The sequence below is a fragment of the Pleomorphomonas sp. PLEO genome, from assembly GCF_041320595.1.
Classification (GTDB): domain Bacteria; phylum Pseudomonadota; class Alphaproteobacteria; order Rhizobiales; family Pleomorphomonadaceae; genus Pleomorphomonas.
This window is the reverse complement of record NZ_CP166625.1, coordinates 4,426,582-4,654,354: the sequence shown is the minus strand read 5'-3', so window position 1 is coordinate 4,654,354 and position 227,773 is coordinate 4,426,582. Positions and strand designations below refer to the sequence as shown.

General features: G+C 62.0%; 202 protein-coding genes and 1 riboswitch (2 of these 203 running past the window's edge). Of the genes, 79 read left to right on the top strand and 123 right to left on the bottom strand.

Features of this window, described 5'->3' with window-relative positions; all coding sequences use genetic code 11:
• Window positions 1-1,433, bottom strand: partial view of a response regulator transcription factor gene (locus AB6N07_RS21560; RefSeq protein ID WP_370675107.1) — the 5' portion only. 925 nt of this gene lie to the left of the window's left edge; 1,433 of the gene's 2,358 nt are visible here — the first part of the coding sequence; it begins with the start codon at window positions 1,431-1,433; its stop codon lies off the left edge, out of view.
• A gap of 437 nt (window positions 1,434-1,870) precedes the next feature.
• On the opposite strand from AB6N07_RS21560, the gene AB6N07_RS21555 reads away from it, so the two are divergent.
• The 8 genes from AB6N07_RS21555 (at window position 1,871) to AB6N07_RS21520 (ending at window position 9,543) form a co-directional block, all read left to right on the top strand.
• Window positions 1,871-2,692: a UDP-2,3-diacylglucosamine diphosphatase gene (locus AB6N07_RS21555; protein WP_370675106.1), complete on the top strand. Its 822-nt coding sequence runs from the start codon at window positions 1,871-1,873 to the stop codon at window positions 2,690-2,692.
• Window positions 2,689-3,831 carry a ceramide glucosyltransferase gene (locus AB6N07_RS21550; protein WP_370675105.1) on the top strand — a complete coding sequence of 381 codons (1,143 nt, stop codon included), beginning with the start codon at window positions 2,689-2,691 and terminating at the stop codon, window positions 3,829-3,831. The genes AB6N07_RS21555 and AB6N07_RS21550 overlap by 4 nt, the downstream gene beginning before the upstream one ends.
• Entirely contained in the window at window positions 3,824-4,402 is a 579-nt protein-coding gene (locus tag AB6N07_RS21545; protein ID WP_370675104.1) for a DedA family protein, read from the top strand. The genes AB6N07_RS21550 and AB6N07_RS21545 overlap by 8 nt, the downstream gene beginning before the upstream one ends.
• Window positions 4,399-5,082, top strand: a complete 684-nt coding sequence (locus tag AB6N07_RS21540; RefSeq protein WP_370675103.1) for a glycosyltransferase — start codon at window positions 4,399-4,401, stop codon at window positions 5,080-5,082. Before AB6N07_RS21545 ends, AB6N07_RS21540 begins: the two co-directional genes overlap by 4 nt.
• A gap of 553 nt (window positions 5,083-5,635) precedes the next feature.
• On the top strand, window positions 5,636-6,772 hold the full coding sequence (locus AB6N07_RS21535) for an extracellular solute-binding protein (protein ID WP_370675102.1): 1,137 nt from the start codon (window positions 5,636-5,638) through the stop codon (window positions 6,770-6,772).
• 8 nt (window positions 6,773-6,780) lie between these two features.
• A complete protein-coding gene (locus tag AB6N07_RS21530; protein ID WP_370675101.1) occupies window positions 6,781-7,647 on the top strand; it encodes an ABC transporter permease in 867 nt (288 codons plus the stop codon).
• Window positions 7,644-8,462 (top strand): ABC transporter permease, encoded by an 819-nt coding sequence (locus AB6N07_RS21525; protein ID WP_370675100.1) that lies wholly within the window; start codon window positions 7,644-7,646, stop codon window positions 8,460-8,462. Before AB6N07_RS21530 ends, AB6N07_RS21525 begins: the two co-directional genes overlap by 4 nt.
• 37 nt (window positions 8,463-8,499) lie before the next feature.
• Window positions 8,500-9,543: an ABC transporter ATP-binding protein gene (locus tag AB6N07_RS21520; protein ID WP_370675099.1), complete on the top strand. Its 1,044-nt coding sequence runs from the start codon at window positions 8,500-8,502 to the stop codon at window positions 9,541-9,543.
• A gap of 51 nt (window positions 9,544-9,594) precedes the next feature.
• Here AB6N07_RS21520 and AB6N07_RS21515 read toward each other — a convergent pair whose 3' ends face one another.
• Complete coding sequence (locus AB6N07_RS21515; protein WP_370675098.1) at window positions 9,595-10,875, bottom strand: ROK family protein; 1,281 nt, start codon at window positions 10,873-10,875, stop codon at window positions 9,595-9,597.
• A gap of 45 nt (window positions 10,876-10,920) precedes the next feature.
• Window positions 10,921-11,787 (bottom strand): sugar phosphate isomerase/epimerase family protein, encoded by an 867-nt coding sequence (locus AB6N07_RS21510; protein WP_370675097.1) that lies wholly within the window; start codon window positions 11,785-11,787, stop codon window positions 10,921-10,923.
• Window positions 11,788-12,054: 267 nt separating this feature from the next.
• Between AB6N07_RS21510 and AB6N07_RS21505 the strand changes: the two genes are divergently transcribed.
• Entirely contained in the window at window positions 12,055-13,128 is a 1,074-nt protein-coding gene (locus AB6N07_RS21505) for a Gfo/Idh/MocA family protein (protein WP_370675096.1), read from the top strand.
• A gap of 289 nt (window positions 13,129-13,417) precedes the next feature.
• Here the strand turns inward: AB6N07_RS21505 and AB6N07_RS21500 are convergent, their stop codons facing one another.
• From AB6N07_RS21500 to AB6N07_RS21490, 3 genes are all read right to left on the bottom strand, one after another.
• The gene (locus AB6N07_RS21500) at window positions 13,418-14,242 is read right to left on the bottom strand and encodes an alpha/beta hydrolase (protein WP_370675095.1); all 825 of its coding nucleotides are present in this window, start codon (window positions 14,240-14,242) and stop codon (window positions 13,418-13,420) included.
• Between the two features lie 187 nt (window positions 14,243-14,429).
• Entirely contained in the window at window positions 14,430-16,046 is a 1,617-nt protein-coding gene (locus tag AB6N07_RS21495; RefSeq protein WP_370675094.1) for an MFS transporter, read from the bottom strand.
• 116 nt (window positions 16,047-16,162) lie between these two features.
• Complete coding sequence (locus AB6N07_RS21490; protein WP_370675093.1) at window positions 16,163-17,287, bottom strand: glycoside hydrolase family 105 protein; 1,125 nt, start codon at window positions 17,285-17,287, stop codon at window positions 16,163-16,165.
• Window positions 17,288-17,693: 406 nt separating this feature from the next.
• On the opposite strand from AB6N07_RS21490, the gene kdgR reads away from it, so the two are divergent.
• Entirely contained in the window at window positions 17,694-18,515 is an 822-nt protein-coding gene (gene kdgR / locus AB6N07_RS21485; protein ID WP_370675092.1) for a DNA-binding transcriptional regulator KdgR, read from the top strand.
• A gap of 79 nt (window positions 18,516-18,594) precedes the next feature.
• Here kdgR and AB6N07_RS21480 read toward each other — a convergent pair whose 3' ends face one another.
• The 18 genes from AB6N07_RS21480 to AB6N07_RS21395 form a co-directional block, all read right to left on the bottom strand.
• A complete protein-coding gene (locus AB6N07_RS21480; protein WP_370675091.1) occupies window positions 18,595-19,872 on the bottom strand; it encodes a D-tagatose-bisphosphate aldolase, class II, non-catalytic subunit in 1,278 nt (425 codons plus the stop codon).
• Window positions 19,873-19,876: 4 nt separating this feature from the next.
• Entirely contained in the window at window positions 19,877-20,953 is a 1,077-nt protein-coding gene (locus AB6N07_RS21475) for an ABC transporter ATP-binding protein (RefSeq protein ID WP_370675090.1), read from the bottom strand.
• Between the two features lie 59 nt (window positions 20,954-21,012).
• Window positions 21,013-21,966: an SIS domain-containing protein gene (locus tag AB6N07_RS21470; RefSeq protein WP_370675089.1), complete on the bottom strand. Its 954-nt coding sequence runs from the start codon at window positions 21,964-21,966 to the stop codon at window positions 21,013-21,015.
• Between the two features lie 39 nt (window positions 21,967-22,005).
• The gene (locus AB6N07_RS21465; protein WP_370675088.1) at window positions 22,006-22,878 is read right to left on the bottom strand and encodes a carbohydrate ABC transporter permease; all 873 of its coding nucleotides are present in this window, start codon (window positions 22,876-22,878) and stop codon (window positions 22,006-22,008) included.
• A 1-nt stretch (window position 22,879) separates the two neighbouring features.
• Complete coding sequence (locus AB6N07_RS21460) at window positions 22,880-23,779, bottom strand: carbohydrate ABC transporter permease (protein WP_370675087.1); 900 nt, start codon at window positions 23,777-23,779, stop codon at window positions 22,880-22,882.
• A gap of 148 nt (window positions 23,780-23,927) precedes the next feature.
• Window positions 23,928-25,178, bottom strand: coding sequence for an extracellular solute-binding protein (locus AB6N07_RS21455; RefSeq protein ID WP_370675086.1), 1,251 nt, complete (start codon window positions 25,176-25,178; stop codon window positions 23,928-23,930).
• Window positions 25,179-25,323: 145 nt separating this feature from the next.
• The gene (locus tag AB6N07_RS21450; RefSeq protein WP_370675085.1) at window positions 25,324-26,265 is read right to left on the bottom strand and encodes an N-acetylglucosamine kinase; all 942 of its coding nucleotides are present in this window, start codon (window positions 26,263-26,265) and stop codon (window positions 25,324-25,326) included.
• Window positions 26,262-27,068, bottom strand: a complete 807-nt coding sequence (locus tag AB6N07_RS21445) for a DeoR/GlpR family DNA-binding transcription regulator (protein ID WP_370675084.1) — start codon at window positions 27,066-27,068, stop codon at window positions 26,262-26,264. Before AB6N07_RS21445 ends, AB6N07_RS21450 begins: the two co-directional genes overlap by 4 nt.
• A gap of 521 nt (window positions 27,069-27,589) precedes the next feature.
• The gene (locus tag AB6N07_RS21440) at window positions 27,590-28,396 is read right to left on the bottom strand and encodes a creatininase family protein (protein ID WP_370675083.1); all 807 of its coding nucleotides are present in this window, start codon (window positions 28,394-28,396) and stop codon (window positions 27,590-27,592) included.
• Between the two features lie 2 nt (window positions 28,397-28,398).
• On the bottom strand, window positions 28,399-28,743 hold the full coding sequence (locus AB6N07_RS21435; protein WP_370675082.1) for an ADP-ribosylglycohydrolase family protein: 345 nt from the start codon (window positions 28,741-28,743) through the stop codon (window positions 28,399-28,401).
• Window positions 28,709-29,437: an ADP-ribosylglycohydrolase family protein gene (locus AB6N07_RS21430; protein ID WP_370675081.1), complete on the bottom strand. Its 729-nt coding sequence runs from the start codon at window positions 29,435-29,437 to the stop codon at window positions 28,709-28,711. The genes AB6N07_RS21435 and AB6N07_RS21430 overlap by 35 nt, the downstream gene beginning before the upstream one ends.
• On the bottom strand, window positions 29,434-30,384 hold the full coding sequence (locus tag AB6N07_RS21425; RefSeq protein ID WP_370675080.1) for a carbohydrate kinase family protein: 951 nt from the start codon (window positions 30,382-30,384) through the stop codon (window positions 29,434-29,436). Before AB6N07_RS21425 ends, AB6N07_RS21430 begins: the two co-directional genes overlap by 4 nt.
• Window positions 30,381-31,466 (bottom strand): ABC transporter ATP-binding protein, encoded by a 1,086-nt coding sequence (locus AB6N07_RS21420; RefSeq protein WP_370675079.1) that lies wholly within the window; start codon window positions 31,464-31,466, stop codon window positions 30,381-30,383. Before AB6N07_RS21420 ends, AB6N07_RS21425 begins: the two co-directional genes overlap by 4 nt.
• Window positions 31,463-32,281, bottom strand: a complete 819-nt coding sequence (locus tag AB6N07_RS21415) for a nucleoside phosphorylase (protein ID WP_370675078.1) — start codon at window positions 32,279-32,281, stop codon at window positions 31,463-31,465. The genes AB6N07_RS21420 and AB6N07_RS21415 overlap by 4 nt, the downstream gene beginning before the upstream one ends.
• A gap of 8 nt (window positions 32,282-32,289) precedes the next feature.
• Window positions 32,290-33,081, bottom strand: coding sequence for an ABC transporter permease (locus AB6N07_RS21410; RefSeq protein WP_370675077.1), 792 nt, complete (start codon window positions 33,079-33,081; stop codon window positions 32,290-32,292).
• On the bottom strand, window positions 33,078-33,929 hold the full coding sequence (locus tag AB6N07_RS21405) for an ABC transporter permease (protein WP_370675076.1): 852 nt from the start codon (window positions 33,927-33,929) through the stop codon (window positions 33,078-33,080). Before AB6N07_RS21405 ends, AB6N07_RS21410 begins: the two co-directional genes overlap by 4 nt.
• Before the next feature lie 134 nt (window positions 33,930-34,063).
• Window positions 34,064-35,107 carry an extracellular solute-binding protein gene (locus AB6N07_RS21400; RefSeq protein ID WP_370675075.1) on the bottom strand — a complete coding sequence of 348 codons (1,044 nt, stop codon included), beginning with the start codon at window positions 35,105-35,107 and terminating at the stop codon, window positions 34,064-34,066.
• Between the two features lie 91 nt (window positions 35,108-35,198).
• The gene (locus AB6N07_RS21395; protein ID WP_370675074.1) at window positions 35,199-36,272 is read right to left on the bottom strand and encodes a LysR family transcriptional regulator; all 1,074 of its coding nucleotides are present in this window, start codon (window positions 36,270-36,272) and stop codon (window positions 35,199-35,201) included.
• Between the two features lie 22 nt (window positions 36,273-36,294).
• Here AB6N07_RS21395 and AB6N07_RS21390 point away from each other — a divergent pair, with 22 nt between their 5' ends.
• Complete coding sequence (locus AB6N07_RS21390) at window positions 36,295-37,845, top strand: amidohydrolase family protein (RefSeq protein ID WP_370675073.1); 1,551 nt, start codon at window positions 36,295-36,297, stop codon at window positions 37,843-37,845.
• A 107-nt stretch (window positions 37,846-37,952) separates the two neighbouring features.
• On the opposite strand, the gene AB6N07_RS21385 is transcribed toward AB6N07_RS21390, so the two are convergent.
• The 6 genes from AB6N07_RS21385 to AB6N07_RS21360 all read right to left on the bottom strand — a co-directional run bounded on the left by AB6N07_RS21385 (window position 37,953) and on the right by AB6N07_RS21360 (window position 42,631).
• The gene (locus tag AB6N07_RS21385) at window positions 37,953-38,546 is read right to left on the bottom strand and encodes a nucleoside 2-deoxyribosyltransferase (protein ID WP_370675072.1); all 594 of its coding nucleotides are present in this window, start codon (window positions 38,544-38,546) and stop codon (window positions 37,953-37,955) included.
• Window positions 38,543-39,124 carry an AAA family ATPase gene (locus AB6N07_RS21380; protein ID WP_370675071.1) on the bottom strand — a complete coding sequence of 194 codons (582 nt, stop codon included), beginning with the start codon at window positions 39,122-39,124 and terminating at the stop codon, window positions 38,543-38,545. Before AB6N07_RS21380 ends, AB6N07_RS21385 begins: the two co-directional genes overlap by 4 nt.
• A gap of 108 nt (window positions 39,125-39,232) precedes the next feature.
• Window positions 39,233-39,994, bottom strand: a complete 762-nt coding sequence (locus AB6N07_RS21375; RefSeq protein ID WP_370675070.1) for an ABC transporter permease — start codon at window positions 39,992-39,994, stop codon at window positions 39,233-39,235.
• Window positions 39,991-40,743 (bottom strand): ABC transporter permease, encoded by a 753-nt coding sequence (locus AB6N07_RS21370; protein ID WP_370675069.1) that lies wholly within the window; start codon window positions 40,741-40,743, stop codon window positions 39,991-39,993. The genes AB6N07_RS21375 and AB6N07_RS21370 overlap by 4 nt, the downstream gene beginning before the upstream one ends.
• Complete coding sequence (locus AB6N07_RS21365; protein WP_370675068.1) at window positions 40,740-41,519, bottom strand: ABC transporter ATP-binding protein; 780 nt, start codon at window positions 41,517-41,519, stop codon at window positions 40,740-40,742. The genes AB6N07_RS21370 and AB6N07_RS21365 overlap by 4 nt, the downstream gene beginning before the upstream one ends.
• A 77-nt stretch (window positions 41,520-41,596) precedes the next feature.
• Window positions 41,597-42,631: an ABC transporter substrate-binding protein gene (locus tag AB6N07_RS21360; protein WP_370675067.1), complete on the bottom strand. Its 1,035-nt coding sequence runs from the start codon at window positions 42,629-42,631 to the stop codon at window positions 41,597-41,599.
• Between the two features lie 164 nt (window positions 42,632-42,795).
• Between AB6N07_RS21360 and AB6N07_RS21355 the strand changes: the two genes are divergently transcribed.
• Entirely contained in the window at window positions 42,796-43,665 is an 870-nt protein-coding gene (locus AB6N07_RS21355) for a MurR/RpiR family transcriptional regulator (protein ID WP_370675066.1), read from the top strand.
• Window positions 43,666-43,681: 16 nt separating this feature from the next.
• Here the strand turns inward: AB6N07_RS21355 and AB6N07_RS21350 are convergent, their stop codons facing one another.
• The 6 genes from AB6N07_RS21350 to AB6N07_RS21325 form a co-directional block, all read right to left on the bottom strand.
• On the bottom strand, window positions 43,682-44,431 hold the full coding sequence (locus AB6N07_RS21350) for a phosphodiesterase (protein WP_370675065.1): 750 nt from the start codon (window positions 44,429-44,431) through the stop codon (window positions 43,682-43,684).
• Between the two features lie 10 nt (window positions 44,432-44,441).
• Window positions 44,442-45,536: a LacI family DNA-binding transcriptional regulator gene (locus AB6N07_RS21345; RefSeq protein ID WP_370675064.1), complete on the bottom strand. Its 1,095-nt coding sequence runs from the start codon at window positions 45,534-45,536 to the stop codon at window positions 44,442-44,444.
• A gap of 9 nt (window positions 45,537-45,545) precedes the next feature.
• Window positions 45,546-46,397: an ABC transporter permease gene (locus AB6N07_RS21340; RefSeq protein ID WP_370675063.1), complete on the bottom strand. Its 852-nt coding sequence runs from the start codon at window positions 46,395-46,397 to the stop codon at window positions 45,546-45,548.
• On the bottom strand, window positions 46,394-47,212 hold the full coding sequence (locus tag AB6N07_RS21335) for an ABC transporter permease (protein ID WP_370675062.1): 819 nt from the start codon (window positions 47,210-47,212) through the stop codon (window positions 46,394-46,396). Before AB6N07_RS21335 ends, AB6N07_RS21340 begins: the two co-directional genes overlap by 4 nt.
• A 72-nt stretch (window positions 47,213-47,284) precedes the next feature.
• Window positions 47,285-48,424, bottom strand: coding sequence for an extracellular solute-binding protein (locus AB6N07_RS21330; protein WP_370675061.1), 1,140 nt, complete (start codon window positions 48,422-48,424; stop codon window positions 47,285-47,287).
• Between the two features lie 36 nt (window positions 48,425-48,460).
• Window positions 48,461-49,615, bottom strand: a complete 1,155-nt coding sequence (locus tag AB6N07_RS21325) for an ABC transporter ATP-binding protein (protein WP_370675060.1) — start codon at window positions 49,613-49,615, stop codon at window positions 48,461-48,463.
• A 274-nt stretch (window positions 49,616-49,889) separates the two neighbouring features.
• Between AB6N07_RS21325 and AB6N07_RS21320 the strand changes: the two genes are divergently transcribed.
• From AB6N07_RS21320 to AB6N07_RS21295, 6 genes are all read left to right on the top strand, one after another.
• Window positions 49,890-50,297: a DoxX family protein gene (locus AB6N07_RS21320; RefSeq protein WP_370675059.1), complete on the top strand. Its 408-nt coding sequence runs from the start codon at window positions 49,890-49,892 to the stop codon at window positions 50,295-50,297.
• Between the two features lie 29 nt (window positions 50,298-50,326).
• The gene (locus tag AB6N07_RS21315) at window positions 50,327-51,154 is read left to right on the top strand and encodes a VOC family protein (RefSeq protein ID WP_370675058.1); all 828 of its coding nucleotides are present in this window, start codon (window positions 50,327-50,329) and stop codon (window positions 51,152-51,154) included.
• Window positions 51,155-51,207: 53 nt separating this feature from the next.
• On the top strand, window positions 51,208-52,173 hold the full coding sequence (locus AB6N07_RS21310) for a glutathione S-transferase family protein (protein WP_370675057.1): 966 nt from the start codon (window positions 51,208-51,210) through the stop codon (window positions 52,171-52,173).
• 29 nt (window positions 52,174-52,202) lie between these two features.
• Complete coding sequence (locus AB6N07_RS21305) at window positions 52,203-52,814, top strand: alpha/beta hydrolase (protein ID WP_370675056.1); 612 nt, start codon at window positions 52,203-52,205, stop codon at window positions 52,812-52,814.
• A gap of 146 nt (window positions 52,815-52,960) precedes the next feature.
• Window positions 52,961-55,294 carry a membrane-bound PQQ-dependent dehydrogenase, glucose/quinate/shikimate family gene (locus AB6N07_RS21300; RefSeq protein ID WP_370675055.1) on the top strand — a complete coding sequence of 778 codons (2,334 nt, stop codon included), beginning with the start codon at window positions 52,961-52,963 and terminating at the stop codon, window positions 55,292-55,294.
• Window positions 55,295-55,447: 153 nt separating this feature from the next.
• Complete coding sequence (locus AB6N07_RS21295) at window positions 55,448-56,353, top strand: LysR family transcriptional regulator (protein WP_370675054.1); 906 nt, start codon at window positions 55,448-55,450, stop codon at window positions 56,351-56,353.
• A 35-nt stretch (window positions 56,354-56,388) separates the two neighbouring features.
• On the opposite strand, the gene AB6N07_RS21290 is transcribed toward AB6N07_RS21295, so the two are convergent.
• Window positions 56,389-57,149, bottom strand: a protein-coding gene (locus tag AB6N07_RS21290; RefSeq protein ID WP_370675053.1) for an IS5 family transposase whose coding sequence is annotated in 2 segments (ribosomal slippage) — window positions 56,389-56,816 and window positions 56,816-57,149 — 762 coding nt in all. Because the reading frame shifts where the segments join, the coding sequence is not laid out codon by codon here.
• Window positions 57,150-57,308: 159 nt separating this feature from the next.
• Window positions 57,309-57,656 carry a hypothetical protein gene (locus AB6N07_RS21285; RefSeq protein WP_370675052.1) on the bottom strand — a complete coding sequence of 116 codons (348 nt, stop codon included), beginning with the start codon at window positions 57,654-57,656 and terminating at the stop codon, window positions 57,309-57,311.
• 460 nt (window positions 57,657-58,116) lie between these two features.
• Here AB6N07_RS21285 and AB6N07_RS21280 point away from each other — a divergent pair, with 460 nt between their 5' ends.
• Entirely contained in the window at window positions 58,117-58,485 is a 369-nt protein-coding gene (locus AB6N07_RS21280) for a general stress protein (protein ID WP_370675051.1), read from the top strand.
• A 70-nt stretch (window positions 58,486-58,555) separates the two neighbouring features.
• Here AB6N07_RS21280 and AB6N07_RS21275 read toward each other — a convergent pair whose 3' ends face one another.
• The 3 genes from AB6N07_RS21275 to glgX form a co-directional block, all read right to left on the bottom strand.
• Window positions 58,556-58,909 carry a response regulator gene (locus AB6N07_RS21275; protein ID WP_370675050.1) on the bottom strand — a complete coding sequence of 118 codons (354 nt, stop codon included), beginning with the start codon at window positions 58,907-58,909 and terminating at the stop codon, window positions 58,556-58,558.
• Between the two features lie 67 nt (window positions 58,910-58,976).
• Entirely contained in the window at window positions 58,977-60,761 is a 1,785-nt protein-coding gene (gene treZ, locus AB6N07_RS21270; RefSeq protein WP_370675049.1) for a malto-oligosyltrehalose trehalohydrolase, read from the bottom strand.
• A gap of 83 nt (window positions 60,762-60,844) precedes the next feature.
• Complete coding sequence (gene glgX, locus AB6N07_RS21265) at window positions 60,845-62,974, bottom strand: glycogen debranching protein GlgX (RefSeq protein WP_370675048.1); 2,130 nt, start codon at window positions 62,972-62,974, stop codon at window positions 60,845-60,847.
• Between the two features lie 628 nt (window positions 62,975-63,602).
• Here glgX and AB6N07_RS21260 point away from each other — a divergent pair.
• From AB6N07_RS21260 to AB6N07_RS21240, 5 genes are all read left to right on the top strand, one after another.
• A complete protein-coding gene (locus AB6N07_RS21260) occupies window positions 63,603-64,646 on the top strand; it encodes an NAD(P)-dependent alcohol dehydrogenase (RefSeq protein ID WP_370675047.1) in 1,044 nt (347 codons plus the stop codon).
• A 472-nt stretch (window positions 64,647-65,118) separates the two neighbouring features.
• Window positions 65,119-66,609: a xylulokinase gene (gene xylB, locus AB6N07_RS21255; protein WP_370675046.1), complete on the top strand. Its 1,491-nt coding sequence runs from the start codon at window positions 65,119-65,121 to the stop codon at window positions 66,607-66,609.
• A 104-nt stretch (window positions 66,610-66,713) separates the two neighbouring features.
• On the top strand, window positions 66,714-68,165 hold the full coding sequence (locus tag AB6N07_RS21250; protein ID WP_370675045.1) for a sugar ABC transporter ATP-binding protein: 1,452 nt from the start codon (window positions 66,714-66,716) through the stop codon (window positions 68,163-68,165).
• Between the two features lie 139 nt (window positions 68,166-68,304).
• The gene (locus tag AB6N07_RS21245) at window positions 68,305-69,312 is read left to right on the top strand and encodes an ABC transporter permease (protein WP_370675044.1); all 1,008 of its coding nucleotides are present in this window, start codon (window positions 68,305-68,307) and stop codon (window positions 69,310-69,312) included.
• A gap of 79 nt (window positions 69,313-69,391) precedes the next feature.
• Window positions 69,392-70,351, top strand: a complete 960-nt coding sequence (locus AB6N07_RS21240; protein WP_370675043.1) for a sugar ABC transporter substrate-binding protein — start codon at window positions 69,392-69,394, stop codon at window positions 70,349-70,351.
• 66 nt (window positions 70,352-70,417) lie between these two features.
• On the opposite strand, the gene AB6N07_RS21235 is transcribed toward AB6N07_RS21240, so the two are convergent.
• Window positions 70,418-72,859: a heavy metal translocating P-type ATPase gene (locus tag AB6N07_RS21235; protein WP_370675042.1), complete on the bottom strand. Its 2,442-nt coding sequence runs from the start codon at window positions 72,857-72,859 to the stop codon at window positions 70,418-70,420.
• Between the two features lie 176 nt (window positions 72,860-73,035).
• On the opposite strand from AB6N07_RS21235, the gene cueR reads away from it, so the two are divergent.
• A complete protein-coding gene (gene cueR, locus AB6N07_RS21230; protein WP_370678296.1) occupies window positions 73,036-73,476 on the top strand; it encodes a Cu(I)-responsive transcriptional regulator in 441 nt (146 codons plus the stop codon).
• A 32-nt stretch (window positions 73,477-73,508) separates the two neighbouring features.
• On the opposite strand, the gene AB6N07_RS21225 is transcribed toward cueR, so the two are convergent.
• A complete protein-coding gene (locus tag AB6N07_RS21225) occupies window positions 73,509-74,414 on the bottom strand; it encodes a LysR family transcriptional regulator (RefSeq protein WP_370675041.1) in 906 nt (301 codons plus the stop codon).
• Window positions 74,415-74,515: 101 nt separating this feature from the next.
• On the opposite strand from AB6N07_RS21225, the gene AB6N07_RS21220 reads away from it, so the two are divergent.
• From AB6N07_RS21220 to AB6N07_RS21205, 4 genes are all read left to right on the top strand, one after another.
• Window positions 74,516-75,688, top strand: coding sequence for an MFS transporter (locus AB6N07_RS21220; RefSeq protein WP_370675040.1), 1,173 nt, complete (start codon window positions 74,516-74,518; stop codon window positions 75,686-75,688).
• A gap of 97 nt (window positions 75,689-75,785) precedes the next feature.
• On the top strand, window positions 75,786-76,823 hold the full coding sequence (locus tag AB6N07_RS21215) for an aldo/keto reductase (protein ID WP_370675039.1): 1,038 nt from the start codon (window positions 75,786-75,788) through the stop codon (window positions 76,821-76,823).
• 123 nt (window positions 76,824-76,946) lie between these two features.
• Complete coding sequence (locus tag AB6N07_RS21210) at window positions 76,947-77,363, top strand: VOC family protein (protein WP_370675038.1); 417 nt, start codon at window positions 76,947-76,949, stop codon at window positions 77,361-77,363.
• Between the two features lie 121 nt (window positions 77,364-77,484).
• Complete coding sequence (locus tag AB6N07_RS21205) at window positions 77,485-78,483, top strand: Gfo/Idh/MocA family protein (protein WP_370675037.1); 999 nt, start codon at window positions 77,485-77,487, stop codon at window positions 78,481-78,483.
• A gap of 74 nt (window positions 78,484-78,557) precedes the next feature.
• On the opposite strand, the gene AB6N07_RS21200 is transcribed toward AB6N07_RS21205, so the two are convergent.
• The 3 genes from AB6N07_RS21200 to AB6N07_RS21190 form a co-directional block, all read right to left on the bottom strand.
• Window positions 78,558-79,907: a gluconate:H+ symporter gene (locus AB6N07_RS21200; protein WP_370675036.1), complete on the bottom strand. Its 1,350-nt coding sequence runs from the start codon at window positions 79,905-79,907 to the stop codon at window positions 78,558-78,560.
• Window positions 79,908-80,122: 215 nt separating this feature from the next.
• Entirely contained in the window at window positions 80,123-82,099 is a 1,977-nt protein-coding gene (locus AB6N07_RS21195) for a YjhG/YagF family D-xylonate dehydratase (RefSeq protein ID WP_370675035.1), read from the bottom strand.
• A gap of 28 nt (window positions 82,100-82,127) precedes the next feature.
• Window positions 82,128-83,036, bottom strand: coding sequence for a dihydrodipicolinate synthase family protein (locus AB6N07_RS21190; protein ID WP_370675034.1), 909 nt, complete (start codon window positions 83,034-83,036; stop codon window positions 82,128-82,130).
• A 360-nt stretch (window positions 83,037-83,396) separates the two neighbouring features.
• On the opposite strand from AB6N07_RS21190, the gene AB6N07_RS21185 reads away from it, so the two are divergent.
• Window positions 83,397-84,131, top strand: coding sequence for an IclR family transcriptional regulator (locus AB6N07_RS21185; protein ID WP_370675033.1), 735 nt, complete (start codon window positions 83,397-83,399; stop codon window positions 84,129-84,131).
• A gap of 192 nt (window positions 84,132-84,323) precedes the next feature.
• Here the strand turns inward: AB6N07_RS21185 and AB6N07_RS21180 are convergent, their stop codons facing one another.
• Window positions 84,324-84,917 carry an NADPH-dependent FMN reductase gene (locus tag AB6N07_RS21180; protein ID WP_370675032.1) on the bottom strand — a complete coding sequence of 198 codons (594 nt, stop codon included), beginning with the start codon at window positions 84,915-84,917 and terminating at the stop codon, window positions 84,324-84,326.
• A 214-nt stretch (window positions 84,918-85,131) separates the two neighbouring features.
• On the opposite strand from AB6N07_RS21180, the gene AB6N07_RS21175 reads away from it, so the two are divergent.
• Window positions 85,132-85,509: a winged helix-turn-helix transcriptional regulator gene (locus tag AB6N07_RS21175; RefSeq protein ID WP_370678295.1), complete on the top strand. Its 378-nt coding sequence runs from the start codon at window positions 85,132-85,134 to the stop codon at window positions 85,507-85,509.
• Between the two features lie 25 nt (window positions 85,510-85,534).
• Here AB6N07_RS21175 and edd read toward each other — a convergent pair whose 3' ends face one another.
• The 4 genes from edd to AB6N07_RS21155 are packed head-to-tail and all read right to left on the bottom strand — an operon-like array spanning window position 85,535 to window position 91,298.
• Window positions 85,535-87,361, bottom strand: a complete 1,827-nt coding sequence (edd, locus tag AB6N07_RS21170) for a phosphogluconate dehydratase (protein ID WP_370675031.1) — start codon at window positions 87,359-87,361, stop codon at window positions 85,535-85,537.
• Window positions 87,358-87,870 carry a gluconokinase gene (locus tag AB6N07_RS21165; RefSeq protein ID WP_370675030.1) on the bottom strand — a complete coding sequence of 171 codons (513 nt, stop codon included), beginning with the start codon at window positions 87,868-87,870 and terminating at the stop codon, window positions 87,358-87,360. The genes edd and AB6N07_RS21165 overlap by 4 nt, the downstream gene beginning before the upstream one ends.
• Window positions 87,871-87,898: 28 nt before the next feature.
• Window positions 87,899-90,262: a GH36-type glycosyl hydrolase domain-containing protein gene (locus tag AB6N07_RS21160; RefSeq protein WP_370675029.1), complete on the bottom strand. Its 2,364-nt coding sequence runs from the start codon at window positions 90,260-90,262 to the stop codon at window positions 87,899-87,901.
• 28 nt (window positions 90,263-90,290) lie between these two features.
• Window positions 90,291-91,298 (bottom strand): LacI family DNA-binding transcriptional regulator, encoded by a 1,008-nt coding sequence (locus AB6N07_RS21155; RefSeq protein ID WP_370675028.1) that lies wholly within the window; start codon window positions 91,296-91,298, stop codon window positions 90,291-90,293.
• Between the two features lie 244 nt (window positions 91,299-91,542).
• On the opposite strand from AB6N07_RS21155, the gene AB6N07_RS21150 reads away from it, so the two are divergent.
• The 4 genes from AB6N07_RS21150 (at window position 91,543) to AB6N07_RS21135 (ending at window position 95,721) form a co-directional block, all read left to right on the top strand.
• Window positions 91,543-92,781: an ABC transporter substrate-binding protein gene (locus AB6N07_RS21150; RefSeq protein WP_370675027.1), complete on the top strand. Its 1,239-nt coding sequence runs from the start codon at window positions 91,543-91,545 to the stop codon at window positions 92,779-92,781.
• A 127-nt stretch (window positions 92,782-92,908) separates the two neighbouring features.
• Window positions 92,909-93,742 (top strand): carbohydrate ABC transporter permease, encoded by an 834-nt coding sequence (locus AB6N07_RS21145; RefSeq protein WP_370678294.1) that lies wholly within the window; start codon window positions 92,909-92,911, stop codon window positions 93,740-93,742.
• Window positions 93,739-94,638 carry a carbohydrate ABC transporter permease gene (locus tag AB6N07_RS21140; RefSeq protein ID WP_370675026.1) on the top strand — a complete coding sequence of 300 codons (900 nt, stop codon included), beginning with the start codon at window positions 93,739-93,741 and terminating at the stop codon, window positions 94,636-94,638. The genes AB6N07_RS21145 and AB6N07_RS21140 overlap by 4 nt, the downstream gene beginning before the upstream one ends.
• A gap of 3 nt (window positions 94,639-94,641) precedes the next feature.
• Entirely contained in the window at window positions 94,642-95,721 is a 1,080-nt protein-coding gene (locus AB6N07_RS21135; protein WP_370675025.1) for an ABC transporter ATP-binding protein, read from the top strand.
• A 40-nt stretch (window positions 95,722-95,761) separates the two neighbouring features.
• On the opposite strand, the gene AB6N07_RS21130 is transcribed toward AB6N07_RS21135, so the two are convergent.
• From AB6N07_RS21130 to AB6N07_RS21105, 6 genes are all read right to left on the bottom strand, one after another.
• Window positions 95,762-96,823: an ABC transporter ATP-binding protein gene (locus AB6N07_RS21130; RefSeq protein ID WP_370675024.1), complete on the bottom strand. Its 1,062-nt coding sequence runs from the start codon at window positions 96,821-96,823 to the stop codon at window positions 95,762-95,764.
• A gap of 22 nt (window positions 96,824-96,845) precedes the next feature.
• Window positions 96,846-98,846: an ADP-ribosylglycohydrolase family protein gene (locus tag AB6N07_RS21125; protein ID WP_370675023.1), complete on the bottom strand. Its 2,001-nt coding sequence runs from the start codon at window positions 98,844-98,846 to the stop codon at window positions 96,846-96,848.
• A 144-nt stretch (window positions 98,847-98,990) separates the two neighbouring features.
• On the bottom strand, window positions 98,991-99,824 hold the full coding sequence (locus AB6N07_RS21120; RefSeq protein ID WP_370675022.1) for a carbohydrate ABC transporter permease: 834 nt from the start codon (window positions 99,822-99,824) through the stop codon (window positions 98,991-98,993).
• The gene (locus AB6N07_RS21115; protein ID WP_370675021.1) at window positions 99,821-100,666 is read right to left on the bottom strand and encodes a carbohydrate ABC transporter permease; all 846 of its coding nucleotides are present in this window, start codon (window positions 100,664-100,666) and stop codon (window positions 99,821-99,823) included. Before AB6N07_RS21115 ends, AB6N07_RS21120 begins: the two co-directional genes overlap by 4 nt.
• A 155-nt stretch (window positions 100,667-100,821) precedes the next feature.
• Entirely contained in the window at window positions 100,822-102,087 is a 1,266-nt protein-coding gene (locus AB6N07_RS21110) for an ABC transporter substrate-binding protein (RefSeq protein ID WP_370675020.1), read from the bottom strand.
• Window positions 102,088-102,310: 223 nt separating this feature from the next.
• Window positions 102,311-103,312 (bottom strand): LacI family DNA-binding transcriptional regulator, encoded by a 1,002-nt coding sequence (locus AB6N07_RS21105; RefSeq protein WP_370675019.1) that lies wholly within the window; start codon window positions 103,310-103,312, stop codon window positions 102,311-102,313.
• 458 nt (window positions 103,313-103,770) lie between these two features.
• Between AB6N07_RS21105 and AB6N07_RS21100 the strand changes: the two genes are divergently transcribed.
• Complete coding sequence (locus AB6N07_RS21100; protein ID WP_370675018.1) at window positions 103,771-103,965, top strand: hypothetical protein; 195 nt, start codon at window positions 103,771-103,773, stop codon at window positions 103,963-103,965.
• Between the two features lie 41 nt (window positions 103,966-104,006).
• Here the strand turns inward: AB6N07_RS21100 and AB6N07_RS21095 are convergent, their stop codons facing one another.
• Window positions 104,007-104,300: a DUF2934 domain-containing protein gene (locus AB6N07_RS21095; RefSeq protein ID WP_370675017.1), complete on the bottom strand. Its 294-nt coding sequence runs from the start codon at window positions 104,298-104,300 to the stop codon at window positions 104,007-104,009.
• 145 nt (window positions 104,301-104,445) lie between these two features.
• Window positions 104,446-105,465, bottom strand: a complete 1,020-nt coding sequence (locus AB6N07_RS21090; protein ID WP_370675016.1) for a substrate-binding domain-containing protein — start codon at window positions 105,463-105,465, stop codon at window positions 104,446-104,448.
• Between the two features lie 294 nt (window positions 105,466-105,759).
• Here AB6N07_RS21090 and AB6N07_RS21085 point away from each other — a divergent pair, with 294 nt between their 5' ends.
• Window positions 105,760-106,929, top strand: a complete 1,170-nt coding sequence (locus AB6N07_RS21085) for an amidase family protein (RefSeq protein WP_370675015.1) — start codon at window positions 105,760-105,762, stop codon at window positions 106,927-106,929.
• Between the two features lie 84 nt (window positions 106,930-107,013).
• The gene (gene pgmB, locus AB6N07_RS21080) at window positions 107,014-110,013 is read left to right on the top strand and encodes a beta-phosphoglucomutase (protein WP_370675014.1); all 3,000 of its coding nucleotides are present in this window, start codon (window positions 107,014-107,016) and stop codon (window positions 110,011-110,013) included.
• Between the two features lie 108 nt (window positions 110,014-110,121).
• On the opposite strand, the gene AB6N07_RS21075 is transcribed toward pgmB, so the two are convergent.
• The 5 genes from AB6N07_RS21075 to AB6N07_RS21055 form a co-directional block, all read right to left on the bottom strand.
• On the bottom strand, window positions 110,122-111,603 hold the full coding sequence (locus AB6N07_RS21075; protein WP_370675013.1) for a sensor histidine kinase: 1,482 nt from the start codon (window positions 111,601-111,603) through the stop codon (window positions 110,122-110,124).
• A complete protein-coding gene (locus AB6N07_RS21070; RefSeq protein WP_370675012.1) occupies window positions 111,600-111,884 on the bottom strand; it encodes a circadian clock KaiB family protein in 285 nt (94 codons plus the stop codon). Before AB6N07_RS21070 ends, AB6N07_RS21075 begins: the two co-directional genes overlap by 4 nt.
• A 9-nt stretch (window positions 111,885-111,893) precedes the next feature.
• The gene (gene kaiC, locus AB6N07_RS21065) at window positions 111,894-113,588 is read right to left on the bottom strand and encodes a circadian clock protein KaiC (protein WP_370675011.1); all 1,695 of its coding nucleotides are present in this window, start codon (window positions 113,586-113,588) and stop codon (window positions 111,894-111,896) included.
• 273 nt (window positions 113,589-113,861) lie between these two features.
• Window positions 113,862-114,035: a hypothetical protein gene (locus AB6N07_RS21060; RefSeq protein WP_370675010.1), complete on the bottom strand. Its 174-nt coding sequence runs from the start codon at window positions 114,033-114,035 to the stop codon at window positions 113,862-113,864.
• Window positions 114,036-114,090: 55 nt separating this feature from the next.
• A complete protein-coding gene (locus tag AB6N07_RS21055) occupies window positions 114,091-115,104 on the bottom strand; it encodes a LysR family transcriptional regulator (RefSeq protein WP_370675009.1) in 1,014 nt (337 codons plus the stop codon).
• A gap of 292 nt (window positions 115,105-115,396) precedes the next feature.
• Here AB6N07_RS21055 and AB6N07_RS21050 point away from each other — a divergent pair, with 292 nt between their 5' ends.
• Window positions 115,397-116,446 (top strand): GNAT family N-acetyltransferase, encoded by a 1,050-nt coding sequence (locus tag AB6N07_RS21050; protein ID WP_370675008.1) that lies wholly within the window; start codon window positions 115,397-115,399, stop codon window positions 116,444-116,446.
• Entirely contained in the window at window positions 116,443-116,682 is a 240-nt protein-coding gene (locus AB6N07_RS21045; RefSeq protein ID WP_370675007.1) for a hypothetical protein, read from the top strand. The genes AB6N07_RS21050 and AB6N07_RS21045 overlap by 4 nt, the downstream gene beginning before the upstream one ends.
• A gap of 19 nt (window positions 116,683-116,701) precedes the next feature.
• Here the strand turns inward: AB6N07_RS21045 and AB6N07_RS21040 are convergent, their stop codons facing one another.
• The 3 genes from AB6N07_RS21040 to AB6N07_RS21030 form a co-directional block, all read right to left on the bottom strand.
• The gene (locus tag AB6N07_RS21040; RefSeq protein WP_370675006.1) at window positions 116,702-117,133 is read right to left on the bottom strand and encodes a helix-turn-helix domain-containing protein; all 432 of its coding nucleotides are present in this window, start codon (window positions 117,131-117,133) and stop codon (window positions 116,702-116,704) included.
• Window positions 117,134-117,454: 321 nt separating this feature from the next.
• Window positions 117,455-118,585 (bottom strand): glycoside hydrolase family 130 protein, encoded by a 1,131-nt coding sequence (locus tag AB6N07_RS21035; RefSeq protein WP_370675005.1) that lies wholly within the window; start codon window positions 118,583-118,585, stop codon window positions 117,455-117,457.
• 140 nt (window positions 118,586-118,725) lie between these two features.
• On the bottom strand, window positions 118,726-121,017 hold the full coding sequence (locus AB6N07_RS21030) for a glycosyltransferase (protein ID WP_370675004.1): 2,292 nt from the start codon (window positions 121,015-121,017) through the stop codon (window positions 118,726-118,728).
• A gap of 836 nt (window positions 121,018-121,853) precedes the next feature.
• Between AB6N07_RS21030 and AB6N07_RS21025 the strand changes: the two genes are divergently transcribed.
• The gene (locus tag AB6N07_RS21025; protein ID WP_370675003.1) at window positions 121,854-124,241 is read left to right on the top strand and encodes a methyl-accepting chemotaxis protein; all 2,388 of its coding nucleotides are present in this window, start codon (window positions 121,854-121,856) and stop codon (window positions 124,239-124,241) included.
• Between the two features lie 268 nt (window positions 124,242-124,509).
• On the opposite strand, the gene AB6N07_RS21020 is transcribed toward AB6N07_RS21025, so the two are convergent.
• The 6 genes from AB6N07_RS21020 to iolG all read right to left on the bottom strand — a co-directional run bounded on the left by AB6N07_RS21020 (window position 124,510) and on the right by iolG (window position 132,955).
• Complete coding sequence (locus tag AB6N07_RS21020; protein WP_370675002.1) at window positions 124,510-126,054, bottom strand: CoA-acylating methylmalonate-semialdehyde dehydrogenase; 1,545 nt, start codon at window positions 126,052-126,054, stop codon at window positions 124,510-124,512.
• Window positions 126,055-126,161: 107 nt separating this feature from the next.
• Window positions 126,162-126,989: a 5-deoxy-glucuronate isomerase gene (gene iolB, locus AB6N07_RS21015; protein ID WP_370675001.1), complete on the bottom strand. Its 828-nt coding sequence runs from the start codon at window positions 126,987-126,989 to the stop codon at window positions 126,162-126,164.
• Window positions 126,990-127,014: 25 nt separating this feature from the next.
• Window positions 127,015-128,868, bottom strand: a complete 1,854-nt coding sequence (gene iolD, locus AB6N07_RS21010; RefSeq protein ID WP_370675000.1) for a 3D-(3,5/4)-trihydroxycyclohexane-1,2-dione acylhydrolase (decyclizing) — start codon at window positions 128,866-128,868, stop codon at window positions 127,015-127,017.
• Between the two features lie 74 nt (window positions 128,869-128,942).
• Window positions 128,943-130,874 (bottom strand): 5-dehydro-2-deoxygluconokinase, encoded by a 1,932-nt coding sequence (gene iolC, locus AB6N07_RS21005; protein ID WP_370674999.1) that lies wholly within the window; start codon window positions 130,872-130,874, stop codon window positions 128,943-128,945.
• Between the two features lie 155 nt (window positions 130,875-131,029).
• The gene (locus AB6N07_RS21000) at window positions 131,030-131,893 is read right to left on the bottom strand and encodes a MurR/RpiR family transcriptional regulator (protein ID WP_370674998.1); all 864 of its coding nucleotides are present in this window, start codon (window positions 131,891-131,893) and stop codon (window positions 131,030-131,032) included.
• 66 nt (window positions 131,894-131,959) lie between these two features.
• Window positions 131,960-132,955 (bottom strand): inositol 2-dehydrogenase, encoded by a 996-nt coding sequence (gene iolG / locus AB6N07_RS20995; protein WP_370674997.1) that lies wholly within the window; start codon window positions 132,953-132,955, stop codon window positions 131,960-131,962.
• 583 nt (window positions 132,956-133,538) lie between these two features.
• Between iolG and AB6N07_RS20990 the strand changes: the two genes are divergently transcribed.
• Window positions 133,539-134,432, top strand: a complete 894-nt coding sequence (locus tag AB6N07_RS20990; RefSeq protein WP_370674996.1) for a MurR/RpiR family transcriptional regulator — start codon at window positions 133,539-133,541, stop codon at window positions 134,430-134,432.
• 281 nt (window positions 134,433-134,713) lie between these two features.
• The gene (iolE, locus tag AB6N07_RS20985; RefSeq protein WP_370674995.1) at window positions 134,714-135,595 is read left to right on the top strand and encodes a myo-inosose-2 dehydratase; all 882 of its coding nucleotides are present in this window, start codon (window positions 134,714-134,716) and stop codon (window positions 135,593-135,595) included.
• Between the two features lie 313 nt (window positions 135,596-135,908).
• Here the strand turns inward: iolE and AB6N07_RS20980 are convergent, their stop codons facing one another.
• The 7 genes from AB6N07_RS20980 to AB6N07_RS20950 all read right to left on the bottom strand — a co-directional run bounded on the left by AB6N07_RS20980 (window position 135,909) and on the right by AB6N07_RS20950 (window position 144,090).
• On the bottom strand, window positions 135,909-136,913 hold the full coding sequence (locus AB6N07_RS20980; protein ID WP_370674994.1) for a Gfo/Idh/MocA family oxidoreductase: 1,005 nt from the start codon (window positions 136,911-136,913) through the stop codon (window positions 135,909-135,911).
• A 280-nt stretch (window positions 136,914-137,193) separates the two neighbouring features.
• The gene (locus AB6N07_RS20975; protein WP_370674993.1) at window positions 137,194-138,159 is read right to left on the bottom strand and encodes a sugar ABC transporter substrate-binding protein; all 966 of its coding nucleotides are present in this window, start codon (window positions 138,157-138,159) and stop codon (window positions 137,194-137,196) included.
• Window positions 138,160-138,293: 134 nt separating this feature from the next.
• Complete coding sequence (locus AB6N07_RS20970; protein WP_370674992.1) at window positions 138,294-139,307, bottom strand: ABC transporter permease; 1,014 nt, start codon at window positions 139,305-139,307, stop codon at window positions 138,294-138,296.
• Between the two features lie 68 nt (window positions 139,308-139,375).
• A complete protein-coding gene (locus AB6N07_RS20965; RefSeq protein WP_370674991.1) occupies window positions 139,376-140,917 on the bottom strand; it encodes a sugar ABC transporter ATP-binding protein in 1,542 nt (513 codons plus the stop codon).
• A gap of 504 nt (window positions 140,918-141,421) precedes the next feature.
• Window positions 141,422-142,078: a methionine ABC transporter permease gene (locus AB6N07_RS20960; RefSeq protein ID WP_370674990.1), complete on the bottom strand. Its 657-nt coding sequence runs from the start codon at window positions 142,076-142,078 to the stop codon at window positions 141,422-141,424.
• The gene (locus tag AB6N07_RS20955) at window positions 142,059-143,147 is read right to left on the bottom strand and encodes a methionine ABC transporter ATP-binding protein (protein WP_370674989.1); all 1,089 of its coding nucleotides are present in this window, start codon (window positions 143,145-143,147) and stop codon (window positions 142,059-142,061) included. Before AB6N07_RS20955 ends, AB6N07_RS20960 begins: the two co-directional genes overlap by 20 nt.
• Window positions 143,148-143,250: 103 nt before the next feature.
• Window positions 143,251-144,090, bottom strand: a complete 840-nt coding sequence (locus tag AB6N07_RS20950; RefSeq protein WP_370674988.1) for a MetQ/NlpA family ABC transporter substrate-binding protein — start codon at window positions 144,088-144,090, stop codon at window positions 143,251-143,253.
• A 293-nt stretch (window positions 144,091-144,383) separates the two neighbouring features.
• Between AB6N07_RS20950 and AB6N07_RS20945 the strand changes: the two genes are divergently transcribed.
• Window positions 144,384-145,703 carry an NAD(P)/FAD-dependent oxidoreductase gene (locus AB6N07_RS20945; RefSeq protein ID WP_370674987.1) on the top strand — a complete coding sequence of 440 codons (1,320 nt, stop codon included), beginning with the start codon at window positions 144,384-144,386 and terminating at the stop codon, window positions 145,701-145,703.
• Between the two features lie 32 nt (window positions 145,704-145,735).
• Here AB6N07_RS20945 and AB6N07_RS20940 read toward each other — a convergent pair whose 3' ends face one another.
• From AB6N07_RS20940 to AB6N07_RS20930, 3 genes are all read right to left on the bottom strand, one after another.
• Window positions 145,736-148,891, bottom strand: a complete 3,156-nt coding sequence (locus AB6N07_RS20940) for an efflux RND transporter permease subunit (RefSeq protein WP_370674986.1) — start codon at window positions 148,889-148,891, stop codon at window positions 145,736-145,738.
• A complete protein-coding gene (locus tag AB6N07_RS20935) occupies window positions 148,888-150,075 on the bottom strand; it encodes an efflux RND transporter periplasmic adaptor subunit (RefSeq protein WP_370674985.1) in 1,188 nt (395 codons plus the stop codon). The genes AB6N07_RS20940 and AB6N07_RS20935 overlap by 4 nt, the downstream gene beginning before the upstream one ends.
• 269 nt (window positions 150,076-150,344) lie before the next feature.
• On the bottom strand, window positions 150,345-151,796 hold the full coding sequence (locus AB6N07_RS20930; protein ID WP_370674984.1) for a 4Fe-4S binding protein: 1,452 nt from the start codon (window positions 151,794-151,796) through the stop codon (window positions 150,345-150,347).
• Between the two features lie 264 nt (window positions 151,797-152,060).
• Here AB6N07_RS20930 and AB6N07_RS20925 point away from each other — a divergent pair, with 264 nt between their 5' ends.
• The 5 genes from AB6N07_RS20925 (at window position 152,061) to AB6N07_RS20905 (ending at window position 154,578) form a co-directional block, all read left to right on the top strand.
• Window positions 152,061-152,603: an iron transporter gene (locus tag AB6N07_RS20925; protein WP_370674983.1), complete on the top strand. Its 543-nt coding sequence runs from the start codon at window positions 152,061-152,063 to the stop codon at window positions 152,601-152,603.
• Between the two features lie 49 nt (window positions 152,604-152,652).
• Window positions 152,653-152,961: a cupredoxin domain-containing protein gene (locus tag AB6N07_RS20920; protein WP_370678293.1), complete on the top strand. Its 309-nt coding sequence runs from the start codon at window positions 152,653-152,655 to the stop codon at window positions 152,959-152,961.
• 37 nt (window positions 152,962-152,998) lie between these two features.
• A complete protein-coding gene (locus AB6N07_RS20915; RefSeq protein ID WP_370674982.1) occupies window positions 152,999-153,835 on the top strand; it encodes an FTR1 family protein in 837 nt (278 codons plus the stop codon).
• A 277-nt stretch (window positions 153,836-154,112) separates the two neighbouring features.
• Window positions 154,113-154,259 (top strand): hypothetical protein, encoded by a 147-nt coding sequence (locus tag AB6N07_RS20910; protein WP_370674981.1) that lies wholly within the window; start codon window positions 154,113-154,115, stop codon window positions 154,257-154,259.
• Window positions 154,260-154,359: 100 nt separating this feature from the next.
• On the top strand, window positions 154,360-154,578 hold the full coding sequence (locus AB6N07_RS20905) for a hypothetical protein (RefSeq protein ID WP_370674980.1): 219 nt from the start codon (window positions 154,360-154,362) through the stop codon (window positions 154,576-154,578).
• A gap of 62 nt (window positions 154,579-154,640) precedes the next feature.
• Here AB6N07_RS20905 and AB6N07_RS20900 read toward each other — a convergent pair whose 3' ends face one another.
• Window positions 154,641-155,717 (bottom strand): putative zinc-binding metallopeptidase, encoded by a 1,077-nt coding sequence (locus AB6N07_RS20900; RefSeq protein ID WP_370674979.1) that lies wholly within the window; start codon window positions 155,715-155,717, stop codon window positions 154,641-154,643.
• 430 nt (window positions 155,718-156,147) lie between these two features.
• Here AB6N07_RS20900 and AB6N07_RS20895 point away from each other — a divergent pair, with 430 nt between their 5' ends.
• From AB6N07_RS20895 to AB6N07_RS20880, 4 genes are read left to right on the top strand one after another with little or no spacing between them, the layout of a single operon-like run.
• Window positions 156,148-156,309 (top strand): DUF1328 domain-containing protein, encoded by a 162-nt coding sequence (locus AB6N07_RS20895; protein WP_100081115.1) that lies wholly within the window; start codon window positions 156,148-156,150, stop codon window positions 156,307-156,309.
• 54 nt (window positions 156,310-156,363) lie between these two features.
• Window positions 156,364-157,941 (top strand): ATP-binding protein, encoded by a 1,578-nt coding sequence (locus tag AB6N07_RS20890; RefSeq protein ID WP_370674978.1) that lies wholly within the window; start codon window positions 156,364-156,366, stop codon window positions 157,939-157,941.
• Window positions 157,938-158,384 carry a response regulator gene (locus AB6N07_RS20885; protein ID WP_370674977.1) on the top strand — a complete coding sequence of 149 codons (447 nt, stop codon included), beginning with the start codon at window positions 157,938-157,940 and terminating at the stop codon, window positions 158,382-158,384. The genes AB6N07_RS20890 and AB6N07_RS20885 overlap by 4 nt, the downstream gene beginning before the upstream one ends.
• 1 nt (window position 158,385) lies before the next feature.
• Window positions 158,386-159,441 (top strand): sensor histidine kinase, encoded by a 1,056-nt coding sequence (locus AB6N07_RS20880; RefSeq protein ID WP_370674976.1) that lies wholly within the window; start codon window positions 158,386-158,388, stop codon window positions 159,439-159,441.
• Window positions 159,442-159,462: 21 nt separating this feature from the next.
• Here AB6N07_RS20880 and AB6N07_RS20875 read toward each other — a convergent pair whose 3' ends face one another.
• Together AB6N07_RS20875 and AB6N07_RS20870 are read right to left on the bottom strand one after the other, a co-directional pair.
• The gene (locus AB6N07_RS20875) at window positions 159,463-159,861 is read right to left on the bottom strand and encodes a phage holin family protein (protein WP_370674975.1); all 399 of its coding nucleotides are present in this window, start codon (window positions 159,859-159,861) and stop codon (window positions 159,463-159,465) included.
• The gene (locus AB6N07_RS20870) at window positions 159,858-160,355 is read right to left on the bottom strand and encodes a hypothetical protein (protein ID WP_370674974.1); all 498 of its coding nucleotides are present in this window, start codon (window positions 160,353-160,355) and stop codon (window positions 159,858-159,860) included. The genes AB6N07_RS20875 and AB6N07_RS20870 overlap by 4 nt, the downstream gene beginning before the upstream one ends.
• Before the next feature lie 213 nt (window positions 160,356-160,568).
• Here AB6N07_RS20870 and AB6N07_RS20865 point away from each other — a divergent pair, with 213 nt between their 5' ends.
• Window positions 160,569-161,690: an AI-2E family transporter gene (locus AB6N07_RS20865; RefSeq protein ID WP_370674973.1), complete on the top strand. Its 1,122-nt coding sequence runs from the start codon at window positions 160,569-160,571 to the stop codon at window positions 161,688-161,690.
• Between the two features lie 59 nt (window positions 161,691-161,749).
• Here AB6N07_RS20865 and AB6N07_RS20860 read toward each other — a convergent pair whose 3' ends face one another.
• Window positions 161,750-162,253 carry a sigma-70 family RNA polymerase sigma factor gene (locus tag AB6N07_RS20860; RefSeq protein ID WP_370674972.1) on the bottom strand — a complete coding sequence of 168 codons (504 nt, stop codon included), beginning with the start codon at window positions 162,251-162,253 and terminating at the stop codon, window positions 161,750-161,752.
• Window positions 162,250-162,459, bottom strand: a complete 210-nt coding sequence (locus tag AB6N07_RS20855; protein WP_370674971.1) for a NepR family anti-sigma factor — start codon at window positions 162,457-162,459, stop codon at window positions 162,250-162,252. Before AB6N07_RS20855 ends, AB6N07_RS20860 begins: the two co-directional genes overlap by 4 nt.
• A gap of 220 nt (window positions 162,460-162,679) precedes the next feature.
• On the opposite strand from AB6N07_RS20855, the gene AB6N07_RS20850 reads away from it, so the two are divergent.
• Together AB6N07_RS20850 and AB6N07_RS20845 are read left to right on the top strand one after the other, a co-directional pair.
• A complete protein-coding gene (locus AB6N07_RS20850; RefSeq protein WP_370674970.1) occupies window positions 162,680-163,480 on the top strand; it encodes a response regulator in 801 nt (266 codons plus the stop codon).
• A gap of 142 nt (window positions 163,481-163,622) precedes the next feature.
• Window positions 163,623-164,921 carry a sensor histidine kinase gene (locus AB6N07_RS20845; protein ID WP_370674969.1) on the top strand — a complete coding sequence of 433 codons (1,299 nt, stop codon included), beginning with the start codon at window positions 163,623-163,625 and terminating at the stop codon, window positions 164,919-164,921.
• Here AB6N07_RS20845 and AB6N07_RS20840 read toward each other — a convergent pair.
• From AB6N07_RS20840 to AB6N07_RS20805, 8 genes are all read right to left on the bottom strand, one after another.
• Entirely contained in the window at window positions 164,906-166,279 is a 1,374-nt protein-coding gene (locus AB6N07_RS20840) for an FGGY-family carbohydrate kinase (RefSeq protein WP_370678292.1), read from the bottom strand. The two genes, AB6N07_RS20845 and AB6N07_RS20840, sit on opposite strands and share 16 nt — an antisense overlap.
• A 25-nt stretch (window positions 166,280-166,304) precedes the next feature.
• Window positions 166,305-167,321 carry an ABC transporter permease gene (locus AB6N07_RS20835; RefSeq protein ID WP_370674968.1) on the bottom strand — a complete coding sequence of 339 codons (1,017 nt, stop codon included), beginning with the start codon at window positions 167,319-167,321 and terminating at the stop codon, window positions 166,305-166,307.
• Complete coding sequence (locus AB6N07_RS20830; protein WP_370678291.1) at window positions 167,318-168,298, bottom strand: ABC transporter permease; 981 nt, start codon at window positions 168,296-168,298, stop codon at window positions 167,318-167,320. Before AB6N07_RS20830 ends, AB6N07_RS20835 begins: the two co-directional genes overlap by 4 nt.
• 55 nt (window positions 168,299-168,353) lie before the next feature.
• Window positions 168,354-169,886, bottom strand: a complete 1,533-nt coding sequence (locus AB6N07_RS20825) for a sugar ABC transporter ATP-binding protein (RefSeq protein WP_370674967.1) — start codon at window positions 169,884-169,886, stop codon at window positions 168,354-168,356.
• 345 nt (window positions 169,887-170,231) lie between these two features.
• Window positions 170,232-171,227 (bottom strand): rhamnose ABC transporter substrate-binding protein, encoded by a 996-nt coding sequence (gene rhaS / locus AB6N07_RS20820; RefSeq protein WP_370674966.1) that lies wholly within the window; start codon window positions 171,225-171,227, stop codon window positions 170,232-170,234.
• A gap of 52 nt (window positions 171,228-171,279) precedes the next feature.
• Window positions 171,280-172,092: a DeoR/GlpR family DNA-binding transcription regulator gene (locus AB6N07_RS20815; RefSeq protein WP_370674965.1), complete on the bottom strand. Its 813-nt coding sequence runs from the start codon at window positions 172,090-172,092 to the stop codon at window positions 171,280-171,282.
• Between the two features lie 77 nt (window positions 172,093-172,169).
• Window positions 172,170-173,027, bottom strand: coding sequence for a rhamnulose-1-phosphate aldolase (gene rhaD / locus AB6N07_RS20810; RefSeq protein WP_370674964.1), 858 nt, complete (start codon window positions 173,025-173,027; stop codon window positions 172,170-172,172).
• 6 nt (window positions 173,028-173,033) lie between these two features.
• A complete protein-coding gene (locus AB6N07_RS20805) occupies window positions 173,034-174,302 on the bottom strand; it encodes an L-rhamnose isomerase (RefSeq protein WP_370674963.1) in 1,269 nt (422 codons plus the stop codon).
• 497 nt (window positions 174,303-174,799) lie between these two features.
• On the opposite strand from AB6N07_RS20805, the gene rhaM reads away from it, so the two are divergent.
• Window positions 174,800-175,114 (top strand): L-rhamnose mutarotase, encoded by a 315-nt coding sequence (gene rhaM, locus AB6N07_RS20800; protein WP_370674962.1) that lies wholly within the window; start codon window positions 174,800-174,802, stop codon window positions 175,112-175,114.
• Window positions 175,115-175,117: 3 nt separating this feature from the next.
• Here rhaM and AB6N07_RS20795 read toward each other — a convergent pair whose 3' ends face one another.
• The 5 genes from AB6N07_RS20795 to AB6N07_RS20775 form a co-directional block, all read right to left on the bottom strand.
• Window positions 175,118-176,140, bottom strand: a complete 1,023-nt coding sequence (locus tag AB6N07_RS20795; protein WP_370674961.1) for a LacI family DNA-binding transcriptional regulator — start codon at window positions 176,138-176,140, stop codon at window positions 175,118-175,120.
• A gap of 72 nt (window positions 176,141-176,212) precedes the next feature.
• Complete coding sequence (locus AB6N07_RS20790) at window positions 176,213-177,046, bottom strand: carbohydrate ABC transporter permease (RefSeq protein ID WP_370674960.1); 834 nt, start codon at window positions 177,044-177,046, stop codon at window positions 176,213-176,215.
• Window positions 177,043-177,933 (bottom strand): carbohydrate ABC transporter permease, encoded by an 891-nt coding sequence (locus AB6N07_RS20785; RefSeq protein ID WP_370674959.1) that lies wholly within the window; start codon window positions 177,931-177,933, stop codon window positions 177,043-177,045. The genes AB6N07_RS20790 and AB6N07_RS20785 overlap by 4 nt, the downstream gene beginning before the upstream one ends.
• A gap of 187 nt (window positions 177,934-178,120) precedes the next feature.
• Window positions 178,121-179,419, bottom strand: coding sequence for an ABC transporter substrate-binding protein (locus AB6N07_RS20780; protein WP_370674958.1), 1,299 nt, complete (start codon window positions 179,417-179,419; stop codon window positions 178,121-178,123).
• Window positions 179,420-179,489: 70 nt separating this feature from the next.
• On the bottom strand, window positions 179,490-181,838 hold the full coding sequence (locus AB6N07_RS20775) for a family 78 glycoside hydrolase catalytic domain (RefSeq protein WP_370678290.1): 2,349 nt from the start codon (window positions 181,836-181,838) through the stop codon (window positions 179,490-179,492).
• Between the two features lie 328 nt (window positions 181,839-182,166).
• Between AB6N07_RS20775 and AB6N07_RS20770 the strand changes: the two genes are divergently transcribed.
• Complete coding sequence (locus tag AB6N07_RS20770; RefSeq protein ID WP_370674957.1) at window positions 182,167-183,246, top strand: ABC transporter ATP-binding protein; 1,080 nt, start codon at window positions 182,167-182,169, stop codon at window positions 183,244-183,246.
• A gap of 6 nt (window positions 183,247-183,252) precedes the next feature.
• Here the strand turns inward: AB6N07_RS20770 and AB6N07_RS20765 are convergent, their stop codons facing one another.
• Window positions 183,253-183,897, bottom strand: coding sequence for a TetR/AcrR family transcriptional regulator (locus tag AB6N07_RS20765; RefSeq protein WP_370674956.1), 645 nt, complete (start codon window positions 183,895-183,897; stop codon window positions 183,253-183,255).
• A gap of 118 nt (window positions 183,898-184,015) precedes the next feature.
• Between AB6N07_RS20765 and AB6N07_RS20760 the strand changes: the two genes are divergently transcribed.
• From AB6N07_RS20760 to AB6N07_RS20745, 4 genes are all read left to right on the top strand, one after another.
• A complete protein-coding gene (locus tag AB6N07_RS20760; protein ID WP_370674955.1) occupies window positions 184,016-185,008 on the top strand; it encodes an HlyD family secretion protein in 993 nt (330 codons plus the stop codon).
• A gap of 3 nt (window positions 185,009-185,011) precedes the next feature.
• Window positions 185,012-186,211: an ABC transporter permease gene (locus AB6N07_RS20755; protein WP_370674954.1), complete on the top strand. Its 1,200-nt coding sequence runs from the start codon at window positions 185,012-185,014 to the stop codon at window positions 186,209-186,211.
• Window positions 186,208-187,326: an ABC transporter permease gene (locus tag AB6N07_RS20750; protein ID WP_370674953.1), complete on the top strand. Its 1,119-nt coding sequence runs from the start codon at window positions 186,208-186,210 to the stop codon at window positions 187,324-187,326. Before AB6N07_RS20755 ends, AB6N07_RS20750 begins: the two co-directional genes overlap by 4 nt.
• Before the next feature lie 63 nt (window positions 187,327-187,389).
• A complete protein-coding gene (locus AB6N07_RS20745; RefSeq protein WP_370674952.1) occupies window positions 187,390-189,168 on the top strand; it encodes a monovalent cation:proton antiporter-2 (CPA2) family protein in 1,779 nt (592 codons plus the stop codon).
• 8 nt (window positions 189,169-189,176) lie between these two features.
• On the opposite strand, the gene thiM is transcribed toward AB6N07_RS20745, so the two are convergent.
• Window positions 189,177-189,983 (bottom strand): hydroxyethylthiazole kinase, encoded by an 807-nt coding sequence (thiM, locus tag AB6N07_RS20740; RefSeq protein ID WP_370674951.1) that lies wholly within the window; start codon window positions 189,981-189,983, stop codon window positions 189,177-189,179.
• 61 nt (window positions 189,984-190,044) lie between these two features.
• Window positions 190,045-190,148: riboswitch (TPP riboswitch) on the bottom strand.
• 93 nt (window positions 190,149-190,241) lie between these two features.
• Window positions 190,242-191,471 carry an amidase family protein gene (locus tag AB6N07_RS20735; protein WP_370674950.1) on the bottom strand — a complete coding sequence of 410 codons (1,230 nt, stop codon included), beginning with the start codon at window positions 191,469-191,471 and terminating at the stop codon, window positions 190,242-190,244.
• Between the two features lie 327 nt (window positions 191,472-191,798).
• Between AB6N07_RS20735 and AB6N07_RS20730 the strand changes: the two genes are divergently transcribed.
• Complete coding sequence (locus AB6N07_RS20730) at window positions 191,799-193,292, top strand: diguanylate cyclase (RefSeq protein WP_370674949.1); 1,494 nt, start codon at window positions 191,799-191,801, stop codon at window positions 193,290-193,292.
• A 10-nt stretch (window positions 193,293-193,302) separates the two neighbouring features.
• Here AB6N07_RS20730 and glp read toward each other — a convergent pair whose 3' ends face one another.
• The 4 genes from glp to tpiA form a co-directional block, all read right to left on the bottom strand.
• Entirely contained in the window at window positions 193,303-194,505 is a 1,203-nt protein-coding gene (gene glp / locus AB6N07_RS20725) for a gephyrin-like molybdotransferase Glp (RefSeq protein WP_370678289.1), read from the bottom strand.
• A gap of 87 nt (window positions 194,506-194,592) precedes the next feature.
• Complete coding sequence (gene moaC, locus AB6N07_RS20720) at window positions 194,593-195,075, bottom strand: cyclic pyranopterin monophosphate synthase MoaC (RefSeq protein ID WP_370674948.1); 483 nt, start codon at window positions 195,073-195,075, stop codon at window positions 194,593-194,595.
• Window position 195,076: 1 nt separating this feature from the next.
• Window positions 195,077-196,408: a dihydroorotase gene (locus AB6N07_RS20715; protein ID WP_370674947.1), complete on the bottom strand. Its 1,332-nt coding sequence runs from the start codon at window positions 196,406-196,408 to the stop codon at window positions 195,077-195,079.
• A gap of 310 nt (window positions 196,409-196,718) precedes the next feature.
• A complete protein-coding gene (tpiA, locus tag AB6N07_RS20710; protein ID WP_370674946.1) occupies window positions 196,719-197,462 on the bottom strand; it encodes a triose-phosphate isomerase in 744 nt (247 codons plus the stop codon).
• A 156-nt stretch (window positions 197,463-197,618) separates the two neighbouring features.
• On the opposite strand from tpiA, the gene AB6N07_RS20705 reads away from it, so the two are divergent.
• The 4 genes from AB6N07_RS20705 to trpC all read left to right on the top strand — a co-directional run bounded on the left by AB6N07_RS20705 (window position 197,619) and on the right by trpC (window position 202,108).
• Window positions 197,619-198,113 carry a TIGR00645 family protein gene (locus AB6N07_RS20705; RefSeq protein WP_370674945.1) on the top strand — a complete coding sequence of 165 codons (495 nt, stop codon included), beginning with the start codon at window positions 197,619-197,621 and terminating at the stop codon, window positions 198,111-198,113.
• Between the two features lie 152 nt (window positions 198,114-198,265).
• A complete protein-coding gene (locus AB6N07_RS20700; RefSeq protein ID WP_370674944.1) occupies window positions 198,266-200,158 on the top strand; it encodes a SurA N-terminal domain-containing protein in 1,893 nt (630 codons plus the stop codon).
• Between the two features lie 138 nt (window positions 200,159-200,296).
• Entirely contained in the window at window positions 200,297-201,310 is a 1,014-nt protein-coding gene (gene trpD / locus AB6N07_RS20695; RefSeq protein ID WP_370674943.1) for an anthranilate phosphoribosyltransferase, read from the top strand.
• A gap of 9 nt (window positions 201,311-201,319) precedes the next feature.
• Window positions 201,320-202,108: an indole-3-glycerol phosphate synthase TrpC gene (gene trpC, locus AB6N07_RS20690; protein ID WP_370674942.1), complete on the top strand. Its 789-nt coding sequence runs from the start codon at window positions 201,320-201,322 to the stop codon at window positions 202,106-202,108.
• 86 nt (window positions 202,109-202,194) lie between these two features.
• Here the strand turns inward: trpC and AB6N07_RS20685 are convergent, their stop codons facing one another.
• Together AB6N07_RS20685 and fabI are read right to left on the bottom strand one after the other, a co-directional pair.
• Window positions 202,195-202,632, bottom strand: coding sequence for a glyoxalase superfamily protein (locus AB6N07_RS20685; RefSeq protein WP_370674941.1), 438 nt, complete (start codon window positions 202,630-202,632; stop codon window positions 202,195-202,197).
• 243 nt (window positions 202,633-202,875) lie between these two features.
• A complete protein-coding gene (gene fabI / locus AB6N07_RS20680) occupies window positions 202,876-203,694 on the bottom strand; it encodes an enoyl-ACP reductase FabI (RefSeq protein WP_370674940.1) in 819 nt (272 codons plus the stop codon).
• A gap of 153 nt (window positions 203,695-203,847) precedes the next feature.
• Here fabI and AB6N07_RS20675 point away from each other — a divergent pair, with 153 nt between their 5' ends.
• The gene (locus AB6N07_RS20675; protein ID WP_370674939.1) at window positions 203,848-205,275 is read left to right on the top strand and encodes an FAD-binding oxidoreductase; all 1,428 of its coding nucleotides are present in this window, start codon (window positions 203,848-203,850) and stop codon (window positions 205,273-205,275) included.
• Here the strand turns inward: AB6N07_RS20675 and AB6N07_RS20670 are convergent.
• The 5 genes from AB6N07_RS20670 to AB6N07_RS20650 all read right to left on the bottom strand — a co-directional run bounded on the left by AB6N07_RS20670 (window position 205,259) and on the right by AB6N07_RS20650 (window position 207,831).
• Window positions 205,259-205,945 (bottom strand): hypothetical protein, encoded by a 687-nt coding sequence (locus tag AB6N07_RS20670; RefSeq protein ID WP_370674938.1) that lies wholly within the window; start codon window positions 205,943-205,945, stop codon window positions 205,259-205,261. The genes AB6N07_RS20675 and AB6N07_RS20670 overlap by 17 nt on opposite strands.
• Before the next feature lie 46 nt (window positions 205,946-205,991).
• Window positions 205,992-206,261: a hypothetical protein gene (locus AB6N07_RS20665; RefSeq protein ID WP_370674937.1), complete on the bottom strand. Its 270-nt coding sequence runs from the start codon at window positions 206,259-206,261 to the stop codon at window positions 205,992-205,994.
• Window positions 206,262-206,424: 163 nt separating this feature from the next.
• Window positions 206,425-206,826: a TIGR02301 family protein gene (locus AB6N07_RS20660; RefSeq protein ID WP_370674936.1), complete on the bottom strand. Its 402-nt coding sequence runs from the start codon at window positions 206,824-206,826 to the stop codon at window positions 206,425-206,427.
• A 68-nt stretch (window positions 206,827-206,894) separates the two neighbouring features.
• Window positions 206,895-207,332: an NUDIX hydrolase gene (locus tag AB6N07_RS20655; RefSeq protein ID WP_370674934.1), complete on the bottom strand. Its 438-nt coding sequence runs from the start codon at window positions 207,330-207,332 to the stop codon at window positions 206,895-206,897.
• A 4-nt stretch (window positions 207,333-207,336) separates the two neighbouring features.
• Complete coding sequence (locus AB6N07_RS20650) at window positions 207,337-207,831, bottom strand: hypothetical protein (protein ID WP_370674933.1); 495 nt, start codon at window positions 207,829-207,831, stop codon at window positions 207,337-207,339.
• Between the two features lie 169 nt (window positions 207,832-208,000).
• Between AB6N07_RS20650 and AB6N07_RS20645 the strand changes: the two genes are divergently transcribed.
• A complete protein-coding gene (locus AB6N07_RS20645; protein WP_370674932.1) occupies window positions 208,001-208,780 on the top strand; it encodes an SOS response-associated peptidase in 780 nt (259 codons plus the stop codon).
• A gap of 4 nt (window positions 208,781-208,784) precedes the next feature.
• Here the strand turns inward: AB6N07_RS20645 and purN are convergent, their stop codons facing one another.
• Together purN and purM are read right to left on the bottom strand one after the other, a co-directional pair.
• Complete coding sequence (gene purN / locus AB6N07_RS20640) at window positions 208,785-209,435, bottom strand: phosphoribosylglycinamide formyltransferase (protein WP_370674931.1); 651 nt, start codon at window positions 209,433-209,435, stop codon at window positions 208,785-208,787.
• Window positions 209,436-209,660: 225 nt separating this feature from the next.
• A complete protein-coding gene (purM, locus tag AB6N07_RS20635; RefSeq protein ID WP_370674930.1) occupies window positions 209,661-210,725 on the bottom strand; it encodes a phosphoribosylformylglycinamidine cyclo-ligase in 1,065 nt (354 codons plus the stop codon).
• A 291-nt stretch (window positions 210,726-211,016) separates the two neighbouring features.
• Here purM and AB6N07_RS20630 point away from each other — a divergent pair, with 291 nt between their 5' ends.
• From AB6N07_RS20630 to AB6N07_RS20610, 5 genes are all read left to right on the top strand, one after another.
• Window positions 211,017-211,556, top strand: coding sequence for a CDP-alcohol phosphatidyltransferase family protein (locus tag AB6N07_RS20630; protein WP_370674929.1), 540 nt, complete (start codon window positions 211,017-211,019; stop codon window positions 211,554-211,556).
• 9 nt (window positions 211,557-211,565) lie between these two features.
• Complete coding sequence (locus AB6N07_RS20625) at window positions 211,566-212,687, top strand: AI-2E family transporter (protein WP_370674928.1); 1,122 nt, start codon at window positions 211,566-211,568, stop codon at window positions 212,685-212,687.
• Entirely contained in the window at window positions 212,684-213,364 is a 681-nt protein-coding gene (locus tag AB6N07_RS20620) for a hypothetical protein (RefSeq protein ID WP_370674927.1), read from the top strand. The genes AB6N07_RS20625 and AB6N07_RS20620 overlap by 4 nt, the downstream gene beginning before the upstream one ends.
• Before the next feature lie 166 nt (window positions 213,365-213,530).
• Complete coding sequence (locus tag AB6N07_RS20615) at window positions 213,531-215,738, top strand: RNA degradosome polyphosphate kinase (protein ID WP_370674926.1); 2,208 nt, start codon at window positions 213,531-213,533, stop codon at window positions 215,736-215,738.
• Window positions 215,739-215,769: 31 nt separating this feature from the next.
• The gene (locus AB6N07_RS20610) at window positions 215,770-217,242 is read left to right on the top strand and encodes an exopolyphosphatase (protein ID WP_370674925.1); all 1,473 of its coding nucleotides are present in this window, start codon (window positions 215,770-215,772) and stop codon (window positions 217,240-217,242) included.
• 87 nt (window positions 217,243-217,329) lie between these two features.
• Here the strand turns inward: AB6N07_RS20610 and rnd are convergent, their stop codons facing one another.
• Window positions 217,330-218,478 carry a ribonuclease D gene (rnd, locus tag AB6N07_RS20605; protein WP_370674924.1) on the bottom strand — a complete coding sequence of 383 codons (1,149 nt, stop codon included), beginning with the start codon at window positions 218,476-218,478 and terminating at the stop codon, window positions 217,330-217,332.
• 76 nt (window positions 218,479-218,554) lie between these two features.
• A complete protein-coding gene (locus AB6N07_RS20600) occupies window positions 218,555-219,985 on the bottom strand; it encodes a deoxyribodipyrimidine photo-lyase (protein WP_370674923.1) in 1,431 nt (476 codons plus the stop codon).
• A 104-nt stretch (window positions 219,986-220,089) separates the two neighbouring features.
• On the opposite strand from AB6N07_RS20600, the gene AB6N07_RS20595 reads away from it, so the two are divergent.
• Together AB6N07_RS20595 and AB6N07_RS20590 are read left to right on the top strand one after the other, a co-directional pair.
• Window positions 220,090-221,493 (top strand): L-serine ammonia-lyase, encoded by a 1,404-nt coding sequence (locus AB6N07_RS20595; protein ID WP_370678288.1) that lies wholly within the window; start codon window positions 220,090-220,092, stop codon window positions 221,491-221,493.
• A 244-nt stretch (window positions 221,494-221,737) separates the two neighbouring features.
• Window positions 221,738-222,643, top strand: a complete 906-nt coding sequence (locus AB6N07_RS20590) for a LysR substrate-binding domain-containing protein (RefSeq protein WP_370674922.1) — start codon at window positions 221,738-221,740, stop codon at window positions 222,641-222,643.
• Between the two features lie 13 nt (window positions 222,644-222,656).
• On the opposite strand, the gene AB6N07_RS20585 is transcribed toward AB6N07_RS20590, so the two are convergent.
• Window positions 222,657-223,172 carry a MarR family winged helix-turn-helix transcriptional regulator gene (locus AB6N07_RS20585; RefSeq protein WP_370674921.1) on the bottom strand — a complete coding sequence of 172 codons (516 nt, stop codon included), beginning with the start codon at window positions 223,170-223,172 and terminating at the stop codon, window positions 222,657-222,659.
• 32 nt (window positions 223,173-223,204) lie between these two features.
• On the opposite strand from AB6N07_RS20585, the gene AB6N07_RS20580 reads away from it, so the two are divergent.
• From AB6N07_RS20580 to AB6N07_RS20570, 3 genes are all read left to right on the top strand, one after another.
• The gene (locus AB6N07_RS20580; protein WP_370674920.1) at window positions 223,205-223,705 is read left to right on the top strand and encodes a DUF4405 domain-containing protein; all 501 of its coding nucleotides are present in this window, start codon (window positions 223,205-223,207) and stop codon (window positions 223,703-223,705) included.
• 26 nt (window positions 223,706-223,731) lie between these two features.
• Entirely contained in the window at window positions 223,732-224,676 is a 945-nt protein-coding gene (locus AB6N07_RS20575; protein WP_370674919.1) for a zinc-binding alcohol dehydrogenase family protein, read from the top strand.
• 136 nt (window positions 224,677-224,812) lie between these two features.
• The gene (locus AB6N07_RS20570) at window positions 224,813-225,721 is read left to right on the top strand and encodes an endonuclease/exonuclease/phosphatase family protein (protein ID WP_370674918.1); all 909 of its coding nucleotides are present in this window, start codon (window positions 224,813-224,815) and stop codon (window positions 225,719-225,721) included.
• A gap of 43 nt (window positions 225,722-225,764) precedes the next feature.
• Here the strand turns inward: AB6N07_RS20570 and AB6N07_RS20565 are convergent, their stop codons facing one another.
• The 3 genes in view from AB6N07_RS20565 to AB6N07_RS20555 are tightly spaced (at most 3 nt apart) and all read right to left on the bottom strand, a layout consistent with a single transcriptional unit that may run on beyond the window.
• Entirely contained in the window at window positions 225,765-227,057 is a 1,293-nt protein-coding gene (locus AB6N07_RS20565) for an FtsX-like permease family protein (RefSeq protein WP_370674917.1), read from the bottom strand.
• Complete coding sequence (locus tag AB6N07_RS20560) at window positions 227,054-227,740, bottom strand: ABC transporter ATP-binding protein (protein ID WP_370674916.1); 687 nt, start codon at window positions 227,738-227,740, stop codon at window positions 227,054-227,056. The genes AB6N07_RS20565 and AB6N07_RS20560 overlap by 4 nt, the downstream gene beginning before the upstream one ends.
• A gap of 3 nt (window positions 227,741-227,743) precedes the next feature.
• Window positions 227,744-227,773, bottom strand: the 3' end of a protein-coding gene (locus AB6N07_RS20555; protein WP_370674915.1) for a hypothetical protein. Its footprint extends 426 nt past the window's final position; 30 of the gene's 456 nt are visible here — the last part of the coding sequence; the start codon falls outside the window, past its right edge; it ends in the stop codon at window positions 227,744-227,746.

The window sequence follows — 227,773 nt, the reverse complement described above, 5'->3', positions numbered from 1 at the left end:
GCGACGCAGCCTTTCAGCAGCTTGAGGAGAAGCCCGTCCTGTGGACTGTCAAAACCGAGGCTGGCAATGTCGCGTTCGGCCTCGTTCGCCCGTTCACCGGCGGAAGCCGCATCGCCGGCCATCAGACGCATGATGGCCAGATGCAGCGAGATATAGAAGGCAAGCAGGCTGGCGCCGGCGGCGCGGTAATGGCGCAGCGCTCTTTCGGCGACGTCATCGGCCTCGGCGAACCGGCGTGAGCGGAGGTAGAATTCCAGGATGGCGTTGTAGATGCTGCCCCTCAGCAAATGCGCCTCGATCGGCAGATCGGCAAGAATGGCGAAGGCGTGCTGCAGAAGCTGGTCGGTGAGCGGGATGTCCTCATAGATCAGCATCACCAGACGGAAGCTGCGAAAGTCCACCGAGTAGTGCCGACGGCCGGCAAGCACGTGGGCTGGATCGACTGTCTCTGCACCGAAACGGTCGGTCAACAGGCGACGGGAAAGCGAGACCTCACCGTGTTTCAAGGCCTGTAGCGCCCGGCAGAGCGCCACGGTATCGCTTTGACGGCTGGCCTCCTCGGGAAAACCGGCGAGAACGGCGTCGAAAGCAATGGCTCCGTGGAAGTAGAGGAAATACCAGCCGTGTTCGGCCTCCAGCAGGCGCTCGGCAGCTTCGAACTCGCCAGCCCTCTGCATGTCCAGGATCGTCTCTGTGACGAACCCCAGCTCGGCGCTTGCCGCCGCTATGGCAGGGCGCAGGTCAGGGTCGCCGATACGGCGGCTTTGCTCGGCGGCCAATGCATCGGCCAACGGGCCGGCAATATCATGGCCACCAATCATCCAGGCGCCGGACGCATCAAGACGGGCAAGTGGCAGCGGTGGCGTATCGCCGGTCACCCTGCGGCCGGCAAGCATCATGGCAAGTTGGATGACCGTTCCGGCCGGCAGTTCGGCCAGGATCTCCTCGGCGATGAACCGGGTCAGGATGGTCGGGTCGATTGGCCGGGTTGCATGCGCATCGACCAGCAGAGGCCAGCCACCGGTTGCCTGGGCAATCTCCATTCCTCGCCTGTCGCCAAAGGCGGCAATGAGTTCCTCGATTTCATAGAGGAGGAACGCTTCGGGCAGCCGATAAACCACGCCAAAGGCAATGAGCCGGTCAAGGCCGGGCAAGTGGGTAGCCGGGCGCTTCACGAGGACCAACTTGTCGCCCTCGGCTACACGCGGCACGCGCTCAGGGCTGACATCGGTCGGTACGTCCCAAAGGCCCACGCCTTCGGACGACTCTGGCGGCTTGCCACCTCGCCGCACTGGACGGTTTATTGTGGCGGCGAGATCGGCCAGCAGTCTTGACTTGCCCATGCCGGCCACCGCCTCGATCAGGATGACTGGCTCGGCGCGCTCCTCAATGAGACGGAGCAGACGCCGCCTTCTGATCTCACAGATTTCCACGCCGCCACCCTCATCTTGCCGTGGCGCAGGAAAGATCATGTCCGGCCAAGAGGCAAGCTATCGCCTCCCGCCGAGGATAACTTTTCCGGATGTGTTGGCCGGACGTCCCAAGCCGCCACTCCCAGTCTCGGATTCGAATGCAAAGGGCGAGAGTTTGCCTTGAGGGGAAGATTGCCGACGCTCTGGAGGCATTGCAGAGCTGCCATCATTCGCCCCACATTAAAAGTATCTATCGGCATACGAAGCCGATCCGGCGGACGAAACGAACATATGACAGGGATCGATGTATTCCGTCTATTTTAAAGAATAATCTTGCGTTTTGGGGGAGGTCGGCGGTTCTGAACGAGCATTCCAATGGAACCGCCATCATTTTGCAAAGTTTCTTTGGCGGGTAATCAGTCCATCTGCTGCCCATGGGAAGATATAGGAGCGATGTGATGGAAAGCGCCTTGTCCGACCCCGCGCCCAGGAGAGAGCCAATCCGCCGCCATCGCAGCCTGTTTCTTTCCGACTTGCATCTCGGCGCCATCGGAGCGCGCGCCGACCTGGTTCTTCGCTTCCTCGAGCAAAACAGGGCCGATACCTACGTTCTTGTTGGCGATATTCTCGACGCTGGCGTGCCATTCTCGCTCGGTCGCGCCACCGCCTGCGACGGGGTAATCGCTCACCTGCGCCGGAGGCAGGTTGAAGGCGCGAAGCTGATTTATCTCATCGGAAATCACGACCCAGCTCCTGCGGACACGCCGCTCCGACGGCGCCTACCTGTCGATCCCGTGGAGGAGATCACGCACGTCGCCGCCGACAGCCGCCGGTATCTGGTCGTCCACGGCGACAAGCAGGATCGGGCGTTCGTCCGCAGTCATCTTTTGACGCGCATCGGCACCTATATCGAAAGCCTCGCTCGCCTTCTCTGCGCCGCCGCCGCGCCGGGTACAGGAGGACGCGGTCCGGCAAAGGACGGCCGGCTGGACAGCTTGTTCGCCGCCGTTAACGTCGTCCTCCACCTTGGCCGAGGACACGAGCGTCGTTTGGTCGAACTGGCTCGTCAGCGCAAAGCCGATGGTGTGATTTGCGGCCATTACCATATGGCCGGTCTGCACAACCGATATGGTCTCGTCTATGCCAACTGTGGTGACTGGGTTACAAGCATCACCTGCCTGTCCGAGGACTACAGCGGTCACCTGCATTTGGTCGACGGCCGGGCCGAACAGATTGCCGCCTCCGGCCTACGTCCTGAAACCCAGGTGGTCCACGCATGACCGAAGCCATGATCGTCGTCGTTGCAGCCTTGTTCGCGGCCCATCTGCTGTCTGTTGGTCTCTATCTTGTTCGCCTGCGCCGACGGCCGCCGTCGATAGGTACGCTCGGCCTGCCGCGGGTGACGCTGCTGCGCCCGGTCTGCGGCCGGGAAGCCTTTGATCGGGAAACGCTCGCAAGTTCCTTTGCGCAAGATTATCCAGATTACGAAGTGATCTTCTGTGCTCCCTCAGACCACGATCCGGCTGTGCCGATGCTTCGCGAGTTGATTGCGGAACATCCGGGCCGTCCGGCTCGCCTTTTCACCGGCGAACAGCGGATAACCCGCAATCCCAAGCTCAACAATCTTTGGCCTGGTTGGCAGGCGGCCGAGACCGACTGGGTGTGCATGGCCGACAGCAACCTCCGCCTGCCGGCTGACTACCTCCGCACCGTCGTGACATCCTGGGACGAAGAGGCAGGTCTCGTCTCCTCGCCGCCTGTTGGCGAGCGACCCGAAGGCCTCGCCGGCTCTCTGGAGTGTGCCTTCCTCAATGGCAATCAAGCGCGTCTGCAGTTTGCCTCCGACAGTCTCGGCAACGGTTTTGCTCAAGGCAAAACGCTGTTTTGGAACCGGCAGATGCTGGAGAAAGCCGGTGGCCTTGAGGCTCTAGGGCGATATCTCGCCGAGGACGTCAACGCCACCAAGCTGGTGCGCGGCGCCGGCCTCAAGGTCCGCCTGACGCCGTTGCCTTTTGCTCAGCCGATCGGCCGGCGGTCGTTTCGCGACGTTTGGAGCCGCCAGCTTCGCTGGAGCAGGGTGCGTCGCGACGGTTTTCCGCTTTTGTTTGCCGTGGAGCCGCTGAATGGACCGCTGATACCGTTCGTCCTGACGGCGATTGCCGCTGCGCGGCTCGACATGTCAGCCACACTGCTGCCGGCTGTCGTCGGCATTTGGTATGGCGCGGAGCTTGTGCTGATGCGGCGGGCCGGTTGGCCGGCGGCTTGGCGCGACATTCTGGCGCTTCCGCTTCGAGATCTGTTGTTGCCGGTTCTGTGGCTGGCGACCTTCCTGAAGCGCGATATCGAATGGCGGGGCAACGCCATTACGCCGCTCAGTGCCGACGAGCGGATGACGCCGGCTCTGGTGGAGCATGATTGACCACACCACGCTGGTCTCCATGATGTCGAGCTATGGCTTGTGGGTGCTGACACCGCTTGCTGTGATCGAGGGGCCGATCGTCACCGTCATCGCCGGCTATCTCGTCAGCCTGTCGATCCTCAGCCTGTGGCAGGTCATCGTTTGCGTCATCGTCGCCGACATCCTGGGCGACTGCATGCTCTATTTCGTCGGTCGTCTGGCGCTTGGCAGCCTTAGTCCGACTTGGCGCGACCGATTAGGCCTATCGCGACGTCGGATGTTCAGCCTGATGCGTGGTTTCCGGCGTCACGGAACCCGTATCCTGGTGGCGGCCAAGCTGACCCACGCCGCTGGCTTCGCTGCCCTGACGGCGGCTGGCGCCGCCCGCATGCCCTTTGCCGCCTTCCTGATCGCCAACACCTTGGCCGGCATCCCCAAGTGCCTGTTCTTTGTTGCGCTCGGCTACCTGTTCGGCAACGCCTATGAAACCATCGGCAGCTGGCTTTCTGGCGAGGCAGCGATTTTGTTGGCCCTCCTCACTCTTGGTGCTGTCGCCATCATCTACCTTCAACGCCGGAAAGCGAGCAGATGACCGGCCAAAGCTTCACCTGCCTGATCCCGGCCTTCAATGAGGCAAGCCGTCTGCCCGGCGTGCTCGCCGCGGTCGTCGGTCATCCAAACCTTGATCGAGTGGTGGTCATCGACGATGGTTCGACTGACGATACTGGCGCTGTCGCCCTGCGACATGGCGCTGAACTGCTGCGTGCGCCGGAAAACCGCGGCAAGACCGAGGCCCTTCGCCTCGGGCTCGAAACCGTGCGTACGAGCCATGTCATCCTGATCGATGCCGATCTCCTTGGCCTGACACCGACGGCCGTCGCCTCGTTGATCGCTCCCGTCGCCGCCGGCGCCGCCTATGCCTCGGTGTCGCTACGCGGTAACGCTCCCTGGGTTTGGCGGTGCATCGGCATCGACTACATTTCTGGGGAGCGGGCCTTTCCCATGGCATTGATCGCTGGCCAGTTAGAGGCGCTGGGTCATCTCCGCCATTTCGGTTTCGAGGTATTCCTCAATGAACTGCTTGTTGCCAGCGACCGGCCGATAGCCATCGTTCGCTGGCCCGAAGTGGCGAGCCCCGCCAAATCCGTCAAACGTGGCCTGTGGCGTGGGCTGCTCGCCGACGCCGCCATGCTCGTCGACATCGCGCGCACCATTGGCGTCATGGGCTTCATTGGCCAAATCCGCCGGCTGCGCCGTCTGTCGATGCCATAACCAGCGGCGCCGGCGAGATGATCGTCGTCGTCATCACTTTTGCCTGCCGACGACCGTTGTTGGCGGCACCATCGCTCGCGGTGGCTCGCGCGCATTTTTCCTGGGTGTCCGAAATTTAATCCATAGCAGGGATCAAATTGGTTGATGCTTGCCAGCGAACTGATCTGTCACCCTGCTATGAAAGGATAATAGGTTGGCGCCTCTCGCGAAAAAAGGGGAAAGCCGCATCAAAGCTGGAAAATCAACGGTGATGCCACGCAATAGTGCCCATGTGGGGCCGGACTCCGGCGTGCGATCATCCGCCGGTCTGCGAAAAATAGCCGTCGCCGGCTTCCGTTGAAATGCCTACGAAAGGCCGAGTCCAAAAGTGGCAATCCCTCGGAAAGCACACTTGACAGCTTCGATATAGTCCGTGCTAAGAATTTAAGATCAGCCGAGCATGGCACGCCAGAAGCTCAAAGAAAGCCCGGCTTGAGGAGTGGGAACAGGTCTTTTCGGAGACTCGTCATCAAACGGCGGGCGCCAATGGCGATCGCCTGAAGTGGAGGTTCACATGCTGAGACGCGACTTTCTCAAGTATTCCGCCGCGGGCGCCGGTTTGCTCCTGGCTGGTCCTCGTGTCGCTTTCGCGGCGCCGGGCGTTCTCGATATCTTTTTCAACAGCGACACCAACGTCATCGATTTCTGGACCCAGGTGGTGAAGCCCGGCTTTGAGGCCGCCAACCCTGGCGTGACTCTGAACCTCGTCCCCGGCGGTGGCGGTTCCGGCATCAACACTCTGGCCGATCGCGCCTATGCCGCCTTCCAGGCCAAGAAGGATCCGCAGGTCGACATGCTGGAAGCCGCCGCGCCCTTCTATCCGGCCGGCTCCCTGGCAGCGGGGCTTTGGGTGGACTTCGCCAAGGCGGGTCTCGCCAATTACGAGAAGGTGAACCCGGTCGTCGTCCAGTCGCCAGCGCTGTTGCCTTATCGCGGCTCGCAGGTCGTGCTGATGTACAACGCCGAGAAGGTCAAGGATGTGCCGACCACCTTCGCGGGGCTCGTCGCGTGGATCAAGGCAAACCCCAATCAATTCGCCTATTCGCGTCCGGATCTCGGCGATAGCGGCGCCTGTTTCATTGAACGCGCATTGCAGGAAGTGACCGGTCAGAAGCCGGAACTGTTCTTGCCGGAAAACTACACGGAAGATTACGCCAAGCCGATGTTCGAAAAGCTGTGGCCGCTTCTGAAGGACATCCAGCCGGCGCTGTTCAACGGCGGCGAATATACGTCTGGCAACACCGCGTCCATCCAGCTTCTGGCCTCGGGTGCCGTGACGATGACGGTGGCTTGGTCGGACATGGCGCTGCAGGCGATGAGCCAGGGCGTTGTTCCCGACACCACGGCGGTCGCCCAGCTCCAGGATCTCGCCTTCACCGGCGGTTTCTCGGGCATCATCGTGCCGTCCGTCGCCGCCAACAAGGACATGGCGCTGAAGCTGGCCGACTACCTGATTTCGCCGGAAGTCCAGAACCACGTCGTCACCGATCTCGGCGGTTTTCCCGGCATCAAGTGGGAGTTCATGTCCAAGGAACTGCAGGAAAAGTTCGCCAAGGTTGCGCCGAAGTCCATCCCGATCTTCCCCAGCAACTGGGAGCCTAGCCTGTTCGAGGCCTGGTATCGTAACGTCGCCTCCGATATCAAGCGCTGAGGTTCCCGATGAGCGCGGCCGTGACGTCGTTGCGCAACGGCTGGAGGGGATTGGCATTCATTGCCATCCCCGTCACGGCCATTGCGATTTTCCTGTTCTATCCGGCCGCGCTCTCGATCATCGGAACGCTGGTGCGTCCCAAGGACGGCGGCGGTTACACGTTCAGCCTCCAGAGCTATGTCTTCTTTTTCACCGACAGCTACAGCCTTACGAACCTAGGGCGTACGCTGTGGACGACGGTGGTGACGCTGATCCTGCTCGTCGCCGTCAACCTGCCCATCGCCCTCTATATGCGTTTCACCAAAGGGCCACTCGCCACGGTGATCCAGGCGCTGGCGCTGTTTCCGATGTTCGTGCCGGGCATCATCATTTGCTACGCGCTGATCCGCTACATGGGCCCCAACGGTTGGCTCCAGAGCTTGCTGGCCCTTGTCGGGTTCCATCACTACGCCTCACCGCACCTGACGCCCTGGGGACCGGTCATCGGTCTGATCTGGGACGGTATGCCGCTGACGCTGCTGATATTGATCTCGGGTCTGTCCAATATTTCCGATGCTTCCATCGAGGCGGCGCGTGATGTCGGTGCCGGTCGGATTCGCATCCTCGTCAGCATCATCACGCCGGAGATCACTCACTCGCTGCTGATCGTTTCGGCGTTGAATTTCCTCGGTATCTTCGGCCAGGCGCTGATGCCCTTCATGCTCGGTCCGACCAACCCTGAGATGATGGGCCCGTTCATGTTGCGCACCTTCTCAAGCGTCCGCGATCCGTTGCAAGCATCGACCCAGGCGACCATCACTTTCCTGATCTGCTCGCTCGCCGGTATCGCCTATGTCAGGTCCATCGCCCGCCGCCCCAAGGAGGATCGGAAATGATCTTCCACTCATCCCGGCGTTTCGACTTCTTCGGCTACGGCATTCTGCTGTTTCTGATTTTCTTCATCGTGCTGCCGGTGCTCACGGTATTTCTGTGGGCCTTCGCCGAGCAGTGGTTCTACCCGGCGGTCCTGCCGACCAAATGGGGGTTCCGTTTCTGGTCGCTGGTTCTGGCGCGACCGGATGTCTGGGCAGCGCTCGTCACCTCGATCGAACTGTCGCTGACGGTGACGGCGCTGTCGGCGGTCATCTGCCTGCCGGCCGCCTATGCCTTTGCCCGCATGGACTTCCCCGGCAAGTCGACCTTCATGTTGTCCTTCCTGATGGCCAACGCCTTTCCGCGTTTCGCCCTCATCATTTCCATTGCCGTGCTGTTCCTGTCGCTCGATCTCGTCGGCACGTTCACCGGTGTGGTGATCATCCAGTTGCTCAATACGCTCCTTCTCATGATCTGGCTGCCAACCGCCGCCTTCAAGGCGGTAAGCCGCGAGATGGAGGAAGCGGCCCGTGATGTCGGCGCCTCGGCCTGGCAGGTATTCCGCTATGTGACGCTGCCACAGGCGTTTCCGACCATCGCGGCGGCGTTGCTGATGACCTTCGTCTGGACGTTTTACGAGACGGAAGGTGCCTGGCTGGTCGGGGCGCCACGCATCCGCACCATGCCACTCCTGATGATGCAGATGATCAACAATCAGCTCGTCGTTCAGTATGGCGCGGTGCTGTCGGTCATGCTTTGGGTGCCGTCGCTGGCTGCCATCCTGATGGCGCGGCGCATCATCGGCGGCGATACTTTTGCCAAGGGGCTCGGCGGCTGACTGTCCGCCTCTAACCGGCTCAAACGATAGGGTACTGATGTCAACGCTCGAGCTTGAAAACGTCAGCAAACAGTTCGGCGCCGTGGCGGCGCTGGAGCCACTCGCCCTCCGCATCGCCGACGGCGAACTGGTCTGCCTGCTCGGGCCGTCTGGTTCCGGCAAGTCCACCTTGCTGCGGATCATCGGCGGGTTCGAAATGCCGACCGGCGGCAAAGTGCTGATCGACGGTGCCGATGTTGCTCGCACGCCGCCGGAAAAGCGGCCGACGGCCATGGTGTTCCAGAGCCACGCGCTGTGGGGGCACATGACCGTGGAAGGCAATATCGGCTTCGGTCTCAAGCTGCGCGGCCTGAAGAAGCCGGACATCGCTGCCAAGGTCGAGGCGGCGCTCAGGCTGGTCGGCCTCGCCGATTATGGCAAGCGCCATCCGGCCCAACTGTCCGGTGGTCAGCGGCAGCGCGTGGCCATCGCCCGTTGCCTGGTGCTTGAGCCGAAGATTCTGTTGATGGATGAGCCTTTTGCCAGCCTTGACCAGCATCTGCGCGATCGCCTGCGCGAGGAAGTTAGGCAGATTCAGAAGAAGCTGGGCATCACCACCGTATTCGTGACGCATGGCCAGGATGAGGCCCTGTCGATCGCCGATCGCATCGTGGTGATGAGCATGGGGCGGATCGAGCAGGTGGGGACGCCGGCCGAAATCTATACTCATCCCCTGACGCCCTTTGTCGCCGGCTTCATCGGCGACATGAACATGATGACCGTGACCGTTGAAGGGGGTGTGGCGCTGACCGGCGGTGTTCGACTGGAGGCCCCGATCGCAGACGGAGAGGCTCTCCTCGCCGTTCGGCCCGAGGACGTGACGCTAGTGCCGTCTCCGGACGGAGAGGGCGCGCGCGTTCGTCGCATCGTCAACTACGGCGCCGTTCTGAAGATCGAGGCGGAGGCCGCCGATGGCGCCGTCTGGAAGGTGCAGACCCTCAAGGATGTTCCCGTCACCGAGGGCTCTTTCTATCGCCCGACGGTGTCGCGCCATATCGTATTCCGCAACGATCGCGTCGTGCACCGGGTCGATCCGGCCTGATGATGACGGAGCGGACCGGCGCCCGCCCCAGTAGAGTTTCGGGTCGGGATATCAGGCCTCGCCGGGACCGTCTTCGGACAGGAGCTGCCGAAAGTAAAGGTGGCGGAAGTTGTGGCTGATGTTGACGAAAATCGGCAGCATCGCCGCGCCGGTGACCGCCGCGTCCTCGATCAGCTTGGCCGGCAGCAAGCGTGGCACCGACCGGTCGTGGCGTGCCGCGGGCGTCGGGCGCAGCGGATAGGCACGATCGACGAGGCGCTCGACGATGGCGCGCGGCAGCGGCCCGCCGACGGCTATGAAACCCGGATCGAACATCACCTCGATGATGGCGGTGACATCACGCAGGACCTGGGCCGCGTTGGCCAGCCAGTCCATCAGTCGGTGATCCCGCATAACGAGCATCTGATCGATGACGCCATCGTCTAGGTTCGCTTCATCTACACCGCAGGCGGCCGCCAATCCCTCGATCGACAGCAAGTTGGCGCTCGGTTCGCTCGGCTCAGCCGCGCCGTTCGACCAGACGGGATTGGCGGGAATACCCGGTACGGGCAACAGGCCGACTTCGCCGGCATTGCCGCCGACCCCTTTGAACGGATAACCATCGATGATGATGCCGGCACCGGACCCATGGCCGATATAGTAATAGACGAAGCTCGCTTCGCTGGCGTCCGGCCGATGGATTCGTTCGCCGATCGCGGCGGCGGTGGCGTCATTCTCGACCAGAACCGGCATGCCGGTCAGCCGATGCAGTTCCTCGGCAAAGGAAACGTCGCGCCAGGCGTCCCAATGCTGGATCGAGAAGTCGAAGTCGTAGACCCTGGAGCCGAAGGTCGGCAAGACGAGGCCGATGCCCCAGACCTTGCTCACCGGCTGGTTGTTCTCTTCGAGCAGACCGAGGATGGCAGCGGCGAGCACACGCACCGCCGAGGCCGGGTTCTTGGTGTCGAGCCGCAGCGAACGGCGGCCGCGTTCGCAACGCTTGAGGTCGAAGGCCAGGATCGAGCAGTGGTTCTGGTCGAGGTGGATGCCGATCGACCAGCCAGCTTCGGCGTTGGCTTCCAGATAAATCTGCGGCTGGCCGCGCAGGCCGGACGAGCGCCCGGCCTCGACGATCAGTTCCTGCTCAAGAAGCTCGCGGGTTATCGAGGAAATCGTCTGCGGTTTGAGGCCGATGATTCCGGATATCTCAACGCGGCTGATCGGGCCGCGTTGGAAGATGGTCTCGAACACCAGGCGGCGATTGTGGATGCGGGCATCCTCGATGCGGCTGCCCGCGATCAATTCGTCGCCGTCCCGGCTCGCGCCGCCCTCCAAGCGATCCAGAATGGTCACGGCCAGTCCTTCGTCATGCGGTGGTCGGCTCCTGGGCCGTCGCCTTTACAATCCGAGGCGGCGAAGGGCTTCGCGATTGCGCTTGGCGATTGGGAACGGCTTGTCGGGCGGGCACGGATACATGTCCTGCTCATAGACCGCATATCCATCAAAACCGCGCGACGCAAGGAAATCCCGGACCTCGGCGAAATCGATCAGTCCTTTGTCGAGTTCGCACATCACGCCGGACTGGAAGCCGGTGATGAAATCAATGTTGTCGCGACGAATACGCTCCAGAATGACCGGGTCGACGTTCTTGAAATGATAGTAGGGGATGCGATCGGCGTAGCGTTTCATGAAGGCGATAGCGTCGGCGCCCGTGTAGGCGTGATGACCGAAGTCGAAGCAGAGGCCGACGGTTTCAGCTGGCGTCTCCTCGAGCAGCCGCACGATCTCCGCCTCGGTCTCGACGCCCGAGCCGACATGAGGATGGAACACGAGGGATAGTCCATGCTCGCCACTGACGTAGGCGGCGGCCTCCTTGACGGTGGCGATCATCGACTTCCAGTCATCCGGCGAGAGTTCGCGACTCTGGCCGGGCGGCGGAACGCCGGAATCATCCATCACCACCACCCATTTGGCGCCGACTGCTTTCAGGAGGTTGCACGTGTCCTTCAGTCTCGGCTTCAGCGTCTCCATGGCGTCGCGAGGCGCCAGCAGATGCACGAGCGCGGAGCCGCAGACGTCAATGCCACGCTGGCCGAGTTCGTCCATCATGTGGGCGGGGTCGGTCGGCAAATAGCCCCAGGGGCCGGTCTCAGTCGAGGTGAAGCCGGCATCCCGCACCTCATCCAGATAGCGAGTCCAGGGGGTCTGCCGGGGATCGTTCGCATACCAGACACCCCAGGCGTCCGGAGCCGTGGCCAGTTTCATTGTGCACTCCATCGCGAAATTAAATCCGTGATGACACCTTATTCCAGCTTTTCGACTCGTGAAAGCCGGAAAGGCTGAATCTCGGATTATTTCTACCATTTCATGCCTCTGTCGCTTGAACGGAGTCCTTGTCGACATCGGCGTGCGCGGTAAAATGCCTGCATGGGGTGAGGAACGGCGATGAGATCTCTTGATAAATCTACATAACGTATTTATTCTTTGCGCCGTGTTGGACCACTAGACCGCTGGGCGGGGAATGGAACAAAAATGCTCAAGCTTGGCCTCATCGGACTTGGCGAAGTTGCCCAGCTTATCCACCTGCCCATTCTGCAAAGGCTCGGCGGGCTCTACCAGCTCGCCGGCGCCTTCGATCCGTCGCCGTCGGTCGCGGCGGCTATTACTGCTCGCTGGAATATCGCCCGAACCTTCGACAGCGCTGAGGCGCTGATCGCTTCGCCCGACATCGACGCCGTTCTGGTCATGAGCCCCGATGCTTACCACGGCCGTCATGCCCGAGCTGCCATTTCGGCCGGCAAGCACGTGCTGATCGAAAAGCCGTGTTGCCTGGCGCCGGATGATCTCGCGGAACTTGCCAAGGTCGCCTTTGCCCATGCCGATCGCGTTGCCATGGTCGGCTACATGCGGCGCTTCGCACCGGCTTTTGTTGAGGCGAAGAAGCGCCTGCCATCCAAGTCCGACATCACCTATGTCCGTGTACGCGACGTGATCTGCGAGGGCCCCTGGTATTTCCGCCAGACCGACGGCGTCGTCGTGCCGCGGGGCGACATCCCGGAAGCGCTGCTGACCGAAGGACGCGAGCTCCGTACGGCTATGCTCGATGCCGTGCTTGGCGCCGACGCTCCCGCCGATATCCGGACCGCCTATGCGGTGATGACCGGCCTGTCGTCGCATTCGCTTTCGGCGATGCGCGATCTCCTCGGTAGCCCCGAGCGGGTGATCGCTGCCGAGATCAAGCAGGATGGCACCCAGATCACCGCGCTGTTCGACTACGGCAATTTCACCGCCATTTACGAGTGCATGATCGGCGACGTCGTGCGCTTCGAGGCCGGCTTTGAGATCAACACGCGCTGGAACCGGATCGCTTTCGAATACCCGACGCCCTACATCCGCAATCTGCCGATGACCTTGGAGCTGCAGGCCTCAGGCGACGACGACAATACCGTCACTCGCCTCGGTCCCTATCATCGCGATCCCTTCGAGGTCGAGCTGCGGGCTTTCCATGCCGCGATCACCGAGGGCGGCGAGAACCGGACACCTCCGGCGGAGTCGATGGCGGACCTTGCGCTCTTTGCCGATATCATCAAGGCGGCGCGGCGATGAGCCTGCAGGCAGCGCCTGCATCGCCGACAGCCGTCATGTCTAGGTCTCAAACAAGACCGTGCAGCCTGATCAGATCTTGAGATAGTCGCATCTTGCGCGCAACGCTTCGGACCTGGCTCTGATTGCTAGGGACGTGGTGAGGTAGAAAGGGCAGGGTTGACGGCGGTGACGTCGGCTATTCCCTTTAGCGAGAGCTAGTTATCTCGGGTTTCTCCAGGGGGCAGGAGCCAAGGCGCCAGAAGAAGCCCCCGGCCCTGATGTCGAAATGGATCTGGCCGCTGTCGCTGAACTAGAGATGTCGATCGATCCAGTCGGCGGCAAGTTCGGGCCAAAGGGCGTGGCTACCAGCTCGATCGCGCAAGGCGAAGCCGTGCGGCGCGGTACCGAAGATATGCGCATCCACGTCGAGGCCAGCGGCCGCTGCCGTCTCAACGAGGCGCAGCGCGTGCTGGACGGGCACCGACTGGTCGTGAAGCGCGTAGGCGAGAAAGAGTGGCGCCTTCGGCAGGCCATGCGGATGATTGGCAAGGCCGATCGGCCAGTCGTCATAGAAATCCTGCTTCTCGATTGGTGGATAGTCGGGCTTGCCGAGCGGTATCTTGTGCAGCCGATGATTGGCGTTGATCGGTGCGTAGGCGATGAGGGCGCCTCGCGGGGAGAGTGCATGTCTCTGGCATGCCATGACCGCGGCGAGATGACCTCCGGAGGAAAGCCCGACGTGGAAGAGCGGCAGGGCCGATCCGTCTCCAGCAAGATGATCAAGTGCCGCCAGCCCGTCACGGAGAGCGATGTTCTTGGGAAATACGTCGCTGTTGCCGTCCGGCGCTCCGGGGAGGCGATGGACGAGGACATGTGCGTCGATGCCAAGGCCGTTCAGCCACAGCGCCACCTCGGTCCCTTCCTTATCGTAGAAGATCTGCGTGTAGCCGCCACCTGCGTAGACAATCGCGCGAGCACGCGGCGCGGCGATTGTGAAGCTGTGAAGTTCAGCCCGCGTCACAGTACCCAAAAGGCGATCGGGCCACTCGCCGGAGAAGCGGTTGGCTGATCCTTCCGACAGAAATGTGATCTCCGGAGCGCGCATAACCGGATACGGGAAGGACGAAAAATTCATTGCACTGTTCCAGATGTGGTGCCGGATGGGCGTTGTGTTGCACCCCGCCGGCATACGCTTGGGGCGCGGCACGCCGCCGTTATGATTCCGTCCACCATGGCAATTTCCAACACGGCGCGATAGCTGTTGTCTGCCTGTCGCCGTCGTCGGGAAGCCGGAGCCCTTCGACGAGGGCTCCGGCGGTTGCTCATACGGCGCGCGGCGCCATGACGGCCGACTCGAGGGCCTTTTGTTTGCCGCGGCCCCAAAGCTGATCGTATTTCCAACCAGTGAGGTCTTCCACGACGCGGCCGCTTTCTTCGGTCTCGGGTTGCCTGGCTCCGGCCCGCAGACGTTCGACTTCGCGGATCAGCACGGCATGGGTCTCGCCGTTGAGGCGGAACTTCCACGAGGCAACGGCGCCGAGCAGCATGATAATGATCGGCGCGGCGACCAGAATGACGATCACGGTGTGGATCGCCCCTTCGGTTTGGGGCGCCGCACCGGATTGATAGCCGCCGGCCTGCATGGCGAAGCCGGTGACAGTGAGTGCCAGCGACTGGGTTAGCTTGCGAACCAGCGTCATCACGCCAGCGAAGATGCCTTCGCGACGCTTGCCAGTGACGGCCTCGTCGATGTCCGGCAGGTAATTGTAGATGCTCCAGGGAACGAAGTTGAGCGTGCCGCGGCCGAGACCGGCGAGCGCCAGCGGAACCAGTAGCCAGAAGACCACCGAACCGGACAGAGATCCCGATAGGATGGCGCCGATCATGTTGGTCTCAACGGCCTTGAGCGCCGGCGTGAATCCTTCGGGCTGGGTCATGTAAAAGGCGAAGAAAAGCACGCAGGCGGCGATGACCAGCGAAATGGCCGTGCGGTAGGCCACCACAGGCCCGAGGCGCATGACCATGTTGATGGCAACGATGACCGATATGAACTGAAACAGATACATGATGGTCATCAGTTGCGAGATGACCAGTGTGGCACCCATCATCACCGTGATCACAAAGATCGGGAAGGCGGTGTTGAAGACGTCCTGTGAGATGTAGCCGCCAAGATAGATGCTGAGATGCTGGCGGAAGGCTCTGAGCTGGAGAGTGGAGAACATGTCACGGAACATGTTGACCGGGATCATGGTCACGCTCGCAAGGCTCATCGGCGGACGGCGGACGCCGAGTTCGGCGTCCGTGTAGGGGCGCTCCCAGGTGAAGAGGACGACGAGAAGCACCACAGCCGAGAAGATGCCGCCAAAGATCGCCGCCATGATCAGGAAAGTGTCGGGCGCGTCCTTGCCGCCGAGCGAGTTGATGATCAGCGTCGGCAGATAGGAGGCGAGCACGGCCGAAGCCTGGGCTACGAGCATGCGAGCGCCGGCGAAACGGGCCTTGGCTTTGTAGTCCGACGTCATCTCGGCAGCCAGCGTCTCCCAAGGGATCAGCACCGACGCATAGACCACCTCGAAGAAAATGAAGGTGGTGAGATAGTAAGCGAAGCCATGGCCGGTGACGAACATGAGCGCGAAGCAAGGCAGCAGCGGAATGGCGATCAGCAGAAAGATCTTGCGCCGTCCGATGTGCCGCCCGATCCAGGTATGGCGTAGGTTATCCGAGAAATAACCGATCAGCGGGCAGGAGACGGCATCCACCAGCCGTGGAATGCCGAGGATCAGGCCTGCCTCGCCGGCGCTAAGGTTGCAGAAGGTGGTGTAGAAATAGAACAGCCAGCCGGAAATGACCGCCATGGCGCCGGCACCAAGCATATCGCCGGATCCCCAGGCCCAGTAGTTCATCCACCCCGTCTTGCGGGGCGCCGCATGCATTGTCATGTTATCCTCCTGAGACTGCAGCGTCGCGACTCCTCCGCGGCCTGCCAGATTGATGCCGGCTGAACCCTCTATGCTTCGCACTTTGGCGAAAGGCCTGATCCGGCGTCCGAATTGGCTCAAATGTATTGGTAGAGGGCCTCGCCGAGCGTCAGCAGCGCCATGGCCTGGCCGTAGGGCATTGAGGTGAGCGGGATCTTCTTGTAATCGTCCACCGACATGAAGACCGGCGTGCCGAAGGAGACCTGCGTGAGTTCCCCAGCGGGAGAGATGCGTTCGCAGATCGCCCGAGCGGCGCGTAGGCCCACGGTTTCGAATTCTGCTGGCAGGTAGCCGCGCCGGACGCCCTTCAAGATGCCATAGGCAAAGCCCGCCGACGCGGATGCCTCCTCGTAGGAGGTCTCGTCGTCGAGGATGGTTCGCCAAAGTCCGGACGGAGCCTGGCAGCGGGCCAGGGCGCCAACCTGCGCCGCCAGCGTATCAATCAAGATCCGCCGCACTGGATCGGTCTCGGGCAGGTTGGTCAGTTCGAGAAACTCGGGAATGGCAATGGTGATCCACGAGTTGCCGCGCGCCCACAATGCATTGGCGAAGTTATGCCGCCCCTCGAAAGTCCAACCGTGGAACCAGAGGCCGGTCTTGCGGTCGACGAGATACTTGATGTGCAGCAAAAACTGTCGCTTGGCCTCGTCGACATAGGCCGGCCGGCCGAGCAGCAGACCGATTTTGGCCAGTGGCAACACGCTCATCATCAGCGTGTCGTCCCACATCTGCTGATTATTGACCGAGTTGTAGACGATGTGCTGGAAGCCGCCTTCCTCGGTGCGTGGCAGCCCGTTCATCACCCATTCGCCCCAGACATCGAGGTAGGGAAGATAGGCGCGGTTGCCGGTACGCTCGTAGAGATAGGCAAGTGTCAGGAAAGGGGCGACGGTATTGATATTGCGCGACGGCGTTCCTTCCCGGAAGCGAGCAGCGAACCAGTCGGTGATGATGTCGGCGAATTTCTGGTCGCCGGTGAGCTCCCAGATCTTGTACATTCCGTAAAGGCCGATGCCGTGCGTCCACTCCCAACCGGCCCAGCCTTTGGTGTCAATGACACGGCCGTCTTCGAGACGCAGCAGGAATTGGCCGGTCTCGTCCTTGATGTTAATCAGGTTCTCGGTCAGGCGGTCGATGAGACCGATCATATGGTCGCGGGGGTAGATGCGCTCTTTCTGCTGGAGCAACGGATGCATGGTCATGGCCTCTTACGGTCCTCGCCCAATTCGGAATTGTGCTCTCCGCCAACCGGCGGCCGCATGCGCGGAGAACCGTGCGCGGACTGGCAGCACGAAACGCTCGCCGCATAGCCGTTACCGGCCGCGGTGCCTTTCCGTCCATCGGTTCGCTCAGTTGCTCCCCCACCTTTGCGGAACGCCGGTCCGATCTTGTTCGAACTAGCGATCGCAAAATTCCGAAACAGTGTTTTGATAATTGAAAAATTGCATGACTTGCGCCGATCCGCAAGTTCCGTCATTTCCCCTATGCGGCAAAAAGCATTATCCATCAGTATGATTGCGATGGCGCGGGAAAGTCCGAACGAGCTGTTGCATTTCGTGGAGCATCATTTCAAAATCGTGTTCCGAATTTTGCGAAACGAGCTCATTCATGCCCACGCCCCCGAAGCAGGACTCCGTTGCCGCCGTTCTCAAGGTCTTCGCCGTGCTCGAAGCGTTGGCTGAGGACCGGACGGTCAGCCTGACGGAACTGGCGCAGCGGGTCATGACGTCAAAGAGTACGGCCTACCGCTTGCTGCAGACGATGCAGGAACTCGGCTATGTGGAGCAGGAGGGCGATACCGACAAATACGGCCTGACGCTCAAGGTTTACGACCTCGGTGCCAAAGTGCTGAATCGCCGGGCCGACCTCATCAAGGTGGCCGATAAGCCGATGGGGGAGCTGGTCCAGCAGACGCACGAGGCGGTTCATCTAGGGATTCTCGATCCGCAGACCAATTCGGTCGTCTACATCCACAAGCTCGACTCGCTGTACAATCTGTTCCTGCAATCACCGATCGGCAAGCGCAACCCGCTGTTCAGTACCTCGCTCGGCAAGGCGCTGCTGGCTTGGCGGGATGACGACGACCTGCAGGCGACGCTGCCGAAGCTCGGCTATCTCAAACAGACCCCGAATACGATCACCGATCCGGCAGTGCTCGCCGAACAGCTCAGGCAGGCTCGTCAGCAGGGCTATGCCGAAGAGTGCGAGGAAAGTGAACTCGGCGTGCGCTGCATGGCCGTGCCGGTTTTCGATCACATCGGCAAGGTGGTAGCGGCGATCAGCGTGTCTTTCCCGGTGTTTCGTTTCGACGAAAACCATCGAACCGACTATGTTCGAGAGCTGCGAAAGGCCGGAAGGGCGACATCTCAAGGGCTCGGTTTTTCGGGCGACTACGCCCCGCTTGTTCGCTCTGGCGCACTGACGGCCTGATCCCGGCCCGACACATCCCCTCAGGCTTCGATAAGCGATGAATTGGCAGGGGCGCAGACCGCCAGTTTATTGCCTGCCTTCAGAGGCAGGCTTTGAAATAGTCGTCGAGGACGAGGTCGACCATGGCGAGCGACAGGCCATGGGCGGTGGGTTCGACGCGGCCGCGCCGGACGCCCTCGTAGACGCCGCGAAGATACTGGCTGATCAGCGTCTCGGGTATTGTGGTGGTACCGAACAGGGCGAGCAATTCCTCGGCCGCCTTGGCGATCTCCGGCTCCGGCCAGTAGTAGCGGATGCGATCGGAATAGCTGAAGTGCCGCTGCAGGCGCTGCTCGTCGGGCGTGCCGAAATAGTATTTGGCCCAGTTGTCTGGATGGGCGAGCATCACCCGCTCGAAGGTGGCGGCGAGCGTCTCCTTGCGGCGACCGGCGTAGAGTACCTCGGCGATGTGGTCGAGACCGTAAAGCGCCTCGCGCAGCGCAAACGTCAGGGCCGGGCCAACCTTCAGGATCGAGAAGCCGTTGTCGACCAGCGCCTTCAGTGCTTCCGGTGTCTGGTAGTCGGTGGAGTGCGCCTCGAACACGAAGCCCTTGAGATCGACGAGCACGGCGCTGAGCGATGCCGCCTTGTCGGCATCGAAGGCGACGACGTTGTGATTGCCGAACTCGACGCCTGGCTGCACCACGGCGCCGACGGCGCGCTCGAAGGCATCGGCGATGCCGGCCTTGGCGAAGGCCGCGCGGTGGACGGCGATGGTCTCGCGCGCCGCCTCGGGCTTGGTAACTTCAAGCTCCTCGATCTCTTCCATGGCGCCGCCGGGGATCGGCACTTCGGTGCCGACGATATAGACCGGCTTGACGACAGCGTTCTTGGTTGCGGCCTTGGCGACGGCAGCGAGCGAAGCGGCTCGTTCGGCGGTCAGCGCGTCGGCGAGCGCCACCGGTTCCCCAGCGCAGCCCATCGAGGTGTCGAGGTGGAGCTTGGTGAAGCCGGCCTTGGCGAAGGCGTCGATCATCACCTTGGCCTTGTTCATGGCCTCAGTGGCCGGCAGCTTCTTCCACGGGTTGGGGCCGAGATGGTCGCCGCCGAGAATGACGTTGTCGAACGGGAAGCCGACGCGCTTGGCGATTGCCGCGACGAAGTCCCGGAAATCCCGCGGCGTCATGCCGGTGTAGCCGCCGTCCTGATTGACCTGGTTGCAGGTCGCTTCGATCAGCACCGGCAGGCCGAGGGCGGCGGCACGGCGCATGGCCGCCTCGATCACCACCGGGTGGGCCGAGCAGATCGAGGGAATGCCGCGCAAGCCGGATGTGCGGAAGCGCCAGGTGGAAATGTCGCTGAGCGGGTTCGTGGCCATGTCTTCAGCTCCTCTCGATACGCTGACCGGTAGCCCGGTCGAACAGGTGGATACCGCCGGGGGCAATGGCGAGGGAAGCGCTCGATGTCTCCGCGACCCGCTCGGAATGGATAACGACGACCTGATGACGGCCAAGGCGGCCGAAGACATGCGTCTCGTGGCCGGTCGGCTCGATGAGATCGATGGCAAACGGCAGGGCGCCGGCTGCGTCGCTCGAGACAAAATTGAGGTGTTCGGGCCGGACGCCGACAGTTACGGTCGCCCCTTCCGCTACACCATAGCCATCAAGCGGCAAGCGCAGCCCGTCGTCGGTCTCGGCGAACAGCCGGTCGCCGTCGCGCCGTGCTGTCGCCTCGATCAGGTTCATCGCAGGCGAACCGATGAAGGTGGCGACGAACAGGTTGGCGGGCCGATCATAGACATCGAGCGGCGCTCCGATCTGCTCGACGCGGCCGCCGTTCAGGATGACGATGCGGTCGGACATGGTCATGGCTTCGATCTGGTCGTGCGTCACGTAAATGGAGGTTGTGCCGAGCCGCCGCTGCAGCGCCTTGATCTCGGTGCGCATCTGCACGCGGAGCTTTGCGTCGAGATTGCTGAGCGGTTCGTCGAACAGGAAGACGCGCGGCTTGCGGACGATCGCCCGCCCCATGGCAACGCGCTGGCGCTGGCCGCCCGACAGCGCCTTCGGCATGCGCTTGAGATAGGGTGTAAGGCCGAGGAGGTCGGCCGCCTCCCCTACCGCCCGTACAATCTCTGGCTTCGGCACGTCACGCAGCTTCAGGCTGAAGCCCATGTTGTCGGCGACCGAAAGGTGCGGATAGAGCGCATAATTCTGAAACACCATGGCGATGTCGCGGTTCTTCGGCGCGACGTCGTTGACCTCGCGGCCATCGATCGAGATGGTGCCGCCGGAAATGTCCTCAAGGCCGGCGATCATTCGCAAAAGGGTTGACTTGCCGCAGCCGGACGCGCCGATCAGCGAGATGAATTCGCCGTCGCGGATCGAGAGGTCTATGCCGTGGATCACCTCCTCGGCGCCGTAGCGCTTGACGAGGCGGCGGATATCGACGGTGGCCATGGGGAACTCCTGCAATAGATCGGGTGGGTCGCCGGTCGCCCGGCGACCCCGACGAGAGCTCAGCCGAGCACCACCACCTTGGACAGGTGGCGCGGCTGGGTGCTGTCGATGTTCTTGGAATTGGCGATCCGTTCGCCGAGGATCTGCAGCGCCGCCAGCATTTCGAGCGAACGCTGCAGGCCGTGGGTGGCGATCGGCAGCGTCAGGTCGCCCGGTCCACCGAGACCAATCACCTTGGCGCCCTTGGCCCTCAGCTCGGCGACGAGCTTGGCCTCTTCGCCCGGCTGATCCTCGCTGTAGAGCATCACGATCAGCATGTCCTCGTCGGCAAGGCTCATCGGCCCATGCCGATACTCCATGGTGTGGAACGGCTGCGACACCGAAATGCTCATTTCCTGCAGCTTGAGGGCACCTTCGGAGGCGATGCCGAAATAGACGCCGCCGCCGAGCACGACGAACTTATGCCGCCCGGCCGCCACCACCGGTGCCTTCTCGCTCATCGCCGCCACCGCGGCGCGCGCGCCGGCCACCACGGCCTGCTCAACCTTTTCGCCGGCCATGCGCAGGCCCATTAACAGCATCAGGCTGGCCGACGACGACATGACGATGCCCTCGTCGGGATGGGTCGGCGCGAACGCGACGATGTCGGCCGCCTTGGCCATCGAGCTGTCCTTTTCGCAGGTGATCGCCAGCGTGCGGATGCCGAGCTTGTGGCTTTCCCGCACGGCCTGCACGACCTCGGTCGATTCACCGCTGCGCGAGATGCCGACCACTACGGCGCCGTTGGTATTGGGAAGATAGGAGCCATGGCGCAGCGCCCACTCCGAACCGGCCACGGCGATCGCGCGCTTGCCGTTCTCGTTGAAGGCAATGGCGAGGCTCATGGCCACATAATAGGAGGTGCCGCAACCGACGAAGACGTAAGTGTCGGCCTCGACCGACGGCAGCGCGATGTCGATCGCCTTCTCCCAGAAGGGGAACTGCTCGACGATGACGCGTTCGGTGGTGTTCATGGAAAAACGTCCTTGTTTTGTCTGTTTATTCTCAGGAGGTCACTTGGTCGCGCCGGCCATCAGCCCACTCACCAGGTAGCGGTTGAGGAACAGCACGAGCAGAACGGGCGGGATGATGGCGAGGATGCCGGCGGCGTTCATCAGGCCGAAGTCGATGTAATTGCGCGTCACGAACTCCGGGATCAGCACCGTCAATGGTTTGGTGGCGAGCGTCGGCGAGAACACCAGCGGCACCATGAATTGGCCCCAGGCATTGAGGAAGGTCAGGATGGCGCTGGCGATCAATCCGGGCGCCGCCAGCGGCAACACGATGTGCACCAGCGTGTAGACGCGTCCGGCGCCGTCCAGCCAGGCCGCTTCCTCAAGCGAAATCGGCATCGCCTGATAGACTGACCGCATCAGCCACAGCGCCAGCGGCAGGAAGGCCGACACGTAGATCAGCGTGATGCCGGTGTAGGTGTCGATCAACTTCAGGGAGATCATCAGCCGATAGAGCGGAATCATCACTGTGTAGGCGGGGATGGCGAGCGTCGCCACCACGGCTACGAATAGAAGGTCGCGGCCGGGAAACTCGAGCCGCACGAAGGCATAGGCACCAAAGGCGGCAATCGCCACCGTCACCACGGTCGCCAATACCGACGTGATAAGGCTGTTGGCGAGCGCCGCCGAGAACTGCGGCCACACCGACTGGACGGCGTTGCCCTGCGACATGCTGGTGGCGCCGAACAGCTTGGCATAGTGCTCGAAAGTGATGTGCTGCGGCCAGAGGGATGGCGCGCCCAGGAGGTTCAGCGGCGGCGTCAGTGAGGTGACCAGCGACCAGTAGATCGGCCCAAGGGACCAGGCCACCAGCAAGGTTACGGCAAGGACGGTGCCGATCCGCCCGGGCAGCGTTGATATGAGGCTGCGCATGTCAGTCGTACCTCGTTTCGCGATAGACCCTCAGCACGTAGAGCAGCGACACCATGAGCGAGGCGAGCATCGCCAGGATCGAGAGCGCCATGCCGCTTGAGAAGCGGAGGTTCTGGAAGGCCGTCAGGTAGACCTGGATGATCACCGAGCGCGTATCGAGGCTCGAGCCGGACAGGATCCAGGCTTCATCGAACAGGTTGAAGGCGAATACCGTCGATTGGCTGAGCGCGATGGCGACGCCGCTGGAGATCAGCGGCAGCGTCACCAGACGGAAGCTCTTGATCGGTCCGGCACCGTCGAGCCGTGCCGCCTCGTAGAGGTCGCGCGGGATGCTCTGCAAAGCCGCCAGGAGGATCACCGCCGTCAGCGGCATCATGCGCCAGACATGCACCAGCGACACCAGAAACAGCGCCGTCGCCTGGTCGTTGAACCACACCTTGCGGGAGTCGATCAGGCCGAGCCACAGCAGCGCGTGGTTGAGCAGGCCATAGCTTGGATTGAAGATCCACATCCAGACGATGGCGTTGACCACCGGTGGCAGGCACCAGGGCAATACGGTGATGGCCAAGAGCCATTGCCGACCATGCTTTACCCGGTTGAGCAGCAGCGCTGCGCCCATGCCACCGACCGTCTCCAGCACCACCGCCATCGCGACGTAACAGAAGGTGTTGAGCCAAGCTGTCTGCACGTTGCTGTCGGCGAGAAGCGCGCCGTAATTGGCAAGGCCCACGAAGGGCATGCCGGGCCGCATCGGATCGACCCGGTAGACGCTGTCGACCAGCGACGTTGCGAGCGGCCAGAATACCAAGCCGCCCATGATGGCGACGATGGGAACGACGAGCGCGGCAGCGAGGGCGAGTTCGCCCGGCTTGCGGTTTCGTCTGGGATTGGAGGTGGACATCAGAACTCTGCGTTCCCTAGGCGGCCGTCAAGCGCGCGAGACAATGTCCCGGGCATCAGGTGGTGCCGTGGCAGGAAAGGAAGCGATAAGGCGACGAGGCCGGCTCCGCCGTCCGGGTTGGCTCCCGGACAGCGGTCGGGACTGGCGGTTAGTTTGTCTGGGCGTCTTCGGCCGCCTTGGCGATGGCCGCGATCGCGTCATCGACAGTAAGCTGCCCCTTGGCCGCCTGGTTGATGGCGCTCGCCACCGCGGTCGAGAACTGCGGATACCAGCCGGGCGTGCCCTGGGCGATCAGCGGCTCGACGACCGCTGCCTGAGCGAGCAGCACATCGCCTTGCTTCAGCTTGCCTTGCTCGTTGAGCTGCTTCAGGACGGAGAGGCGCGGCGGCAGGTTGCCGAGCGTCTCGTAGGCTGCGATCTCATTTTCTGGGCTGGTCAGCCAGGCGATGAAGGCTTCCGCTGCCTTGGCGTTGGTGGCGCCAGTCGGGATGCCGACCGCCTCGGGCAGGCCGAAGGTGCGCGACTTGCCCGTTGCCGACGGCATCAGCGCCGCCGCGACGTCGTTGGCCACCTGCGACTTGGTCGGATCGGCGTAGACGGCGAGGTTGCCCGCCCATCCCGCCACATCAAAGGTGAGCTTGCCGGCCTTGAACACTTCCTGCACTTCGACGTCCTTGAGGCCGGTCGCCGCCGGGTCGATCAGCCCGTCCTTCAGAGCGCCGATCTCGAAGGCCAGCGCCTTGTAGCCGCCGGAGTCCTTGGCCGTGAACAGCGGCTTGAAGTCCTTGTCGAACAGGTCGCCGCCGAACACCTTGGTGAGAAGATACCAAGCCGTCGAGGTCCCCTCGGTTGCCGAAAGCGGCAGGCCGATCGGGAACTCGGCAATGCCGGCAGCCTTCACCGCCTTGGCCGCCGCCAGCAGCTCGTCGGGTGTCTTCGGTGCCGCCTTGATACCAGCCTTGTCGAGGTGGGCCTTGTTGTAGATCAGAATACGGAAGTCGTTGCTGTAGGGAACGGCCAGGAGCTTGCCGTCAAAGCGGAAAATCGAGGCAATCGCAATATCGTCGATCACCGCCTTGTCGATCTTGTCGTCGAGCGGTTGATACCAGCCGGCGGAACCGAACTGACCGACCCAAGACCAGTCCACCTCGGTGGCGTCGGCGGGGGCCGTGCCAGCCACCATGGAGGTGATGATCTTGGTGCGGATATCGTCCCAACCGAGCGTCTGCGCGTCGAGCGTCACGCCGGCGTCCTTGGCGAAGCGGTCGGTCATCTCCTTGGGCAAGGTGCCCCAGGGCGGCAGCAACACCGTGAGTGTGTCGGCGGCAAGCGCATTGCCGACGATGGAGGCGAGTAGCGGCAAGGTCAGTGCTGAAGCAAGAAAATCACGTCTTTTCATTATCGTTCCCCTTCTTGGTCAGAGTGCCTTTCCAGAGCGTTGGCTGGCTCGATCGAAACTTTCGGCCGATGGGCAAACGCGCCGGATTATTTGCTTGAACGTCCGCCTTTCGATCGGGCCGGTTCCGCCCGATCGACGGAAGGCCCTAGGCGAGAGCCGTCCGGAGCGTGGCATCCAAGCGGTCGACCCAGGCATCATCGACAGCCCAACCGGCGAGCCGGGCTGCCCTGAGCGCGGCGCCGCCGACAGGCGGCAGGCGCGGCGTCGATGGCGGCGCATCGAGGCGCGTCGCCATATGATCTGGCACGGCGGCGGCGTTGAACACGCCGCCTGCGTAGCTCCAGCGAATAGGCGTCGTGCCTCCGCAACGGCGCCAAGCGATGATCAGTTGTTCGGAAAGCTCAGTGGCTGCGCGTTCGAGCAGACGGCTGGCGATGCTATCGCCGCCGATGGCGAGACTCGTCACGTGGCGGGCAAGGCCGGCGATGCCCGAGCGGCGGCTCTCGAGCCCGTAGCACCAGGCCATGAGCTGGTCCGGCTGGATGCCCATGGCGGCAAACATCTGCTCGGCGAAAGCCGGCGACGGTTCGCGACCATCGATATGGCGCGACAACAGGGTCAGCACTTCGCGGCCAAGCCAATAGGCACTGCCCTCGTCGCCGAAGATATCGCCCCATCCGCCGACCCGGATATGCGGACTGTCGGCCTCGCCGAGACTCGCCCAGGCCATGGAACCGGTACCGGCCAGAATGAGAGCGCCGGCACCGCAGGCAAAGGCACCGTCGAAGGCAATGCGGACGTCGTTCTCGACAATGGCGTTGTGCGGAAAGTGAAGGCGGACGGTGGCGATCTGCGCCTCGCTATACTCCTCCACCTCGCCATGAAACGGCAGACCGAACGCCGATGCCTGGAGATCGGCATCGCCAACGCTGGCGGCAAGAGCGGCGATCTCGGCGAGCCAGGCGCTATCGGCGGTGGGGTCGAGGCTCGGTAGATGCTGCAAGGAGACGATGCTGGCATCCGGCGCCACCAGGGCTGCGATGGTTTTGGTCCCACCGCTATCGACGCCAAGGACAAGGCCGCTCATGCTGCGTCCTCGCCCTGTTCGGCGGTGTCATCGATCTCAAGGCTGACCACCCGCGTTTGGCAACCGGCCTGGGCTAGCTTGTCCAGCCAGGGGGCGGTGAGGCTATCGTCGGTAATCAGATCGAGCCGCTCGTCGAGCCGTGTCACCTGGTAGGTGGCGCGTGGCCCGAACTTGCTGGCGTCGGCGAGGACGGTGGTGCGCGCCGCCCTGGTGATCATCTTCTCGTTGAGGCGCGCCTCGTCTTCATCCATCGTGTAGGTACAGCCATCGTCGCCCACCGTGCTGGCGCCAAGGAACAGCTGGTCGAACCACAGTCGCTCCAACATGCTCTCGGCCAGAGCCCCGAGCACCGAGGCGTTGCGCGAGCGAAGGCGACCGCCGAGCAGCGTCACCTGAACGTCGCGGATGTCGGTCAGCACCTGCGCTACCGCCAAACAGTTGGTGAACACCGACAGCGGCAGAGGATTCATGCGGATGCGGCGGGCGACCTGCAACACCGTGGTGCCGGCGTCGAGGAACACCGACATGTCCGGACTGAGGTCGTCATAGGCGGCAAGGCCGATGGCCCGCTTGGCGGCGATGCAGGTTTGCTCTCGCACCTCGAAGGCGGCCTCGATACCGGCCGAATCGGCGATGCGGGCGCCACCATGGGTTCGGTGGATGGCCCCCTCCGTCTCGAGAGTCAGCAGGTCGCGCCTGACGGTCGGGAGCGAAGCACTGACCGCCTCGGCGATCTCATGGATCGAGGCGGACGTCTTTTCGAACAGGTAATGGCGGATGGCCGACAGACGGTCGTCCTTCATGGTCTGATCCTTTGTGATCGTAAGCTGGATTACGATCCACATAACGATCAATGTCAATCAGAAATTTGATCATATAATGATCGATTTGAATCCGGTCGTGGCGGGCAAATAGGCATCGGTTGGATTTGAAACGGGCAGAACGGAGGAAAGGCGCCCCGAGAGCATCCCGATAGACGGTCGCACTCTGATGGGGCGCCGCAAAATAGTCCGCGGAGCCGGTTCTGCCGGACGTGGCCGACGCGGCAATCTTTTGTTGATTTTGGCAGGAGGGGTGAAGCGACCGCATCGTCGCTCAAGCGTGGTGGTGCCTCGGTCGACGGCTTGATCCATCAGGCCACGTTTGGTGTGGCCATTCTTCGCCAATGCCGGACCGATTACCCGCGGTAGCGTTTTTGCTTCAGAAATCGGGATCGCTGTCCATATGCGAGAAATCGACCGGCAGGCGGTCGACTTCACGGACAAGACGATCCGGGCTCTTGCTGGAGGCCGATCGCTCCGAGCGGACGGCTTCCTGGGCTCGACTAGCTGGTGGTATAGCGCGTCACGAAATCGTCGGCCTTGCCGAGATCACTGACCAGTTCCACGAGTCGTGTCGCGACATGGTCGAGCAGAACGCGCCCATTTTCCGCCGTGGCGGCGGTCGCGTTGCCGGTGACGCCGGAGCGCTGGAGGTCTTGAGCCTTCCATCCAAATCCGCCCATTCGACCATTACCCGGATTGGCCGAGAATTGGCGGGCCGTTGCCTCTAGTTCGTTGGTAATCGGCTGGAAGTCGGCGATCTTGTCCTGACGGACCAGGTCGGGCCGCAGATGCAGCATCAGACTGGTCTCTATGGCGCCGCCATGCATGCCGTAGGCGATTTCGCCGGGCGCAAACATGCCCTCGGGATAGCCGGCGTCGAACCACGCGGCATAAGCGACGAACAGGCCAAGCCGAACACGCAGGTCGAGCGCGGCGTGGGCCAGAAAGCCGCTCTGGCCGCCGTGGCTGTTGAAGATCAGGAAGCGGCGAACACCGGCGCGGGCGGCGCAGGCGATGAGATCCGTCCAGTTATCGATCAGCCGCGCCGGAGAAAGCGCAAGGCTGCCGGCGAAATCGAGATGTTCGGCCGAGGCGCCCACCGTCTGTTCAGGCAGCACGACCGCCGGCACGTTGTCGGGAAGAAGTTCGAGAAAGCGGCTGATCATGCCTCGGTTGATGAAAGCATCGGTTCCGACCGGCAGATGTGGCCCGTGCTGTTCGACGGCGGCGACCGGCAGGATGGCAACGGTATCGGCAGGCAGCGCCGCCGCGTCCTGGGTGGTGAGATCTGTCCAATAACGGCGCATGTTCAAACGGGCTCCGATGCGATGGCGGCAACGAATTCGGCGGCGAAGGCGGTGAGGTCCAGGCCATTCTGACGCTCGATTTCATCGAGGATGCCGGGCGGCCAGCTGTCGACCGGCTCATAGGCGGCAGCGATGGCACCAGCGATCATGGCGATCGTGTCGCTGTCATTGCCGCCGTTGACGGCGCCGAGGATGGCCTGCCAGGCGCTGCCTTGGGCGGCGATAACAAGCCCGAAAGCATGCGGCACCGCTTCGGCCATGGCGACGCCATTGCCGACCACATCCCTCAGCTCGGCAGCGGCGGCATGAACGTCACCCGCATGATGGCTGCCGATCTCGACTGCCATGGCAATGCGCCGAATCACGCCGGCGCCCCCGACAACCCGACCCCAGGCGACAGCCTCTCTCTCCGGCGACAGCGCCCGCTATGGCGGCTTGTTCAAGGTCGCCAAATTTAGCTCCACCCAGCCCGGCCGCGATGGCTCCGGCGACGGCGCCAGCGCCTCCGAAAGCAATCTGAGTATTGTGGGTTGGTGCTGACAGAATAGCCGCCAGTTTCGCGGCCTCCTCGGGACGGCCGGACTTCGCGCAGCCAGCGGCCGGCGCGCGCATCGCGCCTCCGTTGGAGGTGCCGAACATGCAGGAATAGACCGGTGGGCTGGCGACCCGGGCTGGATCCATTCCGGCTTTCAACTGCTCGACGGCGATGCGCGTGGTCGGTCCGGCGAACCGGGTGAAGACGTCTCCGTCGCCTGCCCAGTCGAGCATGCCGGCGACGGCGTCATCGACGGTCGGCTGTCCCCCCGTGGCGATGATGCGCCTCGCCATCGCCAGCATTTGCGTGGCGTCGTCGGTGAGGCGGCCTGGTGTCAACCCTGCCGCGAACGGTGCCTTCGGAGGCGGTGGCATGAGACGATCGACTCGACCGCCGAAGACGGAAATGATCTCATCGGGGTGCATGGCCTCCGTGGCGGCACCCAGGGCGTCGCCGAGACAGGCGGCGGCGAACACCCGACGGACGGCTTCAGGGGAAGCTTTCAAGACAGGACTCCAGCCAGAAGATTGCGGACGTTCACGGTGGCAGAGGCTCGCTCCACGTCGGCCCAGTTCTCCCCGGAACCGGAGAGATAAAGTCCGGCCGCGGCGACGCCATGCGCAAGGGATCGGTCGAACGGGATGCCGGCGGTTAGCGCCCGGGCGAGCCCGGCCAGAAATCGATCGCCGGCGCCGGTTGTATTTTGGGGCGTCACCGGCATGGCAGAAACGCGCAGGAGACGATTGCCATCGCGGGCGAGCACACCATCGGCGCCAAGGGTGACGCAAACCCGGTCGCCTGCGGGCCTCAACTCTTGCGCCAGCACCGCCGCGGCCGCGTCATCCACGACCATGCCACGCTCTTCGGCAAACGCCTTGAGAACCTGCCGATTGGTGACAACAACGTCTGCCACGGCGGCGGCCCGCTTGGCTGCTGCCCAGCCCCAGCGCCCGATCTCGGGCCATTCCAGGTCGATGAAGGCCAGAGCGCCGGCGCTACGAGCCCCTGCGAGGAGGTCAAAGGCGGCATGATCATGGAAAAGGTTCATCAAGACGGCGTCGCCCGCTGCCGGCCGCAAGCCAGATCCGATGCGTGCGAGCACCACTTCGTCGATGGGTTCGATGAGGATGGCGCGCTCGCCGGATTTATCGAGGATGATCGTACAGCTCGCCGTTTCGAGGTCGGGCACCCGCTCGATGGCGTCAGTGCCAACCCCGGCTTCGCTGAGCCGTTCGAGCAGCCGTTGGCCCACGCCATCATCGCCGACGACGGACGCAGCTGTTACCCGCTCTCCCCAACCGGCTAGCGCGAAGGCCACGTTGCGGGCAGGCCCGCCAGCCGAGTCCTGCTTGGAACTGACGAAGGCCTTGTCGTCCGGGCCGGGAATGCGATCGACCCTGATGATCCGGTCGAGTACGACCGGTCCGACACAATGGAACTCTGGGCGTCTCATCGGGCATCGATCCTGAGGCCGGTATTGATGTCGAACAGCATCACGTCGGCGGTTCTCGGGCGGAGACCGACGAACTGCCCGGCTTCCAGGGCAGCGCCGGCATGGGCGACCGAAACGCGATGATCGTCTACGAGGAAATGCAGCAAGCGCTCGCCGCCAAGATATTCCGACGATGTGAGCTCCGCGACAAAAGCACCCGGCGTATCGCGGTCGACGATGTCGATCCGCTCGGCTCGAAGTCCGAGCGTGATTTCAAGATTCCGCACCTTGTCCAGCTTGTCAGTCAGCGCGGGATCGGGTGTCCAGGTTGTGCCACCAATACTCCAGCCTCCGGAAAGATGTCGGCGAGCCTTCACGAGGCTGGCGGGCGGATTGCCGACAAAGGTGCCGATAAAGGCGGTGGCGGGACGCTCATAAATATCTTCGGGGCTGCCCCATTGCTCAATGGCGCCATCATGCATCACCGCCACCTTGTCGGCCATGCTCATCGCTTCCTCTTGGTCGTGCGTCACCATGACGGTGGTCGCGCCGACGCGGTCGTGCAGCTCACGCAGGTCGACGCGCACGCTCTTGCGCAGGATGGCGTCGAGGTTGCTGAGTGGCTCGTCGAGCAACAGAAGTCTGGGGCGTATGGCCAGTGCGCGCGCAATCGCAACGCGTTGCTGCTGGCCGCCGGACAACTGGCGGGGCATACGCTCGCTGAGGCCGTCGAGTTTGACGAGATCGAGCGCCTCGCGCACTCGTTCGTTGGCTTCGGCGCGGCCCATCTGCCGCATGTCGAGACCGAAGCGGACGTTTTCGGCGACGCTCAGGTGTGGGAAAAGGGCGTAGCTTTGAAAGACCACGCCGATGTCACGCCGGAAGGCAGGCACCCCGGCCAGCCACTCACCGGAAAGGCGGATGCGACCCGCCGTTTCGGTCTCGAGGCCGGAGATGATCTTGAGCAGTGTCGACTTGCCGCAACCCGAGGGGCCGAGCAGCGCCACGAAATCGCCTTTGGGTATGGTGAGCGAAATTCCCTTCAGGACATCGGTCTCGCCGAAGCGCTTGGTGATCTCCTCGATGTGGAGATAGTCCTTCATCGCGCCTCCTCGGCAAGGCGCGCCAGTGCGCCGAGCCCGACCAGAATGGCGTTGCGCTGCCCGGAGCCGGAGCGGTGCGGCTCGCCGGTTACGACGTTGTCGCCAACCGACGAGACGGCGCCGCCACGACGGCCATAAAGGCTAGAAAGCGTCAGGATGGCCGCGGCCTCGCGATCGGTGTTGAGGATGCCGGCGCGCCGCCAGTAATCGATGATCTGCTTGTGGTCGTCCTGGAGATAACCACCAGGGCCGGGCTTGCCCCAGCCACAATATTCACTGTCGCCGGACCGGGTGATGCCGACGTGGAAGGGATGGCCGATCGCTTCAGCCTCGGCAGCCATGGCGGCGACGACGCGCCAGTCTGAGACCGCCGGATATTCCACGCGGACATGCGCTTTGGTCATCCCCTCGTCGCGGACGGCACCGGAGGAAATGACGATGTCGCCGACGCGCACCTTTTCGCCCCAGGCGCCGCAGCCGCCGATACGGATCACCGTATCGCAGTCGGTGTAGTTGAAGAGATCCATCAGCGCGAGTTCGGCTTCCGGCGATCCGGAACCGCCGAGCACGACCGAAATCGGCACGCCGCGATAGCGCCCGGTGTAGGTGGTGAAAAGACCGGTGCGCGCCACTTGCTCCGCACCCTCAAGTTCGGCGACGATCTGGTCTTCGGCGGCACCCTCTCCGACCACCAGCGGATCGCGGACGGCGAGCACCACCTTGGAGGCGACGCTTTCGCGCCGGAAGCCGGTGAGCGAGGGAATGCCGTCGCGTTCGAACTTCGGCATGCGGTCGAGATAAGGATAATCTGTCATGGTTTCTCTCACACTTGCCGCGACCATTTCATGGTCAGCTCCCCGACGACGGCCGCGAGGAGGATGATCGCGATGATGCCCGCGCCGATGGCGAGCGTTGTGGGGTCGACGCCCTGACCGCGCAGCTGCGAGTAGAGGCGGACGGGAAAGGTCATCCAACGGCCGCCGGCGATCAGCGCCGAAACGATCACGTCGTTGAACGAGACAAGCAGCGAGAAGGCCGCCGAGGTCAGCAGGCCTGGCAGAGCAAGCGGTATGACGACACGGCGCGCAACATCGAATGGCCGGGCACCCAGGCTCACGGCGGCCGCCTCCAACTGCGGGTCGATGCGCTCGAAGGTGGCATGCATGATACGCACCGCGTAGGGCAGGGTGATCACGGTATGCGCCAGGACCAGACCAGTCAGCGTGCCCGAGAGGCTTAACGCCGAGTAGATCTGCATCAGGGCGATCGCCCAGACGATCAACGGCAGCACCAGCGGAGCCAGCAGAATGGCTTCAATGATCCGAGCACCACGGGGGCGATGGCGAACGAGCACGTAGGCGGCGAGTGAGCCGGTGACGACCGCGATGGCGGCCGAAAGCAGAGCTACCAACGATGAGATGCCGAGCGCGCTTTGATATTCGCGGCTGATGGCCGCTGCTTCGAACCAGCGAAATGACAGCCGTTGCGGCGGAAAGCGGAAGAAATTGCTGTCGTCGAACGAGGCGAGGATCAGGACGATGATCGGCGCCAGCACAACCACATAGGCGAGCCCTGTCCATACCGTGTGGAGCCATCGCCAAAGACGCGGGATCATTGGCGGGCCTCCTGTCGACGGGAGAGACGGCTGCCAATGACGATGGCTGCCTGAAGTAGGCCGATCATGGCCAGCGCGACCATGGCCAGCGCGGAGGCGAACGGCCAGTCGAGCACTTGGCCCGCCTGTTGGTAGGCGACTGTGCCGAAGGTTGCGATGTGGCCTTGTCCCAGAACCTGCGGCGTCACAAAGGAGGTGAAGGTGGCGCAGAACACCAGCACCGAGCCGGCGACGATGCCAGGCGTTGCCAGCGGCAGTATCACGCGACGCCAGGTGGCGGCTGCCGATGCGCCTAGCGAAGCGGCCGCCTGCTCGAGATCTCCAGGCAGGCGAGCCAACGTATTGACCAGCGGCAAGACCATCAGCGGCAGGAAGGATTGGACCAGTCCGATCAGGATACCGGCCGGCGTACCGAGCAGTTTCACCGTCGGCAGGCCAAGAAGGCGAGCGGCGCCGTTGACCACGCCGAGCGGTCCCATCAGGTGAAGCATGCCGAGCGAGGGCAACAGTGCGCCGGAGACCAGAGGCACCAGCATCAGCGCCAGCAGGATACCTTTGAGACGGCCGGCACGGGTAACAATGAAACGGGCCACCGGTAGCGCGACAACAAGCGAAATGGCTGTCGTGACGATGCTGTAGGCCAGTGTCCGCAAGAGAACTTCGAGAAAGAACGGGTCGGCCAAAAGGCGGGCATAATTGTGAATGGAAAATCCATCGGCCAGCAGCAGCGATCCCTCGGCCTGGGTGCGAAAGGATGTGCTCGCCAGCCAGAGGAAGGGGGCGAGAAACACAACGGCCGAAAGCGCGAGCGCAGGTAGCAGGAGCAGGATCGACGGCGGCATCGGCAACGATAACCTCGTTGAAAAAAGCCGGCGCACGGGGGGAGACATCGTGCGCCGGAAAGTGCCTCGACCGGTGGCACCCGGACGGCGGATCGGGCAGGGGAGCGAGCGCCGCGCGGCCGGGACCTCGTCACCAGGGTTTATTGGCCGAGGATTTCCTTGTTCCAGCGTTGGGTCCAGTCGGCGCGCTGCGAGATGACATAGGGCCAGTCGAGCTGCAGGAGACCCTTCACCTCGTCAGGGGTATCGATGACATCGGCCGATACCTCAGGCGACAGTTTGACGTTCTTGTTGGTTGGGCCGAAGTAGAGCTGCTCGGCATAGTCCGTTTGGTTCTTGACGCCGAGAGCCAGCGCCGCGAACTTCTTGGCCAGTTCCGGCTCGGGCGAGTTCTTGACCAGGCAGAGCATGTCGCGCACCAGCACCGGGCCAGGGCTTTTCGGGAATGAGAAGCCGATATCGGGATGGGTCTTGAGCGCGGCGAGCACGTAGCCAGAGATCATCGGCGCCATGGCCACCTCACCGGCGTCCATCATGGCGAAGATTTCGTCGAGGTTGGTGTAGGTCATGGCGATCGGCGTCAGCTCCTTGAGCTTGCCGAAGGCGGCGTCGGGATTGTGCTCATCCTTGCCGGCGAGGCGGGCGGCAACGCCAAGGACGCCATCGCCTTCAGAACCGGGGTAGCTCGAAAGAGCGATCTTGCCCTTGAACTCCGGCTTCCACATGTCGGCCCATTCCGGCGGTGCCGATACGAGCTTCTTGTTGTAGGCAATACCGAGGCCGACCAGAGACATGGCGTAGCAGCCATTGTTCATGCCGTCCCAGACGTCTTTGAAATAGGGGGCGTTCGGATCGGGAGCGTCAACGACGCCGTCCTTCAACGCCTGCGGTGCTTCGTAGATGTTGACGAAGGCGACATCCATCGTCGGGTTGGCTTTTTCGGCATAGATGCGCGCCATGCGGTCGCCTGAGCCGCCAAGGACGAACTCAACCTTGGCGCCTGTCTCCTTTTCCAGCGGTTCGGCCGCGTTCTGGCGAAGGAGACGTTCGATATCGCCACCCCAGGTGCCGACCACCAGGGTCTTGCCCTTGAAGTCCTGAGCGAAGGCGGGGAGACCCGCCGTCACGAGCATGGTGGCCGCGAGACAGGCTACGCCAGCCTTGGAAAGTCTGTTGTCCGACATGTTGGTTGTTCCCCGATGTTTTGGCTTGGACGGACAACGATTGAAGCGGAATCCCCGTTCTAAGGAAGACCTTCGCAGCTAATAATGATTATCAGCTAGGCAATATGGAGACTGCCTGTTTTTTCGACGACTGTATGGACTCGTGGTCGGATGGCTCCTGAGAGACGCGCCGCACCAACGATCTGAGCCAACGGTTGAAGGGGGAATGGTGGGCGCGCTCATGCCACAGCAGGTAAAACTTCATGAGCCCGAGTTCCGGAGGTGCATCCACCAGCGCGAACGGCATGTTGGTGGCCATTTCCTCCGCGAACGGTCGGCTGGAGGTGAATACCAGCCCGGTCGAGGCGGCCAGCACCGATGGTACGAGGGTGAATTCCGGGACGGTCATCGAGATGCGCCGCTTGCGATCGAGTTGGGCCAGGCGCCCGTCAACCGGACTGATTGCCGCGGACGCCGTTGGGGTGGGCGACAGGTGCTCCAGCGCCAGATATTCCTCGAGAGTGAGCTCGGCCCGTTCCGCCATCGGGTGATCGCGTCGCATGACCAGCACCATGTCGGCGTCAAGCAGCGGCGCGATTCGAAGGTTTTCGCGTGGAGCTGGCCAGTTGCCGATGGTCAGGTCGATGGTTCCCGTCTCCATCTCCTCGAAAATGTCGCGCTCGTCGGGGATCGCACTGAAGTCGACCTGCATGGCCGGCGCCTCTCGTCGCAGGGCAGCGGCGATCCGAGGCAGGAAGAAGGTACCGAGACAGTTTGCCGCCTGTATGCGCAGGTTGCGCATGTCGGTAGACGGCTCGAATGTCTCCACGTTGAGCACCATGCCATCAATTTCGGCAAGGATGGCAGCCATCCGCCGGCCGATCTCGGCACCGCGTTCGGTTGGCACCAGATGGGCGCCGGAGCGGACCAGGAGGGGATCCCCCAGGATTTCCCTCAGTCGTTTCAATGCCAGACTGACCGCCGGCTGGCTCTGACCGAGGCGAACCGCTGTTCGGGAAACAGAGCATTCCTCGATCAAAATCAGGAAGATGCGCATCAGGCGCACGTCAAGTCCATGTTCGATCGGGCGAAGCATTGGTCCTTTACACCTCAGGTTTGCAATGTATCCGCCGGACAATCCGGCGATATCGTCAAAGCAGATTTCATGCCGCCGGTCGGCGCGCACTCGTTCTAGTAAGGAAAAAGTCATGGCCCTTTTGATCCGAAATGGACGTATTTTCGCAAACGACAGTTCCGGTACTGAAATCGACGGCGGTGACATCTTGGTTGTTGACGACCGCATCGCCGCGATCGGTCCCGATCTGTCGGCCGAGGCGGCGCGGCATCCGGATATCGAAGTCATCGACGCTAGGCGCTCTCTGGTTCTGCCCGGTTTTATCGACGCCCATATGCACTCGAACGAGGGTTTCGAGATGGGGCGCTATGACAACCTGCCGCTGGAGATCTGGCTGTCGGAGGTCTATCCGCCATTTGGCGCTCCGACGCTTTCCTGGCGGGAGCATTACCTCAGGGCCATGCTGGTCGGCATCGTCTCCATTCGCTCCGGCGTCACCGCGCTGCAAGACGACGTCATCAATATGGCGTTCACGCCTGACGCCGTCGACGCCACCGCGACCGCCTATCGCGACCTTGGCCTAAAGGGCTGGCTCACCGCGTCCATGTGGGATGAGGGCTTTCTCGACAGCCTGCCGCCCTTCACCGCCAGCCTGATGGATGCCGATCTGCGCGATCGACTGGCAACGCTGAAGACGCCGGGGCGCGCCGAGCAGATCTCTCTTTTCCACGAACTGCGCGACCGCTGGCACGACAAGGATGGCATGCGCATCATCCTGGGCCCCTGCGGCCCGCAGCGCTGTTCGCCGGAGTTGCTCGAGGAGGTGGGCGAACTGTCACGGACGCTCGATCTGCCGATCCACTGCCACGTCCTCGAAACCAAGACGCAGGCGGTCACCGGTGAGACCAAGTATGGCATGACGTTGCCGGCCTTCCTCGACAAGGTTGGCTGCATGACCCACCGCCTCACCATGAACCACGCCATCTGGCTGACCGATGCCGACATGGAGATGATGGGGTCGGCGGGCGCCTCCACCACGCACAATCCGCTCGCCAACCTCAAGCTCGGTTCGGGTGTTTCGCCGATCCGCAAGCTCAAGCAGGCGGGTGTCAACGTCGCGCTCGGCTGCGACGGTGTCGCCTCGGCCGACAGCGCTGATATCTTCCAGGCGATCAAGGTCGCCTCGGGCCTGCACAAGATCGGCAGCCACGATTTCCATTCCTGGGTGTCCGCCCATGAGGTCTATGAGATGGCGACGCACGCCGCTGCCCGGTCCAGCTTGATGCAGAAAGAGGTTGCCTCGCTCGAGGTCGGCAAGAAGGCCGATATCATCCTGCTCGACCGCTATGATTGGGGCTTCCTGCCGTTGCATGACATCCGCAACCAGATCGCCTTCTCGGTGAATTCCGAGGCGGTCAGGATGGTCATCACCGACGGCCGGGTGGTGATGGCCGACCGCAAACTCACCCGAGTGGACGAAGCGGCTCTTCGTGAGGAAATTTCCGAGGCCGCCGAGCGGTTTAGGCGCGATTATTGTCCGGAAATGAGCGCCGGTGCTGCGACCGTTCGCCCGGCGCTTGAAGCCATGCACTTCAAGGCGACGGCGATGAATGTGCCGGCTGGTCACTTGCCCCTGCGCCTGCCGCCGGCAGCAGCCAAGACCGTTGGCTATCCAATTGATTGAGAAGACGTTTGGGGCGCAGATTTCTCGCTGAGCGGCGTTCGAACGAGTTTGAGAGTGTGCTTGAAGGAGGATGTGGCGGCTGAGCCGCCGCCACATCCCGGATAGCTTCAAGTCGGCCTCGCTAGCCCAAACCGCACAGCCGCCGCCCTGAGGCAGTCCTCGAAGGCGGAGAGATCTGACCACAGATTATCCGGCTCGACCTGCCGGCGGACCAGGATGCCGCCGAGCGTCTCGATGCCGCCATCGAGCATCAGGTTGTCGACCATTCCATGGTCTTCCACCATCATGCCGTCCGGACCGCGGGTGGCGCCGTCGGCCGTCTTGGCGATGGCGCCATGGTAATAATCGTCCCTCAGCCGCTCGAAGTAGGGGCGCGCCGTGTTGGTGTAGCCATAGGCCGCTCGGCCGAGCGCGCACATGAAGCCGACTTCAAAGGCCGTACCGATGTCGGCCGAAATGCCCCGAAAGGGCGTCAGGTTGGCGATAATCAGGTCCGACCCTCGCATGGCCTTTTCGTTGGCAAGACTGATACGGCGGCCGAACTCGAACAGCGACAGCCCTGTCGGGTCGAGCTCCTCCTCGGCGATGCCGTTGGGCTGGAAGCCATAGGAGAGTGCGAGCTCTCTCTTGGAAGCGATGACCGCCGCGCTATCCGAGAGGAAGACCTCCGGCCCGGCGAGATAAGCGCGCGGTCGGCTCATGTCAGCCTCCCGTCCGCGAGCGCCTTCAGGATCCACTCCTTGTATTTTTGATCCTTGTCCTTGACCTCGGGAATGACCTTCGATGCCTCGGACATGAAGAACAGGTAGTCGCGACCCATCTCCTGACCACGTCGGGTGTGCATATCGAGCGCGACGTCAGGGATTTCAGGCAGGTTGTCCCCGAGTTCGATCGAACGCTTCGCCCAATTGACCATGTCGTCGGAGGTGCGGTCCTTGTCGCTCTTGGTCAGAACGCGAATGGCGTGGGCGGCGAACAGGAAGCGGTCGCCGGCCGGGCGCGGATAGCGCTTGTGCTGCTGGTAGAGCGTCTCGATGAGGATGGGGGCATTGGGATTGCCGAGGCCGATATCCTCAACCGCCATCACGCACAGGCGGGACCACATCATCTCTTCCATTTCCGGGCTGGTGACAAACATCTCCCAGCCGAGCAGCAGAACGTTGTCGGTCATGCCGCGTCGGGTACATTTTTGCAGGGCGGAAATGACCTCGTCGGCGAAGAAGCCATGCTCGGTGGTGGTGCGCTGCCACGGATCGGGGGGCTGTTGAACCTTGACCATGATGTTGTCCTTTCACTGTCTTGATGCGGGTGGTCGAAACCGCCCGCGGTTCGATCCAGCGCCCGTTGTGTCAAAGCGGTGTCCGGATGATCTTGGGTCGCGCTGGGCTCAGGTCCAGCGGCGGAGAACGCGACGCTCGGCGGCGAGCGCCAGGCCGAAACAGGCCACCGAGGTAATGGTGGCGATCAGCGAGGTGGCCAAGGCGCGTTCGGTATCGAACTCGCCGGCTGCCTTGCGAAACATGTAACCGAGGCCGTCGGTCCCCATCAGGAACTCGGCGACGACGGCGGCGAGAACCGCCTCGGGCGCCGTCAGGCGAAAGGCCAGCATCAGGTTGGGCACCGACGACGGCAGCACGAGGCGCAGGAAGCGCTGGCGCCGAGAGCCACCAAAAACGCGAAACAGATCGTCACTGCCGGGCGGCAGCGCGCGGAGGCCGGCGCCAACATAAACGAAGGCCGGGAAGAAGCAGATCAGGGCGACGATGGCGATGACCGTCCTGACGTCATATCCCAGCAATCGCGCGATGATCGGGATGAGCGTCACCACGGGGATCGAGGTGAAGATCAGGCCGAGCGGGGTCAGCAGGCCATTCAGAAGGCGCGATGACCAACTCAGCACCGCCAATGCGCCGCCCAGCGTGAAGCCGAGCAACAGGCCGACGATGGCGACGATGAAGGTGCGGCCAGCCGGCGCCGCGTAACTCAGGGGATCGCCGACGAAATCCCTCAGGACGGCCAGCGGCCCCGGCAGCACGATCGACGACAAACCGGCGGCCGAGACCCAGATCTGCCAGCCGGCGACAACCAGCGCTACGGCCCAATAGCGCCGCGCCACATGAGAGACCGAGTTGAGAGCGGTGGAGGTCATCGCATGCGCTCCTGCACCAGACGCTCCAGCAGGCTGAATAGAGCAAACATGGATAGCGACGCGACGGCGGTGATCAGCACGGCGCTCCACAGCAGAGGAATCTGGAAATTCTGCATGGCCGACACGATCAATAGCCCCAGCCCACGCGAGGCGCCAAACCACTCTCCGATGATGGCGCCTATAAACGCGATCGGCACCGAGAGCTTCATCGCCGACGCGATGGCCGGCAGTGCCGATGGCAGGTCGAGCCGGAGGGCGGTGGACAGCCGGCCGGCTCCCAGCACGGCGAAGAGATCGCGATGGGACGCGCCGGCCGTTGCCAGACCCGAGGTCGCGGCGACGTAGAAGATGTAGCCGACGCCGAGGCCTGAGATGATTGGCGGTGTCACGTCGGCGCTCGCCAGCACGATCAACAGTGGCGCCAGCGCGATCGACGGGACGGCGTGGATCACGGCAATCAGCCGGTCAAGGCCCGGACGAACAGGAGCAATCAGATGACTGACGAGCGCCAGAACCAGCCCGCCGAAGCCTCCGCATAGATATCCGATGCCGACCGACGTGAAGGTCGCCGCGGCGGCTCGGCCGAACAACGGCAGCTTGGCCGGCGTCGACAGGAAGGCAAGCACTGTGGATAGTGGCGGCCAGGTAAGCCCGGCGAGACGGTAGGTGCCGATCACCTCCCAGGTGGCCAGAAACACAAGCACGCCTATCAAGCCGAGCATCAAGGACTGGCTGCGGGCAGACGTCATGCGGCGGCGCCCTCTGGTTCCAGCGCTTCGGTCAGCCTGTCGACAAGGTCATGGAATGCTTGTTCGCGCATCACGGCCGGAGCGCGCGGCCGTTCAAAGGGAGCTGGAATGTCGAGAATGACACGGCCTGGTCGCCCGCTCATCACCACGACACGGTCGGCAAGGAACAATGCTTCGTCGACGGAGTGGGTCACCAGCAGCGTGGTGATGCGGTGGCGGCTCCAGATACGTTGCAGTTCCACGTTCATCTGTCGGCGCGTCACCGCGTCGAGGGCGCCGAACGGTTCGTCGAGCAGGAGGACTTCCGGCTCAAGCACCAAGGCACGGGCGATGGAAGCGCGTTGGCGCATGCCGCCCGATAGTTGCTTGGGTCGAGCCTTTTCGAACCCGGTCAAGCCGACCAGGGCGATCAGATCCTTGACCCGCGCGCCATCCACCGGCCGCCCGGCGAGGTGAAACGGTAGGGTGACGTTGGCCTCGATATCGAGCCAGGGGAGCAGGGCATGATCCTGGAAGGCGACGCCGAGCCGATGACTGTGGCAAAGTTCGTCCGGCGCCCGGCCCTCGATGGTGACGCGGCCGGCTGTCGCCTCTTCAAGCGCCGCCACGAGGCGCAGGATCGTGCTCTTGCCGCAACCCGAAGGGCCGAGCAAGGCGACGAATTCGCCAGACGCGATGGAGAGGTCGATGTCGGACAGCGCCGTCAGCTGTTGGCCGTCGCCGAGGCGAAAGGTCTTGCTGACACGATCTATGCGGATGGCGGGCTTTTCTGACATGGAAGCCTGTGATCTGCGAGCGGCCGTCGCCAACCCCAACGGAGGGCTGGCCTCGGTCCTGTCGGTGGGGAGCATTGTCAGCTGGCGGCAAGCGCTTCTTCGAGCGGGCCGAGATCGATCAGGTCTTTGGCTGGCGGCACGTTCTTGTGGCCGGAAAGGCGGGCTACCTCAGCCATTGGGCCATCGACCAAAGCGGGGTCGAACCAGAACAGCTTGTCGGAGCCTGCCGCCTTGGTCAGCGGGATCTGCAGCTCGTTTTGGCGGATCTGCTGATCGATATCGAGCCCGAGGTCGGCGCCGAACTTGTTGACCGCCAGTTCGGCAGCAACCTTCGGGTCCTTGGCGTTTTCCTTCCAGCCCTTGATGTAGGCCTTAAAGTAGCTGACGATGGCAGCTCGGTTCTCTTTGACGAAGGATTTATGGGCAACCAGCACGCCGCCTGGCGCCTTGTAGCCGAGCGTATCCTGCAGCGTCACGAAGAAGTCCTTGCCCTCCACGAGCCCCATCTTCTCCAAGGTAATCGGCTGATTGGTGGCAAAGCAAAAATAGGCGTCACCATCGCCGGCAAGCAGCGGTTCCGGTGAGAAGCCGGTCGGTACCATGGTGTATTCGAGCGGCAGTCCGGCGCTGCGCAGGATGATCTCGATCACCGTCTTGTTGCCGGGGCCCTGGCCGAGGATGCGCGCGCCGACCAGATCCTTGGGCTCGCGTATTGGTTTCTTGGCGAGCGACAGCAGGGCGGCCGGGCTGGTGGGGAAGGCCGAGGCGAGGATGACGAGATCGTTGTTCTTGTCATAGGCATCCATGAACGGCAGCCAGTCGCTGGCAGCCAACTGCGCCTTGCCCGATTCCAGGACGACCAAGGGGTCGGGCGCATTCGGCCCGCCCGGGCTGTAGCTGAAGTCGATCCCCTCGGCGGCGTAATACCCCTGCTCCAGTGCGATCCAGACGCCGGCATGCTCAACGTTGGGCACCCATCCCATGGCAAGCTTGAGCGGCGTCGCGGCGAATGCAAGCGATGCCGGCAGCATGGTCGCCAAACCGGCGGCCGCGGAGGCCCTTAGGAGTTGGCGGCGGCTCAACATCGGCGAAAAAACGGGATCGGCTGGCATCGAGAGGGCGTCCTTTCCTTGATTGGCAGACTGGCGGCGGCATGGGAATTGTATTTTTTGTTACAACAAAGGCTAGCATATGTTACTAAACTTCCAAGCACGATGAAAAGGCAACCATGCCGCAATTTCAGTCAAAACCCTTAGGGCGTCTACCGGACAGCACGATGGTCGCCCAGCGCATCGCCGAGAAGTACGGTGATATGACGGGAGCCGTGCGGCGGTTTGCGGATCTGGTGAAGGCCGAGCCGCTTAAGGTTGCGCGCACGAGCATTCATGAGGCCGTAATCGGCGCTGACGTCTCGGTCGCAACGGCCAATCGCTTCGCCCACCTGATCGGCTTTTCCGGCTATGCCGAATTTCGCGCCGAGCTTATCCGGGGTTTCGAGAAGCTGTTCGAGCCCGTCGATGCGATGAAGCGGCGCCGGGCCGACGCGGGCAGTGCGTTCGAGGTACTTGAGGCCTCGCTCCGAGAAGACATCGCCAATATCGAGGCAACGCTAAGATCCTTGGATCCGGCCGCGACGGAGCGAGCCGTCGACATGATCGCCCGAGCCGAAAAGGTGTTTGTCCTCGGCTTCGAAAATGCCGCCCAGCTAGCTGGAATGCTCGCCTGCGGGCTCGATATGACGGGGATTCCGACGCGCAGCCCCGAGAACGGCGGCGGCATGGTGGGCGTGGCGCGCCAGCTGTTCAAATTTGGACCGAATGACCTTCTGATACCGATCGCCTTCTCGCTCTACATGCGCGACACCATCGTGATGACGCGCTATGCGAAGCGGGCCGGCATCCCCATCTTGGCCATTACCGATTTTCTCGACTCGCCGCTGGCATCGCTTTCTGACCAAACGCTGTTCGTGACGGCCTTTCATTCCATGCACCCGCCGTCGGACACAGCGATTTTGGCGCTGATCGAAGCGCTGATCGCCGCCGTGGCGCGCCAGCGGCCGGGCGCCCCCGAAGTGGCGGAGAAATTCGCAAGTTTTGCCTATCCCTGGATGCGCAGCACGGGACCTGACTGGTCGCCTGAGGAGTAGCGGTGCCTCGTTGCCCTCACTCGATTTCTTGGGCATGAACGACGATGTCCGGCCCATCGACAAGGATCACATTGTAGGCCGGCTTGTCGAAGCCGACTGCGAAATCCTTCGCTCCGAAGAGAGGTGCCGTCTGGTGGTTGGTTCCGCGTCCGGTGTTGAAGGCAATGCCGTTCCAGATGCCCGAGCATAGACGATGCACATGGCCAGCGAAGATGTGGCGGACGTTGCCGTGAAGGCGAAGGAGATCGGCAAACACTTGGGGATCGGCGAGTTTCACATCGTCTAGCGGCGGCATGCCGATGTTGAACGGCGGGTGGTGCATGAAGATGAGTGCCGGGGCGGGCGCTTCCGCCAGGCGGCTATCGAGCCAGCTCAGGCGATGTGCGCAAAGTCGACCGGCAACGGCCCCTTCGTCGAGCGTGTCGAGGAACACGAGCCGACCACCGTCGGTATCCAGGACCGATTGGACGAAGCCGCCCTCGGCTGGTGCATCGGGGAAAACGGCGCGAAAGGCGGCGCGGTCGTCATGGTTGCCGAGCAGCAGGCGAGACGGCGGAACCAGGGGCTCGATGATGTCGGCGAGCAGACGGTAGGACGCATGCGAACCGTCGTCCGAGAGATCGCCGGTGAACACGACGAGATCGGCGTCGGCGTGATGGCTGTTGATGTCGGCGATTGCCGCCCTAAGGCTCGCCGCTGGGTCGAGCCCGCAAACCAACTCGCCAGCTCCGCGTAGGTGCGGATCAGTGATCTGGATCAGTTTCATGTCCACCTCCTCAAGGCTTCGGCAGGCGGGTGCCGGCAAGTTCCTCGCCAAGCAAGCCATGGTTGGGAAAGCCGTCCACCGGGCGGAAGGTGTCGCGCACCGTCCACTGGGCGGAGACCCGCAAGTTCACCGGGGCGGCCGTCGGATTGGCGGCCCTGTTCTCCAGGAGCGCGACCGCTTGTTCGGCCATTTCCAGCGGGTCTTGCCGATAGGTGGTGAGGCGATAACTGAGCCAGGCTGCTTCCGGCAGATCGTCGAAGCCGACCACAGCAACGTCTTCGGGGACGCGGAGGCCGAGCCGGCTTTTGAGATGATCGATCAATGCGAAGGCGACGAGGTCGTTGACGGCGAAGACGGCGGTCGGCCGCTCGGCTGTCTCGAACAGGCGCTCCGCCGCCAGAAGCCCCCCGGCATAGTCGGTGTCCGGGCCGCGCGCCACGGTGACATCAACTCCGAGTCTGGTTGCCTCGGTGACGAAAGTCTGCTCGCGCTCGACGATGGCCGGCGTGCCGCTCTCCGAGCCGGCAAAGCCAATACGGCGATGCCCGGCGGTAACGAAGGCGGAGGCAATGCTGCGCGCGGCACCGGCGTTGTCAGTCTGAACGAGGTCGATTTCCGGCGCTTGGCGACCGATCGCAACCAGCGGCAGGCCGCTCGACCGGGCAAGCTCGATGAAGGACGACGGCGGCGATCCTGACAGCACGATCACCGCCTCGGCCCGGTGGCCGAACAGCGTGCGCTGGGCCGCCTCGGTCTCCTCGGCCGTCTCGCCGGCGTTGATCAGCACCGGGACCGAACCGCGACGGATCAGCACGGAGGCTAGTGCGGCGGTCAGGTGGGCGCGAAAACCCACCTCCGGCTTGGTGGCGACCAAGCCGACGATGCGACTGCGGTTGGCGAGCAACCCACGGGCAAGGTCGTTGACCTGATAGCCGAGATGGGCCGCGGCGGTCATGATCTTGTCGCGCGTTTCCGGCGCCACGGAGGCGCCGGGCGTGAAGGCGCGAGACACAGCTGATCGCGACACGCCGGCAAGCTCGGCTACGTCGCGGGCGCTCACGAAGCGGGGGGCGGACTGCGGTTTGCCGTTGAGATCGTCGGTCATGACGGAAACCTACTGCCCGACCTTGGCGAGCACATCGGTGCGCAGGAATTTTTCCACCACCAGCATGAAGGCGATCGAGGGAACGAGCAGAAGCAGCGCGGTGATCGAGGCGATCTGATAGTTGCCGCCAGCTCCCGCTGAATAGAGCAGGAGTGGCAGCGTCGTCACGTCGGGGGCACCGACGAAATAGCTGCCGGTAAACTCGTCGAGCGATTCAAGAAACACGAAGATGGCGCTGGCCATCAAGCCGGGGGCGGCGAGCGGCAGCGTTACGTCGGCAAAAGCCTTGAGGCCGGAGGCACCAAGGTTGCGCGCGGCAAGCTCGAGATCGCGATCAACGGCCGAAAAGGCGGCCGCGGCGATCCATACGGCGTAGACGAGGCCGTGTGTCACGTGCACCAGCACGACGCCAAGGACGGTGCCGTTGAGGCGGATTTCGTAGAACAGCCGGGCGATGTTGACGTAAACGGGCAGGTTGGGGAAGGCCTGCGGCAGCAGGAAGGCGAGGAGCACCAAGCCTCTGAACGGCAGTCTCAGCCGGGCAAGCGCATAGCCGGCAGGGATGGCGAGCGCCAGCGACCCCGCGACGGTAAAGAACGCGATGCTGATTGAGGCGACGAGCGACTGCAGAGCGTTGCCGCGCGGTGCGAACACCCGGCCCCAATAGCTGAAGCCGTAGTCGATCGGCAGCGCGTGCGGGAAGTACCAGCGCTCGGCCACCGTCCACAGTAACAGGTTGGCGAGTGGCCCAAAGATGACGAAAGCAAGCGCGCCGAGAATGGCGGCGCGCGGCAGCCACCAGAGCAGATTCTGAACGCGGTCGAGGCCGCGCGGCGCGATAAGGGCGGCGGATGCGCTCATCGGCCCTGCCTCATGTTGATGCGGAGATAGAACCAGGCGGCGACGGAACTGATGGCCAACGAAATCAGGCCGAGCGCATTGGCGACACCATAGTCACGGTAGGTGCTGAGGCGGAAGGCGATGTCGGCGGTGATCATGGTCGGCGCCTGGGCGTTGATCATCAGCGGCACCGTGAGCACGCCCATCATGGTGACAAAGGACAGCACGAGGCCAACCAGGAGTGTGGTCGCGACTTGCGGCACGACGATCTCGACGAGGATGCGGAGGCGCGAGGCGCCGAGGTTGCGCGCCGCCTCGATGGTGCCACGATCGAGCGACGCCATGGCGCCCGCCACCATCAGCGCCACGAAGGGCGTCTGCTTCCAGACGAAGGCGACGACGACGCCGCGCCAGTCGAGATAGCTGGTGGCCGAGAGCGGATCGAGCAAGCCGAGCGTGACCAGCGTCGAGTTGAACAGGCCGCTCTTGGCGAGAAAAGTGCGCAGCACCTGGCCGACAACGATGAAGGGGATGAACATCGGCCAGCGGTAAAGCCAGCGCAGGATGGCGACGGCGGCCGGGTTCTCGCCGAGCGTCAGATAGCCGCCGATGGCGATGGCAAGCAGGCCGGTCAGGACGGTCGAGAGGCCGACGATCACCGCCGTGAAGACGATGTCCTGGGTGTAGAAATCATAGGCCTTGGTGAAGTTGCCGAGACCATAGGCTCCTTCCACTTCGAAGGCACCGATCACCGAGGCGGCGAGCGGCACCATGAAGAGAAGAAGGATGACGATCAGCGCCGGCGAGATCAGCAGTGGGCCGAGAAGGCGTGCCATCGGCTTATCCAGATTCTGCAAGGAAAATGGGACCGCCCGGCAAGGCTGGGCGGTCCCTCACATGTTGTCCGCTCAGTTGGCGACCTTGGCCTCATAGGCTTCGAGGATGGCCGTGTTATACGGGGCGAGCGGGAAGGGCTTGCCCTTCGCGGCAAGATCGGCCGGCGTGATGTCGACGAACAGCTTGTTCCAAGTGGCGTCGTCGAGCTCGGCCTTGACCTTGTCGGCATCGATGCCCGGATACCAGTTGAACTTCTTGACGATGCCCTCGGCCTGCACCTTCGGCGAGGTGGCCAGTTCGACGAACTTCTCGGCAAGCTCTTTGTTCGGCGCCTTGGCGGGAACCACGTAGTGCATCGGCTGGCCGGGCATGCCGGGGGCCGGAAGCAGCAGCTTCAGCTCGGGCGGCAGACGGCCGTCGGCCTGCCAGGAGTAGAACATGTCGACCCACACCGGTCCCAAGGCGATTTCACCGCGAGACAACAGGTCGAGCGTACCGGCATTGCCCGGCGTCAGCGTGGCCGACTTGGTGAATTCCTTGAGGCTTTGAAGGGCGCCGTCCCACTTGGCCGTCTCGGCCTTGTCGAACGGGCCGTACATCAGCTTTTGCGCATCGCTACCAGAGAAAGCGTAGACCCAGCCCATCACGAAGCTGACGCCCGAGGCGCCACCCTTGATGCCATTGTAGCCGAACTGACCGGGATGCGCCTTCGCCCACTCGGCGATCTCGGCGTAGCTCTTGGGCGGGTTCGGGACGAGCGCCGGATTGTAGGCGATGGCCGTCTGGCTGTTGAACATGGGCATGACGTAGCCCCTGACCTCGGTGCCCAAGGCATTGTCGGCGTTGGTGCGCGTCACCAGCTTGCCGGTGGCGATCTTGTCGCGGTAGGCCTCGAGGTAGCCGGCGGTCACCATCGGGCCGGCGAACTTCTCGTGGACGACGGCAACGTCGGTATCCCAGGTGGCCGTGCCCGCCTTGGCCTGAGCATCGAAGCGCTCGAGGATCTTCTGCGAGCCGGCGTCGCCCGGACCGGTGCCGACGGCGCGAACGGTATTGCCTGGGTTCTGCTGTTCGAACAGCGGGCCGAGGTAGTTGTTGATGTAGTCGACCATGTTCTGGTCGCCCGCGGTGATCACGGTCAGCTCGGCGGCGCTTGCCGGCGAGGCGACGATGGCCAGCACCATCGCGGAATTGAGCAACAGCTTTTTCATGACGCGTCTCCGATCTCGATCATCAGATTTTGGTTCTCAGGCGGTCAGTCTGTCCCGAACCGGCGAAACCTCGTCGGCTGCGGATGGTGCGCCGCGCGCCGACGCATCGGCCGGTGCGGCAAACAAGAAGAGACCACTCGCCGGTACCCGGACGAGCACTTCGGTACCCGGCGGCAGCGCCTCCGGGCCATCGACGAGCACCGAGCCATCGCCAATGCGGACGGTGTGACGCCACTCGCCGCCTGGGTAGACGACGGCTTCGACGCGACCGAGCAGTTCGATGGCGGTGGTGTCTCCGAAAGAAGGGGCCTCTAGCCGCTGGAGGTGCAGCCGCTCGGAACGAAAGCGCGCTTCGAGCCTGCCGCTTGGCGGCGCCGGTTGGTCGAGCACGAGGCTGGTTGCCCTGTTCAGCGGCCCAGCAGCGATGTCGATGCAGTTGCCGGAGCAGGTGGCATCGAGAGGAACGACATTTTCGGCACCCATGAAGGCAGCGACAAAGGCCGATGCCGGCCGGGTATAGATCGCCTCGGGCGTGCCGAGCTGGGCGATGCGGCCCTTGTCGAGGATGACGATGCGGTCGGCCATTACCATGGCCTCCTCGCGGTCGTGAGTGACATGAATGGTGGTGATCCCAAGCCGTTGCTGCAGAGCGCGGATCTCGTGGCGCACGGTGAGCCGAATGCGGGCATCGAGGTTGGACAGTGGCTCATCGAGCAGCAGGATGTCGGGATCGACGGCCAGCGCCCGGCCGAGCGCGACACGCTGGCGCTGGCCGCCCGACAGTTCCGACGGTTTGCGTCCACCAAGGCCATCAAGGCCGAGCAGTGCTTCCATCTCGGCGACCCGCGCAGCGATCGCTTCGCGCTGCCAGCCTTTGAGACGCAGGCCATAGCCGATATTGCGCGCCGCCGTCATGTGAGGCCAAAGGGCATAGGACTGGAAAACCATTGCCATGCCGCGCTTGTCCGGCGGCAGGCGGGTGACATCTCGGCCATCGACGCGGATTCTGCCGGCGCTGGGCAGAGCGAAGCCGGCGATGGTCCGGAGCAGCGTCGTCTTGCCGCAGCCCGAAGCCCCAAGCAGAGCCACGAATTCGCCTTTGCCGATCTGAAGATCAATGCCTTTGAGCACCCGCGTCTGGCCATAGCCGGCGTCGAGGTCCCGAAGGCTGAGATAGGCGTCGTCACTCATAAATCGATGCGTTGCACAGCTGTGCAAACGTCCCCGCAACAGATGCTGTCTTGGGTTCTTCCGATAGACGGCGATCGTTACAGGCCGATGACAAAAGACGGCCGTGGCCGCGCCCTTGGAGCGTGGAGCCCAGGCGCATTTTTGCGCGCCTGTTGAGTTTGCTTTCATTGATTCCATATTGGAATCAATGAAAGCGATTTTGTCCAGCTAATCGCCCCAATGGAATGCTGACATATAGGAAGGCGAAACGACACCAACCTCATTGGAGGACATCATGATCGACCTTGCCACTGGCCCCTATGCCGCTCTTTTGCTTCGCCTTTCGCTCGCCGGCCTATTCTTCGCCCATGCCGGCCTGAAGCTGTTCGTGTTCACGCCGGCCGGCACCGCCGGTTATTTCAAGTCGCTCGGCCTGCCGGGCTGGCTCGCCTACGTGACGATCGCCGCCGAAGTGTTGGGCGCAGCGGCCCTGTTTCTCGGCGTCTGGCCACGCCTTGTTGCACTCGCACTGGTCCCGCTGATGCTCGGCACCATCGTCACCGTTCACGGCAAGGCTGGCTTCTTCTTCACCAATGCCAATGGTGGTTGGGAATTTCCCGCCTTCTGGATCGTTGGCCTTCTGACGCTCGCCCTCACCGGTGACGGTGCCCTGGCCCTCGTTCATACCCCGGCGCTCTTCTGAGCGCCGGAGCGGATCTCGGAGACGCTGCCATGTCTGATCGCATCGAAAAGCTGGCCATGGGCCGGGTGACCCTGACCGTCAACGACATCGACAAGATCGGTGCCTTCTATGAGAGGGCGGTGGGCCTCCATCGCCTGAGTTCGGATGGAACCGCCTCTCTCTATGGCGCCGGCGGCTCGGTTCTGCTCGAGCTTCGCCAGGACAAGGCGGCTCGGCGGCGGTCTCCCCGCGAGGCCGGCCTCTTTCACGTTGCCTTCCTGCTGCCATCGCGGCAGGATCTGGCCCGTTGGACGCGGTTCGCCGCTGAGAGCCATACGCCGGTCGTCGGCGCATCCGACCATGGGGTCAGCGAGGCGATCTATCTCACGGATCCGGAGGGCAACGGCGTCGAGATCTATAGTGATCGACCGGCTCCTGCTTGGAAGCGGCAAGGCAATATGATCGAGATGCCCTCCGACGCGCTCGACATCGAGGATCTGCTCGCTGATACGGGTTCCGGCCGTTGGCAAGGTTTTCCAAATGCTTCGAAAGTCGGCCACGTTCATCTTCAGGTCGGGGCCATCGCGCCCGCCGAACAGTTCTATTCCGGCATTCTTGGTCTCGGCATTACCTGCCGCTATCCAGGCGGAACCTTCTTTGCCGCCGACGGTTACCATCACCACATCGCCACCAATATTTGGAACAGCCGAGGCGCCGACGTTCGCGATTACCCCTCGACGGGTTTGGCCTCGCTCGACATTCACGTCGGCCAGGATCGCCTCAAGGAAATCCACACGCGCGCCCAGATGCCGTTGGCCTCCGCCGACCATCTCGTTCTCCCCGATCCCTGGGGAACGAAAATCGTCCTCGTGGCCTGACGCCTCGATAACCGCCGGCTAGATTACGCCGGAGCTGACAGGAGAATGATCCCATGCTCGTTGATGGCAAATGGACCGCCGATTGGAAGCCGGTGCAGAAGATGGACGAGAAGGGCGGTTTCGTTCGTCAGACATCGAGCTTTCGCAGCTGGGTGACGCCCGATGGCGCCGCGGGCCCGACCGGTGAGGCCGGCTTTGCGGCCGAAGCCGGGCGCTATCATCTCTATGTGGCGCTCATCTGCCCCTGGGCATCGCGCACGCTGATCGCCCGCAAGCTCAAGGGGCTGGAAGACGCCATCTCGCTGTCAGTCGTCGAGCCGATGATTTCCGACGAGGGTTGGCGTTTCGGCGATTATGCCGGCTCCACGCCCGACACGGTCAATGGCGCCACATACCTGCACGAGATCTACACCAAGGCCGATCCACATTTTACCGGCCGTGCCACAGTACCGGTTCTTTGGGACAAACAGCGCGGCACCATCGTCAACAATGAATCGGCCGACATCATTCGGATGCTCAATGCCGGCTTCGGCGATCTGGCCAAGTCGGACTTCGATCTCTATCCGGCTGATCTTGCGGCTGAGATTGACGCGCTTAACGACCGCATCTATCCGCGCCTCAACAACGGCGTCTACCGGGCGGGTTTTGCCACGACGCAGGTCGCTTATGAGGAGGCGTTCGCCGAGGTGTTCGCCATGCTCGACGAGCTGGAGGGCCGGCTTTCCGATGGCCGAAACTTCATTCACGGCCAACGCTTCACCGAAACCGACATCCGTTTGTTCGTCACGCTGATCCGCTTCGATGCGGCCTATTATGGTCTCTTCAAGTGTAACCTTCGCCGCATCGCCGATTACCCGGGCCTGACCGGTTACCTGAAGCATGTCCTGGCCGTTCCGGGGGTGCGTGAAACGGTCAGCATCGATCACATCAAGCGCGGATACTACTCGATGAAGGCACTCAACCCGCAGCGCATTGTGCCACTCGGTCCCGATCTCAGCGATCTTGGCCTCGGCGCCTGAATTACAATTTCCCAAACAAGGAATTCTTCGTGTCAGTTTCTCTCGTCATCTTCCTGCACGGTGTCGGCAGCCGTGGCTCCGATCTTGCTCCGCTCGCCGGTGTCCTCGCGCCGCATCTGCCCGAGGCGGTCTTTGTCGCGCCGGATGGCCCCCTGCCATTCGACGGAGGCGGAGCCGGGCGCCAATGGTTTTCCATCCGAGGCGTGACCGAGGCTAACCGACCACAGCGCATCGTTGAAGCGAGAAGCGATTTCGATGCGACGCTGTCGGGAATCATCCGTGAGCACGGCCTTTCCGAACAGCTTGATCGAGTGGCTCTGGTCGGCTTCTCTCAGGGCTCTATCATGGCGCTCGACGCGCTCGCCTCCGGCCGCTGGTCGTTTGGCGCCATCGTTGCCTTCTCCGGTCGCCTGGCATCGCCCGAGCCGCTGGTCCCTTCGAGGTCGACCCGGACGCTGCTCATCCACGGTGAAGCCGATACGATGATACCGGCAACGGAGTCGCTTGAAGCCGAGCGGCGGCTGAAGTCGGCGGGCGCGGTTGCCGAGGTGCACCTGCTGCCCGGCGTCGTTCACACGATCTCGTCGGAGGGTGCCGCTCTCGCCACTTCTTTTCTTGCGAAAGCGCTCGCCATTCAATGAAGGGACGAACGGCTCCATTTTCTGACGCGACCGGCCAGATATGGCCGGTCGCGTCTGCTTCCACGCCGATTTAGGCGCATTCAACGAAAGGAAGGTGCCGCATGGCGGACACTGAAAATACTCAAGGCTGGTTGGCTCGAGGGTGGTTGTATCTTGTAGGTGCGGTCATTGTCGCGGCTGGCCTGTTTTTCGTTGTGGGAGGCGGTTACCTCGCCTGGCTCGGCGGCAGTCTCTACTTTGTCGTTGCGGGTTTGGTGTTGATTGCGTCCGGCGTGCAGATCATGCGTGCCCGACTATCAGGCGCGGCTCTGTTCGGCGTGGTCCTCCTCGGTACTGCCATTTGGGCGGTTTGGGACTCCGGCCTTGCCTTCTGGCCGCTGGTGTCGCGCCTTTTCGCCATGGCGGTCGGTGGGGTCGTGGTGGCTTTGTCAGTCCCGCTCCTTACCCGCAAGTCCAGTGGGCGCAGGCTTGGCTACCTGTCGCTGGCCATTCTTGGCGTCGGCGTCGTCGCCACGGCGGTGAGCGCGTTCTTTCCAAAGAATGTTGTTGCCCCCACGGAAAGTGTTGCCACCACCACCCCGGTCGACAAGTCGGCTCCGCTACCGGATTGGTCGGCCTGGGGCGGCAATGTAGCCGGCACGCGCTTTGGCGCTCTCGATGACATCACCCCTGCCAACATCTCGTCGCTGACGGTGGCCTGGACGGCGCACACCGGCGAACTCCCCAAGAGTACCGGATCGGGCGCGGAGGACCAGAACACGCCGATCCAGATCGGCGACAGTCTTTATGTCTGTACCGCCTATGGCACGGTCATCTCTTTCGATGTCGATACGGGCACGGAGAAGTGGCGCTATGCCGCCGGTGGTACGGTGCCATCCTGGCAGCGCTGTCGCGGCCTTGGCTACTACGACGAGACCGTAGCGCAACGAGTTACCCAGCAGCCGGACGGCAGCGTCTTTGATCCCTCGATCTCGCCGCGCCGCATATTCATTCCCACCGTCGATGCAAGACTGATTGCGCTCGATGCTGAGACGGGCAAGCCGATCAGCACCTTCGGCAAGCAAGGCATTGTCGATCTCAAGGATGGCATGGGCGAGGTCAAGCCCGGCTATTATCAGCAGACTTCGACGCCGCTTGTGGCCGCCAACCTCGTCATCGTCGGCGGTCGTGTTGCCGATAACAACGAGACCCAAGAGCCGCCGGGCGTCGTTCGCGCCTTCGATGCCGTCAGCGGACAGCTTGTCTGGGCCTGGGATCCGGGCAACGAAGCCGTTACCCGTGAACCTCTCTCTCCCGAGGGCTACACGCGTGGCACTCCCAATGTCTGGGCGGCGATGTCCTTCGACGCCAAGCTCGGTCTCGTCTATTTGCCTACGGGGAACGCCACGCCCGACTTCTGGGCCGGCGAGCGTACCGCGCAGGATGACAAGTATTCGTCGTCCATCGTTGCGGTGAACGTTGCCACTGGCCGGCCAGTGTGGACTTTTCAGACCGTCCACCACGACCTTTGGGATTTCGACGTTCCGGCCCAGCCAGTGCTTTACGATATCCACAATGCCGACGGCACCACCACGCCTGCGCTGTTGCAGGTATCCAAGACCGGCATGATCTTTACGTTGAACCGGGAAACGGGCAAGCCGTTGACGGAGGTGGTCGAAAAGCCGGTTCCCCAGGGGCACGTCGAAGGCGAGCGTTATTCGCCGACACAGCCCTATTCGGTCGGAATGCCGATGCTGGGCAACGGCACTCTGGTCGAGTCGGACATGTGGGGCGCAACGCCGTTCGATCAGTTGCTCTGCCGCATATCCTTCAAGGAGATGCGCCATGAGGGTGTCTTCACTCCACCGGGCCTCGATCCCTCGCTGCAGATGCCGGGTTCCCTCGGCGGCATGAACTGGGGATCGGTCTCCGTCGATCCGACCACCAACCTGATGTTCGTCAATGACTTGCGCCTTGGGCTCGCCAACTATCTCATTCCGCGTCCCCAAGTGAAGGGAGGCAACGGCATCGAGATGGGCGTTGTGCCGCAATTGGGAACACCGTTTGGTGCCATGCGCCAGCGCTTCCTGTCGCAGCTCGGCATCCCCTGCCAGCTGCCGCCGTTCGGCACGCTGTCGGCGATCAGCATCACCTCTCATAAGCTGGTCTGGCAGGTTCCGGTCGGCACGGTCCAGGACACCGGCCCGCTCGGTATCAAGATGGGTCTGCCGATTCCAATTGGCATGCCGACGCTCGGGCCAACCCTCGCCACCCAGTCTGGCCTCGTCTTTTTCGCAGGCACGCAGGACTATTATCTGCGCGCTTTCGATAGCCATACTGGCAAGGAGATTTGGAAATCCAGACTGCCGGTCGGCAGCCAGGGCGGCCCGATGACTTACCGTTCGCCGAAGACTGGCAAGCAATACGTTGTCATCACGGCCGGGGGCGCACGCCAATCCCCAGACAGGGGCGACTACGTGATCGCTTACGCGCTGAAGTAAGGCGCGGCGCATAAACGGAACGCCGGGCTTTTGGTTCAGCGATCTGGATCCGATAATCGCGGGGGCTCCATAATGGCGCCCCCGCCATTCTTTTCCAGTCGACCCGACCGGCCTACAGTCGTCCGACTCATTCGTCAGGGCGGAAATGTCTCCATGGATCGTCTCGATTGCGACCGCATGTTCGTCGCCGTACTTGATTTCGGCAGTTTTGCCGAGGCAGCCAAACGCCTTGGTACCAGCCCCGGACAAGCCTCCAAACTGGTCTCGAAGCTGGAGGCCGATCTTGGTGTGCAACTCCTCAAACGCACCACGCGCGCCTTGTCTCCCACGGAAGTTGGGCAGGCCTACTATGGCCGGTTGAAAGGGCTGATCGAAGAGTTCGATGCCCTGGATGCGTCGGTGCGCAATGCGTCAGGCGCTCCGGCTGGGCGCCTTCACATTACAGCGCCGCTCTCATTTGGTAACGTCCAGTTGACGCCCCGGCTTCTTGATTTCGCCCGGGCCTTTCCAGACATTCAGCTGGACGTCAACTTCTCCGATCGGCTGGTCAACTTGGTCGAGGAAGGTTTCGATATGGCGGTCCGTGTCGGCAAGCCGGCGGATTCCAGCCTCATCAGCCGTAAGCTCTGTGATGCGCGTATCGTGCTCGTGGCCGCGCCCGCTTATCTCGCAGCTCACGGGCGACCCCAGACGTTGGCCGATCTCGCAAACCACGACTGCATCATCGACACCAATTTCCGCGACCCCTTCGATTGGTCTCTGGGTGATGGCGCCGCATCGGTCGCCGTGAGCGGCCGCATTCGCTTTTCGAACGGCGAGGCCTGTCTGGTGGCAGCTGAATCTAGCTTGGGCATTGCTCGTATACCAAGCTTCATTGCCGGTCCCAGCATACGAGCCGGGCGTCTGGTGACTATCCTGCCGGAAATGGAAAACCGGCCGCACACGATCCACGCCGTCTACCCGCCAGCGCGTCACCTTGCGCTCAAGGTCCGGGTGCTTGTCGACTTTCTAGTCGACAGCTTTCGAGGAATACCCGCCTGGGACCTCGGCACTATCTGATCGTAAGAACCGGTCTTTGAGCCTAGGCTCAGGACTCATTGATTGATCCAGAAGATGACGGTGGCTGCGATGCAGATCGCTGACATGAAGGTGTGGGCGCAGCGATCATAGCGTGTGTGGATTCGCCGCCAATCCTTGAGCCTGCCGAACATGATTTCGATCTTGTGGCGCTGGCGATAAAGCGCGACATCGTGGGGGATCTGGATCTTACGGTTGCGCCTTGAAGGGATGCAGGCGGCAATCTTGCGCTGTGCAAGTGCCGCGCGGAACCAGTCGGCATCGTAGCCTCGGTCGCCGAGCAGGGCCTTGGCCCTGGGCAGGGCGTCGATCATGAGCGCCGCCCCTTTGTAATCGCTCATCTGGCCTTCGCTCAGGAGCATGACCAGCGGCCTGCCCTTTGCGTCACACACGGCATGGAGCTTCGAGTTCAGGCCGCCTTTGGTGCGTCCGATACGTCGGGGAACAGCCCCTTTTTGAGCAAGCTGGCTGCGGTCCGGTGCGCCTTTAGGTGGGTTGCATCGATCATCAGTTGGTCGGGTTTCCCGCCCTTTGCGGCGAGCCCGGCGAAGATCTTGTTGAACACGCCGAGCCGGCTCCAGCGGATGAAGCGGTTGTAGATCGTCTTGTGCGGACCGTACTCAGCAGGTGCGTCGCGCCACCGCAGGCCGTTGCGGATCACGAAGATGATGCCGCTGATGATCCGCCGATCATCGACGCGCGGAACCCCGTGTGACAACGGAAAATAGGGCTCGATCCGGCGCATCTGCGCCTCCGACAGCCAGATCAGATCACTCATCGCAACGCCTCCTCACGCTGCTATTGAATCAACCAATCTTTGCGACCGCAACCAATTTAATAGGTCCTGAGCCTAGTGTTCTCTTTGGCGATAAACTGGCGGAGGCATGCACGCCCAAACCGGTATTATTCGCATCGGCATATCCGGCTGGATGCGCCTTTAGCTCTTTCCCACCGTTTTGGGCAGAGTGGATGGTACACTGATCGACACGGGGTCGCTGGCTGGGAAACTGTCTTCAAGACCTTCGTCGAGTTGTTCCTCAAGCGCTTCGCGATCCTGCTTTTCGCGGGCATCGTTTGTCGTGGGAATCTCGTTCCGAGGTCCCGCGGAAACGGCCTCGCAGAGCAATTTGATCGCCTCTTCAGCGCGCCCCGTGGGGTCCTGTTGAGTGGAGCCGCTCTCATATGGTGGCAACATGATGGAAACGACGATATTGTCGATCAAGTTGAAGTCGACGCGATATTCTCCGCCATCCAAGGGCGTTACTTGCTTCATTCTGATCGTCATCGTGGCCTCCTTGCTGTCTGATCTCTACGGGCAGGATCTCGCAGCGCGGCTGGGATAAACCGGTCCCTTGTCGAAACCGCCCGATGCTTCCAAAGTTCCATCGCTTGCGTGACAGCTTGCCGGATTGGCGAGCTACCGGAGCGCCGACTCTGGGAAAACCGCCGAATGAATGGCAGACGTTATCGGCGCCTGGAAGGTATTGAGGATAGTAAAAAATTCTAAAATATGTAATATCTATTTTATATGGGATATTTATGTGTATTATTTTAAGTATATATTTTGTTGATATTCGTAATATGATGCATAATCGAAATTTATAATATGCACTGTTCGGCTCGGTTGGCTGAATATGTTGAGCTGGAATGGCCAGGAAACTCCAGGAGTGAGGAACAATTGGTGGGGTGGCGAGTTTATATCTCGCTGTAGCAACGCAGCGAGACAAGATCCAAGGAGAAACGTAATGCCCAACCAGCAATCCAACACTGGAGACACCTCCCGCCGCGGTTTTGCCTCGATGGATCAGGACAAGCAGCGCGAAATCGCCGCCAAGGGTGGTCGTGAATCCGGCGGCAACTTCAAGAACGATCCGGGACGGGCCGCGGAGGCGGGCCGCAGGGGCGGCGAAGAGTCCGGCGGTAACTTCAAGAACGATCCGGAGCGGGCCGCGGAAGCAGGCCGCAAGGGGGGGCAGGAATCCGGCGGCAACTTCAAGAATGACCCCGAACGCGCCGCGAAAGCGGGCCGCAAGGGCGGCCAGGAGTCCGGCGGCAACTTCAAAAAAGATCCCGATCGTGCTGCCGAAGCCGGCCGCAAGGGCGGTCAGCATTGACCGACCACCTATTCAGTCACGGCCTCCCAAAGAGGGGCCGTGATTGCCTTCCGCCGTTGTGGCAGACCAGCTAGACCTGGAGGCATATTTTCTTGATGGTCGCCAGTAATGTCGCTTTGGCCACCGGCTTGGCCAGGAGGTCGCATAAGCCAATTTCGGATGGCAGATGTTGTCGGCTATAGCCGCTGAGAAAAGCGAAGGGAATATTCCGCGCTTGCAGGCGTTCGGCGATCGGGAAACTCATTTCATCGTGCAACTGGACATCCAGCAAGGCGGCATCAATGAGTTCAGTTTCCATTGCAGAGAACGCAGCCTGCACCGAAGGGCAGGGTCCGACAATCCGATAACCGGCCTGGCGCAGAATTGAGGCGTAGTCTTCTGCGATCAGCCACTCATCCTCGACGATCAATATGCTGGCCGACATCAAAATCTCCCGCTCCTCGAGCAAGGCGACGCTTCCGGGTGTTTGAGGATCGCATATCCTCTGCCCGTCAGGTTAGCCAGAACATTGCCGTGTAAGGTCCGAGGGTGTCATCTGTGAATGTACCTTCGCACCGGAGAGGGATGACGGCCCGCCAGTCGCCGTTTTGAGGGGAGGCGCCGAGATTGGCGGCAAGATTGAGTGTGGAGCCGTCGCCCAGCGTCCATTGAACATGGAAGGCGTGGGGCCCTAGAATTTCCGAAGATCCGCTGTTACCGGCCATGCCGACGAGGCGTGGCGTCAGGACAGAGGCTCGCAGCCGAAGAAGATCTTGGTAGAGTTCCAGCATTTCGGCGGATACCGGCGAGCAGCGTTCATCCCAGTTGAGCTTGCAGCTCAGGAAGGCGTCCTCGCTCATGGGGTCGATGTGCTTGGCCTTGGAAGCTTCCGGAAAGTCCTTGAGTACCTCTGCCCGGCCCCTGCGAATGATATCGCCCAGTTCCTTGATGTCGGTGAAGAAACAGAACGGTGTAGAGGCGTTCCATTCCTCGCCCATGAACAGCATCGGAATTTGCGGCGACAGCAGATAAAGCGTCGCCAACATGCGCGCCGCTTGGCGTGGCACCAACTGGCCGATGCGCTCACCAGCCGGCCGGTTGCCGGTGTGGTCGTGGTTCTGGATGAAAGAAACGAAGGCCGTCGGGGGCAGGAAGGCGCTCGGCTCGCCGTGCATGCGATTTTCACGCGCCAGATACTCGCCCTGAAAGGCAAAGCCCTCGGCAAGGGCCTTCGCGACGAGGTCGATGCGGCTTGCGTAGGGCTGATAGTACCATTGGTCTTCGCCGGTCACGAGGGCATGCAGGCCGTGGTGCAGGTCGTCGTTCCATTGGGCCGTATAGAGCCAGGGCGTTCCATCGTCGCGCCGTCTCAGCCAGCTTGCCTGGTTGTGGGAATTCTCGGCAATGAGGTGGATGTGCCGGCCGTCGCTCGCAGCCCTCGTCTGTTCGGCCAGGTCCTGGATCAGATGTTTGGGGCCGCTGTCCTCGATAGCGTGCAGCGCGTCGAACCGCAGGCCGTCGAACCGATACTCGTTGATCCAGAACCGGGCATTGGCCAGCACCAGGTCGCGTACAACGGTGGCATTTTCGCCATCGACGTTCAGCCCTGGCCCCCAAGGGGTGTCCTTGTCGTTGAGGATGGGCGCATAAAGCGGGAGGTAGTTCCCCTTCGGTCCGAAGTGATTGTAGACCACATCCAGCATGACCATCATGCCGAGCTCGTGGGCGCGGTTGACCAGGGCTTTCAGATCCTCGGGCCGGCCGTAAGAAGAGTCGGGGGCAAATAACGAGACACCGTCGTAGCCCCAGTTCCAGCGGCCTGCGAAATCGGCGAGCGGCATGATCTGCAAGGCGGTGACGCCGAGTTCCGCGAGAAGTTCTAGTTTTCCGGCCGCAGCCCGGAAGGTGCCCTCCGGCGTAAACGTGCCGATATGCACCTCGTAGAAAACGCACTCCTCCCAAGGGCGGCCGCGCCAGCCAAGATCCGTCCATTCGAAGGCAAGCGGATCGACGACCTCGCTCGGCCCATCGACATCATCCGGCTGATAGCGTGAGGCAGGGTCCGGTACCCTCTTGCCGCCCGGCAGGCAGAATACATAGTGACTGCCGGGGCTGGCGCCCGGAACCTCAGCTTCGTACCACCCGCGCACGTCTTGTCGCATGGGCAACGACCAACCGTCGATCTCCAGCTCGACGAATGGCACCAGCGGCGCCCAGAGACGAAACCGCACTCCGTTCGGTATTATCTGGGTGCCGAACTTCATTTCCTGTTCGCGGTGGACGGTGCGAATTGTCAAGGCAAGACTCCTTGAGAAGAACTGGCGGAACGAGTGGCGCCGTGGACAGTCAGATCAGGCGGGGCCTCGATGGACGTGCGCCGTCACTTATCGATCGGATCCGGCGCATCCGTCGGTAGAACTCCTCCCGGAACGAAGCTGACCGCGCTTTGTTCCCGCCATTCCGCGAGAACAACGGTTCGAGCCGGCATGGTGAAGCCAGCACCATCGGCTAGCCGGACATCTTCGAAACCAGTGTCGGTCGCGAGAACCACTTCCCAATCTCCCGGATGCCCCGGTGGGATTTGGAACCGGACGGCGACATGCGAGGCGTTCAACATGATCAGCAGCGGCGTTTCGCTTTCGAGGACCGGGGCAAGGCGCAGGGTGAGGCATTTGGAGTGCGGATTTCCCCAGTCCTCCTCGGTCATCCGTTCGCCATGGTTGTTGAACCAGACGACATCGGGCTGGCCCATCTCGTTGCGCGCGCCCGTCAGGAACTCCGGTCGTGACAGGGCGGAATGGTTCTTCCTGAGGTCGGCGAGCCGGGCGACGAAGCGAGGCAATTCCGGGTCGTTATCCGACCAGTTCACCCATCCGATCTCGTTGTCCTGGCAGTAGGCGTTGTTGTTGCCGCCTTGTGTGTTCGAACACTCGTCGCCAGCGAGCACCATCGGTACGCCCTGGCTGAGGAACAACGTGGCCAGCAGGTTACGTTTCTGTCGACGCCTCAGCGCATTGACGGCCTCATCGTCGGTTTCGCCCTCGGCGCCACAATTCCAACTCTTGTTGTCGTCGTGGCCGTCGCGATTGTCCTCACCGTTGGCCTCATTGTGCTTGTGGTTGTAGCTGACGAGGTCGTGGAGGGTGAAACCGTCATGGGCGGTAATGAAGTTGACGCTCGACCACGGCCGGCGGCGTCCTTCGGCGAAGATGTCCTGCGACGCGGCAACGCGCGTGGCAAAGCTCGGCAACAGACCTTCTTCGCCACACCAGAAACCGCGCACCTTGTCGCGGTAGTCACCATTCCACTCCGAGAAACCCGGAGGAAAGGACCCGAGCTGGTAGCCGCCCGGTCCGACATCCCAAGGTTCGGCGATCAGCTTCAGGCCACCCAACAGGGGGTCCTGGAGGATGGCGTTGAAAAAGGCGTGCCCCGGATCGAAACCGTTGGGGCGTCGGCCGAGCGTCGTGGCAAGATCGAAACGGAAACCGTCGATGCCATAGACCGAGGCCCATAGGCGCAGGCTGTCCAACACCATCTGCAGCACGCGCGGATGATCGGTATTCAGTGCATTTCCGCAGCCGGTCAAGTTGTCGTAGTAGCGGCTATCGTCTGGCAGCAGGCGATAATACGACGCGTTGTCTATGCCCTTGAAGGATAGCGTCGGTCCGAGGTGATTGCCTTCGCAGGTATGATTGTAGACGACGTCTAAAATGACTTCGATGCCGGCCTGGTGCAGCAGGTCAACCGCTTCGCCGATCGATTCAAGACCATTGTCACCGAGATAGCGGGGCTCGGGGGCGAAAAAGCCCAGGCTATTGTAGCCCCAGTAATTGGATAGCCCGCTATCGACGAGATGGCGATCCTGCAGGAACGACTGGACCGGCAGCAACTCCAGCGTGGTAATGCCGAGCCGGACTAGGTAATCGACAAATTCCGGCTGCCCGAGAGCGGAGAAGGTTCCGCGGATTGTCTGCGGTACCAGTGGGTGAAGCATGGTGAGGCCACGCACATGGCCTTCATAGATCACCGTCTTCGCCCAGGAAACGTGCGGATGCTGGGTCGTGACCATGGGTGTGCCGGCAACCACGCGCGCCTTCGGCATGTAAGCGGCGCTGTCGCGTTCGTCCATGACCAAATCGGCATCATCGCCCGCGCCGATCTCATAGCCGTAGAGCGTGTCGTTCCAGCGGATGTCGCCGACCAGCTGGCGGGCATAAGGGTCGAGCAACAGCTTGTTGGGATTGAAGCGGTGACCGGCTTCCGGTGCCCAAGGTCCATGGACACGCCAGCCGTAGACCTGCCCCCGTCCGACGCCCGGCAGGTAACAATGCCAGACGCCATTGGTGCATTCCCGCAGCGAAATGCGCTCCTTCTCGGTGACCCCGAACCGGTCGAACAGACAGAGCGTTACACCGGTAGCGTTGTCAGAAAATAGAGCGAAATTGGCACCTTTGTCATCGACCGTCACACCCAGGGGAAATGCAGAGCCAGGCAACACTTTACGCATTCAAACGATCTCCGGGCGATGGTGGGAAGCGGGCGGCGTCTCTTTTGGTGGTGACCGGCCAATCATTGATCGAGTGCCGATCTGGTTCTGTGCCGCATAGTTCCGGCGGCGCTGGAATGGCGCGGCTTCCCGCAGCAAACATCGCGGACGCCTGGTCGCCGTCTTGCTAGTTGGAAAACCATTCGAAGAGGATGCTCGGCAGGATGCGGCTTGGGGGACACAATCGGTTGTTCGTGAAACCTGCCGTGAGAGGAACGGTTCCCTTGGCGTTGCAAGTCCCGTCGATAAGCTCGGAGGCGGGAGGTAGTTGGTGGTGGCTCGGTTCTTGGCCTTTTTTCCGGAAAAGTACGCTCCGAAATAAGAAAGCAAGGCCAGCTGCGGTCGGGTTCGGTGAGTTGCCGATCAACCAAGCTTGCGGAAGGAGCCCGCACAGTTTGAGGTCGTCGATTGGGAAAGTTACAATCAGTGGGCGGGTTTGGAACGTCTCCAGGTTTCAAAATGTAAAATAATGCACATAGATTTGTTGAATTGGCTTAGCGGGAATAGCGTTCGGCGCCCATACTCTCCCTCATCAAGAGCCGTGCAAGCCCATCCGAGAATGTAGGCCAGCGGCTCGGGAGGAAAAGCTATGAAGGTAAGAGCCGTCGTTCTCGAGGGCATTGGAGACATTCGTCTTCGCGATATCGAGGTTCCCGGCACTTTAACGCCGGCGGCCGGTGAGGTTCGGGTCGCCATCAAGGCGGTCGGTATCTGCGGCAGCGATGTCCACTATTACAAGCACGGCCGCATCGGCGACTTCATCGTCAACGAGCCAATGGTGCTCGGCCATGAGGCATCGGGCGTGGTGACGGCGGTCGGCGCCAAGGTCGCCCATCTCAAGGTCGGCGATCGCGTCTGCATGGAGCCCGGCATTCCCGATTTCGGTTCGCGCCAGACGCTGGAAGGCCACTATAATCTCGATCCGGCCGTGCGCTTCTGGGCGACGCCGCCGATCCACGGCTGCCTGACGCCGGAGGTGGTGCATCCGGCAGCGCTGACCTACAAGCTGCCCGACAGCGTATCGTTTGCCGAAGGCGCCATGGTCGAGCCGCTGGCGATCGGCGTCTACGCCGCCGCCAAGGGCGCTATTCGCCCCGGCGACATCGCCGTGGTGGCCGGTGCCGGCACCATCGGCATGATGGTGGCCTTCGCAGCATTGGCCTCCGGTTGCTCGGAAGTGATCGTCAGCGACGTCGCCAAGGCCAAGCTCGACATCATCGCCAATGTGCCCGGCGTCATCGCGGTCGATCTGACCAAAGAGAAGCTCGCCGATGTCGTGGCGGCGCGGACAGCCGGCAAGGGCGCTGACCTGTTCTTCGAGGCGAGCGGCAGCCCCAAGGCGTTCGACGACATGCTGGACGTGGTCACCCAGGGTGGCCGGGTGGTTCTGGTCGGCATGCCTCAGGATCGGGTACCGCTCGACGTGGTGGCGCTGGAAGTCAAGGAAATCAGTCTCACCGGCATCTTCCGCTACGCCAATGTCTGGGATCGCACGCTGGCGCTCCTGGGCTCGGGCAAGATCGATGTGAAGCCGCTGATCTCGGCAAGCTATCCGTTCGACAAGTCGATCGAGGCCTTCCAACGGGCCTCCCAGCAGAACCCCTCGGACGTCAAGGTTCAAATCACGTTCTGATCGCACGACTGACGCGGAGCGCCGTTCGGGGTGACTGACAGGCATGCATGAGGAATGCAAGCCGTCACCTCAGACAGCTCCCAAGCTCCTCAAATGGGTGTTCCGCGTCTGGTTGACGACCAAGGTGTCGCCGTTCGGTACGGGGAGCCTTAATCGTTCGAATTGTTCCCGCCGTGAGGCGGCCCGGGTGGAAGAAGGGAAGATCGACCGCCCGAGGAAATTTCGAAGGTCATGGCAAGCTTAGGTGCATCGAATACATGGCCTATTTGCGGGTTTAGAAGGTCAATTGGTCTCAGAGGAAGATGGAGGGTCAGATCACATCGATCTGATCTGAGGGTTTGGGCAGTCGCTGACGAACCTTCGGCCGAATCTCATGAGGCTGAGCGAGAGCACCATCGGCATGTCGGGCGGAGGAGCCCGCCGATCGGGTGTTCGCTGGCCGACCGGCAGGTGGGTGAGGGAGGAGAGGATAATGTTTATCGGCGTTGACTGCGGAACGCAGGGGACCAAGGCGCTCGTCATCGACGAGAACGGGCGAGTGCGCGGCCGCGGTCACGCTACCCATAGCCTGACCGAACGCGACACCGGCGCCCGCGAGCAGCACCCGTCGATCTGGGTGGACGCGATGGTCGCGGCTGTACGGATGGCGCTCAATGAGGCGGCCTTACCCGCCGACGCGATCCGTTGTCTGGGCGTTTCAGGCCAGCAACATGGTCTTGCCGTGCTCGACGACAAAGGAGCGGTGATCCGCCCTGCCAAACTCTGGAACGACACCGAGACGGCTCCCGACAATGAGCGGATCGTCGCTGCTTTTGGCGGGCCGTCGGCCTGGTTCGAGAAGATCGGCATCATTCCTCTCACCGGCTACACCATTTCCAAGCTTGCTTTCCTGGCTGATCGGGAGCCCGCCAATTTTGCTCGTATCGCCCATATCCTTCTGCCACACGACTATCTGAATCATTGGCTTACCGGTCGTTTCGTTGCCGAATACGGCGACGCTTCGGGAACGGGGTTCTTCGATGTTCGCAAGCGGGCCTGGGCGCCCGAGGTTTTGTCGGTCATTGATCGCGGTATCGGCCATCTCGCGGCTGCTCTGCCGGACCTCGTTGCGCCCGACGCCATCGTCGGAAAGCTGACGCAGGCAGCGGCCGAAGCGCTGGGCCTCACCACCAACTGTCTGGTGGCGGCCGGCGGTGGCGACAACATGATGGGTGCCATCGGCACCGGAAACGTGCGCGAGGGCGTGGTCACCATCAGCCTCGGTACCTCGGCGACGGTCTTTTCCTACTCCGATACGCCGGTTCTCGACCCGAGCGGCGCCGTCGCGCCTTTCTGTTCGTCGACCGGCGGCTGGCTGCCGCTCGTCTGCACCATGAATGCTACCAATGTTACCTCCGGCGGCGCCCATCTTTTCGGGCACGATGTCGGCTTTGTCTCCGAAGCGCTGGAGGCGACCGCGCCGGGTGCCGGTGGCATCACCATGCTGCCGTTCCTCAATGGCGAACGAACTCCCGATCTGCCGACCGCCCGCGGCAGCATTCTCGGCCTGTCCGCCGTCAACATGACGCCGGAAAATCTGATGCGGGCCATGGTGGAGGGCGTGACCTTCGGCGTGCTCGCCGGCCTTCATCGCATCCGTGGCGACAAGCCCGCCGAGCGTGTGTTCATGATCGGTGGCGGCGCCCGCAGCAAGCCCTGGCGCCAGATGGTCGCTGACATGACCGGTGCCGAGATCGTGGTGCCCACGGGCGATGAGGCCGGATGTCTCGGCGCGGCGATCCAGGCGATCTGGGCCTACGGTCGGGCGAACGGGGCGGGCGAGGCTATCGCCGCCATTGCCGATCGTTGCGTCACCCTCGATGCCGACAAGACGACAACACCGGCGGTTGGCCGCAAGTCTGCCTACGACGACGCCTTCGGTCTCTATCGGGCTCGGCTCGCCCAGGTTCATGGCGTGCATTGACCCGCGCGCCAAGTCGATCCCATTCGCCATCCGGCCGATCAAGGACCCATTCGATGCAAAAAAATCTTCTTGAGGTCAGAAATATAAGCAAGTCGTTTCCGGGTGTGAAAGCGCTGGAAGACGTCTGTTTTTCTGTAAAGGAAGGTTCGGTTCATGTGCTGTGCGGCGAAAACGGCGCCGGCAAGTCGACGTTGATGAAAATCATCAACGGCATTTACCAGCCTGATGGCGGCGAGACGTTGATCCGAGGCGAGAAGGTCGAAGTCAGCTCCCCGATCCGGGCGGGTGAGCTGGGTATTTCGATGATCTTTCAGGAACTGAACTACACGCCTGAAATGACCATCGAGGAGAGCCTCTTCGCCGGCCGCTGGCCGAAGAAGAGGTTCGGGCGGATCGATTGGAAGACCATTCGGCAGAAGACGCTTCAACTGCTTAAGCAGGAAAACCTGCCCTATGATCCGGAAACCAAGCTGAAGGATCTGTCGATCTCCAACCTTCAGATGTTGGAAATTCTGAAGGCCATTTCCAGAGATGCGGACATCATCATCATGGATGAGCCGACCTCGTCCATTACCAACAAGGAAATCGAAATTCTCTTTGAGAAGATCGCCGATCTTCGTGCTCGTGGAAAGGGCATCGTCTACATCTCGCACAAGATGGACGAAATCTTCCGCATTGCCGACGAGATCTCGATCCTGCGCGACGGTAAGGTGATCGAGACTCGGCCCAAGGACAAGTTCGACATTGACTCCGTCATTGCTCTGATGGTCGGCCGCGCCCTGGGGCAAGGATATCCCAAGGAAGACGTTGCTGTCGGCGAAGTTGTCCTGGAAGTCGAGAATTTCAGCGGGCCCACGGGCTTTTCCGATATCTCCTTCAACGTCAAGAAGGGCGAGATCGTCGGCTTTGCCGGTCTGGTCGGCGCCGGGCGGACAGAGGTGATGCGTGCGCTCTTCGGCCTCGACGAGCGTTTCGGTGGAACCGTGAAGGTCCATGGCGCGCCGGTTAAGGTTCGCAATGTTCAGGACAGCATCAAGAACGGCGTTGTGATGCTGTCCGAAGATCGGCGGCGTTACGGCATCGTTCCGATCCGCGACGTCAAGGAAAACGTCACCTTGGCCTCGATGGACCAGTTTTTCCAGAAAGGGTACCTGCACAAGGCCAAGGAGAGAAGTCGGGTCGAAGAGATATGCAAGAAGATCAATGTGAAGATGGCATCCATTGATGTGCAAATCAGTACGTTGAGCGGCGGAAACCAGCAAAAGGTCGTCCTGTCTAAGTGGATGCTTCAGAATCCGGATATTCTCATTCTCGATGAACCGACGCGTGGTATCGACGTCGGTGCAAAGTTCGAGATCTACAAGCTGATGACGAACCTCGTAAGAGAGGGAAAGTCGATCATCATGGTCTCTTCTGAACTTCCGGAGCTGATCGGCATGTGCGACCGGATGTACGTGATGGCCGGGGGACGGATAACGGGCGAACTCGAGAGAGACGAGTTTTCTCAAGAAGTAATCATGCGTTACGCGATGAATATGACCAGAAAAGCGGTCTGATCGCTGACCAGAGCAGTTCCAGCAAAAGTGGGAACCGGTTTTGCGTCCGGAACTGCGCCTTAACAAAGAGATAGAGCTTTTTGGGTGAGCCCGAATTCACCGGAAAAACTCGAGTTGACGAGATCTAAAGGGGCGGAAAATGAACAACCTGATGACGAGGGAGAAGTGGCAGACCATCAAGTCGCGATACTCCATTTATTTGGTCCTTATCGCTATGATCATTGTCTGCAATCTTCTGAGCCCGAATTTTCTATCCGCGCGAAATATATCGAACATCTCGGTTCAGATTTCCGTCACGACGATCTTAGCCTTCGGTGAAACAATCCTCATCATCGGCGGCCTCCTGGACCTTTCCTGTGGCTCGGTTCTGGCACTGGCGGGCGTCTTTTCGGTCTACGTCTTCAAGGAAACGGGCTCGCTGTCCCTTGCCTTCGCCGTCGGTCTGATCGTCGGTGTGCTCTGCAACTTCGTCAATGGCATCCTCGTCCGGCGCTTCAATATTCCAGCGTTCATCGCAACGCTGGCGATGATGACGATGGCCAGAGGTATCGCTTTGCTCTTCACGAAGGGCCAGAACATCTACCAGATTGGCGATTATATCTGGTTCGGACAGGGAAATATTGGATTTATTCCGATCCCAGTCTTGTTCATGATCCTTATCGGCATTCTGACCTGGTACATTCTTGGCCATACAAGCTTCGGTCGCTCGCTCTACGCGGTGGGGGGCAACGAAGAGGCGGCCCGGGCCTCCGGCATCAATATCGGTCGGATCAAGGTCGGCGCCTATCTGATCAACGGTGTCTTCGTGGGCCTTGCTGGCATCATATTGATGGCCCGCACCAACGTCGGCGCCCCCAACTCAGGTCAGGGCTACGAATTCGAAGCTCTGACAGCCGCGATCATCGGCGGTACCAGTTTTTCCGGCGGGCTTGGAACGGCCGGAGGAACGCTTGCCGGCGCGTTCATCGTTGGGTTCCTTAACAATATCATGAATTTGGCCGGCGTGGATTCGTATCTGCAGCAAGTCATCAAGGGCGCGATCATCGCCCTGGCTGTCGGCTACGACATGTGGGCCAAAGTCAATCGCACCAGGAAGACTCTTGGCGCGGCCAAAATACCGACTGAGCGAAAGGAGGCTAAAGGTTAGTGCATTCGCTTTGGAGGATTAGTGGGGCCGTATCTGTCGATAGTTGCCCCTTCGGTAGGATATCTTGGAGGAGATACAAATGACGAAGTTTATGAAAACGCTCCGTACCGTTACGGCTGTGGCTGCCCTGTGTTTGGCTGCGACGACGGTTGCTCAGGCTCAGAACTATAAGATCGCGTTCATCGCCCGCGCCCAGGCCGACTCCTTTGCCGCCTGGCTGGCCAACGGCATCATGGACGAAGTCAAGAAGTACCCGGATATGACGGTCGACGTCATGGACTCCCAGGCGGACGATGCCAAGGAGAACGCGTTCATCGAGAACTCCGTCGCCAACAAGTACGACCTGATCATCGTTCAGCCGAACAACGGCGAAGCTCAGCGTCCCTATGTCGAGCAGGCCGTCAAGGATGGCGTCAAGGTCATTACCACCAACGCGCGCATCAAGAACATCCCCGGCTCATCATCGGTCGACGCCGATCCGTATGAGCAGGCTGCCGTGAACGCCCGTCTGGCTATCACCCAGATCCCGCAGGGCGCCAACGTTGTCGTTCTGGACGGTCCGTCAGGCAACATGCACGCCGATATGCGTCGTGACGCCTGGCAGAAGGAATTCTTCGACAAGCGTACCGACGTGAAGATCGTCGGCGAGCAGATTGCGCATTGGAACAAAGAAGAAGCCATGCGCTACATGGAAGACTGGGTCCAGGCCAACGACAAGATCGACGCCATCGTATCCATGAACGACAACATGGCCGCCGGCGCCCTGGAAGTCGTCAAGGACGATCCGAAGTTCGCCAAGATCCTCGCCTACGGCGTCGACGGTACCGCTGAGGCGATGCTGCTGATCCAGTCTGGCAAGATGACGTCCACGGCGCTGCAGAATGCCTATGACCTCGCCGCCAAGAACGTCAGCGTTGCTCATGACCTGCTGACCGGCAAGATCACCCAGATCGACACCGACATCGATTGCCCGCTGGTGACCAAGGACAACGTCGCCACGTTCATCGAGATCCACAAGAAGTCGGGCGCCATCAAGTAATTGGCGCAATAATACAATAACCTATGGGGCGGGATCGTTATCCCGCCCCTTTTTATTTGAACGTCTTCAAGACTTAGCCTGGCGAAGCCGCAGTGCATTGGCAATGACGCTGACCGAGGAGAGCGCCATGGCCGCGGCGGCGACCACCGGCGACAGAACCACGCCGAAGGCGGGATAAAGCACGCCGGCGGCAATCGGAATGCCGGCGACGTTATAGACAAAGGCAAGAGCCAAGTTCTGGCGGATATTGCGCATGGTTGCCTGGCTCAGCTGACGCGCCTTGACGATGCCGCTGAGATCGCCGCGCAGCAACGTCACACCGGCGCTTTCGATAGCAACATCGGTCCCCGTTCCCATGGCGATGCCGACATCGGCCGCTGCGAGCGCCGGTGCGTCATTCACACCGTCGCCTGCCATGGCGACGATCTTGCCCTGCCTACGCAAGGCCGCGACCACGTCGCCCTTCTCGGCGGGCAACACTTCCGCTTTCACCTCGTCGATACCCAGGCGACGGGCGACGGCCTCGGCGGTAGCGCGATTGTCGCCAGTCAGCATGACGATGTGGATACCATCAGCCTGCAAAGCGCGGAGCGCCTCTTGTGTCGAAACCTTCACTGGGTCGGCGATGGCGATGACCCCGGCGGGATGGCCATCGATGGTGGCGAGAATGGCCGTCGCACCTTCATTCCGGAGCGAGGCGGCGATGGATTCGAGCTCGGCGGCCTCAATCCCCGCTTCTTGCAGAAGTCGCCTATTGCCGAGCAGGATGCGCCGATCCTCCACCGTTCCGGCAACGCCTTTACCTGAGGGAGCGTCGAAATCGGCAGTCGGCTTTAGTCGCAGTCCGCGTTCTTCGGCCGCTGCCACGATAGCGGCGGCCAGCGGATGCTCGCTCGCACGCTCCAAGCTGGCGGCCAAAGTTAGCAATTCGGCTTCGTCAACGCCCGGCAGCGTCTTGATCGCCGTCACCTTCGGCTTGCCTTCGGTGAGCGTTCCCGTCTTGTCGACGACGAGCACGTCGACCTTTTCCATGCGTTCCAGCGCCTCCGCATCGCGGATGAGCACACCCTGGCTTGCCCCACGCCCCACGCCCACCATGATCGACATCGGCGTGGCGAGGCCGAGTGCGCACGGGCAGGCGATGATAAGCACGCTGACGGCGGCAACCAGGCCATAAGACAGGGACGGCGACGGGCCGAATACCGCCCAGGCGATAAAGGCGAGTGCGGCAGCTGCCAGAACCGCTGGCACGAACCAAGCCGAAACCTGATCGGCAAGTCGCTGGATCGGAGCGCGAGAGCGTTGTGCCTTCGCCACGGTCTCAACGATCTGGGCCAGCATCGTGTCGGCCCCGATCCGGTCGGCGCGCATGACGAAGCTGCCTTGTCCGTTGAGCGTGCCTCCGATCACCTTGGCGCCGGCCGTCTTGGCCACAGGAAGCGGTTCGCCGGTGATCATGGATTCATCGACGTTGGAGCGACCCTCCAGCACTTCGCCATCCAGCGGCACCTTGTCGCCGGGGCGGACACGCAGCCGATCGCCAACTACGATTGCAGTGAGTTCGACTTCCAGCTCGCTGCCATCGGCGGCGAACTGGTGAGCCGTCGCCGGCGCAAGGTTGAGCAGCGCCTTGATTGCGCCCGACGTTCGCTCACGCGCCCTGAGTTCGAGAACCTGCCCGAGCAATACGAGCACTGTAATAACCGCCGCGGCTTCGAAATAGACGGCCACGGCGCCCTCCGAAGTCCGGAACTCCGCCGGGAACAGCCCCGGTGCGAAGGTGGCGACGATGCTGTAGACCCAGGCGATGCCTGTACCCATGGCGATCAGGGTGAACATGTTGAGAGCGCCGCTGACCACCGATCTCCAGCCGCGCACGAGGAACGGCCAACCGGTCCAGAGAACCACAGGCGTCGCTAGCAGAAATTGCAAGACGGCCGAAAGGTGCGGTCCAATGAAATGGTCGAGGCCGAGGAAATGTCCACCCATCTCCAGCGCGACGATGGGCAGGGTCACGACGAGGCCAGCCTTGAACCGGCGGGTCATGTCGATCAGTTCCGGGTTCGGCTCGTCTGTGGCGGAGGCCACCTCGGGTTCCAGCGCCATACCGCAGATCGGGCAAGTTCCTGGCCCCGTCTGGTGGATTTCCGGATGCATCGGGCAGGTGTAAATCGTGCCCTTCGGTGCGGCGCTGTGCGCTTCGACAGCGGTGGGCGCGAGGTAGCGTTGCGGATCGGCCTTGAATTTCGTGAGGCATCCTTCCGAGCAGAAATAGTAGGTCGCCCCACCGTGTTCGGTTCGGTATTTGGCAGTGGCGGGATCGACCGTCATGCCGCAGACCGGATCCTTGACCGTCTGGGCATTACTTTCTGATGCGGGGTGATGATGGTGGCCGTGGCATCCCTCGCCATCGCAACGGCCGTGCTCCCCGTGATCGTGGGCTTCGCGTTTCGAGGACTCCCCGTCGTGAGCCTGCGGGGAAGAGCCGTGGTGATGATCTTGCGGCATGTCGCGCTCCGTTTCGGTTCGGCGCCGCCAAATTGGACGGCGGTGGTGATGTCACCGACGATCGACCTTCCCATCATGGTAAGGTCAAGCGTATAATTGTCGTCGAACCGAAGGTGCTGAGCGTACAACCAAGGCGAAGGCGCCAGGTTCCGATCGTCTCCATGAAGGATCGTCCTATGAACATCGGCGAAGCGGCCAAGGCGTCGGGCGTCACGGCCAAAATGATCCGCTACTATGAATCAACGGGCCTGCTGCGGCCGGCGGCTCGGCGTGACAATGGTTACCGCGACTATGGTGCCGTCGACGTTCACGAGCTGCGCTTCATTCGACGGGCGCGCGGGTTGGGGTTCGAGATGGTCGAGATCGCCGAACTGCTGTCGCTTTGGCGCGACGGTAATCGCGCCAGCCGCGACGTTCACCACGTGGCAAGCGAGCACATCGAGTCTCTAAGGACTCGCATTGCCGAGATGCAGGGTATGGTCGACACCTTGTCCAACCTGGTCGTCTGTTGCCACGGTGACGATCGCCCCGACTGCCCTATCCTTGCTGATCTCGGCGGCGGCGTCGGTGCCGGCCAACCGCTCGAGCCGGTCAACAAACGCCGTCAGCACGCCTGACATGGCAGACGGTTTGCAAACAGGAATATCGGCTATGAAACCTTTCCTCGCAGGGCGAGGAAGTCCAGCAGCGCCCGCACCCGCGAGGGGAGGGGGCCGCCCTGGCCGGTATGGATGGCGTGGAACGTCTCGCGATCGCCGGGATTCAGCTCTTCGAGAACCGGGACAAGCCGACCTGCGGCAATGTCGCCACGAACCGTGAAGCCGGCAAGGCGTGCAAGGCCGGCACCGCCGAGCGCCAACCGCTGCAACGCTTCGCCATCGCTCGCCGTCACGCGTCCCACGGTAGGGATGACCACCGTTTCGCCATTTGCCTTCATCGGCCATCCGTCGAGCACGCGGACATAACCGAAGCCAAGGCGAGTGTGGTGATCGAGGTCGTCGATGGTCTTTGGCTCGCCGAAGCGGGCCAGATATGCGGGTGCCCCAACGACGACCATTGCGCTATCGCCGAGCTTGCGAGCAACCAGACTGGAACTCTTGAGCGGTCCGGCGCGAACCGCCACATCGGTGCGCTCCGACAAGAGATCGACGACTAGGTCGGTCTGGATCAGATCTAGCGTCACGCCGGGGTTGCGCTCCAGAAACTCCGGCAGGATCGGCGCGAGCACATGGGTGGCGTACGACGCACTGGTGTTCAGCCGGATACGGCCTACCGGCTGTTCGCCGGCGCCGGCACTCCGCTCGGCGTCCTCGATATCGGCCAGAATGCGCGTCGCCCGCTCATAGAAGGCGCACCCCTCCGGCGTCAGCTGAAAAGCGCGGGTCGAGCGATTGACGAGACGCGTTCCAAGCCGCGTTTCCAAGCGTGCGACCAGCTTGCTGACGGCCGACGGCGTCATGCGACACACGCGGGCGGCGGCGGAAAAGCCGCCCTGCTCGACGACGCAAACGAAAACCTCCATTTCGCCCGATCGATTGATTTCAGAACGCGCCATTGTTCCTTCAATTCATAGGTGATGTTCCAATAGGCATTCTATATCACGTACGATGCGACGTCTATCTTCTGCCCACCGATATCAACCCAGTGGGTCAGATCATGCCGTTAGCTCTTTACGCCCTGACAGCCGGTGCTTTTGGCATCGGCGTCACGGAATTTGTCATCATGGGATTGCTGCTGGAGGTCGGCGCCGATTTCGGCGTCTCGATCGCTACGGCGGGTCTACTGATCTCGGGTTATGCGCTCGGTGTCGTCGTTGGCGCGCCGGTCCTGACGGTCTTGACCGCGCGCTGGCCGCGCAAGACCGTGCTGCTCGCCCTGATGGTCGTCTTTATCGCCGGCAACGCCGCCTGCGCCCTGGCGCCGGGCTATGGATTCCTCATGGCTGCGCGGGTGTTGACCGCGCTCGCCCATGGCACCTTCTTTGGGGTTGGATCTGTGGTGGCGACAGGCCTTGTTTCTCCTGATCGCAAGGCATCGGCTATCGCTGTGATGTTCACCGGACTGACGGTTGCCAACATTCTCGGGGTACCGCTCGGAACATGGATCGGCCAGCAGTTTGGATGGCGCGCGACTTTCGCTGCCGTAACCCTGGTCGGGCTTGCCGCTTTCGCGGTCATCGCGCTCTTCGTACCCAGGGATGACCGGCCAACCGACGCTGAAGATTGGCGAGCCGACCTTGCAGCCATCCTCCGCGTACCCGTGCTGCTTGGTCTCCTCACCACGGTTCTCGGCTATGCCGGAGTCTTCGCGGTCTTCACCTACATCGCTCCGATGCTGACCCGCATCAGCGGCTTCAGTGAGGCGGCCGTGTCGCCCATCCTGCTCGTCTTCGGTGGCGGGCTGGTCGTTGGCAATCTCGTTGGCGGCAGACTAGGGGATCGGGGCGTTCTTGCCGCGGTGTTCGGCACGCTGATCGCGCTGGCTCTGGTTCTGGCGGCGATGACGCTAGGTCTCGGCTCGCCCATCGCGGCGGTCCTACTCACCGGGTTGCTCGGTGCCGCCGGTTTTGCCACCGTCGCGCCACTCCAGATGTGGGTGCTATCAAAGGCGGAGGGCGCCGGCCAGAACCTCGCTTCATCTTTGAATATCGCTGCTTTCAATCTCGGCAACGCCATTGGTGCCTGGGCAGGTGGTGAGGTGATCGACCATGGCCCCGGCCTCGCCTTCGTGCCGCTGGTCGCGGCGTTGTTCCCGGTGGCGGCGGTCGTCGTCGCTCTGATGGCAGTCACGGTCAGCCGTCGCTCGACCCAGGTTTATCCATCAACCTGACACAGAAAATGCCCCATGCCGGCAGAAGCCCTTGCGAGTTGCCAAGGAGTGGCTGGCCGCCGAACTTTTCCCGTCGATCCTCAGAAAGGACCATTCCATGGACTATCGTTTTCTCGGACGCTCCGGCCTCAAGGTGCCGGTCTTGAGTTTGGGTACCGGCACATTTGGCGGTACAGGGCCGTTGTTCGGCGCCTGGGGCAATACCGACGTCGAAGAGGCGCGCCGTCTCCTCGACATTTGCCTGGAGGCCGGCGTCAACCTGTTCGATACGGCCGACGTCTATTCCTCCGGCGCGTCCGAGGAGGTGCTTGGTGCCGCCCTCAAAGGACGACGCGACAGCGCGCTCATCTCGACCAAGACCAGCCTGCCGATGGGCGATGGCCCGAATGATGCGGGTTCGTCGCGCTTCCGCCTGATCCGTGCCGTCGAGAACGCGCTGAAGCGGCTCGGCACCGACTATATCGATCTCCTGCAACTGCATGCCTTCGACGCGGCGACGCCGGTGGAGGAGGTGCTGTCCACGCTCGATACGCTCGTGCGATCCGGTAAGGTCCGTTACGTCGGTGTATCGAATTTCTCCGGCTGGCAGATCATGAAAGCTCTGGCCGTTGCCGATCGCCATGGCTGGCCGCGCTATGTCGCCAATCAGGTCTATTACTCGCTGATCGGCCGCGATTACGAATGGGATTTGATGCCGCTTGGCGCCGATCAGGGGCTCGGGGCGTTGGTATGGAGCCCGCTGGGCTGGGGTCGACTGACCGGAAAGATCAAACGCGGTATGCCCTTGCCCGAGGGAAGCCGCCTGCATGACACGGCAAGCTACGGGCCGCCGGTGGAAGACGAACACCTCTATCGTGTCGTCGAGGCGCTGGAGGAGGTTGCCGCCGAGGTGGGCAAGACCGTGCCGCAAGTCGCGCTCAACTGGCTGATCCGGCGGCCGACCGTGTCGTCCGTCATCATCGGCGCCCGCAACGAAGATCAGCTACGCCAGAACCTCGGCGCCATCGGCTGGGCGCTTACCGTCGAGCAAATCGCCAGGCTGGATGAGGCCAGTGCTGTCGCCGCTCCCTATCCGCACTTTCCGTATAGACGGCAGGAAGGCTTCGCCCGCCTCAACCCGCCGATAGCTGGATGAGGCAATGGCGCATCGCAACCGGCCCTCTGGTGACGCATGCTGACAGCAGGCCGCGGTAGCATTCGCCGTCATGAATGCTGCCGAGTCTGTCCGACAAGCAAAGCTCGGCCCAGGGAGTTCAGCATGATACTGCACCGAGGCCGCCTGATCGACCATATCCAACTCAGGGCCAGGGACCTTCCCGCCACGGCGAAATTCTATCGCGCAGCGCTCGGCGCGCTCGATATTCCGCTTCTGGCCGACGACGACTGGCATCTTGCCTGCGATGAACTCTGGATCGACGCATTGGGAGAGGATGAAAGCGCGGCGACGCACGTGCATCTGGCGTTCCAGGCGAACGACCAGGAGGTTGTCAGGCTGTTCCATCAGGCTGGGCTGGCCGCTGGCGGCCGCGATAACGGCGGACCGGGAGAGCGATCCTACCAGCCCGGCTATTACGCGGCCTTCCTGCTCGATCCGGACGGCAACAACATTGAGGCGGTCTTCCATGGTGCCGCCCCTCGTTCCGTGACTTCGGTGGAGATCGATATCGGGGAGTAGTCCCCCGTCGTCAGCCTCGACCTTTTGTCAGATAAATGCGAGGCTCTTCCCGATGACATTCGGTGGGTCCATTGACCGACCCGATCGATACGCTCCGAGGGGACGAAGGGAGAGGCAATCCATGGCCAAGTTACGTTGGGGCATTCTGGCGACCGGGTGGATCGCCGATCTCTTTGTCCAGGATCTCCTCGACAACGAAATCGAGGTGACGGCGGTTGGCTCGCGGTCCATCGAAAAGGCGGTCGCCTTCGCCACCAAACACGGCATCCCCAGGTCGCATGGCAGTTACGAGGCGCTTGCCGCCGATCCAGAGGTCGATGTCGTCTACATTGCGACACCGCACCCCTTCCATGCCAGCGCAGCGGAGCTCTGCATTGCCGAAGGCAAGCACGTCCTCATCGAAAAGTCCTTCACGCTGACCGGCGCGGAGGCTCGCCATCTCCTCCAACTTTCACGCAAGCACGACGTCGTCGTTCTTGAGGCCATGTGGACACGCTTTCTGCCACATATGGTCCGGCTGCGCGAGGCATTGGCCAGCGGGATGATCGGCGAGATCCGCACTCTCTTGGCAACTCACACTCAGGACTTGCCCGACGACCCGAACCACCGCCTCAACGCGCTGGAACTCGGCGGCGGCGCTTTGTTGGATCTGGGCATCTATCCGATCTCCTTTGCTTTCGACATTCTGGGGCAACCGAGTGAGGTTCTTGCTTCGGGCCGCCTGAAGTCGACCGGCGCCGATGCTGAGGTGTCTACCCTGTTCCGCTATGCGAACGGCGCCAGCGCTTTGACAGTGTCCGCCAGCGATGCGCCGGGCAGCAATCGCGCCGAAATCAACGGCACGGAAGGCCACGTCGAGATCGACGGGGTCTGGTACACGCCGACCAGTTTCCGCATCTACGATAGCCAGAAGAACCTGCTCGAGGAGTTCAAGCCGGCCGAAATGAAGGGGCGCGGCATGCACTTCCAGGCCGTCGAACTTGAGCGGTTGGTCGCCGCGGGCGAGCGGACCAGCCCCATTCTGCCGCTCGAGCAAAGCGTCGCCATCATGGAAACACTCGACGCCATCAGAAAGCAGATCGGCGTGATCTATCCCAGCGAGGCGAACAAGTCCGGCTGAGCGAGGACACCTCGGAATAGAAAGCGGTCGCGACATTGTCGCGACCGCCAACACTCTCAAACCTTGGCCTGCCGTTAGCCGACGAAGCCTTCCAGCACCAGGACGCCGATAAGGCCGATCACCGAGACGAGCGTGGAGAGAACCGTCCACGTGCCGAAGGTCTCCTTCATCGTCAGGCCGAAATACTCCTTGAACATCCAGAAGCCGGCGTCGTTGACGTGGCTGCAGATGGCCGAGCCCGCGCCGGTGGCCAGCGTCACCAAGGCAAGGTTGACGTTGTGCGTCGCCAGCATTGGGATGACGAGGCCAGCCGTCGAGATGGCGGCAACCGTCGCCGAGCCGAGCGAGATGCGCAGCAGCGCTGCGACACCCCAGGCGAAGATCAGCGGCGAAGCGTTCGAACCGGCGAACAGGTCGGCCACATACTTGCCGACGCCGCCGTCGATCAGCACCTGCTTGAAGGCGCCGCCGCCACCGATGATCAGCAGCATCATGCCGATATGGCTTGCCGCCGAGGCGCAGGAGGCCATGACGTCCTTGACGGGGATGTTGCGTTTGACGCCCATGGTCCACATGGCGAACAGTAGCGACACCACCATCGACACCGAGGCGTCGCCCACCAGGCGGATGACGGCGAAGCCTGTATTGTCGGCAATGCCGGCCTCGCTGCGGATCACCGCGATGATGGCAGCCACCGACATCATGATCACCGGCAGCATGGCGGTGAGCACGGAGATGCCGAAGGCCGGAGTCTTGTCGAGGTCGAGGGTCTTGAAGGAGCCGATCGCTTCAAGATCGGCGCGCTTGGCGAAGCCCGACGGCACGATCCGCTTGGCGATGGCGTTATAGATCGGGCCGGCGATGATCACCGCCGGAATGGCGATAAGGATGCCATAGACCAGAACCTGCCCAATGTCGGCGCCGTATTCGCCGGCAATCACCGTCGGGCCGGGGTGCGGCGGCAGGAAGGCGTGGGTGGCCAGCAGCGCGGCGCACATCGGCACGCCAAGATGCAGCGGCGACAGCTTCATCTGCTTGGCCATGGTCAGCACGATCGGCACCAGCAGCACCAGACCGACTTCGAAGAACAGCGCAATGCCGATGATGAACGAGGCGACGACCACCGCCCACTGCACGTTTCGCTCGCCGAACTTCTCGATCAGTGTCACGGCGATGCGTTGGGCGCCACCGGCGTCGGAGATCAGCCGACCCAGCATGGCGCCGAGGCCGAAGATCAGCGCGATGTGGCCGAGCGTGCCGCCGAGGCCGCTCTCGATGGATTTCACCACCTTGTCGAGCGGCAGGCCGAGAGCCAGCGCGACGCAGAAGGAGACGATGATCAGCGAAACGAACGTATTCAGTTTCAGCTTCATGATCAGAACCAGCAGCAGCACGATGCCGGCGACAACGATGACTAAAGGCATTTCCTCTTCCCTTGGTTTGGTTTGCGGTGCCGGTCCGGCCGGCGAGACAACAGGCCACCCACGCCGGATCGGCGGTGTCGCCGCTCCGGTGCCTCTGGCCTGTCGCGTTGTTCGGATGGACGGCCGGCCCCCTCGGCCGCCGTGCCCTCCACTTGCACCGGCTCGGAGTGCCGGCGGACTCTCGGGAGAGAGACGTTGCCTCTCCCCCGCGTTCCTTAGTTCGCTTTGGCAGCTAGCGCGGCGCGGCCGGCTTCGAGCACTTCGATAATCCTGTCAGCGTCATAGACGCAGCCTCGCCACGTGCCGCCGCTCGCCGCCTGCAACGCCGCCCAGAGACGGGTGTCGTCGGGCAATTCGGCCTGCGGCGCCAGGTCCGGATGCCGCGGACGAGCGGCCAGGATGGCGGCACCTTCCTCGGCCGTAACAGGCTTGTCCTCAGTGCCCAGGAAGTTCAGCGATCCGGTCAGCTTGCGGCAGTCGACAACCATCTCGACGACGTCGCCATCGCACAGCTTGCCAATAGGGCCGCCGGCCAACGCTTCCGGTCCGACATGACCGACGCAAGCGCCGGTGGACACACCCGAGAAGCGAGCGTCGGTGACCAATGCCACGTGCTTGCCGTAGGACAGGTGCTTCAGGGCGGAGGTGACCTGGTAGGTTTCCTCCATGCCGGTACCTGACGGTCCGGCACCGATCAACACCATCAGGTCGCCGGCGACGATCTTGCCGGACTTGATGGCGTGGATGGCGTCGACCTCGGAAACGAAGATCTTGGCCTTGGCCTTGTGGCGGTAGACGCCGTCTTCGCCGATCACCGAGGGGTCGATGGCCGTCGACTTGATGACCGAACCCTCCGGCGCGATGTTGCCGACGGGGAAGGTGATGGTGGACGTCAGGCCGCGAGCCGCCGCCTTGGCTGGCGGCATGATCACGTCGTCAGGGCTGACGCCGTCCTGCTTTTGCAGCAACTCGCGGAAGCGGCGGCGGCGTTCGGACGTCTCCCACCAGTCGAGATTGGCGCCGAGCGTCTCGCCGGTCACGGTGAGAACGTCGAGGTTGAGAAGGCCGAGCGCCCGGAGGTGCAGCATCACTTCCGGCACGCCGCCCGCCATGAAGGCGCGGACGGTGGGGTGGTAGATGGGGCCGTTGGGAATGACGCTGACGAGGCGCGGCACCCGCCGGTTCACCGCCGTCCAGTCGTCGACTGATGGCATGGGCAGTCCGGCCGCATGGGCGATAGCCGGAATGTGCAGCAGCAGGTTGGTCGATCCGCCGAAGGCGGCGTGTACCACCATTGCGTTCTCGATTGCCTTCGGCGTGAGGATGTCCTTGGTGGTGATACCGCGCTCTTCGAGCTGAAGCACCGCTCGAGCCGACTGGCGGGCGATCTCCAGCCAGACCGGTTGGCCGGACGGCGACAGCGCCGAGTGCGGCAGGGCGATGCCGAGCCCCTCGGAAACCACCTGCGACGTGCCGGCGGTGCCGAGGAATTGGCAACCGCCACCGGCCGAAGCGCAGGCCCGGCAGCCGAGTTCACTGGCCTCTTCCAGCGTCAATTCGCCGTTGGCGAAACGGGCACCGATGGTCTGCACCTTGCCGGCATCCTCGCCCTTGGTCGGCATCAGCGTGGCGCCACCGGGCACGAGAATGGTCGGCAGGTCGTGCTGGGCGGCCAGCGCCATCATCAACGCCGGCAAGCCCTTATCGCAGGCGGCGATGCCAATGACGGCCTTGCGCACCGGCGTCGAACGGATCAGCCGACGGAAGACGATGGCTGCGTCATTGCGGTAGGGCAGGGAGTCGAACATGCCAGTGGTGCCCTGCGTGCGACCATCGCAAGGGTCGCTCACATAGGCGGCGTAGGGAACGCCACCGGCCTTGGCGACCTCGCGGGCCGCCGCTTCGAACTGAAGCGGCGTCTCGTAATGGCCGGTATGCAGACCGAGCGCCACCGGCTTGCCGTCGGCGCCGCGAATGCCGCCGGTGACGCCGATCACCAGCACTTCCTTGCCGTTGAGCTTTGCCGGGTCCCAGCCCATGCCGGCGTTGAGCGTCATGCCGAAGATATCGCCACTCGGGCGGTTGATCAGCATGTCCGGCGTCAGCGGCAATTTGCCAGCGGGGCCTGGAGCATTGGTTGCCGAGGCGTAGATCGTCTCGTTGCTCTCGTCGTAGATTTCCTTGATGGACATGAGGATCCTCCCTCCAAGGGCTGTTTGATTATTTGACGAGTCCGGCCCGCTTCAGCAGGTCGGCGAGGCGGGCGAGCTTGTCAGCGGCGAGCGGGCCGGCGGGCGGCAGGCAATAGGTGGAGATGTCGAGGCCGGTGAGGCGCATCGCTTCCTTGACCACGTTCACGAACGGCGTGTCGAGGCCGTACATCGAGGGAAGGCGGATCAGGCGGCTGTGCAGCTCCACGGCCTTGGTGAAGTCGCTGGCACGGAAGGCTTTGAAGATGCCGATGGACAGCTCCGGCGCGAAATTGCCGCTCGCCGAAATGGCCCCCGCGCCGCCTAGCATCAGTGTGGTGAGCAGGTGGTCGTCATAGCCGGCGAACACCTGGAAGCCGGGGCGAACGGCGCTGACGACGTTGATCATCTCGCGGATGTGGCCGATGGAATCCACTGTCTCCTTGATGCCGACCACGTTGGGTGCCGCCTCGACCACCGACTTCACGAAGGCGGGCGTCAGATCCTGGCCGGTAAGGAAGGGGATGTTGTAGAGCAGTACCGGCAGCTTGGTCGCGGCGGCGATATCGGTGAAATACTTGAGCAGACGCGGCTCGGTGACCTTCCAGTAGGAGGGATTGACCACGACGATGCCGTCGGCACCGATGGCTTCCGCGTGCACGGTAAGTTCAATGGCCTCACGCGGATTGTTGGAGCCGACGCCGACCAGCACCTTGGCACGACCGGCCGCCTGCTTGACCGCGAATTCGGCGACCATCTTCCGCTCGGCGGTGGTCATCTGGGAGAACTCGCCGCCGGTGCCGCAAATGAACAGGCCATCCACCCCGGCGGCGACTAGCTTCTCGATCACCAGCGCCTGCCCCTTCGGGTCGAAGGCGCCTGCCTCGGTAAAGATGGTCGATACTGGCGGAATGATGCCTTCGAAACGCGTTGCTACCATCGGAAACTCCTGAGCCTTATATCTAGGCGTTCTACATTATAGAACGATGTTTTATAATGTCGTACGTTAGCGGCGGCGGATGGTTCGGTAAATCCGGGATGCTGTGTAGGCAAAGACCCGCATCATTCAGCCGCCGCGTCGGAAGGCGAATGGTTCGAAGGGTGCTATGTTTCTGCTGGAAAAGGATAATTTCCAGAATGGAGTGTCGACTGGAATTCAGGCGTCACGCGCCGGATTAGCGCCGCCGCCTTCCTTCCGCTCTTGGATTGCGATCGCCGGCGCACTAATCGAACTAAGTTCAAGAATCGCAGGCTCTGGTCCTGCTGCCGGAGTTGCCGTGAGATGCCCCTAATTCAGGCCGTGGAGCGCGCCCTCAATATCCTGGAGCTTTTCAGCGAACAGAAGGTGGAGCTCAACCTGGCCGAGATCAGCCAGATGACGGGGCTGCACAAGAGCACTCTGCATTCGCTTCTGAAGACCTTGCAATCTCAAGGTTATATCGAGCAGACGGAATCCAATGCCCCCTATCGCCTCGGCGTGAAACTCCTGGAGCGCGGCTATCTCGTGCAACGCTCGCGCGATTTCATCGCCGTCGCGCGGCCCTATCTGGAAGAGCTGTCGGAGAAAACGGGCCAGACGGTCCATCTGGGCGTGCTCGATGGAAAATCAGGCGTTTACGTCGACAAGGTCGAGGGGACACGTTCCATCATCGTCTATTCCAGGATTGGCCGGCGCATGCCGATCCACACAACGGCGATCGGCAAAGTCTTGCTCGCCTTCCAGCAGCCGGCCATCATCGGCAAGACTCTCGATGGCTATGATTTTGCAAGCTCCACCGAGAACACGATTACCCGGCGCGACGTGTATGAAGCGGCGCTCGCCAGGGTGCGGTCAGACGGTTTTGCCGTCGATGAGCAGGAAAATGTCCGGGGCTGCCGTTGTGCGGCGGTGCCCGTCTGGGGACACGACCGCAAGCTCGTTGCAGCCATTTCCATCTCGACGGTGGTCGAGAACGTGTCGATGGACGAGTTCAAGTTGCTTATAGAGCAACTGAAAGTCACCGGTGCCGGCATTTCGCACGACCTCGGCTATTGATCGAATGCCGCCTGTCCTCGGCGGTTCCATGGCACGCCCATGCACGGCGAGCTGAGCCGATCCGCGATTGGCCCGCATCCGCTATTGAAAGATGTTCCCCACGCCAAAGAATCAGATGTCACCGGCTGTCTTGTTCAGTGCGCCGGTGACATTCGATGGGTGGATTACATCGGGACTATTTCCCGCTGGCGATCAAACCGCTGTGGCTTTTGCCGATTTCGTTGCCTTGGCCCACCAGACCAATTCGTCGAGCGCAGCCTTCGCAGATGGCAGGAGGTTGGCCTCGATCGTTTCGATCGGCTTGTTGCCGCCCATTGGGAATACGGCCATGAAGTCTCCACCGCCGATATGAACCGCGGTCCGGGTCGACACCATCTGCAACTCGACGCCGATCCCCCGCAGATGTTCGATGGCACGCGCAGCACCCAGACCACCGTAGCCGATGGCCGTGAACGGTTTCCGGTTCCACTCGACGTAAGCCTGGTCGAGAGCGTTCTTGAGGGCCCCCGTAATCGAGCGATTGTATTCGGCGACGACGAAAATATAGCCGTCGAAACGGGCGATGGTCTGCTGCCAGCGGATCGCCGCGGGATCCTCGCTCGGCATCCACAAATTCGATGCCTTCTCGGCAAAGAACGGCAGCGAGAAGTCGCGCAGGTCGACGACTTCGACTTCCATGTCATCCCGCGCCTGAGCTTGCTTGAGCATCCACTGTGCCGGCTTGTCGGCGAAGCGGGTTGGCCGGGTGGAACCGATGATGAGAGCGATCCGAGGCTTAAGCGTCATGGTAACCTCTTGTATGCCGGTGTTGATAGGTAACCACATTACGATTAGTTTGCGACCTGACAAGCAGGCACTTTTGGGGCACTAGGTCACTTGCCTGAAACCGCGTGCTGGATGGGGAAGGGCGAGGGCCTGGGTCGCCTGGGCATCGTCAAACTATAGTTCGTGGCTTCGCCGCAAGGAAACCAGGCGTTTGGTACAATAAGGAGGAATCTTGCTGGCACCGGATCAACAAACGGAAACAGACCATTGCATCTTGATTGGTCGCATGTTGTCGCAGGTTACCGGTAAATGGACGATGCTGGTCGTTCGTGTATTGGGGCGTGGTCCGAGCCGCTTCAACGCGCTGCGCCGAGAGGTGGGAGAGATCAGTCAGAAAGTCTTGGCGTCCACACTCCGAGATCTTGAAGGAAACGGCTTCGTTGTTCGCACAGTGACACCCACCAAGCCGCCTCAGGTGGAATATGCGCTGACTGATCTCGGCCGCGATTTCCTGGTGCCGGTGCGATCGCTTGCTGAGTGGGTCGTCAATAACGCCGCGCGCATAGAGACTGCTCGGTCAGCCTATCTCGAGCAGGAGACGGGCGACAAATGACCAGCTTTGCAAACCAATAGATCTCTCAGCCGAGAGCCGTCGCCCCTTCCTCCGCGGTTCCCACCGCGCGCCGCAGCACGGCGAACAGGCGGCGGTCGCTGCTTTCCGGGAAGGACGAAGGTTCCGCCACGGCTTGGCCGCGCGCCTCCCATTCCTCCTGCGGAACCAGCACCTCCAGACGGCCGGTCGCCACGTCGAGCCTGACCATATCGCCATCCCGGACACGGCCGATCGGCCCGCCTCGCGCTGCCTCTGGCGTCACGTGGATGGCGGCCGGCACTTTGCCGGACGCGCCGGACATGCGACCGTCGGTGACAAGCGCCACCTTGCGGCCACGGTCCTGCAGCAGGCCGAGCGCTGGCGTCAGCTTATGCAGCTCCGGCATGCCGTTGGCCTGCGGTCCCTGGAAGCGGACGACGGCGACGAAGTCTTCGTCGAGCCCGGCCTTGAAGGCGGCGAGAAGCGCTTCCTGCGAGGCGAAAACGCGTGCTGGCGCCTCGACCGTCTGGTGGTCGGCCGCGACGGCCGACGACTTGATCACTGCTCGCCCAAGGTTGCCGGTCAACAGGTTGAGGCCACCGGTCTCCTGGAACGGAGCGTCGATGGATCGCACCACGGCCTCGTCGGCGCTGGCTTCAGGCGTTTTGTCGAAAACCAATGCGCCCGAGGCGTCGAGCCGGGGAGTTTGCTCATAAGGAGCAAGCCCCGCGCCGAGGATTGTCAGAACGTCGTCGTGCAACAGCCCGGCGCGCCGCAGTTCCCTCACCAGGAAGGGCACACCGCCCGCGTCGCGGAAGCCGTTGACGTCTGCCTTGCCATTTGGGTAGGCGCGCACCAGAAGCGGTGTCGCGGCCGAAAGCGCCGAGAAGTCGTCCCAGTCGATGATCAGGCCGGCGGCGCGGGCCATGGCAATCAGATGGATGGTCAGGTTGGTGGAGCCACCGGTGGCACAAAGCCCGACGATGCCATTGACGAAAGCGCGGGCGTCGAGCAACCGGCCGATCGGCAGACTGTTCTCTCCGGTGCCGGCAATGGCGATGGCGCGCGCTACTGCGGCGCGAGTGAGTGCATCGCGTAGCGGCGTGTCGGGCGCCACGAAGGCCGACCCCGGCAGCATCAGCCCCATGATCTCCATCAGCATCTGGTTGGTATTGGCGGTGCCGAAGAAGGTGCAGGTGCCGGGCGAGTGGTAGGACTTTGCTTCGGCTTCCAGAAGATCGGCGTCGGTTGCGGTGCCGGCGGCATAGGCTTGGCGCACGGCATTCTTCTCGGCATTGCTGAGACCGCTCGGCATCGGACCGGACGGAATGAACAGGGCCGGCAGATGTCCGAAAGCCAAGGCGCCCATGACGAGGCCGGGAACGATCTTGTCGCAGATGCCCAGCATCACCACCGCATCAAACATGTCATGCGACAGCGCGACGCCCGTCGACATGGCGATGACATCGCGCGAGAACAGGCTGAACTCCATGCCGGTACGGCCCTGCGTAATGCCGTCGCACATGGCGGGCGCGCCGCCGGCCACTTCGGCGACGGCGCCAAGCCGCCGCGCTTCCTCGCGGATGAGTTCGGGATAGCGCTCGTAGGGCCGATGCGCCGACAGCATGTCGTTGTAGGTGGTGACGATCCCGAGGTTGACAGCTTCGCCACCGACAAGACGCTGCTTGTCCTCAGTCGTGCAGGCGGCAAACCCATGGGCCAGGTTGGAGCAGGCCAGGCGGTGGCGTGCCGGACCGGCCGCGCGGATTGCCTCCCGCGCCCTTTCCATGCCGTCGAGATAGGCGGCGCGGCTTACTCGGCTGCGTCGTTCGATACGCTCGGTGACGTCTGCGATGATGGAGCGAACGGTCATTTGCGTCTCTTTTCCGTGTCGAGCCCGAGCGTGCCGAGCCGTGCCATGATGTCGTCGACGATGACCGCCGGCGGCGGCGAGATGTCGACCACAATGGCTCCGGCGGGCTCTTCCAGCGTAGCGAACTGGCTCGCCAGCAGATCGGGGTTCATGTAGTGGCCCTTGCGGGCGTTGAGGCGAGCGGCGATCGTCTCGGCGCTACCTTTGAGGAAGACGAAAACAGCATCGTCATGCGGCGACAGTTGGTCGCGATAGGCAGCTTTCAGTGCCGAACAGGCGATGACACGGCTCTCGCCGGCTGTTTGCCAGCCTTCTATGGCTTGTCTCAGAGCCAGGAGCCATGGCCGGCGATCGTCGTCGGTCAGCGGAATGCCGGCCCGCATCTTCTCGACATTGGCGGTGGGATGGAAATCATCGGCATCGGAGAAGCCGCAGCCCATGCGATCGGCGAGCAATTCGCCGACCGTCGTCTTGCCGCTCCCCGACACGCCCATGACGATAATGATCATCGTTTCCTCCCGGCCGCTTGCTGGTGCATCAGCGGGGGCTTCTCACCCTTATGTCATAGATACGGCCGGCCTCGATCGCGGCAAGCCTTCCACCATCAAGGCGACGACCATCGATCTCGACCCGCTGTTCGGTGAGGCCATCCTCGCGAGTGAAGGCGACGTTGAACGTCGCGCCGCGCAAGCGGCGGGTGAAGCTCAGCGTTTGCCAGGTCGAGGGAACCTGCGGTGCGATTACCGCGCCATTGCCGTCGCCGCGCACACCGCACAACTGCTCGACGACAGCCCGGTAGAACCAGGCGACGGTACCGGTGTTGAACAGGTTACTTGAGCGGCCGGCGGTGCGCGGGAACTGCCGGTAGGCGCCGCGATAGTAGTTGGGGATATAGACCGGCAGCTGCCCGCGTGCCGCGATGTCTTCCCGTTCGGGGTTGGTCAGCATGGCGCGCAACACGCTGAACCCTCGGTCGGCTTCTCCCACGTGATAGAGGGAGGCGGCGTAGAAGGCGGCAGCGTGATTATAGACCGCGCCGTTTTCGGCGGCGCCGGGCCACTTCTGGGTGACACGGCCGATATCTTCGCGCATGGCAGTGAACGACGGCGCGTGGATCTCCACGCCGTAGGGCGTGACCAACTGCTCGTCGATCGCTTTGAGCACGCGCGCCTTGCGGTCTTCGTCGGTGGCACCGCAGAGAAGCGCCCAGCTCTGGGCGTTGAGGAAGATACGGCCTTCCTTGTCGGTCGAAACACCGAAGACGACGCCATCGTCGGTGATGCCGCGCCCATACCAGTCGCCATCCCAGAGATGGCGATTGATGCTCTCGATCAGGGCGTCCGCTTCCGCCTTCAGCCAGACGGCGGTCTCCGCGTCGCCTTCGGCGGCGCAGACCTCGGACCACAGCGACATGGCATAGCTCGACGCTTCAGCCAGCCAGCCGGAAACGCCCTTGCCTTTGTAGCCGACCATGTTCATCGGGTCGCACCAGTCGCCCTGCTCGATGTAGGGAAGGCCGCGTTCGTCGACGGCCGCCGCCAGGAAGCGCAGCGCGCGCGTCACATGCTCGCGGACGCTCGCTGGCGTGGCGTCATCGGTCCAGACCACCATTTCATCGAGAACGGAGCGGTCGCCAGTCTCGTCGAGATAGGCCTTGGTGGTGATGGCCAGCCAGACGCCGTGGTCGGTGTGCGGCACCTGGTTGATGTATTTCAACTCGGCATCGGGCCTCAGTAGGATGCCGTCCGGCATCTTGCCGCTGACATGCTGCTGGCTCACGGCGTGCAGGAGGGCGTCGCGCGTCGTCTCCGGCCGGATGAACAGCATGCCGAGCGCGTCCTGCAGATAGTTGCGGGTCTGCGGATCGGTGGTCAGGCGGTTGGTATCGCCATGGTAAAATACCTGGCGCGGCAGCCAGTGATTGACGACATGGTTGAACGTTTCGTCGGGCGACTGGATTTCCAGGCAGCTGCGGCCGCCTTCCGTCACGTACTGATGGTAGTCTTGCCGGACCTTTTCGATATCGCCGTCGATGTACTTCGCCCGAAGCTCGGCGATTTCTGTCTTGTCTCGCGCCGGACCGAACACGAAGCGGAACGCCTCGCTGTCACCGCCCGCGATGGTGAGGTCCCACTGCATGATGCAGGCCGGGATCTCATAATAGGCCTCGCCATCCTGGAGATGGCCGCCGCCGGCGAGCGCCGAAGGATCATGTAGCCCACCTTCGCCTTCGAAGGCCTGCTGCGCCACCTCGAAATGGTCTGGGCGTCGGTCAGCAGCCAGGAAGGTCATATCCTTGAGGTGCTGATTTTTGAAATACTGCTCGATCTTCTGGTAGGGCGTGACCGAAGTACAAACCACCGCGTTGAGGGCAGGATCGAAATGCCCGCCCAAATTCATCCATGACATGAAGCCGACCGGGAAGAATGGTACGAAGGTTATGTTCTTCGTCCCAGCCGTCGTGTTGGTCACCTTAACCGTCCAGAGCTCGGCGACGTCATCCACCGGCAAAACGAGGCATAGCTCAACCCGGACGCCATCTTTTTCCACCAGCCAGCGAATGTCGGAAAGGCCGGGTTCGAAGGCGAAGCGATCGAGTTTGGCGCGCACCGGCTCGTAAGGCGCCGAAAACAACACGCCTGTGTCGTTGTCGCGCAGATAGAAGAAGCGGCCGGGATGATTGGGATAATAGCTCTGCTCCGGCAGCATGAACGTCTGGGCTGGGATGATCGGCGGATGGGCGTATTTGCGCGGCTCCGGGTCCATGTACTGGCTCACCGCATAGCCGCGGCTATTCATCTGGATCATCATCCGCCGGTTCCAAAGGTAGCCGGCGGAGTTGGGGGCCAGCGTCGGATCGTCCAGATGGAACCGGGTTCCGTTGTCGATGAAGCAGGGCATGGTTGTCTCTCGGAGGTGAATTGTTCGGCTACGAGTGGGACGGTCCCGTCGACTGCCGCACGGAGAGTGACGGTTCGAAATGCTCCTGGTAGGGCAGGTCGAGACCGTAGGTGAGATTGAGGAGCTGGTGGCAGGCCGACTGGCTCATCTCTTCGATCGGAGCATGGATCGTGCTGAGGGCAGGGGCGGTGAACGGTGTGAAGTCGACGTCGTCGTAGCCGAGAACGGATACGTCGCCAGGCACCGAAATACCGCGCTTGTGCAGTTCGGCGATCAGCACAAGCGCAACCTTGTCGTTGCCGCAGAACACCGCTGAATAATCGGCGCCCGAAGCAAGCAATGCCGCAACGGCCTTCTCTCCTCCGGCGTAGGAGAAGGCACCCTCGATGATCCGTTCCGGAGCTACCGGGTGACCGAGTTTTGCCATCTCATCCAGAAACGCGACATGGCGCTGCCGGGCATCCTGGGCCGACAGCCGGCCGGTGATCGTTGCGACCCGCGTGTGTCCCAGCTCGACGAGATGTCGCGCCGCCAACCTGCCTCCGAGATTGTGATCGATCGAAAAGAAACGTCCGGCCAGTTCGTCGGTGCGATGGTTGATCACCACGAGGTTTGGGAATTTCTCGGCATACCGTGCCAGCTCGAATTCGCTCTGCAGCGAGCTGGAAATCAGGATGCCGTCACAGTCGCGGTTGATCAGATAGTCGAGATGGGCGAGGCGATCCTCGTTCGATTGCGCATCCTCGGCGTTGGCGAGGATCATGTGCTTGCCCTGCAAGCGAAGCGCGCTTTCGATGGTCCGGATCATCATGTGGTAGTAGGGGCCTTCGAGCGACGGCACCCAGACGCCGATGAGATCGGAACGGCGCGACGATAGCGACCGGGCCATGCTGTTTGGCCGGTAGCTGAGCTGTTCGATGGCCCGGGCAATCTTTTCAGCCGACTTTTTCGAAACGGAACCGGTTCCAGAAATGTACCGCGAGACGGTTCCGGATCCTACGCCGGCCAGCTTTGCCACATCTTTTACCGTCGCCATCTCGCAACTCCGATCACCGTAGTGTGCAACACAATATCAATTATCCTTTTGTTTTTAAAGGACTGAAATCAGATTTTCCCCAAATGCGCGTTTCTCCGCCCCTGCTTTTCTCGCAAGGTGGATTGACAAAATCAAGGCTCTTAGTTCAAAAATGGAACCGATCCCACTTTTGGATCTGGAGCTGCTATTCATCCAAGGCTGACTGGTTGGAGTGCCTTGCGTTACCTGTTTGGGAGGAACGACGATGGGAATGAAACAAATGGTCGCCGTGTCGGCGATCGCCCTCGCGGCTGCGACGGGCTTTGCCAAGGCGGAGGAGCCGCTGAACGCCGAGGTCATCCACTGGTGGACGTCTGGTGGCGAATCCGCTGCCATCGCCGTCTTTGCCGACGCCTTCAATGCGGCCGGCGGCAAGTGGGTCGATAACGCGGTCGCCGGTGGTTCGGCTGCCCGCAGCGCCGCCATCAACCGCATCATTGGCGGCGATCCGTCGACGGCCGCGCTGTTCAACACGTCGCGCCAATATCACGAGATCATTGGCGAGGGGCTTCTCAACGATATCGACGCCGTCGCTACGAAGAACAACTGGGACAAGGTGCTGCCGGCGCCGATCGCCAACGCGGTCAAGGTCGATGGCAAGTACTATGCGGCCCCGGTGAACATCCACATGCCCCTGTGGATCTGGTACTCGGTCGCCGCCCTCAACAAGGCCGGCATCGACAAGCCACCGGAAACGATGGAGCAGTTCGTCGCCGATCTCGACAAGCTCAAGGCGGCCGGTATCACCCCGCTCGCCCTCGGCGGCCAGCGCTGGCAGGAGAACTCGCTGTTCTCGGCGATGCTCACCAACGTCGGCGGTGCCAAGCTGTGGAAGTCTGTCTACGGCGACAAGGATGAAGCGGCGATCCGTTCGCCGGAATTCCGCAAGGTCGTCGAAACCTTCGTCAGCCTGAAGCCTTATGTCGATCAGGGCTCGCCGGGTCGTAACTGGAACGACACAACCGCTCTGCTGATCAAGAATGAAGCCGGTTTCCAGGTGATGGGCGACTGGGCCAAGGGTGAGTTCAAGCAGGCGAAGAAGGAGATCGGCAAGGACTACGGCTGCATTCCGGGCCTGCGTCCCGACTCGCCCTACGTCCTCGGCGGCGATGTTTTCGTCTTCCCCAAGACCGACAACGCCGAACAGGTGAAGGCTCAGCACCTGCTGGTCGAGATCATGACCAGCCCTGAAGTCCAGGTGAAGTTCAACAACCTCAAGGGCTCGATCCCGATCCGCTCCGACGTCGACGTATCCAGCCTCGACGCCTGCGCCCAGCTCGGCATGAAGATCATGTCCGACCCCGCCCGCCAGGTGCCGGACGCTTCCCAGATGATGGAAGAGTTCATGTACGGCTCCGTGCAGGACATCGTCACCGAGCTGTGGAACACGCCGATGACCGTCGATCAGGCAATCGATCGGTTCGACAAGGCCCTGAAGGGCTGATCCTGCCTCAAAAGCGCGGGAAGACGGTCCTCCGTCTTCCCGTCAATGGACATGGGAGGAGCACGTGGGAGCCGAATTTACCCGGCATGTGAAGCGCAACCTGGTTGCCTACATCGCCCTGTTACCGATGGCCGCCGTCGTCATCTTCGCCTATCTCGGCACCTTGGCCTGGTCGGTCCGGCTGTCGTTTTCGAGCTCGAAGCTGCTTCCCAGGAACGACTTCATCGGCATTGCCCAGTATCTCACGCTTTTCGATACGCCGCGTTGGCTGACCTCGCTCGGCAATCTTGTCATCATCGCCTTCTTCTTCCTGGTGATCTGCTTCATCCTCGGCACCTTGCTGGCGATCTTCATCGACCAGAACGTCCGCGCCGAAAGTCTGTTCCGCACGGTGTTCCTCTATCCTTACGCCATGTCCTTCGTGGTGGCCGGCCTGATCTGGCAATGGATCCTCAATCCGGAATTTGGCATTCAGCAGACCATGCGCAGCTTCGGCTTCTCCGGCTTCGTTCTCGACTGGGTGGTCAATCCGAAGATGGTGCTCTACGCCATTATCATGGCTACGGTCTGGCACGGCTCCGGCCTGGTCATGGCACTGCTCCTGGCTGGCTTACGTGGCATCGACGGCGAGATATGGAAAGCGACCAGGATCGACGGCATTCCGACTTGGCGCGTCTATCTGCAGGTCATTCTGCCGATGCTTCGGCCGATGATCATTACGTCGCTGGTGCTCCTGTCGATCTCCATCATCAAGATGTACGACGTGGTGGTCGCCATGACCAACGGCGGTCCAGGTACGGCCAGCGAAGTTCCGGCTAAGTTCATCATGGACAATCTGTTCGAGCGGGCCAACATCGGTCTGGCAACAGCTGCCTCGACGGTGATGCTGATCACCGTCATGTTCATCATGGCGCCCGTGCTCTATTTCCAATATTTCCGCAAGAGCGGGAGTTCGTCATGACGCGCGTGACAAAGCCGACGATTATCGTCAAACGTCCACTCAGTGCTCAGCAGATCTGGGGTCGTATTGGCATCTATGCCTTCCTTGGCGGACTGGCGCTGTTCTTTTTCTTGCCGGCCTATGTGATGCTGGTCACGTCCTTCAAGGGGATGGACGAGATCCGGCTCGGTCATATCTTCACATTGCCGCAGCAGTTCTCCTTCGACGCCTGGGTGAAGGCCTGGACCAGCGCCTGCACGGGCCTGGACTGCACCGGCCTCAGGGTCGGTTTCTGGAATTCCGTGAAGATTGTCGTCCCCAGCATGACGCTTTCCATCCTGCTCGGTGCCATCAACGGCTATGCGCTGTCCTTCTGGAAGGTGAAGGGTGCGAACGTGCTGTTCGCCTGCCTGCTGCTCGGCTCCTTCATTCCCTACCAGGTGTTCATCTACCCGTTGGTGCGCGTCTATGCTCAGGCCGGCATCTACGGTTCGCTGCCGGCCATCGTGCTCACCCATATCATCTTCGGCATGCCGGTGATGACGCTGCTGTTCCGCAACTATTACAGCGGCCTGCCGGTCGAGTTGTTCAAGGCGGCCCGGGTCGACGGCGCCGGTTTCTGGAAGATCTTCTTTGCGATCATCCTGCCGATGTCCGCGCCGATCACCATCGTCGCAGTGATCATGCAGGTGACCGCGATCTGGAACGACTTCCTGCTTGGTCTGGTCTTTGCCGGTCGCGAAAACCTACCCATGACCGTCCAGCTCAACAACATCGTCAACACGACGACGGGCGAGCGCGCCTACAACGTGAATATGGCAGCGACCATGCTCACCTCGTTGGTGCCGCTGGTCGTCTATCTGGTTTCCGGCCGCTGGTTCGTGCGCGGCATCGCCTCCGGTGCCGTGAAAGGATAAGCCATGAGTTCTGTCTCTCTCGAAAAAATCGACATTCATTATGGCAAGGTGCATGTCGTCCGGAGCCTTGATCTCCACATCCGGGATGGCGAATTCCTGGTGCTGCTCGGGCCGTCGGGTTGCGGCAAGTCGACGCTGCTGAGTGCCATCGGCGGCCTCAATGACGTCAGTTCCGGCAAGATTTTATTCAACGACAAGGATGTGACCTGGGTCGACCCGAAAGATCGCGGCATCGGCATGGTCTTCCAGTCCTACGCGCTCTATCCAACCATGACCGTCGAGCGCAACATGTCGTTCGGGCTGCGCATCGCCGGTCTCGACCGCGCCACCATTGAGAAGAAGGTGAAGTGGGCGGCCGAATTGCTGCAGATCACCCATCTTCTAGACCGCAAGCCGTCGGCGCTGTCCGGCGGCCAGCGCCAGCGCGTTGCCATCGGTCGGGCGCTGGTCCGCGACGCCGACATCTTCCTGTTCGACGAGCCGCTCAGCAACCTCGACGCCAAGCTCAGGGCCGAGCTGCGCCTCGAAATCAAGAAGCTGCACAAGACGCTGAAGTCGACCATGATCTACGTGACCCACGACCAGATCGAGGCGCTGACGCTCGCCGATCGCATCGCGGTCATGAAGGATGGCATCATCCAGCAGCTCGATACGCCGCTCAACGTCTATAACAAGCCGGCCAACGAATTCGTCGGCAGCTTCCTCGGCTCGCCGGCCATGAACAAGGTGGAAGGCACGCTGGTCGCCGATGGCGGTCGGCTGTTGTTCTCCGCAGGCGCCTTCCGGCTCGACGTCAGTCTCTATCCCTTTGCGCAGAAAACAGAGAGAGACCGGAAAGTTGTGCTCGGTCTCAGGCCGGAGCACATCCTCCCCGCCAAGGGATCGCCGACGGTCATCGAAGGAAAGGTGTCGCTGATCGAACCGATGGGGAGCAGCATCCTGGCCTGGTCCACCTTCAACGGCATCAGCCTGTCGCACATGGTGGGACAGGATGACGGCTGCGAGGTGGATCACACCTTCCCCGTCACGATTGACGTTCAGAAGGCATCCTTCTTCGATGTCGAAACCGGCTGGCGGCTTTAGTACCTCGCTGGCGGATCGTTGCTATCCGCCAGCATTCCCATCAGCCTGGAAGGCGGCGCTTCGTGTCGGCATCGAACAAGTGGAGTGGGCCGTCGTCAAACGACAGGCATGCGGCCTGTTGCTCGCGAAGGGCGACGCGGTCCCTGAACAGCCCGACGATTTCCTCGCCACCGACGTCGAACACCGCATAGGTTTCCGATCCCGTTGGCTCGACCACCTTGACGGTAGCCGAGAGACCGCCGGCTTCGATGAGGCGGATATTCTCCGGTCGCTTGCCGACCAGAACGCGTCGGCCCTCCTCGATGTCGTTGGGGAGGGAAGCGGCGACCGTGCCGCCGTTGTCGAGCGCGATGCCGCTTCCCTGACGCCGCCCCGGGAGGATGTTCATCGAGGGGGAGCCGATGAACTGGGCGACGAACGTATTCTCCGGCCGATCGTAGAGCTCGATCGGGGCGCCTGCCTGCTCGACGCGGCCGGCCTGCATGACGACGATGCGGTCGGCGAGCGTCATCGCCTCCACCTGATCGCGCGTCACGTAGACGGTGGTGGTGCTGAGGCGTCGGTGCAGCGCCTTGATCTCGGCGCGCATAGAAACGCGCAGTTTGGCGTCGAGGTTGGAAAGCGGCTCGTCAAACAGGAAGACCTGCGGATTGCGGACGATCGACCGCCCCATGGCGACGCGTTGCCGCTGACCGCCGGAGAGCTGGCGCGGATAGCGGTCGAGAAGCGGAGTCAGGCCGAGGATATCGGCGGCCGCCTTGACCTTCTGTTCCTTCTCGGCGGCCGGCGCCCCGGCCAACGTCATCGAGAAGGCCATGTTCTGGGCGACCGTCATATGCGGATAAAGCGCGTAGTTCTGGAACACCATCGAGATGTCGCGCGCCTTGGGCGGCAGGTCGTTGACCACTCGGCCACCGATCGAGATGGTGCCGCCCGAGATATCCTCAAGGCCGGCGATCATCCGGAGCAACGTCGATTTGCCGCAGCCCGACGGGCCGACCAGCACCACGAATTCGCCGTCGGCGATGTCGACGGAAACGCCATGGATCACCTTGGCGGCGCCGAAGCTCTTGATCACGTCTCGGATCTCGACCGAAGCCATTTCCTGTTCTCCTTGTTCGGTCTCAGGCAGCCGAGATGGTGACGCTGTCGGTCGACAGCGCGCCCTCGTGGACGACGAGGCCAATGCCACCATCGGTAAAGGCGGTGTCGCTGTCGTCTTGGGCGTCGAGGCTTATCCCGCTGGCGAGGACGGAGAGTTTGCCGCCGCTGACGCGAACGCGCGTCGGCACTGGTCTCTCGAAGGCAAAGTCGAAGGGCGTCTCGGCCAACACGGTCACCGTCTCGTCGCGGACCTTGACGATTTGCAGCCGTCCGTCGCGAACAAGGCGGACGCCATAATAGCGGCGCAGGCCCTGGACGCGTACGGCAAGACCGCCGTAGTTGCCGAGATGAACCGTCAGGTCGGCCTTCACGGTGTAGTCGGTCCACTCGCGCGTACCGTGGCTCACCATGCCTTCGCCGACCGCCTGCGAGATGCGGAAGCTCGGTGGGAACAGCTTGGAAAAGAAGCTGACGCCGTTGACCCATGCCATACGCCAGAAATCGCTCTCAGCCTTGGGGCGACGTAGCGTGACTTCAGGCGCGCCGTCCCAGCGCAGCCAGTCGATGAGGATCCGGCCGTCGGCCCGCTGCGTCGCGGTGGTAATGGCAACCCCGATCTCACCGATCGGCTGGCCATCGAATTCCGGCAGACGCCATTCAAGCACCGCTTCGGCCCCGGGCGCCAAAGTCGTCGGCTTGCCGTCGACGTCGTACAGCCGGTCCTTGTCGCCAAATACCTTCAATGTCAGGCGAACATCAACGGCACTAGCGTTGTCCATCGGCGCAACGACGCGGGCACGCACAGTCTGGCCGGGGTAGATGGTCGGTGTCGCCATCAGCTCGTAGGTGCGCATCTCGGTGACGGCGGGGGGCGCAAAGGTCGGCGTGGTCGCGGCGGCAACCTGTCCCGGCGCCAGCGCTCTGTAGGCAATCTCGAGAGCTCGGCCGCGCTCGAAGAAGGCATTATCGACGCACAGCGCCGGATTGGCCGTCGGTCGCGGATCGAGACGAAAGCCCTGGACACTGCCGGGCAGTGAGAAGTGGAAGCGAGCGCCGTCCTTGGGGGCGGGCAGGGGCTGCTCGCCGGCGAGCCGCCGGCCGAGATTTGCCACGTAATAGGCGATGCGCACCGCATCGTTGATGCCGTTGCCGCCATCGGCCGAGGAAATCAACAGGCGATCGGCGACCGGGCCGCGCCAATCGGGACCAGCTTCGATGCCCTCAAGGCCGAGCATCAGGCCGCTGAGGCAGCCGACGTTGCCGGCGTTGCAGTCGGTGTCCCAGCCGGCGGTGTTGACGATGCGCTGCGCCGCCTGGAAATCATGCGGCGCGTAGAGGATTGCCATGATCATCAGCGCGTGGTTGGGCACGACGTGGCAATTGCCGGGGAACTTGTCGTAGCCGTAGGTGTCCTGGATCAGCTGGCGTGTCGTCAGCCAGTCGGGATTCTGGGCGTGCCAGCGGCGGATGTCGGCGATCAGCCGAGCGATCAGGCAATCCTTGGGAATGACGGAGAGGCCGGTGTCGATCAGATGGTCGATGTCACGGGAGACGAAGGCTTCCGCCTCCATCGCCGCCCACAGCGCGGCGGCATGGACGGACTCGCCGTCGTGGCTGACCTCGCCGGCGGCGCGAGCGAGGCGGGCGGCGAGCCGCGGCTGGCCCGGCGCCACCATCGCCCAACCGTCGATGAAGATCTGGGCGCCAATCTGTTCGGCCACCGTCGAGCCGTTGACGGCGATCGAGCCGGAAGCCGGCGCCGCGATGCCACGCTTCAGATTGAGCCAGGCGGTGTGCTCGGTCGAATTGCCGTTGCCACCCCACCATAGGATCGAGCGGTGCTCGATCAGGTAATTGAGCCAGGACTTGCCGATATCCTCGGAAGAAAGATCGGGCGAGACGCCGTAATCCTCGAGGGCTCTCAGGAAGGTGAAGGTGCCGGCGACGTCGTCGTCGGTGACGACGAGATGCTGGCCGAGCCGCTCGTGGACATAGTAGTCGATGGGGCCGAGCTTCTCCATGATCTTGGCGTAGGTTCAGCCTTCGAATGGGCGGCCGAGATAAACACCGATCAGCTTGCCGAGAACGCCGGCATAGACGCGCTCAAGATAGTCGGAGGGAAGGGACATCGGAACTCTCCGGTAAGGGTTACAGGTTGGCGCGGTTCAGCCTTTGACCGATCCGCCGGCCATGCCTTCGATGAAACGGCGCTGCAGGGTGATGAACAGGACGATCACCGGCAGCACGATGATGAGCGCGGCGGCCATGATCTCACCCCAGTCGGACGTGTATTGGCCGGACAGGAGGAAGAAGGAGACCACGGCGGTGAGCCGGTCGGTGCGCTGCAGGAACGTGGTGGCGATCAGGAATTCGTTCCAGGAGTACAGGCCGATGATCAGCGCCACGGTGAGAATGCCGGGCGAAACGATCGGCAGCATCACCTTGGAGAAAACCTGCCAGTGGGTGGCGCCGTCGATCAGCGCTGCCTCTTCGAGCTCCTTCGGCACGGCAAGGAAATAGGTCCTGAGCAGCATCACCGCGAAGGGCGAATAGATTGCCGTGTAGATCAGCGATACCGCGAAGACGTTGTTGATGAGCCCGAGCTTGGCAAAGCCGAAGTAGAGCGGGAACAGGAACAGCTGGATCGGCGCCGTGGTGGTGGCGAGCAGGTAGAAGGTGACGATCTTCCAGCTCTTGATCTTGCGGCGGGCCAGCACGTAGGCGGTGAGCGAGCCGGTGGAGCAGACCAGCACGATGGTCAACGCCGCAAGCAGCGCCGAATTGAGCATGGTGGTGCCGAAACGGGCATCATTCCAGGCCCGCACGAAGTTGTCCCAGCGATAGACCTCAGGCCAGGCAAGCGGATTCTGGACGATCTGCGTTGCCGGCTTCAGCGAGTTGAGGACCAGGAGGGCGATCGGGAACAGCGTGATCAGCAGCAGGATCGCCAACGCCGTGTAAGTGAGGACGAAGGTCGTCCGGCTTTCGACGAGCCTCATTGGTCGAACTCCTTCGCCTGCAGGCGGATGTAGACGGCGGTGGTGGCAAGACCGAACAGGCTGATCACTACCGCGACGGCGGCCGCCTTGCCGACGGCGAGGTCGTAGAAGGCACTGCGGTAGGCGAACGTCGACAGCACCTCGCTGGAAAAGGCCGGGCCGCCCTGGGTCAGGATGTAGACGAAGTCGAATACCAGGAACGACCAGATGATGGTCATGATCATCATCAGCGTGATGGTTGGCCGGATGCCGGGCAGCAGCACGTAGCGCAGCATCTGCCAGAAGCTCGCCCCTTCGATGCGGGCCGCCTCGATCTGCTCTTGCGGCACCTGACGCAGCGCTGCGAAGAAGATGACGCAGAGAAAGCCCCACCAATGCCAAAGGTCGACGACGGCGATGCCGTAAAGGGCGGTCGAAGGTTGCGTCAGCGGGTTGGGAACGGGGAAGCCAGCGCGGGTAACGAGGCCAGCGATGCCGGTCAGCGGCGAATAGATCATGCCCTGCCAGACGCGGGCGGTGATGGCGGTGGCGATCACCATGGGCAGGAAATAGACCACCTGAAAGAAGGCGCTGCCACGTCGGGCGACCAGCATCATGGTGGCGGCCAAGAGGCCCATGGCAATCGGCACGGTCAGGAAGATGGCCGTCCAGATCACGTTGTTGCCAAGCGCCATCCAGAAGACGCGATCGGCGAGGAGCTGCCGGAAATTGGCAAGCCCGACGAACACCGGCATGCCGATGCCGTCCCACCGATAGAAGGCGAGAGCGATGGTCAGCACGGCCGGAATGAAGATGATGACGACGTTGATCAGCAACGTCGGGATCAGATAGAGGCGATGCATGCGGATGATCTCCGGCGAGCGGAAGCGGCCGAGGCCGCTTCCATCCGTCGTGCTAGAGCACCGTGCGGAAAAGTGGGAACCGGTTTTCCGCCGAAGCGATGCGACAACAAGAACTGGAGCGGCATGTGTTCGTCAGAACGCATACCTTTCCAGGGTCAGCGAGCCGGCACGGCCGGAACTTTGCCGTCGGCCTTTTCCTGCTGGAACGTAGCGTCGATCTGGGCCAGATAGTCGGCAACGGTCGAACGCCCGAGCCAGACTTCCTCAATGCCGTTGATTAGCTGTGTGTCGGTGGCCGGCGGCAGGAAGGTCCAGGACGTGTAACCGTACTGGTCTTTGGCGACGGCGTCGCCCAGTGTCTTCATGGTCTCGGCATAGAGCGCCGGCACTTCATCGCTGATTTTGACCATGCTGAGATCGACCAGCGGGGTGTTCCACTCACCTTGCCAGACCGAGTTCATGGCGCTGTAGAATTCCGGCGAGAAGACGTAGTCGATGGCGGCGGCGGCGCCATCCGGGTTCTGCGAGGCGGCAGCAATCGACAGGGTCGAGCCAACCCCCAGCGCGTAGACCGGACCGCCGAGGCCGTCGGCGCTCGGGAAGCCGACGAAGCCGCACTGGTCAGCTTTGTCCTTGAAATAGGACTGGATATACTGGAAATGCCAGGTGCCGCTCGGCAGCATGGGCGACTTGCCGGCTGCCATCTGCGCAAAGAACTGCTCGGTTTCGAGTGAGAAATAGTCGGGGCCGAAATAGCCCTTCTGCCACCAGTCATTCAGCTTGTTGATCGCCGCCACGAAGGGCTCTGCTGTCCAGGGAATCTCGCCCTTCAGCGCCTTGTAGACATTCTCAGGACCGGCGATCGAATTGAGGGCGATGGTGACGTAATGCTCGTTATTGCCACGCCAGCCGGCATTGCCGGATGCGAAGGGAACGAGCTTGGCCTTGAGCGCTTCCTCGGCCAGTGCTTCCAGTTCGGCAATCGTCGTCGGCGCCTTCCAGCCGTTCTTTTCCAGAACCGCCTTATTGTAGAACAGGCCGAGCGTCTCGTAGGTCTTGGGCACGGCGAACAGCTTGCCGTCGTACTTGCCCATTTCCAGGAACACCGGCAGGATGCGCTTGTTCCAGCCGAGCTTTTCGGCATAGTCGTCGAGCGCCAGCAACTGGCCGGCGCGCGCCATCGGCGCCACGTAGCTCGGGCCGGCGGTGTAGACGACATCCGGTCCGTTGCCGGACAGAAGCGCGACGCGCATCTGCTTGTCCAGCTCCGAGCCGCGGTAATCGATCGACAGGCTGTAATCCGGATGGCTGGCATTGAAGCCGCCAATCAGTACCTTGGCGATGGCGTCCTGCTGTGCCGGCGCGGCACTTTCATACCACCAGCTCACCGGTTTGCCGGCGGCAAACGCCAAGCGGCTCATGAGGGGAACGAGGGAAGCGCCTAAGCTTCCCGCGAGAAATGTCCGTCTGTCCATAGTGTCCTCCGCCTTGTTGTTTTTTCCGGTTCGACGCGTTTGCTGCCTCGATCTCGTCGATCTCGTCGATCGCGTGATCCGGCTCCTCTCCCGGCCGGTCGAGAACCGGCCCCTTCCCGCGCGGCACCTGCCGGGCGGCAATTCCTTGTCCGGGCGCCCACTCCCGTCCTCAGGCGGACGCGCGCTCGACAAGCTGAAAACGGACTTCCTCCGTCGTCCCATGCGGCGGCCGTTGGCCGCGTACCCTTTGAAGCAACGCCTCGGCCGCCAACTCGCCCATTCGCGCCTGGAATTGACTGACGGTGGTCAGCGGTGGTGAGACGAGACTCGCTGGCGAAATGTCGTCGAAGCCGACCACGGCCACGTCTTCGGGAATTCTGAGATGTCGGTCGCGGAGTGCCCGCATGACACCGATTGCCATCAGATCGTTGGCTGCGAAGATGGCAGTCGGCCCGTAGCCGCTTTCGAGGATCGACTGCGCGGCGGCGAACCCCGCCTCCTCGCTGAAGGCATCGGTAATGGTGACCGACGTCTCCATGCCGGCGGCTGCCATCGCCTGACGATAACCATCGACCCGCACGCACTGTGGACCACCGGTGCCGGCCAGCATGGCAATCCGGCGATGACCGCGATGGATGAGATAGCCGACGACGGTCTGCGCGGCTTCGTAGCTATCGACGAAGATATCGTCGATGGCGATGTCGCCGCCTTTCTTGCGCGCCGACTCGATCCGAACCACCGGTACCCCGGCCTCGACCAGCGAGCGGAAGTCCGTTGCCCGCAAGGTGAAGAAAACGCCGATAACGCCATCGACCCGGCCTTGATGCGCCCAGTCGAGAAAATGCCGCTCGCGGGCCGGGTCGCCGTCGGTATTGACGGTGATGACGTCATAGGCGCCTTCCTGCGCCACCGCCTGAACGCCACGGATCAGCACCGGATAGAAGGGATTGGTAATGTCCGGGACAATGCAGGCGATGGTCATCGTCCGCCGCGTCTTGAGTGCTTGCGCAAAGCGATTGGGTGCGTAGCCCAGGGCTTTCGCGGCTTCCGTGATGCGAGCCCAAGTTTCGGGAGACACCGTCGGGGCGCCCGTTCCGCTTAGCACCATTGAAACCGCTGCCTGCGAGACGCCTGCCAGCTTGGCGACATCTTTCTGCGTAGGACGCTTCATGGGTTAGTTTCCACCCGCTGTCTTATTATACGTATTACTGATACGAATAACCTGAGGCTCATAACCCGTCAAGCTGTTGCTCTCTAGATTCCGGTGGAGGAGCCTTCAGAGGGGGCAAGGCGGCAGAACCCGCAGCGAGATATTACAAGGCAAAAACCGAGTTTTCAGCCAAGGCTGAGGCCGTTACGCCGACACCACGTCCGAGTCGAGCTTGCGAGCAAAACGCCGCGTGTGCGTTGTCCGGCCCGATTTCCCGCAGCCTAAATATCTGCGCGCAAATATGAGGCATTTCCAAACGGAACAATCTCGGTTTCGGGGCGTTGGAAGAAGCCCATGAAAATGTCAGAGGGATCGTTCTCGCAAGGATAGTTTTGATGAAAATAGGAATGGTACTGGGAGGCTCGTCAGTCGCCGCCTTACTTATGCTGGCTGGCTTTTCCCCTGCGCGAGAACTGACGATGGCGACAGTGCTCGTCACAGGAGAGAACAGTTTTACCAAGAGCCAAGCAAAAACGTGGTTTGAAGATGCCGGCTACACGAATGTAGCCGGCCTCAGTCTCGGTTCGGACGGGGTTTGGCGCGCAAGCGCCCGGCTCAAGGGCGTGCCTGCTCTCATTCGCCTCGACTATCAGGGCACCATCACGAAACACTGATTTTTGGCCGTTGCGGCATAAGCCGGGCGACCTAAAGCGTGTCAATTGTTCGCGGGGGGTGTCAAAGGCTTCTCACCACGCTCTAGATGATGAGGGATCTGCTGTTCGCCCTGATCGGTAAGCGTCGGGAACTCTCCGGTATTTTCGAGCGCCTCGATCGGCTCGGCGCCTGTCCCCGTTTCGATGGGGAGATAGGTGCTTTCCTGGCTTTCCTCAACTGCCAGGCTTTCCCGGGCGGTATACCAGTGTAGTTCGGCACGGCCTTCGGGGCGGCCTTCCTCTTCCCATAGTTGGTAGGCACGAGCCCGGATCTTGTCATCGCGATTGGCGTCCATTGTCATTTCCTTTCATGCCTCTGGAGGAACGCGATGAGTGAGTGTGAGGTTCCAAGCACGCGCTAAGCAGGAGGGGCAGGGCAGGTGCTTAAGCGACTGCCTGCAACGGAACGGCTCGTCCTCGTGCGTGGACCGCGAGGCGACTTCAGGTGCCGACAGGCGGCCTGGTGCTGTCGCGGAAGATCAGGTCGACCGGCCAAACTTCCTGGCAACTGGCCGGATCCTTCCCCCCGATCAGATCGGCAGCGATCTCGGCGATGCGCTCACCGGCCCGATGGATCGACGAAAAAGTCGTGGTGAGTGATGGATGGTGCGCTTCCGGCCGGATCGAGGAAATGCCGTCGTCGTGGGCGATCACCGAAATGTCGGAGCCAATCGCCAGCCCACGGTCGCGGATGGCCCGACAGGCGCCGATGGCCGAAAAAATACTGGAGCAGATCACGGCGGTGGGCGGGGTTGCACTCGCCAGCATGCCGGCGGTTAGCCGATAGCCGGCCTCATCGGTCATGATGTCGGAGCCGTTGAGCACCTCCAGTGCCTCAAGGCCGGCGCGGAGAAGAGCCGAACGCCAGCCCGCTTCGCGGTCGACGGCGAATGCTTGCCGTGCGTCGCCATTTACGAGACCGATACGGCGGTGGCCGAGGCCGATCAACAGCTCGGCGGCCTGCCGGAAAGCCCCTTCGTTGTCGATGTCCAGGAACGCATGCGGCCGCGGCGATTTCGTGCGGCCATGCACCACGCAGGGGATGCCAAGCCTGTCCAGCAGCGGTACGCGCGGATCCTCGGCGAGCGGACTCGAGAGGACGACCGCATCGACCGATCCCCGCTGAGCGAGGCGTCGATAGCTCGCCTCGGCGGTATCCAGACTGGCGCTGACCAGAATGTCCATTTGTCGTCGGGCGGCACTGTTGGTCAGGCCGGATAGGAAGTCGGTGAACAGCGGATCAAGCAGCGGATCTCTGTCAGAGGGGAAGACGATGCCGATTGCCCCGGACTGGCCGGTCGCCAATCGGTGAGCACTGGCGTTCGGCGAGTAGTCGAACCGTTGTGCGGCCGCCAGCACACGTTCCCGCGTATCTGGGCTGACATCCTGGTAGCCATTCAGGGCACGGCTGACCGTGCTCTGGGAAAGCCCGAGGTGACGCGCCAGTTCCTTGAGGTTCATGAGGGGGAGCCGATGGCGTGGAAACAAGGCGCTTGTATAGCTCCCGGTTGCCGGCTTGTACAGCTTACCCTTGTTCGCAAAAGCGCTTTCGTACTCATACGACCGGTTTCTGACCGAAATAAAGATCGAAAAAACCTCACAAAACCGAGAATATTTTTGCCTATACGTTGGCTCGAGCGTCTGATGGTGCATCTCATAACCGCATTGACAGTCCGGTGAGGCCGGTGTTAGGTGCGCAAAAGCGCTTTTGGTAAGGTCCGGTCGGTAATCGGGCAGTATAGAGGAGGAGTGCCGATGAGCGCTCCCTTGTTGACGCTGGACAGCCTTCGCTCGCGTTTCGCGCGGCAACCGGAAAGCCTTATCGATGTCATGGACGACATCGCAGCTCGCTTTGCGGCTTTCGGCAGCCTGTCCGCCCCGGCCACGCTGAACGCTGCCGCCCGTGATCTTCTTGCCCGTTGTCCGGATCCGTCCATCCTGCCACTCTGGGGCATTCCTTATGTTGTTGGCGCCAATGTCGACGTTGCTGGCCTCCCTACGTCGGCTGGTCTACCGGCGCTCGACTTCGAACCTGATTTCGATGCCGTTGTCATAGAGCGACTGCGAACTGCCGGTGCTCTTCTGGTTGGCAAGGTGCCGGTCGATCCGCTAGGCCTCGACGCCTCGGCAGATGGAGCCGTCGCAACGGTTGCCGCCGGTCTCGCCGTATTCGGCATTGCCAGCGACCGGACGGGCGCTGCCTGTGCCGCTGCTGCCGAGGATGGCGTGGTCGCCATCAAGCCTTCGCCGGGGCGGGTCGATCTCGATGGTTTGTTCGCGATCGCTCCGGAGCTCGACGAGATCGTCATCCTCGCAACCGATATCGCAGGCGGCACAGCCGTACGCCGGGTCGTTGAGCGCATTGACCCTACAATCCAACGGCGGACGGCGACGTTTGCGCGCCTCGGTTTACTCGGCAAGGGGTTCTTTGCTGTCGCGCGTGAGATGGCTAAGCGCCTCGACTTGGCAACAGTGGTTGTCGATGATGCCCTCTTCGTGGAGGTCGCCGCGCTCATGGCCGACGACGCTTGGCTCGTCTTGCGGCTCGACGATATCGCGGTTCCGCTCGTCGAAATGCCCGAGCTATTTCCGCCCTATCTTCACCGGCGATTGTCCCGCGCTCTTGGCTGTCCATCTGGTGATTTGCTTCGGGTACAAAGGCGCCTTTCAGACCTGCGCCGCCGGGTCGAGGCAGCTTTTGCTGGTTTCGATCTGCTGTTTGTTCCGCCCGAATCCAATCTTATTGGCTTCCTCAACGCGTGTGGCCTTGCCGCCATTGCTTTGCCCGATGGCGGAATGCTGGTTGCCGCTCAAGGCGGCGACGACCGTTTGGCGGACGCGGCTGCAATCCTCGCCGATCCAAGCCTTTCAAGGTCCACTCGACCGATTGACATCCTGGTGTCACCGCCGTTGGCTCATCGCTAGCAGGACCTAAGTTTGACATAGCGTCGGCTCCGGTTTCGGTCAGGACCGCAGGAGCCGAGACTCGACCATTCCAAGGAGACTGAAGTGTCCGCGAACTCCTCCCAATTGCTTTCCTCGCTGCCCACCGATCCCTGGCGTCTGGTCGAAACCCGCTGGGATGCCGATGCCAACCTGCTGCGCGAAACTTTGTTTGCGCTCGGCAATGGTCATATCGGCACCCGTGGCAGCCATGACGAAGCCTGGCTGGGCGAGGCTGACGCCAGCATGGAGGGAACCTACGTCAACGGTTTCTACGACACCGAGGCGATCCGCTATCCCGAGAACGCCTATGGCTTTGCGCGCCTCAACGAGTTCATGCTCAACCTGCCCAACGCCAAGGGTATCGAGATCGCCATCGACGGCGAACGCTTCAACCTCATTCGGGGTGTCGTTCTTTCCTACGAGCGCAGCCTCGACTTTCGCGAGGGCGTTCTTGTTCGCAGCGTGGAATGGAAATCGCCGGCTGGCCAGCGAGTGCGCATCGTCTCCAGGCGTCTCGTCAGCCTGTCTCGCAGCGCCATCCTCGCCCAGACGGTTACCGTGACGCCGCTCGACGCCGATGCCACCATCGAATTCGTCGCCACCCTCAATAGCTCGGTGCGTGGGACGGAGGAGAGCTTCGATCCGCGCCTTGGCTCCGGCGCCTCCGCGCGCGCGCTTTCCACCGTTGAGACCATCGCCACCGCTGGCCGGTCGGTCTTGGTCTCGCGCACGCACAACAGCGGCCTGACGCTCCGGATCGAGGCGCTGGCCAGCGTCGCCGGCGGTCGCAATCTGGAGAGCACGGCGTCTGAGGAGCACGGCGTGCTCGCTCAGGGCTTCCGCGTTGCGGCCAAGGCCGGCGAGGCCGTCACGCTTGAGAAGACGATGGCCATCGTCACCAGCCGCGATGCGCCAGCCTCCGAACTCGCCGCTCGCGCCGATGAGGCGCTACGAGGCGCGCGCGCCGTCGGCTTCGAAGGGCTCGCCAGCGAGCAGCGAGCCCGGCTCGCCGCCTTCTGGGAAAAGGCCGATATCGAGATCGAGGGCGACGATGCCCTGTCGCAGGGCCTGCATTTCAACCTTTATCATCTCTTCCAATCGATTGGCCGCGATGGTCGGACCAATATCGCCGCCAAGGGGCTGACCGGTGAGGGCTACGAGGGGCATTCCTTCTGGGACACCGAGATTTACGTTCTGCCAGTGTTCCTGCGCACGCTGCCGGATCTGGCAAGAGCCGTGCTCTGCCACCGCATCAGCTATCTCGACAAGGCAAGGGCCCGCGCCCGCGATCTCGGCCATTCCCGCGGTGCGCTCTATCCATGGCGGACCATCACCGGCGAGGAATGCTCGGCCTATTTCCCGGCCGGTACGGCGCAATATCACATCAACGCCGACATCGCCTTCGCCATCAAGCAGTATGTCGAGGCCACCGGTGACGTCTCGCTGCTGACCGATGGTGCGGCCGAACTGGTGTTCGAGACGGCGCGTGTCTGGGCCGACCTCGCTCACCTCGTCGACGGCAGCTATCACATCGACGAGGTGACGGGCCCGGACGAATACACCGCGCTGGTCAACAATAACTTCTACACCAACGTGATGGCCAAGACCCATCTTGCCTATGCCGCCGAGGTGGCTGGGTGGATGGGGCGGGAGAAGCCGGAGGCTTTCACCAGGCTCTCAGAGAGGCTCGACTTATCCGTCGGTGAGACCGCACATTGGTCGGAAGTCTCGGATCGCCTGCGACTGCCCTATGACGAAACGCGCGGTATCCACGCCCAGGACGACGCCTTCCTTGCTCGCAAGGTTTGGGACTTCGCCGGCACGCCAGCCGAGAACTATCCGCTGCTCCTGCACTACCATCCGCTGGTGATCTATCGCCATCAAGTCTGCAAGCAGGCCGACGTAGTGCTCGCCCTGTTCCTGCGTGGCGATCTGTTCCCCAAGGCGGTGAAGCGGCGCGACTTCGACTACTATGAGGCTATCACCACCCACGATTCCTCGCTGTCCACCTGCATTCACTCGATTATCGCGTCGGAGGTCGGGCTCAACGAGCGGGCTTATGAGTTCTTCATGGACACCGCCCGCATGGACATCGACAACACCCACGGCAACACCTTCCACGGCGTCCATACGGCGGCGATGGGTGGCACTTGGATGAGCGTCGTGCACGGCTTCGCCGGCCTCAGGGCTTTGAAAGGCGAACCGCATTTTGCCCCGTCACTGCCGAAGAGCTGGAGCCGGTATCGCTTCCGCCTGGTCGATCATGGGCGCACGTTGGAGGTTGCCGTGTCGGCGGCTGGCACCGAGTTCCGGCTCATTGAAGGCGATGCCATTCGTCTGTTCCATCGGGGCGAGCCGATTGATCTTTCGGCGTCCGAGCCTGTGCGCTCAGTGCCGCTGGCCCGGACTCTCGACAGGAAGCCGTTCAAGGCTTTGGTATTCGACCTCGACGGCGTCATTACCGATACGGCACGCTTCCATCATCTCGCCTGGAAGCGTCTCGCCGACACGCTGGGCATCGGCTTTGATGACGAGTTGGCGGAAAGCTTGAAGGGCATCGACCGCCGCATGTCCTTGCGGATGATCCTCGACAAGGGCGGTGTCATACTGGAGCCGGCTGAATTCGATCGCCTCGCCGACATGAAGAACGTCTGGTACAAGGAGTTGATCGGCACCATGACCCGGGACGATCTCCTGCCGGGTGCCCTCGATACGCTGGAAGCGGTGCGAGCAGCCGGCTTGAAGGTTGGCCTTGCTTCGGTCAGTCAGAATGCTCCCGCCATTCTCGAGCGGCTCGGCATTGCCGACATGTTTGACACCGTCGTTGATGCGCGCTTGCTGAAGCGTGGCAAGCCCGACCCGGAAATCTTCCTGAAAGCGGCGGCTCAACTCGGCGTCGAACCGGCTGACTGCCTCGGCGTCGAGGATGCAGTGGCCGGCGTTGCCTCGATCAAGGGCGCCGGCATGATGGCGCTCGGCATTGGCAGCCCCTTGGTGCTGACGGAGGCCGACACGGTCATTGCCGGCCTCGATGCCTTCGTGCTTGCCGACTATCTCGCCTAAAGCGCTGACCGGCGGACGTTTTACGGCTGCGGTCTGAAGTAAATGGGACGGCGAGGCCTTCGCCTCGCCGTGAACAGCTAACCTGCGAATGCGTGCGGAATGCCGGCTTCAGGCCACGTCCGAGATCGGAATCCGGATATGGCAGATCACACCGGTCGGCTCGAAATCGAGCGTCGTGCCGCCATGTGGCGAATAGGAGAGACTGCGTGCGATGACCGTATGGCCAAAGCCTTTCCGGGAGAATGACTTCACCGGTGGCCCGTCTTTTTCTACCCAGGTCACTTCGATGAAGGGTGAATCCGTCTTGGGATGGATCACGAGATTAACCGACCCTGTCTCCCCGGATAGTGCGCCATACTTGGTCGCATTGGTCGCAAGTTCATGGAATATCAGGCCGATTGCGATCGCCGCGCGTGGAAAGAGGCTGAGATCGGGACCGGTGATGTTGATGCGATCGCCGCTGGTTTCCGCATAGGGCAAAACCTCGGCCCCGAAGATCTGGCGCAACGAAAGGCTTTCCCATGAGGCGCTGGCAAGCAGATTGTGAGTGGCGGCCAGTGCTTCAATGCGCCCACTGAACGAGCCTTGAAAACCCACCAGCGTCTCTTCGCTGGCGGCGGTGCGCTTGCTGATCGACAGCACCAACGCCAGGGTGTTCTTGACGCGATGGTCGAGTTCGCGCATCAGCAGATGCATCTGCCGTTCGTCTTTTTTGCGCTGGGAAAGGTCAACTAGCGTCAGAACACACCCTTCGGGCTCGTCGTCGGAAATGTTGAGCGCGGCGGCGCTGACGAGAACGTCGCGCGCGCCCGGCGATAGGGGAGCGAAGGCTTCGATGCTGCGAAGCGGCGTTCCGCTGAGAGATGACTCGACCAGCTCGCCGATCTCCAGGATGCCGGTGGCGTCGGGAAATTTGAGAGGAATGGCTGTGTCGAGCCGGGCGCCGATCAGCTTTTCCGTCGACAGCGCCTCAGCGGCGAAATTGGCGTGGGTGATGGTCAGTGTACGGTCGCAGACGATGACCGCTTCGCTCGCCGATGCGATGATCGCATTCGCCACTCGCTGGGCTCTTTCGGCGGCCTCGGCGCGGACGCGCTCGGTCAGGTCGGAAAAGGTGACGGCGAAGCCTCGCACGGTTCCAAGATGAACCGGGCGCGCCGAAACGAGATAATTACGTTCCACGCCCCGTTCGAGGAACGAGACAGACACCGGCGCTGCATCATGATCGTCATAGCCGATCAGTTTGTCGACTATCTGCGCGGCCGATCCGGGGAGTATCCCTGAAAGGGGCTTACCTTTCAGGCTATCCCAGTCTTCATTGAAGATCTGGCGGAAACGAGCGTTGGCGTAGAGAAGCCGACCGGCGGAATCGACGGCAACGGCGCCTGGTTCCATGACCTCCATGAAGTTGCGGAATGCCGATACGTCATCGCCGATGACAAGGACTTCGTCCTTGCCTTCGCCTCCGACCACAACGGCGTCGACGCTCCCGTCACGGATGGCCGCCAGCGTCTCCTCGGCCTCGGTCACGCGTTGCCGAAGGTCATCGATGAGGCGCTGCAGGGTCTTCTCGTTGGACGTCTGCATCATTCGATCTTGAGGTTGATGAGGACTTTTTGCTCATCGGAAAGGTCGCCAATGATCTTGCGAATTGGAACGGGTAACTCTCGAACCAGAGTGGGGATAGCTACGATCTTGTGCTCGCGAGCAAGCTGCGGGTTCTTCTTAAGATCGATGACTTCGATCTGATACTTGCCTGGCAGATGTTCGCGACAAATGCGCTCGAGGTTCGAGATAGCCGACAGGGACTTCGGGGTTTCGCCAGCGACGTAAAGGGTCAGCTTGCGCAAGGTGGCGTTTTCCGTCGACATTGGCGTTCCTTATATGCTGCCGCGAGATTTGCGCATCTCGTCTTCTTGCGTTTCAATCTGTGCGCGGCGGTCGGCTTCCATCAAAATGGCTCCTCGCAGTTCCGCTTCGTCCGCTTCGAGCTCCGAACGGAGGATTTCGATCTGTGCCATTGTCCGACGCCGCCGCTGTTCGATCATCTGCTGCGCCTTTTCTGCTTCCATCTCGCGCTGCCGCTCAAGACGGCTTTCCTCAGCCTCGGCCACGCGCCGCGCCGCCCCGGTTAATGCACTGCCCTGGCCCGTGTATGGCAAGAGAAGGTGGATTCCATCATTGTCCATTACGAATTCGCGGACTTGGTTGGAATGGCTGAGGCCTCGCGCTTTAAGAAGATAGAGTTCGCGGTTGAACTCTCCATTGGACTCTCGGTTGAGAAGCAGAATCCAGGCGTCCATCAATGAGGACAGCCCGGAGTCGGTTTCGATCACTGTTTTCCCGCTTTGGGTGAGATGGGTTAGGACGCCGGTTACGCCTTCCGACTTCAGGAAGTCGACGATGCGAAGCAACATGGCGTGCACTTCCGAGCGGTCGCCCGTTTCCGCAAAGGCTGAAAGTGGATCAAGGACGAAAATGTCCGGCCGGAAAGCTATTACGTCCCGAAGCATCAGCGCGAGATGCATCTCCAGACTGTAGAACGTTGGACGTGCGGCCACGTATTTCAGCTGTCCAGCGGCGAAGTGCGTTCCGAGGTCGATGCCCAGCGAACGCATGTTGCGGACCATCTGCTCCTGAGATTCCTCAAAGGAGAAGTAAAGAGCTCTTTGACCTGCCTTACAGGCAGCATCCACAAAGCTCGCCGCAAGCGATGACTTGCCCGAACCGGCTACACCCGAGATGAGTATGCTCGACCCGCGATGAAATCCGCCACCACTGAGCATGCCGTCGAGGTCTGGAACACCCGAACTCACTCGCTCATTGAATACGCGATGAGTGAGACCAAGCGAGGTTACCGGCAAGACCGAAAAACCTCCCTGATCGATCAGGAAGGGATATTCGTTGGTGCCGTGGCTGGAGCCACGATACTTGACGATCCTCAGGCGGCGCGTCGAGATCTGATTGTGAACCCGATGGTCCAGCAGCAGCACGCAGTCCGAGACATATTCTTCCAGTCCTTGGCGGGTCAGCGCTCCATCGCCTCGCTCGCCGGTGATGACCGTGGTCAGGCCGCGATCCTTGAGCCAGTCGAACAGGCGGCGGATCTCCGCGCGCAAGACCGCTTGGTTGGTGAACGCCGAGAAAAGGCTCTCGATCGTATCGAGCACCACACGCTTTGCGCCGATCGAGTCGATGGCGAGTTCGAGGCGAAGGAATAAACCTTCGAGGTCGTAGTCGCCGATCTCCGCCACTTCCGACGGGTCGACTTCGATGTGCTCGATGACGACCTTTCCCGCATTGATGAGGGTATCGAGATCGAAGCCGAGCGAAGCGACGTTGTCGACGATGTCGCTCGGCCGCTCCTCGAAGCTCACGAAAACGCCGGGCTCGTCGAGCTCGCGCGCGCCATGAACAAGGAACGTCGCTGCGAAAAGCGTTTTGCCACAGCCAGCGGTACCGCAGACCAGAGTCGGCCGTCCCGTCGGAAGCCCCCCGAGTGTGAGGTCGTCGAAGCCGGAGATACCAGTCGCAGACTTGGCAATGGATTTCATCGGGAGTCCGCTGTCAGACATGCTTTACTCGCCATAGGAAACGAAACGAGGCGCGGTTTCGTTGCGTAAGTGAAAACACGTGGTAATCAGACCTCACCATTACCAGCCCTCACACTCGTGACAAAGGGTTTTCGAAAGGGGGTCCGTTCACGCCTTGGTAGCACAACGAAGAAATGTCGGCACTGCCTTCAGGCCGACGGGTAAGCCAACAGTCTTATATTCGAAAATTTCTATATTACAGACGTCAGATATCGACAGCTGCGCGATCCAAACGAGCGCATCTGGCTGGTAACGTTATGGGCGGTCGGCCTGCCCGGCCCCTGCCTCTTTGTGCTGTTCGAGTTCCTGTCTGTGCAATTCTTCGTCGACAGTCATGAGGAGCATGACGAGCATCGACGCACCAAGCGCTTTCGCCGCCGCTATGAGGCGTGGCAATTCGTGGCGGAGTGTCAAAGCCTTTTCTTCCATCACCGTCCCCGCAAGGCTACTGAAAGCGGCAGTCAATTGCCGTCGGTGTATTCTGCTACAACTTATGCTCGTCCCGGAAGCCAGAAAAAAGGGTACCAAGCCCGCGCTTGACTGCCAGATGCTGGATTTCGTCGGGCGAAAGGTACTGCTCTCCGAACCAAGGGTACTTTTCCTGGTCGAAGGACGATTTGATCCAGTCGATGGCTTGGCGCATATGTCGAAACTCGACAACGCTTGGATGATAGCAGAGCCAGATGTCCCGCTTCAGCGAAAACTCCCGGGCGACGTGATGCAGCTTGTGCGTCACCAGCTGGGCATAGGTTGGTAGCGCCGTTACCCCCGCCCCATGGGTTGCCGCCAGCACCTGCGCCGAAGCGGTGTTGACCCGCAGTGCGACGAAGCTGCGGCTATCGTCGTCGGGCAATTCCTCCTTGAGTGCCCCGCTCTGGATCTGCGGGGCATTGATCTCGATGAAGCGATGCCGGGGAACGTCCTGCGACGTTTCGATCATGCCGTGGCGGGATATGTAGTCGGCCGAGGCGAACAGGACGACGTGAAGCCAACCGAGGCGAACGACTTTCAGCCCCTCATCGGCCGGCCGCTCTAGCTGCACTGCGATGTCCACCTCTAAACCCGATACGTCGGGTACGCGCATCTCGTTGCGGAAGTCGACCTGTATGCCGGGAGCTCGTTCAAACAGATCAACCAGCCGGGGAACCAGCCAGAACGCGCCGAGTCCCTCCGTCGCGCCTACCCGCACCGTCGCTCTGAGGCCGCGCTTGGACTTTGAGGATAGGCGTGCCAGGGCACGCGCTTGCTCCAGCATTGCCTGGGCCGTCTCTTCTACCTTACGCCCCTCTTCGGTGAGTTCGACTCCCTTGGCCGACCGAGTGAGCAGCACGGCATTGATCTTGTGTTCGAGCGCTTCGATTCGCCGGCGCAGGGCGTTGACCGACACGCCGCTCTCGATGGACGCCGCGCGGAAGCTGGAAAGGCGCGCAACCAGCAGGAATACGCGGACGTCATCCCAGTTGATGTCCAGCTCGGGTGCTCCGTCACCGTGTTCCATCTACCTCATCACCCTGCGTCAAAATCGGATGCACGGAACAGCTCCCGAACTGGTTAGGTTTAACTTCGAATGAAACGGGTCGTGATCATCAAAGACGAGGGGCAAGATGAATTCACATACTCGAAATTATGAACAATCATCCAAATTCGATCCGTCCCGCCATATTGATCGTATCGATTACTCCAAATATGGCCGCAACCTTTCCGTTTTCAGTCCCTCCAGCGAAATTATTGCAGATCTGATGAGAAAAGCGACCCCTGAAATTCAGGGTGTCGCCAGCCTTGATACGGTCATGCGCATTTATAGGCGCAATCCCGACACGATCCTGGCCATCGGCCGGGGGGCTTGGCGCGAACAGGCCGGTAACGGGCCGCTCGGCTTCGTGTGTCTCTTACCCCTCAACCAGGACGGGCTTGATGCTCTGTTCGATGGTCGCATGGACACGGGTGCCCCCGAGGACCGCTTCATCGCACGCCAGTGGGAAAGGCCTGCCGCCATCTATTTCTGGGGCATCTATATCTCCCCAGCGATCGCCGGCGGTATTTCGCTCATCATGGAGCGTCTGACATCGGACAAGTTCCGCGGCTTGCCGGTGTTCTGCAAGGCGGCCAATGACAAGGCGCGCTGTCTGTTCGAGAGCATTGGCTTTACGATGGGTGCCCGACACGGCGGCATCTATGCACAGGGTATCATGACTTGCCGACGTCTGACGGATGAGGAGCGGCGTAGCGAGTTCGATCACCCGCCCGCCCCCTATGATACCTGGCGTCCCAATACCTCTGGATTATCCGGACGGTCGGATACCATTGGCATCACCGTCGTCCACGACGTCAACCAGCTCTTGATGGTCCACGCGATCCGGGCGGCGACCTACCTCGCCGAACAGTCCATTCCGTTCGCTGAAGACGTCGACGGCAATGATCTCACGGCGACGCACTTGCTCGGCTTCGTGGGCGACGAGCCCGCCGGTTGCCTGCGCATTCGCTACTTCGCCGGCTTCGTCAAACTGGAACGGCTGGCCGTGTTGCCGCGCTTTCGCAAGAGCCGGATGGCTCTGAAGCTGGTGAAAGCCGGCATCGAACTCTGCCGCACCAAGGGCTACACCCGATTCTACGGCCAGACCGCGGCGAGTGTTGCTCCCATCTGGCGGCACTTCGGCTTCGTTCTGCGCCAAGGCGACGGCATCAACTATCTGACGAACGAAACCTATTACGAGGCCGATCTTGTCGTGCCGCCGGCTGAGGATGCGCTTTCACCGGATTCCGGTGCGGTTGTGCTCGTCCGCCCGGAGGGACAGTGGGACCGGCCCGGCATCCTGGAAAGAGTATCGGGTGATCAATGAGCGCTGATATCGACGACCCCATGATGGGGGAACAGACTTACGCTGGCGATGTTCATCGTCCAATGGACATCCGTGCGATGATGACAATGATCGACTATCTGATGCCACAGGCGAGGGAGGTCAGCGTTTCCGCGGCGCTTCTGCTCGGCTTGGCCAGCGCCGAGCTGTCCGGGCTACTGGCGCTTCAGATGGATTCAGACGTCGTCAATCTCGAAGAGCGCCGACGCCGTCATTAAGCAGTCCGTCGCGCACCGTTCAGCTGTCCTGACCGGTGCGTGACATGGAGACGACCAGGTCGAGCAAATGCCGACGCACGGCCGGATCGTTGATACCGAGGAAAGCGCTATTGAGTTTAATGCCTTCCGAGCTTCTCACAAACTGATCGAATTCGTTGGTCACCGCGATCATCTCGCCGTTCGGCCCGCGTGCCTCAAGAGCTTCGAACACGGCGGTTTCGAAAAAGTAGCTTACCGGTACGCCAAGGTAGTTGGCAATTTCCAACAGACGCCCGGCCCCGACGCGTGTAGCCCCTTTTTCGTATTTCTGGACCTGCTGGAAGGTGACGCCGAGTACCGTCCCGAGCTTTTCCTGGGAGATACCCAAGATCATGCGCCGCATGCGGATTCGAGTCCCGACATGAACGTCCGCGGGGTTCGGTATTTTCTTTTTAACGGCGTTAGGCTCCATTCATGGACTCCCTATCAGCATCCGCGATCGAGGGCCGATTTCTGATTCCAACGTCTATCATTCGCATGTGAGACCCGCCATGGCGCGAATAGTCGCCAATGTTCTTTTAATCGGAACGGCGGCAACCGCAATGGTGAGTAAATACAACTTAATCACGCGGTTACTAAGGTCTTCGCGCAGTTGTTGAAAATCACGGCGCCATCCCGAGAAGAATTAGCTCTGTCTGACGAGCATCATCGACCGAAGCACTCGGCCCATAAACGAAATGCGCCGAAACGGCGCATTTCATATCATGTCAGGTTTTAGCGGGAATTGAGGCGATCAGCTAAGCGAGGACAACAATTCCTCGATTTCGATGCTTGCAAAGCCCACTGCGCTATCGGCGATACCGTAGGGTATGAAGAGCCGCCCGGCATGGGCCAACGCGCCGCAGGTATAAACGACGTTGGGCACGTAGCCTTCGCGTTCGGCATCCGATGGCGACAGGAGCGGCACGCGCGAACGCCCAATGACGCGGGTTGGCTCTTCCCTGTCGAGGAGGAAGGCGCCGATGGCATATTTGCGCATCGGACCAACACCATGGGTCAGCACGAGCCAGCCCTCGTCGAGTTCGATCGGTGATCCGCAATTGCCAATCTGAATGAGCTCCCAGGGGTAAACTGGTCCGGCGATACGCTCGCCTTCTTCCCAATGGAAGAGATCATCGGAGCGGATCAGGAACAGGTTTTCGTTATCCTGCCTGCCCAGCATGGCATAGCTGCCGCCGATCTTGCGCGGAAACAGGGCCATGCCCTTGTTGCGGGCCGCCGGCCCCGACAAGGGCCGTAGTTCGAAGCGGCGGAAGTCTCGGGTCATCAACATTTCCGACGCGATCGATGTGCCGCTGAACGCCGTGTAGGTGCCGTACCAAAGACGTCCCTCGTCAGGGTCGTCGAAATAGACGAGTCGCAGATCTTCAAGACCGTTACGCTGCGCCGACGTGGCTGGCAGCAACACCGTCTCGTCGAGTGGCCCTTCACCGTCACGAACAAGCCAGACATGGCCCTCTTCGCCGATCTCTGGCCGGGAAGCGACGGTCAAATGGCTCTCCTCGGCTAGCCGTAGTTCGCCCTGGTCGGACAGCACACCTTCGCGGAAGGTGATTGAAGAGATATGGCCCTCGCCGACAGCTCTGAGCGAAAGCAGAAAACGGATTTCACCGGGCTCGAGACCAGATTGGTCCGGATGAGGGACGACGCTGGGGTTCATCAGCGCCGCCGCCTGGAACGAGTATTCATGGCAGAAATAGGCGCCAATCAGCAAACGCTCGGCGTCCCGCAACGGTTCGACGAGGCCCATGTCGGCGGCGATACCCGCATAGCGCTCTTCAAAGAAGCGGCGGACTTCGCGATGACGATTTTCGAAGTCACCCAGAACGAGCGAAAGCTCTGATTGTACGGTGCGGTTGTCCATCGCCTGGACGGTTTCTATGACCCGCCGAACTCGCGCCTGCGAGGCTGGATTCAAACCCCGAGGCTCGGACGCAAGTTGAAAATTACGAACGACCACTCGACGAGCGTTGGGATAAAGCCGCTGAGGCAACAACTGCAACGTCATTGGCCAGCCCTCGCGACGACTATTTCCCGCGTCTCACCCTGGTTGAGCCGCTGGAGCTGCCGCATGGCACGGACAGAGAACTGGAAGGCGAGAATGGATTCCGCTCCCTGGTTGAGGTTGACGCGATCAACCTGCAAACCGTCGTAGCAGCCGCCGTTCGGTGTGGCGAGGCGCAAGCCGAGATCGTTGCGGCCGAGGAACCAGTCGAAAGCGGCTTCCGCATGACGCTGCCACTGGGAGTCGCCTGTGGCGTCGAAGGCGGTCGTGCAGGCCTCGATCATGGCCCAGGCATCGACCGGCTGCTGGTCGAAGGGGAGCGGGCGGTTATAGAGTTTGCCAAAGCTCTCCGTTCCCACGGGGCGGAAGTGGCCTTCCTTGCTGGTCTGAAGTTCGGCCAGCCACTCGAGCGCCGCCAAGCCATCGGCGATCATATCCTCATTTCCAAGATGCTGGCCGGCGCGGATCAGTGCCTCCGGTAGACGAGCATTGTCATAGGCGAGCACCGGCTCGAACCAAAGCCAGTCCGGCTTTCTCTGTTCTCGCAAGAGTTCGTGCAAACGCGCCGCGAACGTGTCGAGCAGCTGTCGGGCTGGGCGATGACCGGGATAGACTGCCAACCAGCTGAAGAGGCCCAGCGTCGCGAAGGCGGCCGCGCGCGGGCTACCGAGATGGGCGGTTGCCGGTATAACCTGCTCGGAAAGACCTGTTGCCCACAGTTTGAGCCCGTGATCATTGGTGCTCTCTACAACACGGCCCAGAGCCCATAGAGCCCGCCCGCGGCTGTCTTCCGAGCCGATGTCTTCCAGCCACTCGCGCCGGTAATTCATAAAGTTGCGGAAAGTAGAACGATCTTCGTCCCAGGCTGAATCCACGAAGGCGGCGCATGTATCGGCGATGCGAGCCGCGCGCTCGGTCTCGATCCCTTCCGATTTCAGTTCCACTGCCAGCATCATGGCGCGGGCGTTGTCGTCAAGGCAGTAGCCATGGCGTCGATCGGGAATGGTGGAACGGCTGTGTTGCAGCATGCCGCAACCGTCCATCATCCGATCGACAGCCGTGAGCGAGGAAGAGGCCGGAGCGCGGCGACCCGCCCTCAGGGTGCTGATCGGCGTCGGTGCGCGCGTTCCCCCTCGGGCCTCGGCGAACACGTCGAGATAGGCACGCCCAACCACCGGCCAGATCGTCTGCCGACCTGCGTCATAGGCGCGACTACGCAGACGATCGCGGCGAGCGCCGTCGGTGAGGAGATCACTGATCGTCGAAGCCAATGCTCCTGGATCGCCAAACGGGACCAGAGCGCCACGGTCGTCGGCCAGCAGCTCGCGAGCATGCCAGTAAGGCGTGGAAACCACCGCCTTGCCGAGGCCAACCGCATAGGACAACGTACCCGAGGTGATCTGCGCCTCGTTCAGATAGGGAGTGACGTAGATGTCCGCCGCTGAAAGCCATGCTTGCAGGATGGGCGCATCGACATATTCGTTGACGAACATCAGGTGATCGGTGACGCCGAGCGCGTCCGCGCGTTCCTGTAAATGCTCGCGGTAAGACTCGCCATCACGGGCGACCAGATGGGGATGCGTCGCGCCGAGCACGACGTAGACGAGGTCGGGGTGCGCGCGGGAGAGGGCAGGCAAGGCATCGATCATGTTCTCGATGCCCTTGTTGGGCGAAAGAAGACCGAAGGTCAGCGCCACCTTTCGGCCATCGAGACCGAAAATGTGTTTCTGGAATGCCGGGTCGAGGAAGGGAACGTCCGGAATTCCATGCGGAATGACTGCGATCTTCTCTGCCGGGAAATTCCATTCACGCGTCAAGATCGTGCGGCCCATCTCCGTCATCACCACCAGCCGAGCCGCATGCTCGGCAAGGCGCTCCATGACCCGCCGCTGGTCGGGAGTCGGATCGACGAGCACAGTGTGAAGCGTCAATACCACTGGCGCCCGCAGCCGTTCGGTGAGCTTCAAGAGATACTCACCCGCTTCGCCGCCGAAGATGCCAAATTCGTGCTGGATCGAAACGGCGTCGGGATTAAGCGCATTGATATGGTCCGCCGCCGCCGCGTAGTCGCCAGCTTCGTGCTGGTTGATCTCATAGCCGACCATGGACGGATAAGCATATGTCTGCCCCTCGTCCGTCACGGCTACCGTGCTGACCCGCAAATCATCGTTGGTTGAGACCAGAGCCTCGCGCAAATCGGCGGTAAACGTGGCGATACCACACTTGCGCGGTGGAAAGTTCCCGATCAGGGCCAGGTGTCTTACGGGGGTGATGAGATTTTCGCTGGTCATTGTCGGGGGCTCCGGAAATTTTCATCGCCATCCACCGGTGAGAGTGGGTCGGCGCGGAAATGGATGAAGAAGGATGAATCTAAGATCATGTCCTGTTCTGTTGCGTCTTGATCAGCATCGGCTCGGGATCCCAAACAGATGATGGTGAACGACGGCGTTTAAGTCATTGCAATCGCAAGAAGTAACGCGATCAGTCTTCCGTCGGGGGAAGAAAGAAATCGGCCTTCTGGCGACGCAGATCACGAGGTGCCCCGTGCCAAACACATCGATGTCTGGTCGGCTTCCCGCACTCCACGCATATGCTTTAAACTCGGCGGACCGCGTTTGGTTCCCGACGAAGGCGGTTTCTATTAAGGGGCTCGTGCTCGTACCGCCCAGTAGGTCACGCAAATCCATGGAGCGTGAGGCGGTGCAATATGGCCTATTCCGGCCTCATCTATGAACGGTATTGACCCATTTATTTCGTAATGAGAACAAATAAGTTCCTGCGAGGCTCAATACCTGTGGTGTTCCCAGGTGGCTGCTGGAGGCGGTCGAGCAATATTTTATTCTAGTGCCCCGTTACTCGCCTTGAAAACAGCGTGTGGCCAACATTTCGCAATGTCCTCTCACAAAATAACCTTTGGGAAACCGTCAGAGCCTAGAGTGCGGCGATATGAAATATTCATGTCGATATTTCTGTTAAACGACCTGTATGTTTCTCACTAAGGGAGCCGGGCTGTGCAGCGTGAAGATGCACCTGAACCGGAAATTCCGCTGGCATCGGCGGGAGGATGAGGGGCGACGCAGGCGTCGTCCGAGGGCGCGAGCGTCCGATGAGAGGAGGAGGGGAGATCATGAAGCGAAGGGAAGCGCTTGCCCGGCAGTCGATCACTAGAAAAATCAGTGCGAGTCTTGTTTTGCTGGCCTTGCTGGCGGCCGTCGTCGGCGGCGCGGGCGCCTTCGGCCTCAGCCGGTTGGGCATTGCTATCGATCTGACCTCCCGCTCGGCGGCGGCCGTTGCCGATGTCGGTGCGGCGGGTGACGCGGTCAATCGCTTCATTCTGACGCGCGAGCCGGACGCAGCCAACAAGGCGGGCGAACTGCTCGACCAGGTGAACGCGGACATTGCCGGCCTTGGGGCAGCGGACGATCCGACTCTGACGCCGGTGACCGCCGCGATCGGAGCTTTCCGTCAGTCGATTGATGAACTCGTCAAGGCATCCGCCGACATCGCGACGGCCTGGGGCAGCGTCGACAAATCCGTTACCGCCCTGCAGTGGGTCGCGCACAAGCTGCAATCCGACGCCAAGATGAAGTCGCAGGAAATGGAACAGCTCGCTGCAACCGAGCAGGCGAAAGTGCGCGAGGCCTCGGAATTCCTTGCGCTCGCCTATCAAGGGCAAGTTCTAGCCGTCAAAGCCAGGACGTCGCTGGTCCAATATGTCGCAAGCCGCGACAATGCCGATATTACAGCCGCCAAGGCTGCCATCGATCAGGCAAAAACCGCGATCGGCAGTATCTATAACTTTGCCAGCTCGGACGCCATCGACGATCAGATGCGCCTTGCTTCCAAACCGATCAACGAGCTCGCCAAACTCATGGCGAAGATGACGACCACGACCGATGCCACTGAGATCGAAGGGCTGCGGCTACAGGTCGATGGCGGCATCGATTCCTTCGTCAAGGGTACCGACGCGATCGTCGCCGCCGCGCGCGACCTCGGCAAGGCGTCGGAGACGGCTGCCCAGCAGGCCGGCGACAACAAGACCAAGGCCAACACCACCTTTGATCAAGGCATCTCCCTTGGCTACACGGCCGACGGCCTCACCATACAAACGGCCGGCTACAAGCTGGACCCGACCTCCGACAATGAATCCAACGTTGAAGCCATGCTTGGCACCGCGATCGAGACCGGCAAATCGATTGCCGCGAGTGGGCTTGCCGACCCTTCCGCTGATATCCAGGGTTTCGGCAATGCTTTCTCAGATCTGGTGAAGGGTACCAAGGCATTCGCCGCTGCGCGGGAGGCATCGGTCCAGCACTCGGCCGCCGCGGTGGCAGCCATCCGGTCGGTCAGCGACCAACACGCTGCTTCGGCTGTTCAGAGCAGAACGTCGTCCTATGCTCTGATGGCGCTGATTACCGCCGCGACGCTTCTGCTGGCTCTCGCCGTCAGCATCGGCATGTCTAGGCTCGTGTCGCGACCCATCGTCTCGCTTACCAAAGCCATGGCGCGTCTTGCGACGGGCGACACCGATGTCGATCTCGAAGCTACCCGCCGGCGGGATGAGATTGGCGATATGCTCAGGGCCGTTCAGGTTTTCCGAGACAATGCCATTGAGCGCCATCGTCTCGCTTCGGAAGCGGAGGTCGAACAGGAAAGACGCGCTTCCCGGCAGGAGGCAATCGAAGGGCTCATCCAGGATTTCCGCAAGGAGATCGCCGCCATGCTGACTTCCGTCTCCGGTAACGCCGACCAGATGGAAGAGACGGCGCGGGCGCTTGCATCGATCGCCGAGCAGGCAAGTTCACGCGCCACCAGCGCCGCCGAGGCGTCGGAGGATGCGTCGGTTGGCGTGCAGACCGTGGCCGCGGCCGCCGAGGAACTGTCCGCCTCCATCGCCGAGATTGCGCGCCAGACCGAAAATGCGACTCAGGTGGCCCGCCGAGCCTCCGAGGAGGCCCGGCGCACCGATGCGACCATCATGAGTCTTGCCGAAGCCGCCGAGCGGATCGGTAACGTGATAACGCTGATCAAGGCGATCGCCGAGCAGACCAATCTTCTGGCGCTCAACGCCACCATCGAAGCCGCCCGCGCCGGCGAGGCGGGCAAGGGCTTTGCCGTGGTTGCCTCCGAGGTGAAGAATCTGGCCGGTCAGACGGCTAAGGCGACCGAGGAGATCGCCACCCAGATCGCCGCCATCCAGGTGTCGACCTCGGAAGCGGTCGCGGCCATCCGCTCGATTTCCGACATCATGGTCGACGTCGATCGCACCACAATGATCATCTCGAGCGCTGTCACCGAACAGGGAACAGCGACGTCGGAGATCTCGAGCAATGCTCAGCGGGCCGCGGCCGGTACCCGCGCGGCGACCGAGGAAACGGAAGCGTTGACCCACGTGGTCGGCGAAACATCGCAATCCGCCTCGGCCGTTTCGGCTGCGTCCAATGACATGAACGAGCAGGCTGGTCGCCTGCGGTCGGCGGTGGAGAGCTTCATAAACCGGGTCATGGCGGCCTGAGAGGAGAGCGGCCGGCGCTGGCCGCTAACCATCTCTAGACCGGTATCCGATGAGACCAAAGAGCCTGAAAGCCGAGTCCAGTTGACTCGGCTTTCGTCTTTGTGCGTCCGGGAGGCGAGCGGCGCATCGGGACGGTTGCAACGCTGTGGCGTCCCCCTGGAGCGTTGGATACATATAAAAAAAGCCGGCCCGCGAGGGGCCGGCCAGCGCCGGAGGAGAGGCGCTTGTAAGGGCGCAGCGGATGGAGGGAGCCGCCACGCCTGATTGATTAGCTGCGGGTCAGCGTACCGTCCCAGGTGCTGACCGCCTTCTTGGCGTCTTCCTCGGAGAACCACACCGAGGTGACCGACTTGGTTTCGGTGAAGAAGGCCACGCCATCCTTGCCGAGCGTATGCAGGTCGCCGAAGAACGACTGCTTGTGGCCCGAGAACGGGAAGATGGAGAAGGGCACGGGGATGCCGACGTTGATGCCCACCATGCCGCCATCGGTGCGGCGCGCGAACTCGCGAGCGTAGCGGCCGGACGTCGTGTAGATGCACGAGCCGTTGGCGAAGCGGTTGGCGTTCATGATCGCCAAGCCTTCTTCGAAATCCTTGACGCGCTTGATCGATGTCACCGGTCCGAAGATCTCCTCGTCACCGACGTAGTTGCCCGGGCCGACGTGGTCGAGGATGGTCGGGCCGACGAAATAGCCGCCCTCATAGCCGGGCACCTTGGCGCCGCGTCCGTCCAGTACCAGCGTCGCGCCTTCGTCAATACCGCGCTGGATGGCCTTTTCGATCGACTCCTTCTGGCCCTCGGAAATGACCGGGCCGAGCTGCGATCCAGCGACATAGGCCGGGCCAAGCTTGAGCTCCTGGGCGATCTTCTTGAACAGCGCCACGAATTCGTCGGCGATGCTCTCCTGGACGCAGACGACGGGCAATGCCATGCAACGCTGGCCGGCGCAGCCATAGGTCGAGTTGATGATGCCACGCACCGTGCGCTCAAGCACGCAATCCTCGAGGACGAGGGCATGGTTCTTGGCTTCGGTGAGGGCCTGGACGCGCTTTCCGTTGGCGGCGGCGGTCTTGTAGATGTGCAGGCCGACCGAGGTCGAGCCGACGAAAGCGACGCCCTTGATGGCCGGATTGACCAACAGGCTGTCGGCTTCGACGCGTGAGCAGGTGACCAGGTTCACGACGCCCTTGGGCAGTCCGGCTTCGATCAACAGTTCCAGCATGCGGCTCGCCGTCTGCGGCACCATCGAGGCGGCCTTCAGCACCACCGTATTGCCGGTGGTGATGGCGAACGGGATCATCCATCCCATCGGAATCATGGCCGGGAAGTTATAGGGCGCGATCGCTGCGAAAACGCCGAGCGGCTCGCGGAAAGACACCGTGTCGTAGCCGGTCGACACATTCATGCAGGTATCGCCCTGCATCAGATAATGCGTCGAACAGGCACATTCGACTACTTCGATCGCCTTGAGCACGTCCCCCTTGGCTTCCGCCAGTATCTTGCCGTTCTCGGTGGCGAGCAGCTCGGTCAGTTCATCAAGATGGGCGTCGAGCAGCTGCTTGAAGCGGAACATCAACTGGATGCGGGTGGGGATCGGCGTATCGCGCCAGGCCGGGAAGGCGCGGGCAGCGGCGGCCACGGCGGAGTCCACTTCGTCCTGCGTGCAGCAGGGCGCCTCGGCGATCTGCTTGCCCGTCGAGGGGTCCATCACCGGCATGTACTTGGTGGTCTTCGATACCCGCCACTCATTGTCCACGAGGTACCTGAGACGTTCGATCTTGCCAAACTGATGCTTCAGGATTTCCATATTCATGATCTTCTCCGTAGTACTTGTCTCAGGATTTCGATCGCCTTCGAGGCCAAGGGCTTGGGGCGACAACAATTCTTTCTCACCGAGGGGCGGTAGACCTTCACACGCCTTCAGCGCGCGGCAGTCGGCGCGCCAAGACCGGTGAACAACCACTCATGCGCCGGCTCGTTGTGGAACTTCCAAATCCGCTTCGGCCCGGCCATGACGTTGAGGTAATAGTTGTCGTAGCCGTGGATGGTGGCAACGGGGTGATAACCCCTGGGCACCATGACCACGTCGCCATCCTCAAGCAGCACCACCTCGTCGAGGCTGCGGTCGTCGGTGTAGACGCGCTGGAAGCCATAGCCCTGCGGCGGATTGAAGCGGTGGTAATAGGTCTCCTCAAGATGGCTTTCCGCCGGAACGTCATCCTGGTCGTGCTTGTGCGGCGGGTAGCTCGAGGTATTGCCACCCGGCGTGATCACCTCGACGACCAGCAGCGAATGGGCGGAGCCGTCATTCTCAGGCATGATGTTGGTCACGAGCCGGGTGTTGGACCCCTTGCCACGGGTGATCTGCGGATGCGTGCCGGGGGGAATGAGCTTTGCCGGGAAACCGGCGGCGCCAGGCGCCGAGCAGACGGCGATCTCGGCGTCTGTGGTCGCCGTCAACTCATAACGGCCGCCAGGCGGAATGAAGGCGGCCCAGGGCGCGCCATCGAACGGGCTCATACGCTCGCCGATCTCGCCCTGGTCCTTGCCGTCGATCGAAAGTCGGATCTTACCCGAAACGAGCACGAGGCAGACTTCAAGTTTGCCGGTCTCCGCCTTGATAGCCTTCCCGGGCTCAAGGCGATGGAGAGCAAACCCCACATAAGACCAGCCGGCGCTTTGCGGTGTGACCTCACTGACCAAGCCATGGTCGGCCTTGGGCCGGACCCGGAGATGAGAGTTAGGCATGGAATCCTCCTTCTCGGCGCTGCGCTCAGTCGAAGACGCGCTGGAGCTTCTTGGCGACTTCGTAGGCCTCGCGCGCACCGGCGACTTGCGTGCGCGGTGACGTCTCGGGCACCGCCACGTCCCACCAGTGGCCACCGGCGTCGGTGGTGATCAGCGGATCGGTATCGATGACGACGACAGTGGTGCGATCGGCCGTCTTGGCCTTGGCGAGTTCCGCTTCCAGCTCGGAGATCGACGATACCTTGACGGCGATGGCGCCCATGCTCTCGGCGTGAGCGCGGAAGTCGATCCGCGGCTGCTCCTGCATGACGCAGTCCTGCCAGAGATTGTTGAAGTTGGCACCGCCGGTGGCCATCTGCAGCCGGTTGATGCAGCCGAAGCCGTGGTTGTCGAGCAGCACGACCGTCAGCTTCTGGCCGAGGCTGACCGAAGTGGCGAGCTCGGAATTCATCATCATGTAGGAGCCATCGCCGACCATGACGATGACCTCTTTCTTGGGATAGGCCATTTTGACGCCGATGCCGCCGGCGATTTCATAGCCCATGCAGGAGAAGCCGTATTCCATGTGATAGCTGCCGGGCACCGTCGGCACCCACAGCTTGTCCAGCTCGCCGGGCAGGCCGCCGGCGGCGCAGACGACAACCGAATCCGGGCCTCCGAGCGTCCGTGCCACGGCGCCGATCACCTGGGCATCGGATGGCTTCTCGAGGTTGGTCGGCGCCAGCGCCTTGCCGGCTGCTTCGAGCCACTTGGTCTTTTCCTTGGCGGCGCGTTCGGCGACACGCGGCGCCTTCCAATCGCCGAGGCCCTTCGAAAGCAGCTCCAGCCCGACCTTCGCGTCGGCCACCAGCGGTGCCGCGTTGTGCTTGGTGGTGTCGTAGCTGGCGACGTTGAGGGCGACGATCTTGAGTTCGCCGCTCTTGAACAGCGCCCACGAGCCGGTGGTGAAGTCCTGGAAGCGGGTGCCGATGGCCAAGACCACGTCGGCATCGGCGGCAAGCGCATTGGCAGCGGAGGTGCCGGTGACGCCGACGGCACCGAGCGCCAACTCGTGCGTCTCGTCGATCGACGACTTGCCCGCCTGCGTGACGGCGACGGGGATATGATGCTTCTCGGCGAAGGCGACAAGCCCGGCCGTCGCCTCCGAATAGAGCACGCCGCCGCCGGCGATGATCATCGGGTTTTTCGCCGACTTGAGGAGACCGATGGCCGTCGCCAGCTCGTTCTCATCTGGCCGGACGCGGCGTGGCGCCCAGACTTTCTCCTCGAACATGCTCTCCGGCCAGTCATAGGCTTCAGCCTGTACGTCCTGGCACATGGCAAGGGTTACCGGGCCACATTCGACGGGATCGGTCAGAACATGCATGGTCCGCTGCAGGGCGAGGATCAACTGCTCGGGCCGCTGGATGCGGTCGAAATAGCGGGAAACAGGACGGAAGCAGTCGTTGGCCGACACGGTGCCGTCCTGGAAATCCTCAACTTGCTGCAGCACCGGGTCGGGCATGCGGTTGGCGAACACGTCGCCTGGCAGGAGGAGAAGAGGCAGGCGATTGACGTGGGCGACGGCCGCTGCCGTCACCATATTGAGCGCGCCGGGGCCGATCGACGTCGTGCAGGCCATGAAGCGGCGGCGGAAGGCCGCCTTGGCGAAGGCGATCGCCGCATGGGCCATCGCTTGCTCGTTATGGGCACGGAGCGTCGGAAACGTGTCGCGAACCTGATAGAGCGCCTCGCCGAGGCCGGCCACATTGCCGTGGCCGAAGATCGCCCAGCAACCGGCGAAGATCGGCAGCTTCTCCCCGCCGATGATGGTCTTCTGATTGACGAGGAAACGCACCGTTGCCTGCGCTACCGTCAGCCGTACTGTCTTACCTGCCATGTCTTCCTCCCGAAATGGGCGCCGTCGTCGTTGCGGCAGCCCCTTCTCGATTGTCTTCTTAATTGCAGTGCCGATCAGGCCGCCCGCGAGGCGCCGAGCGACAACCAGATCTCAACAAGCGCACCGAACTTCTGCGCCATGTCGGCGATGGCCGCCTCGTCGTCGATCTCATTGGCCAACCACCGCTTGGCGGCGTCGGCGAAGATCGTGCGACCGACGGCGAAGCCCTTGACGCAAGGCGCAGTCTTGGCAGCGGCAAAGCCCTGCTTCAGCGTTTCGATCGGCGCTTCCAGCCCCAACAATACCACGCCGCGGCAATAGGGGTCGTTGCTCTTGATCACGCCGTCAATCGCCTGCCAAGCCACTTCCGACGCCTGCGGCTCCAGCTTCCACCAGTCCGGCTTGAGGCCGGCGGCGTAGAGTTCCGTCAGGGCCCGTGCCGCCGTGTCGTTGCCGAGCGGGCCGGCTTTGGACGCAATGATCTCGATCAGGATTTCACGGCCAACCTTGCGTGCCGCCTCGTAGGCGGTGAGGAGCTTTGCCGTCTGTTCGGCCTTGAGGTCGGACGGATCGTCCGGGTGATAGAAGCAGAGCACCTTGATGCAATGCTCAAGCGGCCACTCGATCAGGCGACTGCCAAGATCTTGGCTGAACTCGAATTTGAGCGGCCGCGAGCCAGGAAGCTCGATCGGCTTGGCTACCCAGAGGCCTTTGCCCGCACCGGCGGCAAACAGAGCCTTCTGCCCATACTTGTCGTCGAGCAGCATGCCGAAGCCTGGCCGTCCGGCTGCGACGCGCTGAGCCGCCTTCACCGCCAGCACTTTGAAGTCGGGGATGCGCTTCAGCGTCGCCGCGTCCTGTGCGAGGTCCTCCACCTGGCTGCGGTGGTCGAGAGCAAGCGCCATCAGCGTCGGGTAGCTGCCGCGACGGGTCGTCGCCCAGTGAATGTGGTTGAGGGAGGCGTCCTTGCGGAGCGCATGATCGCTGCTGCCGTGAGCCAGGAAGAAGCTGAGCTCATCCCAGGTCGGATATTCCGGCGAACAGAGCAAACGAGACACCGCGAAGGCGCCGCAGGCATTGGCCCAGGTGGCACAGGTGCCGAGCGGCTCGCCCTTGAGCCAGCCTCTCAGGAAGCCCGACATGAAGGCGTCGCCGGCCCCGAGCACGTTGAACACCTCGATTGGGAACCCTTTGCCGACGATGCCATCCTCGAGATCATCGGAGATCGGACCATCATAGACGATGCAGCCCATGGCGCCGCGCTTCAGCACGATGACGGCGCTGGCGTTGGTCTTCCGGATCAGCTGCAGCGACGCCAGCACGCTATCGGCGCCGGTGGCGATCATGATCTCTTCCTCGGTGCCGACGATCAGGTCGCAATCGGCAAGGACGGTGCGCAGGAGACCCGAGACGCGATCGGATTTGACATAGCGCTCAAAACCCGCGTCGTGGCCGGCAAGGCCCCAGAGGTTCGGCCGGTAGTCGATGTCGATCACCACCTTGGTGCCATGCTTCTTGGCGAGAGCGATCGCCTTGCGCTGGGCTGCCTCGGAATGCGGACGCGAGAAATGCGTGCCGGTGACGACGATCGACCGGCTGCGGGCGATCAAAGCTTCGTCGATATCTCCTTCCGAAAGCGCCATGTCGGCGCAGTCGGAGCGATAGAAGATCATCGGCGACACGCCTTCGTCTTCCACCGCCAGCAGCACCAGAGCCGTCAGGCGGTCGCGGTCGACGACGATGCCGGAGGTGTCCACCGTCTCACGGGCGAGCTGCTCCAGGATGAAGCGTCCCATCTGCTCGTTGCCGACGCGCGTCACCAGTGCCGATTTGAGGCCAAGCCGGGCTGTTCCGACGGAAATGTTGGCAGGACAACCGCCGACCGACTTTGCGAAGCTGCCGATGTCTTCGAGGCGGGTACCGATCTGCTGGCCGTAGAGATCGACCGAGGCTCGGCCAATGGCAATGAGGTCGAGTGTCTTGGCCGCGCTGGGGGTGTCTGTCATTCTTTCCTCGCAGGGCTTTCCGTCGTTACGCTGTGTCGCGCCTTGATAATAAGAATATACGTTCCGATCAAAAAGGTCGATGAAATTATTGTTCTACGACCATCGTAGTATCCCGGAACGAGAGCACCCGAGGGTCGGGAGCTCCGCTGGAGCCATCAATTCCACTGTTTTCTCTCGGCAACTGCCACGCTCAGGGCCAGCGCCAGCACCATGGACGCGGAAAGAGGGCGGAAGCCAGCGTAGTCCGCTTCGACGACTTCGAACCAAACGTTCGAAATTGCCGCGATCGGAGAGAACGGCGAATCCGTCAGCGACACCAATGGCACCCCTCTTTCCCGGAGGTCCCTGGCCTGGGTGATGGTTTCTGAAGCGTAGGGCGAAAAGCTGACCGCGAAAGCCGCATCCCTGGGGCCGGCAAATTGCAGCAGGTCGCCGTCGATCCCCATCGGCGAGCCCGCGAGTTCGCAGCGCAATCCGAGCTTGCCGAAAGAGTAGGCCATATAGCTGGCAATGGGGAACGACCGCCGGCGCGCCAGAAGATAGATGGTCTCCGCCTCGGCGAGAACGGACGCCGCCGCCGAAAACACGTCTTGGCTGACGGAATGTCGCACGCTCTCTATCGACTGGCGTCCCGCCGTGAGGAAGCCATCGAGCGTCTTGCCGGCCTCATCCTCCGGGTCGACGCCCCGACTCAAGGAGTGGAGGCGCTCCTCGTATTCTGAACTGCGCTCGCGCATCCGGTCGCGAAACAGGCGTTGCATCTCGACGAAGCCGTCAAAACCGAAATGCTGGGCAAAGCGAATGATCGCCGACGGGGGGACGCCAACGTTCTTTGCAATTGAGGAGACCGTCCCGAAGGCGATCTCGTCAGGCTTGTCGAGGGCGAAGGCGGCGATCTGGAGGAGTCGTTTGGGCAGAGCTTTCTGCCGGCGAACGATTTCCTCCTTCAAGGGCTGATAGCCTGTGAGCGTCGCCCGTTCGGGCAGGAGGTTGCCCGGCTGGTCGGAAAGACAGGGCATGCGGGATCACTCTGCGGCACGGCATTGAGAAAGACGGCCGGCAGGTTCCGCCGGCCGTCGATCTTTTTAGTAGGCGATCTCGACCTGCCGGCCTTCCTTCAGGGACTTCATGGCGGCATCCGCCATGGCAAGCGCCTTGAGGCCATCTTCACCCGACGGCTGCATCGGCGTACCGGCCTCGAGCGCCTTGATAAAGGTGGCGATCTCGTTGGCATAAGCCTGCGTGTAGCGGGTCATGAAGAAGTCGAGAAGCGGTTCCCGGCGATAGCCTTCGGCGTTGGCCACTTCGACGGTCGTGGCCCGTACGTTTTCGGCATGTACCATGCCCTTCGAGCCGTGCACTTCGATGCGCTGATCGTAGCCGTAGGTGGCCCGACGCGAGTTGGAGATCTGGGCGATCTTGCCGGACTTCGTCGTGAGGATAATCGAGCCGCTGTCAATATCCCCAGCCTTGCCGATCTCCGGATCGACCAAGCTCGAGCCGACGGCGAATACCTTGACCGGATCCTCGCCGAGCAGGAAAGCCGCCATATCGAAATCGTGGATCGTCATGTCGCGGAACATGCCGCCAGAACGCGCCACATAGGTGGCCGGCGGCGGGGAGGGATCGCGCGAGGTGATGGAGACCATCTCGACCGCGCCGATCTGGCCGGCGTCGATGCGGGCGCGCACTTCCATGAAGTTGGGGTCGAACCGGCGGTTGAAGCCGATCATCAGCGCCGCCTTTTCCTTGGCGACGGTTTCGAGGCACCGGCGCACCCGATCCAGGTCGAGATCGATCGGCTTTTCGCAGAAGATGGCCTTCTTGGCGCGTGCCGCCTGTTCGATCATGTCGGAGTGCATGTCGGTCGGCGTGGTGATCAGGACGGCGTCGATGTCCTTGGCATTCATGATCTCGTCGATCGTGCGCACTTCGGCGCCGGACGACTTCGAGATGAAGGCTGCCGCTTCCGGCAGCGCGTCGGCCACGGCCACCAGCTTTGCCCCTGCCGTGGCAGCGACAGCGCCAGCATGAACCTTGCCGATGCGTCCTGCGCCCAGCAATCCAAATCTCAGTGTCATGATAGAGCTTTCTCCCTCGATTGTTTTCCGCGGGGGTATCGCGGATCTCCCCCGCCGGCCAAATGCTTAAGACCGTCGCCGCGCCAAAAAGTGGAAAACGATTCACAATCTCTTTCGGGATTGACCGTCGCAAAGTCTGCTCCGCCTCAGGCGCTGCCGGCTTCGGCGACAAGCCTTCTGGATGATATGGAACAGTCTCTTTTCAAGATGGAATTTAAGTTCCATTCCGCCTGCCCGTCAAGGCTTTCCTGGTCCAATAGGGCTGCTACCACCCATGGGATCATTACCATTTGGTCGAAGCTGCGGGCTCGGACGGCTAGGGAGGGGGAGGTTTCCCATGGCGATGATCCAGATTTATCTGTGTCTTTTCATGGAAGTAATGAATTCTCGCCAGCTGCGAAGGTTGCAAGGCGATCATCTCAGCGAGCCCACAGGGTGGGTGCACATGAGTTTCGGTATGGCGTACCCTACCGAACCCGGGGCAATTTCTTTGCCGATGCCAAATTGAGACGGTAGAGTTAGTGTGGGTCGGAATGATGGAACAGGGTTGAAATATTCAATTCGATTTTGAACGAGGCCGGGGATGACTGACGAGGGCGAGCCGATGGACTTCGAGGACACCGACAGCGCGGGGGTGCCGCCGCAAGAATTCCGCGCTCTGCGTGACATCATCATCGAACGCCGAGACAAGTTGCCACGCCGGTTGGCGCAGGTCGCAGCCTATGCCGTCGAATCCCCGGACGAGATCGCCTTTGGCACGGTGGCGAGTATTGCATCAGCGGCCAAGGTTCAGCCCTCAACCCTTGTTCGATTCGCCAAGGCCATGGGGTATAAGGGCTTTTCCGAGCTTCAAGTGGTGTTTCAAGAGCGGTTGCGCGATCGGCCATCCAATTACGATGAACGTCTTAACGCCTTTTCCACCCACTCGTCCGGTCGGCCTGTCACCGCGGCGGTTTTGGACGGATTTGGCAAGGCGGCGATCCGCTCGGTCGAGCGGGTGTGCGAGCGGATCGATCCGGCCGTCATGGACAAGGCGGCTCGGATTCTCGCCGACGCCGAGACCATCTATCTCCTTGCTCAGCGGCGGTCCTATCCAATCACGTCCTACATGGCTTATGCCTTCGGAAAGCTGGGAATCCGCACGGTGCTGATCGGCTCCCCGCTCGGTATCGATCGAGAAATCCTCAATTTCGCAGGTCCTCGCGACGCAGCCTTCGCCATCAGTTTTACGCCCTATGCCTCCAGTACCGTGGACCATATGCGGCAGGTCTCGGTGCAAGGCGTGCCGCTGGTGGTGATCACCGACAGTCCGTTCAGCCCGCTGGTGCCGGAAAACGGCGCTTGGTTTGAGATCGTCGAGGCCGACTTCGAAGGATTTAGATCGCTGGCCGCGACTCTCACGGTAGCTATGGCGTTGACCGTATCGGTGGCCGACCTTCGTCGAGGTCACGAAAAACAGAATTTACATACCGAATGAAATGAAATAAAGAATAAGCAGATCGGAAATAGGCGGATCTGATGGGTGCCGTGGCAGCGTTCAGCCGAACTGCCTCCTCTGCCCCAACAAACACCCTAAACGGTCCTCGCGGCGGAAGATCATCCTTGGTGCGGGCTGAGGTCGGAATGCTTATTCCACCGCGTCGTTCGCCTGGGAGAGTGGCTTCCGAACGGACCTTGGGGCCTGCCCGATAGAGCATTGGCAAAGAACAGCCCGGTCGGCCGAGAGCTCGTGCCGCGGCGGCTACTGGGAGAGAAAATATGATTCGCATTGGCGCCAATCCCATCTGCTGGTCGAACGATGACCTGTGGGAAATCGGTGGTGACATTTCCGTCGAGCAGTGCCTCAGCGAAGCGCGCGACGCGGGCATTCAGGGCATGGAGAAGGGCCACAAGCTGCCCGAGGATGGCCCTGCGCTGAAGAAGCTGCTGGCCGACTACGGGATGGTCTTCGTCTCCGGCTGGTATTCCACCTTCCTGCTCGAGCGCGATGCCGATGCCGAATTTGCCGCCGCTCAGAATGACCTGAAGTGGCGCAAGGAAGCGGGAGCCGAAGTCTTGGTCGTCTGCGAGTGCACCCGCACCGTGCACGGCACCAAGTCGGCGCCGCTCACGAGCCGCCCCGTTCTTACCGATGCCGAATGGGCTGTCTTCCTGCCGCGCATGACCCGCTTCGCCGAACTGGTGAAGGGCTATGGCTTGCAGGTCGTCTATCACCATCACATGGGCACGGTCGTTCAGACGCCTGAGGAAGTCGATCGCTTCATGGCCGGTACGGGCCCGGCGGTTAAGCTTCTCCTCGACACGGGCCACATGACCTGGGGCGGTGGCGATGCCGTGGCCATGGCGCGCAAATACGCCGATCGCATCGGCCACGTCCACACCAAGGACGTCCGTACGCCGATCGCCAAGAAGGCGCTGGCTGAAGGCTGGTCGTTCCTCGATGCCGTTCTCGAAGGCGTCTACACGGTTCCCGGCGATGGTTCGATCGACTTCACGGGCGTCTTCAAGGCGCTGCCGAATTATTCGGGCTGGGTCGTTCTCGAAGCCGAGCAGGACCCCGAGAAGGCCAATCCGAAGAAGTACGTCAACATGGGCATCAGCAACCTGAAGCGCTTCCTGGCTGAGGCCGGCCGTAGCTGATTTAGCCTCCCAACGTGAAATTAGCCCCCTGGAGCGTCGTCTTCAGGGGGCTTTCGTTTGTCCTAGAGCATCAACCGGCCGGGGTGAAACGCGGATCGACAATATAATGCTTTCAAAACAAGAATCTAGAGCGCCGATCTGATTCAGTCAGATCGAACAGCGCTCTAGTTGATCGTCTCGGCCGATGTCGCTAGCTGGGCAACGGTCCTGCGACAAAGGATGTTTCCGCAAAAAAAGCCGGAGACGGCGACCGTCTCCGGACAATGTCTTGGGAAAGGGTAGGGAGCGTCCCGTCCACGCTCCCTCGCCGCGGTCAGCCGACGACCAGCGCTTGGCGCATGGCGCAGGCAAGCCGCGTTGCCTCACGGGCGTCGGCTATGCTGCTCGGCGTCGGGCCGCCGGTCTGGACGGCTTCGACAAAAGCGCGCGCTTCGTGCAGGAAGGCATCGCCGAACCGCTCGAAGAAGTCCACCTGGCCTTCGATCTGCCGGCAACCATGAGTTTCCAATGCGACTGGACGACGCGGCACGCTCCGGCCGATGTCGAGACCGCCACGGGTGCCGGAAACGGTCATGGCTGCTTCGTAGCCACGGTGAGACGTGCGGGAAACATGGAAGGTGGCCACTTGGCCGCCCTTGAATGTGACAGTGGCAAAGCCATTGTCGACATCGCCGCAACTACCGAGCGCCGGATACATGATGCGGCTGCCGGCCGCGCTGACCGACGAAACTTCGGCTCCATCGAGCATCCAGCGGACGAGATCGATGTCATGGATGCAGCAGTCGAGGAAGATGCCGCCCGATGTCGGAGCGAAGCGCACGAAGAAGCCATCGGGATCGACAGGATCCTCCGACCGGCAACTGATCGAGAACACGTCGCCGAGTTCGCCGGTAGCGATCAGGCGCTTGGCTTCGGCATAGGCCGGATCGAACCGGCGCATGAAGCCGATCATCACCAATTGGCTCGGGCGCTTGTTGGCAACTGCGATGACCTTGTCGCAATCGGCTGTCTCAAGGGCGAGCGGCTTCTCGCAGAACACATGCTTGCCGGCTTCGAGGGCGATGATCACTTGATCGGCGTGTAGAGAAGTCGGTGTGACCAGCCAGACGGCGTCGAGATCGGGGTGGCCGAGCAGTTCGGGCAGGCCGGAATAGGTCGTGACGCCGGGGAGCGTTGCCTCGGCCCAGGCTCGTTCTTCTGGAATGGGGCTCGCAGCCGCCACCAGGGAGGCGCCGGGTACGCGGAGGGCTAGGTTTTCGGCGTGGCGTCGGCCGAGCCGGCCAAGGCCTACAATGCCGATGCGGACGGAAGCGGACATGAAGGAGATACCTTGTGGTTGGTGGCGCTTGGCGCCAGCTTCTTGATTGACCGGCGCAACAGGCGCACGCAGATAGGCGTTAAGGTTCCGAAAAACGATTCAAGCTTAATATCGACACCCCTGTCGCCGGTCCTGGTTCGGCTGACGCCGCGGGCTGAATTGCCTGACGGCCGGTCATCCACCGGCGGGGCTCGATCGAGGGTGAACTGTCTGCCCAAGCAAGTGGCGAGGCGACTGAAGCCGCCTCGCCGATATTTTCTGCAAACTTAGGCAGTAGGGATCACTTGATCGAGGCGCGGAAATCCACCAACTGCTGGGCGTTTTCCTTGGTGATCAAGGTGGCGCCGGAGTCGATGCGCTTGTCGATGGTCTTGCCAGCGATGATCTCGAGGGCCTTCTCGACGCCGAGACGACCCATGTCGTAGTTGCCCTGGGCGATGGAGCCGTAGAGGTCACCAGCCAGAATGGCCTTGAGGTTGTCGCTGTTGGCATCGACGCCAATGATCGGAACTTCCTTGCCGCTCTGCTTGAGGGCGCGGAGGGCGCCGAGGGCTTCCTCATCGTTGCCGGCGAACACGCCGGCGATATCAGGCGTCGTCTGCAGAACGTTCTGCGTTACGGTATAGGCTTTTTCGCGGTCCGAGTAGGCCGGCTGACGCGCGGCGATCTCGATGCCCGCCGCTTCCAGCACCTGCTTGGCGCCATCGCAACGCTGGGTCATGCTCGGATTGCCCGGCGCGCCGTCGAGCAGCAGCACCTTGTCGCCCTTCTTGAGCACCTTGAGCAGCGCCTCGCCACCCGCCTTGCCGGCAGCGATGTTATCGGTGCCGATGAAGGAGGCGTAGTCGGTGAACTTCTCGGGCATGCCGGTGTCGACCAGCAGAACCGGAACGCCAGCCTTGCGAACCTTGGTGATGACGTTGACGGCGGTGTCGGGCTGCGACGGAGAGAAGATCAGGGCGTCGGGCTTCTGAGCGAGCACGTCCTGCACCATGTTGATCTGCTGCTCAACGGCATCTTCGGTCGGCGGCCCGAGCACGATCAGGTCGACGTTGTTCTTGTCGGCTGCGGCCTGAGCGCCGGCGGCGACGATTTTCCAGTACTGGCTCGACAGCGTCTTGAGGACGACGGCGATCTTCACTTTTTCGGCGGCCGCAGCGGGGCTGCTGAGGCTGGTGATAGCAGGCAGCACCGCGACGGCGAAGGCACCGGCCATCAGGGCAGCAACGAAAGTTCTCCGGTTCATGGTCTCACTCCCAGTAAGATTAGTCGGTTTAACGGTCTCGTATCTCCTCGTTACGAGACCTCGTTACGTCCGTTCCAAAGATCGGAACCATGTGTGGACGTAGGACGGGTCGATCGGTCCGCAGAGAGCTGCGCTCAACGGGCGGACTTCATGACATTCTGGCGAAGGACGTCGATTGCCACTGCGATTACAATGACCGCACCGATGGCAAACGTTTGGATGGCGCTGTCGACGTTCAAGAGATTGAGGCCGTTGCGCAGCACTGCGATCAAGAGCACGCCGATGATGGTATTGGCGATCGAGCCGACACCGCCAAAGAAGCTGGCGCCGCCAATGATGACCGCCGCGATGGCATCTGTGTCGTAGTCGAGGCCGGCCAGCGGGTAGACGGCATTGACGCGTCCGGCAAGCACAAGGCCGGCGAGTGCGGCCGTGAAGCCGGAGATCGTGTAAACAAGGTTCAGAATGTTGTTGACCTTGATGCCCGATAGACGTGCTGCTTCTTTGTTGCCGCCAACGGCGTAGATGTAGCGACCGGTCGAGGTACGGGTCAGAAAGAAGTACATGCCGATGTAAAGGATTGCGACCAGGATAAAGCTGACGGGCACCTGGCCGAAGGAAGTGTTCCCGAGAAACTGGATTTCATCGGGGAACATGCTGATCGGGGCGGCGGCGGTTACAAACAGCGCGATACCGCGAGCCATTTGCTTGGTGCCCATGGTCGAGATGAAGGGATGCGGCAGGCGCAGCTTGGTCAGCAGGAGGCCATTGAAAAGTCCCAACAGCGAGCCAGAACCGAGGCAGATCGCGATGCAGAGATAGGGATTGAGACCCCAGCGATCGGAGGCGATGCCCATTATCATGGTGGACAGGGCTAGTACCGAGCCGACGGACAGATCGATGCCTGACGTCAGGATAGCGAGAAACATCCCGATCGATACGATGGCGCTGACCGCCGCCTGAGATGCGACGTTCATCAGGTTGTCCATGGTCAGGAAGCGGGGCGACAGGACGGTCATGACTGCGCACAGCAAGATCAGACTGAGCAGGACGCCGAGTTGGTAGAGTTTCTCCGTCATGGCATCGCGTCTGGCGGTCGCTTTCACGCCTGGCAGCTTATCGTTATTGGTCAGGACGTCGTTGGACATCAAAAAATTCCTTCTACGGAATGCGGTCCGGCCGCGCGGGGCCGGGGAAAGCTGGTCGGTGTCTTGGGTCAGGAGGCCTGTTTGAAGCCGGACGCGGCGTACATGATCTTTTCCTGCGTCGCTTCAGCCTGCGTCATCTCGCCGGTGATCTCGCCCTCGTGCATGACGAGGATGCGATCGGCCATGCCCATCACCTCTTCCATTTCCGAGCAGATGATGATGACGCCGGCGCCGTCCGCGACCAGCTGGTTGATAAGCTTGTAGACTTCCACCTTCGCGCCCACGTCGATGCCGCGTGTTGGCTCATCGAAGATGAAGATCTTGGCGTTGGACAGCAGCCACTTGGCGATCACCACCTTCTGCTGGTTTCCGCCTGATAGCTTGCCGACCAGCATGTCCATGCCAGACGTCTTGAGCCGCATTTCGGCGCAGATTTTCCTGGCAGTGTCTCTAAGGCGTTTCAGGCTCAGCCAGCCGGCCTTGCCATACTTCTCCATCTTGACGATGGTCGCGTTGAAGGCGACGCTCTGGATCAGGATAAGGCCCTGCTCCTTGCGGTTTTCCGTCAGGAAGGCGATGCCGGCGTTGATGGAATCGAGTGGCTGGCGGATTTTCACCGGCTTGCCGAAGACCTCGATGGAGCCGGAGTCATAGGGGTCGGCTCCGGTAATGGCGCGCGCCGTCTCGGTGCGTCCGGCGCCGACCAGGCCGGCAAAGCCGAGCACCTCTCCCGCCTTGAGGTCGAAGGAGATGTCGTGCAGCACGCCCTTTCGGCTGAGATTGCGAACAGAAAGAACGACGTCGCCCTGCGGTGCCGGCTCCTTGGGGTATTTGTTCTGGATGCTACGGCCGACCATGAGCTGGATAATGTCGGCAACCGAACGGCCCTTCATGGTGAAGGACTCGATGGTGCGCCCGTCGCGCATCACCGTCACGGTGTCGCAATTGTCGCGCACCTCGTCGAGCCGGTGGGAGATGAACAGGATACCGACGCCGCGCTCCTTCATGCGAGCCATCACCCGGAAAAGGTCGTGGGCTTCCTTTTCGCTCAGGCTGGACGTTGGCTCGTCCATGATGATCAGTTTGGCGTTCGACCAGACGGCACGGCAGATCTCGACCATCTGCTGGTGGCCGACGCCGAGGGTGCCGAGTCTGGCAGTCGGTGACACGGCGAGCCCGAGGTCGGCGAGCAGCTCCGCCGCCTTTGCGTTCATCTGGGCGCGGTCGAGGATGTTCAGCGACTCCGCCAGGTACATCTCTCGCCCAAGGAAGATGTTCTCGGCCACGCTGAGGTGCGGGATGAGGCTCAGTTCCTGGTAAATGCAGCCAATGCCGATGCCCATCGCCCGACGGGGATCCAGGGACGTGTAGGTCACGCCGTCAAATTCGATTGTGCCGCTGTCGGGCGTGTGAGCGCCGGTAAGCATCTTGATCAGGGTCGACTTGCCGGCGCCGTTCTCGCCGCAGATGCCGTGAATCTCACCGGCTCGCGCCTCGATATCCACCCCGTCCAGCGCAACGACGCCGGGAAACTTCTTGGTTAGGCCCTTGACTCTCAGCAGGATTCCATCGGCGACCATTTCCGATACCTCGATTGCGGTGCTGAACAACAGGTCGCCGCGCCGCCCGGAACCGGCTTCGCTGCTTGACCGTCTTCTCCCACCTTCAACCGGTCGGCTCCCCGCAGACCGGTCTCCTCCCGGACTTCATTCGATTAAGAATGAAGCGACTGTTTTTCCGCTTATAATGGAAGATTAGTTCCACGGCGTGCCGATGCCGTCAAGCCCTTTTCAGGCGAGCGAAAACCTATGGCTTTCGACTAAAGACCGTGCGCAATGCTATTTAATTTCTTTAAACCACTGATTATCAGCGACTAATTGCACTGGGATATGGCATGGGGAGTTGAGGGCGCTAGGCATGGCTCATACTAACGTATGAAATGGGCGTTTCATATGTTTCTGAGTTCAATCTGCTCGTCTTGCGGGTTGCCGTCGGGGCAGCCGTCTTTCAGGTCGTGCCAGTGCCGGTCAGACGGCATGAACGTTCCACGACGGGACGCCATCTGCGAGACGCGGGCAAGGCGCTCGTTCAGGTAGGGAATGTATAGAAGCGCTTCAGGCGCGGTGATCGAGCCGGGCGACCAGGCGGTCTCCGAGCCATTGAATGCCGCAGACCAGTACGATCAGCACGGCAACGACGGCGATCATCACGCCGGTCTCGAAGCGCTGGTAGCCATAGCGGATGGCAAGGTCGCCGAGACCGCCGGCGCCGATGGCTCCGGCCATGGCAGAGGCGCCAATCAGGGTGACCAGAGTCACCGTAAACCCGGCGACGATTCCCGGTAGCGCCTCCGGCACCAGTACCTCGCGCACGATCGTCCAGCGGTTACCACCCATGGCGCGCGCAGCCTCGATGAGACCCGGATCGACTTCGCGGAGTGAGACCTCGGCGACGCGGGCGTAATATGGCGCGGCGGCGATGGCCAGCGGCACAATGGCGGCCGCCGTACCGAGCGAGGTTCCGACGAGAAGTCGGGTCAGCGGAATCAGCGCTACCAGGAGAATAATGAACGGCACCGACCGGAAGCCATTGATCACCCAGCCGAGCGCCCGGTTGATGCCGAGGTTCTCGGCGATGCCGCCACGGTCGGTGGCCACCAGGATAAGAGCCAGTGGCAAGCCGGCGACGAAGGAGATGACGCCGGAAGCCAGCGTCATGACAATTGTCTCCCAGATCGACTGGAGCAGTAAGTTAAACAGGACGGGAGACATGACCGAGCACCTCGACACGGGCGTTGATGGACCGGAGATAGGCGGTGGTCTCGTCGACGAGGCCGACAGGCTTGCGCGGAACGGTCAAGAAGAAGCGGGCGACGGGCTGGTCGTGGATATGGTCGATACCGCCGTGCAGAAAATGCGCAGACGGCAGGCGAGACAGGATGTCTGACAGCAGGCCATTGCCTAACCCGGGATCTGTGAGGTCGACGCCAAGCACCGCCTCGCTACCTTCCGGCGCAAGACGCGAGGCGATATGCGCTGGCAACTGTGGCCTGACACCCGAGAGAAGGCTCTGCGTCAGCTCTGTCTTGGGATCGGAGAAGACGTGCCAGACCTCTCCTTCCTCAATGATGCGGCCTGCCTCGATCACCGCTACGCGGTCGCCGATGGTTCGCACCACCTCCATCTCATGAGTGATGAGAACCACCGTCACGCCAAGCTTGCGATTGATGTCTTTCAGGAGCGCCAGAATGGAGCGCGTGGTCTCCGGATCGAGGGCCGATGTTGCCTCATCCGAAAGAAGGAGAGCAGGGCGGGCCGAGAGTGCGCGGGCAATGCCGACACGCTGCTTTTGACCCCCCGATAGCGCTGACGGATAGGAACTAGACTTTTCCGCCAAGCCAACAAGGTCGAGCAGCTCCAGCGCTCTCACCCGCCGTTTGGCCTTGCTCCAGCCAGCGATCTTCAGTGGTAGCGCAACGTTGTCCAATACCGTCTTCGCAGACATCAGATTAAAGTGCTGGAAGATCATGCCGATCTTGCGGCGGATCGGTTGTAGCTCGCCTTCGGACAGGCCGACGATATCGCGGCCTTCGATCTCGATGCGGCCGCTGTCAGGGCGCTCGAGACCATTGAGGCAGCGGATCAGCGTCGATTTGCCGGCGCCGGAGCGGCCGATGATGCCGAGGATTTCGCCGCGCCGCACGGTCAGCGACAGATCGTCGAGAGCGCGTGTCGGGCCGAAGCTGCGGCTGACGCCGGAAAGCGCAACGACAGGTTCGCGAAATTCGCCGGAGGCCGATTCTTCGGCGGCAAAAGCCGCTGCGGCAGGCTGGGTATTCACTTGTTCTTCGGTCCTTCCTGCCCGATCAAACGCGAGGATCGGACAAATGGCAAAGTCCGGCGGAGAACCGCCGGACCGCTTTTCGGCCTGTTTAGCCGATATTTCAATAGGCGCTGAGGCCCGTGCCCTTGTAGACCTTGTCGAACACAGCCTTGACGGTCGGGTTCTGGTAGGCGGCGACCAGCTTCTTCACCCACGGCGCGTTAGCGTCGGCCTCGCGCACGGCGATGAAGTTGCGGTAGGGATTGTCGGCGATGGCTTCCTGGGCGATGCGGTTGTCCGGGGTGAGGCCGGCCTTCAGTGCCCAGTCGGTGTTGACCACGGCGGCGTCGAGGTCGTCGATGGCGCGGCCAACCACGCCGGCGTCCAGTTCCTTGACCTCGACTTTCTTCGGATTCTTGTCGATGTCGGCGATGGTTGCCAGAATGCCGGTGCCATCCTTCAGCTTGATGATGCCTTCCTGATCCAGCACCTTCAGCGCGCGTCCCTCGTTGGAGGGGTCGTTGGGTACACCGATCTTGGCACCTTCCGGCAGGCCGGCGACCGATTTGATTGTCTTCGAATAAAGGCCGATCGGCCAGACGCCGGTATAGCCGGCGATAACGATGTGATAGCCGTTCTGCTTAATCTGATTGTCGAGATACGGTTTGTGCTGGAAGGCATTGGCATCGATTTCGCCGCGCTCCAGCGCCTCGTTCGGCTGGGTGTAGTCGTTGAACACCACGATCTCGAGCTTGAGACCAGCCTTCTCCGCCTCGGCGGTAGCCGCCCGCCAGACGTCCTCGTCCTCGCCGGAAATGATGCCAACCTTCAGCTCGGTCTTGTCGGCGGCCGACGCGGCGGTCACGCCGATGCTGGCAACGGCGGCAAAGGTAGCCGCGCCGAGCAGGGCGGCAAGGCCGGTGCGACGGGTAAGGGAGGAAATGGGGAAGGTCTTGGTCATCTCGAAAATTCCTGTTCGGTATCCGGTATCCGGACTTCAGAACGACGGCGTCGTCTTCGCTCAAGACTATGGCAGATGCTGATTATGACGGCGACGAAGTGCGTAGCCCTTGTGCAGCAAGCCTATAAAAAGTTCTCCCAATATCAGCGGCTTGCGCGAACGAATTTTCTACGGTCCCGCGCCTGACGGGCGCCAGTGGGCCACGACCACGTGTGGTCATGGGATTATGGTGCGCCAAACAATCGAAATCGACGCCGGTGCGAACGGTATCCGCCGGCTAAAACGAGGGCATTATGGTTGCCATCAGGCTACTTCCGGAAAACGACACCACCAATGGCTGGTCGGCGGTCCTGCCACCGCGCACGCCGAGGCCGCCGCTCGTCGCGACGATCACCGCCGACTGGGCCATCATCGGGGCCGGTTACGCCGGCCTTGCCGCCGCCCGACGCCTGGCCGAACATCGGCCGGGTGATAGCGTCATCGTTCTGGAAGCCGGCGCGGCCGGCGAGGGCGCGCAGGGACGTAATGCTGGCTTTGCCATCGACCTGCCCCACAACGTCACCTCTTCGCTGGCTGAACTGGAAGAGTCCGCTCGCTACAAGCGCCTATACCGGGCGGCCATTGACCACCTTGACGAGACCATCCGAACGCACGGCATCGCCTGTGACTGGTCGCGTGACGGCCGCTATCATGCGGCGGTATCGGAAAGGGCGGTGCAGTCCGTGTTGAAGCCGCTCGTCGCCGAGCTCTCGCGGTCGGGTGGAGAGCACCGCTGGGTTGACCGGAGGGCGCTCGCCGATGAAATCGGTACCGACTATTACACGGCGGCCGTGTTTACGCCCGGTGGCTATCTCGTCAATCCGGCGGCGCTGTCGCGTGGTCTGGCGGACACCTTGCCGGGCAACGTGACGCTTTGTGAGAACACGCCAGTGGTCCGTTTCGAACCGGGGGTGCCATCGCGCCTCGTGACACCCAAAGGCGAGGTGAAGGCGCGACAGGTAGTGATTGCCGTCAACGGTTTTGCCGACCGGTTCGGTTATTTTCGGCACCGTCTCCTCAGCTTCGCGGCCCATGCCAGCTTGACCAGACCCTTAAGCGTTGCTGAAATCGCCAAGCTGAAGGGGCGCGCACGTTGGGGGCTAACACCAGCCAACGCCTTCGCCGGCATCACCATGCGCCGGACCGCGGATAACCGGATTCTTGTCCGCCAGAACGTCAGCTTCCGGCCGGACCTTCGCGCGAGCGACGAAGAGCGGGCGCGCGTGGCGCTGCATCACAAGCGTCTGTTCGACCAGCGCTTCCACGAACTCTCCGATGTCACCATCGCCCACACCTGGACCGGCTACATATGCCTGTCGCGGAACGGCGCACCCGGCTTCGGAGAGGTGGCGCCGGGCGTCTGGGCTTCCGTCTGCCAGAACGCCGTTGGCATGACCAAAGGCACCATCGGCGGCCTACTTCTGGCGGACAAGGCGCTAGGCGTGAGAAATCCGCTGATCGAAGATATCGAAGCGGTATCGGGGCCGGCCTGGATCCCGCCACGGCCGGCGCTCGACATTGGTGTCCGCGCCCGCTTTGCTTTTGAGCTTTGGCGTTCGCGCGCCGAGGCCTGAGCCATTGGCCTCGAGCGACGCAAGCCCCTGCCTCACATTGATTCAGAGTGCTCGACAGATGCCGATGGCTTGGGCCTGCCACCACTGATCCGCTGGATGCTGACGAAAAACAGCGGAACGAAAAACACGCCGAGCAGCGTTGCAGCAATCATGCCGCCCATGACGCCGATGCCGATGGCATTCTGCGCCGCCGACCCGGCCCCGGTGGCGCGGGCGAGCGGTGTCACGCCCAGCACGAAGGCGAGTGAGGTCATGATGATCGGCCTGAGGCGCAGACGCGCCGCTTCGACGACGGCGTCGACCGGGCCAGCACCGCGTTCCATCAAGTTCTTGGCGAACTCAATGATCAGGATGGCGTTCTTGGCGGTGAGGCCGATGGTGGTGAGCAGACCGACCTTGAAATAGACGTCGTTCGACTGGCCAAACAGCTCGGCGAAGGCAAGCGCGCCGAACACGCCCACCGGTACCGCCAGCAGCACCGAGAAGGGGATCGACCAGCTCTCGTAGAGTGCCGCAAGGCACAGGAAGACGACTACCAGCGATACCGCGTAGAGCAATATCTCCTGCGAGCCGGCTAGGCGTTCCTGGTAGGAAAGGCCCGACCAGGCCGCCGAAAAGCCGCCTCCGAGATCTGCCACTAACGTTTCCGCCTCCGTCATGGCGTCACCGGAGCTGACACCGCTCGCCGCTGTGCCATCGAGGGCGACAGCCGCCGTGCCGTTGAAGCGGGCGAGCGACGGCGAGCCCTTCACCCATGCGGTGCTGGCAAAAGCTGAAAACGGCACCATCTCGTCGCTTTTATTCCTGGCGTACCAGCGGTCGATGTCGCCCGGCTGCATGCGGAACGGCGTATCGCCTTGCACGTAAACCGGCTTGATATCGCCATGATAGACGAAGTCATTGACATTGGAGCCGGCGAAGACGGTGGTGATCAGGTTGTTGATGCCGGAAAGATCAATGCCGAGCGCGCCGGCCTTGTGCTGATCGATATTGACTTTCAGCTGGGACTCCAGTGTGCGTGTATTTCCGCGGATATTTGCGATCGATGTGTTGTTCATAGCCTTGTCGGCCAAGGTATTGGCGGCATCGCTAAGGGCGGTGCGGCCCTTATTGCCGCTGTCCTGCAAATACATTGAGAAGCCGCTGGTCTGGCCGAGGCCTTGGATGGCCGGCGGCGCCACCACAAACACCTCGGCATCGCGGATCGCCCTGAACTTTGCCGAGGCGCGGGCGGCAACGGCGCTCGCCGAAAGGCGGCTGTCGGTCCGCTGGTCGAAATCCTTGAGGCGGACGAAGCCCATGGCCGTATTCTCGCCGCTATCGGAAAAACTGAAACCGAGGGTCATGAATACGCTCTGGACCGCGTCTTTTTCCTCGTTGAAATAGTAGTCCTGCACCTTGTCGATTACCGCCTGGGTACGGGCGGCGTTGGCGCTGGCCGGTAGGGTGATCATGGTCATCAAGACGCCCTGGTCCTCTTCCGGCAGGAAGGAGGTCGGCAGCCTAGTGTAGAGGACATAGGCGCTGGCGATCAACGCGAGGAAAACGGCAAACATCCGGACAGGCCTCACCACCAGTCGGCCGACGGTGCGGGAGTAGCCGCCTGTCAATCGCGTAAAGCCCCGGTCGAACCAGCCGAGCCAACGATGAAGAACCCCGTCATGGCTCGGTTTCAGCATCAGTGCCGAAAGGGTGGGCGTCAGAATGATGGCGACGAGCACGGAAAGCAGCATGGCGCTGGCAATCGTGACCGAGAACTGGCGATAGATAACCCCGACCGAGCCGGAAAAGAAGGCCATGGGAATGAACACAGCGGTCAGCACCAGTGCGATGCCGATCAGGGCGCTGGTAATTTCGCCCATCGATTTCTCGGTCGCCTCGCGCGGTGACAGCTTCTCCTCGCGCATGACGCGCTCGACGTTTTCGACGACGACAATGGCGTCGTCGACAAGGAGGCCGATCGCCAGCACCATGGCGAACATGGTCAGCATGTTGATCGAGTAGCCGAGCGCGGCAAGGACGCCGAAGGTGCCGAGCAGCACCACCGGCACAGCGATCATCGGGATCAGCGTGGCGCGGATGTTCTGCAGGAAGAGTAGCAGCACCAGGAATACGAGAATGATTGCCTCGATCAGCGTCTCCACCACCTTCTCGATCGATAGTTCGACGAAGGGAGTTGTCTCGTAGGAATAGGCGATTTCCACGCCCTGGGGCAGCGAATCCTTGAGGCTGTCGAGTTCAGCGTGAACGAGGTTGGCCGTGTCGATGGCATTGGCGCCTGAGGCGAGCTGCACGCCGAAGCCGGCGGACGGCATGCCGTTGAAGCTCGACTGCTGGCCGTAGGTCTCAAGACCGACTTCGACGCGTGCTACGTCGGAAAGGCGGACCACCGAACCGTCAGCGGTGGTCTTCAGGATGATGCGCTTGAATTCATCGACCGAGGTCATCTGCGACTGAGCAAGGATGCTGGCCTTGAGCTGCTGGCCCTTGCTGGCTGGAACCGCGCCGATCGAGCCGGCGGCGACCTGGGCATTCTGGGCCTTGACGGCGTCGGTCACGTCGCTTGGCAACAGCTGGTATTTCAACAACGCCGCGGGATCGAGCCAAATCCGCATGGCATAACCCGAGCCAAAGGACTTCACGGCGCCGACGCCGTCGAGTCGCTTGATGCGATCCTCGATCTGGCTGGACATGATGTCCGACAGCTGATCCGACGTGTAGCGGCCATCGCGCGAGATGATATTTCCGATCATCAGGATGCCGGACGCCGACCGGCTGACGGTGATGCCGTTGTCCTGCACGGCGGTCGGCAATTGCGACTCGACACGCGATAGTTTGTTCTGCACCTCGACCTGTGCCAGTTCGGGATCGATGCCGTTGGCGAAGGTGAGCTCGATTGAGGAGCTGCCGGTGGTCGACGAGGAGGCCATATAGAGCAGGCTGTCGAGCCCGGTCATGGCGCTCTCGATCTTTTTGGTGACCGAGTTTTCGACCGCCTCGGCGGTCGCTCCGGTATAGGTGGCGGAAACGCTCACCGACACCGGCGCGATGTCGGGATATTGCGAAATCGACAGCGAGTAGATGCCCATGATGCCGGCCAGCAACGTGGCGATGGCCAGTACGATGGCGAACACAGGTCGGGCGATGAAAAAACTGGCAAGCGCGTTGCGTGGCGAGGAGAGGCTCATTTGCCGTTCTCCGTCTTCAAAGTCTGTTTGACCACGCCGTCGTCGCCGATGGTCGTCTCGACCGGCACCACCTCGGCGCCGTCAGAGAATTTCTGGAAGCCGTCGACAATCAGCCGGTCGCCGGCCGAGACCCCGTCGGTAACGATCCAACTATTGCCCGAAGTGCCGACGGTGGTGACGCTCTTGGCCTCCGCTTTATTGTCGGCCGAGATCACGTAAATCGTGGCGACGCCGTCGTCGCCGCGCGTTACCGCCAGCTGCGGCAGCAGGAAGGCGCCGTTGAGCGTGCCGAGATCAATGGTGGCCTCGACAAACATGCCCGGCAGCAGCACCCGCTGGCTGTTGGGGAAGGTGGCGCGGAGGTTGAAGGTGCCCGTGCTCTCGCTCACCACGATCTCGGCCAGCGAGAGGGTGCCGGCCGTGCCATAGGGCTTACCATTTTCGAGCTTTAGCGTTACGGCCGCCGGCGTGTCGAGTTTACGCCCCGACCCCGCCTGCCCGGTGTTCACCTCGTCACGGATGCGCAGGAGATTGGCGCTGGTATCGACGAGGTCGACATTGATCGGATCGATCTGGCGGATGGTAGCCAGCACATCAGTCTGATTCTCGGTAACCAGCGCACCGACGCTGACCGCCGACACGCCGATAATCCCACCGATCGGTGCACGGATGGTGGTGTGCTCTAGATTGATGCGCGCTGTTTCGAGATCGGCCTTCGCTGCCTCCTCGGAGGCCTGGTCCTGTAAGAGAGTCGATCGGGCGTCGTCGACCGTCTGGGTAGAGACCGCATTGCTTTCCACGAGTTTCTCGTTGCGATCGAAAGCTGTCTGGGCGCCGAAGGTGGCCGCCTCCGTCTTTTTCACGGTGGCAGCTGCTGCGTCGTAAGCGGCCTTGAACTTGGCGTCGTCGAGCTCGTAAAGCACGTCGCCGGCCTTGACCACGCTGCCTTCTTTGAAAGCGACGTTGCGGACGATGCCGGCGACCTGAGGCCGGATCTCAGCCGTTGCCAGCGCCACGATGCGACCTGGCAGCTCGACGGTGCGCGGTACCGACGTCGGCTGGAGCGTCACATAGCCGACCTCGGCCTTGCCGGCCGGCGGCGGCCCGGATTGGCTGTTCGGCTGGCAGGCGGCCATAAGGGTCAGCACGAGCAGCACGCCGCCGCTTTTTCCGATGTTGCGCATGTTTCTTCGCTGCTCCAGCCGTGAATTCCGCGATGAAAACACCGCGGAAATAGGTTGTCAGTGTCGTTTCTGAGTGGACGAATAGTTTCTCGCGTTTCAATAAGTCAACGCTAAGCCGAATAGCAATTGTAACCAAGTATACAATTGTAGCGATTTGAGAACGAACGTCTTTCATCAGCGCGGAAAAGGCAATGATAAAGGTCGCGGACGATCGGTTTCGATCGTCCGCGACCTTGGTGATTCTAGGGATGAGTATTGTACGAACGGGGTCAGAGCCCGAAGATGGCCGGCCACCAGCCGAAGCCAACGAACAGGCTGCCGGCGACGCCTGGGACGAGCGGCATCCAGCGCTTAGCCAACGGTAAACCCTGCCGTCGCAGAATGCGGTCTCCGAGCCAGATGCTCCAGACGACGCCGATCAGGAACAAGCCGCCCCGGATGACGTGCACACCCTCCATGCCGACAAACGTGTAGCGCAATGGAGTAAGAAGTTCGGCCCCGAGGCCAATGATGAGGCTCATCAGCGCTACCGGCGCATACTGGTAACCGAGTTCGGTAAACACTTGGCCAAAGCTGCCGTCGGAGCCGAGCCGACGGGCGATCACCGCGCCAACGGTGGTGAGGCTGGCGAGGACGGCGGTGAGCAGCGCCATTGTCCCGAGCATGAAGCCGACGATCATGATGAAGTCCAGCCACATGAAAGTTTCGGCACGGGCTGGATGCACACTCATCAGCCAGGACGGACCAATGCGGGTGATCCAGTCGATATGATTCTGAACCGCCCAGACTCCCAGGCTCTGGCGGATCGACTGATACTGCGGCAACACCAGCCACAGGAAGCCGCCCAGCGCCACGCCGGTATCGAGGAACAGGAACCAGGCCTCGGCCGGGTTGGCGCGATGGTCACGGATCTCTTCCACCTCGATACCGGGCCGACGCAGCTCGAGGCGCATGCTGCCAGCCGCCTTCGGATTGACGCAACGGAAGCATTCGATGCAGTGGCGGCTCTCGCACTTTCGAGGCAGATCGATCATGGTCGGGCAGGCGCCGCGCTCGGTGTAGGCGTCGCCGCCGCTGAGCCGTACCTTCGGGGTGAACTGCACCGCGCCAAGCCGGGAGTAAAGGCCCAGCACGCGGCCGATCGGGCAGAGGTGACGACACCAGACGCGCTTGTTGCGGCCGTAGAGCCCGCCGATGGCAATGGCGAGCAACATGGTGCCGCCAAATAGGCCGGCCGCCGCTTCAGGATGGTCACGAACGCCGATGGTCTGGCCATAGAGCGTCATGATGATGAAGCTGAGAGCTGGCGTGCCCTCCCACTTGATCCAACCGGGAATGGCGCGTTGCAGCCCGTATTTGTTGGCAAGCTCTGAGGCGGCGCCCATCGGACACAGCGTACCGCACCATAGACGTCCGAGAGCGATGACCGAAAGGAAAACCAGCGGGAACCAGATTCCCCACAAGAGATAGCGCAGAAACAGCGATGGATTGGTGAGAATGCCGCTTTCGGCCGGGGGATCTGGCAGCACGACCGGCAGGCCGATCACCACCAGAAAGACGCCAAACATCAGCACTTGGATCCAACCGAAGTGGCGGCGCCAACGTACGAATAGCGTCTCAAGCATGCGGGTGAAGGAACTGCGCGAGTCGATGGCGATGGTCTCGGACATGGATCTCACGGCCGGGCCGACAAAATCATCGCCACGGACAAGCTTGTTCATGATGCGTCCCTCCGACACCGGCTCAACACGGCGCCGCTTCACCCGTCCGCGAAGGACGCCAAGATGCTAACTGTTAGCACTTGCATTAGCAGATCAAGCTGGTGATTTCCCTCATCTTTCCCTCAAAAAGGGGATTCGCGATAAATATGATTTCCAATCAAAGGCTTAGGGTGTACTTCACGCGTTATCAGGAGTTTCCCCATGGTTGACCTTTGTTCCCTAACGCAAATACTCATGACAATCATTAGCAAATAGGGCAACGAAATGCGCATCCTGAGTGGAATGGTTCTGGCCTCGGCGGCCTTTGGTTTTGCGACGAGCGCTTATGCGCTTGAATATCCGATCGGCGAGCCGCAGTTCGGCGGTGGCATGGAAGTGGCTGCCGTCTATCTGCAGCCGATCGAGATGGAGCCGGCTGGTATGATGCTGGCCGCCGACAAGGCGGACGTCCACCTCGAGGCCGATATTCACGCCACCAAAGACAACGTCAACGGTTTCGCCAACGGCGACTGGATGCCCTATCTCGACATCAGCTATGAACTCATCAAGGATGGTAAGTCTGTTGCCAAGGGACCGCTCATGGGGATGGTCGCATCGGATGGCCCGCACTACGGCGACAACGTGAAGCTCGACGGCCCCGGCATCTATAAGCTGACCTTCCACATCGCCCCGCCGGCCAGTACCGGCCACATGGCGATGTTCGGTCGTCACGTCGACAAGGAAACGGGCGTTGCCCCGTGGTTCGCGCCGTTCGACACCAATTACGAGTTCACCTACACCGGAACGGGGAAAAAGGGTGGCTACTGAGCCAGCCAACACGACGCACCGGCGGCGGCTTTGCCAAGCCGCCGGTTGCTTGCTCGTGGTCCTCGCGGCGGCCGCGCCGGCCGCCGCCGAGGATGATCCGGTATTCCGCATCGAGTTCAACGACGGTACCGTGACGCCAGGTCGCATCGAGGTTCCATCCGACACCCGCTTCGAGCTGCAGCTCGTCAACCTAGGCAAGACGCCGGCCGAATTTGAAAGCGTACCGCTCCGCAAGGAAAAGGTGATCGGGCCGGGTGTCACCACCAGTATGGTGATCAAGTATCTCGATCCGGGAGAATACTCCTTCTTCGACGACTTCCATCCGGAGGCGCCACCGGCACTGCTGGTTGCCAAGTGAGCCAATGGCGTGAAGCGCCAAGACAAGGTCTAGTTCAATGTTCGGCTCCATAGCCTTTGTGGTCTGGCGCGAGAGCGTCGAGGCGCTGTTGGTCATCGGCATTCTCGATGCATGGCTGCGCAGTGAGGCGCGCGACACGGGCCGCGCCCGCATGTTCCTGTGGGGCGGCGTTGCCGCGGGCCTCGCCTTCGCGGGTCTTCTTGCCGTGGTGTTGGTGCGGCTCGGCGATTCCATCTCCGAGGACGCGCAACTCACCTACACAACGGCTGTCGTGCTGATCGCCGCTGCGCTCATCCTCCAGATGGTATTCTGGATGCGCAAGCACGGCCGGTCCATGAGGCGTGACCTCGAGACGCAGTTGTCGTCGGCCGTTGCTCGTCACTCCTGGTGGGGTGTCTTCTTTCTGGCGTTGATGGCGGTGGCCCGGGAGGGCAGCGAGACGGTGATCTTCCTCTACGGCATCCTGTCGTCGGGCGCCGCAGGTGATCTCCTCAGCGGTGTCGGTGCCGGCCTGTTTGGTTTTGCGCTGGCACTCCTCAGCTATGGTCTCTTGCAGGCGGGCAGCCGTGTGCTTTCCTGGCGGCTATTCTTTCGCATCACCGAAATCATGTTGCTGTTTCTCGCCTGCGCGTTGCTGATGACCGGTATCGATGGCCTGATCGACCTCGAGATCCTGCCGCGCCTATCCCGTCGCCTCTGGGACAGCGGTTGGCTGCTCTCCGATGGTGACGCAACAGGCGGCTTCATTTCGGCGCTGACCGGCTACCGGGCGACACCCAACTTGACGGAACTCGTCGTTTTCGTCGGCTACTGGACGCTGGTGCTGTTCCTGATTTTCCGTCCGAGACGGCAGGTGGCGCCCGCGATCGCCTGACGGAAATCATAGCTCCCGCGATATTGGTCAGCCCCGGCGTCTTCCATGACGCCGAGGCTGACTTTTTATGTTGGGGTTCCTTCGGCCCTAACAGAGCTTCGCGAAAGAACGGCTCCAGCTTGGCTCCAGCCCATTGGCGTATGAAAATTGGCGAATAAAGACGGAGCTGAGGGAACCAACGGTTCTCGGAAGTGTTTCCCTAGTGAAGATCGGGTGATCACCGAGCTTTGCCTATCACGCCGGTTCGTTCAATCCGGCATTCGAGTTGGGAGACGTCATGAACCGTCAGATGCTTGTCGCCGTCGTTGTTCTGCTTGCCGTTGGTGTCGGCGTGCTCGGCTATCAGCTTTATGAAGAGAAGAAGAAGCCGAATGGCGTAGAAATCTCGATCGGTGAAAAAGGCGTCTCAGTTGAAGGGAAATAGCCGGCGATGAAAAATCTCCGGAACTCCACGGTCCCAGTTCCCACTTAGCTCCGCTTGTCCGGGCTCGCGGCTCCGACTGGTGGAAGAAGAGGATCAAGTCATGTCCACTCTTGCCCTTGTTGAGCAGTCCGCCCTGTCCCATTTGCCAGTGGTAACCGGACCCGAAGTGACGATCTTAGCCACCCAATTTCTGGCGCTGGCCCCGCTCATCGTCGCCGTGATCTTGCTGGTCGCGGCTTTGGCGGCTGGTGGACGGCGCATGCCGGCAGCGGAAATTGTCCCCCGTCGGTCGACGCGCGAACGGAAATTCGGGAGATAAGTTCAAGTATCTTCTGGTCTCAAGTAAAGCCCGGCTTCTCGATGAGCCGGGCTTTTTGCATGTCAGCGAGCTTCGACGGAGTGGCCCGGCGCGATGAGCGTGTGTACAAATTCCAGCTTTGATAGAATTTCTTTTGAAAGAACGAATGGGTAGAAGTCCCGCAGGCCAAGCGATCGGTTGATCTCATTGATGGCGATTGTAAGTGGTGGCCAGGCATTGGCGAGAGTGGCGAAGTCTTTCTGGCGATAAGGGGAGAAATCGACGTCGAGATCAAGTTGCTCCGGCACGGTCACACGTGGCGAAACCACAAGCCCTAGGGCATGCGCCGTTTCAAGCGCATCTACCATATGAATATAGTGGGCGAAGGTCTCTGCGAAATCTTCCCAAGGGTGACAAGCTGCATAGGTACTGACGAAACGGCTCCGCCAGTCGGCTGGTGGGCCATCGCGGTAGTTTCGCTCCAATGCTTCCGAGTAGTCCTGCCTCTCGTCTCCGAACAGCGAGCGGAAATCCTCCACGTGGCCACCATCGCGTACCAGCCGATCCCAGTAATAGTGGCCGATCTCGTGTCGAAAATGTCCGAGCAGCGTTCGGTAAGGTTCGCCAAGGCGGACCCGACGCTCCTCGCGCGCGGCATCGTCGGCCTCGGCGATGGCCAAGGTAATGACGCCGTCGGCGTGCCCGGTCATGACGGGTACAACGCTGCCGTCCGGGCCGATCTCATCGGCGAGAAAATCGAAGGCCAGGCCCGTCTCGGCGTTTTCAGCTTTATCGGGTACCGGAAGGCGCCAGGAGAGGAGCGAATAAAACAGATGGCGCTCGGCTGATATCACACGCGCGAAAGCTTCGATCGTCTTGTCGTCGGTGAGCGCGGGGATGGTTCGATTGTGCCGGCAGGCTGGGCACAGCCCGCCCGCCTGCTCCACCGGAAGCAGCCAATTGCACGCCCCAAACTCGGCATTGGCACAAAAAGCGAAACTTTCGCCGAGGGCGGACGAGATCCACCCCTCTCCCGAGGGTTCGAGTGCCGTCATGCGGGAGCGGGCAGGAAGATAGCCGAGCCGTCTTTTGCAGACCAGGCACGTCCCATTGTCGAAGTGGACAGTGTTGCCGCACCCGTCACAGGAAAAAAGACGCATCGATGCCTCCGTTGAGCCTAGCGTTCTCATCTGCGCAAAGCCGCCGGCCCTGAGCGGAGCCGGCGGCAAGGAAGGCGTCTTGTGGTTCAGGGAACGGACCGTCGTCCGTCCAGGTGTCGACGTCAGCGGTAGAAGAGGGCGATCAGGATGATAATCGGGATCGGAACGCCGAGAAACCAGAGAAGGATGCTGCGCATGGTGCCTGCTCCATTGCTAAGGGGAGAACGGAACGCCCGTTCGGGATCGGCTCCCTTGTCCACGGGCTTCGACCAGTACAACGCTCTACCGTCCGGTCGGTTCCGGGCGTGCTGATGGACGTTTTTCGGAGCGGGGGTCTAATGACAGTTTCACTGAAGCGCACGGTTTGATCGGAACCGTTCGAGCGATCCAGCGTTGTTTCAGCGAAGTGCGTTCGTTGGAGGTTCTAGCCATGCTTTACTGGTCTCTCGTCTTTCTTGTCGTTGCCTTGATTGCCGCCGTCTTTGGATTTTCCGGCATTGCAGCCGCTTCCGCAGGTATTGCTAGAGTGTTGTTCGGTCTATTTCTGATTTTGTTCGTGGTAAGCTTCGTTTTCCAATTGCTCCACGCTTGACGGTGAGATCTCCTCGGCTTTTGCCCGATGAAGGAGCAGTCGATAGGATGAAACTTGCATTTCCCCGGCCCGCAGGCAGGATGCGTTGGACGTTGCTTCGTGTGGGGGGGGAGAAAACGGGAGATGTTGAAATCGGGTGCGGGCCGGTTCGTCGGCTATAATCTCCTGCTGTTGGCGGGCGGGGCGGTTGTTCTTTTGATGATCGTTTCGGCGGCCTTCATTTTTTCTTCCCGCTCGCAGCTACACGCCACGGAATCCTTGCGCGCAGCCCGGGTCGATCGGCTGGTGCTTGAGTTCATCTCCGATTTGGTCGACGCCGAAACCGCTCAGCGCGGATTTATTATCACCAGCAATGAGGCCTATCTCGGACCTTACGAAACGGCGCTTGGCCAATTCGCGGAGGATTCCTCGGATCTTCGGCTGCGTGCGGCGGAAGTCGACGAGGGCCGGGCGATCGCTCCTGGCCCCGTGGACGAACTGATCAAGCTCGGCCAAGCCAAGATGGACCTTGTCGGGCATAATCTCGCGGAATTCCGGGCGGGGCATCTTGACACGACGCGGCTGGTCATTGCTTCAGACCGCGGGCGCGTGTTGATGGACCAGATCCGTCAGAAGGGTGCGACAATCCGCGATGTCGCCGCATCGGTCCGCATCGCCCGTGCCGCCGCGATGCGCGACGCCGCCTCAATGCTCACCACCATGATCAGCCTGGGTGTCGCCATGATCGTCGTCCTCACGGCCGGCGCCACAATGGTGATGCTTCGACATATCCGGCAGATCGATGAGGCGCGGCACGAACTTATCGAAATCAATCGGGAGCTGGAGTCTCGCGTACGCGAGCGCACCGAGGCGGTGATGCGCACCAATGAAGAGTTGCAGCGCTATGCATATATCGTGAGCCACGATCTCAGGGCGCCCCTCGTCAACATCATGGGCTTCACCTCCGAACTGGAATCGGCGACTGAGCGTCTCACCGCTTATGTCCGAAAGATCGGTGGCGACGCCGAAAATATGGATCGCGCCGATGCCCTCGTTGCCGTCGACGAGGATATTCCTGAGGCATTGGGATTTATCCGTTCATCTATGAAGCGCATGGATAGCCTCATCAATGAAATCCTCAAACTGTCGCGCGCTGGACGCCGAGTTCTTGAGCCTGTGCCGTTGGATATGCAAAATCTCGTCTCTGAATGTATCGACTCCATCCATCAGCGCTTTGCCGAAGCAGGAGCCGAAGTCCGGATCGATGGGCGTCTTCCCGATGTCGTTTCCGATCGCTCCGCTTTGCAGCAGATCTTCACCAACCTGCTCGACAACGCCACTAAATATCTGAAGGATGGCCGGCCAGGACAAATCACCGTTCGTGGCCGTCTCGAACGCGGATCGGCGGTTTTCGAGATTGAAGATAACGGACGAGGCGTCGCCGAGGCTGACTTTGAACGCATTTTCGAACTGTTCCGCCGCGCGGGTATTCAGGACAAGCCGGGCGATGGAATCGGCCTGGCCCATACCCGTATGCTCGCCCGCCGCCTCGGCGGCGACGTCAGTGTGAAAAGCGATGGTGAAACGGGGACAACGTTCAGTGTGACGATCGCCCGTGATCTAGTATTGCGTATGGGGAGAAACGAAGCATGAGCAAAGAACCTAAGCCCGTGGCCATCATCATGATCGAGGATGACGAAGGGCACGCTCGGCTTATCGAGAAGAATATTCGCCGCGCCGGCGTCACCAACGAGATCATTTCGTTTCGCAATGGCACCAGCGCGGTCAACTATCTTCTGGGCGCCGACGGATCGGGATTGGCCGCAATCGGCAGGCCGTCGCTGGTCCTGCTCGATCTCAATCTCCCCGATATGACCGGCATTGACATCCTCGCTCGCCTCAAGGCCAATGAGCATACGCGGCGGACGCCGGTCATCGTCCTGACCACGACCGACGACGCGCGCGAGATCCAGCGCTGCTACGACCTCGGCGCCAATGTTTACATTACCAAGCCTTTGAATTACGAGAGTTTTGCTAATGCGATCCGTCAGCTCGGCCTATTCCTGTCCGTAATGCAGATTCCGGAGCTTGATTGAATTGCCATATGGGACCGATCTCAAGGAGTCCATCAAGGTCCTGCACGTCGAGGACGATGTTGCCCTTGCCGTGTTGGTCCGCAAGGCTCTTGCCCGGCGTGGCCATGAGACGATTCACGTGACGAGCGGCGACCAGGCGCTGAAGATCATCGCGGAAGGCGGTGTAGATATCGTTGCTCTCGATCATACGCTATCGTCCGAGACCGGGTTGGACATCCTTACCCGCATGGGGGCGCGCGGCGCCCGCCCGCCCGTGGTCTACGTTACCGGATCGATGGACGCGCGACTGGCCATAGAGGCCCTCAAGCAGGGAGCCGACGATTATGTGATCAAGGACACGTCGGAAGAGTTCTTTGATCTGTTGATTGCCGCTCTGGAGCAGGCGTTTGAGCGTTGGCGGCTTAAAAGCGCGCGTGTCCGAGATCAGCAGTTGATCCGCGAGGCAAGGGACCGGGCCGAGATGCTCCTGAAGGAGGTCAACCACCGCGTTGCCAATTCATTAGGCCTCGTGGCAGCGATGGTGCGCATGCAGGCCTCAGCCGTCAGCGACCCCCATGCTCGCCACGCTCTTGAGGAGACGCAGAGCCGGATTTCGGCGGTCGCAGGTGTCCATCGCCATCTTTATACTTCGGACAACATTGGCGAGGTCGATATAGGTGCCTATCTCAGCCATCTTGTCGGTGAGCTGTCGGCCTCACTGGCAGGCAACGGTGCCCTGCACATGGTCAAGACAGAACTCATTGCAATATCGCTTCCGACCGATAAGGCCGTGACGCTTGGTGTCATGGTTGGCGAACTGGTGACGAATGCGTTCAAGTATGCCTATCTACCTGATACAAGTGGGGAAATTCGGGTTAGTTCCCGCAGGCTCGAAAACGGTCGTCTTCAAATCTGTGTTGAAGACGATGGTATTGGCTGGGACGGAACAGGGCCGGCCCAAGGAACAGGCATCGGCTCCAAAGTGCTGAGAGCGATGGCCCGCAACCTTGATGCCGAGATATCCTATTCACAGCTCAACCCTGGAACCTATGTCTGCATAGAGTTCGCGGCTGGCTGAGTGATCTCTCGACCATTCGGCTCAGCGCTTGGTGGCGTTGCGCGCCAACCAGAAGCCAATACCCAGTGCCGCGACGACAGCTGCCAGACGAGTATGCCGAGCGGCGAGCGAGGCGGCTGTCGGGGCAAAGGCTATTATTGCGCTCGATGACACGGCCGCATTTATTTCCTGCCGCGCCTTTTTCATGACCTGACGTGCCACGACTAAGGCGATCAGCGCGATAAGCAGCAGAGATCCCGCGGTGATAAGTGCTGCGATCTCAGGTCGGAAATGACGGGTAAGTGCGATGTAACCGGCGAAAGCGGCGAAAGCGACGGCCAACGTCGCCATGATCATGCCAATCGCCGCGGACACGACGGCAAGGCCGCCGCGCCGCTTGAGACGAGTTACGTCGACGCCAAGGAGTCGCGCGACGTTCATGCGCGCGAACTGCCGCGCGAGGCGAGGCCGACAAGCAGGCCGACTCCGAGCGCGACGGCCAACGACGTCATCGGACGCTTGGCAACCGCGTCGGCCACGCCATCTATTCCTTCGCGCCCCAAAGCGGTGGCCCCGCTCAGCGCCGCGCCCACATGGTCGGCAGTCTCGACTCCTGTTGCCTTGACGGTTTCGAGCGCTTCATTGGCCTTTGCACCGGTTCTGCTGGCGAACGCGTCGATAATCCGCTTCATCTCGGCCATTGCGTCCTGCGCCGCGGCCGCGACATCACCGGCCTTGTCAGCGAGATCGCTGCCGGCGGCACCGATGTCCTTCTTAATCTTTGCCGCGTTGTCGGCGACAGCTTTGGCACCGGAATGTTCCGACATTTCGAGATCCTTTTTGATCTTCTCCGCCGTGTCGGCAATGGCAGCCTTAGCGGCGGAAGTTGCAGAGGCGCCCAGGTCCTTCTTGTTAACGGGTTCAGGAGACAGCATCGGCTTTTCCTTTCTACGCGCGCACGTCCGGGTGGGCCGGGGTGACGAAAGCTCGCCTAGTCCCAACGAGCATCTGCTCCAACAACGCCCGAATTCGCGTCGGGTTCCGATACTGCCGTGGCGATTGCAGGGAACCGGAGCGCTGCTCGCGCATTGGGAGATGGACTCGGCGCCCTCTTCTGAGACGGCGTCAAACGCGACGGAGGGGCTGCCTTGAAATATATCGTTCGCCGGACACCCTTCGATGGGCGGTTGTCAGAGGTGCCCGCGGCACAAGAAGGCAAGGGGTGGCCCGAGACGCGCCGTACGCTCACAGAGCTGTCAACCATTGGTCTGTTCTTGCTGGCGCTTTTGCTAGCTTTGCACTCCGCGGCCTCGCTGGTCGTCCCTATGGTGGCGGCAATCATCGTCGGCAGCGTTGTGGCTCACGTCGGCGATAGAGGTCAGCGCATCGGCATTCCGCCTGTTATCGCCGGTCTGGCGCTCACTGCCATTTTGGGCGTCGGCATGTTCCTACTGATTGAGGCAATCGCCGAGCCCCTTTCGACGCTGGTCGAACGGCTTCCTCTCGTCTTGCCACGCTTGATCGCTGCCTTTGGAGACTTACTGGCACCCTTCACCACGCTGCAGGCCCGTCTCACCGGAGGCAGTACGAGTGCGGAGGGCGGAATTCCTAGCATGGAGAAGATGCTGGGATCGCTCGACTTCGGTCTTGTGGCCGGCTTTATAGGTGGGCTGACGCCGGCCTTCGGCGAGTTTCTGATCTTTCTTGCCACTCTTGTATTCTACGTTGCCGGCCGAGCGCGCCTGAGACGGCAGTCAATCCTCGCGTTCGTCGGCCGCGAGGAGCGTCTCGCCGCTATTCGTATATTCAATGCAACTGAAGCTTCGCTGACCCACTATTTCGGGACCACTTCAGTGATCTATGCCTGTGTTGGTCTTGCCACCGGCTTGATAGCTTTGACGGCCGGGTTGCCGGCACCGGTTCTCTGGGGCTTGTTCGCTTTCGCCTTGAGTTTCATACCGTTTCTTGGGCCGGCTGTCGTGTCATTGGCCATCGCTTCAGGTGGGATTCTGCTCGATTATGGCCTGCTGTCCGCACTCTGGCCGGTCGGTGCTTTCATGGTTGTCCATCTGGTTTGCGAAAATGCGGTCATTCCAGCCGTTCTAGGGCGCCGATTCGAGATCAACCCCTTTCTCGTCTTCGTGTCGATCATCTTTGGGACGTGGATGTGGGGTGCTATTGGCGCGGTGCTGGCTGTGCCGCTGCTCTTGATTGGCCGGACTATCCGCAGCGAATTCAAGGTCGAAAGCCGAGTATCGCTACCGTCATGATCAAAGGCCGGCACGCGAGACGCGCCGGCCCAGAAAACATAAAAAACTGCATCGAAGCGCTAAAGATCGGAGGTGCTCTTCATCGCCATCATTTGCAGCAGCTTCTGGCGTGCCCGGTTGACACGGCTCTTGATGGTCCCGACGGCACAGCCGCAGATCTCGGCTGCTTCTTCACAGGAAAAGCCGGACGCCCCCACCAGAATGAGCGCTTCGCGCTGGTCGTCCGGCAGCTTTTCCAGTGCCGCGCGGAAATCGGCGAGGTCGAGATGGCCGTCTTGGGCCGGCGCTGATACCAGCCGGGCCGCCGCTTCGCCGTCGCTGTCCTGAACCTCACGCCGGGCTTTGCGATATTGACTGAAGTAAGTGTTGCGCATGATGGTGAAAAGCCATGCGCGCAGGCTCGTGCCCGGTATGAAACTGGCATGGGCGCCCCAGGCTTTCATCACCGTTTCCTGCACGAGATCGTCGGCATGGTCATGGCTGCCGGACAGCGAAATGGCGAAGGCGCGTAACGAAGGAAGCTCCGCCAGGAGAGCGGACTTGAAGGCCGCGACAGCTGTCATTGATCGCCACCTCCGTCGGAGGCACCCGATAAACTTTCGCGCTCTTTTCTTTCCGCCTTCTCGAGCTGGTCGAGCAACGCGGTGAGCTTTTCTGGAATGGGCTCTGATAGGATGGACCCATAGAGTTTCTTAAGCTGATCGCCGAGGTGGGCTTGGATAGGTTGCTCTAGAGCGGGGCGTTCCGGCGTTTCTTTTTTGTCTGACATAGCGGCTCTTTCAGGACGACTACAAACAACAGTCCTATCGACGACCTAGCGGCGACGGCTGCAAATACACATCTTGCACTGAACGCAGACGGCAGGTTCCGGTTCCGATCGAACTGGAAAAATAAACGGCTTGAAGCGGAACCGACTGCGCTCTCCGGCGTTTTCACGCAGGATAGTACTCTGAACTTTATTGCTCGCTTAAGCGTTGGAAAGGCTTGTCATGTCTCTCACTTCCCTGATCGCGCCACAGCTTCCTCTTCTTCGCCGCTATGCGCGAGCTTTGAGCGGCAGCCAGGCCAGCGGTGATAGCCATGTCGTGGCCATGTTGGAGCATTTGGTCGCCGATCCCGATGGCTTCGATAAATCGCTCGAGCCGCGTCTTGGCGTATATAAATTGTTCACTTCGGTTTGGAATGCCAACCCCATGAACTATATGAGGTTGGAAGATGGCGAGCGGCCGGCTGCCGATCGCCGGCTGGATGCCATCACCCCGCTGCCGCGGCAGGCGTTCCTGCTGACCGCGATGGAAGGGTTCTCTCCCTTCGATGCTTCCCGCATTCTTGACGTTGGCCCCGAGGCCTTTTCGGCCCTGTTGTCGGAAGCTGCGCGACAGATCGGTGAGCAGGTCGCTTCGCGTGTGCTTGTCATCGAGGATGAGCCGCTGATAGCCATGGATCTCGAAGGACTTGTCGAGGGACTTGGCCATACCGTGGTTGGCAACGCACGTACCCGAGACGAAGCGGTCGCCATGGCCCGCAGCGAGCGCCCAGGCCTCATTCTCGCCGACATCCGCCTCGCGGATGGCTCTTCGGGGCTCGATGCTGTCAATGATATCCTCGGCAGTTTCGAAGTGCCGGTCATCTTCATCACGGCTTATCCTGAATCGCTGCTGACAGGAGAACGCCCCGAGCCGACCTTCCTGATCGCCAAGCCGTTCCGCGAGGAGATGGTGAAGGCGGTGATCTCTCAGGCTTTGTTCTTCGATAAGGTCGCATCGTTGCGGCTGAAGGACAACGTGTGACGGTTGGCCGGCCATAGGTGAGCTTCCCGAACGTCGGCCGTCTGACGCGGAGGGTAAGGTATTGTCCGATGACCTCGAGACACTTAAGACGCTGGCGAGAGTAATAACTGTTGCTGCCTGCGCTTCCGTGTCGGTGGGCCTTGTGACGTACCTCGTTCGCATGCGTCATCGTACCGGTGGGCTGGTGGGCACCTCTGCCCTGCTGTGCGTCTTTGTTCTGGCGATCGCCATGGGTACCATTGGCCGGATGATCCCAGGAGAAACAGGGCAGGGCATTTTTGTGCTGGTAGAAGTTGTGACGGCGATCGTCGCCTTCGTCGTCGGGATCGCCGTATGGCCGATGATTCCGAGGCTAGTCGGCCAGCCGACGCGCCAGGAGGCCAACCAGGCCAACGCCCTGCTTATGGAAGGGCAGTCGGCGAACAGGCGATTGATCGACCAACTGAGTGATCTCAATCGCGATCTTGAAAGTCGCGTTGCTCGGCGTACCGCCGAACTCGAAATGGTTCGTCATCGCTTCGAGATGGCGTTGGATGGCTCCGACATTTCCATATTAGAACTCGACGCCAATCTCATCTTTACTTGGGCTCACAACCCACCGCGTCCGCTCACCCAGGCGGACGTGTTAGGGCGGAGTCCAGGCGATCTTCTGCCGCCGGTCGAAGCGGCTGAGTTCGTGAATATCGGCCGACGTGTCCTGGCCAACGGCAAGGCCGAGCGCTTTGAGATCTCATTCGCCTTGGGAGGCCAGCAACGCTGGTTCGAGGGCTTCGTCGAGCCTGTGATCGTCAATAAAAATGTCAGTGGCGTCCTGACGGCGGCTATCGATGTTTCCCGCTACAAGGAACACGAGCGCGAGATGCGCGATATTCTGCGGGAACTCACGCACCGGTCCAAAAATCTTCTGGCGGTCGTGCAAGGCATCGCCAGGCAAAGTGGCGAGGGTGCCCCCGAGGCCAGCGCCTTCCTGACGCCATTCGGCGGCCGCTTACTGGCCTTGTCGGCGGCTCACGAGCTCCTGGTCCAGAATGGGTGGCGCGGCATCCTGCTTGATGAGGTTATCATTCGCGCTTGGGCTGACGTCGAAGGTGCCGGAGGCATCCGGGTCGATCTGGAGGGGCCTCGGATTCTGCTTGGTCCTGACATTGCGCAGAATGTGATGCTAGGCGCTCACGAACTGGTCGCCGCCGCCGCCGCCGCCGAAAAACCGCCCGACCGGGTGGTGGTCTCGTGGGCCTTGCTGCCCGACGGCGTATTCCGCCTCGATTGGCGAATGTTGGGTACGCCGTCTATTGAAGTCAGCGGCTTCGGCCAGCGGCTTTTGCGGACCGTGTTGCCCGTTGTCCTCGGCGGCGAGGTGACGGCGCTGGATATTTCCGATGCCGGTTTTGCCTATGGAGTCCGAGGCCGGATCGGGCCGCAGCTTCAACCGGTCCACTGACCGGCGTAGATGTCGAGGCCGGTGAGATCATAACCACCGCCGATGGGCCGATCGGGTGGCAGGCTGGGGCGTCCGTCTGGACCTAGCGCCAACATGGCGGCACCGGTGGACGTGCCGGTGGCGCCGGCCGCGATAAGCACCGGTCGACCCGTCAGCTGTTGCAGCGCTTCGGCGAACAGAGTGTCGCGTCCGAATGGTCCCTCGACGACGATCGGGCCGGCGGCACCAGCCACCTCCATCGCGGCGCGTGCCACCAGTGCGAGATAAAGGCTAACGGCGGCGGTCCGCACACCAGCGGTGAGTGAGGTCGGCTCAACACTCCAGCTCCCCTTCCCAGCCGGGAAAGGCCCGCAACCCGGCACGAAAGTCGGGCGAACCAAGATGCAGCCATCAAGAACGGTACGCACATCCTCAGGGGTCGGCTTTTTTGCATGGCCTTCCGTCAGGAGATCGAACTCCCGCCCGCCCATAAAGCGTGATGAGGGCACCGGATTGCCGAAGGCGTCGACGTTGCAGAGACCGTCCCGACCGGCGTCGAGCGCCGAGGCGTCGCCGCCAACGGCAAAGATGATCGCCCACGTACCGGTCGAAAGTACCGTAAACGGCGGCTTGTGGGTGAGAAGATGCGGCAGCAGCGAGGCGTTGGAATCATGGATGCCGCAATAGACTGGTGTGTCAGGAGAAAGTCCGGTGCGCGCCGCGATATCCGCCGTCACCGTGCCGAGCCTGTCGAAGGCCGAGCGCAATGGCGCGAACAGTCGGTTCCAACCCTCCGCGTTGGCAAAGGATGAGAAGTCGCGTCTCTTTGGCGCCCAGAGGTCGGTATGCACGCCGAGCGAGGTCGGCTCGCTCGCCAGCACGCCAGTGAACCGGAAGGCCCAGTATTGCGGATAGGGGACAATCGCCGTCACCTTCGCAAAGGCATCCGGGTATGAGCGGGCTTGCCAGTAAAGCTGGGCACCGGCATTGAGCCCGCCGGGCAGGCGCGGCGTGAAACTCTCGGCGAAGGATGGCCGCGCGGCGACATAGGCATCATCAAGCGCGTCGGGGCCGCGGAACTCATAGTCAAGCACCGGCAGCGCCAACTGGTTGCCGGCCAGTAGGGCAAAGGTGGCGCCGTGGGTGGTGAAGGAAAGGGCGTCGATCCTCTGGTTCGTCGCCGCTTCCTTCAACGTATCCAGGAAGAACGCCCACATTCCCTCCACGTCGTAGTGAGGATAGGGCGGTGCGTCGATGACGACGTTCGGCCGCGTGCGGACGAACACGTCCCCGCCGGTCTCAAGGTCATGGACCACCAGCTTGACGTTGGTTTTGCCCACATCGAGAACAGCGATGAACCTCGGCACCGGCGCCATTATTTTCTCCATTATACTTGGTAGGTTATTAGCGGGCGGTGCGGCGACGGTTGTTGATACGATGCACGACGAGCGGCAGGGCAATCACCAGGATCAGCATCAGCCCCATGAAGATGCTCATGACGATGCCGGGCACGTTGAGCAGCCCGAGGCCGAAGGTGACGAGGCCCATCACGAAGGCGGCGATGACGACGCCAAGGATGTTGCCTGTGCCGCCGTTGATGCCGACGCCACCGAGCACGGCCATGGTTACCGCGTCGAGTTCCCAGCCGACGGCGATCGACGGGCGAGTGGAACCAAGCCGTGAAGTCAGCATCACCGAAGCGAGGCCGGCGGCGACGCCGGTCATCAGGAAGACGATGAACTTGATGCGCCGCACCCTGACGCCCGAGAAGCTCGCCGCGAGAGCGTTATTGCCGACGGCGTAGACCTGCCGGCCGAAGATTGTCTTGTGCAGCACTACACCGGCAATGACCGCCAGCACGAGGAAGGTGACGAACTCGTTCGAGAAGATCCAGAAGGCATAGCCCTGTCCGAACACCGCGAAGTCGGTCGGATAGTTCTTGTAGACCTGATCGCCGAGCACAACATAGGCGATGCCGCGGTAGAGGCTCATGGTGCCGATGGTGGCGACAATGGCCGGCAGGCCGAGCTTGGCCACCAGGAAGCCGTTGAACAGACCGCAGCCGAACCCAACGCCGAGACCTATGAAGAGTAGCACCGGCGTGCCGGCGCCCGCTTCGGCGGCGGCGCCCATGGCTGTCGAGGCCAGCGCGATGATCGAGGCCACCGAGAGATCGATCTCGCCGGTGATGATCACGAAGGTCATGGCCAGCGCCAGGATGGCCTTTTCCGTGAAGTTGAACGTTGCGTCCGACAGGTTCCAGGGATCGAGGAAGTAGGGCGAGGCCAGCGAATTTGCGATAGCGATGGCGATCGCCACGGCAAGCAGCAGCGTTTCCCAGCTCTTCAGGGCTCGCTTGAATGGGCCGTCGAGGCGGTCGGGAATGTGGCGTGGCGAGAGGACGGCGGATTGATCGCTCATAGCGGAAGCTCCTTGCGACGGAGGATGATCCGGCCCTTGACGCGTTCGCCGCGGGCATTGATGACGACGGCGGTGATGATGATGGCGCCCGAAATCGCCATCTGCCAGAACGGAGAGATGCCGATCACCGGCAGGGCGTTCTTGATGATGCCGAGGAACAAGGCTCCCAGCACGACGCCGCCGACCGTACCAACGCCGCCGATCGTCGAGACTCCGCCGATGACACAGGCGGCGATGGTGTCGAGCTCGAAGCCCGAGGCAACATCGACATAGGCAACGGCATAGCGCGACACCCAGAGATAGCCACAGAGGCCGGCCATCGCGCCTGACAGTACAAAGGCGAGGAACCGCGTCTTGCCGATGTCGATGCCGGCATAGATGGCGGCCACGGCATTGCCGCCGGTGGCATAGAAGGCGCGACCGAGACCAGTGCGGGTGAACAGTATCACTGCCAGCACGATGGCGAGCAGGCCGACCCACGACAGAACCGGCAAACCCAGGAACATCGCCCGAGGCAGCTCAAGGAAGGCTGCCGACATCTCGTGGGCATTGACCCAGGCGCCGCCGGATTCCACGAAGGCGAGACCACGGAAAATGGTCATGGTGCCGAGCGTCACGACGATCGCCGGGATGTCGAGCCACCACACCAGGAAGCCGTTGATGGCGCCGAGCAGCATGCCCATGCCGAGAGCGACGACGATCAACACGATGACCGGCAGGCCGGGCGCGACGTGGTTCAGCATGGCCACGGTCATGCCAGTCAGCGCCACGTTGGCGGCGACCGACAGATCGATCGATTTGGTCAGGATCACCGCCGATTGGCCCAGGGCCATCATGATCAGGATCGAGGTGTCGTTGAAGACGCCGGCAAGATTCTTTGGCGTCGAAAAGGCGGGGAAGCGGGCGGTGATGGCGGCGAGCAGCAGGATACAAGCCAGCACCAGGAGCGCTTCGCGCCGCGCGAGAAGGCTGCGGATGGTATTCATCGGATAAGCTCCGGGGCGAAAATTGCAGGGCGGGCGGGGCAAGAGGTCACGCGGCGGCCTCCTTGTTGCCGGTTGCCGCGCGCACCAGCGCTTCCGGCGTCAGGCCCTCGCGCTCGAAGACTCCGGCCATTCGGCCTTCGCGCATGACGATGACGCGATCGCTCATCCCGAGAATCTCCGGGATCTCGCTCGACACCATGATGACGGCAAGGCCCTCGACGGCGAGCTGGCTCATGAAAGCGTGCACGGCGGCCTTGGAGCCGATGTCGATGCCCTTGGTCGGTTCGTCGAGGATGATCACTTTCGGTAGTGTCGCCAGCCACTTGCCGATCACCACCTTCTGCTGGTTGCCACCCGAGAGTGTGCCGACGGGCTGGCTGAGCGAGGCGGCGCGCAGATCGAGCCGCTCGGCATATTTGCGGGCGAGGTCGAACTCCTCGGCCATGCGCAGGAAATTGTGCCGGCTGGTGACTTTCAGCGACGGCAGCGAAATGTTGGAAGCGATCGACATGGCGGTGATGGCGCCGTGGCGTCCGCGCTCTTCCGGCACATAGACGATGCCGGCGTCGATGGCGTCGGACGGCGAGTGCACGGTGATCGGCTTGCCCAACAAACTGACCTTGCCGGCCGATGGGCGGGTGACCCCGAACAACGCTTGGCAGAATTCCGAGCGTCCGGCCCCGACGAGGCCATAAAGACCGAGGATCTCGCCGCGCCGCAGCTCGAGCGACACTTGGTCGAACTCGGTCGGATGGCAGTAGCCATCGACCTTCAGCACCACCTCGCCGATCTCGGCGGGCAACTTGGGGAAGGCCTGCGTCACATCACGGCCGACCATCATCTTGACGAGGTCGTTGTGGGACACCGCGTCGAGCCGGCCAGCGCCCACTTGGCCGCCATCACGGAACACGGCGAAGTAATCGCAGATCTGCCAGACTTCCTCGAACTTGTGGCTGATGAACAGGATGGCTTTACCGGCCTTCTTCAGCCTGTCGATGATGCCGAACAGCTCTTCCACCTCCTTGTAGGAGAGGGCGGCGGTCGGTTCGTCCATGATGACGATGCGGGCGTCGATGGACAGCGCGCGGGCGATCGCCACCAGATGGCGTTGGGCGATGGAGAGATCTTTCAGCCGGGTGCGCGTCGAGATCGGCGCATCGATGCCGTGCAGGATGGCGGCGGCGCGGGCGTGCATGGCCGACCAGTCGATCAGTCCATAGCGATTGCGCGGTTGATGGCCGATGTAGATGTTTTCGGCAACCGTCAGCTCATCGAATAGCACGGTCTCCTGATGGATGGCGGTGATGCCGAGTTCCTGCGCCGCCTCGGCGGTCGGCAGAGCGACTTCCTTGCCGTCGATCTGGATGCTGCCGCCGTCCGGCTGGTAGATACCGGTCAGGATCTTGACCAGTGTCGACTTGCCGGCACCGTTTTCGCCGATCAGCGCCGTGACGTGGCCGGGACGCAGTTCAAGCGCCACGTCGGACAGCGCCTTGACGCCGGGAAATGTCTTGGAGATGCCCGTCATCTTCAGGATGGGCTCTGGAATGGGTGTGTCCGTTGGAAGCATGGCGTTCATCGGCGCTTTTTGCTGCTGGAGGCATGAGACCCGAAGAACCGGGGCGGGATCGGAGAACTGCCGTCGTAACGACGCATTCTCCGGGGCTGCGGCTGGCTCGGATCAGATCGACGGAACTGCCCCGTTCCTGTCTCTCCCCCACAAGGGGGAGGGGACCCTGCACGATCCGCCGACTGCGCTGGAGGGGAGCGCATCGGGTTGGACGACGGAAGCCGGGAGGAGAGAGTTCCGATCGGTGGCGACCGCGTCCCCTCCGCCTTGTGGGGGAGGGACAGGAGAGGCGTCTGTCTGGGCTATTCAATCCCGGACCCGGCCAAAACCGGGCCCGGGGTTTTGATGTCTGGATCAGAAGATCTTGGCGAATTCCTCGACGTTCCCGGCGTCGTAGACGAACGGGTCGGCCATCGCCGCCTCGTTGTTGGCGTCGAGCTTGATCTTGCCCATGCGGCCGATGGAAATCTCCGCGTCCGGCTTGGCCTCGGCCTTGCCGGTCTTCAGCTCATAGGCGATGTAGGTCGCCGAATAGCCGAGGTCGATCGGATTCCAGATGGCGAACGCCTTGGACGAGCCGGCCTTGACGTGGCCAGCCATTTCCGACGGCAGGCCGAGGCCGGTGACGTTGACCTTGCCGACGAGGCCAGCGTCTTCAATGGCCTGGGCAGCGGCGACGATGCCGACCGACGTCGGGGCGATGATCGCCTTGAGGTTGGGATACTTGGCGATCAGGCCCTGCGTTTCGCGGTAGGACTTGTCGGCGAGGTCGTCGCCGTAGACCGTGTCGACGAGGTTGACGTTCTTATAGTTGGGCAGGACCTTCTTCATCTCCTCAATCCAGATGTTCTGATTGGTCGCCGTCGAGGCGGCCGAGAGGATGGCGACGTCGCCCTTGTCCGAGCCGAGACCGTCGGAAGCCAGCTTCACGCACATATTGCCGATCAGCGGGTTGGACGACGGGTTGAGGTGCAGTAGACGGCCTTCCGGCGCCACGCCCGAGTCCCAGGAGATGACGGTGATGCCGCGCTGCATGGCCTTCTTGAGGGCCGGCACCAGGGCGTCCTTGTCATTGGCGGAGATGGCGATGGCGTCGACTTTCTGAGCGATCAGCGAGTTGACGACGTCGATCTGCGCTTCGGCCGTCGAGGTGGTCGGGCCGGTGTAGATGATGTCGACATTGCCGAGTTCCTTGGCCGCTTCCAGGGCGCCCTTGTGGGCGGCATCGAAGAAGCCGTTGCCGAGCGTCTTGACCACGAGCGCGATCTTGAGGTTCTCGGCGCTGGCCGAACCGGCCATCAGCGCGATGGCAGCGGCCGTGGTAACAATCAGTTTCTTGAACAGGGTCATTTGGGGTCTCCTCCCGTTGCGACCTTCCGTCGACCTTCGCCTCACTCCTCTGTCAGGCGACGGTCGGGGATTGCTGGATGTCTTCTTTTCGGTCCGTGGATGCGACGATCAGCTCGATACCGGCGGCTTCCACCATCCGCCGGTCGCGCTCGTCGATGCCGTCGTCCGTGATGATCGTGCTCACGCGTTCGAGTGGGCAGAGGATCAGACTGGACCGTGTCTTGAACTTGGAGCTGTCGACCAGGACGACGAGTTCGTCAGCCTGCCGCATCAGCCGTTGCTCGGATTGAATGATCAGCGAGTCCGATTCCATGACGCCGAGTGGCGATACGCCGCGGGCGCCCATGAAGAAGCGGCGCGCATAAAAATGGCCGGTGCCGTCGCTGTCGAACGGCGACAGGATGATGTTCTGTTCGCGATAGACGGCGCCAGCCGGCAGCATCACCGTGCATTTGGAATGCTTGATCAGATGCTCGGCGATCGGGAACGAGTTGGTCATCACCTTCAGCCGCAACTGCGCCAGAAAGTGCACCATGGGAAAGGTGGTGGTGCCGCCGTTGATGGCAATGGCTTCGCCGTCGTGGCAAAGCTTCACCGCCTCGCGGGCAATGGCGCGCTTCTGCGCCGAGTTGACCGTCTCGTCGGCGCGGAACGATCGAGCCGCCAGCACGCCGATCTGTGGCGGATGCAGCGCCTCGGCGCCACCGCGCACCTTTTTCAAGCGGTTCTGGAGCGCCAGTGCACTGATGTCGCGACGGATCGTCGCCTCGGAGGCGTCGGTCAGTTCGACGATGTCCTGCACCGTCAGGATCGGGCGTTCCTGAACGGCGGAAAGGATGATGCGGTGGCGTTCGCGTTCATGCATGGGACTGTCTCGGCTCCAAGTGGGGCTGGGACGATGGCGTGCCGGCGCCGCGGGGGCAAGCGCCGGCCTCGATTGCGTTAGCCAGGCTTGCGATCGGTGAGCTTCCAGCCGTCGAGCGCCATGGCTTCAGGCTGCGGCACCACTTTGAAGCGGGCGGCGAGGTCGATCAGGTTCTGCGTCGTCATTGTCTGACGCGGGCCGCCCATCGACAGGACCTTCACCAGGATCTCCGCAGCCTTCTCGGCGGTGTCGACCAGACCGAAGGCGTCATCGAGCGTGGGGCCGACACCGAACACGCCATGGAACGGCCATAGCACCAGCGGCCGCTTGGCCAGCAGATGGCAGGTGGCATCGCCCATCTGGTCCGTGCCGGGCACCAACCAGGGCATAGTGCCGACGCCATCCGGGAATACCACTAGGCATTCGGTGGAGCCTTCCCACAAGGCCCGCGTCACGTTGGCGTCGCTCCAGTCGAGAACGTAGGTCAGCGCGATCAGGTTGGTGGCATGGCAGTGCAACACGACACGGTCGCTGCCGTTGGTGGCGTTCTGCCGGGCGATGTGGCCCTTGAAATGGCTCGAATATTCCGATGTCGGCGCGCCGCCATCGCGATAGCCCCACAGCACTTCGAGGTAGCTGCCGTCGGCGCCAACCCGCACGACGCCGAGGTTGTTCTCCGGATCGAGCTGGACGTTGCGGAAGAACTTGCCGGTACCGGTGACGATATAGCTCTGCCCGGCAATGCCCGGCAGCGGCTCGGTCATCGGCAGACGGCGCGGCTCGCGAATACCGGCAAGGAAGGGCGCTATGTCATCGTCGGTGAGGCGCAGGCTGATGTTGCCGCCGTTGCGCTCATCCCAGCCCTTCTCCCAGCAGTCGGTGGTGGCCTTCACCATCGCCTTGACGAACCAGGCGTCGATCATGTTCGCAGTCATAGTGGCTCAGGACTCCCGCTTGGCGAGCACGTCGCGCTCGTAGGTCTTGACGACGTCGAACCAGGCGGCGCCGACTGGCACGTTCCGGCTTTCGCAATAATGATCCCAGACGGCCGCCCAGGGGCTCGTCTTGTGTTCTTCAAACAGCGCCATGCGCAGGGCGTAGTCACCGGATGCCTCGGCCGCCTTGAGCTTGGTGGCCGGCTCCAGCATGGCCTTGAGCAGTGCCTTGCGCATGTTGCGCATGCCGACGACCCATGCGGCGATGCGATTAATCGACGCGTCGAAATAGTCGAGCCCGATGGCGGTGCGGTCGAGCATGTTGCCCCGCACTAGTTCATTGGCAATGGCCTGCAACTCGTCATCGAACAGCACGACGTGGTCGCTGTCCCAGCGCATCGGCCGCGACACGTGCAGCAGCACGCGGTCGACATATTGGAACACAGCGGACAGCTTGTCGGACACCACCTCGGTCGGATGGAAATGGCCGGCGTCGAGGCAGAGCATGGTGCCGCGCGTCGCCGCATAGCCCATGTAGAATTCGTTGGAGCCGACCGTGTACGCTTCGGCGCCGATGCCGAACAGCTTGCTCTCGACGGCGTCGTAATGAAATTCCTTGGAGATCTTCTCGGAGATCACCTCGTCGAGGGCCGCCTTCAGCGTCTCGCGCGGTCCATAACGATCGAAGGGGTAGTCCTTCGAACCGTCGGGGATCCAGATGTTCATCACCGAGGCCGTGCCAAGCGAACGGCCGAAGTGTTCGGAAACCTTGCGGCTTGCCTTGCAGTGATCGATCCAGAACTGGCGAATGCCGGCGTCGGGATGGCTGAGCGTGCGGTTGTCGGCGCTCTTGGGATGCGAGAAGCAAGAGGGGTTGAAATCGAGGCCGAGGCCGCGTTCCTTCGCCCAGTCGACCCAGCGCTGAAAGTGCTTCGGCTCGATGGCGTCGCGCTCCACCTTGCGATCGGCCTCAAGATAGAGGGCGTGCAGGTTGAGCCGCTTGGCTCCGGGGATCAGCGACATCGCCTTGTCGAGGTCGGCGCGCAACTGGTCGGCGTTGCGAGCACGGCCGGGATAGTTGCCAGAGACCTGGATGCCACCGGTGAGTTCAGCGTCGGGATTTTCGAAACCCTTGACGTCGTCGCCCTGCCAGCAGTGCATCGACACCGGAACGACGTCGAGCTTGCCGAGGACGGACTCGGTATCGATGCCGTCACGAGCAAAATGCTCGCGGGCCAGCTCATAGGCTTTGGTGATCGGCGATTTATCGGACATGACCGGCGGTTTCCTCCCATTGGCTCCACTGCCAGTGTCTGCTTTATGGCGTTGGGATTATCAATCATATTCCATCATGAATGATCAAGCGCAATCATATCCGTAGCATTTGCTACAAATTTAAATTGCGACTGCGACCGGCGATTTGCCTGAAGGCTTTGTGTTTGAAATGGTGGAGAAAAGTGGCGTTTTCTTCCCTTTTTGAGGTAGAATTGCGTATCGCCGAAAGTTCTAGCTGGTCGTGGAAGAGTCTGGTGAAACGATCAAATGTTCGGTCAGAGATTGAAAATGATTGGATTTGCGTAATGATCCCACTGGGAGTGATTGGCTGGGATCGAATATGATTTCGCAAGGACGGCGGACGCACAAACCGACTAGAGCTTTTCCAGTGAAATCCGGTTCACCGGAAAAGCTCTATCCCTTTGTTGTTCCGCAATTTCAGACGCAAACCCGGTTCCCATTTTTGCTGAAGTTGCTCAAGCGCGGGAGGATGTATCGTGATCAGAAAAGCCTTCGTCATGTGGGTCAACCCAGATGCCCACGCGGAATATAAGCGCCGTCATGACGAGATCTGGCCCGAGTTGGCGGCTGTGCTCAAGGCGCATGGCGCACACAACTACGCCATCTACCTTGAGCCAAAGACGTCGACACTGTTCGCAACTGTCGAGATTGAATCGGAAGAGCGCTGGGATGCGGTGGCTGCCACGGAAATCTGTCAGAAGTGGTGGACATACATGGCCGATATAATGCCGTCCAATCCGGACAACAGTCCGAAGTCGGACGATCTTCGCGAGGTATTCTTTCTCGCCTGACGGTCAGCTCCGCGCAGGGACGGGCCCGGTCGAGCCTTTTACGTCGAGGTGTGGAGGCAGAATAATGTGTTGATCGGTGTGTCGCCCCTCGATCCTCTCGATCAATAGCTTCATCGCCTCGCTACCGAGCAGATGACCCGACTGATCGACCGAGGTGAGCGATAACTGAGGCAACGCGGCGAGGCGGGAATTGTCGTAGCCAATCACTGACAGATCCTCCGGCACGCGAATGCCGAGCTTCGCTGCCTCGGCCATCACGGTAAATGCCACCGAGTCGGTCCAGCAGAAAACCGCGGTCGGGCGCCGCGCGCTTTGCAGAATGCGTCGCGACACTTCCTCGTCGTACCGTTCGCCACGGAAATGGGTACCTTCGAAAATCGCCATCCGATCGGAGAGCCCGTGCGCCGCCATAGTGTCCCTATAGCCGACCAGACGCAGCGTCGTCGAATTGTTGGGAGCCGCGGAGTCTGGATCAAGACCGAAATAGGCAATGTCTCGATGTCCCAGCGATATCAAGTACTCGACCGCAAGGCGGGCCCCGGTGCGATCATCATTATTGACGGTGTCGTAGCCGCAGTCGCGATCGTGGCGCCCGATCATCACGGTCGGCACTGACGTGGCGACGGTGGTGAGGTAGGCCTCTTCGAGACGCGGAGCCACCATCAGGAAGCCATCGATCTTGTGATCGAGCATGGTGTCGATGGCGTGCTTTTCGGTTGCTTCGGCCGTCGGACGAAAGCCGATCAGCGGCCCGTAACTGGTGCTCCTGAGCGTTGAGATGACACCGTCGAGAATATCTGGGAAGAAAGGATTCCGCATGTCCGGCAGTACAATGCCAAGCGTGTAGGTTCGTCCCCGAAGCCCTCGCGCCGCCGTCTGCGGTCGATAGTTGAGCGCAGTCATCGCGGCTTCGACACGAGTGCGCATGTCATCGGAAAGGCCATAAGCATTGCGCAAGACTTTGGAAACGGCGGCACGCGACACTCCGGCCGCTTCCGCCACGTCCTTGATCGTCGCGCGCTTCATGATTCCCCGCCCGTTTCCGCCGTTTTCCAAGCTTCCTCTATACACTCGGCAGTTTGCCGGCAACGATCATTCTCAACCCTTTACGGCGCCTGCTGTCATGCCCTCGACGATCTGCCGGTTGAAGAACAGGAACATGATCAGCGGCGGAATGGTGATGATCAGAATATTCATGAACAGAAGGTTGTATGACGTATTGAACATACTTTGGAAATTGAACAACGTCAGTTGCACCGTCGCGTTTTTTGCTCCCGGCAAGTAATAGAGGGGGTTGGTGAAGTCGTTGAAAATCGCCACCGACTGCACGACGATCACCGTTACCGCGACCGGTTTCAGGAGCGGCAGCACGATGCGGAAGAACAGCGTGAAGGGGCCTGCGCCCTCGAGGATCGCCGCTTCGTCGAGTTCGCGCGGGATGGTAGCGATGAAGGCACGGAACAGCAGTACCGAGAAAGACAGGCTATAGGCGATCTCAATCAGGATCAGGCCGGAAAGTGTCTTGAACAGGCCGAGCCATTGCAGAAGCCAGATGGTCGGCACCACGGCTGGCGGCATGATCAGGCCGGCCAGCACCATGAAATTGATGAGACCGCTCCAGCGCGATGGCCGCCGTTGCAGCACGAAGCCGACCATGGCACCGAAGACGACGAGGCCGGTTACCGCCACCACGGTCAAAATGATCGAGTTGATGAAGGCGGTGATCAGCATGTAATCACGCGCCTCGACTACGGCGATGAGGTTCTCCCAGAGGTGGGTCTCGCTCGGCCAGGTGAAATGCAACAGCGCGGCTTCCGGCTTGTCCTTCAATGCGTTGACGATGATGAAGAGGAACGGCACGACAAAGACGAAGAAGGCGAGGGCGAGCGAGAGAGTGCCCGTCGCGTAATATTTGAATTTCTTGGTGGTCATGCCTCGACCTCCTTGCGATTGAGGGCGAAGGACAGCGGCACGACGATCGCCGCCACCAGCACGAACAGCACAACATTGCCGGCAGTTGATAGACCGTAGAAGCCAGCCTGGTATTGCTTGTAGATGACCGAGGCTACAACGTCGGTCGTAAAGCCAGGGCCACCCTTGGTCATCGCCCAGATGAGATCGAAGGACCTGAGGCCGCCGATCAGACTGAGGATGATCACCGTGATGGTGGCCGGACGGGCGAGTGGCAGCGTGATGTTCCAGAAGCGCTGCAACGCGTTGGCGCCGTCCATCTTGGCCGCCTCATAATATTCTGCCGGAATGGAGACGATGCCGGCGATATAGATGACGGTGGCAAGCCCCACGCCTTTCCAGACATCGACGAAGGCAACCGAGAGCAGGGCGAAGCGCGGATCCGTGAGCCACGCCGGTCCTTTCACGCCGAAGGTGGCGATGACATCATTGATGAGGCCATTGGTGGGATGCATCAGCATGGTGAAAGTGATGCCGACGCCGATGGTCGAGACCAGTACCGGGAAGAATACGATGGCACGCAAGAGGCCACGGACCATGACGTTGGAGGTGAGCAATATGCCCAAGAGCATGCCGAGCACGACCTTCGAGCCAGACGTCACGACGGCATAGATCAGCGTGTTGACGAGACCCCAGACCAAGAAGGGCTCGCTGAAGAATTGCCGGAAATTATCCAGCCCGATGAAGGAATACTGGAACAAGGTCCAGCGCGTCAGGCTGAAGAACAGTGAGGCAAAAGTGGGGAACAGGAACAATACGCCGAAGATGATGGCGGCCGGCAGGTAGAACCAGCTCGGATAGGCCGCCGCAAGTCCGCGACGGGTGCCTTTCTTTCCTTGAATATTCATCAGGGCACTCCAGCGCCATCATTCTATCGGGCGCGGCCTCGCGCGAACGCGGGGCCGCTTCTCGGGGAGGAGGACGTCCGGATCATTCATCTCGAAGGTCGTCGAGACGTTCGGATAGATCCAGTTTTAAAACAATGGGTTGGTTCTCAAAGTCGGTCGACTGATACCGGCTTTGGCGCCAAACTGCTCATTCCCAGCCTGGCAGAGCGAGCTGCAGGGCCTGCTTGCGCACGTCCTCGTCATAAAGCTTGGCGCCATCAATCGGCGAGCGGATACCCGAGCCAATTTCGACGGTGATCTGTTCGAGCGCCGGCCCCTTGACCGGCGACAGGAATTCGAGGGCCGGCGCGTTCTTGCCACCTTCGGCGAAGTAGGCGACGAGGTCCTTAATCGCCGGTGCGACGTCGGCAGGCAGGGTGCAGGATTTGCTCATGTAAGGGCCGATGGCACCGACCGCCTCGGTCTGGGCGTCGCAGCCTTCCTTGCTGGCAACGAAAGCGATGAACTTCTTCACCTCGGCAGGATGTTCGGTCTGGGCATAGCCATAAATACCATTGGCCATCCAGGCGGTAAGACCATTTTTGGTAGCGTCGTCGCTCGGCAGGGCGAAAAAGCCGACGTCGTTGATGTTGTCCTTGTAGTTCTCGAAGATGTTGCCGAAGGCAAACGTTATCATCGGATAGTGGACGCCTTCGCCCTTCGCTACCATTCGTAGACCGTCGTCAAAGCTCGCCGAACCGAAGTCTTCGTTGAGATACCCGGCCTTGAATACTTCTGCCTGATGCTCGAAGCCCTTAATGGCAGCTGGCGTCGTTGCAAACTTCGCTTTGTTAGCCGTGAAGTCGGCAGGGAAGGTCGGCACTGCCTGCAAGACGTTATAGAAGTCGCCAAGGAAGAACAGCTGCGATGTCCAGGTATCCTTGAACGTTTGGATGACTGGAGCTGCCTTGGTCTTTTCCTTGATTACCGCATTGTTTTTCATGAAGTCGGCCCACGTCTTGGGGACGGACAGGCCGAGTTCCGCATAGATCTTCTTATTGTAAAGCACGCCGCCGCCATAGGCCATCTGGAATGGGGCGCCATAGATCCTGCCGTTCTCGCTGACCACCGACTTGAAGCTGTCCATGATGTCGGACTGATAGGGCTCGTCGGTGAGGTCGAGCATATTCTGTTGTGGGTTGAGTGCGTGGAACAGTGAGCCGGAATTGTACATGAATACATCGGTCATCTCGCCGGTCGCGAGCCGCGTCTTGACGATATTGTCGCCTTCGCCGCCAGCGGCGCGCGATTCCACCTCGATGGTAATGTCGGGGTTCTTGGCGTGGAAGGCGGCTGCCAGCGCTTCCGAGGCCTTGACGGTCGCCGGCGCGTTGTCGACGAGGAAGTTCAGCTTCACCTCGGCGTAGGCCGACGAGGCAAAGGATAGCGCAAGTGCGGTGCCGGCGGCGGCTGCCACCAGAAGACGGCGGGAAATCGTACGGCTCATGTGGTTCTCCTCCCAATTTTCATCCGCCCGACCGTCCTCTCGGCCGGGGCGGAGAATAGTCCCTCGCCCCTCAGGGGGCGACGGTGAAAGTGACGACGTGGCGTCCGCTTCCCACGGCGAGACGCTGCTTGTCCTGAACGGAGGCCGAGGTGACAGGCTTGCCGTCGAGGATGACGTTTTGGGCTTCGGTCGGCACGATCAGCGTGCCGCGCGCGCCGTCAGGGACGACGGTTTCCCAAGTGACCGTGTCGCCGTCGATGCGCCAGCCCGCTTCGATACGGCCAGCGGCCACGTCGTGAGCGGCGGCGACCGGAGATAGCGCCGGGATGATCGCCGGCTCGAACACGATATGCCGGAAGCCCGGCTCGACCTCGTCCGGTCGAAGGCCCGCCACTTCCTCGAACAGCCACTGGCAGACCGCGCCATAGGCGTAATGGTTGTAGGAATTCATCGACGGATCAAACACCGAACCGTCCGCCTGGATGGCGTCCCAGCGCTCCCAAATGGTGGTGGCGCCATTCTTCACCTGATAGAGCCAGCCCGGCACTTCTTCTTGCAGGAAGACGGCGCCGGCCAGTTCAGGTTCGCCGATCTTGATGAGCGCCGGCAGAAGGGCGGGGGTGCCGATGAAGCCGGTACCGATGCGGCCGCCCGATCGGGCGATCGTCGCCTTGAAATAGCCCTTTGCCGCCGTACGCTTGTCCTCGGGAATGAGGTCGTGCAGGAAGGCGAGGGCATAAGAGGTCTGATCGTCATAGGCGAGGCGGCCCGACGGCGTAATGAACTCCTGGGCGAAGGCTGCCTTCACCGCTTCGGCCCGTTCGTAAAGGCGCTGCTCGTTGGTCGTGTCGCCGACGAGGCCTGCGATCTTGGCGGTCAGCTTGGCCGCGATGAACAGATAGATGGTTGCGGCCGCGTCGTCGCCGATGGTCGGCAGCGGTTTCTCGCTCGGCCCTTTCGGTTGTAGCCAGTCGCCAAAGGTGAAGCCACGTGCCGCCCAAGGCCGTGGCGGCCGGACGATTGGGCCGTTGCTGATCGACCAGACGAAATCGTTCCAGCGGATCATGGCCGGCAGCGTCTCGCGCAGAATGTCGAGGTCGCCGTAATGGCGGTAGAGCGCGTGGGGTACGATCGAGATGGCATCGCCCCAGCCGGTCGAGCCATAGAAGCCTGGGTAGAGGTCTTCATGGCCGCGCGTCGGGTCGGGCACCACGTGAGCGATCTCGCCGTCCTCTCGCTGGTCGGCCATCACGTCGCGCAACCATTTGACGAAGAAGTCGTGGCTGTCATGAAGATAGCAGGCGGTGGCGGCAAAGACTTGCGCGTCCCCCGTCCAGCCGAGGCGCTCGTCGCGTTGCGGGCAATCGGTCGGCACGTCGACAAAGTTGGATCGTTGCGACCACACCGAGTTTTCGACCAGCCGGTTGACCAGCGGATGACCGGTGGTGAGCCAGCCAGTGCGTGTGACCGCCGAGGAGATCGGTACCGAGGCGACGTCGATGATCTCCGCCCTGCCGGTCACCGTGACGCGAACAAAGCGGAAGCCTTGGAAGGTGAAAGTCGGCTTGTAGCTTTCGCGGCCCTCTCCCTTCAACACATAGGTGATGCGGCAGGGGGCCGAGCGCAGGTTGGTATTGCAGAACTCGCCCTTGTCGAGGATTTCCGAATGTTCGACCAACACCGTCGCGCCGGCCTCGCCCTTCACTGTGAAGGCGAGGTAGGCGGCGGCGTTCTGGCCGAAGTCGTAAATGGTGCGTCCCTCGGCGTCGGTGAAAGACGAGGCGGGTTTGAGGGCGCCAAGCTCCTTGACGCCGTTCACCTCGTGAGCAACCAGCACACTTGGGTCGAAGTCTTCGTGGAGTGCGACGCCCTGATCGGCGGCCGCGCCCTCAAGGCGGGCGTCGTAAGTCTCGCCGAAATAGATGCCCGATTTCAAAATGGGGGTAAGACCACTCGACCAGCTCGTATCGGACGCGAGGATCGTTTTACCGTCCGCCTCAAGTTCAACGATGGCCGCGATACGGTCGCCCCAGGTGTTGAGAATGGCGTGCTCATGCGCCCACATCATCTGAGAACGGTACCAACCGTCACCCAGCCAGACGTCGATAACATTGTCACCGTCGCTCAGTAGGTCGCCGACGTCGTAAGTCTGGTAGCTGAGGCGGTCGTAATAAGATGTCCAGCCGGGGGTGAGCAGATCGTCTCCAACGCGTTTGCCGTTGATGAAGGCGCGGTAGAGGCCGAGCGCGCTGATGCGGAGGGTTGTCTTGCCGCCGCTCTTTCCCTGGAAAGAATTGCGCAGGAAGGGCTGCCGCGTGCCAACGCCGGCATCGGACAGTGGACGGATCATCCGTGCCGCCCAGATGTGTCGTTCGGTGGCGCGAGATGCTCCGCCAGCCACGCGGAAGCCCGATCCCATCAGATCCATCTGTCCTATCCTCCCGGTGAACGAGCGCGCTTCCAACGCGAACGGCTCGTCCTTGTTTTTGCTCCCGCCGCGAATTGCGCGAGTGCGTGGAGACCGGTCTACATAAAGGTTGAACCAAGCCCGGTTCACGCTTGCCGGCCTCACTTGCAAAAAAGTGTAGACCAGTTTACGAAATTGTAAAGAGGCCGGTTGGGGAAAACCACTAGCCTCAAAGTCGGGGGCGGATGGCCTATCGGTCACCCCGTAGGAGGCCGACCAAAGAGGCTTGCCGAGCGTCTCATGTGTTCGGCGAACGGAAGAGCAGCCGAGGGAGGATGACGTGGCGGGACTGAAACTCGAGAGCGTGCGCAAGAGCTTTGGCGAACTTGCCGTAATCCATTCGGTCGATCTAGACGTGGACAGCGGCGAATTCGTCGTCTTCGTCGGACCGTCCGGTTGCGGCAAGTCGACGCTGCTGCGGCTCATCGCCGGTCTTGAGGAAACGACATCAGGTCGCATCGAGATCGATGGCGCTGACGTCACCGAGACGCCGCCGTCCGAGCGTGGCGTCGCCATGGTGTTCCAGTCCTACGCGCTCTATCCACACATGACGGTTGCCGAAAACATGGGCTTCGGCTTGAAGATCAACCACGTGCCGAAGACCGAGATCGCCCGCAAGGTGGGCGAGGCGGCCCGTGTGTTGCATCTTGAAGAGCTACTCGGCCGCAAGCCCAAGCAGCTTTCCGGCGGTCAGCGGCAGCGCGTCGCCATTGGACGCGCCATCGTTCGCAACCCCAAGGTTTTTCTGTTCGATGAACCGCTGTCCAACCTCGACGCCGAGCTGCGCGTCCAGATGCGGCTGGAGATCGCCCGCCTGCACCGGGAGGTGAAGGCGACGATGATCTACGTGACGCACGATCAGGTGGAAGCGATGACGCTGGCCGACAAGATCGTCGTGCTCAAGTCGGGCCGCGTCGAGCAGGTGGGACGGCCAATCGATCTCTACGCCGATCCAGACAACCTGTTCGTCGCCGGCTTCATCGGCTCGCCAAAGATGAATTTTCTGAAGGGTATCGTTAGCAAACGGACCGGTAGTGGCACCGAGATCAGCATTCCAACCTTCAACCTGTCACTGGCGCTGTCGATCTCAGTCGATCTTGAATCTGGCTCGTCGGTGCTGGTCGGCGTTCGTCCCGAGCACTTCCGCGAGGCCGCTGCACACATGATGGCGCTGCCCATCGAGGTGTTGGAAAACCTCGGCGGACAGACATACGCCTATGGCCGGACGCCGGATGGTGACCAGGTGATCGCCGAGGCTCGCTTTCTGCCGCCCGGCTGGCGCGGCGAAAAACTCGATATCGGATTCGATACCGAAAGCGTGCTTCTGTTCGATCCGGCAAGCGGACTTCGCATTCGCTGAGTTCCGTTAGCTTGCGGCGAGGCCGTCGAGAAACATCGCGACCGATGCCTTCACCCAGTCGCGCTGTTCGGCAACGGTGAACGGTTCTCTGAGGCCGAGCAGGATCTGGCGTTGCGCCTCATTGATCGTTCCGCGCAACAGATGCGCTGTCGTTTCGGCGTTGCCGGGGCGGAGAAATCCGCTTTGTTGATGCTCGCCAATCCAAGCTTCAAACACGCCGGTTATGCGGGCTGTTGCCTGCCGGTAGCTGTTGGCAAGCGCTGGCACTTCGTGGCGCTCGGCCGCGATGAGCCGCGTGAGGCGCACTGCCTCGTCGGATAGTGCGAGGCCCGCGTAGCCGAAAAGCAATGCCGCAAGGCTTTCGTGTGGATCGGCGCCAGCCACTCGCGCCGCGTCGAGGCTACCGAAGGCCACGTCGATCCGCGCCTCCATGGCTTCCTTCAACAAGTCTTCCTTGGCCGAGAATAGGCGATAGAGCGTCCGCGTCGACACGCCGGCATCACGGGCGATGGTGTCGATTCCGGTGCGGATATACCCCGTCTCCAAAAAGGCCCGCGCCGCCGCCGCGATGATCACGGCGCGCGTTTCCTCGTCGCTTCTCACAGGCGGTCGCCCTGGACCGCGCGTTGGCGCCTGATTGCTGTCGACCATCCGCATCCCTCTTTCTTGACACAAGGTGGATTCTGGAAATAAAGAAAACAATGATTTTCCAAATTATCGCAAGCCCAAGCGGATTTCGAGCCGGCTTCGATACGTAAGGATGAGATCCATGTCCGCTTGGCGTCCCCTCGTTATCGCCGGACTGGCCGCCGCCGGCCTCGGTCTCTCCGTTGTCTGGGCGGTCGATCACCCCGCGCCGCTCTTGCTGCAGGGCGAAGTGGAGGCGACGCGCGTCGATCTCGCCGCCCGCGTTGCCGGCCGTGTCCTCAGAACTCCGGTCGACCTCGGCGATCGAGTGGCCCCTGGCGATCCGGTGATCGAGCTCGACAGCCCAGCGCTTCGGGCAGGGCTCGACACCTCAAAGGCAGCACTCGCCGTTGCCGGCTCGAACCGCGATCTCGCGTTCTCGACTCGGCCGGAAATGATCGACGCTCGCCGGGCCGAGCGGGAAAAGGCTGAAGCCGACGTTCTGCTGGCGCAGAAGACCTACGACCGTGTCAGCCAACTGCAGGAGCGCTCCTTTGCCTCGGAACAGGTGCTGGACGAGGTATCCAACAAGCTCAACGCCGCTCTGAAAGCCCGCGCAGCCGCGGAAGCCAACCTCCAGCTGACTATCAAGGGCAACAGTCCCGAGCAGAAGGCGGTGGCGGTGGCACAGGTCGAACAGGCAGCCGCCGCCGTCGCCCAGATCGAGACCGACCTCGCCGAACTCACGGTGAAAGCGCCAATCGCCGGCGAGGTAACGGCCCGGAGCGCCGAGATCGGTGAGCTGTTCGGTGCCGGTACCCCGCTCGTCTCTATCGTCGACGTCGACCATGCCTGGTTCACCTTCAACGTTCGCGAGGACCTATTGAATGGCCTTGCAGTGGGCGATCGGCTGAAGGTGCGCGTTCCAGCGCTGGACGGGCGCGAACTCGACACCCGCGTCACCGTCATCAACGCACAGGGTTCCTACGCCAATTGGCGCGCTACCAAGGCGACCGGCGACTTCGATCTTCGCACCTTCGAGGTGCGGGCACGGCCCGACGGACCTGTTGAGGGGCTGCGGCCCGGCATGAGCGGGCTGATCGATTGGTCGGGGTCCCGGCTGATGGAACGCTGAGCCATGGCGCGGCGAGCCCACCTTAAGGCCGGCTTTCGGCGGGCTCTTCTCGCCGAACTGCGCCAGATCGGCGCGCGGCCGGGGCTGATGTTCATGCTGGCGCCGTTTCCGCTGCTGTTGTTCGCACTCCTGGCAGCCGTGTTTCAGATGGGCCTGCCGCGCGAGCTGCCCATCGCCATCGTCGATCAAGACCGCTCGACGCTGTCGCGGCAAATGGTGCGCATCGTCGATGCAACGCCGGAAGTGGCGGTCGCCTACGAGGCCAGCTCGTTGGGCGGGGGACGCCAGCTCCTTCTTTCGGGGCAAGTTTATGCAGTGGTGCTGATTCCATCTCGCACCGAGCGTGACGTGTTGGCTGGCCGCCGGCCTGAGGTCGTGCTGTTCTACAACAACCAGTATATGACGCCGGGAAGTCTCGTCGCCCGCTCCGTTGGCGGTGCTCTCGGCACTGTGGTGGCCGGCATTTCCATCGAAGCGCGCGTCGCTCGTGGCGCAGACGTTGAAAGCGCCACCTTGGCAGTGGCGCCGGTGCCGGTAAGACAGAGCGCGCTCTTCAATCCCAGCCTCGAATATGTCCAGTTCCTGCTGGCGGCGGTCATGCCGACAGTATTGCAGATTTTCATCGCGGCGAGCGCTGCGCTGTCCTTCTCTCGCGACCGGCAAGGCGTCGCTGGGTTGGGCCGGTCGCTTCGGCTCGGCGGTACGCTGATAAAAACGGTGGCCGGTAAGCTTGCGCCCTACACGCTCGCCTATCTTCTCGTGCTGTGGGGTGCCGATGCGCTGCTGTTTGGCCCGCTGGGCGCCCGCTTCGGCGGCAATCTCGCCTTTCACGTCGCCTACGGCTTCGTCTTCGTGCTCGCCTCGCAGATGCTCGGCGTGGTCGCGGCGCTTGTCGCCCGCGATACGGTCTCGGCGCTCGCCTCCGTCGGAGTCATCGCCGGGCCGGCCTTCGGATTCACCGGCATTACCTTCCCGCGTCTTTCCATGAACGGCTTCTCTACCGTCTGGGCCGACCTTCTACCGGTGACCCACTATCTTCAGCTTCGAACCGACAACATCCTGCGCGGCGCGGCTTTCGATATCTCGTTGCCGGCCTTTGTCTCGCTGCTAGCCTTGGCCGGGATCTACGGCGGGGCGATGTTTTTTCTCCTCTGGCGTCACGGCCGGTCGCGGTCGGTCCCCGTTCCGGAGGCGCTCCGATGATCACCGTCTTTTTCCGCGAAATCGTCGCGGCGATCTTGGCCATTTGGGCCGACAAGGGCGCCCGGTCGACCATGCTGGGCGCGACAGTGTTCTTCTCGGTGTTCTTTCCGCAGCCTTACCTGTCCGAGGTGGTGCGCGATATGCCGGTGGCCATCATCGATCAGGACGGCTCGACGCTGAGCCGCGAACTGATCCGCCGCATCGATGCCGCCGATACCGTCGCCGTCGCCCGTTACGCACCCGACATGCCCTCCGCCCGCGCCCTTTTCTTGAAGCGTGAAGTCTATGGCATCGTCGTCGTGCCGCCGAAGTTCGAGCGCGATCTCCTGGCCGGTCGCGCCGCGCCGATCGCCGCCTTCTCCGATGGTGGCTATTTCCTGCTGAATTCGGTGATGTCGTCGGCACTGTCCAACGCTGCGCGCAGCCTCGGCACCGAGGTTGAGGTCGGAAGACTCACGGCCTCAGGCGTGGACATGGCCTCGGCAATGGCCATTGTCGAACCGTTGCGTGTTACCACCGTCGCGCTGTTCAACCCGACCGGCGGCTATGCGAGTTTCGTGCTCCCGGCCGTCTTCGTGCTCATCCTGCAACAGACGCTCTTGATGGGCATCGGTAATCTCAAGGCCGGCCGTCGTCCCACCGGAGCCGTTTCCACTTTGGCCGACGCAATCGTCTATGTCGGCCTATATAGCCTGTGGGCGGGCGTTGTGCTGGTGCTGCTGCCCTGGGTTTATCGGCTACCCAGGATCGGCGATGTCGCCGTCATGTACGCGGTGGTCGTGCCCTTTCTAGCCGCCGTCACCGCCATGGGGCTCGCCATAGCCCGACTGATTCCCACCAAGGAAGGTGTCATCTTTTTCCTGGTCGTGCTCGGCATGCCGCTGTTTTTCCTGTCCGGTGTCTCCTGGCCGGCCGAGGCCATGCCAAAGCTGCTGCATGCCATCGCCTTCGTTATTCCCTCAACGACGGCGGTGCCGGCTCTGGTGCGCGTCAACCAGATGGGCGCTGACCTGAAGTCGGTCGAAACGACGATTTTCATCCAGCTCGGTCTCTGCTTTGCTTACTCAATGCTCGCCTTAATTGTGGACCAGGCCAAGCGGAGGCCCGCTGCGTGACGCGGCTTGCGTGTCGGGACGGTTTCGGATCACACTCGGGTAAACACTGAGACGAGGTGTGGTATGGCGGCGGCGGGTCTCGGGGCGACGATTGGCCCGGTTGTAGTGCTTCTCTCGGCTGGCGTGCTGGCGGTCCCCCTGTTCCGCCGGCTCGGCCTCGGTTCGGTGCTGGGATATTTCGCGGCCGGTGCCTTGGTCGGTCCCTCCGCCTTTGGCCTGTTTTCTGACCCGGCCGCCATGTTGCATGTGTCGGAGCTCGGCGTGGTCATGTTCCTGTTCCTGATCGGACTGGAACTGAGGCCTCAAAAGCTGTGGGCGATGCGCGTCCAGATCTTTGGGCTCGGCCTCGCGCAGGTCGTTGTCTGCATCGGCCTGCTGACGTCCGTTGCCTTCATGGCGTTTGGGCTCCCGCTTATTCCTGCTTTCATCGCCGGTGCCGGCTTCGTCCTGTCTTCGACGGCGGTCATCATGTCGATGCTTCAAGAGCGAGGCGAGCTGGCCAGTGTCGACGGTCAGAAGGCGGTGTCGATCCTGCTGTTCGAGGATCTATCCATTGTGCCGCTGCTGGCTCTTGTGGCCTGGCTGGCTCCGGACGATCACGGTGGCGCTGGTTGGCTCGGCGTCGGGCTCGGCGCGGCAGCCGTGGCGGCGCTGCTCCTGGCCGGTCGGTATCTCATCGATCCCTTCTTCGGTCTGCTCGCCCGCGCTCGCGCACGAGAGGTGTTGACCGCCGGTGCGCTTCTGGTGGTGCTGGGTTCAGCCCTTCTGATGGAAGCGGTCGGCCTCTCCATGGCCATGGGCACCTTCCTCGCCGGCGTCATGCTGTCGGGGTCGAGCTATCGGCATCAAGTCGAAGCCGATGTCGAGCCGTTCAAGGGCCTTTTGATGGGCCTGTTCTTTCTGGCCGTCGGCATGTCGCTCGATATCAGGGTTGTCGTGGAGCGCTGGCCACTGCTGATCGGCCTTCTCCTCGCCTTTGCCGTGGTGAAGGGGATCGGCATCTATGCCGTGGCGCGCCTGTTTGGCTCCCGCCATCGGCAGGCTTTCCGCCGCGCCCTGATGTTCGCCCAAGGTGGCGAATTCGCCTTCGTGCTCTACACGGCGGCGGCCGGCGGCGGAGTTATCGCGCCCAGTGACGCTGCTCTCTTCGCAACGGTGATCATCCTCTCCATGGCGCTGACGCCACTGGTACTCGTCGTTTCCGGCCACTTCCGCCGTGAGGAGGAAAAGTCGCTCGATGGTGTCGAAGAGGCGCGCGATCTGCGCGGTAGTGTGCTGCTGATCGGGTTCGGCCGCTTCGGCCAGATCGCCGCGCAACTGCTGCTGTCGCGCGGGGTCGACGTCTCCATGATCGAAAACGATCCCGACCGCATCCGCGAGGCAGGGCGGTTCGGCTTCCGCATCTTCTACGGCGATGGTACGCGACTGGATACGCTCCAGCATTCCGGCGCCGCCGAGGCCGAGGTGATTCTGGTCTGTGTCGACGATCGCAAGGCGGCGAACCGTATCGTCGAACTCGTCAAGGCCCACTTCCCGTTGGCGCGGCTGCTGGTCCGCTCCTACGACCGCGTCCACTCGATCGAACTGATCCGCGCCGGTGTCGACGTCGAGGTGCGGGAGACCTTCGATGCGGCTCTGCGCATGGGGGCCGAAGGTCTGCGCGCGCTCGGCTGTAGTGAGGAACGGACTGTGGAGGCACTCGCCACCATCCGCCGGCTCGATGCCGAGCGTCTGGTGGCTCAGGTGCAGGGCGGCGTCATGGCCGGCCGCGATCACCTGACGACGCGGCCGGTGCCCGAGCCCCTCGTGACGCCCAAGAAGGTGGCGGCTGAGGAAGGGTAACTGTTGCCTTATACCTCTCGGATCGCCGCGTTGGCCTGGAGGCCGGCGAGATCCAGCGCGTAAAGCGCGTCACAGAGTTCCTGCGGCAGGAAGCCGGGTCCCTTGACACGCTTGCCGGCGATGGCACCGGCCGCCGCGTAGGTGGCAAGCGCTGCCACCGTGCCCTCGAATGCTGGCGCGACAGCGACAAAAGCACCGACAAGGCCCGTCAACGAGCAGCCGAGCGCCGTCGACAGCGGCATCAATTCGTGGCCACCGTCGATGGCAACGGTGCGCGTACCGTCGGTGACATAGTCAATCTCGCCGGTAACGGCGACCACCGCTCCGCTCGATCGGGCGAGCGCAATGGCGCTGTCGAGTGCGGCGTTGGAACTTGCTGAACTGTCGACCCCCTTCGAGGCAATGCCGGCGACGCCCGAGAGCGCCATGATTTCCGAGGCATTGCCACGGATCACGGTCGGCCCCATGGCGACGATGTCGGCGGCGGTGGCGTTGCGGAGACGGGTCGCACCGACGGCGACAGGATCGAACACGACAGGCTTGCCGGCTGCCTTGTAGACGCTGGCCGCGAGCTTCATCCCGGCGATCCAGTCGGACGACAGTGTGCCGATATTCAGCGTCAGTGCATGGGCGATCCGGCCGAAATCCTCGACCTCGTCCACCGAATGCACCATGGCTGGTGAAGCCCCGGCGGCGAGCAGCACGTTGGCCGCGATGGACATCGCTACGAAGTTGGTGATGTTGTGTACGAGTGGCCGTTCGGCGCGCACCTTCTCATGAAGGGCATGAACATCGGCAAGTGTCAGGGTGGTCATCGCGGGCTCCTTCGACGACGATCGCCCGCGGACAAGAAGACGTGTGGCTGCCGGACAGGCCGGGGCCGCTCGCCTCAATCCCTCCGTCGGCATGATCCGGATCAGGTTCGTGGGGTTGGATCGCTCCTCTCAGTCCGGCCGAGCCGGACACCCCCTTGAGACGCCGTGAGCATAGGCGGGGAGGGAGGCAAGCGCAAGCAAGGAGCCCAATGGGCTGGCGTAGCTCTGCTCGTGCGCTCTATCAACGGGTGGCTAACGCTACGCTCGGCAGTCTGCGTCCTCGCCCAACATCTCTTGAACTGCTGCAAGCAGGAATTCGTCCTGATAATGCCCCGCTGCGAAGGACAGCCCCACCGGACAGCCCTCTACTGTCAACACCGGAGCGGATATTTCGGGCAAGCGGCCTACGCCGGAGAAGGCAGTAACGGTCATTGTCCGATCGTAGAAATCCAGCACATTGTCCAGGGTCGTCAGCGTCCCTTTCTTGGGGGCGATCACTGGTGTCGTCGGAAAGCAAATGACAGTGCCGGGAACGAGATAGGCATTGATCGCCTCAAAGAACCGTTCGCAACGCACAAGGCTCTCGAGAGCAGCAACTCGGTCGAAACGCTGGACGTTGCCGTAGGCCATGGTGAAGGTATAGCCGAGTTCCGGCTTGGTTGCCTCTATCCAATTGCCGACGGTGCTCTGAAACTCGGCCGTTTGTAGGTCGCGTAGCGCTCTGGTGTTGCAGTCGCCCAAAGGAGTATTCCCTCCGGCGATCTGTGAGAAACGCAGGGGCTCCACAGTGATGCCGACGCTGTCAGAAATCCGCTCTAATGCGGAATAGGCCTGGTTTTGTACGGCCTTGTCGGAAATCTCCAGCGCATCGACGAGGAGCAGGAGGCGCTGCAGGGGAGCGATCGACCTATTGCTGCTACGCAGCAAGACGCGGACAGCCGCGTTCAGATTCTCAAACCGCGCTGCCAAGACACCAACCGTGCTCACGCTCGGCATGAAGGGTAAAACGCCAGCCTCCGATATTCTGTGGAGCGATGGGCGCATGCCCCAGACCCCACATAGACTTGCCGGCACCCGGATAGAGCCGCCCGAGTCGGTGCCGATCGAAAAGTCCGCTAGACCGTTGGCAATCGAGGCTGCCGATCCGCTGGAAGAGCCGCCCGGAACTCGGTCTGGCGCTTTCGCATTGCGCGGCGTTCCAAAGAACTGGCTTTCTCCGTCTAGGCTGTAGGTAAACTCGTCTGCCACAACCTTGCCGATGCAATGTGCTCCGGCCGCAAGCAACTGATCAACACAAACAGCATTGTGAGCAGGTGCCGCATGAGCGTCCCTCCACGCAGGGCTGCCATAGGACGTCTTGTGGGCGGCGATATCGATATTGTCCTTCACCGTGAAGGTCATGCCATCCAAACGACCGTGCCCGCAGGGGGGTAAATCAAGTCGCTCAACGAGAGAGCCAGACGGGTCGGATAGGGCGGTGTGTGACATGATTTTGCAATATGGCCGTGTATTCGCGGGTCGAATGACCACGATTCGCGGGACACGGACAACCCCATTCAGATGGGCGTTCCATTACCATGATCGTCTGAGGTTCTTAGCCTCAGAGGTGCCACGAATATTTTCAATCTGAAATATCGCGGAAGACAATCATTTACCTACAAGAGTTAGGGTGGCCTTTGCTTGTTTAGCCTAGCTTGGTCGATCTTTTTTTGGTCCATGGGACGATATATGCGTATACGGCTAGTGATAATTGTCCTGATCGGCCTCAGCCTGGTACCGTTTCTGGTAAATCAGATCCTTGTCGCTGAAAAGAATATGCGCACGGCCCTCGCCACAGCGGAGCAGAGTGTTCAACTCTCGGTAGATCGCACGGAAGACTTGTTCGTCGGAGCGAAGGCTGAACTGGAAAATCTCTCTTCGACAGTGGCGTTGATCGATTCCTTGCGGTTCAGTTCGCCAGAGCAGTGTAACAGGACCTTACAGAAAGTCGTCGCGGCCCACGAGCGAGTGAAGGCTATAGCTTTGCTGACGCCACAAGGCATCGCCTATTGCGGGTCTGAGGCCAAGGCTATCAACCTTTCATTTTCAGAGCGGCAGTATTTCAAGGAAAGCTCGCAATCCGAGGGTATTGCGTGGGGTGACCTGCAAATCAGCAAGGTCAATAATCAAATCACTGTCGTTTCGGCGCGCGCTGTACGATATGAGGGCACAATATCCTTTGTGGTTCTGGTGACGCTCGATGTTGCGTCGATGAAGCGGCAGACTTTTCAGCAGTTTCAGCTTCCTGTCGCCCAAGCCATTCTCATGAATGGGCAAGGTGAAATTTTGGACAAGGCTGTGTTCGATAAGGAAGCGCTGCCCTTTGATGAACAAACACTGAGCCAAGCCCGTTTAGCGGATACCGGCATTATTATCCACGGCACCCAGAACAAGAGTTCGACCTTGGTTGGCGTTATGAAGCTGCCCATGGCGGCTGGGCGCGTCATATTTTCCGTCCCCATCGGCCAAATATACACCGCGGCCCATCGAGAAATGGTGGAGGTGATTGCTTTGGGTTGCCTGGAAACCTTTTTGATGGCTGCGGTCCTGTTGATCGCCCTTGAGTTCCTGGTTCTGCGAAGCCTCCGGCAAATAACATCCTTCGCCAGCCTTATTACTGCTGGAAATCATAGCCAACGTGTAACAACCCGGTCGCCATTTTCTGAGTTTGCAATTCTATCGTCGACCCTCAACATGATGATCGACAAGCTTGAGCTTGCGAGCTTTACCGATGCCCTAACTGGCCTTGCGAACAGGCGTGCGCTCGAGGTTCACCTGGATCATTGCGACGAAAGCCTTGAAAGCACCGGCGCCGGCTTTTCGATTGCCATGATCGACATTGATCATTTCAAACTCTTCAACGACCGGTTCGGCCACGGCACCGGCGATTCCGTGCTGCAAACGGTCGGCAAAACCCTGAAGACCTCGGTGAGTGGCGAAGAGATTGCCGCGCGCTACGGGGGGGAGGAGTTCACGCTCGTATTGTTGGACACGTGCGCCGGAAGCGTTCTCAATCGCCTTGAAGCGTTGCGTCACTCGATTGAGGAACTGCATATCCTTCATCCGGATTCCCGATACGGCCACGTCACGGTCAGTATCGGCTTTGCTCTGGTTGTTTCAGGTGGGCGAGCTCAGGAGGCCATCGAACGTGCCGACCTTGCCCTCTATGCCGCGAAGAAGCGGGGGCGCAATCGAGTGGCGAGCCAGGGCGAATCGTTGCCGGAGTTGTTTGATCCTTCGGGGCGCCCGATCGAGGATGCGTTGTCCTAAAGCCCGTATCTCAGCCCACGATCCGCAGGACGTCCACCTCGTCTCCCGCCTCCACGGCCGGCGCAAATTCGCGGCGCACGATCAGGGCGTTGGCCGCTGCGATCATCGACAAAAGCGAGGAGTCCTGGCTGGCAACAGGCGTAACCACGAGGCGCCCCGCGTCGACGGCTAGGCGGGCACGCAGGAAGTCGCGACGCATGTCGTTCGGGCGAAGAGGCGCCTTGAGAATGGCCTTTTCGACACTAGGCAGCACATCGGCTCTGCCAAGCATCGCCCGAATAAGCGGGGCGAGGAAAATCATGCCGGCAACCAAAGTCGAGACCGGGTTACCGGGGAGTCCAAGAGCATGGACACGGCCAAGGCGGCCATGCATCAGCGGCTTGCCCGGCCGCATGGCGATCTTCCAGAAGCCTGGCTCCATCCCTTCGGCGGCGAAAGCGGAGCGGGTGTGATCATGGTCTCCCACAGACACGCCACCGATCACCACGACGATGTCGGCTCCGTCGGTCTGCGCCATCCGGATGTAGCTTCGAAGCGCGGAAAGATCGTCGGGGGCGATGCCCAGGTCAACGGCCTCACCGCCGGCATCCTCGGTCAGTTTGGCAAGTGCTATGGTCGATGAAGCGACGATCTGGTGGGGCATGGTGGCTGTCCCCGGCGCCGCCAATTCGTCGCCAGAGGCGATCAGCGCGACGCGCGGACGACGCCGTAGCGGCAGACGGGCGTGGTTCATGGCCGCGGCAAGTCCCAGCGCGCCGAAGCCGAGCACGGTGCCGGTCAACAGCCCCGTTTCCCCCTCGGTGAAATCGATGCCGCGTTGACGGATGTTGGCGCCCGCGGAAGGCGGACTGACGAAGCGGACGCGATTGTCCTGACGTTCGGCATCCTCCTGGATGCCCACTCGGTCGGCGCCGCCCGGAACCCGCGCTCCGGTGAAGATGCGGACGGCCTCGCCTTGACCGAGCGGCCGATCGAAGCCGTGGCCGGCGGCGGCCTCACCGACAACGGCGAACCAATCGTCCGAGGTCGCTGGCGCACCAAGGGCGTAGCCGTCCATGGCCGAAAGGCTGGCTGGCGGCTGGGTGCGCAAGGCAACAAGGTTGGCGGCAAGCGTCCGGCCGCCGGCTGCTGCGAGATCCACCCATTCCGCTTCGGTCGGCACGATGTCGGTGAGCAGTGCCGCTTGGGCGTCATCAACGGGTATCAGTGTCATCGCGCCCCGGCTTAACTCGTGGTTCGGCTCCGACATTCACATCTATCCGGCACCAGCCTTCACCGGGATTCAAATGTCAAACTCGCTTCAATAGACAGCGAGCCAGCGGCCCGACTTGCCGCCATCCTTTTCAAGAAGACGGATGGCCTCAATGTGAACGCCCTTCTCGGCTGCCTTTACCATGTCATAGACGGTGAGGCAGGCAACGGAAACGGCGGTCAGCGCCTCCATCTCCACGCCGGTATTGCCGGTACAGCGCACGATGGCAGTGATCTCGAGGCCAGGCAAGGTGGGGTCGGGCGTGATGTCGATCGCCACCTTGCTGATTGGCAGCGGATGACAAAGCGGAATGAGGTCGGAGGTCTTCTTGGCCGCCATGATCCCGGCGAGGCGGGCGGTGGCGATGACATCGCCCTTTGGTGCCCGTCCCTTGATGATCAGCGCCAGCGTTTCAGCCCTCATCACGACCTTTCCGGCGGCGATGGCCGTGCGGGCTGTGCTTGTCTTGTCGCTGACGTCGACCATATGGGCGGCGCCTTTTTCGTCGAGGTGGCTGAGGGGAGAGGCCATCTCAGGTTCCCCTCGGCAACGCTTCAAGGAAGCGAACGGGCTCGCCTGCGGATGGCGTCACGAGATCGCCCTCCCACATCACCGTCCGCCCCCGCACAATAGTGCCGACCGCCCAGCCGGTGACTTCGACGCCGTCGTAAGGCGTCCAGCCGCAGCGCGAGGCAATCCAGCTGTTACGAATGGTTTCGCGGCGCTTCATGTCGACGACGGTGAAGTCGGCGTCGTAGCCGACGGCGATCCGCCCCTTGCGGGCCATTCCGAAAGTGCGGGCTGGCCCGGCCGAGCTGAGATCCACGAAGCGCTGCAGCGTCAGCCGACCCGCGTTGACGTGATCGAGCATGATTGGCACCAGCGTCTGAACGCCCGTCATACCGGAAGGGCTGTCAGGGTAAGTCTTTGCCTTTTCTTCGAGGGTATGAGGCGCATGATCCGAGCCGAGCACGTCGGCGATGCCCTGCGCGACACCCCACCAGATACGATCACGATGGGCGGCTGAGCGCACGGGCGGGTTCATCTGGACAAGGGTGCCGAGCCGTTGATGGTCGGTTTCGGTGAGCGTCAGATGATGTGGCGTTACTTCGACTGTGGCGACGTCCTTATGGCCCTTCAGGAAATCGATCTCCTCACCGGTGGAGATATGCAACACGTGGATCCGCGCGCCCTTGTCGCGGGCGATACGGACCAGGCGCCGGGTCGATTGCAATGCCGCCTCGACGTCACGCCACACGGGGTGACTTGACGGGTCGCCAACCACACGCAACGGCTTGCGCTCGTTCAGCCGGGCCTCGTCTTCCGAGTGGAAGGCGGCGCGGCGGCGCGTGGCGCCGAGGATGGCGGCGACGCCCTCGTCATCGGCAACCAGCAGATCGCCGGTCGAGGAGCCCATGAACACCTTGATTCCAGCTGCGCCCGGCAGGCGTTCGAGTTCCGGAATGTCGCGCACGTTGCCGTGCGTGCCGCCCACCCAGAAGGCAAAATCGCAGTGCATGCGATGCGTTCCGGCTGCTACCTTGTCGGCGAGGCGCTCGGCGGTGGTCGTCAGCGGGTTGGTGTTGGGCATCTCGAAGACGGCCGTCACCCCGCCCATGACAGCGGCACGAGAGCCGGTCTCGAGGTCTTCCTTGTGGGTGGCGCCCGGTTCGCGGAAATGTACTTGGCTGTCGATAACGCCGGGCAAGATCGTGAGGCCAGTGCAATCGATCGTCTCGCCGGCCGAAGCCTGGGCGAGATCGCCGATCTCGGCTATCCGACCGTTGCTAAGGCCGATGTCGCGCTGGCCGTTTCCGTCGTGGTTGACGACGGTTCCGTTTCTGAGGACGGTGTCGAAAGTCATGGGGGCATGGTCCTATGCGAGCGGCCCGAGGCCTCTGGAAGACCTATTATCGGTCTTTCCACTTATTCGCTAGATTTACCCCTCTTCGCCCATCCCCAAATGGGAAAAGGCGCGGCCGCTCGCACTTCGGCGAGAGACCGACCATCGATCCGTCAGCCCAGCCCGGAGGGGGCATGCCGTCTCGACAAACTCTTTTCCCGCGTTCTTGGGAAAAGCTGGAGAGAGGGGTGGCGACCCGCCCTCCTGGCGGTATCCAAACATCAGGGGCTCCGGTGCGCTTTGTGGGAGAAGCGCGCCGGAGCCGATCTTGTCACTTATAAGCGGCGGCGATGCCAAGGAAATCGGTGGCCTTCAGCGAAGCACCGCCAACCAGCGCGCCGTTGACGTCCTCGACGGCCATCAGCTCGGCGGCGTTCGAGGGCTTCACCGAACCGCCGTACAGGATGCGGATGCCGTTGGCGTCAGCGCCGAAGCGCCTGACCAGTTCCTTGCGGATGAAGTTGTGCACTTGCTTGACGTCGGCGGCGGTCGGCGTCAGGCCGGTGCCGATAGCCCAAACCGGCTCGTAGGCGATAACGGTGTTGGCAGCCGTCGTCCCGTCGGGCAGCGAACCGGCAACCTGGGTGCCGACGACGTCGAGCGTCTTGCCACCGGTACGTTCAGCGTGGGTTTCGCCGACGCAGACGATGGCGATCAGACCAGCGCGCCAGGCGGCTTCGGTCTTGGCCTTGACGATGGCGTCGGTCTCGGCGTGGTCGGTGCGGCGCTCGGAGTGGCCGACGATGACGTAGGTGGCGCCGGCATCCTTCAGCATCTCGGCCGAGGTATCGCCGGTATGGGCACCCGAGACCTTGGCGTGGCAGTCCTGGCCACCGACTGGCAGGACGCCCTTCTGGGCGAACGCGGCGACGAGGGTGAAGGGCGGACAGATGGCCAGCTCGGCCTTGGCCTTGAGGGCGGCGTCATAGCCGGCGGCAATGGCCTCGAATTCGGCGACAGAGTCCTTGAGGCCGTTCATTTTCCAGTTTCCGGCAACCAGCGGCTTGACCGACATGCTCTCGTTCCTTCGATATGCGTTCGTGGGCGTGGATCATCCCGAACCGGGCCCGGCGTGAATCCTCTGAGCGGCCTGGAAGATGATCTTGTAGGCGAAAACCCGCAAGCGCATTTATATCCGGCAAGTGCGAAACGCTAGCAAGGGCTATTGACTATGAAGGCACTCGAGAGCGTCGTTGAGCGCATCATTCTGGGAAGCCGCTGGATTCTCGTGGTCTTCCTCATGGGGCTTTCGGTGGCGCTCGCCGTCTACGGTCTATCCTTTGGAGTCAAGCTCTGGAAGGTCATCGGCAACGTCTTCGTCTATGACGAGGCAGAGATGATTCTCGCCATGCTCGGCTTGATCGACGCGGCGCTCGTTGCCAGCCTCCTCGTCATGGTGATGATCGCTTCTTACGAGAACTTCGTCGGACGTTTCGACAACCACGAAGCCGAGCTTCACTGGCTCGGCAAACTCGATAGCGGTAGCCTGAAGATCAAGGTCGCCTCATCGATCGTTGCCATCTCCTCGATCCATCTCTTGCAGGTATTCCTGAACGCCAGTCAGTACACCGAGCCGCAGATCATGTGGCAGGTGATCATGCATATCACCTTCGTGGCGTCGGCGCTGATGCTCGGCGTGCTCGACAAGATCATGGCCAAGCATTGAACGAGGCTGGATTTCGGCGGTTTATCAGGCAAAACCGGCGCTTGCGGCATGAGGCCGTCGCCCCTATGATCCCGCGCGCCAAAGCGGTCCCTGCGAGACCGATGGCGTGACTGGGATGGACGGGCGCGCGCGCCCCCGAGACGGACGACATAATGCTTGATTCAATGCGCCGCGGGGCGAACAAGCTTCCCGCGAAGATCTTTCTGGGCCTGTTGACGCTGTCCTTCATCGGCTGGGGCGTTGGCTCCCGCCTCGGAGCTTCGCATTCCGATACGCTCGCTACCGTAGGTAATACCACGATTACGCTTGGCGAATTTCAGCGTGCCTATCAGCGGCAGTCGCAGGCGCTGTCGCGTCAGATCGGCCAAGCGTTGACGCCCGACCTGGCCCGCTCCATCGGCCTGCCGCAACAGACGCTCGGGACGCTGATGGCCGACGCCACCGTGGCCGACATGGCCGCCGAAGTTGGGCTCGGTGTCTCCGACGAGCGTCTCGCACAAGGGATTGCCGACGATCCGCAGTTGAGGGCGCCAGGCGCCCAGAGCTTCAACCGCGACTATTTCACGCAGCTTCTTGGTCAGAACGGCCTCAACGAGGCGATGTTCATCGCCCAGCGGCGCAAGGAAGAACTGAGCCGGCAGCTGTCGCTCGGTCTCGTCGGTGGCCTCACCGTGCCGAAGACCATGGTGGGCGCCATCTACCGCTATCAGAACGAGGCGCGCGATATCCGCTATCTCACGCTGGCCCGCGCCCAGGTGGAGCCGATCGGCAAGCCGGCCGACGACGTGCTGGCCAAGTGGTACGATGAGCACAAGGCTGATTTCCGGGCGCCGGAATTCCGGGCCATCGAAGCACTGGCCCTGACACCGGACGCCGTTGCCGATCCCTCGTCGGTGACCGACGAGGAAGTGTCCCGCGAATACGCGCGCACCAAGGATCAGTATGGCGCGCCCGAGCAGCGCCGCATCCAGCAGCTGTTCTATGCGACGCCGGAAGAAGCGACGGCGGCGGAGGCCAAGCTCAAGGCCGGTGCCAGCTTCGACCAGCTTATCACCGACGCCGGTTCAAAGCCCGAGGATGTCGACCTTGGCCTTCTCTCCCGCGACAAGGTGCTCGATCCGGCAGTGGCCGGAGCCGCTTTCGGTCTTTCGCTCAATGTTCCGAGCGAGCCGGTGAAGTCGTCATTCGGTACCGTGCTGCTGCGCGTCACCGAGATTCAGCCGGCTCATACGAAGACGCAGGCCGAGGTTGCTCCCGAGATCCGCAAGGCAATCGCCGCCAAGGCGGCCGAGCGCTCCGTGCTGGAGGTGCATGACGAGGTAGAGGATGCCCTGGCCGGTGGTGCGTCGCTGCAGGAAGTCGCCAACCGTTTCAAGCTGAAGCTTGTCACGGCTCAGGTCGATAGTGAAGGCAACAGCACCGAGGGACAGCCGGTTGCCGGACTGCCCGATCAGGCCGAACTTCTGAAGGCGGCCTTTGCCGCTGAGGAAGGCGGCGAGAATGAGCCACTGGCCATCAATCGTGGCTTCATCTGGTACAACGTCTCCAAGGTGACGCCGGGCCGCGAACGGGCGCTCGACGAAGTGAAAGACAAAGCGATCGTCGCCTGGACCGACGCCGAGGCGCAGGTCCGTCTGACGGCCAAAGCCGACGAGATGGTCAAGGCGTTGAAGGCGGGTACGCCGATCGACGATCTTGCCAAGACGGCATCGGTGGAGGTCGAGACCGCCTCGGGCGTGACACGCCAGGCCGGTGATGCCGGCCTTGGGGCTGATGGCGTCAACGCGGCCTTCGCCGGCCCGAAGGGGCATGTCGCTGCCATCCCCGGACCGGATGGTACCCGAGTCGTGCTTTCGGTAGCCGAGGTCGTTAACCCGCCGATGCCCGAAGGGGCCGGCGAGGCTGTCGATATTGCCGACAAGATTGCCACGGCCGTGGGGCAGGGCCTTTACGGGCAATATCTCGGAGCAGCTCAGGAAGAGTTCGGCACCACCGTAAACCAGTCGCTGATGAACGCGGCGATCGGTGCCGGCAGCACCAACTGATATGGGTTCTGGCCAAATAGGCCAGAACCTCGCGCTCCACGTTTGGAAGTCCGGCGTGGACGAAGATTTTCCGAAACCTTCTCCGGCATTGCTCAGCGGCATGCCGGGGATTGATTGCATGACGGGCGGGAACCAGCGATGGCCGATTTCAAAACCCTGATCGCCAAGGTGGCGTCTGGTGCCAGCTTGAGCCGCGAGGAGGCGACGTCGGCCTTCGACATCATGATGACCGGCGAGGCGACGCCGTCTCAGATCGGTGGCTTCCTGATGGCGCTGCGGGTGCGCGGCGAAACCGTCGAGGAGATTGCCGGCGCGGTGGCGTCGATGCGCTCGCGTATGCTGAGGGTGGAGGCACCGACGGACGCGGTCGATATCGTCGGCACCGGCGGCGACGCCTCCGGCAGCCTCAACATCTCCACCGCCTCGGCCTTTGTGGCGGCCGGTGCCGGCCTCTCCATCGCCAAGCACGGCAACCGGGCACTGTCGTCGAAATCCGGTGCCGCCGATGTGCTGATGGCGCTGGGCGTGAAGATCGACATCGGACCGGAGACCATCGCAGCCTGCGTCCGCGAGGCGGGCGTCGGCTTCATGTTTGCGCCGGTGCATCATTCGGCGATGAAGCACGTCGGTCCGAGCCGCGTCGAACTTGGCACGCGCACCGTCTTCAATATCCTCGGACCGCTCTCCAATCCCGCTGGCGTGCGGCGCCAACTGGTCGGCGTCTTTGCGCGTGAGTGGCTGCTGCCGGTGGCCGAAACGCTCGCCGCCCTCGGCTCGGAAGCTGTCTGGGTGGTTCACGGCTCCGACGGTCTCGACGAGATGACGCTTTCCGGCCCGACCTACGTCGCGGAGCTGAGGAATGGCACTGTGCGCTCCTTCGAAGTCATACCTGACGATGCCGGACTGCCGCACTACGCGCCCGAAGCGGTGCGGGGCGGCTCGGCCGAAGACAATGCCCAGGCCCTCAGGGCATTGTTGAACGGCGCTGCTGGTGCCTACCGCGACACGGTATTGCTCAACGTTGCCGCCGCGTTGATCATCGCAGAGCGCGTACCGACGTTGAAGGACGGTGTGACGCTCGCCGCCGACGCCATCGACAGCGGTCGCGCCCTTGCGGCGCTCGATCGGCTGGTTGACCGCTCCAACGCCTGAGGAATTGCAGTGGCCGACATCCTCGCCCGCATCGAAACCTACAAGCGGCAGGAGATCGCCGCCGCCGAGGCTGCGATTCCGCTGGCCGCAATCAAGGCAATGGCCGCCGATCAGGCGCCGCCACGCGGCTTTCGGGCCGCCATCGAAAAGAAGCATGGCGAAGGCCGTTACGCACTGATCGCCGAGATCAAGAAAGCCAGCCCGTCGAAAGGCCTGATCCGGCCGGACTTCGATCCGCCGGCTCTGGCTCATGCCTATGAGGTCGGTGGGGCAGCCTGCCTGTCGGTCCTGACCGACGCGCCGTCGTTCCAGGGGCATCCGGACTATCTGAAGGCCACTCGCGCGGCGACGGAACTGCCGGCGCTCCGCAAGGATTTCCTGTTTTCGCCCTACCAAGTTTATGAGGCGCGGGCATGGGGCGCCGATTGCATCCTGATCATCCTCGCCGCCGTCGACGACGACACGGCGAAGCGTCTTGAGGATACCGCTTTCGAACTCGGCATGGACGTGCTCCTCGAAGTGCATGACGCTCCGGAACTTGAACGCGCATTGAGGTTGCGGTCGCCGCTCCTGGGCGTCAACAACCGCAACCTTCGCACGTTCGAGACGCGGCTTGAGACCACCGAAGAGCTGGCCAAGGCTGTGCCGGCCGATCGTATCTTGGTGGCCGAATCCGGCCTGTTCGTGCCGGGCGATCTGGCGCGCCTAGCGCGTGTTGGCGCCCGAACCTTCCTGATCGGCGAAAGCCTGATGCGGCAGGCCGACGTCGCCGCCGCGACAAAGGCACTGCTTGCCTGAGTTGGTCAGGCAGACCGCTTTTTCACAAAAGCGATCCTGAAGTCCGCCAGCGTAAACCGGACGCGGACTCCAGGATCGATGCAGTGTCAGGCCGTCAGCACCATGTGAGGGCGGCCATTCGACGTTTTTGATGGGCTGATGCCCTCCTCGTCGATGGTGGCGGTGACGCGCTTGCGGAAAGCGGAAAAGCTCTCGAACTCGACCACGTCCACCGCCTCGTCGAAATCGACGGTGATGGTGTAGTAGCCCGGCACCGAGGTGGCGGCTTTCAACGCCAATACGGTACCTTCGAAGGCCTTGCCGAGATAGCTGCCCTTCACGCGGTCGCCAGGATTCCACGAGCGCCGGGGCGGCTCGTTGCCGGCCTTGGCGTAGAGCGTGTTCCAGTCGGCGAAACCGTATTGGCGGGCAATCAGCTCCAGCGATTTCGAGTGGCTGATATCGCTGCCGGATTCGGCGAGCGAACTTCTGAGACGACGAGCTTGAGCCTTCAGCTCATCGAGTGTTGGCAATCGGGACGACATGACCGTTCTCCGTATGGCATCGGACATGACCGTAAGCAGGGTGCCCGCATTGCCGAGAGGTCTCGATGCCTGGAAACGGAAGCGATCGACGGGAACTTCACCATGGCTTGCGCCGGCGGGCGGCTGGGGTCCCTCACCCATGGCCGTCATCTAGGAGCGATGCTGTGAATTGTCAAGGTAACGGGTCCCAATGCAAAAAGCCGGGCTTTCGGCCCGGCCTATTTGCTCTGAAATCCGTCTAGTTCAGTCCTTGACGACCGAAATGTCCGGCGCATCCACGGCCTTCATGCCGACGGTATGGTAGCCGCTGTCGACATGCAGTATCTCGCCGGTCACGGCGCGGCTGAGATCGGACAGAAGATAGAGCGAGCTATCTCCCACCTCCTCGATGGTGACGGTGCGGCGCAGTGGCGCGTTATACTCGTTCCACTTGAGGATATAACGGAAGTCGCCGATACCGGAGGCGGCCAGCGTCTTGATCGGGCCGGCCGATACGGCGTTGACGCGGATATTCTGCGGCCCAAGGTCGACGGCAAGGTACTTGACCGAGGCTTCCAAAGCGGCCTTGGCGATACCCATCACGTTGTAGTTGGGCATGACCTTCTCGGCGCCGTAATAGGTCAGCGTCAGCATCGATCCGCCGCCGGTCATCAGCTTCTCGGCGCGCCGGGCGACGGCCGTGAAGGAGTAAACGGAGATCAGCATGGTCTTCTGGAAGTTGGCCTCGCTGGTATCCACGTAGCGGCCGGTCAGCTCGTCCTTGTCGGAGAAGCCGATGGCGTGCACCAGAAAGTCGATCTTGCCCCATTTTTCGGCGATCGTCGCGAAGACGGCATCGACAGTGTCGGCCTCGGCCACGTCGCAATGGCCCACGACCAGTGCATCGAGTTCGGCGGCCAGCGGTTCGACGCGCTTTCTTAGCGCGTCGCCCTGGTAGGTCAACGCAATCTCTGCACCGGCGGCATGGAGGGACTTGGCAATTCCCCAGGCGATGGAACGGTTGTTGGCCAATCCCATGATCAGGCCACGCTTGCCCGCCATCAGACCCACAGCACCTGCCATTTTTTGTAACCCCGCCTAATCAAATCCGGATGTCGTGCTCGTATGACACAAGGATTATAACAATAGCAAGTCGAGGACTGGCCTCGTTGGGACGCCTGTCGTGACCGCCGCCGACCCTCGACGGCGGTGGCGGTCGGCTGTAGGTTCCGCCGCATGAAGACCCCATCGACGCCCGATCTCATCTCCCGCTTTAAAGCCCTCGTCGGACCCGGCCATGCGCTCGTCGACGCGGCGGACAAGGCTCGCTATCTCGTGGAATGGCGTGACCTCTACCAGGGTGAAACGCCGCTCGTTCTTAGGCCAGCCGATACAGCGGAAGTCGCCGCCATCCTGCGCCTGGCTCACGAAACGCAGACGGCCATTGTGCCGCAGGGTGGCAATACTGGGCTGGTCGGTGGCCAGATCCCCGTGCCGGGGCAGCAGGAAATTGTTGTTTCTCTGGAACGGCTTGACAAGGTTCGATCGATTGATCCGCTCGGCAACAGCATGGTCGTTGAAGCCGGCATGCCGCTTGCCGCCGTGCACGCGGCGGCCGAAGCGGCTGATCGCATATTTCCACTGACGCTCGCCTCGCTTGGCTCCTGCCAGATTGGCGGCAACATCGCGACCAACGCTGGCGGTACCGCTGTGCTCGCCTATGGCAATGCGCGCAACCTGGTGCTTGGGCTTGAGGTGGTCCTCGCCGACGGCCGTGTCTGGAACGGTCTTCGGCGGCTCGGCAAGGACAATGCCGGTTATGATCTGAAACAATTGTTTATCGGTTCCGAGGGCACTCTGGGCATCGTCACGGCGGCCGCGTTGAGGCTTCATCATCGTCCGCGCGGGCTGTCGGTCGCCTTCGTTTCCCTCGCCTCGCCGTCGGCGGCGCTCAACCTGTTCGCTCGCGCCCAGGCAACGGCGAGCTTCGGTCTCACCGGCTTTGAATTGATGTCGGGCCTCGCCATGGAGTTCGCGTTGCGCCATATCGCCGGTGCCCGGCTGCCGACAGCTCCCGCACCGTGGTACGTGCTGGTCGAGGTCAGCTCTGGCCTGTCCGATGCTGAAGCTGGTGCGATGATCCTCGACATTCTCAGCGGTGCGATGACCGCGGGGGAGGCGCTTGAGGCGGCGGTGGCGCAGTCGCTGTCCCAGATCGACGATTTCTGGCGGCTTCGTCACGGCATGAGCGAGGTCCAGAAATACGAAGGCGGCTCCATCAAGCACGACATATCCGTGCCGATCGGTGACTTGCCCGACTTCCTGGACGAGGCCATGGCAGCTGTCGGGACTGCCTTTCCCGGCTGCCGGCCCGTGCCATTCGGCCACATGGGCGATGGCAACATTCATTTCAATGTCAGCCAGCCCGAGGGCGATGACCGTCAGGCATTTCTCGCCCGCTGGGACGAGATGAATGCTGTGGTGCACGCCGTGGTTCGGAAATACGATGGCTCAGTGGCCGCCGAGCACGGCGTTGGCCGACTCAAGGTCGAGCTTTTGGCCGACGTAAAGCCGTCGCTCGACCTTGAGCTGATGGGTCGCCTCAAGGACGCGCTCGATCCGGAAGGCATCCTCAATCCAGGCAGGGTTATTCGCCGGCCATGAACATGAGCCAGCGGCCGTCGGCGGCAATCTCCAGGCGATAGAACTCGTAAGAACCGACGGCCCGCATTTCCTCGAAATCGCCGGCTGTCAGCACGCGGTAGACCTCGACCAACTGGCGGCGGTTGAGAGCGTTCGGGGGGAACTCCGCGAAATAGGGCCAGATATAGCGCACTTGCGGCGTGCCTTCGCCCTTCACCACCCATCCCGCATCGAGCACGTCAAGTAATATGGCTAGAACCTCCAGGCCTTTGGTGTCGCCTGAAGCGGCCTTCAGAGTATCGATAGGATCTCCTTCGCCTGTCGAGGAGAACACCGGCGCCGGGTTGGAGAGGCCGATCACCGCCCGCATCTGCGCCTCATCGCCCGATCGGGCTGCCGCGACGATCTTTTCGCGCATGGCGGCGACGGGCGGCGGCAGCGTCGAGAGATCGTAGTGCACTTCGGGTAGGGAATCAGCCGCCTCTTCATGGGGCGGAGTCGCAAAGCCGGTACCTGGTTCGGCGTCGGATCCGTCTCCGCCGGGAATCGTAAAACCAAAGCCGCTGCTCGGTGAGCGGTTGGTTTCGGTCGGAGACTGGGTCCCAAAGGCAAGGCTCATCGGCGCAGACCACAACGAAAAGCTCGCCGCGATCGTTGCGGCGAACAACATCGTTCCGATGGAAACCTGCATGTCTTCCCCCGGCCTCACTTGGAGGCCTGTTCCGCCCAGTCCCGCCTTACTGAAGGGTGCGCAGCAGAGTATAGCTGCCCGAAGAGATCTTCTCCGGAAGTTCGGCAACAAGCCTCGCCACGCTCTCCTCGCCGAAGCACTCGACGAGCGTCGTCAGGGCGGCAAACAGAGCGGCATGGGCAACGGCGTCCACCGGAATGCCGTCGTCGTCGGCATCGTCAAAGGCGCGCTCCATGTGCGTCATGGCCCGATGCTTGAAATTGTCGCTCACCGTGGCCTCAACCGGCTCAAGCAGCTCGTCCCGCATATCCGACATAGGCCCCATCCGCACCTTCGGGAATCGTCTCGCGACATTACATGCCGTCTACCGATCCGCGCCATCGACGGGGTCACACTATCATCGTTCGGCCAAGACGCAACGCCAACCGTTAAAGAGCGTTAACGAGTTTGAAGAAACGCGGTTAACGGCTCGGTAACCATCAGCGGACGGGCGTGGCAGGCGAATCGCCTGTCCGCCCGAAGCGTTGGTCGAGGCGGTCGGAGAGTTGTGCCCCCTCGGCAAAATAGCGTTGGAGGACGCCCCGCGCGGACGCCGTACAGGCCCGGTGGGCGACCGCGAACGTGCGCTGGCCGCGGTTGAAGGCTTCGACATAGGGGCGGCGTGCCGGGCCCTCAAGGCCTTGCGCATCAAGAAACGAGACCATCTTGGCGCGCCAGTCGGCCGCCGCCGGTCCGCCGCACAGGCCATCAAGGTAGGCCGCCGCGCCAAGCACCTCGGACAGACGAAGCACGTCGGCCTGATAGGGCGGCGGGGTGGCGTCGGCGGCCAGAAGCGGCGTCGCCGAGGCTAGCGTCACAAACACGGCCAGAACCTTCAGCAAGAAACGCTCCCCGTTGCGCCGAACCCTTCCGGCATTCTGGACCGTCAGCCTTCAAGGGGCAAGGATAGTCAGCCTTCGACCAGTGCTCTGGTGCGATCGATGAATTCGGCGAGCTTTGGCGTCAGGCTGAGGTCGGCAAGCTGCTCGGGCCGAACGAAGCGGGCGGCGAGTGCGTCGGAGGCGGCAACTGGCTCGGCGTTGGCCGCGGCGGTCGCCGCGAAGACGATCAACACGTAGTGGCGGAACGTGCTGCCGTCGCCGCCCGAGAGAATCACCTCGTGAACGAGAGGGACGCCCGCGACCGTGATTCGAAGCCCGGTCTCCTCGAACACCTCGCGGCGAGCGGCATCCTCAAGGTTTTCGCCCCATTCGAGATGGCCCCCAGGAAAGCTCCAGAGACCGCCCGACGGATCGCCCGATCGTTCGACCAACAGCACCTCACCGCCGCGCCATACTCCCACGCTGACGCCGACACGAGGTTGACGGACGAAATTGGCTTTGGGCATGGCGTCAGCCGAACAGCGCGTCGACGGCCGACTGGGCGTCGCCAGTGTCCTCGGTGACCATGGAAGCCGCGGGCGCTCCATTGATGAGGCCCATGGCATGGGCCAGCAGCGGCTTGATGCGCATTTCCGAGAGGTCTGTCAGCGCCTCGATCGGCAGGGCATCCATTGGCGCTTCAATGATCATCTGCTGCAGATTAGCCATCGCAGCATCGATCCGGGCGACGGTATCGTCGAACGCGCGTCGACGCTCGGGATCGGAAGCTTGATAGGCGGCAATGGCGAGATCACGTTCTTTGAAGTGCGACAGGCGGAAATGATCGACATAAGAGCAGGGCTGCCAGGCAACGACGTCCGGCGCGCAGTCCGGCATCACCGGCAACATATCGACCAGCATCACCACTTCATTGAAATGGTTTAGATAATCGGTTGCGAGCCAAGTGTCGGGGTGGATGTTGGCGGCAGCAAGACGCTCCGGAGAAAAATCGGTCCCCGGTCTCACGAGCTCTTCCGTGCCTGCCGTGCCCGCCAATTTGTCCCCCGCCGAAAAATTTGCTTTCGGAAACATAACGCGGTCAAGGTTGCCAAATACCTTACGACGATATTTGTTTCGCAATGGGTAAAGCAGATATCACGGTCTTCGCCAAACAGATGGTTATTGAGGTCGGTGCATGTGTGGTCGGTTTGTGCTCATCGAGTCGTTGAGGGCGCTGCAGAACCTATTCGGGTACCGCTACGATCCGACCTATGAGCCGCGTGTTCTCGACATAAGCCACCGCTACAATATCGCGCCGACGCAGCCCATCGCCATCGTTGATGCTGGTCTTGATGGCATACGGCACGCTCGTCTTGTGCGCTGGGGGCTTATTCCCGCTTGGACGAAGGATGCCCAAACCCAGTCGTTGTTATTCAACGCGCGTTCCGAAACCGCCGCCGACAAGCCGTCGTTTCGGACGGCGATGCGCCACCGCCGCTGCCTCGTTCCGGCGTCCGGCTTTTATGAGTGGCGGCGGATGGGAACGGCCAAGATGCCTTACTACATCCGCCCGCGCGATGGCTCGACCATGGCTTTCGCGGGCTTGAGCGAAACGTGGCTTGGATCGGATGGTAGCGAGATCGATACCGGCGCCATCCTCACGACGTTGGCCAACAAGCTGATGGCGACCCTTCATGACCGGATGCCGGTGATCCTGGATCCCAAGGACTGGGACGAATGGCTCGACTGCGGCAACCGTCGCCCGCGCGACGTCGCTCACTTGCTGCGGCCGGCCGCCGATGACCTGCTAGAGGCGATCCCGGTCAGTGAGCGGGCGAACAGCGTAGCCAATGACGACGAGGCATTGATCGCCCCGCTCGCCGAACCGCTCACAATCGATGCGGAACCGGTCGAGCAAAAGATCGCTCCGACCTCCGACAAAGACGAGCCGCCGGCGCAGGGTAGCCTGTTCTGACGGCTTAGCCGGCCGAGAACAGTCGCCCGGTTTCGTCGACGGCATCGTGTGCCACATCGACGATTTCACCCCTGACCGTGGCCTTGCCCTCGGCAATCAGCCGCACCGCGAGGGGGTAAAGGCGATGTTCGGCCGTCAATATGCGGGCCGCCAGGCTGTCTGGGGTGTCGCCAGTGAGCACCGGCACGGCCGCTTGGGCGACGATCGGTCCCACGTCCATCTCGTCCCGCACGAAATGCACGGTGCAACCGGTCAGCTTGACGCCATCGGCAAGCGCCCGCTCATGGGTATGGAGCCCCTTGTACGACGGCAGCAGGGAGGGGTGGATGTTGATCAGCCGGTTATGCCAGCGCTCGATGAAGGCAGGGGAAACGATGCGCATGAAGCCAGCAAGGCAGACGAAGTCGACACCATGGGCGAGAAGCGCGCCGGTGACTGCCGCCTCGAACTCGGCCTTGGAAGCGTAAGCCTTATGGTCGACGAGAACGGCCGGAATACCGCGCTCACGGGCAAAGTCGAGTCCCTTGGCATCGGGACGGTTGGCGAGGACACAGCACACCTCGGCCGGAAAGGCCGGGTCCCGCGCCGCATCGACCAGCGCCGCCATGTTGGATCCGCGCCCGGAAATCAGAATGCCGACCTTGAGCTTGCCCATCACCCGTCCCTACTCGAGCATTGTGCGGGAAAGTGGGAATCGGTTTCCCGCAAAAAGCAACGCGACAACAAAGAACTAGAGCAATTCCAGCAAAAGTGGACACCGGTTTTGCGTACGGAATTGCGTCTTAACAAGGAGATAGAGCCTATCCGGCGAACCTGAGTTCGCCGGATAGGCTCTAGAGCAACGATTTGCGTTCGTCGGAACGCACGTCGCTCTCGTCCTTCAAAGCTCCAATGCACCCTCGAACAACGTGCGCGGTCCCTCGGGGTCGGCGACCATCTCACCGAAGCGGACGACTTTCTCGCCAGCCGACGACAGCGCGGCGGTAACGCGGTCAACGTCATCGGGCGCCACCACCGCGATCATGCCGATGCCGCAGTTGAAGGTGCGCACCAGTTCCGCCTGATCGAGCCCGCCAATTTTGGCCAGCCAGCCGAATACCTTCGGCATTTCGACGGCCGAAAGATCGACGCGCGCCGACAGACCGGCAGGCAGCACGCGTGGGATGTTGTCGACGAAGCCGCCGCCGGTGATGTGAGCGAGTGCCTTGATGGCGCCCGTTTCCTTCTGGGCGGCGAGGACCGGTTTCACATAGATGCGGGTCGGCACGGTCAGCGCCTCGCCAAGCGTCTCATCCGCCGAGAAGGGCGATGGGGCAGAATAGGAAAGCCCAGACCGCTCGACGATCTTGCGCACCAGCGAAAAACCGTTGGAATGAACGCCCGAGGAGGCGATGCCGAGGATGACATCGCCGGCCCGCACGGTGTCACGTGGCAAAACACTGTCCCGCTCGACCGCGCCGACGGCGAAGCCGGCGAGGTCATAGTCGCCGTCCTTGTACATGCCGGGCATTTCGGCAGTTTCACCACCGATCAACGCGCAACCGGCCATCTTGCAGCCTTCGGCAATGCCGGCAACCACCTCGGTGGCAGTATCGACGGAAAGACGCCCTGTTGCGAAATAGTCGAGGAAGAACAGCGGCTCCGCGCCTTGGACCACCAGATCGTTGACGCTCATCGCAACAAGGTCGATGCCAACGAAACCGTGGATGCCCGCCTCGATCGCCACGGCAAGCTTGGTACCGACGCCGTCGTTGGCCGCCACCAGGACAGGATCACGAAATTTGCAGGCGGCGAGATCGAACAGGCCGCCGAAGCCGCCGATATCGGCATCGGCCCCGATCCGCCGTGTCGCCTTGACCAAAGGCTTGATGCGATCGACGAGCGCGTTTCCAGCGTCGATGTCGACGCCGGCGTCGCGATAGGTGAGCCCGTTCTTGCCGTTCATGGAGCCTCGCGCCTCCGCTACAATGGATATCCGGCAAGAAGCCGAAACGAGGGAAAATGACAAGTCCAATCTGCGCCTTTCCCGCCTCTCGTGCCGGAAAACCGCTGATATGGCCGGAGGTCGGTCTTGGAAACCACGCCGGCGATGCTCAAATGATCCAACGCATCCGCCGGTTAAGTCCGGCCGGCCTGCTCGAAAGGCGGATGCTCAGGCAGATGACGAGCGGCGTTGTCTTGCCGATTTAACGTTCGGGTCGGTTCGGCGAACGCTTCGGACGACCTTCCGCCGGGGATGCCATTGACCATACCCAACCTTATCACGCTGGCCCGCCTGATTGCCGTTCCCGTGGTGGTCCTGCTGCTGCTTGATGGTGATTTCGGCTATGCTTTCGCCGTCTTCGTGATTGCCGGCATCTCCGACGGCGTCGATGGCGCCATTGCCCGCCACGTGCCGGGACAGGCGAGCGAACTTGGCCGCCTGCTCGATCCGGTGGCCGACAAAGCGCTGCTGGTCTCGATCTTCGTGGTGTTGGCAGCCACTGGACATGCGCCGATGTGGCTCACCGTGCTGGTGGTCAGCCGTGATGTGCTGATCGTCGGTGGCGTCATCGTCTCCTGGCTGGCGTCGAAGCCGGTGCCGATCGTGCCGCTGCTGATTTCCAAGGCCAACACGGTGGCCCAGATTCTTTACGCCGCCCTGTTGTTGGGTGATCTTGGTCTGGCATGGCAGTTAGGGTCGCTTGTGGATATCATGGGTTGGGTCGTGGCGGCCTTGACCCTGGTCTCCGCCGCCGCCTACGTCAGGGGCTGGCTTGCGTTCATGCAAGGGTAAGGACAGCGCGTGAAACTAAGGAATACCGTTCTCTTCTGGACTGGCGCGGCGCTGGCCTTCGGCTTGCTGCTTTATGTCTTCTCTTCGATCCTGCTGCCCTTCGTTGCCGGCATGGCACTCGCCTACCTGCTCGATCCGGTGGCAGATCGCCTCGAGCGGCTTGGCCTTTCGCGGGCGCTGGCCACGGCGTTGATCCTTATTGTCTTCGTTCTATTGGCGCTGTTGGCGCTGATGATCATCGTGCCGGTGCTGGGCAGCCAGCTCCAGGGCCTGATCGCCAATATGCCTGCCTATCTCGATGCCGCCCAGCGCTGGCTGAGTCATGAGGCCGGAACCCGCCTGTTTAAAGCGCTCCGCATCTCGGCGACCGACATCCGCGGTTCGCTCGGCGCGCTGTTCAGCGATGGTTCGACCATCATGACAACGCTCATTTCGTCGGTATGGAATGGCGGCCAGACGTTGATCTCGGTCATTTCATTGCTGGTGGTTACCCCTGTCGTTGCTTTTTACATGCTTCTCGACTGGGATCGTATGGTCGCGACCATTGACGACAACCTGCCGCGTCATCATCGGGAGACCATCCGGGCGCTGGCGCGCGACATGAACATCGGCGTTGCCAATTTCGTGCGCGGGCAGGTGTCGGTGTCGGCGCTGCTCGGGCTATTTTACGCTGTTTCGCTGTCGATTGCCGGTCTGTCCTTCGGCCTGTTGATTGGTCTGCTTGCTGGCCTCATCAGCTTCATCCCCTATCTGGGGTCGATTGTCGGCGGTGGCCTCGCCATCGGCGTGGCGCTCTACCAGTTCTGGCCGGACTGGACGTGGATCTCCGTCATCATCGGCATCTTCGCCGTCGGTCAGTTTATCGAGGGCAACATTCTCCAGCCCAAGTTGATTGGCTCGTCGATCGGGCTGCATCCGGTCTGGTTGATGTTCGCCCTGTTTGCCTTTGGCACGCTGTTCGGCTTTGTCGGTCTTTTGGTCGCAGTGCCGGCGGCGGCCTCGGTGGCAGTCCTGGTCCGCTTCGCCTTTGCCAAGTATCGCCAGAGTCCTTTCTACAGCCTCGATCCAGGCAGAGCCGCTGATCCCGCGACAGGCACGATGGTTGTTTCACCCGAGGATTCCGCCCCATGAGCATGAAACCGCGACAGTTGCCGCTTGCCATGCCACATCAGGCTGCGATGAACCGGGAGGACTTCCTGGTTGGAGAGGGTAACCGGGAGGCGGCGGCCTTTATCGATGCGTGGCCCGATTGGCCGGCGTCGGTGGTGCTGCTGATCGGTCCGAACGGCTCGGGCAAGACGCATCTCGTCAACATTTGGGCGGCGAAGAGCCGAGCCGCCGTCGTCGCGGCGGCCAACCTATCCTCCACCGATCCAACCGCGCTTGTCGGGACCGGCGCTGTCGCGGTGGAAGATGCCGACGATCCCGGCCTGAACGAGAAGGCGCTATTCCACTTGCTCAATGCGGCACGGGGACGTGGCGCCTCAGTGCTGATCACCGCTCATTCCGTGCCATCGGTCTGGGGCGTGACGCTTGCCGACCTCCTTTCACGACTGCGGGCGGCTCAACCGGCCTTCCTCGGCCCTCCCGACGATGAGCTTCTCGAAAAGGTCATGATCAAGCTTCTGGCCGATCGCCAGCTCGCCATCGACGCCGGCGTGCTCGACTATATCCTGCTCCGCATGGAGCGGTCGTGCGCCGCCGCCTGCGCGCTTGTCGATGCGCTTGATCGCGAATCGCTCGCCCGCGGCCGGCGCATCACCCGGGCGATCGCTGCCGAGGTGCTGGCGCCGGAAAGCGAAAGTTGATCCCGAAATGGGAAGCCGACGAAGAGATTGTCGCCTGAATCGGAAGCCGTAGACAAACTGTCACATAGCTCGTGCATGGATTTGGTCCGTAAGCTAGACTGACCGCAAGCGGCCGGTCCTGCCTGGAGCCTGGGCTTACCAGCCCCGCGAGCGTGAGGTCGTGGAGATGAGCGAAACGGATGCAACCGTGAGCGATACGATAGAGGCTAAAGCCGATACAACGCCGTTGATGACCATGGAATCGCCCGAGCGGTTCATCAATCGTGAAATCTCCTGGTTGGGGTTCAATCGCCGCGTACTTGAGGAGTCCGAGAACGCCAGCCACCCTCTGTTGGAGCGGCTGCGCTTCCTGTCGATCTCGGCAAGCAATCTCGACGAATTCTTCATGGTGCGCTTTGCCGGCATCAAGGGGCAGGTACGCGAACGCGTTACCACCCGGTCCGACGACGGGCTGACGCCATCCGAGCAGATGACAGTGATTTCCGAAGCCGCCTCTCGGCTGGCCGACGCGCAGCAGGCGCGCTGGCGCAAGCTTCGTACTGAGATCGAGAAGGCCGGCATCGTCCTCGTCGATCCCAACAAGCTCAAGGCGGGCGACGAGGTCTGGCTCGAGGATTATTTCCTGTCATCGGTCTTCCCCGTGCTGACGCCGCTGGCCGTCGACCCGGCGCATCCTTTTCCTTTCATCCCCAACCTCGGCTTCTCAATCGTTCTTGATCTCGTCAGGGTGCGTGGCAACGAGAGCATGGTGGCTCTCATCCGCATGGCCGCCAAGATCGATCGCTTCGTTCGTCTGCCCGATGACACGTCCCATCCGGGTGTGGCCCGCTTCATCTTGTTGGAGCAGGTGGTGACCATGTTCATCGGCCGTCTGTTCCCCGGCTATACGGTGCGCGGGCAGGGCAGCTTCCGCATTCTGCGCGATAGCGATCTCGAAGTGGAGGAAGAGGCCGAGGATCTGGTTCGCCTGTTCGAAAGCGCCCTGAAACGTCGCCGCAAGGGACTCGTCATCCGCGCCGAGTTTGAGCGCTCGACCCCGGTGGCGCTACGTCAACTGGTGACCGAGTCGGTCGGCTGCATGCCCGATGAGGTTCAGCTCCTCGACGAGTTGCTCGCCCTCAACGATCTCAGCCAGCTCGTCGGCCTCGATCGGCCGGATCTCAAGTTCGAGCCTTATGCGCCGCGTTATCCCGAACGCATTCGCGAACATGCCGGTGACGCCTTCGCGGCCATCCGCCAGAAGGATCTGATCGTTCACCACCCCTATGAGTCGTTCGACGTGGTGGTGCAGTTCCTACGGCAGGCGGCGGCCGATCCCGAGGTGATCGCCATCAAACAGACGCTCTACCGCACGTCCAACGACAGCCCGATCGTTCGCGCGCTGATCGAGGCGGCCGACGCGGGCAAGTCAGTGACAGCGCTGGTCGAACTCAAGGCACGCTTCGACGAGGAGGCCAACATCCGTTGGGCCCGCGACCTGGAACGAGCCGGTGTGCAGGTGGTGTTCGGCTTCTTCGAGCTGAAGACCCACGCCAAAATGTCTCTGGTGGTGCGCCGAGAGGGACAGCAACTTACCACCTACTGTCATCTCGGTACCGGCAATTATCATCCGATCACGGCCAGGATCTACACCGACCTCAGCTATTTCACCGCCAACAAGACCATCGCCCAGGACGTGGCGCGCATCTTCAACTTCATCACCGGCTATGCTGAGCCGCAGTCGCTCAACGCTCTGGCGATGAGCCCGCTGACGTTGAGGAAGACGATCATCGACTGCATCGGTCGGGAGATCGAGCATGCGCGGGCCGGCCGCACCAGCCAGATCTGGATGAAGATGAACTCGCTCGTCGATGCGGACATCATCGACGCCCTCTACGAGGCGAGCCAGGCCGGTGTGTCGATCGATCTCGTGGTGCGTGGCATTTGCTGCCTCAGGCCGCAGATTCCCGGCTTTTCCGAGAACATTCGAGTGAAGTCGATTGTCGGCCGCTTCCTCGAGCACAGCCGCATCTTCTGTTTCGGCAACGGTCAGCCATTGCCCAATCCCCGCGCCACGGTTTACATCGGCTCTGCCGACATGATGCCGCGCAACCTCGACCGCCGTGTCGAGGTGCTGGTGCCACTAACCACGGAGACCGTGCACGCCCAGGCTGTCGATCAGATCATGGTGGCTAACCTTCGCGACAACCAGCAGAGCTGGCGCCTGCTGCCCGACGGAGGCCACGAACGCATTGTGCCGGAGCCAGGCGAAGAGCCTTTCAACGCGCACCGCTATTTCATGACCCACCCATCATTATCGGGACGTGGACACTCGCTTGAAAACGATGCACCCAAGTCTATTGCCGGACGGAACGAAAAGTACCTGCCGGTGTGAAGCTCCCGGGCGGTTGCCCGGTTATGGCCCCGTGTCGGTCATCGACATCGGCTCCAACTCTGTTCGACTTGTTGTCTATGAGCGCCTCTCGCGGGCGCCCACCATGCTGTTCAACGAAAAGATGCTGGCCGGCCTCGGTAAGGGGCTGGCTGCGACTGGACGGATGAACCCGGAATCGGTGAACCAGGCACTTGCCGCCATTCGCCGCTTCAGGCTCCTCGCCGAGCAGAGTGGCTCGGTGGAGCTCTATATCTTGGCCACGGCCGCTGCTCGCGATGCGACCAACGGACCCGAGTTTTTGCAGGCCGTCGAACAGATCTGCGGCGTCGAGGTCAACCTTTTGTCGGGTGCCGACGAAGCGCGGTTGTCCGCGCTCGGCGTCATGTCCGGGATGAATCGTCCCGCGGGCATCGTTGGTGATCTCGGCGGTGGCAGCCTCGAGCTGATCCGCATCGAGAATGATATGGTCGGTACCGGGCGCACCTATCCGCTCGGTGGCATACGTCTGTTGGAGGCTTCCGAAGGCTCTATCCGCAAGGCCGAAAAAATCGTTGCCGACGCGCTGGAACCTGCCGCCGTGCAGATGCCTTGCGCCGGGCTGCCTTTCTTCGCGGTGGGCGGCACCTGGCGCTCGCTCGCCCTTCTGCACATGTACGAGACCGGCTACCCGCTGCATGTCATGCATAACTACTCCATCCGAGCCGAGGAAGCGCTGGAGTTCGCCCGGGTTGTCGCCCGACGCGATCCTGAAAGTGTCGACCGGATCGAAGTGGTCTCCCGTTCTCGCCGGGGTTTGCTGCCTTACGGCGCGCTGGTCCTTGAGCAGGTCATCCGGGCCATCCGCCCATCGCATGTGGTGATTTCGGCGCTCGGTGTTCGCGAGGGGTATCTTTACGAGCGTCTCTCAAGTGAGGAGCGTTCCAAGGATCCCCTGATCGAGGCAGCGTCGGAACTCAACTGGGTGCGCTCTCGCTCGCCGCGTCACGCCAAGGAACTGGTCGCCTGGTCGGATGCCGCCTTCTTGCTGCTCGGTATCGATGAAACCGAGGATGAGAAACGCATGCGGACAGCGGCCTGTCTCGTCTCGGATATCGGTTGGCGCGCCCATCCCGACTATCGCGGCGAGCAAAGCCTAGGCATCCTCTCCAACGCCTCCTTCGTCGGCATCGACCACCCGGGGAGAGCCTATCTGGCGCTCGCCGTGTTCTATCGGCATGTCGGCCTGCTTGATGACGCGGTGTCCCCGCGCATCCGCGAACTGGCATCGACCCGCCTCAAGGAACGGGCGCGGACACTGGGCGCGGTACTGCGCGTCGCCTATCTCGTCAGCGCCTCGATGCCCGGTGTGTTGCCGCGTATCCGGCTTTCGATGGAGGGCGATCAGTTGATCCTCAATCTGCCGGGCGAACTCGGCGATCTCTCGGGCGACCGCCTCCTGAAGCGCCTTGTTCAGCTCGCGAAGGTCGGCGGCTTCAAGGACGGCGTGATCCGCGTCACGGGGTAGGCAAATAAAAGACATTTCGAGAAGGGGCACTTGCAGAAGTGCTTCTTCTCGAGATTGTCCGCGCAGGCAATATAGGACGTGTCGGGATCACCGATCGATGGCGATGATCTTTTTGCCGTCGAAGGTAATGGCCAGATGGCCGCGCTTCAGTTTGAGCGCCTGTTCTCCGAACATTTCCCGCCGCCAGCCGCGCATGGCCGGAACGTCCGCCTCGTCGGAAACGGCGATATCCTCAAGATCGTCTGTGGTGGCGATCACCTTGGCGGCGACGCCCTCGGCCTCGGACACCAGCTTCAGGAGCACCTTCATCAGGTCGACGGCGGCGCCGGTCCCCTCGGGGACCTGACGATGGCGCGGCAATTTCGGCCAATCTTCCTTGGGAGTTTCGAGGGCGCGGCGCACGGCGGCGAGAATGTCTTCGCCCGAACGCGAGCGCTCCCAGCCCTTGGGAATGGTGCGAAGCTGGCCGAGCGCCTCGGGCGTTGTCGGCGCCTGCGTTGCCACCTCATAGATGCAGTCGTCCTTGATGACACGTGAACGTGGCACATCGCGGCTCTGCGCTTCGCGTTCCCGCCAAGCGGCGACTTCTTTCAGGATGATCAGTTCGCGCGGCTTCTTGACGCGCATCTTGAGGCGCTGCCAGGCCTCGTCGGGATCGGTATGGTAGGTGCTTTCGGAGGTCAGCACCTTCATTTCCTCGTCGACCCAGTCGGACCGACCGGCCTGGGCGAGGCTGTCCTCGAGATGGCGATACACGTCGCGGAGATGGGTGACATCCGCCTCGGCGTAGTCAACCTGAGCCTGGCTCAATGGCCGGCGCGACCAGTCGGTGAAGCGGTTCGACTTGTCGAGTACGACGCCGGTGATCCGCGCCACCAGCTGGTCATAGGAGATGGAATCACCGAAGCCGCAGACCATCGCCGCCACCTGGGTGTCGAACAGCGGTACCGGGACGAATCCACCGAGGTGCCAGACGATCTCGATGTCCTGCCGGGCGGCATGGAAGACCTTCAACACCGCTTCGTTGCGCATCAGTTCGAAGAAGGGGGCAAGGTCAATACCGGGCGCCAGTGCATCGACCACGAACACCTGTTCGGGGCTGGCAAGCTGCACGACGCACAGCTTTGGCCAGAAGGTGCTTTCCCGGAGGAATTCAGTATCGACGGTAACGAAGTCGAAACGGGCGAGGTGGGCGCAGGCGTCGGCGAGCGCGGAGGTGCTTGTGATCATCGACATGAATACCGTCTATAGCGCAGGCAAAGCGCTTTGTCGCCCGCTGTGCCTTACGAAATGCACCCGATCCCCTGGGTGGTTATCGCCGTGCCGCGAAGGCGGCGAGAGCACGCTTTCGTCCGTCTTCGTGATTGACGATCGGCTGTGGGTAGGCCGGACGCAACAACGGCGGCGCTTCCCATGGCTGGTGCAGGAGCTTGTCGGGCAGGGCGGCGATTTCCGGCACGAAGCGGCGAACATAGTCGCCGCCTGGATCGAACTTCGCGCCCTGAGCGATAGGGTTGAAGATCCGGAAATAGGGCGCGGCATCGGCTCCGGTGCCGGCCACCCACTGCCAACCGAATGGATTGGCGGCCGGGTCGGCGTCGACCAGCGTGTCCCAGAACCATTGTTCGCCCTGCCGCCAGTCGATCAGCAAGTGCTTGATGAGGAAGGAGGCGGTGATCATTCGCACGCGGTTGTGCATGAAACCGGTTTGCCAGAGTTCGCGCATGCCGGCGTCGACGATCGGATAGCCCGTGCGACCTGTGGTCCAAGCCCTGAGAGCGTTGGCGTCCGTCTGCCAGTGGAAGGACTCGAAACCGGATTGGAAGTTTCGGATTGCGAGGTCGGGGAAGCCAGCCAGCAGGTGCCAGGCGAATTCTCGCCAGCCGATTTCGGCAAGGAACTTCTCGGCTGAGTCGGTTGGAATCGAGCCGGTAACCTCCGCCTTCATCACCTCGTGGACAACGCGCGCCACGGCGATCTCGCCGAACCGCAGATGCGGCGACAGGCAAGACGAGGCGCCGGCCGAGGGGTAGTCCCGCTCCAAGGCGTAGCGGGAGAGCCCCTTATCGAGGAAGGTCAGAAGCCGTTCTTTGGCACCGGCTTCGCCCGGCGTCCAGTTTGCCGCGAGTCCGCCGGACCAATCGGGCTGTGTGGGATGCAGGCCAAAGGAGGAAAGTGGCTCGGAGGCAATATCGCCCAAGAAGAAGGAGATCGACTCGGGTCGGCGAGACAGCGCGGCGCGGGGCGCAAGATGTGGCCGATGCGCTTTCCAAAATGGTGTGAAGACGCGAAAAGCACTGCCGGTCTTCGTTCGGATCGTGCCCGGTTCGTACAGCAGCCATGCCGAGTAGCTCGACACGGTGACACCTAGCTGCCGCAGCTCCTTCGTGACGCCCTCATCGACCTCGTTTCCTTCGCGATCGTAGCGACGGTTGAAGTGCAGCGCTGAGGCCCCGGCGCTTGCGGCAATCTCCGACAAGATGGGGCGCGGATCGCCGCGCCGCAGTATCAGACGCCCGCCGAGCTTGCGAAGGTCATTGTCGAGAGCGGCAAGGCTCTTGTCGAGCCACCAGCGGCTGGCCGCGCCGAGCGGCCTTCGTTCGGTGCCTTCCTCGAGCACGAACAGGCAGAGCACCGGCCGGCCGGAGGCATTTGCAACCGTGAGCGCCGGATGATCGGCGAGCCGCAGATCCTCGCGGAACCAGACGATCACCGGCGCCTTGGCGCTTTCATCTTCCCTCATATGGCCTGCTCCGATCGCTCTTGCCAGCCGACTGCAAACCAAGCCATATGGCTTGGAATTTTCGGGCGCCACAAGGCGCCTAACGGAGGAGATCGCCGGCCTTGATTTCGCCATCCGATATTCTGCCGGCTGTCGCTGATGACCGCCAGCCGGCCGCTTTTGGCGAGCTGTTCAAGATTGGCATCGGGCCGTCGTCGTCGCACACCGTCGGACCGATGCGCGCCGCCTTCGTCTTCATGCAGCATTTGGAAGCGAGGCTGTCGGAAGTCGCTCGCGTCACGGCGACGACCTTCGGTTCGCTCGCCTGGACCGGCAAGGGCCATGCCACCGACAAGGCGCTGATTCTTGGGCTTGCCGGGTTCCGCCCGGATGATATCGACCCCGATCTCGCCGACGACAGGTTGGCTGACATCGTCGCGGCGCGGCGTCTGGTTCTTCCGGACGGCCGGGCGATCACCTTCGATCCAGATCGCGACGTGATTTTCGACTGCGTCGCCACTTTCGAACGTCACCCCAACGCCATGCGCTTTGCCGCTCTGGATGTGACCGGCGCCGAGCTTCTATCCGAGGTTTGGTATTCGATCGGCGGCGGTTTCGTTGTTTGCGAGGGGGAGCCCGAAGAGCATGCCGGCGGAACGCCACTACCCTGGCGCTACGGCACGGCTGCCGAATTGCTCGCTTTGTCGGCCGCAACGGGCCGTTCGTTCGCCGACATAGCCCTCGACAACGAGCGCGCCCGCAAGGCGGACAAGGACTGTCTAGCTGTCGTCGACCACATCGCCGAGGCCATGTTCGCCTGCATCGAACGCGGTATCGAGCGCGATGGCGAGCTGGCTGGCGGTCTCGGTGTACGCCGACGGGCGCGTCAGCTCTATGAGCGGATTCAGGCGCGCGAGGCCGGCAACGATCGCTCGCCGATGGTGGTGATGGATTACGTTTCCTGCTTTGCCATTGCCGTCAACGAGGAGAACGCCGCCGGTGGCCGTGTCGTCACCGCGCCGACCAACGGTGCCGCCGGTGTGGTGCCGGCCGTGCTGCGCTATTATCGCGACTTCTGCGGTGGTGAGCGCGATGGGTTTCGTGGCTTCCTGCTGACGGCGGCGGCGATCGGTGGCCTCATCAAGCGTAACGCGTCGATCTCCGGTGCGGAGGTTGGCTGCCAGGGTGAGGTGGGCTCGGCGGCTGCCATGGCGGCTGCCGGCCTCTGCGCGGCCCTCGGCGGTAGCCCCGCCCAAGTGGAAAACGCCGCCGAGATCGCCATCGAGCATCACCTCGGCATGACCTGCGATCCGGTCGGCGGTCTGGTCCAAATCCCTTGCATCGAGCGCAACGCCTTTGGCGCCATCAAGGCGATCAATGCCGCCTCGCTGGCGCTTGCCGGTGATGGTCGCCACGTTGTCAGCCTCGACGCGGCGGTTGAAACCATGCGCCAGACCGGCCTCGACATGCAGACGAAATACAAAGAGACCTCGCTTGGCGGTCTTGCCGTCAACGTCACGGCTTGCTGACCCTGTCGGGGTACCGTTCAGAAACTGAGGGCTCGTCAGCGCGGACATCTCGTTGGAGATGGGCGCTTAAGGTTGCGATATCGGCTCGTTTTTGACGCCGACGGGGGCAACGGGCCCAAAGCCAGCGAATGGCATGAAAGATCATGATGGTGCTCCCGGTCGGTCTCGCTTCTGACCGGAAATTTCCCATGCTATGAAAGGGGGATAAAATGAAACGTCTCCAGCCGTAGCATGAAGAAATTTCATGAATAACCGCCCGCTGCCCTCGATTGCCGGATTGAAAGCCTTCTGCGCGATCGCCGAGACGGGAGGCTTCGGCCGGGCGGCCGAGCGATTGGGGTCGACGCAGACGGCCGTAAGTCACCAGATCGCCCAATTGGAAAGCTGGGTTGGTGGTGCACTCCTCGAACGCGGTCGCACCGGTGCTCGTCTGACTCCCAAAGGCGCGCGACTCTATCCATCGGTGGCAGAGGCGCTACGCAGCCTCGAAGAGGCCTTGCGAACCGCCCGTGCCGATGCCGGCCGTGACAGAATAGAACTGTCAGTGACACCGGAGTTCTCGAGCCAGTGGCTGGCGCCGCGACTGGCCGGCTTCGTCCAGCGCTTTCCGGATATCGAGTTGGCGCTGTCGATCGGGTATCAGACACCGGATTTCTCGACGGGGCGCGCCGATCTAGCGATTCGGCTAGGAGGAGGAGGGAGCAGTCTCGTAGCCGAGCCTCTGACAACGGATGATGAGTTTGCGGTTTGCGCGCCATCGCAGGTCGAGCGGCTGCCGCAACGACAGGCCTTTCTTGCCGCTCCCTGCCTGACCTATGACGGCGTACGGCACACGGCGCTCGACTGGCAGCGCTGGTTTGAGCAGATCGATGCAGAAAGCGTCGCCCCCGGCTTTGCCGATCGAATGGCGGCAGCCGTGTCCTTTCCGACGTTTGCCGACATGCTCGCCGCTTGCCGGCGTGGCGAGGGCTTCGCATTGGTGCGCACTTCGCTGGTCGAGGCAGACCTGCGCAACGGCAGTCTGGTCCGCGCCTTTGTCGAAAGCCAGCCGTCGCCGTTCAACTACAGCCTGATCTATCCGCGCGCTGCGCTTGTCAATCCGAGCGTAGCAGCCTTCCGGGAATGGATCTTGGTCGAAGCTACCCCTTAGAAGCGGCGGGCATTCAGCCGTCCGCCTGAGGCAGTCCATCGGCGATGGCATCGGCGAACTTGCGCATCAAGCGAACTAGATCGTCGAACTCCTGGGGATCCCAGTTTTCAAACACCTTACGGCCGATGCGTTCGCGCGCCGCATCGACGAGATCGGTGGTCGCCTTGCCTTTTTCCGTCACCACCGCTTCGCGAACACGCCGATCGGCCAAGCTGGCGCGCCGCGTCACCAAACCGAGACTCTCCAGTTTGGCCACCTGTCGGCTGACTGTGGTGTAGTCGCGTCCGGCTCGATCGGCGAGCTCGACGACCCCGATCGGTCCGAAGCGCTCAATGCCGACCAAGAGCGGAAATAGCGCCCGGTCGAGCGGGATGCCGGCCTCGCGGATCAGCACTTCATCGCGCTGCGGCCGGTTCATAGTGCCGACAATGTCGAGGAGGGCGCTATGCAACTGGCGCATCTGGTCAGAGTTAAGTGTATTTTGCACGCTTTTCCTTGACTCCGTTCGTGGGGTCAAATATATGCTCATTATACACATAAATGACGCCGGAAGGAATGCCCATGCAAGCCATCAGGGTCTCATTGCGCCGTTGGGCGACGCCTCTCGTTATCGGTGCTTTCCTGCTGATGTCGATCACTGGCGTGCTGATGTTTTTCGAACTGGACGTCGGCCTTGTTGCCGTGGTCCATCAATGGTTCTCCTGGATCTTCCTCATCGGCGCCGGCGCTCATCTCGCCCTGAACTGGCGCCCCTTCCGTAACCACCTGAGCTCTGGCTGGGGCAGGGTAAGCATCGCAATCTTTGCGGCGCTGACGGTCGCTGCGTTGTTTTCCTGGGGGTTGATCACCGGCCCGCAGATCGCACGGCCGATTGAGGAAGCGCTCATGGACGCGCCCATCGCCGCGCTGGCAGCGATGACGCGCAACGCTCCGGAGACGGTGATAGGGCGCCTCGCCGCCGATGGCATCGTTGCCGATAGCGACGACAGTCTCCGCGACGTCGCGCTGAGGAGCGGCAGCGATGAGAACCGACTGCTCGCCATCGTCTTCTTTCTCAACTGAATTCCACACCTGAAGGAGAAACAGCCATGAAGGCTGCCATTGTCCGCTCCGCTGGAGCCACCCCTGCCTATGGCGATTTCACGGAGCCGCAACCGACCGGTTCGCTCGCCCGCGTCACGGTTACCGCCGCCGCGCTGAGCCAGGTCACCCGCGCCCGCGCATCCGGCCGCCACTATAGCTCGTCAAACGCCTTTCCCTTCGTGCCCGGTGTCGACGGTGTCGGCCTCACCGACGATGGTCGGCGCGTTTACTTCGTCTTGCCCGAGGCGCCTCATGGCGCGCTGGCCGAGCAGACACTGGTGCGGGCCGAACATTGCATCGACTTGCCGGTTGGCCTTGATGACATAACGGCAGCTGCCATCGCCAATCCCGGCATGTCCTCCTGGGTTGCGCTAACCGAGCGAGCCAAGCTCAAGCCTGGCGAAACGGTGCTGGTCAATGGCGCCACAGGTGCTTCCGGCCGTCTGGCTGTAAAGATCGCAAGACATCTCGGCGCAGCGAGGGTAATCGCCACCGGTCGAAACGCCAATGCCCTCGCCGAAATTGGCGCCGACGCGACGATCGCGCTCGACGACGATGCCGACATATTGGAACGGCGGTTCAGCGAAGCATGCGCCGAGGGCATCGACGTGGTGATCGACTATCTCTGGGGCATGAGTGCCGAGCGGCTGCTGATCGCCGCCGCCAAGTCCGGTCGCGATGCAATGCCGCTTCGTTTTGTCGAGGTTGGCTCGGTAAGCGGCGAAACGATCACCCTACCGAGTGCCGTGCTGCGTGCTTCGGCGATCGAGCTGATGGGCAGCGGCGTCGGCTCGGTACCCTTTGAGCGACTGGTAATGGCTGCCGGCGCCGTGCTGGGGGCAGCGGTGCCGGCTGGACTGACCATCGCTGCCCGGCCCGTGTCGCTCACTGACATCGAGCGCGTCTGGGGCGAACCCGACGACGGTCACCGCATCGTCTTTACCCCCTGAGCCGTCGATAGAGTGTCATTGGCGCCTGCTAGCCTCACGGCAGGCGGCAATCTCGCCGCCAATTGTCTACCGCCCGGAGATTTTCATGCCAACGTGCTTTCGCGCGACGCTGCTGGCCTGCACTGTCGTCGCCGTGGTGCCGTCGATCGCAGCAGCCACAGAACTTACTGTGATGACTTTCAATATTTGGGGTGGCGGGCAGAACGCAGGCAAGTCCGTCGATGAAACCGCCGCCGCCATCCGTGCAGTCTCCCCCGACATCGTCGGCGTACAAGAGGTCAAGCCCGAGCCCGATCCCTGCACGGCCGAATCCTGTGTGCCGACCGGGCCAAGTATCGCTAAGGCGCTGGCCGAAAAGCTCGGCTACCACTATGTCGAGCAAGATGCCGGAAACCCGGCGCTGTGGGCAAACGCCATCCTGAGCCGTTATCCAATCGGCCCGCTGACGCCGAACAAACTTGGTGCTCCGATCGATGTGGATGGTCGCAAGGTCTGGGCCTTCAATATCCACCCGACCGACTATCCGTACCAACCTTATCAGTTGCTCAACATCAAATATGGCGCGGAGCCCAATCTGAAGACGGCTGATGAGGCGATTGCCGCTGCCAAGGCGGCGCGTGGTCCGGCGCTTGATTTGCTGGAAGCCGACCTCAAAGCCGCCGACGGTGCCGATGCGGTATTCCTGTTCGGTGACTTCAACGAACCCTCGTTCCACGACTGGACCAAAGCGGCGGTCAAGGCCGGTCATCAGCCGCTTGCCGTTGCGTTTCCCACTACTGCGCGGGTCGAGGCCGACGGTTTCGTCGATCTTTTCCGCAAGGTTTTCCCCGATGAGGTGGCCAAGCCAGCGTTCACGTGGACGCCGACCAGCGAGCCGAACGATCCTTCAGACCATCACGACCGTATCGATTTCACCTTCGGCAGGGCGAAGTCGCTGGAAGTGCTAAAGGCAGGAATTGTTGGTGAAAAAGCGCCGCAGGCCGACGTCGTCGTAACACCGTGGCCGTCCGATCATCGCTCGAGTTTCGCACGCGTCAAGTTCTGACCAGGCAACGGTCCGCTCCGCTTGATCGGAGCGGGCCGCGCGTTCAGCTCCTCAGCGCTTCCACGGGAGATTGGCGATAGGCGAGCAGCGCCGGAAGCGCCGCCATGAGCGCTGCGAAGGCGATCAAGGTCGCGGCCAGCAGGCCATCGGCGCCGGTGAATTCCACCGGCATGCGAACACCGCTTTGCGCGGTGAACAGGCCGGCCAGGAATTCGGCTGCGGCATACCCCATCCCGAAACCCGCGCCGACGCCGAGGACGACAAGCAATAGCAACTCCAGCCAGACGATTCCGAATACTGCAAAGCGAGGCGCGCCAAAGGCTCGGAGTGCGCCGATCTGCTTGCGCCGTTGGGCGACGTGGATCACGGCGATCAGCATCAGCGCCGCGGCGATCAGCGCCTGCGCGCCATAGGCGACATACATCAGTACGGTTCGGGCATCGCCGAGCGTGGCGTAAAGTGAGGTCAGAACCTCTGCCGGGAAGACGGCGCGCGTCGTGCTGTCGGTGCGGTATTCTTGTCTGAGTTTATAGGCGTCGGCGATCGTTTTCGGTTTGACAAGCACCGCCGGCAGGCCGGGCAGTTGGCGGCTGAAGTCTTCGTTGAGCGGTGCGTCCGCGTCGATGTGTCCGTGGTGGTGCTCCTCACCTCCCGCGGCCGCTGTCTGGCTGGTCTGTGCCTCGGCGGGGGATGCGCCGTTTGCGACAGCCTCGCCCCCGTGCTCATGCTCCTCGCCGAGGCCATGGATGTGCCAGACCGCCTGAATGGGAACGAGAACAGCCCGATCCCAGGCTGTTCCGGTCGGCTGAAGCTTGCCGACCACGTGATAGGTGCTGTCCGCGTGCGTTTCACCGCCTTCATCGGCCGCGCCGTGCATTGGCTTTACTTCGGCGCCGATCGGCAGCTCGACACCCGAGCCCACCACCGCCTCACCCTCGCGTGCAAACATGTGTCCTTCGATGAAACCAGTCGTCGTGCCGGAGATCAGCGCCGTGGTGGTGCCAACGATAGGGTAGCCTTTGAAATTGTCGCCGAAGCCGATCGGAGCCGCCCAGGCGACGCGGGGATCGGCGGCAAGCTTGGTCAACACCTCGCCCGGCATCAGTGGCAGCGCCGCGGGCTGCAGGAATACCGATGAGAGCACGAGCTGCGTTTCCGAACCGGGGGCGCCGACGATCAGGTCGAACTTGTCGGCTGCGCGTGCCGAGCCAAGGCGTAGCGCGCGCTCCTGCAGCGTCACCGCGACACCTAGGGCGGTGGCGAGCGCCACCAGCAGTACGATGACCAGCGAGGCGGCCCAGAGGCGACGGAGATCGGCAAGGATGAAGCGGATCATGATGACGTCTCCGTGGCAGTGTCGGCGACGATGCGGCCAGAAACGAGGCGGATGCGGCGATCGAGGCGCCCGGTCAACCGCTCGTCGTGGCTGACGACGAGCAGCGTGGCACCCTCCTGGTCAGCAAGCTCCAGGAGGAGCCGGCCGACCTCGGCGCCTGCTTCGGCGTCAAGGCTGGCGGTTGGCTCGTCGGCAATGATGACGCCGGGCCGGCGAAGCAGGGCGCGCGCCACGGCGACGCGCTGCATCTCGCCGCGCGACATGGTCTCGACCGACTGGTTCGGCCGCGTGAGGCCAACACGGGCGAGAAGCTCGTGGGCTCGCGCTTTCACCTCGGCCGTGGCGGCATGGGCAAGACGGGCCGGCAGCAGCACGTTGTCGATGGCGGCAAGGCCGGGGAACAGATGGAAATCCTGCATGACAAGACCGACGTTTGTTGCTCGCCAGCGGTCGCGGCGGCTTTCCGACAGTGTCGCGATGTCGATGTCTTGCCAACGGATAGTGCCATTGTCGGGCCGTTCGAGGCCAGAAACCAGGTTGACGAAGGTGCTCTTGCCGGAACCGGACGCACCTGTGACGGCGAGCCGCCCACCGGCTGGAATCGTCAGGGCATCAATGGCGAGGACTGGCTGTGAGAGACCCGGAAAGGATATGGCAACGTTGGAAAGGACAAGCGGCAGCATGGCTCACACCGTCTCGAAGGAGGAGTGGACGAG

Excerpts from the sequence above, each read along its gene's own strand:
- AB6N07_RS21555 (WP_370675106.1), top strand. The coding sequence starts at position 1,871 with ATGGAAAGCGCCTTGTCCGACCCCGCGCCCAGGAGAGAGCCAATCCGC.
- AB6N07_RS21550 (WP_370675105.1), top strand. The coding sequence starts at position 2,689 with ATGACCGAAGCCATGATCGTCGTCGTTGCAGCCTTGTTCGCGGCCCAT.
- AB6N07_RS21545 (WP_370675104.1), top strand. The coding sequence starts at position 3,824 with ATGATTGACCACACCACGCTGGTCTCCATGATGTCGAGCTATGGCTTG.
- AB6N07_RS21540 (WP_370675103.1), top strand. The coding sequence starts at position 4,399 with ATGACCGGCCAAAGCTTCACCTGCCTGATCCCGGCCTTCAATGAGGCA.
- AB6N07_RS21535 (WP_370675102.1), top strand. The coding sequence starts at position 5,636 with ATGCTGAGACGCGACTTTCTCAAGTATTCCGCCGCGGGCGCCGGTTTG.
- AB6N07_RS21530 (WP_370675101.1), top strand. The coding sequence starts at position 6,781 with ATGAGCGCGGCCGTGACGTCGTTGCGCAACGGCTGGAGGGGATTGGCA.
- AB6N07_RS21525 (WP_370675100.1), top strand. The coding sequence starts at position 7,644 with ATGATCTTCCACTCATCCCGGCGTTTCGACTTCTTCGGCTACGGCATT.
- AB6N07_RS21520 (WP_370675099.1), top strand. The coding sequence starts at position 8,500 with ATGTCAACGCTCGAGCTTGAAAACGTCAGCAAACAGTTCGGCGCCGTG.
- AB6N07_RS21510 (WP_370675097.1), bottom strand. The coding sequence starts at position 11,787 with ATGAAACTGGCCACGGCTCCGGACGCCTGGGGTGTCTGGTATGCGAAC.
- AB6N07_RS21505 (WP_370675096.1), top strand. The coding sequence starts at position 12,055 with ATGCTCAAGCTTGGCCTCATCGGACTTGGCGAAGTTGCCCAGCTTATC.
- AB6N07_RS21500 (WP_370675095.1), bottom strand. The coding sequence starts at position 14,242 with ATGAATTTTTCGTCCTTCCCGTATCCGGTTATGCGCGCTCCGGAGATC.
- AB6N07_RS21495 (WP_370675094.1), bottom strand. The coding sequence starts at position 16,046 with ATGACAATGCATGCGGCGCCCCGCAAGACGGGGTGGATGAACTACTGG.
- AB6N07_RS21490 (WP_370675093.1), bottom strand. The coding sequence starts at position 17,287 with ATGACCATGCATCCGTTGCTCCAGCAGAAAGAGCGCATCTACCCCCGC.
- kdgR (WP_370675092.1), top strand. The coding sequence starts at position 17,694 with ATGCCCACGCCCCCGAAGCAGGACTCCGTTGCCGCCGTTCTCAAGGTC.
- AB6N07_RS21480 (WP_370675091.1), bottom strand. The coding sequence starts at position 19,872 with ATGGCCACGAACCCGCTCAGCGACATTTCCACCTGGCGCTTCCGCACA.
- AB6N07_RS21475 (WP_370675090.1), bottom strand. The coding sequence starts at position 20,953 with ATGGCCACCGTCGATATCCGCCGCCTCGTCAAGCGCTACGGCGCCGAG.
- AB6N07_RS21470 (WP_370675089.1), bottom strand. The coding sequence starts at position 21,966 with ATGAACACCACCGAACGCGTCATCGTCGAGCAGTTCCCCTTCTGGGAG.
- AB6N07_RS21465 (WP_370675088.1), bottom strand. The coding sequence starts at position 22,878 with ATGCGCAGCCTCATATCAACGCTGCCCGGGCGGATCGGCACCGTCCTT.
- AB6N07_RS21460 (WP_370675087.1), bottom strand. The coding sequence starts at position 23,779 with ATGTCCACCTCCAATCCCAGACGAAACCGCAAGCCGGGCGAACTCGCC.
- AB6N07_RS21455 (WP_370675086.1), bottom strand. The coding sequence starts at position 25,178 with ATGAAAAGACGTGATTTTCTTGCTTCAGCACTGACCTTGCCGCTACTC.
- AB6N07_RS21450 (WP_370675085.1), bottom strand. The coding sequence starts at position 26,265 with ATGAGCGGCCTTGTCCTTGGCGTCGATAGCGGTGGGACCAAAACCATC.
- AB6N07_RS21445 (WP_370675084.1), bottom strand. The coding sequence starts at position 27,068 with ATGAAGGACGACCGTCTGTCGGCCATCCGCCATTACCTGTTCGAAAAG.
- AB6N07_RS21440 (WP_370675083.1), bottom strand. The coding sequence starts at position 28,396 with ATGCGCCGTTATTGGACAGATCTCACCACCCAGGACGCGGCGGCGCTG.
- AB6N07_RS21435 (WP_370675082.1), bottom strand. The coding sequence starts at position 28,743 with ATGGCAGTCGAGATCGGCAGCCATCATGCGGGTGACGTTCATGCCGCC.
- AB6N07_RS21425 (WP_370675080.1), bottom strand. The coding sequence starts at position 30,384 with ATGAGACGCCCAGAGTTCCATTGTGTCGGACCGGTCGTACTCGACCGG.
- AB6N07_RS21420 (WP_370675079.1), bottom strand. The coding sequence starts at position 31,466 with ATGAAGGACTATCTCCACATCGAGGAGATCACCAAGCGCTTCGGCGAG.
- AB6N07_RS21415 (WP_370675078.1), bottom strand. The coding sequence starts at position 32,281 with ATGACAGATTATCCTTATCTCGACCGCATGCCGAAGTTCGAACGCGAC.
- AB6N07_RS21410 (WP_370675077.1), bottom strand. The coding sequence starts at position 33,081 with ATGATCCCGCGTCTTTGGCGATGGCTCCACACGGTATGGACAGGGCTC.
- AB6N07_RS21400 (WP_370675075.1), bottom strand. The coding sequence starts at position 35,107 with ATGTCGGACAACAGACTTTCCAAGGCTGGCGTAGCCTGTCTCGCGGCC.
- AB6N07_RS21390 (WP_370675073.1), top strand. The coding sequence starts at position 36,295 with ATGGCCCTTTTGATCCGAAATGGACGTATTTTCGCAAACGACAGTTCC.
- AB6N07_RS21385 (WP_370675072.1), bottom strand. The coding sequence starts at position 38,546 with ATGAGCCGACCGCGCGCTTATCTCGCCGGGCCGGAGGTCTTCCTCTCG.
- AB6N07_RS21380 (WP_370675071.1), bottom strand. The coding sequence starts at position 39,124 with ATGGTCAAGGTTCAACAGCCCCCCGATCCGTGGCAGCGCACCACCACC.
- AB6N07_RS21375 (WP_370675070.1), bottom strand. The coding sequence starts at position 39,994 with ATGACCTCCACCGCTCTCAACTCGGTCTCTCATGTGGCGCGGCGCTAT.
- AB6N07_RS21370 (WP_370675069.1), bottom strand. The coding sequence starts at position 40,743 with ATGACGTCTGCCCGCAGCCAGTCCTTGATGCTCGGCTTGATAGGCGTG.
- AB6N07_RS21365 (WP_370675068.1), bottom strand. The coding sequence starts at position 41,519 with ATGTCAGAAAAGCCCGCCATCCGCATAGATCGTGTCAGCAAGACCTTT.
- AB6N07_RS21360 (WP_370675067.1), bottom strand. The coding sequence starts at position 42,631 with ATGCCAGCCGATCCCGTTTTTTCGCCGATGTTGAGCCGCCGCCAACTC.
- AB6N07_RS21355 (WP_370675066.1), top strand. The coding sequence starts at position 42,796 with ATGGTCGCCCAGCGCATCGCCGAGAAGTACGGTGATATGACGGGAGCC.
- AB6N07_RS21350 (WP_370675065.1), bottom strand. The coding sequence starts at position 44,431 with ATGAAACTGATCCAGATCACTGATCCGCACCTACGCGGAGCTGGCGAG.
- AB6N07_RS21345 (WP_370675064.1), bottom strand. The coding sequence starts at position 45,536 with ATGACCGACGATCTCAACGGCAAACCGCAGTCCGCCCCCCGCTTCGTG.
- AB6N07_RS21340 (WP_370675063.1), bottom strand. The coding sequence starts at position 46,397 with ATGAGCGCATCCGCCGCCCTTATCGCGCCGCGCGGCCTCGACCGCGTT.
- AB6N07_RS21335 (WP_370675062.1), bottom strand. The coding sequence starts at position 47,212 with ATGGCACGCCTTCTCGGCCCACTGCTGATCTCGCCGGCGCTGATCGTC.
- AB6N07_RS21330 (WP_370675061.1), bottom strand. The coding sequence starts at position 48,424 with ATGAAAAAGCTGTTGCTCAATTCCGCGATGGTGCTGGCCATCGTCGCC.
- AB6N07_RS21325 (WP_370675060.1), bottom strand. The coding sequence starts at position 49,615 with ATGAGTGACGACGCCTATCTCAGCCTTCGGGACCTCGACGCCGGCTAT.
- AB6N07_RS21320 (WP_370675059.1), top strand. The coding sequence starts at position 49,890 with ATGATCGACCTTGCCACTGGCCCCTATGCCGCTCTTTTGCTTCGCCTT.
- AB6N07_RS21315 (WP_370675058.1), top strand. The coding sequence starts at position 50,327 with ATGTCTGATCGCATCGAAAAGCTGGCCATGGGCCGGGTGACCCTGACC.
- AB6N07_RS21310 (WP_370675057.1), top strand. The coding sequence starts at position 51,208 with ATGCTCGTTGATGGCAAATGGACCGCCGATTGGAAGCCGGTGCAGAAG.
- AB6N07_RS21295 (WP_370675054.1), top strand. The coding sequence starts at position 55,448 with ATGGATCGTCTCGATTGCGACCGCATGTTCGTCGCCGTACTTGATTTC.
- AB6N07_RS21285 (WP_370675052.1), bottom strand. The coding sequence starts at position 57,656 with ATGACGATCAGAATGAAGCAAGTAACGCCCTTGGATGGCGGAGAATAT.
- AB6N07_RS21280 (WP_370675051.1), top strand. The coding sequence starts at position 58,117 with ATGCCCAACCAGCAATCCAACACTGGAGACACCTCCCGCCGCGGTTTT.
- AB6N07_RS21275 (WP_370675050.1), bottom strand. The coding sequence starts at position 58,909 with ATGTCGGCCAGCATATTGATCGTCGAGGATGAGTGGCTGATCGCAGAA.
- glgX (WP_370675048.1), bottom strand. The coding sequence starts at position 62,974 with ATGCGTAAAGTGTTGCCTGGCTCTGCATTTCCCCTGGGTGTGACGGTC.
- AB6N07_RS21260 (WP_370675047.1), top strand. The coding sequence starts at position 63,603 with ATGAAGGTAAGAGCCGTCGTTCTCGAGGGCATTGGAGACATTCGTCTT.
- xylB (WP_370675046.1), top strand. The coding sequence starts at position 65,119 with ATGTTTATCGGCGTTGACTGCGGAACGCAGGGGACCAAGGCGCTCGTC.
- AB6N07_RS21245 (WP_370675044.1), top strand. The coding sequence starts at position 68,305 with ATGAACAACCTGATGACGAGGGAGAAGTGGCAGACCATCAAGTCGCGA.
- AB6N07_RS21240 (WP_370675043.1), top strand. The coding sequence starts at position 69,392 with ATGACGAAGTTTATGAAAACGCTCCGTACCGTTACGGCTGTGGCTGCC.
- AB6N07_RS21235 (WP_370675042.1), bottom strand. The coding sequence starts at position 72,859 with ATGCCGCAAGATCATCACCACGGCTCTTCCCCGCAGGCTCACGACGGG.
- cueR (WP_370678296.1), top strand. The coding sequence starts at position 73,036 with ATGAACATCGGCGAAGCGGCCAAGGCGTCGGGCGTCACGGCCAAAATG.
- AB6N07_RS21225 (WP_370675041.1), bottom strand. The coding sequence starts at position 74,414 with ATGGCGCGTTCTGAAATCAATCGATCGGGCGAAATGGAGGTTTTCGTT.
- AB6N07_RS21220 (WP_370675040.1), top strand. The coding sequence starts at position 74,516 with ATGCCGTTAGCTCTTTACGCCCTGACAGCCGGTGCTTTTGGCATCGGC.
- AB6N07_RS21215 (WP_370675039.1), top strand. The coding sequence starts at position 75,786 with ATGGACTATCGTTTTCTCGGACGCTCCGGCCTCAAGGTGCCGGTCTTG.
- AB6N07_RS21210 (WP_370675038.1), top strand. The coding sequence starts at position 76,947 with ATGATACTGCACCGAGGCCGCCTGATCGACCATATCCAACTCAGGGCC.
- AB6N07_RS21205 (WP_370675037.1), top strand. The coding sequence starts at position 77,485 with ATGGCCAAGTTACGTTGGGGCATTCTGGCGACCGGGTGGATCGCCGAT.
- AB6N07_RS21200 (WP_370675036.1), bottom strand. The coding sequence starts at position 79,907 with ATGCCTTTAGTCATCGTTGTCGCCGGCATCGTGCTGCTGCTGGTTCTG.
- AB6N07_RS21195 (WP_370675035.1), bottom strand. The coding sequence starts at position 82,099 with ATGTCCATCAAGGAAATCTACGACGAGAGCAACGAGACGATCTACGCC.
- AB6N07_RS21190 (WP_370675034.1), bottom strand. The coding sequence starts at position 83,036 with ATGGTAGCAACGCGTTTCGAAGGCATCATTCCGCCAGTATCGACCATC.
- AB6N07_RS21180 (WP_370675032.1), bottom strand. The coding sequence starts at position 84,917 with ATGACGCTTAAGCCTCGGATCGCTCTCATCATCGGTTCCACCCGGCCA.
- edd (WP_370675031.1), bottom strand. The coding sequence starts at position 87,361 with ATGACCGTTCGCTCCATCATCGCAGACGTCACCGAGCGTATCGAACGA.
- AB6N07_RS21165 (WP_370675030.1), bottom strand. The coding sequence starts at position 87,870 with ATGATCATTATCGTCATGGGCGTGTCGGGGAGCGGCAAGACGACGGTC.
- AB6N07_RS21160 (WP_370675029.1), bottom strand. The coding sequence starts at position 90,262 with ATGCCCTGCTTCATCGACAACGGAACCCGGTTCCATCTGGACGATCCG.
- AB6N07_RS21155 (WP_370675028.1), bottom strand. The coding sequence starts at position 91,298 with ATGGCGACGGTAAAAGATGTGGCAAAGCTGGCCGGCGTAGGATCCGGA.
- AB6N07_RS21150 (WP_370675027.1), top strand. The coding sequence starts at position 91,543 with ATGGGAATGAAACAAATGGTCGCCGTGTCGGCGATCGCCCTCGCGGCT.
- AB6N07_RS21145 (WP_370678294.1), top strand. The coding sequence starts at position 92,909 with ATGGCCGCCGTCGTCATCTTCGCCTATCTCGGCACCTTGGCCTGGTCG.
- AB6N07_RS21140 (WP_370675026.1), top strand. The coding sequence starts at position 93,739 with ATGACGCGCGTGACAAAGCCGACGATTATCGTCAAACGTCCACTCAGT.
- AB6N07_RS21135 (WP_370675025.1), top strand. The coding sequence starts at position 94,642 with ATGAGTTCTGTCTCTCTCGAAAAAATCGACATTCATTATGGCAAGGTG.
- AB6N07_RS21130 (WP_370675024.1), bottom strand. The coding sequence starts at position 96,823 with ATGGCTTCGGTCGAGATCCGAGACGTGATCAAGAGCTTCGGCGCCGCC.
- AB6N07_RS21125 (WP_370675023.1), bottom strand. The coding sequence starts at position 98,846 with ATGGAGAAGCTCGGCCCCATCGACTACTATGTCCACGAGCGGCTCGGC.
- AB6N07_RS21120 (WP_370675022.1), bottom strand. The coding sequence starts at position 99,824 with ATGAGGCTCGTCGAAAGCCGGACGACCTTCGTCCTCACTTACACGGCG.
- AB6N07_RS21115 (WP_370675021.1), bottom strand. The coding sequence starts at position 100,666 with ATGCATCGCCTCTATCTGATCCCGACGTTGCTGATCAACGTCGTCATC.
- AB6N07_RS21110 (WP_370675020.1), bottom strand. The coding sequence starts at position 102,087 with ATGAGCCGCTTGGCGTTTGCCGCCGGCAAACCGGTGAGCTGGTGGTAT.
- AB6N07_RS21105 (WP_370675019.1), bottom strand. The coding sequence starts at position 103,312 with ATGAAGCGTCCTACGCAGAAAGATGTCGCCAAGCTGGCAGGCGTCTCG.
- AB6N07_RS21100 (WP_370675018.1), top strand. The coding sequence starts at position 103,771 with ATGGCGACAGTGCTCGTCACAGGAGAGAACAGTTTTACCAAGAGCCAA.
- AB6N07_RS21095 (WP_370675017.1), bottom strand. The coding sequence starts at position 104,300 with ATGGACGCCAATCGCGATGACAAGATCCGGGCTCGTGCCTACCAACTA.
- AB6N07_RS21090 (WP_370675016.1), bottom strand. The coding sequence starts at position 105,465 with ATGAACCTCAAGGAACTGGCGCGTCACCTCGGGCTTTCCCAGAGCACG.
- AB6N07_RS21085 (WP_370675015.1), top strand. The coding sequence starts at position 105,760 with ATGAGCGCTCCCTTGTTGACGCTGGACAGCCTTCGCTCGCGTTTCGCG.
- AB6N07_RS21075 (WP_370675013.1), bottom strand. The coding sequence starts at position 111,603 with ATGATGCAGACGTCCAACGAGAAGACCCTGCAGCGCCTCATCGATGAC.
- AB6N07_RS21070 (WP_370675012.1), bottom strand. The coding sequence starts at position 111,884 with ATGTCGACGGAAAACGCCACCTTGCGCAAGCTGACCCTTTACGTCGCT.
- kaiC (WP_370675011.1), bottom strand. The coding sequence starts at position 113,588 with ATGTCTGACAGCGGACTCCCGATGAAATCCATTGCCAAGTCTGCGACT.
- AB6N07_RS21060 (WP_370675010.1), bottom strand. The coding sequence starts at position 114,035 with ATGGAAGAAAAGGCTTTGACACTCCGCCACGAATTGCCACGCCTCATA.
- AB6N07_RS21055 (WP_370675009.1), bottom strand. The coding sequence starts at position 115,104 with ATGGAACACGGTGACGGAGCACCCGAGCTGGACATCAACTGGGATGAC.
- AB6N07_RS21050 (WP_370675008.1), top strand. The coding sequence starts at position 115,397 with ATGCGCATTTATAGGCGCAATCCCGACACGATCCTGGCCATCGGCCGG.
- AB6N07_RS21045 (WP_370675007.1), top strand. The coding sequence starts at position 116,443 with ATGAGCGCTGATATCGACGACCCCATGATGGGGGAACAGACTTACGCT.
- AB6N07_RS21040 (WP_370675006.1), bottom strand. The coding sequence starts at position 117,133 with ATGGAGCCTAACGCCGTTAAAAAGAAAATACCGAACCCCGCGGACGTT.
- AB6N07_RS21035 (WP_370675005.1), bottom strand. The coding sequence starts at position 118,585 with ATGGACAACCGCACCGTACAATCAGAGCTTTCGCTCGTTCTGGGTGAC.
- AB6N07_RS21030 (WP_370675004.1), bottom strand. The coding sequence starts at position 121,017 with ATGACCAGCGAAAATCTCATCACCCCCGTAAGACACCTGGCCCTGATC.
- AB6N07_RS21025 (WP_370675003.1), top strand. The coding sequence starts at position 121,854 with ATGAAGCGAAGGGAAGCGCTTGCCCGGCAGTCGATCACTAGAAAAATC.
- AB6N07_RS21020 (WP_370675002.1), bottom strand. The coding sequence starts at position 126,054 with ATGAATATGGAAATCCTGAAGCATCAGTTTGGCAAGATCGAACGTCTC.
- iolB (WP_370675001.1), bottom strand. The coding sequence starts at position 126,989 with ATGCCTAACTCTCATCTCCGGGTCCGGCCCAAGGCCGACCATGGCTTG.
- iolD (WP_370675000.1), bottom strand. The coding sequence starts at position 128,868 with ATGGCAGGTAAGACAGTACGGCTGACGGTAGCGCAGGCAACGGTGCGT.
- iolC (WP_370674999.1), bottom strand. The coding sequence starts at position 130,874 with ATGACAGACACCCCCAGCGCGGCCAAGACACTCGACCTCATTGCCATT.
- AB6N07_RS21000 (WP_370674998.1), bottom strand. The coding sequence starts at position 131,893 with ATGCCCTGTCTTTCCGACCAGCCGGGCAACCTCCTGCCCGAACGGGCG.
- iolG (WP_370674997.1), bottom strand. The coding sequence starts at position 132,955 with ATGACACTGAGATTTGGATTGCTGGGCGCAGGACGCATCGGCAAGGTT.
- AB6N07_RS20990 (WP_370674996.1), top strand. The coding sequence starts at position 133,539 with ATGACTGACGAGGGCGAGCCGATGGACTTCGAGGACACCGACAGCGCG.
- iolE (WP_370674995.1), top strand. The coding sequence starts at position 134,714 with ATGATTCGCATTGGCGCCAATCCCATCTGCTGGTCGAACGATGACCTG.
- AB6N07_RS20980 (WP_370674994.1), bottom strand. The coding sequence starts at position 136,913 with ATGTCCGCTTCCGTCCGCATCGGCATTGTAGGCCTTGGCCGGCTCGGC.
- AB6N07_RS20975 (WP_370674993.1), bottom strand. The coding sequence starts at position 138,159 with ATGAACCGGAGAACTTTCGTTGCTGCCCTGATGGCCGGTGCCTTCGCC.
- AB6N07_RS20970 (WP_370674992.1), bottom strand. The coding sequence starts at position 139,307 with ATGTCCAACGACGTCCTGACCAATAACGATAAGCTGCCAGGCGTGAAA.
- AB6N07_RS20960 (WP_370674990.1), bottom strand. The coding sequence starts at position 142,078 with ATGTCTCCCGTCCTGTTTAACTTACTGCTCCAGTCGATCTGGGAGACA.
- AB6N07_RS20950 (WP_370674988.1), bottom strand. The coding sequence starts at position 144,090 with ATGACCAAGACCTTCCCCATTTCCTCCCTTACCCGTCGCACCGGCCTT.
- AB6N07_RS20945 (WP_370674987.1), top strand. The coding sequence starts at position 144,384 with ATGGTTGCCATCAGGCTACTTCCGGAAAACGACACCACCAATGGCTGG.
- AB6N07_RS20940 (WP_370674986.1), bottom strand. The coding sequence starts at position 148,891 with ATGAGCCTCTCCTCGCCACGCAACGCGCTTGCCAGTTTTTTCATCGCC.
- AB6N07_RS20935 (WP_370674985.1), bottom strand. The coding sequence starts at position 150,075 with ATGCGCAACATCGGAAAAAGCGGCGGCGTGCTGCTCGTGCTGACCCTT.
- AB6N07_RS20930 (WP_370674984.1), bottom strand. The coding sequence starts at position 151,796 with ATGAACAAGCTTGTCCGTGGCGATGATTTTGTCGGCCCGGCCGTGAGA.
- AB6N07_RS20925 (WP_370674983.1), top strand. The coding sequence starts at position 152,061 with ATGCGCATCCTGAGTGGAATGGTTCTGGCCTCGGCGGCCTTTGGTTTT.
- AB6N07_RS20915 (WP_370674982.1), top strand. The coding sequence starts at position 152,999 with ATGTTCGGCTCCATAGCCTTTGTGGTCTGGCGCGAGAGCGTCGAGGCG.
- AB6N07_RS20910 (WP_370674981.1), top strand. The coding sequence starts at position 154,113 with ATGAACCGTCAGATGCTTGTCGCCGTCGTTGTTCTGCTTGCCGTTGGT.
- AB6N07_RS20905 (WP_370674980.1), top strand. The coding sequence starts at position 154,360 with ATGTCCACTCTTGCCCTTGTTGAGCAGTCCGCCCTGTCCCATTTGCCA.
- AB6N07_RS20900 (WP_370674979.1), bottom strand. The coding sequence starts at position 155,717 with ATGCGTCTTTTTTCCTGTGACGGGTGCGGCAACACTGTCCACTTCGAC.
- AB6N07_RS20895 (WP_100081115.1), top strand. The coding sequence starts at position 156,148 with ATGCTTTACTGGTCTCTCGTCTTTCTTGTCGTTGCCTTGATTGCCGCC.
- AB6N07_RS20885 (WP_370674977.1), top strand. The coding sequence starts at position 157,938 with ATGAGCAAAGAACCTAAGCCCGTGGCCATCATCATGATCGAGGATGAC.
- AB6N07_RS20875 (WP_370674975.1), bottom strand. The coding sequence starts at position 159,861 with ATGAACGTCGCGCGACTCCTTGGCGTCGACGTAACTCGTCTCAAGCGG.
- AB6N07_RS20870 (WP_370674974.1), bottom strand. The coding sequence starts at position 160,355 with ATGCTGTCTCCTGAACCCGTTAACAAGAAGGACCTGGGCGCCTCTGCA.
- AB6N07_RS20860 (WP_370674972.1), bottom strand. The coding sequence starts at position 162,253 with ATGACAGCTGTCGCGGCCTTCAAGTCCGCTCTCCTGGCGGAGCTTCCT.
- AB6N07_RS20855 (WP_370674971.1), bottom strand. The coding sequence starts at position 162,459 with ATGTCAGACAAAAAAGAAACGCCGGAACGCCCCGCTCTAGAGCAACCT.
- AB6N07_RS20850 (WP_370674970.1), top strand. The coding sequence starts at position 162,680 with ATGTCTCTCACTTCCCTGATCGCGCCACAGCTTCCTCTTCTTCGCCGC.
- AB6N07_RS20835 (WP_370674968.1), bottom strand. The coding sequence starts at position 167,321 with ATGAGCGATCAATCCGCCGTCCTCTCGCCACGCCACATTCCCGACCGC.
- AB6N07_RS20825 (WP_370674967.1), bottom strand. The coding sequence starts at position 169,886 with ATGAACGCCATGCTTCCAACGGACACACCCATTCCAGAGCCCATCCTG.
- rhaS (WP_370674966.1), bottom strand. The coding sequence starts at position 171,227 with ATGACCCTGTTCAAGAAACTGATTGTTACCACGGCCGCTGCCATCGCG.
- AB6N07_RS20815 (WP_370674965.1), bottom strand. The coding sequence starts at position 172,092 with ATGCATGAACGCGAACGCCACCGCATCATCCTTTCCGCCGTTCAGGAA.
- rhaD (WP_370674964.1), bottom strand. The coding sequence starts at position 173,027 with ATGACTGCGAACATGATCGACGCCTGGTTCGTCAAGGCGATGGTGAAG.
- AB6N07_RS20805 (WP_370674963.1), bottom strand. The coding sequence starts at position 174,302 with ATGTCCGATAAATCGCCGATCACCAAAGCCTATGAGCTGGCCCGCGAG.
- AB6N07_RS20795 (WP_370674961.1), bottom strand. The coding sequence starts at position 176,140 with ATGAAGCGCGCGACGATCAAGGACGTGGCGGAAGCGGCCGGAGTGTCG.
- AB6N07_RS20790 (WP_370674960.1), bottom strand. The coding sequence starts at position 177,046 with ATGACCACCAAGAAATTCAAATATTACGCGACGGGCACTCTCTCGCTC.
- AB6N07_RS20785 (WP_370674959.1), bottom strand. The coding sequence starts at position 177,933 with ATGAATATTCAAGGAAAGAAAGGCACCCGTCGCGGACTTGCGGCGGCC.
- AB6N07_RS20780 (WP_370674958.1), bottom strand. The coding sequence starts at position 179,419 with ATGAGCCGTACGATTTCCCGCCGTCTTCTGGTGGCAGCCGCCGCCGGC.
- AB6N07_RS20775 (WP_370678290.1), bottom strand. The coding sequence starts at position 181,838 with ATGGGATCGGGCTTCCGCGTGGCTGGCGGAGCATCTCGCGCCACCGAA.
- AB6N07_RS20765 (WP_370674956.1), bottom strand. The coding sequence starts at position 183,897 with ATGGTCGACAGCAATCAGGCGCCAACGCGCGGTCCAGGGCGACCGCCT.
- AB6N07_RS20760 (WP_370674955.1), top strand. The coding sequence starts at position 184,016 with ATGTCCGCTTGGCGTCCCCTCGTTATCGCCGGACTGGCCGCCGCCGGC.
- AB6N07_RS20755 (WP_370674954.1), top strand. The coding sequence starts at position 185,012 with ATGGCGCGGCGAGCCCACCTTAAGGCCGGCTTTCGGCGGGCTCTTCTC.
- AB6N07_RS20750 (WP_370674953.1), top strand. The coding sequence starts at position 186,208 with ATGATCACCGTCTTTTTCCGCGAAATCGTCGCGGCGATCTTGGCCATT.
- AB6N07_RS20745 (WP_370674952.1), top strand. The coding sequence starts at position 187,390 with ATGGCGGCGGCGGGTCTCGGGGCGACGATTGGCCCGGTTGTAGTGCTT.
- thiM (WP_370674951.1), bottom strand. The coding sequence starts at position 189,983 with ATGACCACCCTGACACTTGCCGATGTTCATGCCCTTCATGAGAAGGTG.
- AB6N07_RS20735 (WP_370674950.1), bottom strand. The coding sequence starts at position 191,471 with ATGTCACACACCGCCCTATCCGACCCGTCTGGCTCTCTCGTTGAGCGA.
- AB6N07_RS20730 (WP_370674949.1), top strand. The coding sequence starts at position 191,799 with ATGCGCACGGCCCTCGCCACAGCGGAGCAGAGTGTTCAACTCTCGGTA.
- glp (WP_370678289.1), bottom strand. The coding sequence starts at position 194,505 with ATGACACTGATACCCGTTGATGACGCCCAAGCGGCACTGCTCACCGAC.
- moaC (WP_370674948.1), bottom strand. The coding sequence starts at position 195,075 with ATGGCCTCTCCCCTCAGCCACCTCGACGAAAAAGGCGCCGCCCATATG.
- AB6N07_RS20715 (WP_370674947.1), bottom strand. The coding sequence starts at position 196,408 with ATGACTTTCGACACCGTCCTCAGAAACGGAACCGTCGTCAACCACGAC.
- tpiA (WP_370674946.1), bottom strand. The coding sequence starts at position 197,462 with ATGTCGGTCAAGCCGCTGGTTGCCGGAAACTGGAAAATGAACGGCCTC.
- AB6N07_RS20705 (WP_370674945.1), top strand. The coding sequence starts at position 197,619 with ATGAAGGCACTCGAGAGCGTCGTTGAGCGCATCATTCTGGGAAGCCGC.
- AB6N07_RS20700 (WP_370674944.1), top strand. The coding sequence starts at position 198,266 with ATGCTTGATTCAATGCGCCGCGGGGCGAACAAGCTTCCCGCGAAGATC.
- trpD (WP_370674943.1), top strand. The coding sequence starts at position 200,297 with ATGGCCGATTTCAAAACCCTGATCGCCAAGGTGGCGTCTGGTGCCAGC.
- AB6N07_RS20685 (WP_370674941.1), bottom strand. The coding sequence starts at position 202,632 with ATGTCGTCCCGATTGCCAACACTCGATGAGCTGAAGGCTCAAGCTCGT.
- fabI (WP_370674940.1), bottom strand. The coding sequence starts at position 203,694 with ATGGCAGGTGCTGTGGGTCTGATGGCGGGCAAGCGTGGCCTGATCATG.
- AB6N07_RS20675 (WP_370674939.1), top strand. The coding sequence starts at position 203,848 with ATGAAGACCCCATCGACGCCCGATCTCATCTCCCGCTTTAAAGCCCTC.
- AB6N07_RS20670 (WP_370674938.1), bottom strand. The coding sequence starts at position 205,945 with ATGCAGGTTTCCATCGGAACGATGTTGTTCGCCGCAACGATCGCGGCG.
- AB6N07_RS20665 (WP_370674937.1), bottom strand. The coding sequence starts at position 206,261 with ATGTCGGATATGCGGGACGAGCTGCTTGAGCCGGTTGAGGCCACGGTG.
- AB6N07_RS20655 (WP_370674934.1), bottom strand. The coding sequence starts at position 207,332 with ATGCCCAAAGCCAATTTCGTCCGTCAACCTCGTGTCGGCGTCAGCGTG.
- AB6N07_RS20645 (WP_370674932.1), top strand. The coding sequence starts at position 208,001 with ATGTGTGGTCGGTTTGTGCTCATCGAGTCGTTGAGGGCGCTGCAGAAC.
- purN (WP_370674931.1), bottom strand. The coding sequence starts at position 209,435 with ATGGGCAAGCTCAAGGTCGGCATTCTGATTTCCGGGCGCGGATCCAAC.
- purM (WP_370674930.1), bottom strand. The coding sequence starts at position 210,725 with ATGAACGGCAAGAACGGGCTCACCTATCGCGACGCCGGCGTCGACATC.
- AB6N07_RS20630 (WP_370674929.1), top strand. The coding sequence starts at position 211,017 with ATGCCATTGACCATACCCAACCTTATCACGCTGGCCCGCCTGATTGCC.
- AB6N07_RS20620 (WP_370674927.1), top strand. The coding sequence starts at position 212,684 with ATGAGCATGAAACCGCGACAGTTGCCGCTTGCCATGCCACATCAGGCT.
- AB6N07_RS20615 (WP_370674926.1), top strand. The coding sequence starts at position 213,531 with ATGAGCGAAACGGATGCAACCGTGAGCGATACGATAGAGGCTAAAGCC.
- rnd (WP_370674924.1), bottom strand. The coding sequence starts at position 218,478 with ATGTCGATGATCACAAGCACCTCCGCGCTCGCCGACGCCTGCGCCCAC.
- AB6N07_RS20600 (WP_370674923.1), bottom strand. The coding sequence starts at position 219,985 with ATGAGGGAAGATGAAAGCGCCAAGGCGCCGGTGATCGTCTGGTTCCGC.
- AB6N07_RS20590 (WP_370674922.1), top strand. The coding sequence starts at position 221,738 with ATGAATAACCGCCCGCTGCCCTCGATTGCCGGATTGAAAGCCTTCTGC.
- AB6N07_RS20585 (WP_370674921.1), bottom strand. The coding sequence starts at position 223,172 with ATGAGCATATATTTGACCCCACGAACGGAGTCAAGGAAAAGCGTGCAA.
- AB6N07_RS20580 (WP_370674920.1), top strand. The coding sequence starts at position 223,205 with ATGCAAGCCATCAGGGTCTCATTGCGCCGTTGGGCGACGCCTCTCGTT.
- AB6N07_RS20575 (WP_370674919.1), top strand. The coding sequence starts at position 223,732 with ATGAAGGCTGCCATTGTCCGCTCCGCTGGAGCCACCCCTGCCTATGGC.
- AB6N07_RS20565 (WP_370674917.1), bottom strand. The coding sequence starts at position 227,057 with ATGATCCGCTTCATCCTTGCCGATCTCCGTCGCCTCTGGGCCGCCTCG.
- AB6N07_RS20560 (WP_370674916.1), bottom strand. The coding sequence starts at position 227,740 with ATGCTGCCGCTTGTCCTTTCCAACGTTGCCATATCCTTTCCGGGTCTC.